Source organism: Glaciecola sp. 33A, assembly GCF_002836745.1.
Taxonomy (GTDB): Bacteria; Pseudomonadota; Gammaproteobacteria; order Enterobacterales; family Alteromonadaceae; genus Glaciecola.
The window spans coordinates 115,344-346,029 of the sequence record NZ_PJAR01000024.1 but is presented as its reverse complement, the minus strand read 5'-3'; the positions used below and the strand labels follow the sequence as shown (position 1 = coordinate 346,029).

The window sequence follows — 230,686 nt, the reverse complement described above, 5'->3', positions numbered from 1 at the left end:
CAATACTTTAGGTAACGACGACTTCATTCTTGTTCCCTTGCCTGCTGCAAGGATAATAACGCTCAGTGACATAGGTAATTCCTTTCTAATTTATGGCATAGTGTAACTAAGTGAAAACCCCTTGTCAGTAGACTTCACTTTCTATTTGCCCTATCATCCTTAGCAAATAACAGGATGTTAACTGACACTAAATAATGAATATTTTTCGTACACTTCATCGCAGTATCTTAGTTTTATTTGCGATTGTCGTCGTCGCCATCGTTACACTAATACATTTCAGTATGACCAAAATAGTGGCTGAACAAAGCCGCGCCCATCAAATTTCTCTGTCACCCGCAGTAAAGCTGGTTGTTCGCCAAGTTGTAGAACCTCTGCATATCGCTGAAACATTGAGTAAATCGAAAGAATTGAAGGAAATTATGCAGTTTTCTGCAGCTAATGATGCAAGCTTCAATGAAAAAAAAATATTTGAAACGCTCAAACGACTTGAACAAGAATTTGAGATGGACTTTTTCGTTGCTTTGGAAAAGCAACGAATGCAATACAACTCCGATGGTTCAACTATTAAACTAATTGAAGGTGAAGTAAACTGGTACTTTAAATATCGTGACATGCCTGAAAAATCAGTCGGGGACATCGGCAAATGGGAAGATACTCACTTCTTCATTGATATAAAAATATTTGATGAAAACAATCAATTTGTTGGCTTTTTCGGTGTTGCAAAAAGCCTATCACAGTTTATCAACGTGTTTGAAACCCATAAAGCGAGGTATGGTCACGAATTCATTTTCGTGAACCCGAAAGGAACGATTATGCTCTCTTCAGACCCCGCATTAAACGCCAGCAAATCAAACTTCAATAACCTAAAAGATCTTTCTTGGTATCAAAAAACCGTTAATCAAATGGGTATTGACGCTGACACAGCCTTGGCAGCCGATGCTTCAGTTCAGAATATTAATAATGAATTAGTCAATATTAACGACCAGGATATATTGATAGCGCAGGTCAATCTTGACCTATTCGACTGGACAATATTGTTAATGTCGCCGTTAAATAAACAGCAGATCCAGATAAGTAATGGCTTTATGATTTCTGCTATTAGCGTTTTAGTGGTTATTTTCCTATTGTTCTTAATTATTTATAATCTTTTATATTACTTCCGTAAAGACATGCAAAATGAAGGATTGGTATTACCTTATTGTAAAATGCAGTCTGATGAAAAAATCAAATACTTAATTAACTCTAAAGCGTATGAAAAAGATGCCTATTTGGTACTTATTCAACTCAATGCTTTTTATCAACGACCTATCACCACCAAAAATTTAGGTATGCTCACGGGCATAGGCACGAAAGTGTCTGAATTTTTGCTAGACTCAGTGCATAAATTCAATACTAAAAGTGAGTTTGGAAAGGTGAATGAAAGCCAATGGCTTGTTTTGTTGCAAAAGGCGGATAGCGAAGAAAGCACGAGATTTATGGACAATATCCGCCACGGCTTGGCCACTATTCAAACTGAATGTGAACAGCAACAAGAGGTGCTCAAATTCTCAACCTGCAAGGTGAAATTAAGCGAAGAAGACACCTTTGTCTCTGCTATTTTACGCTTAAAACCGGCATTAGATAATTTAAAAACAAACGATACGTCAACTCAGGTCGTCGATTGTTGAGGCAAGCTATAAACTTGTCTTCATGCGCAGGCGCTTCAAAATACCCGTCGTAACCATCAATCCAATAATAATTAAACTACCACCAATCATGGCATACGTTGAGAGCACTTCGCCGAGCACAACCATACCCCACAAAATACCAAACATGGGAACTAAGTAGCCTACCGTCATCGCTTGTGATGCGCCGATTTTTGCAATTAGGTCAAAATACATAATGTAAGCAACACCCGTACAGAGGATGGCTAAGACCAAAGCCGCTCCCCAAGTGCTTGCATCAGGATTCACTTCTGGCCAAGCGTATAAAGCGAAAGGAAATAATAATAAAGCAGCAAATACCTGACTTCCAGCGGCTATGGCAAAAGGCTTCACGCCACTTAAATGTTTTTTCATAAAACAAGCCGCAATGCCGTAACAACAAGTTGCGCCCAACGCTGTTACCACAGGCAGCAAGGAAACAGGACTGGCAGACTGAGTATCTTGACTAATAACCACAACACCTAAAAAGCCAAGAAAAGTGCCTATAACGCCATGCACACCGATACGATCTTGCAAATAAAAGTAGGCAATAATAGCGCCAAACATGGGCGCAGTTCCATTCAATATAGCACTTAATCCGGCATCCAAATGAAGACTGGTATAGGAAAACAAACAAAATGGGATCGCAGTGTTGATTGCTCCCACGAAAAGTAACTTGGCCCAATTCCCTGATAAATCTTTCCATTGGCGAGTAAAGTAAACAACAGGTAATAAAAATAAGGCAGCGACACCTGCCCGCACTTCAACCAGTGCAAATACGCCGAAAGCCGGTACAGTGGACTTCATTAACATAAATGAAGCTCCCCAAATTGCGCCTAAAACTAATAATTCAATTAAGTGAGAAGTTTTCAATGTCGTCCTTTTATTTTAATGAACTTGCTTTTGATTCAAGTGAGAGTAAATAAGTTTTACGCTCCAAGCCACTGGCATATCCGGTTAGTTTACCATTTTTGCCGATAATTCGATGGCAAGGAATTACAATAGGAATGGGGTTTTTACCGTTTGCCGCACCCACTGCCCGACAGGCATTTTTATTACCCATCGCTAAGGCAATGTCTAGGTAACTTGCCGTTGAACTAAAAGAAATATGGAGTACTGCTTGCCACACTTCTTTCTGAAAATGGGTGCCATCTGGATCAAGCGGTAAATCAAAGTGCTCGCGTTTGTTGGCAATGTATTCCGATAATTGGGTAGCTGCAAGCTTTGATATTTTATTTTCATTAGCGGGCGGATGAGTATCCGTAAAATCAATTGCTTTGAGCGCATTATCATTCGCAAATACAGTTAAAAAACCCTGCGAGGTCGCCACGATGCTTTTGTACAAATGAGCATATTGTGGGTAACGCACCGATTGTATATTCATATTAAGTTTCCAATTTGATCCGAGGGCGTAAAATGCCAACGGAGTGCTGCCAATGGATAAGCAGCAATTTATGGGTGCCACCAGCTTAAAACACCGCATATTAATGATAGTTTACCCCGTATGTGAATTAAAACACGGTGTTTTCGGAACAAGTCATCAGGTCATGACGGTGACTTGATGGTAAATCACTGGTAAATTAAACTTATGTTGAATTCACAGGGCTATTTAGCTGATAATGGATATTCAATAATAAGAAAAGTGGTCAAGCTTGCGATTTTATAAACCTTTCATTGCGTTAACAGTGCTAGTTCTCTCTCTTGCATTCCCTGCTTCCGCGGATACTTGGGTGGATGCCTTTGCGAGTGAGTTGAAGGCGACTGCGAAGAAAAAGAAACTGCCAGGCTTAGCGTTTGTTATGGTCGCTCCAAGTCAGCCTACGCGATTTGAATTTTATGGAAAGACAGAAAAGTCGGGCACATTAATAGATAAAGAAACTGTGTTTAGATTAGCCTCGGTCTCAAAGACATTCACCGCTGTATTTATGGCGCAGCAAGTAAAAGAGAAAAAGCTGACGTGGAAAAACTCATTACAAGAACTATTGCCCGACTACAAGTTTGATAACTACATCGACACGCCTATTTTATTGCAGCACCTTATTGGCCAATCTACCGGTTTCATACCCAATGCTTATGACAATTTAATTGAAGCCAATTACAAACTACCGCGCGTATTGGAACATTTAGAAAAACTAGATTCGCTATGTAAACCTGGGGTTTGCTATACATATCAAAATACTTTTTTTGGTGTACTTGAAGAGTATTATCGTCAGAAAAAAACCACTTTTGCAGACGAGATAACGAAAAGCATTATTGTACCTTTGAAAATGCCAACCGCAAGCGTGGGAAGAAATGCGCTAATGGCATCAAAGAAATGGGCAAAGCCTCATGCAGCGATTGATAAAAATAAGTGGGTGAGTGTTCGAGTCAAAGACAATTATTACAAATACTCACCCGCTGCGGGCATTAATGCCAGTGCCGCTGATATGGAAATTTGGTTGAAGGCGATGCTGCTAGAGTACCCTGACATTATTGATAAAAACATGATTGAGACGCTCACGAAGCCACGTGTAAAGACCAAACGTGAGCTCGATCGACGTGAGTGGCGAAACCAACTTACAGACGCACACTATGGTTTAGGATGGCGCATTTATAACGTCGATGATATTGAGATTATTTATCATGGTGGTTGGGTTCAAGGTTACCGAGCTGATGTTGCGTTCTCGCCGCAATTGGGTGTCGGCTATGCCTTATTAATGAATGCAGAATCTAACTTAATCAATAAGCTAACAGCCACGTTTTGGAAAGATCAAATCAAAGCGCATAAGATAAGTCTTTTAGCAGACATTAAAAAGTAAACACAAGTCATTATGGGTTGAGCATAAACGTAAGTCGCGCCATTTTATGATACTTGTTAGCTTTATCAGTGGGCGTTTGGAAGATTGAAAATAAGAGCTCAAAAATAAGAGCTCTTATTTATTTTTTACTCAGCGGTTTTTAGGTAAGTGTAGCCTTTCAAACAGCTCTCATAAAAGTCAGTCCACTTAACACCTTCACGTGGTGGTATTTGTCCATTAGCCACTTCTTTGTCAATTTGACGTTTAACATCAACGGCCATGGCGCTTGGGTTGTATTGCATTATAGTCAGTACGTCTTGCACCGATGAACCAGCTACGAATTCTTCAATGTAAAAGTCTTCTGGGTCATCATCATCGCTGAAAATATGCACTTCATTCACACGACCAAACAAGTTATGCATGTCACCCATAACATCTTGATAAGCGCCAGTTAAGAACAAACCTAAATAGGCTTTTTGACCTGGTTCTAAGGACGCAATGGGCATGATGTTTTGCAGCTGACGGTCAACAATAAACTGGTCAATTTTACCATCACTGTCGCAGGTAATATCGACTAACGAACAGTTAATATCTGGTCGTTTATTCATACCCGTTAATGGCACAACTGGCAGTAACTGGTCGATAGCCCATGTATCCGCTGCGGATTGGAAAATCGAAAAATTACATAGGTATTGTGACGACAGTGAAAAATCTAAATGCTGTAGTCCTTCTGGCACAAACTCAACATCACGATAAAGCACTTGTAAGCGACGCATTATTTGCCAATACAAGGTTTCAATTTTGCCCAGCTCTTCCAAAGATATAACACGTAATTTAAACGCACTAACCGCCTTTTCTTTCCATTCACAAGCGTCGTTGTATACTTCTTGAAGGTTCTGGTCGGCACGCAAAAAATGCAGCAGTTCACGCATATTCTTTAACAGTATATGTTCACCCTCAATAACTGAGGTATCCAGCATTGCGCCGTCGGCTTTAATTTCACCTACAATCTCAGTAACCACACAACTATGATGCGCAGTGATTGCGCGACCACTTTCAGTAACCAAATTAGGGTGCGGAACACCTTCAAGGTCACATATTTCTTTCATACCGTAAACAACATCGGCAACGTATTCATTCAAACTGTAATTGCGCGACGAATCGTTAGTTGATTTACTACCGTCATAATCAATCCCTAGACCGCCACCAACATCAACATACTCAAGGGCAAAACCCATCTTATGTAAATCAGCATAAATACGGGCGCTTTCATTCACTGCGTCTTTGATTGCACGAATGTCAGTTAACTGACTACCAATATGAAAATGCAATAGCTTGAGGGTATGAGCCATACCTTCTTTTTCAAGGAGCTTAGCAGAATTAATAATTTCAGGGATAGTGAGTCCAAACTTAGCTCTATCTCCGCTCGAACCCTGCCACTTACCTTTGCCTAACGCAGACATTTTTGAACGTAAACCAATGATAGGTTCAATATTCAATTCTTTTGATATTCTAATCAGTAAGTGTAGTTCTGAATATTTCTCGATAACGACAACAACTTTGCGGCCTAACTTTCTGCCTAACAATGATAGCCGAATGAATTCTTCGTCTTTATATCCATTTAAGATAGTTAACGAGTTTGCATTAGTATTGTATGCAAGTACCGCTAATAGTTCAGACTTTGAACCTGCTTCAAGGCCATAATCATACGGTGCACCAGCGTCAACAATTTCTTCAACCACTTCACGTGTTTGGTTGACTTTGATTGGATAAACACCGTTATATTGACCTTTATAATTAGCTTCCGCTATTACTTTGTTAAAACATTCATTTATACCGACAACTTGCGAACGCAAAATGTCGTGGAATCGAATAACCACGGGAAACTGAATGCCCTCTAGGCTGATCTCATCAATTACCGACTTAAAGTCGATTTTAATATTTTCATTTTTAGGATCAGGAGAAACTTGAATATTGCCATTTTCACCTATCTTAAAGTAGCCGCCACCCCAGCTAGAGACGCCGTAAGTGCGCTCAGCGTCATCAATCGACCATTCAACATTATTTGTTGTCATAACAGCGCTACCCCATCAAAAAACACGATACATACAAAGAAGCCTAAATCCTTAAAAAAGGTAGGTCGCGTATTATAATGAAGTTTAGCTGTGTTACTAATTTTTTTGCATTTTTTAGTGTTTTTTTAGCTGCTAGCACCATTTAAATGTAAACGGATTGTAAAAAGCGTGCTATGTTGACGAAAAAGAGGTGGTGTTAATAATTTGCGAGTGGTCTATCGATAGTTTTTAGTCGTTATTACTTAACGTAATAAAAGGAATTTGATTTGCGTGCTGATATAAGTAGTGCAATGTATAGAGAAAGTATCCCCGAGCAAACTAACTATCGAGTGCTGGTCATTGACGACAACGAGATAGAATTAACGCTTTACCATAATGGCCTTGGTCAAGAGTTCGATGTTTCGTTTTCACCAAATGCACACGCAGCGTGGGGACTATTGAACAGCGCACCACTTCCTGACGCCATTATCCTCGATATTATGATGCCGGGAGAAGACGGTTTGCAACTTTGCAGCCGCATTAAAGAAACTCAGTTCATCCAAGATGTTCCGATTATTTTTGTTTCGTCACTAACCGAGCTAGCAGTAAAATCCCAAGCCTTTGAACTCGGTGGTGCTGACTTTATAACAAAACCACCCGTGATGACCGAGCTTATTGTCTGTCTTCGCAGACATATGGCACTGTACCGTAAAACCAAAAAACTAGAATCACTGATTTTTATCGATCCACTGACCCATTTACCCAATGCGGCTAGATTTCAAGAGGTGTTAGCTATTGAATGGCTGCGTTGCGCGAGGTATTGGCATCACTTAACCCTATTAATGATACGTATAGACAATTTAGATACTGTTCGAGAGATAGATGGTAGTGATAAATATTTTTCTACCATCGCAGCCGTGGCTAATAATTTTGCAGCTGCAGGGAATCGTCCAGGTGATTTAGTCGCAACCATAAGTAACGACAGATTTGCGCTATTGCTCTGCGATTGTGGACACGATGGCGCAACACTCAAAGCCAATCAGATCATGAGCACCTTCGATCATAGTGAGCTGGCAAATACGGCGGTTCATCTCAGTTGTACTATTGGTTATGCCGTTGCCGCTCCTGCTGGCGGTGGTTCTCCTGAAGCATTGTTGCAGTCAGTCGAAAACGTCATGTTTGAAGCACTGCAACACGATACAGGTAAAATTCACCCTGTTAATGGCATTATAGGCGTAACAGAATAAGCGCATTACCGCAAAAGCATTCCTGTTTATGTTGCTGAACACGTTTTGCATTGAGGCAAAGGGTTTACTTTAAAGCTCTCCCAAGTGGAGGTCATCGCGTCAAAAATTTGCAATTTATTAGCCGATTGTTGACCAAACTGAGTCAAAATTTTAATCGCTTCATTGGCTTGAGATGCACCGACAATACCAACTACTGGAGACATCACGCCAGACTCAACACAACTCAAATTTTGCTCTCCAAAAAAGTGGCTAACACAAGCATAGCAGGCGCTTTTAAGGGCTGGAATAACACAGAATATTTGGCCTTCCATTCTTATCGCAGCACCAGAAACAAGTGGTTTACCACTGCGATAACAAACGTCGTTAAGTAAATTTCTAGTCTCAAGATTATCGCTGCAATCTAGAATTAGATCATGTTGCAGAGCCAATGCGTCAAGCTCATTCGAGCTCAGCCTTGTGTCGATAGTTTTAATATCAACAAAGTGATTGATACTGTTCAAGGTTCGCTGAGCAGAATTAACCTTTTTATCGCCTATGCTGTTTTCAAAATGCAAAACTTGACGCTGCAAGTTAGTTGTTTCAACAATGTCGTCATCAACCAGTGTTAGTTGACCAATGCCGGCTGCCACTAAATATTGAGCCGCAGCGCATCCTAAACCACCAACTCCAATCATTAGAACGCGGCTATTGATGAGCAATTCTTGTTTGTCGAGATCAAAACCTGCCAATAATATTTGACGACTGTAGCGGAGAGCTTGCTCCGTGGTAATCACTTTATCTTTCATTAATAGTTGTCTATTTGGTTTTGATGGCCATAGTTGTAACACTAGAGATATGCAGCTGCAATGGCTACTAGAGCCGGGAGAGTTCAAAATGTTAACTAATTATCGAACTAAAAGGTAGTATATTAACCGTTTCACCTATAGAAACTTGACCACGCTCATTTTCCAATACCGCATAACAATTGCTTTTTCTAAAGCAAGATAAAACACCGGAACTCTGTGAACCAAGCGTTTCAACACTGACTTGCCCATTATCGTTAATGAAGTAATGCGCACGCTGATAATCTGTGCGCCCTGAGCGTTTTTTAAATATGCTTGCCGCAGTTGCTGGCAGCATAACCGGGGCTTGTGGTTTACATCCCGCTAGAATAGCCAGTGCTGGAGCGGCAATTTGGTCAAAGGTGACAGCAGATGATACAGGATTACCTGGTAAACCAAAAAATAGACTCGCAGACAATCGTCCAAAGGCAAGTGGCTTTCCGGGTTTAATCGCTAATTTCCAAAAATCAACGCTACCATATTCTTCTAAAATTTCACGTGTATAGTCAGCTTCGCCAACCGAGACACCGCCACTCGTTATTACACAATCGGCATGTTCATTCGCATATTCAAACGCAGCTCTTATTTTTACTTTGTCATCTTCAATAATGCCCATGTCGATTGTATCGACACCCATCTTTGAGAGCATAGCTAGGAGCATTGGGCGGTTGGTATCAAATATGCGGTCGTTGCGAGACGACTCACCTACTGCCAATAGTTCATCACCCGTAGAAAAGACCGCGACAGTGAGTTTTCGGTAAACAGGAATACGTCCGAAGCCCAATGAAGCGAGTAAACCAATATCAATTGCATTAATTCGATCGCCAACACGCAACACAACTGCACCTTGCTTTATATCATCACCAGCAGGTCTTATCGCATTTCCTTTGCTGGCTGAATTGAACGTAATTTGATCGGCATTAGCCTCGGTGTTTTCCTGCATAACAACGGTGTCGGCACCTCTAGGAATTTCAGCACCGGTCATAATGCGCACGCATTCACCCTTTTTTATAACGCCGTTAAACTTATTTCCGGCTACGCTTTTACCTATCATAGTGAGGATGTTGGACGCTAAAAAGTCTTCATATCTGAGCGCATAACCGTCCATTGCTGAATTATCATAGGCCGGCACGTTAATTGGTGAAATCATGTCTCTAGCAATAACGCGGTCTATTGCATCGTCTAGGTCACATAACGTGATATCTGTAATTGGCGAAACCGTATCTTCAATTATGCGCTTGGCTTGTTCGATAGTCATCAAGCCAGGAACGTCACATCCAGAATTCATTGGTTTTCCTATTGTTAAGTCGGGGCTTTTTTTGCTTTCAAACATTACTATACACTAAGATACTGTCTTTAAAAAAGCACAGTCCGTGTGACTTGTTGACGGGTTCACAGCCATGTTGTTCCTTCACCCAACAAGTTCAGTTAAATATCACTTTTTATCAGTGCTTTATTAGCGATTCTATTTGTCCAAAGTGCCCCTAGCATAGCGAGTATAAAGCCAGGGATGGCAATTAGTTTTGGTACCTCATCAGCAACTAACCATGCAATAAGTGCCCCTACTGCGGGCACCATGAACATAATCGACGCTACTTTGGCAATAGATCCTTGCCTTACCATGCTAAACATTAACAGGATACCTACAATTGAATTGCCGAATACTAAAAAGGCGATAGCACCCCAAAAGGGTACTGCATTTTCAAAAATAAGCCCTTCAAACGCTAAGGCAAATGGAATAGATATAGCCGACGCAAAGGCGTATTGCACCCAGGTTGCTACAATAGGGTGTATACCTAATTTACGCTGTTTTTCAATTACTTGACCAATTGACAATCCAACAACTGCGGTAAAACCAAGAATTGCACCAAGTAAATATCCTTCGTTTCCTTGCATATTTACACCAATAATAAGCATTGCACCTAAGAGTCCTAATGAGAGACTTGCCCATATATTCCAAGCAGGTACTTTTCGAGCAAGTAAGGCACTTGCAATGATCACTAAGACCGGTTGCGAAGCTGCAAACAAAGCCATAATACTGGCACTAGCTCCTAGCTTCATGCCGACATAAATACTACCAAAATGACCTAGATGTAAAAACAACCCGGTCCCCATAAGGGCATAAGATTGTCGAAAGTTAGGAATAGGTAAGCGCCATAAGATGACTAAAGGCGTCAGTACTAAAAAAGCACCGAGAAATCGAAATGCAAGTAAATTTAACGGTTGCGTATACACCAATGCCAGTTTTGCCATGGCATAACCAGCACTCCACACGAATAAAAAAATAAGGGGATAAAAAGGTTTTAGCGTTGAAAGCACAAGTGTCTTGCCCACAGAGATTAATACGTTGATGCTAACATGCTAACAAATATCGTCCAATCCAACTGAAGTAGCATAGCACCGCTTGATACTTTGCACTATGGTAGGAGAAATTTTAGGACGCAAGCCTCAGTTTGCTCTAGCGTCATCATACATAATTTTCTAATAAGGTAGATAGAATGTCTTACATAACGGAATATCAAGAATCAGTTGACTCTCCCGACACATTTTGGGCTGACAAAGCAAAGCAATTACCTTGGTTTAAAGCACCCGAAAAAATATTAACTGATGACGAAAACGGCATTACAAGATGGTTTGCTGATGGACAAATGAATACCTGTTATATGGCTTTGGATCACCATGTAGCACAGGGGCGTGGCGAGCAAATAGCGCTCATTTATGATTCGCCTGTTACCGACACTAAAATGCAACTGACTTACGCTGAATTACTTGAGAAAGTGGCTCGCTTCGCCGGTCTATTGCAAGCCAACGGAGTTAGCAAAGGTGATAGAGTTGTGGTGTATATGCCAATGATTAGCGAGGCGGTCATTGCAATGCTTGCAGCGGCTCGAATTGGCGCTGTGCATTCGGTGGTATTTGGCGGTTTTTCTGCCAATGAACTTGCTGTGCGTATTGATGATGCGCAACCAAAGATGGTGATAACAGCCTCATGCGGAATTGAAATTAACCGCATTATTGAATACAAACCCATGATTGATAGAGCCATAGAGATTGCGACTCACAAGCCCGCAAAAGTGGTCTTACTGCAACGTCCACAGTGCATCGCTAGCATGCACGAAGGTCGTGATATTGATTGGGCTGAAGCCGTAAAAACAACCAACAAAGCCGAATGTGTCAGCGTAAGCGGCACCGACCCACTTTACATACTTTATACCTCAGGCACGACTGGCAAGCCTAAGGGCGTTGTGCGTGATAATGGGGGGCACGCTGTTGCTTTAAAGTACTCAATGTCTGCAGTCTATAACATGCAACCAGGTGATGTATTTTGGGCTGCCTCAGATGTTGGTTGGGTGGTAGGTCATTCCTATATTGTGTACGCGCCGCTGTTGCACGGCTGCACAACCATAGTTTACGAGGGAAAGCCGGTTAGAACACCTGATGCAGGCGCCTTTTGGCGTGTTATTGAAGAGTATAAAGTAAAAGCTATTTTTGCTGCACCAACGGCGTTCAGGGCTATCCGCAAAGAAGACCCTGACGCTAAATTATTGGCCAAGTATGACCTCTCCTGTCTAGAAAGCGTATTTATGGCGGGTGAGCGTCTTGACCCTCCAACCTACGAATGGACAAAACAAATAACCGGAAAACCCGTCATCGACCATTGGTGGCAAACCGAAACTGGCTGGGCCATTGCTTCAAATATAATAGGTATTGAAAGGCTAGCTACCAAACCTGGCTCAGCAACCAAACCAGTACCTGGTTTTAATATACAAATACTCAATGCAAGTGGTCAGCCTTTACCTCCTAATACTCAAGGTGCGATTGCGATTAAGTTACCTTTGCCTCCAAGCTGCCTAGCTACCATTTGGGGCGACTTTGATCGCTTTGCTTCTGGTTACTTAACTGAATACCCCGGATACTATTGTTCTGGCGATGGCGGTTACATAGACGAGGACGGGTATTTGTTTGTAATGGGCCGCACTGATGATGTCATCAATGTTGCTGGGCATCGTTTATCAACGGGTGAAATGGAAGAGATTTTAGCAGCCCATGATGCGGTAGCGGAATGCACTGTAATAGGTGTTTACGATAGTCTTAAAGGCCAAATACCCGTCGGCTTAACCTTGTTAAAAGACGGTGCCAATATAAGTGAAGCCGACTTGCAAGCCGAGTTAGTCGCCATGGTCCGCAAAGAAATAGGTGCCGTTGCCTGTTTGAAGCAAATACTTATTGTAGAGCGTTTACCAAAAACCAGATCCGGTAAAATACTGCGTAAGTTGTTGCGTCAAATAGCTGAAAATGAAGAATTTGTTGTGCCTTCAACTATCGATGATCCAGCAAGTATTGATGAGATTAAAACGATCATGCAAAATAATGGATTGGTTAAGCCGGCAGTTGAATGCCTCTGAATGCAGCCTAAAAGAAGGTCTGCTGTGACACCCCGGTGGAGAGCCGGGGCAAAGTTGTTTATCCGCCAAGCATAGCTAGGTGTTTAGTGGCACCTGTGTAACCGTCATGCAAAAAATGAGTTGATTTTTTATCTGCCAGTAAACTCACCAATTCCTCTTGCAAGCGCTGCCCGGAGTTATCCAGTAAGAATTGCCTAACATCCAGTCCCTGCTCACTGAACAGACACAAGTGTAATTTGCCCAAAGCTGAAATACGTAATCGATTGCAAGTAGCACAAAAATCTTTACTGTAGGGCATAATAAGCCCAATATTTCCTTTATAGTCCTTATGGGTAAACTCTTGCGCTGGACCGGCGGTTTTATTCTGCTCAATTTGCTGCCAGCCGTTATCGAGTAAACGCTCTTTTATAGGTAAACCTGAGGTATGATTTTGGTCAAAAAAGAGCTTGTTATCCCCCGTCTGCATCAGTTCAATAAAACGTAATGTGACTGGCTTTTCTTTGATCCAATCCAAAAAACTGTCGAGTTCGTTTCGGTTAAAATGCCTCATCAACACGGCGTTGACTTTCACTTTTATGCCTAACTCAAGCGCTATTTCAATACCCTGTATAATAGTTTTTAACTTATCATGCCCGGTAATAGCCGCAAACATCCGTGGGTCGAGACTATCAATGCTTACGTTTAATGACGATAGCCCAGCATCCACCCAACTACTAATTTGCTCTGGTAACTTGTAACCATTGCAAGTAATAGCAACATGCTCAATACCTGGTGTACTCGCACAGGCCTGAATTATTTCTGGCAAATCCTTACGCAATGAAGGTTCACCGCCAGTGATGCGAATTTTGCTGGTACCGAGGTTAGCAAACGCCGTGGCGATTTTACGAATTTCCTCGAGTCTCAGAAAGTCTCGCGGGGTATCGCATTGGTATCCATTTGGTAGGCAATACTCACAACTAAAATTGCATACATCTGTTATAGACAGCCGCAAATAGTGGAAGCGGCGCCCAAATTTATCTTCTAACATATCACTAACACCTTTCCAAAATGAAGTAGCGAACACAATTATGCGCTACTTAGGGGAGGCAGCGCGATTTCTCTTGCAACCCTGGCGATAACTATCGATGTAAACATCTGTATCGCGGCTAGCAAACCTTGTCATTAGGAGTTAGGTCTGAAAGCTCGGAGTTAATCCAGTACAATTAGTAACATAGTTTTCGAAGAGGTTCTATTTAAGTGGTGCTGCAATAAAAAATAAATCTGTAATAAACAAAAAGTATGATAAAAAGTATGAGGAAGAGTATGATAAATAGTGTCATTAAAATTAAGTGTCACTAAAGTTGAGTGTCGCTAACTGGGTCTTTGAATATCATTGCTTATGACAAATGCCAATACATCGCCATTTAAGAAACTAAAGGCTAAAATTCTAGCCCTCGTTACTGCTGCCCTTCTCATGATTGGAATTATTGCGATTATCTCCAATATCATGCTCTCGTCCCAAATAGAAAAATATCAACAGCTCATTGCCATAGAGAACAATGCCGTTGCTCAAATTGGTGCGCTTAACTTACAGTTTAAAACCCAAGTTCAAGAGTGGAAAAATGTATTACTGCGTGGTCACCAAACTGAAGATAGAGAAACATATTGGGACAGGTTCGTTCACCAGCATCGGATGGTTCAGCAATTAGCAACCGACATTTTATCACTGCAGTTAACACCAGAAATTGAGACAACGGTAAGAGAGTTTCGGCAAATACACGCGTCGTTATTAACAAAATATGAAGCGGGCAAACAGGCATTTATCAATACTAACTTTGATCATAAAAAAGCTGATTCAACGGTAAGAGGCATTGACCGAGCTCCCAGTAAAGCGCTGAAAACCTTAGTTGAACAAATTCAAAACCAACTCAATGACAAAAACAACGCGCTGGAGTGGCAAGCTAATCAAAGCCAATGGTTGTCTATTTTAGCTATATTTATAGCAATTGTTGTCAGTATTATGTTTGCAAACCTATATGTGAATAAAACAGTTATTAAGCCAATTGTTGCGCTCATTCGGCATTTAGAAGCGGTTGCTCAAGGTAATTTCAATGCGCCTGTGGTAGCTAATCGAGAGGACGAGATTGCTGAAATGTCAGCAGCTATTCAAGTGTTGAGCGATAAACTACGCGATGAATGAATGTATCCATATGCTTTTTAACCGCACAATATTTAGGATCCCTTGATAATATTTACTCACGACTTCCGTCAATTTCGGGTTTGTGATTTGTCTAATTTTATTTAACTCTAGAGGCTGGCAGGGCATTTAAAGCCGCAGACAAGGTTGAATATGTTTCACAAATAACACCATCTGGGCGAAATCCTGATTTTGCTAACGTTTTCAATGGTTGAAACTGGAAGTCTGCCAAATATATGTAAGTGTCAGACTTGCCACATTTATCAATGAATTTGTTCAGTGCCGCCACACCGCCAGAGTCAAGAATCGATACGCCATCTAAATACAAGACGACTCCTTGCTCTTTATTGCACAACTGAGATAATTCACCAAAGACGCGATCAGCGGCAGCAAAAAACAACGGCCCATTTATTTTGAATACCTTCCAGCCATCGGGCACTTCTAGATTAACCAGCTTGTTGTGTTCTGTTATGTCTTGTATTTTGGTCATTTCAGCGATTTGTTTCATAAACAACAAAGAAGCTAAGACTATGCCCGTAGTTATCGCTATGACCATGTCAAAAAGCACCGTGAGTGAGAAGCACACCATAAACACAAATATTTCACTGCGAGGTGCCTTTGCTAACAAGTGCATTGCTTTTGGCGCTTCACTCATATTCCAAGCAACCATAATTAGCAAGGCCGCCATGCTCGCCATCGGCAGGTAAGCGAGCACGGAAGACAATGAAACCAAAGAAATAAACACGACAATAGCATGCACCATGGCGGCAATGGGGGTTTTTGCGCCTGTCTTAAAATTGACGGCCGATCGGGCAATGGCAGCGGTTGCTGTAATACCGCCAAAAAAAGGCGTAATTATATTTCCGATACCCTGTCCCAAAAGTTCACTGTTAGCGCTATGTTTTTTGCCCGACATGCCATCAAGTACTACAGCACACAACAATGACTCAATGGCACCAAGCATCGCAATAGCAAATGCTGCTGATAATAAATCTTGCGCTAATTGCCAACTTAACACCAAAACAGCTTCGTTCGCTTGGGTTCGCAGCCATGGCCATTGAAAGTTGGGCAATACTGATGGAATACCAGAACCAAGAGTGCCATCGGATAATGTAAAAGTGAAAGTTGACCCTATGGTCGCAACATCTAAGCCCTGTCTATTAAAAGTGAAGGCAATTAAGCTCCCAACTACTACAGCCGGCAGATGGGCTGGAATTGAGGTTTTTAAACGTGGCCATAACATCATTACTGTCAGCGTGACTAAGCCAACGATAAGCGGCCAGAGCGAGAAATCAGGTAAAGCTTCAGTCAATACCATGATCTTACCGGTGAAATTTTCTGGCATCGCTGTGATAGTCAGACCAAAGAAATCTTTAACCTGGAGTGTTGCAATGACCACAGCAATACCACCGGTAAAACCCAAGGTAACCGGTTCGGGAATATACTCTATGTAACGGCCCATGCGCAGCAGTGCCATCATGACCAATATAATGCCAGCCAGAATACTGGCAATCAATAGGCCGGCAATTCCGTACTGCTGAACAACGGGATACAGTATCACCACAAATGCAGCGGTTGGCCCAGATACGCTGTAACGAGAACCGCCAGTCAATGGGATAAAAAAACCCCCAATAATAGCGGTATAAAGACCATATTGCGGTGCAACACCTATCGCTATTGCTAACGCCATTGCTAAGGGAATAGCAATGACCCCAACCGTGATCCCCGCCATTAAATCTTTAGTAAATGTCGTAAGCCCATAAGGTGCTTCATTCAAAGTATCACGTAAAGCGTGAGCAATTCTCAGTGAAAAAAGGTGAACACGATGAGACATTTTGTTCTCAAAAAATTATTGAATTATACTTACATGTACATTATGCTCTTATCAAATACAATTTCAATGGTAATCAAATTAACATGTTTTTAAAAAAGGGGAAAGTATGGAAAATCGAACAGCTAGACTGACACTGTTAATTGATCCTGATAAGAAGGCGATGTTTGAAAAACTGTGTTTACAAGAAGATGTAACGCCGTCACAGAAAGTGAGACTGTTTATTAGGGAGTATATCGAAACAGAACTTGGCACCGACTGGCGAGATGAGGTTTTTAATAAATAAGTCAAAAGGCGTTTTGATTATTCAAAAATTATTTTTAGCCGGTACATTTGTACCGGATGAATTTATTTCAGCTGATGACTTAACAGAATAGTCATTATTACCCCCCACATTAGCTAAATCTGAAACGATAGGGTCTCGAACGATAAGGGTCTCAAAAGTAGATTAAATAATACGGATTTCAGTAAGATGGCAAAACAACCGATAGTTTGATACTGCTTATCTGCTCATTAACCCTGTTTGCGCTAGCATGTCAGCACTCTTTAAACGTGCCTGAATATTGTGTATGGGTATCGACACTATTAACTCATCGGCTTCGGTGGCTTGGATGAACTGGTTTAATTTTTGTGCCACTGTGTCAGTAGATCCAACCACCGCATAACGTAATATATGTGACAACATTGCTTGGTCGGCTGCAGTGCAAATTTGTGATAGATCATCCACAGGTCGGGCAAAAGGACGATTGACACCTCGGCGCATATTCATAAATTGCTGTTGTACCGAGGTAAACAAATACATCGCTTCTTCGTCTGTATCAGCCACAACGACCATCACACCGGCCATAACATAGGGCTTATCGCATTGCGTTGATGCCTGAAAGGTTGAGCGATAGATATTAATCGCATCAAATAATTGATCCGGCGCGAAGTGAGAGGCAAAAGAATAAGGCAGACCAAATTTAGCAGCCAGTCGCGCACTGTATAAACTCGAGCCCAACAACCAAATTGGTATATGCGTATTAGCGCCAGGAACGGCAACTATTCGCTGTCCGTTTTGTGGTGCGGCCAAATAATGCTGTAATTCCCGAATATCCTCAGGATAATTATCTACATCAGAGTTGAGATTACGCCTTAGTGCTTGGGCAGTCGCCATATCAGTGCCAGGAGCACGACCTAAGCCCAAATCGACTCTACCCGGAAACAACGTTGCCAAGGTGCCAAATTGTTCTGCTATGACTAACGGCGAGTGGTTAGGTAGCATCACACCACCTGAACCGATCCTAATGCTCTTGGTGGCCGCCGCAATATGCCCAAGCACAACAGCTGTAGCCGAACTTGCTACGCCCTGCATCGCATGATGCTCTGCTAACCAAATTCGATGATAGCCACTTTGTTCGGCTTGAACCGCCAATTGACGCGAATTCTCAAGCGCTTCAGCAAGGCTGGCACCTTCAGCGATCGGGGCGAGATCTAACAGTGAGAATGGCAGTGTCATAAAAAACCTCAGTAGAAATAATGCAAGCCAATCACGCTATCATAAATGAATGAGGCTAGTCGGTCTGTAAAGTTTGTGATTTATTATGCCATTTTTCATCTAGATTCTTAAGATGTTATGTTAATAACTAATACAAAGGTCTGCCACTGGATTGCGTAATAGCAACGTAAATTAACACTTGTGCTGAGCATAAGGTATTTTCTCTGGCTTTATAAATATTTTTATAAGGAGAGTTTAATTGTTATGAACTAGCATGACACGTCGTTTTGAAATTGAAGGAAAAATGCATGAGCAGCTTACTTTATTGGAAGAATTAACGTGTGACTGCGCGCAAGGATATTACCTTAGCAAGCCTATAACAGCTAAACAACTTCTCGAACTTAAGTACATTAGAAAGCCATAGTTTACCCTGGTGTTAATGATCCTTTTTATGACCATAGTGGTTATAATAATATGAGTAAAAAAGACGACATCATTTTAGTACCATTAGTCGACGGCGACGGTAACATTACCGGATACGTCGATAAGATGACTGCACATATTCGCGGTGACTTACATTTGGCTTTTTCAGTCATGGTTATTCGACGTAAAAGAGATCGTGTTGAATATCTGCTGCAACGCAGAGCTCTGCACAAGTATCACAGTGGCGGACTGTGGACAAATACCTGTTGCTCGCACCCTCTACCAAACGAAACTATCACCACTGCCGCACAGCGTCGAGTTTCAGAAGAACTTGGTATACAAGCCCCCTTAAATTTATTAACAGTTGGCAAGATACGTTACAAGCACCGTCTGGATAACAATCTAATTGAGCATGAGTTCGATCACATACTCGTATCCGAAGTTATGGAACTGACATGGCAGAACAATGTGGATGAGGTCATGGAAGCACGTTGGTGGAAGGAAAGCGAAATTGAAAAGCAACTAAACAATAACCCTGAGATGTTTACCGCATGGTTTGCGCAAGTATTTTCGTTTGCCCGCGCCAATATCACCGTTTCAAAAAGGCTATCTGGTTCGATGCCACAGATGAATTAGCATCATATGCGACATAGTTAGACCGAATAAGCCAATAAAGATCCAGCGCAGTAACTCAGTATCTATGGCGTCGCTTGCAACCACTGCGAAAAGCACCCAAGCTAAAACCAAGGTGAGTATTACAAAGGGCAAACTGATGACAATCACTTTTACGAAGCTCAGTTTTAGCATCTTACTAACGTCAAACAAATGCTTTGGAGAGTGCAGTATGCAAAAGTAGAGTGCAAAGTGAAGCAATGGGGTAAGCACTACGCTGCTGGTTATCAGCGCAATCCATTCTGTTACTTGCCATCCACTTTTTATTTTTTTATTGGTAACAGCCTCAATAACAAAGTATACAAAACCTAAAAAAGCCACCGCGAAAATCATTTGCATCGCTTGAATAATCCAAACAGCGACTTCACCGCTAACAAATAACGCGGTAAAGAGAGTTAACACTATAGCGCTATTTACAATAGAAGGGCCGCAGAGCACCATGGCTGATAAGCAAATTCGCGCATACCATGGCATCGTCGTTCGCCAGTCGGCTGCAAAGTGAAAAATCGAAATACCTAAAAACAAAGATAATGCAGTACCTGGTAAAGCAATCCAAAATACAATCGACACACCCGCCACTGCCGTATAAATAACTAGAAAACGACACGCAGTACGAACACCGGTAACATAATTTAATGATTTAGCAACGGCAAAGTCTAATGCCCCATGTGGTAAACCTAAAATAACCACTGCAATCGCTAAGGCTGCTACGCCGGCGGCATTAGATAACTCAATATTCAGCAGCAGAGCAAGTACCGAGAGTCCGAGTGTGACCAAATAGATTTGCGTGAAGTGTAATTTACCCATTTTTTATGTTAACTCTCACACGTCGAAATAAAGCACGTAAAAAAGGTTTTTTGGGCATAGCCCAAATAATACAAACGAAATCGATTAGGGTCGCCTTCTCTGACATAAAACGCACAAATCTCTGCGCTGGAACGGTCTTAAAAAGTTGTATAAAAATCGTAACACCCACTTCCATGTCATTTCTTAACACACTTAACATCAGTTTATCCATCATTTGATAGATAGCAGGAATAGGCGTATTAACAGATATCGTACTTGTTTTAATTAAATCATGCGCACTTTGTGTAGCCCATTTTTGGCTTCCAATAAAACTATATCCGGTTGAAGCACGCATCGCGCCGCCCGCAATCCCCCCATAAATGATAGCCTGCTTTCGATGTTGTGTATTTTGATTGACTAAATACATTGGTAAAGCTGCGCATTCGGTGCGTTGTATGGTGTAGGGATGTTGCTTTACTATTTTGTGTATCGCGTCAGTTAGGCGTGCTTTCAAAACAGACGCTGCGACAGGAGCTAAACTAAAGCAAGTAAACTCTACGAGCGCATGCTTGGTGCTAAAAGGCAGGATGTAAATAAATTCGATACCAACTTCTGAATGACGTAGCTGATGCATCAATTTAACCGTGGACGGCTCGAATACATCGACCTCACATACAATTTCCTCACCATAAAAACACTGAATAAGGCCTTCATGCTGGCTCTGTAGTGGCGGAGGTCTTGTATCAACAACTTGCTTAGCCGACAGTTGCTCGCTCCCTGTAGTCACAATAGCCGCAAACCCTGCCGCGGTTATTGAACCAACGTGACTATCAAAACGAATATGAAAGTTCTCTTTGGCAGCGGTTCTCTCCAAAGCGAGCGCACATAAGGACTCCGATCTAAGGCAGCAGTATTGAAAAAGAGTATCGTGCATTAAATACTCGCTTCCATCGGCAGATAGACTCCAGCTTTGCCACTTATGAGTTAAAATTGCTTCAATATAAGCCGGTAAGCTATTTCCTCTTTCGCTGCTACGATTGGCTTCAGTGACATGCCAAAAGCTCCACATTTTATCGTTCTGAGGCCCTTGCCTACTTTCAAGCACAACTACCTTGCCCGCGTAGTTTGCAGCGTCTAGTGCTAGCAACAATGATAAACCCGCAGCCCCAGCCCCTATAATGATTAAATCAACCTCACTTTGTTTGGTCGATAACTGCGTCACTTGCTCTGCATCTCTGACGCTAAATGCGAATGCAGTTCTCTAGCATGCACACAATCAGTGTGGGCTAGTTTCGAGGTGGTTAACTGCCACAAAGCCTGACTGGCTAATTGTAGTTTTCTTGGCGTTGGCACCATCACCCTTCCTTGCCAATAAATACAATCTTTATTGAGAAGTTTACGACCAATGTCACGGTAAACAAATGCTGCTACGGCAATGGCTCGTCGATTACGTGGTGGCAAATAATACAAACCAGCTAGGCCGCTTTGGTAATATGTTTCAGCCAGTTGCAGCAGCCTTTGAATGGCTTTTTGCACAATGGCTCTTTCCGCTATTTCACTTTTTGCAATTTGCGCTGCGGATAAACCATTGACCCAATTTTGAGGAATATATCGGCGCTGCATTTTTGCATCTTCCATTACATCGCGAGCAATATTGGTCAGTTGCATACCAATGCCCAAGTCGACCGCAAAAGAATGACCTGATTTTTTCGCACCTAGAATAGGTGCCATCATCAAACCAACCACGCCAGCCACTCGATAGGCATATTGAATGAGCATCTTATCGCTGGTCAGCGCTAAAGGAATTAGGTCTTGGCTTACCCCTTCGATAAGCGTAATGCCATGTTTTCGATCGATACCATACTCTGAACAGAGCATCAGAAAGTCACCAACAACAGGGTCCGTTTCTTGATTTTGAATAATCTGTTGTTTTAACAACTTGAGCTGCGCTGCTGCCTCTACTTTATCTTCATTTTCATCTGCTATATCGTCAACAATACGGCAAAATCGATATAGGCGAGCCGCAGCAATACCGGTTTTTGAACCTAAAAAAAAACGTGCAAAATTAAATGATTTGCCATGCTTTTTTAACAGCGTTGTAGGATTGTCCTGCATGATGTCCTCGCTGGTCTATGCGTTGACAGGGTTAATTAGTCGGTCAACCACTTTGGCTGAAGATAACACTCCTGGTACGCCTGCGCCCGGATGAGTGCCAGCACCGCATAAAAATAAATTATCAGGACCTTCGGCGCGATTATGAAATCTGAACCAAGCCGATTGTTGAAACGAAGGAGCAATAGAAAAACCACTACCCTCAACACTACTAAAGTCATGTTCAAAGTCTTTAGGCGTTTTAGCGAATCGGTGCACGATATGTGATGACAAACCGGGCATGATGGTCTTTTCTAATGCGGCAATGATGCGATCTCCATAATCTTTCTCTTGGACTGACCAATCAATGCCAGAAAGATTGTTAGGCACCGGCGCCAACACATAAAATGAATCGCATCCTTGTGGTGCCATACTAGGATCTGTAGCTGTCGGACGATGTAAATATAGTGAGAAGTCGTCAGCCAATATCTTTTTATCAAAGATATCACTCAGCAGATCCTCATATCGCTTACCTAACCATATAGTGTGATGCACAATATCAGGATATTGCTTGGTAGTACCAAAATGCAATACAAATAGCCCCATAGAGAGTGAACTGTGCTTTGTTTTGATCTTTGCACTCAACTTTTGTTGCTTGCTCGGTATTAAGTTTCTATACAGATATTTAGGGTCTATATTTGAAATCACTTTGTCACATGCAAGTTTGCCAGCGTTGGTATGCACCTCAGTAACCTGATTATCCAGAATGGTTAAATCGGTCACTTGGGTGTTTAGCATAATTTCAATGCCTTGCTCTTTCATCAGCTTTTCAAGACCGTCGACCAGAGCACCTGTGCCGCCCATCGCAAAGTGAACACCCCATTTACGCTCAAGATAATGTATCAAACTATAAATGCTGGTGGTGGCAAAAGGATTACCACCGACAAGTAATGGCTGGATTGAAAAAGCCTGCCTGAGCTTATCACTTTTCAAGTATGCACTTACCATCTGCCAAACGGTTCGGTAACATTTAAGTCTGATAAGCGCCGGCACTTGAGCAAGCATAGTTGACATTTTATGAAACGGCTTGTCCGCTAGTTGCGTGAACCCGACATCAAATATCGCTTCTGATTGCGCCAAAAGACCCAAATATCCAGCTTGGTCATCCGGCTCAATTTGTTTAATACGCTCAAGTGTGTCTTCAATTGTTCCGCCATAATCAAAATGCGTCCCATCCGAGTAAACAAACCGATACCATGGCTCAACTGGCACAAGGTCGATGTAGTCAGACATTTGCTTATCAAAGAGTGTAAATAGCTCTTCGAGTAAAAACGGCGCGGTTATTACTGTAGGCCCTGCGTCAAAAATAAAGCCTTCTTTATTAAATTGCTGTGCTCGCCCGCCTAATCTTTCTCTCTGGTCAATAATGACCACGTCATAACCTTTCGCTCTTAAGCGCAGCGCAGAGGCAATGCCGCCGAGTCCAGCGCCGATGACAACTGCTTTATTCATTTCTAGTACCTGTTGTTTTTGCAAGCAAACTTTTGGATGCGCGGATAAACGAACTTGCGCAGTTTACGGGAAGTAGTGCCAATTCTTTTTCGCACTGTTTCAGTAAATATTGGGCTCGATTTTTAGATATCGTTATAGCCTCTTGTATCGAGCTTTTAGCCGCGATTAAATTGACTAGATTAAGTTGATTGCGCTGCGCGTCTTGCTGCCAATCATTTAAGTCATCTAGTATTTGATAGGCAATTGAAAATCGGCTTAACGCAAATTTTGCGTTGGATATATAATTCTCACAACCTGCCATTAACAGCGGCAGTTCCAAAGTAAGTCGAATTAATGGACCCGATTTCATTGCGGCGATATTTTCGTACTCTTGCTCAGTTATGTCGTTATTTGCATCTAGGTCTCGTGACTGACCCCGAACGGTCATCGCAACCGCTTCATGCGTATGGATTAAGAGTGCAGATAATGAAGGTGTTGAATCGACATGTGCAAGTGAAGCAAATGCGGCGGAAATCATAGCATCACCAGCACAAATGGCGTGAGCTTTACCGTATTTTTTCCATATTGCCTCTTGATTTCGTCGAGTACTTTCTTGGTCTTGCAAGTCGTCATGCACCAACGACGCATTGTGAAGTAGTTCTACCGCTCCAGCTAAAGCAATAATAGATGATGTCGGGAGTTGAAGCGCCGTTCCTGCATCGATACACAGTTTTGCACGCGTTCGACTGCCGCCACTAGCTAGATGGAAACGAGAAGGTTCGTTGTCTTTTATGAAACCAAGCATATGGTTTTCGCACTGTTCAAGTAAGACAGACGAGTCAAAATTAGGATTTGCGTAAGTTTGATTCATGAATGTTGGCCGTATGTTAAAAGGAGCCTGCAGCCACTGTTATAGTGACTACAGACTCACCAGTACATTAAAAAATATACGTTTATATTCAGCTTTGTTTTACACTCATTGGCTGGCTTTCGCTAGTTGCTGCGTACCATATTAATAGACCGAACGCGATTTTGTTAACGAAATCGGCTAAGTTGTAAATGATGTTTAGCGACTCTTGATCAGCTGTTCCTGTCATATATCCTAATACATAACCAATAGGATAGATTGCCCAACCTACAGTTACGACCCAACGCATCGCGTTATATGCAAATTTGACCGCTTCGCTGGTGACAGTTTCTGCTGCTTTGCCGGCTGCTCCAAAAAAGATTTCATACAGAATGTAGAACCAACCTAACATACCTATCACAAATCCTACGGTGACATTGATATAGCCCGCTTCTGCCATGTAGCCTGGTATTAGCATGACTAACGTACCGAGTAGCAAACGCCAAAATATACCAGGTGATGCAACGCCAATAGCGCGTAGTATCAGATAGAATTCAATCATCAATAATGGCACTGTGAGTAACCAATCTATATATCGATATACCGTAGGCGTAGTTTGCGTTGCTACCCATACGTCACGCATATAGAAATAGTGAACAGCCGCGATGAAAGTAACAAGAGCGGATACGACGAGGGAGGTTTTCCATTTTGCAGAAACACCTTGTGTTTCCCAAAGGAAAAAGACGGTCGACGCCATCAGCGCCATTGAAATGATCCAAAATGAAATACCGACAAAATCGTCAGCAGCCAGATTAGCAGCGGCATAAGCAAAACTTGGTAGCGCGAATAAAAATAATGCTGTTACGATCATTTTTAAACTGACACTGGTGCGGCTTAATGAAAAGCCTTTTGCTTTGGTGTAAGCATTGTTAGTTGTCATAATGTTTCTCTTATTGTTATTAAAGAAATGTGTGGTTCTTAGTACTTTTTTTACTACTTCCTACAAGTTTGTTACCAATTTGTTAATTAGTAACATGCTTTTTACTCATACTCACGGATTTAGTTTAAAATTTATTTCATATTTTGAAATTAACTTTTACATTTTGTGTACATAGAAAATTACACCACACAGAATTTGCACTATCATAATGTAGAAATCACTATGAATTGCGGGCTTCGCATCAACATTTGTATTTTACTTAATAAAATAATTACCCCCATTTAAATTTAAAAAAGCCAGTGTAAACATGCCGCAACCTGACACATTAGTCACGTTTGAAAACGACATGTTCACACTATGCGCCACGTTGATTAAATCTTCAAGCCTATATCTTCGATGAAAACCTAGTCAAAGGGATTCTAATTGATGGCACTGGAAAATTGTCCAATCGTCTTTACAACATAATAACCTACCGGCAATTGGCGACTGGCTTGTCGTTGACAAGTTGCACGCAACTAGACCGTTTTTATGAGCTGCAGTACCAAAACCCAAATAAACTAAGGCACTAATCACCAACTTATATCGTAACCTCAACTTATAACAAATAAATCCATAAAGCGATTTACCGGTGTGCTTTCAAGCATGGCTTGATCTTTACAAAGCGTGAAGATCGTTTGACACTGCTGATTTGGGAAACGTGATGCTAAGTTTGATTTGAATTTTTGCTCTAACAGCGGAATGCCTTCTTCACGACGACGGCGATGCCCTACAGGATATTCCACAACCACTTCTTCTGTGCTACTGCCATCTTTAAAGAAAACCTGGATGGCATTTGCAATGGAGCGTTTGTCTGCTTCTAAGTACTCAGCGGTAAAACGTTTGTCTTCAAAAATTTCCATTTTGTTACGCAGTTCATCGATAATCGGGTTGCCATCATGAAAGCGGTCTTCATAATGTTCGGCAGTCAAACTTCCAAACGCTAAGGGCACAGCAATCATATATTGCAGGCAATGATCACGGTCAGCAGCGTTGGCGAGGGAGCCCGTTTTTGAAATGATACGAATAGCCGACTCGTGGGTGCGAATTACAATCTTGTGTATTTCTGATAAGCGAGATTTCACCTCAGGATGTAGAATAACTGAAGCTTCGGCAGCGGTTTGCGCATGGAACTCGGCAGGGAATGAAATCTTAAACAAGATGTTTTCCATTACATAAGAGTCGTAGGTTTGAGAAAACGAAAACTCACGTTCAGACTCAGGTTTGAGTGCTTGGTTTTTATTCGTCTTCGAGAAAGAGACGTCATAAAAACCCCATTGCGGCGCTGTTAACGCGCTTGGTATACCCATTTCGCCACGCATCGACATGTCAGCCAAGCGAACCGCTCGTGAGGTGGCATCACCCGCAGCCCAAGATTTACGAGAACCCGCGTTTGGTGCGTGACGATAAGTACGCAGTGCAGAACCATCGACCCAAGCTTGAGATATTGCAGCCATGATTTGCTCTCTGTTGCCGCCCATCATTTTAGTGACAACCGCCGTTGAGGCAACACGTACTAGTAAAACGTGGCATAAACCAACGCGATTAAAAGAGTTTTCTAGGGCTATAACACCTTGAATTTCGTGCGCCATTACCATGGCTTCAAGTACTTCTCGCATCATCAGAGGCGATTCGCCCTTAGATAGTTTGACTTGGGACAAATGATCTGCCACAGCCAGGATCCCACCTAAATTATCCGATGGATGACCCCATTCAGCGGCCAACCAAGTGTCGTTATAATCCAGCCAGCGAATAATACAGCCGATGTCCCACGCGGCTTTTACCGGATCGAGTGACAGCGATGTTCCAGGCACTCGGGCGCCATTCGGCACAAGGGTGCCTTGTACGATTGGTCCAAGGTGTTTCGTGCATTCAGGAAAGCGCAAAGCTAATAGTCCACAACCCAATGTGTCGAGTAAACAGTTGCGTGCTGTGTCGAGAGCTTCCTCGCTGGAGACACTAAAACTGAGTACATAATCAGCAATATCTTGGATGACATGATCGTAATCGGGGCGATTATTAATATCTACATTATTACTCATTTTGTATCCTCTTTGGTCAAGTTTAGCGCTTTTGAAATCTTAACATAGACCACTGTCTGCGATCAGGAAACTTAAAAGGGCATCATGCTGGCACTCGCAGACTATTTTTAAAGACATTAAGGAATGATTGTTTACGTGCAGTATTTTTGTTAATTTCAGTGCATTAACATATGAAGAAACCTTAAGAATCGCAATAACATGAATCCTGTTGCTTTAATCCAGCCACAAATCCATCAACAGATAGCACTTTTGTATGAGGTTTTTTTAAGCCTTAGCGAATCCGAAAAAAATGCATTAATGATTTTGGCGGTCGTGTACAAGCCTATTGGTATTATTAAGTTAGGACAAATAATAGATATATTAGAGGGTAGAGGCTTTTTTCTAAAAATAAAAAAAGAATGTCATTTAAGTGTTCAGCAAAGAGACCACTTGATTCAGCGCTCGCTGTTGATGTTAAGTAAAGATGGATTGCAAATCAATAGCTTACTAGCCCATCGTTTAACTATTGAAATTGACAAATTACGCACCGCATATGACTACACGGCGGATGAAAAATTACGCGAAATAATAATGGCTGCAGAGCAAGTTTCACCTGTATTTACGAGTCATCATATGCGGATAAAAGAAGTCGATAGATGCAGAGTTATTCGAGATCTTTTTTATATGGGTAAAGTGGATCAGGTTGAAGATGCCTTAGCATTTAATAAAAACCCACAAATCATTGACCATAATCAAAATAGTATATTAGTTAATATTCTTTTTTTACCATTTAATTTAGATACCTTTTTGCAATTACCTAATATGTTGCAGTATCAAGCGTTTGCAACGCTTATCAGAACGTTTCAAATACACGGGCAAAGCTGTGAATATCCTATTAACTTACTAGAGCAAGTGTGCAAAGCTCATCCCGAAAATACAAGCTCTTCATTTAACCTTCACTGTCATCATTTACTTGCCGAACAATACTTGTATCAAATGCGTTTTAACGATTTTGAACGTATACAAACTGCAACAGACAACAGTAGTTATGGATTGCAGTTACTAGGTGCTTATTACTTTTTGACTGGGGACAACCAGCAAGCTATTGCCTATTTTGAAAGAGCGATACTCGCTAAAAATAGACTCACCAAACGGAAAAAGCAGTATTTAAATGAGGTGCTCGGCTATTTTTATAAATTGGCATTAATGGTGTACGCTAACCAGCAGGATGTTAGTTATTTTTCAACTGCGCTACAGCAAGTTGAATTTGAAGAAAGTGACCGTAAAGTTAACAGCGATTTTTACAACATCGGGCGCGGCGTAGTGAAACCTATTTTAAGCTTATCGACGGGCGAAAAATACAATATCAATATAAAATACAATTGTGCTGATGCAGAAATTGACTTTTTTTGTCACCAGCTAGGTTATTTTAATTATTTGCTGTCACAGATTTGGTGTAACCAGAGTAAAGACCCAGCACTTAATGAATTAGCAGTAAAATACCAGACCCACTTTAATCAACTTGCTTATCCCTTATTTGCCAATATATGTGAGCAAATGGCAGCCCGTTTCAGTAACAAGAAAGCCCTCAGTGAATCAAAACTGATCGATATTACCGCTCTTATTGAAACCAAATCACAATGGGATTTAGCCCTCGATAAATTAATTGCGCTTAACCCGAATACTGAAAAAGCGCTAACAGTCGTTACTGAAACAGTAACTAAGCCAGTTCGATTGATTTGGGAACTTGTCCAGGATTATGGCAACAGCTTGATGGCCCGTGAGCAAAAATTGAATAAAGCGGGCTGGAGCAAAGGACGCGTAATATCGCTGAAACGCTTAAAAGAAGAAACCGAACTATTTGGCTACTTCAGTGATAGCGATAAGAAAATTTGCCGTGCCATTGCGGCTCATCAAAGTTGGGGTTATTACTCCAAACTTGAATATTCACTGCAGGGGTTATCGGCACTCGATGCGGCTGTTGGTATAGATAATTTATACCAGTCTGGCGACTTAACGCAAACAATTGAGCTTACTAAGCGTGAACCAGAGCTGCTAGTTAGCCAGCAAGGCGACCAACTTTGTTTAAGTATTGCCGATTTATCGGAAGACATAGATGATGACCAAGAACATGAATATGAATATGACCAAGCACAGCAGGTTTACAACCTAAAGTCTATTTCAGATACCCACTATCAGCTCACGGTATTTTCACCTGAGCACCTTAAGGTTGCTAAAATAATTGGTGAAGGTGGTTTGCTAATTCCCATCAGTGCAAAACAAAAGGTACTCGTTGGCATATCAGCTGTCGCGCCTTTTTTGAATATACAGTCGGATATTTCAGAACTTGATACCGGCTTAGAAACGCATGAGTGCGATCCTAATTTAGTGGTTAATATTCAGCCAACGCAAAATGGGCTAGCATTTACTTGTGTAGTGATGCCATTTGGTCAAAACGGACCCGCGTTCAAGCCTGGGGCTGGCAATGCCAGCTTAACAAACGATATAGACGGCAAGCGTATCGCTACGCAGCGCGACTTAATGCGTGAAGAAACATTACTGGATCAACTCGACCAAGCGTGTCCAGCCTTTTTGAATATGCCCGATAATGTTTTACTATTAGACGATTTACAAACTGCACTTGGCGCTCTCCAGCAGTTGGAAGAGGCCATTACGCAAGCAAGCTTTGACCTCGTGCTGCGCTGGCCGAAAGGCAAAAAAGTGAGCTTAACTAAGAAACTAGACAGCGAGCATCTGCAGTTATCGGTTAGTAAAAAAAGTGAATGGTTTGATATTACAGGCGACTTGCACGTAAACAACGAGCAAGTAATTGAACTGCGAAAACTGCTAGAACTGGTTAAAAATAGTAACGGACGCTTTATTCAACTTGGCGCGGATCAAATACTCGCTTTGTCTGACGATTTACGCCATAAACTCGATCAAATCAATCAACTTACCGACGACGGTAAATTTCATCCACTTGCCAGCTTGCAAATAGAAGACGCCACTGCTGGCATGCGTATGAAAACGATTCATGCTTGGGATCAGCAAACTCAAAAAATGCGTCAAGCAAATACCATTGAACCGAAGATCCCTTCAACCTTTCAAGCTCAATTGCGCGACTACCAACTAGAGGGTTTCGACTGGGCATCGCGTTTGGCACACTGGGGGGCTGGCGCCTGTTTAGCCGACGATATGGGGTTGGGTAAAACCTTACAAGCGCTTGCGGTTTTGTTATCTCGGGCTGGCCAAGGGCCGAGTTTAGTTATTGCACCGACATCTGTTTGCTTTAACTGGCATCAAGAAGCCCTCAAATTTACCCCAACATTAAACATAAAATTATTTGCAGACTCAACTAATACTGAGCAACGAATGGGCTTATTGAACGATTTAAACCCATTTGACTGCGTAATCATCAGTTATGGACTATTACAACGCGAAACGAACATACTCAAAACAGTACAATGGCACACCATCGTTGCCGACGAAGCCCAAGCGCTAAAAAATCCATTAACCAAACGCACTAAAGCCGCCATGGCATTAAAAGGCGACTTTAAGATGATCACCACCGGCACGCCGATTGAAAACGACCTAACCGAACTGTGGAGCTTGTTTCGCTTTATTAACCCGGGTTTACTCGGCAACCTAAAGCGCTTTGGTGAACGATTCTCAAGCCCTATTGAAAACGCAAAAGAAGACAAATTGGCTGCACGCAAAGCCAGCCAAGGGCTAAAAGCCTTGATTCAACCTTTCATTTTACGCCGAATGAAAAACCAAGTATTAACTGAATTGCCGTCGCGTACAGAGATTAATATTCAAGTAGAAATGAGCCCCAAAGAACGCGATTTTTATGAGGCATTGCGACTCAACGCGATAGACAATATTAGCCAAAGTGGGCAGCAAGCCAACACCGGAGAGCAGCGTATTCGAATGCTCGCCGAGTTAGTGAAACTGCGTCAAGCTTGCTGCAACCCTAAATTAGTCATGGCCGAAACCGACATACCCAGCGCCAAGTTAGCAGCGCTCAGTGAATTGTTAGACGAGCTCAAAGTCAATAATCACAAAGCACTTATTTTTAGTCAATTCGTTGGGCACTTACAATTGATAAAAAAATACATTGAGGCCAAAGGATTTAGCTACCAATACTTAGATGGTTCAACCCCACAAAAAGACAGACAAAAACGCGTTAATGCATTTCAAAGCGGTGAAGGAGATATCTTTTTAATTAGCCTGAAAGCAGGTGGGTCAGGCTTAAACTTAACCGCCGCTGATTATGTCATACACATGGACCCTTGGTGGAACCCTGCGGTGGAAGAGCAAGCCTCGGATCGTGCCCACCGTATAGGGCAAAAACGACCCGTTACCATTTACAGATTAATAGCCAAAAATACGATTGAAGAGAAAATTGTCGCCTTGCACAAACATAAACGAGACTTAGCAGACAAGCTTTTGTCGGGGAACGAGGCAGTTACCAAGCTATCGGTAGACGATATGTTAAATTTACTTAAACAGACGTTTTAAGCTTGAGCAACTAATTGTGTCGTTTTTGCTGCAACGACTTGGTCAGGTCTGTCATCCTGTTGGCACCTGTAAAATGGGGGCCGATTTAATGTCTTCCAAAAAACGTTTTACAGCCAATACCGTTGATTGAGGATCTTCCTCATGAGGTACATGACCTAACTCATCAAACACAATCAGTTGGCTGTTTGCTATGTCTTGATTGAATTGTTTCCCCCACTCTGGCGGGATCAATCGGTCCATCCCTCCCCAGATAATCAGTGTAGGTACATTAATTGTTGTCATCCTATCAACTAAACGCCCAGGGGATAATTGTTTAAAACGCGCTTGCAACGCACCCCGGTTGCCCTCTCGAAGAGATAGGTCGTAGTATCGATCAACTAATTCATCGCTCACTAAATCTGGATTTCCATAAACATTCTTAACACTTTGCGCGACCAGTGATTTAGGTAAAACGTTTTTTAACAACACACTGGTTATCGGATTTTGTGACAATCTAAAGGCAAGTGGAACAGATTCAGGCTTAAAGGGATAGCCACTGGCATCGACTAAGACCAATGAAGATACTCTGTCAGAATGCAGCACCGCCGTTGCCCAAGCAACATGACCACCTAAAGAATTGCCAGCTAATAGACATTTTTTAACGTTTAATTGGTCTAGTACAGCAACAACCACATCAGCATAATGCTCAATTGTGTAATTATTTTTTGGATCCGGTCCGGTTAAACCAAATCCGGGTAAATCAAAACGAATAACTCGACGATCCTCTTTTAATACCTCCACCCAACCATCCCACGTATGCAATGACGCACTTGTGCCATGTATTAAAACAATAGGGTCTGGGTCATTTTTGGGACCTTCGTCTCTTAAGTGAATGTTCATACCCGCAATATTTACAAATTGCGAAGGCTCTTGCGCCCATCGTTGGCTAAGTTCTTCTACCGACTTGTCCGAGGCACTGTGAATATAGAGATAAACGGCAAGGCAAGCTGCTAGTATTAAAAACAGGTACAAACAATACTTTAAAAAGCTAAACACTTTATAACCCTTATTTTGTTATTTTTTTAATGTAATTGAAACATGTGAACTGTATCAATTAAGCTAAAGTGAACGCTAAAACAAAAATGTAAATCAGTCTATCTTTATCTTACCACCCTGCTTATATTAACCTTAGATAAAGGCTTGTGTTGATTGAAAACACGCCATATATCGTTAATTGTAAAGTATCACGCGTCATGCTTCTCTTGAGTTTCTCCCTACTATTCGACTCTTAACTGAATTATATGAGTCACCTGAATTTGTAAAAGCAAATACCTTTAAAATTAATTCTAATGAAAAAATATTAGTGCTAAATGCGATTAATCAACTTAAATCCGATATATTGACGAGCAATTAAGTAATTAGCGGTATTTATTCTTTGCTTACTCGAATTAAATGCTTTTATTAAGCGCTCTTATTAAGCGCTTTTATTAAGCGCTTTTATTGAACAAAAATTAACACTGGAAAATGCATGAGAACAGCACTAATACTAAGCGTGCTATTAATAATAGCTGGCTGCACTAATTTAAGCACAAATAAAACTCAAGCTGAGGTAGACGTCATCTGCGAATGGGGCACTCAAAAATTCGATTTGTGTCAGTTCACGTCTTATGACGATATGATTGAAGCGTTAATAGCCGAGATGACCTTGGATGAAAAAATTGGTCAGATGACTCAATCAGTCTGGCATAATAATGTCTCCCCCGAAGTTATCCGTGATAAAAACATCGGTTCTATCATTCACACTGAAGGTCCTACTCCGGGTCCTAACGCTATCGACTGGGTGAATAAATTTGATGAGTTTCAATCCAGTGCATTGCAAACCCGCTTAGGTATTCCTTTGCTAATTGCGGTGGATGCCGTGCACGGACAAAATACCTTTGAAGGTGCCGTGATATTTCCACACAACATTGGTATGGCCGCCACTAGGAACCTTAAACTGATCAAACAAGCTGCTCAAATTACCGCTTCAGAAGTCGCTGGCACCGGTTTCAATTGGACATTTTCACCCTGTATTGCTATGCCACAACATGAGCATTGGGGAAGGGTATATGAAGGTTTTACAGAAGATAGAGATCTTACCACAGCAGCCGTTATTGCTTCAGTTCGCGGACATCAGGGTAGCAATCTAGCAAACCGGAATACCATTGCCGCTACAGCAAAACACTTCATTGGTGACGGTGCAACCGAGGGTGGCGTTGAAGGTGGCAATGCAATCATGACCGACGAGTTAATGCGAGAACGCTATCTGCCTCCCTATGCTGGCGCAGTGGATCAGGGAGTTGCTGCGATCATGGTTGGATTTAATTCATATAACGGCCTGAATATGCATCAACATAGGCATTTGGTTACCGATGTGTTAAAAAATGAGTTAGGCTTTCAAGGAGTGGTGCTTACTGACTGGAATGGAGGACTGCGGTTTGGTGAGCCTCACAAAGTTATCAATGCCGGTATTGATATGGCGATGCAGCCGGGAAATCATGAAGAGTTCATGAGTAAACTGAAGCTGTCTATTATCGACCAAACCGTGCCCATGAGTCGAATTGATGATGCAGTGCAGCGAATTTTAGCCATGAAATTTAGTTTAGGACTCTTCTCTGATCCCTTTGCAAAAAGAGAATTGAGCCTCAGTGTTGGTTCAAAAGCACACCGAGCGGTGGCACGTCAGGCCGTAAGAGAATCGTTGGTATTGCTCAAAAATGACAATCAAGCATTACCCTTAGATCCCTTCGAACCCATCGCGGTGGTCGGTACTCACGCCAACAATAGTGGTTTACAGAGCGGTGGTTGGTCTATTCACTGGCAGGGGCAAACACACAGCTATGCGGGAGCAACCACGATCCTTGAGGGTATAAATTCCGTCAACTCAAATGTTGAATACGCCGAACAAGGTTGTTATGCCGGCATGCAAGCTCAAAAAGCAGTTGTTGTTGTAGGTGAAAATCCATATGCGGAAGGCGCTGGCGACAGCGATGAATTGTGGTTGAGCGATGAACACAAGACACTTATTACAGGTTGTAAAAACCTCGGTAAGAAAGTAATCGTGATATTGATTTCTGGTCGAGTTTTGGTGATTAACCAGGATTTAAACAATAGTGATGCGTTTGTTGCAGCCTGGTTACCTGGTTCTGAAGGTGGCGGCATAGCGGATTTCCTATTCGCCACTGATGGATTCAAACCAACTGGAAAATCACCTTATTCATGGCCAGTTGAGTTTGCTGATATTCCGATTGCACCCTACGCCGAACATGCTTTATTTAAGTTTGGCTATGGACTGCAAGATTATTGAATCTTTGACTCAAGAGTAAAATAAATGAATACAACTCCAAATAATCTTGACTATGATGCATTGGCAAACTTGTTCTGGGAACGAGGGTTCATTGTTATTGAGGGCTTTTTTGACGCCAAGTTAATGTCTGAAGCACAATCTTCTATTATGGCTCATTTTGGTAATTCGCCTGCCTACGAGCACGACCAGCGTTTTATTGATTTATCAAAAACCGAGGTGATACCCTGGTTTCCGCAAAATCAAGGTCATGATCTTTTTGATAGCCTTGAAAATGATATGCGCTTAAAAAAATTAACCAGCCAGATTTTGGGCGAAGGGTGGAAAAATCAATACTGCATGGTGATGTTTTCCAAAGAAGGGAGCAAAGGGCAAGCTTGGCACCAAGACTGTCCCCCAGAAAACAGCACACAGTTTAATCTCAACCGTTTGGTTTACTCAATGGATGTAGACCATGAATTAGGAGGGCAGGTATACATTCGTCCCGGTTCTCATCGCCTAGGCGCATTAACTAAAGGACCATTGTTTGAAGATTTTGATGACCAAATTGTGTTGTCGCCAAAACAAGGCACGTTAGTGTTACTACATGGTCATTGTTGGCATCGTATAGGTGAACTTAAGGGCAAATACAGAGTGTCTACAAACTATCGCGCTGCACCGAGCCAAGCAGCTGACAGCATTACTGATATTTGTGTTTATCGGAACATGAGATATCAGTTCTCAACGGCCAAAATCGTGGGTTAAAAACAGGCGGTTTAGCTATACAAAGACTGAGCTCATGGCTCAAAGAAATGAAAACTAAACGCTTTATCGTTAGCATTCAAAGGTTATTGCACAACTTACAATTGTTATGATCTTGAGGATCAATCAAAGCAATTCCATCACTCTAATTATTCTTGGTCCATCGATAATAAGGCACCAAATGTAGGCCGACAAAAAAAATCATACTTCTGATTCAATTTTTGAGGTCTTGCGGTGATAATCCTCATCGAAGTCAGAATTAAAAGTATCATACTAATTTTAGATGGAACGGCAAAATCACTTAATTCGATGACAATAAAGTATCACACTTTTGGCAACTGACAGTCCGTTTGGGGAGTTTGCAGACGTTGAGTTTTTGCGAGAAATGACTGCAACGCCTTCGATAACAGGTCATTGCCGAATTTTGAGTTTTCGTTCTTGGAAGCGGTCGTTCAAGCCCATACGGAAATTCTGCTTATCCCAAAATCAGGCTCATTGTTCAGTCGTTTTCTGACCTCTTGTTTGACGTCCTTCAATGCTACTATTCAAGGATAAAAAGTTAGTCGCGTTTATTAGCAAACGGAGGGCTTCTGCCCGAGCTGTGGTGCAGAAGAATGGCTGAAAGTGCAGCTTTGTTGGCAAATGATTTGCTACGCGGCTATCCAATAAACAACTGAAAAAAGGCGCTGTTAAGCGGTGATTTAGTTCTGTGTCCCATTTAACCAGAATTAGTCTGGGCTTATTCTCGTGTTTTTTATTAAACTAAATTGATTGGGGTTTTATTGGGTTTTGTAATCAACAAGTCGTTTAGCTTTATTTTTCATGCCTTTAAATATTGCGTCTTTTATGTGCTTTGGGAAATCTTTTTTTAGCTGCCTTTCAACTCGCGTCATCACCGAGTCTAGATCGTTAACTACCTGAGTCATTATATTCACCATCATTTCAGTATCGAAGCCGACGTCTTTGGCTGTATCTAAGAAGTGCCTTGGCAAGATATTATTTATCAGATATTTCTTTCCTTTTTTTGCCTTCAGCCCCATTGCTAGCTTTGCGTCTCGAATATTCAATCCTTTTCCACCTACGACAGGATAGATCGATAAAATGTCGTAAAATGGAGTAAGACGATATGCTCCACCAGCGTGAATAAGAAGAGAGAAGTTCTTTGCATGCCCGTCTGTCGCAGCCAGTAACCAAAATAGTAGCTGCGACTTCATGAAATCAAATCGATCCTTTTGCGAATTCATAGAGCCAAGCAAATGATCCATAATTTTTTTAATGCTCGGACCACCGTGGCTTTCATATTTTTTTGCCGATGGAACATTTAAAGTTTGGCAAAAGTCTTCTTGTGGCAATCGCATAATCCACGTGCCGTCTGAAGAGTGTTTTCGATCGAAGCGCTCAACAGCAAGTGCCTTTATATCTCCAACTTTGATAATTGAACATTGTGGAACATCCAAGCCAAATTCTCTTACGATCATCATGCACAAATATTCATTTTCAACACTGTCGGTCATATCAATAGTATGTGAATGACTCTTTATTTCACCGATTGGTAGTTTCATAATATGTGTAGTTGGCGTATTTTTTAAAGGTAGATGCCACTGCCCTTGAAGACTCAATAACGCTGTTTTCTCCTGAGCTCCTGCTAGTGTAATTCTGAAGTCTTCTTCTCCTTTTAACATACCTAATGGGATATTAGACTCATAGCCTTTTAGAATTTTTTCTAAGGCTTTGTTTGACAGTGGTTTACTTTCTATCTTCTTTACATCGGGAACCGCTTGTTTGTGCACTATTAACTGCAGAGCGCCAACGCTGTCTTGGCCTATTTTAGTGAGCAAATCAAATGCTTGTGTAGATTGAGCATCATGACGAGCAACAATTCTATTTCTTATCTCAATATTATCGGGCAATAAATTATCAAAGAAATTATAGACCTGATCCCCCTTATATGTTTTTCGTTGCAGGGGCATGGAAAGTGATATAGGGCGGCTATCGGGGGTTTCTAGCCATTGAGGTTCATATTTAAACAGATGGGACCCGTTTGCTGACTTAGTAAACGCTCCTATTAAATAGCCATTCATATAAACATCTAGAATAGCCATTACCATTCTTCCTTCCATTTACTATCACTTGTATTAACGATTGCTGCAGAATTATTACCATGGAGTTGTTCTGTTAGTTTTGCATTCCTCACTTTAACTTCTAGCTCAAGATTTAAAGCAGATAAAATCTTAAACAACGTGTTTAATTTAGTAGAATCAGGATTTAGCTCAAAACTTGAAATGGTATCCTGACGAATACCCACTTTCTTTGCAGTGCCTGTCTGAGATTGCTTTTGATTTAGACGAATATCTTTTATATATGCACTAAGCTGTCTTGAATTTGTTACCTTCATAGTTATTTGCCTTTTGCATTTTTACGGAGTTATTTTATTTTTACACGCCTTGAGAGGTAAATTAATATTTACCTTCTATAGCAGTTAAATTTGAATTACACGCTATAGGCGTTAAATTAATAAATACACGGTTTGGCGTGTAAAATGGAAAATAGCACACTTTACCGACAGCCCTAAGCCCTGGATCTTTGCCGTTACGCCGCCACCTTTACCGGGTATTCTAAGATTGAACTCAAGTAACAAAGCCTTTATCTATTTTTTGATTCAGCCGAACAGTAGAAACTAATTTTGCAGAAATCAAATCACATTGATGGCCCGCTCCTAACGCTTTTTGTTTGTGTAGGTACAAATGGTTACTTACCACCAGCCAGATCAACGAATGTGCCTGTAATATAAGATGCTTCATTAGATAACAGGAACGCAATCGATGCGGCGACCTCCTCAGGTTCACCACCACGTTGAAGGGGTATTAACTTTTTTAAACGCTCTATACGATCAGGTTCACCTCCGTCAGAGTGCATATTTGTATGAATGAATCCTGGGCGCACGCAATTAACGCGAATATTATCAGCTGCAACTTCAAGTGATAATCCCCTTGTTAATGTATCGATTGCCCCTTTTGATGCTGCATAATCAACATATTCAGAAGGGGCCCCTAGCCTCGCTGCTGCTGAGGAAACATTCACAATTGAGCCGCCATTATGCATGCGTTTGATGGCCTCTCGGCAACACAAAAAGTAGCTAGTAACGTTGGTAGTGAGTACTTTATTAATTCTTTCTGCCGACATTTCACAGACGCGCATCTGCGGTAATAATATGCCAGCATTGTTTACTAAATGAGTGATTCTGCCCAAAGAAGAATCAATAACTTTAAAGAGGCGAATGACATCATTTTCGTTCGCAACATCGGCTTGTACGGCGATAGCTTTACCACCACTACCTTCTATTTTGGCTACGACATTATTTGCCTCGGTTTCATTTGATAAATAATTAACGCAAACTGCATAGCCCAACTTAGCAAGATGCACTGCTGTTGCAGCACCGATACCTCTGGATCCACCGGTTACTAAAACTATTGAATTCATTAAGACTCCGTTTACCGTTTATCGCTTACCGTTTAACGTTTAACGTTTAACGTTTAACGTTTACCAATTCTTCGGTAGAAGTCTCAGTAATTGTTGGAATTTTAAGTATATTAATAAATATAAGTGCTTGCAAATCACTAAATATCTACGGCACTTAAAGGGCGTGGTTGCTTGCCATCTATGTCAGTGAAACCATCATCCTTTGCAAGTTCTGCTGCAATAAGTACACGTCCTGCTTTATTCATCAGCTCGAGATCAGTAGCAAGCGCAACGAGATCACTGCCGCATCTCCGCAGTAATCAATGCAGTTGGCTAACTGTTGCTTGCATACCCAGTTACAAATAATAATACAGACAATATTGCGATGATTTTAATCAAAGTTCCGTATTGGCTATTGCCCTGCAAGGCGCTCTTTCATCCAGCTAATTAATCCCCCGCGAAGCAAGAACTTTACTTGCCGCGGTGACATGTCGTGACGCACCTGAAACGTGTGCTGCTGGGTGACGTTTTCGACCACCAGTTCGTTGCCCTCAGCCAGCATACGCCTTAGGTCGGTCAGACGCAGCACGTCGCCAGCCTGAATCGCCTCGTAATCAGCAAAATCGATGAAGGTCAGCGGTAACACGCCGAAGTTGATCAGGTTTTGCGCGTGTATTCGCGCAAAGCCCTTAGTCAAGACGGCGCGCAGCCCAAGATACTGAGGACCTAGTGCCGCGTGCTCACGGCTCGAACCCTGTCCGTAATTACTTCCGCCCACGACAATGTGGCCCGGTATCTGTTTGGCTCGCTCGGCATAGGTAGGATCAATTCTATCGAAGGAGAACTCAGCAATCATTGGAATGTTGCTCCGAAACGGCAGCACACGCAATCCTGGCGGCATAATTTCATCGGTAGAAACATCATTCGCGGCCTTGAGTATCACCGGCACTTCGATCTCATCAGGCAGTGGCTCGAAGTTCGGCAGCGAAGCAATGTTAGGCCCTTTGACCAGAGCTACTTGCTGCGCCTCCTTAAGTGGCAACGGCGGCATAAACATCGCGCGGTTGATAATAGGATAGTCTGGGTCCGCAATCCGTGGATAAGGTATGCCAAGTGTGCGTGGATCGGTGATCACACCGGTGATCGCTGACGCCGTTGCAGTCTCTGGGCTGACCAGGCACACTTTGTCCTCGCGCGTACCGGAACGACCGGGAAAATTGCGCGGCACTGTACGCAACGAAAGTTCATTACTAGCCGGCGCCTGGCCCATGCCAATGCAGCCATTGCAACCAGCCTGGTGAAGCCGTGCGCCAGCATGTAACAGATGAGCTATATGTCCATCGCGCATCAATGTTTCAAGCTGCGATCGGGAAGTGGGGTTAATATCGAACGAAACTCTGTCATTTACTTGCCGGCCCTGCACCATCATGGCGGAAACAGCTAAGTCACGATAGCCGGGATTGGCCGACGAGCCTATGTATGTTTGGTAGATCTGCTCGCCCGCCACTTCGCTGACGGCACGCACGTTACCTGGGCTCGACGGCATAGCGATCAGCGGCACGAGGCTGGCCAGATCAATCTCTTCATATACGTCGTAAGTCGCGCCCTCATCTGCAACCAATTCGCTCCAATCCTCTTCGCGCTGCCAGGCACGGAGGAAGCGACGCACCTCTTTATCGGAAGGGAAAACCGTACTGGTCGCGCCAAGCTCGGCACCCATGTTGGCGATCACGTGCCGATCCATTGCACTTAATGTGTCTAACCCAGGTCCATAATACTCGATAATCCGACCAAGTCCCCCTTCCACGCCGTGACGGCGTAACATCTCTAGGATTACGTCTTTGGCGCTCACCCAGTCTGGCAGGCTGCCGGTGAGCTTCACGCCCCAAACCAAAGGCATGCGGGTAAAGAACGGTTCGCCCGCCATTGCCAGCGCAACTTCTAGCCCGCCAGCGCCGATAGAAAGCATGCCAATGGCGCCTGCTGCCGGTGTGTGACTGTCAGAGCCCAGCAGTGTCTTACCTGGTTTACCGAAATTTTCCTGATGACAAGGATGACTCACTCCGTTTCCAGGCCGCGAGTACCAGACGCCAAACCGCTGGCAGGCGCTACGCAGAAAAAGGTGGTCGTCAGGGTTCTTGAAGTCCTCTTGAATGATGTTGTGATCAACATACTGGACGCTCACCTCTGTTTTCACTCGGTCGAGACCCATTGCCTCGAGCTCGAGCATAACTAGCGTGCCAGTGGCATCCTGCGTCAGAGTCTGGTCAATGCGGATACCAATTTCCTCGTTCGGCTTCATATCCCCATGCATCAGATGCGACTGGATCAGTTTCTGTGTGACGTTCATGTTTATGTTCATATTCATGCTCCCAAGTTCGATAAGATTGCGATACCCACTCCATGTCGAGCCACATAATATTTAACACGGTCTTACTAGTATCGGTTCAAAACTATATTCTTGTCAACATGGTTTTTAAACGCTATCATATTAAGATACAACAGGAGTTGAAAATGAATAGTCGCACTATTGCGGAACTGGTCTTTCACTTGAGCCGCATGTCCTCTGGCGACAGACTCGATGAAAAGTTAACAACCGCTCAATGGGCAGTGCTCAGATACTTTGCGCTCGCCAACCGATTCTCAAGAACCCCATCCGCTTTCGCCGCATTCCACGCTACAACTCGAGGCACAGCCTCACAGACAATCAAAAGCCTCGAAAAACAAGGTTATCTTACGCGCATACGCTCTGAAAACGACAAACGCAGTATCCGGCTCGTTCTGACCGAAAAAGCGAGGAGTATTCTTACGAATGATCCCTTTGAATCTCTTGTCCGTGCTGCCGACTCCCTACCTAAAAATATGCAAGGCCACTTCACCAATGCCCTGCAGCGCATGCTAGGTAAGGTGGCTAACGAGCGAGGAAAACTGACTTTCGGCACCTGCACCTCGTGCCAACACCTAGAAGGTAATGGCTGCAATCAAGATAAAGAGACAACTTATGCCTGCGGGTTCGCCAGCGAGCCGCTAGTATTAGAAGAACTCGACGAGATCTGTTTCAACTTCGTCCTAGGCAAGCCCTTGCAATGAAGACTCTGTTACCCCAGTCACACCACAATAAAACTGAGCAACAGCCACGTAAATAACGACTTATCAAAGGCTACTTTTAGGCTTATCTTATTAACATTGAGAGCTATAATGTTAAATCATAGTAATAGAGTAGTCACATAAATCATCTCGAATTGTAAGGATCGGAAGGATTCATTGCACGTCGCTGAGTAAGATTATTAGTTCTATTGTTATTTTTTAACTTACCCGGTTACTAAAAAGTAACAGAATTAGAAAAGTCCGTAAAATTCGACGTGTATTTATACTCAGTCAGATTTGATATGCGCACATTAAGGATTTAATTTGAACACTATTATACAAGAAGTGACGGATCGAATTATTGATCGCAGTAGAGTATCCAGGGCAGCCTATTTGGCCAAAATTGAACGAGCACGCAAGCAAGGCCCGCTCCGAGGCGAGCTTTCTTGTGGCAACCTTGCCCATGGTTTTGCAGCTTGTGGCAAAGAAGATAAAGCCGATCTGCGCAGCATGGTCAAAGCTAACATTGCCATTGTATCGTCATACAACGATATGCTTAGTGCCCACCAACCCTACGAAGACTACCCACAAAAACTAAAGAAAGCGATTTCTGAAGTGGGCAGTGTGGCACAATTTGCTGGTGGTGTTCCCGCTATGTGTGATGGAGTGACTCAGGGTAATCCTGGCATGGAATTAAGTTTAATGAGCAGAGATAACATAGCAATGGGCGCAGCCATTGGCTTGTCCCATAATATGTTTGACGGCGCTTTAATGCTGGGTATTTGCGACAAAATTGTACCGGGCTTGTTATTAGCAGGCTTGAGTTTTGGACACTTACCGACTATTTTTGTGCCCGCGGGTCCGATGCCATCTGGCTTACCGAATAAAGAAAAAGCGCGTATCCGCCAGCAGTTTGCTCAAGGTAAAGTCGGGCGCGAAGAACTGCTAGATGCTGAATCACAGTCCTACCACTCTGCAGGCACTTGTACTTTTTATGGCACAGCCAACAGTAATCAGCTTGTAGTTGAAGTAATGGGGCTACACCTACCGGGATCTTCTTTTGTGAATCCGGGAACTGAATTAAGAGAGGAATTAACTAACGCCGCCGCAAGACAAATCACTCGGATAACCGATTTAGGTGACAATTACATGCCGATTGGTCATGTAGTAGACGCAAAGACGATGGTTAACGGTCTTATTGGTTTATTGGCCACGGGTGGATCAACAAATCACACAATGCATTTAGTGGCCGTTGCGCGCGCAGCTGGCTTCATTGTAAATTGGGACGATTTTGCTGACTTATCGAGTGCAACACCCTTAATTACACGCATATATCCAAACGGTTCAGCAGATATCAACCACTTCACTGCGGCAGGTGGTATGTCGTTATTGTTTAAGCAACTGCTCGATAAAGGCTTACTGCATAACGACGTTAACACAATATGTGGCTTTGGCCTTGAGCGATATACGCAAGAGCCGCGCATAATAGATGGTGAGCTTAAATGGGTTGAAGGTGTTGCTGAGTCCTTCGACAAAGAAGTAGTCGCCGATATTAATAAGCCGTTTCAACCCAATGGTGGTTTAGCGGTGCTGTCGGGTAATTTAGGTCGTGCAATAATGAAGACATCGGCGCTAAGTGAACCCTATTGTAAAATGAAAGCACCAGCGATTGTGTTTGAAGACCAATATTCTTTTGATGCTGCGTTTGAATCTGGAGCGCTGAATAAAGATTGTATTGTGGTTGTTCGTTTCCAAGGACCTGCTGCGCTTGGCATGCCTGAGTTACATCGATTAACGCCCCCTTTAGGTGTGCTGCAAGACGAAGGTTTTAAAGTGGCTTTGGTTACCGATGGCAGAATGTCGGGAGCGTCTGGTAGAGTGCCAGCGGCTATTCACTTAACGCCAGAGGCTTTTAAAGGAGGTACTATTGGAAAGATACAGAACGATGACATAGTGGAAATTGATACTATTACCGGTGAGCTTACACTGCATGTCAGTGAGGCTGAATTAGCCAACCGTACACAAGCTAAAATAGACTTAACACTGAGTCATCAAGGCATGGGTCGAGAGCTCTTTGCTGGTATGCGTTCGACTTTGACCGGAGCGGAACAAGGGGCTTGTTCTTTGTTTGTTGAACAAGACCGTCTTGACTCTGGAACACTTTGATATCTATTAACCTTGGTTTTTTTGCGTTATCTGTATCGCCAGTATTGATTTTAATTAGTGTCTCTATTGGCTTGCTAGTGTCGCTTATAGGCATAATAAAAAATAAAGGACGCCTGTTAAGAGCATTATCTTCTGGTGGCTTAACCGTGATAGGCATATATGGAGTCTTTAGTTTAGTCATTGTTTTAGCCCGCTCACATACTGGGCTGCCGGATAGCAGCTTTATGCAACTGGATGGTGAAGGGGTGAAAATAACCGACATCAGTCAGCAGCAGCCAACCGTCGTTAACCTCTGGGCTAGCTCTTGCTCACCTTGCCTGCGGTTAATGCCAGTATTAGAACAGGCGGAACTGCGCCACAGCGATGTGACATTTATCTCGTTAAATCAGCGCGAATCAAGCGAAATCGTGCAGCAGTTTTTGCAGCGAGAAGGGTTAAAATTTAAGCATGTGTTACTAGACAGCAAGGGAGAAATAGCAACTAACAAGGGTCTTTTTAGCCTACCGGTCACCCTGTTCTTTGATGCTAACGGAGAACTAGTGCACAGTCATGCAGGAGAAATGTCAGTAACCACTTTGCAGCAACGTATTGAACAATATTTTTAGTTACGTTTTTACAACTAAATGTGCTTCATTATCTATCAATAGATAATGGCTCACTCTTTGTCGTATATTGATACTTAGATTGTTTAGCTTATATGCTCTTAGTTTACGGTTCGGTGCCACAGAATATCTAATATTTATCGCATTGCTTTCGAAGAATGTAGCATTCTGACTGAATATTCATAATAATTTCAGTTGTTGCAAAATGTAGATTGAAAACAAAATTTATATAAATAACTCATTCCCAATAAGGAGTGCCACCAAAATGTTCAGTGAAATAATCAATAAAAGCTCTAACTTTCGGTGCAAGCAGCCTAGAACTTGGATAAATAGCCCAAATGGCCGCATCTGAGGCAATAGGATAATCGTTAAGTATTTGTATAAGATCTCCATTGCTGAGGTGCTTATAAACACTCCATTTAGAGTTAATGGTAATACCTAAACCATTAATACAAGCGTCTCGAACGGCCTCACCATTGTCGGTTCTAAAATTACCTTTAGCTTTGATGTTTACTTGTCCTTTTGGCGTATAAAATAGCCAGTTATCCAAGCCCATTAATGTAATACATTGATGAGATTTTAATTCTTCCGGAGATATTGGTTCTCCATTTTTTGTCAAATAAGTTGGCGATGCACATAAAATTCGATTATCAGATGCTAATTTTCGCGCAATTAAACTGGAGTCTTTTAATTGAGAGTTACGAATGGCAACATCAAAGCCACCCTCAACCAAATCAACAATAGTATCTGAGAGTTTTAAATCAACATTTAACCCAGGATATAGCGTCAGAAAGTGCGTTATTGCAGGCAATATATGCATTCGTCCAAAAGAAGCTGGGGCAGCAACACGTAATGTTCCTCTGGGTAATGAGTTACCAGCACCGACTGAAGCTCGCGCTGCTTCAATACTAGAAATTACATTTTCTGCATAAGGAAAAAAGGCTTTGCCTTCTTCAGTAAGTGATACCCTTCGAGTCGTTCGATGAATTAAGCGAACACCCAATCCTGCTTCTAATTTATTGATGTGAGCGCTAGCGACCGCTGGTGATAATCTTAATTCGCTCCCCGCTAAGCTAATGTTGTGTGTTGTTGCAATTCTAATAAAAAGTTTAAGATGCTCAATATTCATAATTATCAATAGAAACTATAAAGTGATTCTTTATTTAACTCTATTATCAAAATAATTAATAGTAAATATACTTATGTCATTAAATGATACCTATTAGTAAATAGATGGAAATATCATCAAAGCAATGATCATAAACAGTTTTGGCAGTTCAGACGTTTTTGCGTTAGCAGATATAGCGAAACCTGAAATTAAAGCCGACCATGTTTTAGTTAATATTGAAGCAAGCAGTATAAACACTCTAGACACCATGATACGCCTAATGGGTGATAAGTTACCTTTTGCTCCGCAACTACCAGCTGTTTTAGGGTTGGGCTTTGCTGGGACCATAGAAGCTGTTGGCAAAGGTGTTACTCAATTTTCAGTTGGGGATGAAGTCTATGGTTGTGCTGGCAGAGTAGCCTATTTACCCGGAACTTTGGCAAAATACATAGTGGCCGATGCTAATTTAATTGCTAGAAAAGCGCAAAATTTAAACATGCGTGAAGCCGCTGCAATTCGCGTGGTGGGTATTACTGCCTACGAAGGACTTATGCGTGCCAACACAAGTAAAGGTCAAAATGTATTAGTGCATGGTGGCTCAGGTGCCTTACGTCCTGTATTAGATGAGCTAATCTTCAGCTTAAAAGAGGCTGGTCAGGCACAAGAGCGTCTTTCAAGTGGTCAAGGAATGGGTAAAGTAGTTATAAATATAAAACCAACCTAAATAGGAAGTTAACAAGATGGCAGCATATACTTTTGATGACAGTAACATTTCTTGGAAAACGCTCGGCGACTTCGAGCATTTGCATTTTTCCATTCTAAACATTGATGAAATTAACAAAATATCCGATGTTTTATTTAAATTTGCGGCAAACGAGAAGATCGTGATGCATCGCCATAAAGTTCATAATAATACCTTTGTAATACAAGGAGAACATCGCTTGTATAAGCCAGACGGCACGCTCAAAGAAGTCCGACCCGTCGGTTCGATGACCTCGACCCCGGCGGATGATGAGCCTCATCGCGAAGGTGGCGGTGATCAAGATGTAATAATCGCCTTCAGCATCCGAGGAGATGGTGTGTTGTATGAGCTCTTAGATGACGATATGAATCAAATTGGAACTATCAGCCTGCAGGATTTGATAGATCTGAAGAACGCTGCCTAATTAAAAAGGACGGTTTCGCTATTACTTAATGGCAATTCAAATGTACCCAGATTATCGTTCGACCCGTCATTAGTAATTCAGTTTGGCTGTGCCATCGATTTACACTTAGCCTCCGAGATGTTGGGCCTGAAATTCGACCGCTTCGCAGTCGAATTTCATCTTAAGTGACTCTCATTGTTGTTTGCGGTATTCTCAATTTATATATCGATGCTCATGTTGCTAGGCAAAGCACCGTCGGAGCATGTATCAAACTCGCCAATCTTGTTATCTGCTCCTAGAGAAACTCCCCCGTTAACCGCAAACAGTCCACAAGTTCCAGCTGCGCCGCGAAGGGTGGTGCCGGCACCGGTCAGAATATAGGAGCCAGCAAAAATAGTGCCTGCTAAATTGGCATTTGCTCCGCTTGTTACATAGCCCCCAGCATTGATGATAATGCTGCTGTTACCGGTGACATCAACGAGGTTGAATGTTGTATCCGCACCAAAGGCGGCATAGGTATCAACATTGATAAGCCATACATTGTCTTCACCATTGCCATTAAAAGTGAGTGTGGTACCCGCAGCTGTGGTGAGTACTGTTAAATGATAGACACCAGGGACTACATCTACATTACCAGTATATGCATCCAATGATTGATTTTCCGGAGGAGCTTGTGCCGACGCAAGCCTATTTTGCAGATCACTGAGTTTTGCTTTCCCATCTTTTATTTGGGTGGCTATGATTTCTGTTTTATTGTATTCATCATAATTAGATGCACTAGCATTAAGGCCAATGGTGACACTAGTTCCTGCGTAGGCAGTACCATCGATAGATGCATCAGCGCCAAGCGTTACCGCTGCGCCAGCAGTAATTTTGCCTTTAGTCGACGACCCCGCGCCCATGGTGACAGCGGCTCCGGCTACAATATTACCATCGACTTCTGCATCCGCACCAAAGCCTGCTGCTGCGACTGCCTCAACATTGCCGACAACGATTGAACTTGCACCTCCGACGACTGCAGCGCCAGCATAGATTATCTGGTTATTTAAGTCTTCATCTAACAAGGACGGTAGACCCACGCCTTCGTAATTGTATTGTAAAGTGACTTCACCACTCCACCCGTTGTCATCGTATTGGTTGCTGCCTCCGATACCAGAAACAAACCATCCCATCGATGGTGTCTCCTCAAAAAAGTCAGGGCCTAATACCACTTCGCCATCCGCAAATTGTATATCGACGTAGGAAAAATAATCACTCGTCCCTGTGGTTGATATAGTGGTGCTTTCACCACCTAAACTATATCCAATATCTACATTCCAATCGAGAGCTTCATAAACTATAAGACTATAACTTACATTACTCCAAGATAAGGTGTAGGACACTAAATCTGTCGGCTCAGGAGCAACATCTTCAAACGCACTGAACTCTAATAGCTGCTCTTCGCCATCCCCAATTAAATTTTGGGTCTCTGTCACTGCAAGAGAAACTGCTCTGCTGTTCCCAGTATACGTGCTCATTCCTAAGACCATCAATATTGCGATAACGTTAATTACTAATGACTGTTTCATAATCCTATTTTCCCTAATTCTACGGCTAATTTATTGTTATTGTTTTTTTGTTAATGCGTGAATGTTTATACATATTAATGTGGCATCAATGGATATTTATTTTTTATTTCTATCAGTACACTGATGTCTAATCACAAACCGCAACAAATTGCATTCATCATAAGGTAACCTGCATATGTGTTTACATTGTTGTCCTGTGTCCACAGATGTTTGTCATATATCCACAATCGTCTTGATTCAAGATGCCCGAAACAATCGTGGAATATATCTTACTCACCTTTTGACATGCAGCGCCTGCGGCAAACAATGGATGTCGTGTTCTTTTCTTGTGCTTATCGATTGAGTCTTGTAGGGTTATGTATACAAAAAAATACAGCTAGAGCATGTTCGTATATGTTTATTATGTCGAAACGATTGCTTCCTTGGCAGCGAACTTATTTATGTTGGCCCGCTATATTTTGGCCCGCTATATTTTGCCTCACTTTATTCTGTTTACATACCTCTACAAGCCTTGCTCAAGCGCAGCAGTATCAACATGTCGGTAACCCTATCGCCCGAGTGTTTAGTATTGAAGAGCATCAAAGTGGTAATCAAATTTGGTCGGTTAATCAATACATCGACGGGCGCATGCTATTTGCCACGGGCAACGGACTATTGGTATGGGATGGCGAAAATTGGCAGCGCTCAAGTACTCCTAATAATACCCGTGTTCGCGATATCTCTATTTGGCAAGACGGTAACATCTACGCTGGCGCAGTCGGAGAGCTTGGCTACTTCAGCCCAACCGACAACGGCGAATTCACTTTTACTCACATCCCCACTGACCATCTGCTTGAGGATTTCGGTCAGACTTTTGGAGTAAACAGTAATCATAAAATGGTGGTGTTTAGCACTGACCAGACTGTTTTAGTATGGGACGGTAAACATATGCAAAGCATCAATCAATTTGATGGTAAAACCACCCGAGTATTCAAAATTGGCGAGATGCTGCTACTTGAAGACAGGCAACAAATGTATTCAATAGATATTGTTAATGGCGAACCCATTGCAACGCCGTTGACTTGGCAATTTCCTGCCAATATGCGGATTAAGTCGGTGTTCTTAAATCAGCAGGATAATGTTGTCATGGTGACTAACATGAACGGTGTTTTTGAACTCGATAAAAACACTTTTGTGCAGCGGATCTCACCAAAGCAACTGCCGGAAAATTACTTGAACAGCGGTATTCAAGGCCATGACGGCTTCTACTATCTGAACTCTTCAAGGGACGGGCTGATAATATTCGATGCCTCGTTTACACTCATGCGCCATTATAAACAAGCTGATGGTTTAGGTTTGTCCACTATTTATAATGTTTTTCAAGACGACCAGCAAAATATCTGGCTAGCTGGCTTACCAAACATCAGCGTTTTCCAACCGCCGCATATACGCAGTAAATACAGCAGCGATACCGGTACCGTCGATTTTGAGAATATATTTAATATTGATCAGAGTATGTTTTTCTCAGGTACCGGGTTTTATCAACTTACCTTTCCAAATGGTAAAACACGTAGCCCTATGTTTACCCAAATTCCTGATTTCAACCTCGTTGTACTCGAACTTCTAGCACTTGAAAATGCGCTGTTCGTAGGCACCGAGGCTGGAGTATATTTGTTCGACATAACAAATGTAGATGACCAAAAATTTATGTCTAACCCGACATTGATATCCACTCAAGACTGGGTTTCCGAAATGGCCTTTTCATCTCATAAATTCCCTTCTGATCAAGGGTCATCTAATAAATTAAGGTCCGACAATCAATTTATATATGCCACCATTGGTAATCATTTATCACAATTTGAGAAAATTAACGGGCGGTGGCAAGAAACGCGTTTGTTTGAAGATAAGAGCGGTATGGAATATTTATCAATTCAAGCCGTTGATGATAGCAGCGAGCACATTTGGTTTACTACCGAACAACAGGAACTGTATCGCTTAACCATGGTCGGTAATAGGCTTGATCTAGACTCCCTTCTAAAATTTGACAACCAGTCTGCTCCTTTGGGCAGCGAGCACTTGCGTCCATTTGTGTACAAGCAAAGAATGTTGATAGGCACGCAAAATGGCGTGATTGAATATCAGCCGACAAGCAAGTCTGAGTTCACTTTGGTAAATGATTTAACCCATTCATTTAGTACGCTAAACAAAGACGTGTTCAAGATTGAGATTGATGAAAAGCAACGCATTTGGTATCACGCTGGCACTGATACAGGTGTTATATATACAGACGACTCTGGGTCATATAGTGCTGAAGAGACATTTTTTAAACCTTACAATCGCTCGGGTACCAGAGGACTAGCCTACTTTGACGATGCCATCTGGTTTGGCGTGGCAAATGGCAGTATTTATAGACTCTCTGAAAAGGCGATCCACCATGTTCCTAAAGCGGCTCCTCTGACAGTTCGATACATTAACAGCATCAACAGCAATATACGTTTACCCCTGAACTTACCTCAGCCAGCATACTCAGTAGACAACAACTCAATGCGAATAGGGTTTGCACTGGCTGATTATTCATCGCCTATGAAAACACGCTATCGCACTCAGCTTGCAGGGCCTATCGACCAAAGCTGGACTCAGTGGTCGACAGAAACAAGTAAAGATTTCACATTGCTACCGGGAGGTGATTACACACTGTCTGTTGAAGCACAGGATGTTTGGGGAAGAACAGCGTCAACACAGCATGGTTTTGCAGTTGCTTTCCCTTGGTATCTTTCATTTTGGGCCAAGATAATTTATTTGGTCGCACTACTTCTTATTATCGCGACGAGTATAAGAGTCGGACAAAAACTGCGTAATAAAGCCTTAGAGCAACAAAATCGAGATCTAGAGCTCGGGATATCAGAACGCACCAAGGAGATCGCGCTTAAAGTAGATGAACTTAAACAACAACAACAATTAAAAGACCGATTTTTCTCGAATGTTTCACATGAATTTAGAACCCCACTGACTCTGACTATTGGGCCACTTGAAACTATACTGAAAGAATGCAGTGCAACATTAGATGTTCAAGTTAAGAATTTGACCTTTACCGCGCTCAATAATGCCAAAACGATGCTGGCTTTGGTAGGGCAAGTGCTAGATATCAATCGACTCGAAGTTGGACAACTCTCGCTTCGCGTTAGCCAGCATGATATGGCAGCGTTACTCAGGCTTAATTATGAACGCTTTTTACCTTGGACTGAGCAACATCAGCAAGAGTTGGGTCTGCTTAACTGCGAGAATCCGCATGAAATTTATTGCGATGTAGATCAAATAGACAAATGTATCTCCAACCTGCTTTCCAATGCAGTCAAATATAGTGGTAAACGCACGGTAATCACATTGGCACTTATCCATCAGCAAAAACACTTAGGAATAAGGATTACAGACAACGGCCATGGCATTGATGCGGCCAACAAAGAGCAGGTTTTTGACCGGTATTATCAAGAAGAGCTAGCAAACGGTGAGTCATCTAAGGGTTCAGGCATTGGCTTGGCGCTGGTAAAAGAACTGGTTAATTTGCATCACGGCTCAATAGACCTAGAAACAGAAATCGACCAAGGCTGCCAGTTCACGATCTGGCTACCATCTGGAAAGTCACACTTTAGATCCGAACAACTGATAGAACCCACTGGTATTAAAAAAACCATTGCCACGCAAGACTATACAAATAATTTACCCCAAAAAGACGCCACTAAAATTTTAGTGGTTGATGATAATGCTGAACTACGCCAGTTTATCTGCCAGAGGCTTAGTCATAGCTTTACCGTTATAGAGGCTGACAACGGACAATCCGGCTTTGTTTCAGCGATGATAAACTTACCCGACATTATAATTTCAGATATTGCGATGCCAGTGATGTCAGGACTTGAGTTAACGCAAAAGCTTAAGCGACATCCAGAAACCAAGCACATCCCTGTTTTATTGCTCTCAGCGCAAGCAATGAAAAGAGACATCGTGCAAGGCTTTGCCCACGGTGCGGATGACTACTTGATCAAACCATTCGATACATCTGAGTTAGTCATGCGCGTTAACACACTCATAAAAAGCCGTAGAGCGTTTGTCCGCCGCAAAATCCAAATGACGCCAGAACTGCAGGCTGCAGCAAACAGCAGTAGTTCGTTTGAGGACAATTTGCAAAAGCATATTTTTAGCCATTTACATGACGTCGACTTTACTATTGATATGCTGTCACAGCTCATGTTTATGAGTAAAGAAACACTGCGTAGAAAATGTCAGGTTAGTTTGAAAATTTCGCCGTCTGCATATATTCACCAAGTACGCTTGCAACAGGCAAAATTATTATTACAGCAACATCAAATGAATATCAGTGAAGTGGCCTACGCGGTTGGATTTGACAGCTTGTCGAACTTCTCTAAATCATTTAAAAAATATTATGGTCTAACACCCTCAGCATTGAATTTAAAAGAAAAGCGTAAAGACAATTGAATCGCCATAAGCCTTGATATCGGCCTATGGCGTTTACGTTCAGGACGATTAACGCCAAGCTTAGCGGAAATCATTAATGAGCTATTTAGCGACCGACTCAAAGCTCTTTTTGAATAAATTCAATCCTTCCTTTATCACCTCATCTTCGATGGTAAGCGGAGGCAAGAATCGGACAACGTTATTTCTAATCCCACATTTAAGTAATATCAAGCCGTTATTCAGGGCTTCTTTAATCAAAGCGCCCAACAATTCAGGATTAGGCTGAGAAGGGTCGCCATTTTTAACCAGCTCAAGGGCTATCATGGCGCCTCTATCGGCTCTGACTTCTCCAATTAAATGTGGATATTGCTTTTGTAATTCTTTCAAGTGAGTAGAAAAAACGATACCTATTTGATGCGATTTAGCAACTAACTTCTCATCCTCAATAATGTCCAAAACGGCCAACGCCGCAGCACAGCTTATTGGAGAGCCCGCATAGGTTCCACCTAATCCTCCAGCTGATGCAGCATCCATTATATTAGTTTTGCCAATAACAGCAGCAATCGGAAATCCACCAGCCATACCTTTAGCGACCGTGATTAAGTCAGGTTCTATATCCGCATGCTCTGACGCAAATAATTTACCGGTTCTACCAAAACCAGTTTGAATTTCATCTGCAATCATTACGATACCATGTTGAGTGCATATCTCTCTCAATGCTTTGAGAAAGGAATTTGATGCTGGGTAGAAACCACCTTCACCTTGCACTGGTTCGATAATAATCGCGGCCACTTCTTCAGGCGTAACATCGCAGTTAAATAAATTATGCAGCGCTTCAATTGACTGCTCTTCAGTAACACCATGATATGGGATCGGGAAAGGTGCTCGATAGATGTCTGCTGGAAAGGGGCCAAATAATGTTTTGTATGGTGCGTTCTTGCCAGTCAGCCCAAGGGTAAAGTTAGTTCGCCCATGATAACCACCATTGAATGCGATAACAGCACGACGACGAGTATGCGCGCGCGCAATTTTAATCGCATTTTCTACGGCTTCCGCGCCAGTGGTTACAAACATGCTTTTTTTCGGACTGTTACCTGGGGCTAATTCATTCAGTTTTTCCGCAAGCACAACAGCGCTATTGTAAGGGGTCACCATAACGCATGTATGTGAAAATCTCTCAACTTGCTCTTTAACCGCAGCGACAATACGTGGGTGTGAATGGCCCGTATTAGTGACTGCAATGCCACTTGCGAAGTCAACATAACGATTTCCTTCAACATCCCACAACAGTGCGTTTTTACCTTTTTCAATATAAATAGGTGCAAGGTTTGCTTCTCCGATCGCGATAGCTTGGTCTTTTCGAGCTTGCCATTGCGCATTGGTAGTGGTTGCGTTTACCTCGGCATTTACATCAGCTTTTAAATAAGCAACTTTATTCATTAGTTCAATCCTCCCATTTTAAGATGTTTGATTTCCAGGTAGTCATCTAGGCCGTATTTTGAGCCCTCTCGACCCTGACCAGATTCTTTGACCCCTCCAAATGGGATCATTTCGTTCGATAGCGCCGCATCGTTAATACCCACCATGCCGGCTTCTATAGCTTCGCCAACACGCCACATTTGACTCATGTCGTTGGAATAGAAATATGCCGCAAGTCCGAATGGAGAATCATTAGCCAGTTCAATTGCTTCACGCTCCTCATCAAAAGTAAAAATAGCTGCGACGGGACCAAAAATTTCTTCAGAGAAAAGCGTCATATCCTTGGTAGCACCCGTGATTATTTTGGGTGCCATAAAATTGCCCTTACCATCCATATTCGAGTCAGTTGTAATTACTTGGGCGCCTAATTGACGTGCGTTTTCGACTAATTCATTAACTTTGTTAACCGCCGATTGATTGATCATTGGGCCAACGTCTACACCCGACTCAAACCCATCGCCTACTTTCAACTTAGCAACCGCTACTTTGAGCTTGTCTGTGAACTTCTCAACTATCGACGACTGCACGATAACCCGATTAGTGCAGACGCAGGTTTGGCCCGCGTTACGGAACTTATTAGCAATAAGACCTTTAACGGCTAAGTCAAGATCGGCACTTTCAAACACGATGAATGGGGCGTTACCTCCTAGCTCCATTGACGTGCGCTTGAGTGTTTGCGCACAATCAACAGTTAATTTTTTACCCACTTGGGTTGAGCCTGTGAAAGTAAGTTTGCGGACAATTGGGTTAGACGTCATTTCTTGCCCAATTTCAGCGGTAGTACCGGCTAAAATATTGATAACACCGGGAGGAATACCGGCACGATTTGCTAACTCCCCGAGTGCAAGTGCTGACAACGGCGTTTCATTCGCGGGCTTGCACACCACCGTGCAGCCTGCTGCGAGGGCGGGAGCAATTTTTCGGGTTAGCATCGCATTAGGAAAATTCCAAGGCGTGATACAAGCAACAACCCCAACCGGTTGTTTAATGCATAGAAGCCTAGCGTCGTCGCTTTGCTGTGGGATAATATCACCATAAATACGCTTTGCTTCCTCGGCAAACCACTGAATATAGCTCGCTCCATATAAAATCTCACCCTCAGCCTCAGCTAAAGGTTTACCTTGTTCAGATGATAATATTCGAGCTAAATCCAACTTGTTAGTAATAATTTGGTCATGCCAAGCCATCAGTAAAGAAGCACGTTGCTTCGACGGCATTTTTGCCCAACTAATCATTGCAACCTTGGCAAACTCAATTGCCTTGCGGGTCTCTTTAGCACCGCATTTGGCGACGTTTGCGACAACCTCACCTGTCGATGGGTTCTTAACAGCAAATGTAGTGCTGTCTTCTGCAGACACAAATTCGCCGTTTATATATGCATTAGATTTAAGTAATTCTTGGTCTGATAACATCGACATTTAATATAGTCCTTGGAAATTCGATGTAGATAAGGTATTAAATAAAGATATTGCACACAAACGAATAATATTAGCTATCCTCATTAGTATTATTCATCAAAATAATTCACTATATGCACTTGTTTAATGCACTTGTTTAATGCACTTATAAAGAGTCGAGATTATGATTGATCGAAGAACTATGCCCCTATCTAGTTTGCGCGCTTTTGAATCTGCCGCCATTAACTTACATATGGGTCGAGCTGGAGCCGAATTGGGTGTCACACAAGGCGCTATTTCTCATCAAGTACGACTATTGGAAGAAAGATTAGGCGTCGCCTTGTTTTCACGCGCGCACAATACGCTCTCGTTAACACCAGCGGGCTCGCGTTTATTGATGTCTGTATCACAAGGATTAGACCTGATCATTGACGGCGCACGAAATCTTGAGCCTGAGACCGTCAGTGGCACACTTATCGTGGGGTGCACGCAATCAATCGCAGCTAGTTGGGCAGCGCAACATATTTGCTCTTTTTACGAGAAATATCCAGACATCACTATTACCGTTCGTGAAATTGAATCTCAGCAGCGCGAGATCCCGCGCGATATCGACATCGCTATTTGTTACGGCGCTCCTAACATTGATGATAGGGTGATGACTAAAATCGGCGCCCCTGTTCTGTACCCAGTTTGCAGTCCTGCACTACTAAACGCTGAAAAACAGCGAATACACCTTAACAATATGTCTCAATTGACCTTTATCCATGATGGTCAGGTTTCCTGGCAACGTTGGATGGAAAAGCACGGTGTAGAATCAAGTCAGATGCATTCAAACATTTACTTTCCGAATGCTAGCCAAGCGCTTCGAGCCGCTGTTCTCGGGGCTGGCGTGGCATTAGCAAATACTCTTGAGACCCAGCAATTTATAAAAGATGGACAATTAATGCGCTTACTTAATAAACCGATAAACGAAGCACATTCTTATTATCTTATTTCGCCTTCAATTAAAAATAACACAATAAAAGCGACTATTTTTGCAGAGTGGATTATTAATGCCTGCGACTCGTAGTTAGCAACCAACTCGTAATTAGCCTGCGATAGCCGTAGAAATTCGATGCCGATGAGTCTTATCAACACAGTTTTATGCTTTAGTAACCGCTGACATGGCTTGGTAATATGACACCATTTTCTTCACTATACTTTTCCCATTCGACAATAAGTTCAGCTAGTTTAATGGGATACTCGTCGGAAAGGTCCTTGGCTTCAGCAAGGTCAGTCGACACATCGTAAAGCTGCCAATTGCCGTTGCCATGAGGTGGTGGAATATTTACCGCTTTGTATGCTCCTTTTCGAATCATGTACTTACCCAATATTTCGCCACCTTCTACTCGAGTTGCGGTGATGTGTGGCGATCCGGCATCGCTTAAAATATCGAGCATTGAAAATCCGCTTGGCGCTTCTATTTGTGTGCCATTGTATATAGGGGCAGGATGCTTGATTTTGGTTATTTCAAGCAGTGTAGGTACGATGTCTTTCACTGACAAAAATTCATCTGTTGTTTTGCCATTAGCAAATGCAGGGTATGTTATAAATGCGGGAACCCTTGTGCCGCCTTCGGTCACAAAGCCTTTATACAATCTAAAGGCGGGTGAGCTAGCTTGAGCCCAATTCGGACCGTTAAAAGCGTAACTGCCTACTTTGCCAATATTTGCAAAGCTAAAATCGTGGCGCTCATCGATATTCTTTCGAATTTTCGGAAACTGCGCGCGAGGCCAAGTTTGATCAATAGTGTGGCCTTCCGCACCATTGTCAGACATAAAAATAATCACCGTGTTTTCAAGCTGTTGTTGGTCATCAAGCCATGTAATCAAACGGCCAATGTGCTGGTCAAGGTCGTCAATCATGGCCGCATAGACTTCCATTGTGCGAGCTTCAGTTTGCTTTTCAATAGCAGAAAGATTTTCCCATGGCGTTGTAGCTGCAATACTTTTAGTTTGTGGCGGCACAATGCCTAGGGATATTTGCTTTTGTAAACGCTGCTCACGGACAACATCATAACCAATGTCATACTTGCCCTTATATTTGTCAATTATGTATTGAGGAGCTTGTATTGGCCAATGTGGAGCGGTAAATGAAAGATAGGCAAAAAATGGTTTGTGAGCATCCCTTTGTTGCAAGTAGCTCATCATTTGGTCGGTGAAAAACTGCGAAGAAAACGCAAAATTGTCAGGCAATTTATTTACTATTTGCTGGTCTTGTCGATACGGCGCTTGACCGTTTGGATCAGGGTGATAAGCGGGCTTCATATCACTAAAGTGACTGGCACCACCAGCCAACATGCTAAAAGATTTGTCAAAACCTTTTGCCCAGGGGCTCGCCTCTAACGACATACCTAAATGCCATTTACCAGTCATAAATGTGCTATATCCCTTGTCTCTAAGTAACGAGGCAATCGTCACAACACTGTCATTTAACTGGCCTTCATAGCCCGCCTGACCCACTTGATTAGGGGCTAATTCTTCGGCCATATTGCCCAACCCAGCTTTATGATTATCGACACCGGTTAGCAGCATTGCGCGTGTTGAAGAACAAACAGGGGATGTGTGAAAATTGGTAAATAATACACCTTGATTAGCAAGTTTATCTATATTGGGAGTGGGTATCTCACCTCCAAAACGACCTAAATCTGCCATGCCCATATCGTCTACTACAATGAGTAATACATTGGGTTTTCTATAAGATTGGTTTTCTTCATGCATTTGTGAGCAACCAAAAAGTGTCACCGTGAGGATGCTCACAAACAGATTTCTGAGCGTAGAAAGATAATCGAATTTATCACTATCAGCTTTACTCGCTTTTGTTCTAGTGGTGTTCAACGTAGGTTTAATTATCTTCAAAATAGGCCTCCTGGTCTTACTCACTCCACCATCAATTAATCAGTCAATTTGTCAGTCAAACCAATTTTTTGTAATATCCGCTAGCTTGTCCTTAGATACGGTTAGGCCTTGAGGAATGAGCGCTTTGGCTTTCATAAAGTCTTTGGGCGAATTGATCGCATCCACGGCAATTATTTTGCCTTCTTTGAGGTAAAATAATGCGAATTTTTTCTGTGCCATATCACCACGAACAATGGTTTCGTCATAACCTTGAGATAAACCCGCCGTTTGCAGTTTAACGTTATATTGATCTGACCAAAACCACGGAAATGAGTTATGGATTTTAGGCTTGCCGCAAATGTTTGCAGCCGCGACCTTTGCTTGTTCCATTGCGTTGGGCACCGACTCTAATCGAATGTTTCGTGCGTAAAATTCATTGGGGTGATTACTGACATCGCCAATCGCATAAATACTGGGATCTGAAGTGAGCGTGTACTCATTCACTACAATCCCATTGTCGCATTCTAATCCAGCGGCTTCAGCTAAGCCTGTATTCGGAATTACCCCAATACCCACAACCGTATGATCGAAGTTAATATTACTACCATCATTTAACGTGGCGACATAGCCGTCTTCCGTTGCATGAATTTCTTCAATCCCTGTATTTAACTTAAGGTCGACGCCGTTGTCTTTGTGCAAGCTCTGATAAAACCCCGACATTTGCTCATTAGTAACTCGTGAAAGGACCCTTTCAAAGCTTTCCAAAATGGTCACTCTCGCGCCCAACTTTCTCGCAGAAGCGGCAATTTCCAAACCAATATAACCCCCACCAATAACCAATAAATGCGAGTTGTTTTTAATATTGGCGATAATATTATTGGCATCATTCAACGTTCTAAGGTAACTCACACAAGGAAGTTCAGCACCAGGAATGTTTAACATTCGAGCTTGTGCGCCTGTCGCGATAATTAATTGGCTGTACCCAATTATTGCACCTGACGACACCGTAATAGCTTGCGACAATCGGTCGATGGCGACCACCGACAAACCTAGCATTACATCCACATTAGCCTTTTCATATAACGCTTGTTTCTTAATTAACAGCTGTGCGGACGTAACCGTATTATGAAAGTACCCTTTTGACAAAGGCGGGCGTTGATAGGGTAGAACGTCTTCATCGCTAATGAGCTTAATGTCGCCTTCCCAACCTTGAATGCGCAAAGCAATCGCAGCCTCAGCCGCGGCATGACCACCACCAACTATCACAACCGAATTCATATGTTTATCCATTTTAAAAGCCGTGCTTAGTATTGAGACGAAGGAAGCGAGACTTCTATATCAGGTGTATCGTCGTTTAACATTAACTGACATGATAAGCGACTCGTTTCAGTCCGTTCAGGAGCGGATTCAAGCATGGCTTCTTCCATCTCACTCATTTCAGAAAAGTGGATAGCATATTTATCGTCCAAATAACAATGGCACGTTGCACAAGCTTGCGATCCGCCGCATTCACCAACAATTCCATCAACCATGTTATTTACTGCCAATGACATGATACTTTCGCCAGTCTCCGCTTCAACTTCAGTTACGTTATTTTCTGCATCTACATATTTAATAATTGTCATCTACTACTCCTATTACACTTAAAATTCATATCTTGCAGATACACCAGAAGTACGAGGCGGGGCATAATAAGTCGTCGCGCCCAATGCACCTAGGTCAAGAGAGTAGGCTTTGTAACGTTCGTCAAATAGGTTCTTTGACCACACACTGAAGCTCCAAGATTCGGTTTCGTAAGTCACACTTAGGTTGGATATATTATAAGCCTCTTGCAGCGTACCCGGGCCGTTAGTTACTTCTAAAAATTGGTCCCCATAATATGCGCCATCAAATTGGAACACGACTGTATTTTCACCGAGCTCCTTATAATAACGAAATAGGTAGTTGCCAGACACGCTTGGCGCATTAGGAAACTGTGCGTTTAGCACCGGTGAGGCACCTGCTTGAATAGCCTCAACTTCCGAATGACTAAATGCTAAGCCAAGCATCATGTCGACATTATCGGTTAACGAACTAATGAGTTCTAATTCAGCACCGTACGCGGTTGCATCGGAATTACCAATTTGTGGATTGGGCGAAACTTCACCAGGAGGAATAGCAACAAACGTTTGATAGTCATCATAATCATAGTAGTAAGTGGTTGCATTTAAGCGAGTACCCTTGGTTAGCTCTGTTTTTATGCCTACTTCAAACGAATTCAAGACTTCTGGCTCGTGCCGGAAACGCTCGGGAGAAACACCCGATGATAAAGTCCAGTTGCCCCCTTTTATACCTCTGTTCCAAGACACGAAACCCATTGTGGAATCTGAAAACTGTTTCTTCAACGACAGTCTTGCTGCATAGTCTGAGTAGTCGATACTGTCATCAGCAAACCGATTGAATATGCTTGCAGCTTCAACATTTAGGTTACTTTCAGTAGCTGCATATGGAATACGCTCGGCTTGTTGATCCGAACTAAAAAAGGCAACCCAATTAATATTTTTGGTATCTTTTGAGTATCTCAATCCCGCAGTTAGTATTATGTCGTCTGCAAGGTCATAATCAATTTGACCAAACACGGAGACATTTTCAACGGTTAAATTATATTCTCTATCTGAACGACCATCGAAAGGGAAATCATCAAAAACAGTCGGAGCTGATATAATGCCAGCCTCAAATAACCCAAACGATAAATCAATATTCGGGGCTCCTATAGTTAAAGCGTCAGTATCCATATCGATATCCATATAGTAACCGCCGACTTGCCATTTTAAGGGAGCCGTATCACCGGATATTCTCAACTCTTGTGAAAATTGAGTGAAGTCAGTGTCTTGTCCAAATACAACGATAGGCGCGTTAAAGGCATCACCATCCTCCAAATAAGACTTATCCATATTCAAATGATTAGTAATACTGACCAATTCAAACTCATCAAATTGCTTAGTCAACTTGGCAGTTAAGCTAGTTACTTCTCGGTTTAAAAAACCGCGAGTATCATTCATGTGTTTGTGCTCGTCGCCAGAGACCACGCCCCCAGTCACAATTGCACGACCTGAAGCATCAACAGGGCATAATTCGTTGGCATCAAAATCACAATTTTCGAATACGTATCCACCCGTCGGTACGTCATCATCTTTAGAATATTTAATGATGAATTCACCAAGCAAAGTATCCGAAAAGTCGACTTCTATGATACCTCTTAAGCCATAACCATCGGCACCACCGATCGCTCTTTGGTCAACATCGGGAACGCCTGCCATCGGTTCTATATAGCCATCTGCGGTTTCATGTCTAAAGGCAAAACGAGCTCTAACATTATCGGATATTGCGCCACCAATTGCACCTTCAACACTCTGACGATTGAACGATCCAACCGATACATCAACAAAACCATTTGTATATTCATCGCTGGCACCGCGGCTGATATAGTGAACCAAGCCTCCTGTTGCGTTTCGACCAAACAAGGTTCCTTGCGGGCCTCGCAACACTTCAACTCGTTCAATATCGAACATTTGGCCCGAAATTGCATTCATACTGGCAATGTAAGATTCGTCTTGGTAAACAGCAATTGGCGCTTCTAAGTTATCTACAAAGTTATTTTGTGAAACCCCTCGCAAGTTAAAAATAGTTAACTGAGGAGACCATGCGTTTACTTGGAAATTGGGAATTTGTTGAGTAATTTCGGCATTGTCACTGATGCCTAAAGCATCTAACTGTTCACCTGATAACGCTGATACAGAAACCGGCACTTCTTGAATTGACTCTGAGCGCTTAGTTGCGGTAATTTCAATGACTTCAAAAAGATTATCTTTGTTTTTTTCTTGTGCTTCTTGTTGTGAATGAGCCTGCCCGACGACGGTTAAACCCAATGCAAGCGCTATATAAATTGATGATTTTTTTAGTTTCATGTAAGTGCCTTTAATCCCTGTTACGTATTTGTTAATAGGATCAACATACTCACTTCTGACAGGATTGTACTTAGCATATGAGGACAAAGTGTTTAAGCGGGGAACTAAAACTACAGGCCTTGGTTTCTCTTAAGCTGAGTTAAATAGGCGCTGGGAGTGATTCCATTGGTCCATTTTTTAAAGGCCCTAGTAAAACTTGGTGTCGATGAGAAACCCAGCAAATGACTTATTTGATAGATGTTCAGCTGTGTTTCAGATAAATATTTACATGCCAATTCATAATGCACATTGTCCAACATTGTCTTAAATGACTCATTTTCTAGCTTTAATCTACGAAAAAATGTTGGTATAGAAACGCCTAGTCTGTGTGCAATGAGCTTAGCGGTAATTGTTTCTTGACCTTGCTCACTCATGATCGCGGTTCTGACTTGGTCGGAAAAGCGGTTTACGTGATTTTTCGAGGCTAAATCAGCATCCAAGTAATCGGTTAAAATCTGGGTGAGGTCAGGATCAAATCTGGCGCCTTTAAAGCTGATATCCTCAGCCTTAATCGAAACCCCGTTAACCGCTTGATTAAATTCACATGGCAGCCCTGCTAACCTAAGATAGTGTGAAACTGACACTGATGGCGAATGCCTAAAAAGCATTTTAACTGATTTAACTTGATTGTTTGAGAACAAGCGAATTAAGCGAGCGGTATAGGCGATACTGAATTCAACATCGAGACGTGTGTCTATATTGCCCATGCCATAAACTTGATACCCCAGAACATAGTGACTTCCCATTCTATCCAACGATAGCTGAGTTGATTCTTGGAATAGATTTTGATATTGACATATCGCATCTAGCCCATCATATAAAGTTCTTGAGGATAAAAATAAGAAACCAAGCGCACCCAATAGTTCCGGCCCTATAGACTTTGATAATTTAATAGCAATCAATGGATCATCAGCTTCTTTCGCGGCTTTGTTTAAAAAGTTCAGATATCGGTTTAGTGGGATTTGTCCATGGGGATGCTCTAAATCATCAATAGCGATACCGCATTCATGCAACAAATGCGGAGTATCAATATTATGTTCAGCCAGGTGAAATTGCAGACTACGCAGCACGCTTGACCATATTTGAGGTTCAAGTCCGTCACTGCGATGATACAATCGACCCCTCATTTGTACTCGATAATTAAGCTGATGAATTTAATAGACCATACCCTATTATTAGCAATTGATCGACATCCACGATAGCGCTACTTTGCGCCTGCTACGATGCAAGGTAAGGCGTACATTGGTGTTCATAATCAGCATTGGCACGCACCCCTGACAACACAAAAACGACTCTATACAAGCGCCTTTTTTAACTTTTTTCGATGCGTATTTAAGGCTAACATCAATGGTACACAGCAGCATAAGTATAAGGAGACAATGAGTATTTGAACGTCGTAAAAGCTGCCTTCATTGCCTAATACAATGGCAGCAAAGAAAGGTCCAAAACCTAAGCCTGTCATTTGTAGGGCAATAGCTAGACTGATCATATGACCGTTTTTATCTAAATTACCAACACCACTCAACACAAAAGGAAGTCCAAAGTTCCATAAAAAGTTGAAACAACTTACCGCAATTATAAACGTGGTCAGCGTAGGATCATTCATCAATAATGAAATAGAGATAATACTACCAAAAATAGTAAGCAGGATCGGCTTGAACAGGCCCAACTTTTTCTCCATGAAGACGGGGATCAAAGCGCCTAAAATAGCGAAGAATTGAGATATTAGTAAGGCGTTAGCAATCGCTTGTTCGTTGGGTTCTATTTCCATTCCTATTAAAAATAAATTGGCCCAAGCAACGCCTATTGCCAAATTAAACAAAAGTACACCCAACAGCGCAGTCAATTTAGTAGACATCGGCATATTGATAGCACTAGTTTCAGGATTAACTGCTTGATTTGACGATGCGGGAATGTGCTTGACCACAAAAAAACATAATGCAGTGACGCTCCCCCATATAATAAAGATCCCTTCCAAACCGACTGTGCTGAATGCTTGTGGCATGATCCACAAGCCAAAAGCACCATAGGTTAGCAATAACACAAGATAGGCGGCTAAATTTCGTTCGACCCGTTTAGTTAAGCCAATGATGGTAAAACTAAGTGAGATGATTGCCCCTTCTCCCAATCCAGTGATGAAGCGAGCTGCGGATAAGAAATCCAGAGATGACATTGCGAATACAGAGAAAAAATTTCCCAAAACAGCGAATGCAAGCGCAGTGGTAAGAATATGCCGCCAATTAATTTTGGATTTAAGAAATGACGTAACAAAGGTGGCAATAGCGACCCCTAACATCTCATCAAACGCTAATGCATTAGCACTTGCTTCGGATAATCCCATTTGGGTCACAAATCCTTGAACAAGCCCTGGTTGAACAATAAACGATAAGACCCCTATTGTGCCCAGCAGCACACCGGTTTTTACAATAGTGGGAGAATTAAAATCGACTTCGTTGTGCATATGACAAACACCTTAACTTTTCGCATTACGTTGTCACACTCAGTATTAGAAAACTTGGCATGTTAGGACTATTTGCAACAAAACGATCACAAATCTCACAGATTGATACTTATAGGTAACATATCGATAACAATAGATAAATGTTTTACGTTTAATTTCATTATATTTTGTTCTAAATCAGTAAAACTCCTGAAAAGCACAAAAGGTAATAATTATGACTACCCCCTTCATAACATCAGCAGTGCTTGAGGATTGGCAGGTATGGATGCCAGAAAACGTAGAAACATTTAAAAATGAATCGCAATTACCATTGTCAAAATTTGTTTATTCTCTGGAGGAAGCGGCAGCGAAAGCAAACAAGCCTGAATTGGGTTGGTTAGTCGGCACCTCATGCAATTATCTATCACGAGGTGTTTTGGGTAAAGTTGCCATGCAATCTAGAACACTCGGTATGGGTCTGCATTGGTTGTGTCGTTTTTATCCACTAATCCAAGACGCTACGTTAATGAAGCTTGAGGTAAATGAAGATATCGCGCGATTGAGTTACAAGATACTCGATCCTCAAATTTGGCCGCGAGAACAGGATGCCTTATATACCTTGAGTATATTCGCGAATTTCCTTAAATCTGTCTCTCCCGATATATTTTCTCATGTAAGGATTGGGATAGAAGCGCCAAAAACGGCTAAGAATTCAGAGCTTCATCAATATTTACATGCACCAATAACTTACTCATCAAATGCAAATGAGATTATTTTTCCCGCTAAATTTCTGTCTCGAGCATTATCTAAGAGCAGCGAAACATCGCAAACAGAAATTGCTGAGTTGTCAAAAATTTATTCGTCAAAAAATCGCAGTATGGCGTTTATGGATAGAGCTAAATATTTAATATATAGGGGCTTAATTGAAACTGATATTAGCCAAGACTTTGTAGCCAAAGAACTCTGTTTGTCGACGCGCACACTGCGAAGAAAATTATCCGCTGAAGGCAAGTCTTACCAAAACTTACTTGATGATTGCAGAATGAATCTAGCTTCATGCGAGCTTACTTTGGCAAAAAGTGTTTCGTTAGCGCAAATGGCGTTAAAACTGGGTTATTCCGAACACAGTACATTTTCGAGGGCGTTTTTAAGATGGTTTGGCGTTAGCCCGCGCACATACAGAAGAATCATGACCGGCGAAATGCCATCTATTTAAGGGGATTGAATAAGTGAAAATATTGATGATGGAAGGAAATACCATCGAAACTCAGCAAAAAGCGAAAAAAATCGGGGTTATATCTGCCTCTGATGTCTACATAAATGCAATTAGATGTTTTGACAAGCATATTGGTATTGACGTGGTCAATGCTGCTGAAGGTCAAGTATTGCCAGAAGGTGAAAGTTTTGAGAATTATGCTGGGCTAGTTATTTCTGGTTCTAGCTTGCGCGCATTCGACGAAACACCCGAGGTTATCAAACAAATTGACGCATTAATTGAGTTTGCCAAAACAGGAAAACCAATATTAGGAAGTTGTTGGGGACTGCAAATTGCCGCAATTGCGTCAGGCGGCGCTGTTGCACCCTGCCGCAATGGTCGGGAACTGGGTGTTGCCAGAAAAATCAGCCTTACGGCCTGCGCTCAAACCCACCCATTTATGCAGCAAAAGCCATGGTTTTATGATGCTCCCTGCATTCACTATGATGAGGTCACTAGATTGCCCGCAAATGCTACCTTGTTATGCAGTAATGCACATAGTGAAATACAAGGAGCGATTATTCCGGTAGAGAAGTCTGAAGTCTGGGGCGTGCAATATCATCCTGAATTTGATATTGCACAACTACGAATGCTGTTTGAACTCTACAAAGACGATATGTTAAATGACAAATTTGTTGAAAACGATGAAGGACACGCGCGCTTAATTGAGCAGATGAAAGCATTGGAACTGGAGCCTAATAATAAAGCGATGGCTTGGCTACTTGGTATAGATACCGACCTTACCGATGGCAATATTAGGGGACTAGAAATACTCAATTGGTTGAATTATATTAAGTCTATAGGGTAAGTTAAATCGCCGTAAAAAATAAAACCCGATAAAGACATAAAGCGCTTTATCGAGTTTTTGTCAACGACGACTTAAATACAGGTAGAGAAGGCGCTAGTAGTAACTCAGTCTTTATGACCAGCCCTCTTCAGGGCGGTCAAACCAAACGTGCACCTGACTTGTTCCAACAGAGTTCTCATAATCGCTAAACTGCCTTCCTATGGCCTTGCATTTATCAGAGCCCAATGCGCCAACCATCATAAGATAATGAGCAAAGCGTCCTTCAGGTTTGTATTGATAGTAGTCATCCATGTTATTGATTACCGACGCATGATCGCCTTGTTTAAACCATGCCAATCTCTCGTAGTCTGCTTCCCGAGCACCATCACTAAAGATATGTTTTGGGTCGCTTGATTCATGTAAGTGCAACTCGTTAAACGGATAAAAAGTATGACTCATAGAACCACTGGCCAGTATCACCACTTTTTTGCCTGACTTAGCGATTGCGTTAGCGATGCCTCTTCCGACCGCTAAGTTTTCGTCAGCACCCGCTGTCATAGCGCAAGAAACAGATATCCACGCTTCACCTTGCTCAAGGTAGTGCGCAAGATTAATAGTTGGATAATGTATGGGCAAATATGGGTCATCAATAGCACTGCATCGAACGCCCTCTTTATTGACTTCTTCAGCCATGGCGTTAGCTAAATCAGGGTCCCCTTTCAGGTCGTATGGAACTTGATGCATGCCTCTAGGTAATTCTTCTGATGTGTATTTTCCTGCCCGTCTTGCGTGTGAGGTAACCACATACTCTACTAACGTACCCCAATGTGTATCAAGCACGATAACGACATCCGGCTTGAGTACATCAAGCACCTCTTTTCTAATTCGATCAAAACCAGGTATCAAGGAAATTTCTTTTCCTTCATTTAATTCATACCTAATTTCCTTGGACAACATAATAGTAGGGACATGCGATAGAAGTCCAGCACCAACGATTTCACCCATCATCTTTTACTCTTTAAAAATTGCTAAGGATTACATCATATTCATAAATTAGCAGAAGAGAATGCTTTACGAGGAGGTTGTCCTCTATTGCTAAGACATTCGTGTCAGAAACAAATAACTTAGCAGTGAATATTATTAGAGGCCCCCGTATGAGCAAACATGATAATTCAAAAGAACAAAAAATAAGGGTTTTATTTTGTGACCAACTTAACTTGGCGCGTGGAAAGTATCTTCCTCGAAGCTTTGCCTCGAAAGGCGAAGCAATGCTGTGTAAAGGTGTTTATTCAGTTACTTATTCGAAGCAAATAGTAGAAGCTCCACATGGCGGTTATGACCAAGGTTTGCCTGATGTGTGTATGAAATTCGATCCCCAAGATTATCGCACAAGCTGGGAGCCAAACTCTGTTATTGCTTTAGCTGATGTATATGAGCATGAGCGTCCTTTTGGGCTGTGTGGCCGAGCTGCATTAAAAAAAGCAATTAAAGCATGGCAAAAACACGGTTTAAACCCCATGATTGGTTTGGAAGGCGAAGCTTATGTGGTCAGCAAAGAGAACTCGAAACTGGTTCCCTATGATGCGCCAGGTGCCTGTGTATACGGCACTGGCATTTTCAATGACCCCGAAGGATTAATGGATTTAATTTGGGATGAAGCGGCTAAATGCAATATCCCTATTGAATCGTTAAATGCAGAATTTGACTCTCCCCAATTTGAATTAACCTTGCGTTACTCAGATGCCCTCAGCGCTTGTGATAATTTTTTCTTATTTAAAAATTTAGCCCGAGAAGTGCTGTATAAAAAAGGATATTTACTATCTTTTCTAGCCAAACCGTTCCCTGAAATAAGTGGGTCTGGTCTGCATATCAACATCAGTTTTACCGACAAAAATGGAAACAATGCCTTAGCCGACGGCGTAACCAAGAACAACCTTTCGGATTTAACCAAAGGCTGTATCGCTGGATTACTGCAACACCATGAAGCTCTCAGTGCGGTTATTGCGCCAACCGTTAACTCATATGCACGATTAAAACCTGCCAACATGTGTGGATATTGGGCTAATTGGGGACATGATCATAGAGCCGTAGCAGTGCGAATTTCCAGTGAAGCAGGTACCGGTGCCAGAATTGAACATCGTGTTGGAGACGGTTCAGCAAGTCCATATTTTGCAGTTGCTGCGGTATTGCAAGCCGCCTTATTAGGTTATGAAAACAGCTATGAGTTACCTCCTGAAGAACTAAACGACGGCTTTGAAAAGGTAAGCACAACACGCCATGTTGGAGATTCGTTAGGCGAGTCAATTTTAATGCTCGAAGCGGACAAAAAGCTTGCCAGCGCATTAGGCATTGAGCTAATCGAAAACTACTGCGCAGTAAAAAGAGCTGAAATTGCTGAGCTCGATGGTAAATCAACAGACCAAATAGTGGCTTACTATTCTCACTACATTTAGTCACAACTTAAAGGATAATTATAGATGTTACACACGAATTGGAAATACCCATTTTCAGGGTCAACGAATGACGCTGTTGATTTGTCGTCTTATGATGCATTTAACGAAGGTGCGCCATTTAAAACCTTCGAGCGTTTACGTAATGAAGAATCCATAAGCTGGTGTGAAGAAGCTGACGGCCGAGGATTTTGGTCTGTCACTAAACACAAAGATATCCAAACCTTAAACAAAGATTTTAGCTTGTTAACGTCAAGCAAAGGCATCCGTATTGAAGATCAAACTGAAGAAGAATACGAAGCTAGAAAAACCTTCCAAGAAACAGATCCACCAGAACATACAAAGACAAGACTCATCATGCATAAAGCCTTCGGCCACATGCAAATTGCGAAATATGAAGACGAAATTAGAGACATCACGGTTGAACTAATTGAGAAGTCTCTTAAATTGGGTGAGTTTGACGCAGTCAAACAAATTGCATCTCAATTGCCCATGAGGATGCTTGGTAAAATTTTAGGCGTCCCCGAAGAAGACTATGAATGGCTGGTGCAAAAAGGCGATGCGTTAATATCAAATACCGACCCTGACTACACCGATTTTGTGCTCGATAAAGTCGATACTGAGGAATACCGAATGCTGCCATTCAGATCGCCCGCAGCTATGGAGCTATTTGATTATGCCAATAAACTCATCGAACGTGAACGAAATGGCGAGCAAGTCGGTGTTATTAATCTTATTTTGAAACCTGACAATAACGGCAAAGTAATATCCGAAGGTGAGTTTAGAAACTTCTTTTGTTTAGCCATCGCTGCCGGCAATGACACCACCAGATACAGTATTACAGCTTGCATACATGCCTTAGCTAATCAGCCATCCCTACTGCAAGAACTGAAAGATAATATAGGTAATAAAGACTTTTTCATTAGTGCCACCGACGAGTTAATTCGCTGGGCATCGCCGACAACCCATTTTAGAAGGACGGCAACTAGTGATTTCGAATATAAAGGCAAAAAAGTTAAAACAGGAGACAAGTTAATCTTGTGGTTCCTGTCTGCTAATCGCGACGAAAACGTATTTGACGAGCCTTACAAAATTAATCTAAGTAGAAAGCCGAATCGATATTTATCATTTGGCCAAGGCGGTCCGCATGTCTGTTTGGGCATGTTTTTAGCTAAGCTGGAAGTGAGGGTGATATTAGAAGAGATTGCCAAACGTGTCAGTAAAGTAGAACAGACAGGACCACACAATTACCTGCGTTCCAATTTTATTCTCGGTATCAAAAAATTGCCGATAAAATTCACAGCATAGGGCAGATAACATGAGCAATCGATTTAACGTCAATGGGGTGATGGTCTCAGGTGAGCACTTCATAAATGGAGAACGAGTACCGTCACCAAACACTTTTGAAACACGCTCTCCCATGGATTGGGATATTCTGCTAGTCAATGTCGCTAGAGGTGATGAAGGCACGGCTAAACTTGCGGTCGATGCAGCAACTGAAGCGTTTCCAGCTTGGGCCGCATTAAGTCCGGATCAACGTTCAGTTTATTTACATCGCTTAGCGGATTTAATTGAGGAGTACAAAGAGGATATCGCTAACGTTGAGTGCAGCGACATGGCCATGCTATTCGAAAGCTTACGTTTGCGACTTGTACCAAGAGGGGCTGCCAACTTTAGAAACTATGCAGATTTAGCCACTGAACATGAAGAACGGGTTTGGCAATCAAAAGGCACCTTAAATAGAGTCATCAGAATGCCCGCAGGACCCGCTGTAATTATTACTCCTTGGAACGCGCCTTTTATGTTATCCACATGGAAGTGCGCGCCTGCATTAGCTGCTGGTAATACAGTTATTTTAAAACCCGCCGAATGGTCACCGCTATCTGCGTCACTTTTGGCAGACTTGATAGCCAAGGCCAATTTTCCGAAAGGCGTGTTTAACGTTGTCCAAGGACTAGGAAGCGAGGTTGGCGATGCATTGGTTAATGACCCTCGGGTTAAACGGATTTCGTTTACAGGTTCGGTGCCCACCTCTCGAATTATTGGCAAAGCTGCTGCTGAAAACATCGTCCCGTTCACGGCTGAACTAGGTGGAAAGTCGTGTTTATTAGTCTTTGCTGACGCCGATATTGAAGCGGCGGCAAAGAAAGCGGCAGGGCAATTTGATGATTCTGGTCAGGTTTGTATGGCAGGCACTCGACTCATAGTTGAAGAAAGTGTCAAAGCCGAATTTTTAGCGCATTTTCATCGTTTTACTGATCAACACGTGATGGGTGATAGCCGAGACCCTAAAACGACGATCTCTGCCATGATACATCCAATTCATGTTGCCAGAGTGGAAGGTTTTGTGCAAAGAGCACGCGCTAATGGAGATACTGTTGTGCGCGGAGGAAAGCGATTTATAGAAGGAAAATTATGGTATGAACCAACCCTGATCGAGCCTAAGAACAATGACTCTGAAGTGGTTCAAAGCGAGATCTTTGGTCCGGTATTGACCTTTCAAACCTTTGCCAATGAAGATGAAGGCGTGGCATTAGCTAACTCAACAATATTTGGATTATCCGGTATTGTGTATACAGGCAACAAGGAGCGAGCAGAACGTGTCGGTCGACAAATACGCGGCGGCACAGTGTGGGTAAATACGTTCCTTGTGCGAGACCTAACTGCCCCATTTGGTGGTATCGGACATAGTGGCCTGGGCAGAGAAGGCGGACACTATGCATTGGAATTTCATTCTGATTTGAAAATGCTACAAATATTGGAAGGCTCCGTCGAGTAAAAACCAAATATGAAAATGCTTACGTTGGGCTTTCATTGAATAAGGGATCTCTGAGGTCCCTTATATTTGTTGCAAATTCGTATGAGCGCAAACCGGTCAGTCGGGCTTGGTAAATACCCGACCAAGGGATAGAATTTTATGTTTCCTTAAGTATACTTAGGCCCCGTTTTCATTTTTCTAGCATTAATGATTAATAATTTATCGATACGTTTTTTTTGATAGCTCATACCGAGCTTGATCATTTCATATTACTTTGCCTGTAAACTTATCGTCATATTTGATTCTGCCCGCAAAAATATCTTGCTGCTTTTCTATTGCCTTGATCATGTAATCTCGAAAGGCCAATACACGAGCGTTGTTTCTTAATTCCGTGTGTATAAGAATCCATAGGCCTAAATCAAACTTTGAATCCGGCTCACAATACCTTACTAGCGTAGGCTCGACATCACCGATACAGCAGGGAAGAAACGACACTCCTAGTCCTTCGCGAAGAGCTGAGCATGTTAGTAGCGCATCATCTATATTGAATTGATGTGTTGCAATATCACAAGACTCTTTTGTCCATCTCTTGTGAAAACTGCAGCAAGTTACGCCCAGCCACTTTAAATCATCTTTATTTTTATTGTGTTTTTTCAGGTAGTCAGAACTGCAATACACGGTGGATGAGACAGTGGCGGCATTTTTACCTATTAATGACTCCGGTGGGGCATTACTTAACCGGATAGCAACATCTGCTTCTCTATTAGCAAGACTAGCGGTGTTGTTTGACGCCATAATATGTAAATAGATCTTTGGGTGAGCCTTACTAAAAGCGCTAAACATAGGCATCAATATGGTTGAAGCCAAACTACTAATTGTTGTTATGCGCAACGTTCCTATCAAAGGATCTTTTTTGTTTAATAACGCGCTATCGACACTAATGATTTCTCTTTCAACTTTAAGAGCAGCATCCCTAACTTTATTTCCCGCTTTGGTAAGTTCGTAGGAGCCTTTGTTGCGTCTGATTAAATTGGTCCCTAGTTTTTTTTCAAAAGCTTTAATACGCCTAGATACCGTAGAATGTTGTACATTTAATTGACTTGCGGCACCACTCATAGTTCCACATCGTGAAATGGCTAAGATTATTTTTAAATCATCCCAGTTCATCGTTACGACCTCTTTCTGTGCAATTCTGCACAGTATCATTCATTTTTTTGATAATTGTTAGCAAAAACTAATTGCAGTAACCTGCAGATGAAAGTGTTGCTTTTAAAAGTCAATATCAAAAGAACAAGGAGAAATACTTGAAAATTAAAAAAGAAGAAATTCCAACAATAATGGAAGGACCGGGAACAATAATGCGCAAACTTGAAGGCTTTGGAGATATGGATGTTGTTTACCATGAACTACCAAAAGGTACCGACTTCACTCCTTTACTAAAAGGTTTGCCAAATGATAGTTGCCATTGTCCACACTGGGGTTATATTTTTAAAGGTGCATTCAGATTTATTTATGATGATGGAACCGAAGAAGTGTATGAGGAAGGAGATCTTTTTTATGCCCCGTCAGGCCATACTGCGATTGTTGACAAGGACTTGAAATTTATCGACTTTAGTCCTACAAAAGAACACAATGAAGTGTTGGCAAATGTTGGCAGAGTTATGTCCCAAATGGGATAAGAACAGGAGTCATTAGATGTTTAATGACTCCTTTCAATGTACTCTTAACTATTATCACAGAGGCAGCGAACAAAAAGTGACTTCACTAATTCAACCTATAGAAGGTGGCTGCTCCTGTGGTTATGTACGCTATAGGGTAAGCTCAAAACCGCTTATAGTTCATTGTTGCCATTGTCTTTGGTGCCAGAGGCAGACAGGGACAGCGTTTGCTCTAAATGCACTTTTTGAGGCTTCAGATGTTGAACTTATCAACGGTGATGTTTCTGAAGAGTCGATCCCATCACCCAGTGGTAAAGGCCAAATAATGGCTCGTTGTCCAAAATGCAAAATAGTTGTCTGGAGTAATTATTTTATGGGCGGTATAAGAGAACTCATTCGTTTCATTCGTGTTGGAACGCTTGACAATCCTGGTCAACTGCCACCAGATGTTCATATTTTTACATCAACGAAACAACCATGGGTAAGTTTACCCACAAATAGTTTAGTAGTGAATGAGTTTTACAATTATAAAAAGACATGGACAAGGGAAAACTTGGAACGTAAAAATGCGCTTATGGCCATTATCAAAGGCAGAAATACCACTAAATAAATTCGCAATATAGAGCAAGGTCCACAATATAAACGTTTTAGACCTGAAACAGCCTATACTATGTTCTATGTTAACTGCACTTAGTCATGTATGGCATAATCGGACTAGTGACTAACTCCATAGTCTTTGTTTACATCAATAACGCTAAGACCAAGCTCTAATGCATTTATTGTGTCAACAAAATCAAATTGTATTTTACACCCTGCTTTGATCATTTTGAGCCACACATAGCGCAGGCCATCGGGGCGTCTGCCGGTCCAGAAATCTTCAGTTTTGTTGATGTAGGCAACAACAGGCTCAATATGCCCATCACGATAAATGTGACGAATTAATTCGAAGTCAGGACCAAAAGAGCTCAGGACCGCTGAACCGCTTACCTCAATAGACTTCAATAACTCTGCAAAAGCTAATTCATGCTTGTCTTGTCTGTATGCGATCCATGCCCGTGCTATACCTACAGAATGCGTCTCGCTACTAAAGCTGTCAATCGCGTCACCGGCTATTTGCTGCTCTACACTTAGCCTGTCTGCATGTTCAAAGATGCGATCAATTTTAGCAGTGACCTTATTGATAGGTTCGAATTGCGCACTGTATTTGAGGTGCCTACTTAAATCGCCTATCACTTGGTATGGATTTTTACTTGTCGCTAAGCTTCGTTCATAGTCGCGCAGAGTCTCAACAAGTAAACGTCGATTTTGTGTCTCGAAATGAGCGAACTGCTCATTAATATGTTGATGATATTCTGGGTCGTCACACCCCAGCGCATAGTAAGCATGGGCAGTCGAGTTTAATATTGCACTCATGCACAAAAGTATTGCGGATAAAGACCTTATCATTTGACACACCTTCCAGATACCGTATAACCTTTTATACTTAAAATACTCTCAGAATGATCGTTAAGAATAAGCTTATTTGACAGAGTTGTCTGGCGGCCATGTGCCAATTGCAGCCAGTCGATGAAGCTTTGATTAAGGTTCACAATTGGCACAAAGCCGACTAAATGAGTTTCTAAAAATCAGATATATAAGGCGAAGAGCAGCCGATGTTGGTTGAAATGACAACTGTCACTTTTTTATGTTGGTAGTCCATTGGTACAGAAACATTGAGCGTCTCATGCGAACGCTCTTACCATGAAATAATGTATTTCCTAGTATCGTGTCGAATAGATGCCTGTGCACCAAAATTGAAACCGCGTTGAATGGTGAAATCGTTGGGCGTTGCTCCATGAGGCAGCAATAGGTCTTTGTAAATCCGAATCTGAAAAATAATGACGGTTGTTTAAGTTGAAACAAGCAAAACAACCGTCAAGGCTTGTTTTACTTTAATTGATTATATGTACTAGCATCAACTGGATCAGCAATTCTAACTGGATCAGCAATTCTAACTCGCACAGCCTCGACAGGCGGTGTAGTGAGCTGTTCAAGCGGTGGAGCAAAATCAGTTAAGTTAATGCCTTCAACTGCTTTGATGTATTCCTCTAGAGTCGGCGTTCGGCCTAAGATACTAGATAAAACAACCACTGGTGTAGAAGCTAGCAATGACTCACCTTTCTTCTCAGCAGTATCTTCTACCACACGACCTTGGAATAAACGCGTTGAGGTAGCGAGTACAGTATCGCCTTTTTCAGCTTTCTCTTGGTTACCCATACATAAGTTACAACCAGGGCGTTCAAGGTACATGATGTTTTCATAGTTTGTACGCGCAATGTTTTTAGGCACAGTGTCGTCAAATTCGAAACCTGCATATTTCTTAAGCACATCCCAATCACCTTCCGCTTTGAGCTCATCAACAATATTATACGTTGGTGGTGCAATCACGAGTGGAGCTTTAAATTCAACTTTGCCATTTTGCTTTTCTATATTTCTCAACATTTGAGAAATAATTTGCATATCCCCTTTGTGAACCATACATGAACCAACAAAAGCTAAATCCACTTTTTTGCTGCCTTTGTAATATGAAATAGGTCTGATAGCATCATGAGTATAGCGTTTTGAAACATCTGCATTATTAACGTCTGGATCCGCAATCATTGGTTCGTTAATGGCATCCAGGTCGACAACTAATTCGGCAAAGTATTCAGCATTATCATCTGGTCTTAGTGCTGGTTTTTCTCCCGATGTAATATCAGAAATGCGCTTGTTTGCTCTATCAATTAATCCTTGAAGAACTTGGGGCTCATTATCCATACCCTTGTCGATCATTATTTTAATGCGGTTTTTGGCTATTTCTAATGACGCAATCAAGGTGTCATCTTGAGAAATACAAATAGAGGCTTTCGCCTTCATTTCAGCAGTCCAATCGGTAAACGTGAAGGCTTGGTCGGCAAGTAAAGTGCCAATGTGCACTTCGATAACTCTTCCTTGAAACACATTATCGCCAAATTTTTTCAACATTTGAGACTGAGTGGCATGCACTACATCGCGAAAATCCATGTGGCTTTTCATTTTGCCTTTAAACGTCACTTTCACAGATTCTGGGATAGGCATGTTTGCTTCCCCAGTAGCCAGCGCAAGTGCAACTGTCCCCGAATCAGCGCCAAACGCTACACCCTTAGACATTCTAGTGTGAGAGTCACCACCAATTATAAGCGCCCATTCATCAACGGTAATGTCATTCAATACTTTATGAATAACATCCGTCATTGGGTGATAAACACCTTTAGGATCACGTGCTGTGATAAGACCAAACTTATTCATAAAGCTCATCAGCTTAGGAATATTAGCTTGTGCCTTGGAATCCCATACGGAAGCAGTATGACAACCCGATTGATAAGCACCATCAACAATAGGCGAAATAACCATGGCGGCCATAGACTCTAATTCTTGAGACGTCATTAATCCCGTTGTATCTTGAGAACCAACTATATTTACCGTTACACGCACATCAGAGCCAGCGTGAAGAGCAGTTTTAGAAGCAACACCTACTGCATTTTTATTGAATATTTTTTCAACAGCAGTTAAACCTTGTCCTGCATGAGAAATTTCTTTAGAGGGAGCATATACAGACTCTAACGGGACACCAAGTGCTTGAGCGGCGAAAGTTTGTAACTTTTTACCAAATACAATGGCGTAAGATCCGCCTGCCTTCATAAACTCCACTGCTTGAGGGGTGAAAGCTGAAGCAATGTCCACAAGTTCTTTATCGCCGTTATATAGCTTCTTCTGTTTTGTGTTAATGGTAAGCACTGTGCCAGTTTCGACAGAGTAAGTTTGCTCAAGAATTGGGTCACCACTTTCGTTAAGCACGGGTTTACCGTCAACATCGCGTTTTTTAACCCAATTTTTAAGATCTAAACCAATACCACCAGTCACACCAACAGTGGTTAAAAAGATAGGCGAAATGCCATTAGTACCTGCAACAACAGGGGCAAAATTCACAAATGGAATATATGGACTTGCTTGCTTACCAGCCCATAAAGCCACGTTGTTAATACCAGACATTCTAGAAGAACCGACACCCATAGTGCCTTTTTCAGCGATTAACATCACTCTTTTGCCTGGATGTTGTTTTTGAAGTGCTTGGATTTCAACTTGAGCAACCGGCGAAATAAGACACTTGCCGTGCAATTCCCTGTCTGAACGAGAGTGAGCTTGATTACCGGGCGATAATAAATCCGTAGAAATATCACCCTCACCAGCGATGTAGGTGACAACATCGATTTCTTCATCTATTTCGGGAAGTGTGGTAAAAAAATCAGCTCTGGCATAACTTTCGAGAATATCTTTAGCAATGGCATTACCCGCTTTGAACCCATCGTCAAGACGGCTCATATCTGCTTCATATAAATACACTTGATTCTTTAATATTTCTGCTGCTGGTTTTGCTACTAGTGCGTCATCAGATAATGCTAAATCTAAAAGTACTTCTACAGAGGGGCCACCTTTCATATGAGACAACAACTCAAAAGCAAAGGTTGCTGTAATTTCTTTAACGACCAATGCGCCTAGGATGATTTCTTTTAAGAATTTAGTTTTTACACCTGCTGCGCTAGTTGTTCCAGGCAAGGTGTTATAAATGAAGAAGTGAAGCGAGTCTTCTCTGTGCTCGTGGGCCGAGTCTTTAATTTGCTCGATAATTTCCGCTAATAATTCAGAACCATCAATTGGCTTAGGCGCCAATCCTAGATCTTTTTTACGGCTTTCAATTTCTTTTACGTATTCTAAATACAAACTCATATACAACTCCCAAGGTCGATAGCATGCTAATAATATAATAATTAGCAGGATGAAATTTTGTCGATAGTTTACCTAATTTTCTGTTCATCAAGCATCTTTTGGTAAAAAAACGCTCTGCATATTAGGATTTCTATAAATAAATGGTTTATTCCCCAGCGAGTGATGTTTTCATTACCTCAACTAAACTGGCAACTTGCTCAGCATCCAACAACTTAGGCGGGATATTCTTTGCGGCACGACCTGTAACGTGGTTAGCAAGAGGTATGTGTCAAAAATTGGGTCACAACTTGTGTTCCCAAATTGACTCCAACAACAGCAATAAGTACTGGAAAATAGCATCTAATACGTGAATTATAAAGGTTATTACCCAAAAGTGAAATTAGCCAAGCACTAAGTTTACTTATACTCAGTATTTATTTAATTGATAAGTCTCTTTATTTCTTTAGCAAGATTCTATTTTTCAAGGCCAACAATTAAGTTACATATTTTCACTTGGAATAATACGCAGGACTTTGCCATTTTCACTATCGGTTAATATATAAATTGAACCATCAGGATGGGAACGCACATCTCGAATTCTTTGTGCTAATTGTTTAAATAAAGATGTTTGACGTTCACTGCCACAAAGCAACGTATTCCGTTAGCCAAGCTGGGAAGAAAAATGAAAACGGAATATAGAGAGTAATAAATAGAAGCCAAACTACATATTCCAATAACACTCGTCCTTTGACATATTGCCTCAACGGTAAATGATATTTAACGAGAACAATGCATAACACTCGAATAGTCTACTGAGCCTCAAGACATGCCGGTCACCGGCTCGCATTACGCATACCGAAGTTGGCTTATTATGAAGTCAGACAACACCCAAAACATTAACGTCGGGGTCGATACCGGCAAGCAATTTCTCGGCATCTTTATTCGCCCTTTGGATATCTTTTTTTCGTTACCAACGATGACGGTGGTATCAAAGAAGCCATTAAAAAAATCAAACCACACAAGCCACCATGCAACTAATGGCTGATCTGGTTGCCCGTTGAAATCAACTCATGTCCATACAAACTATCGAGAAAAACCGCCTTCAGATCATGCCTAAAGCTCTAGCTTCTTCCATTAACCCGTGCTTAACGTGCTGAAGAATGAGCTGAATAAGGTCGATGATAAAGTAACTAAACTCGTTGAACAATGTCCTAACTATCAACAGAGAAGGTGGACGCTACAAAGGCGTGGGAAAGTCGCTATCATCGCCTGTGTTAGAAAGATGATCATCATCCTAAACTCGATGCTCAGAGATGACAAAAAATGGGAGTCGAAGATGGCGTGAATTTACTTATTGACGCCATAGTCGTTTGTTAGATTTGGTTGATTTAACTCGATTTTGACTAAACATTCCATGTTTCCTTGCGTTAACCATTTGGCTCAAACATTACTCGTTTGACGTTGAAACAACAACTGATGTTGACCAGCGAAGACCAAATAGCGAATTAAACACCTTTAATTTGTGCTCTCGAAAAATCGAGCAAAAACTAAGTAAATCAAGATTTTTGCTGCGCACTATAACTATCATCGCGATACACAAGAATAGTGTAGAAGTTTACATACCCCAAAAAACTAGTCACTGGAATGACTGACTTTATTTCATAACCCCAAGACTCTAACTTCGCAAGCTCCTTATTTAAAAGAGGCAAATAATAGCTGGCTAAAATGTGTGAGGCACGAACAACAGCCAACTGTTATTTGTGCGTTTGAAGCTCTTGTTATACGCCTATTACCTATTTAGCGCTCAGAACTAGAACTGCTTTCACCACTCTGTTGATTTAAAATCTGGGATAATTTTTCTTTTTCCCATTTTTCACCAAATGGTTGAAATACATGGAAAGCGAGGCCTGCAATAAGCGTACTAAAAGATAGAAATACTACAATCAATGGACCTAAATTTTCTCCATCATTGTAGTTAGGCAACATGAAGAGGAGAAAAACAGCAATTAAAAATGCAGAGAATGCATAAAAATATTTTATAGATTTGACCTTCTCTTTTGCTTTGTTTTGCTGAGAATTATCTTTAATCGTATTCGTGCCCTCTTCCGTTTGGAGGTTTTTTTCATTATCTATAGTATTTATAAGCTCATCAGTTGATATTTCAAAAACCGAAGCCAAAGATTTCAAGGTTTCAGCTCCAACGCTTTCTCCTTTTTCTACTCTTTGAATTGTGCGCACATTTAAATCGCTTAGTTGTGCCAATTGTTCTTGAGACCAGCGTTTTTCGAGTCTTAATGATTTCACAGGTAATTCCATTTATTGTTGAATGATGATGCACTATATACCATTGGCATCCTGTCGGTAATGACAAACAGAGGACAAATAGCCGACAGGCATATAATTTACGCTTGGCATATAACAGCTTATAATGAAGACTTCATTGTAACAACGGCATCTACATTATCATCAAACTCAGGTGAAATATGAGCTAGAGCCTGTTATTTTATTTCGTAATATGTATGTTACTGAGACTTTGAAGCAACACCCATAGCAAAAGCACCAAAAATAAAAAAAAGGCAGATGAAGCACAATGGCAGATCCTAAAAAGAATGATAATGCAGTGACTGCAGGCTTTGAATCCAACCTACGTTTGTACTTTTAGTAAACAATATTAATAGGTGAGTACTACGCCCACCTATTCGTAATCTAACCTTAAATAAGAATCAAAAATCAGGCAGCGTTTTACGTGCCAAGGTTGTACCTTGTTTCCAAGATACGCCAACTTCATGCCAGTAACCTGCGATGATTTCTTTGGGTTGCAGGTCCATTAACTCTTCCACCGGCGAGTCAAAGTACTGCATATCAAATTCGCCTTTAAAGCAACGACCAAAATCAACATCAAATCCACCCATGGTTACGATTTCTTCAATACTGTCGGTTCCATTAGTTTCAATTGCTGGATACCAACGGTGATGCAACATTGGGTGAGCATTGACGAAACCAGGAGCTTCGGCCTTGCCGGTAATGGTGAATTTAGCCTCTGCTAAACGTCGGTCAAATGCAGCTAACGTTGCACCAAAAGTGCCGCCTACCTCTAATCTCGGTCCAGCTTTACCCACATTTACGGGGCGACTCATTTGTATCGAACCTAACTTCTTAGGGTATCCTTGGTGTTGACCACGGATAACTGCAAATTCTTTGTCCACCCAAATGAATACACACCTAGAATAAGTTTTACCTTGGTATTTGCATCTTACGACCATGAACGCTTCTTTGTACTGTCCTCTTGCCGGGTCGAGTATTTCATTGAAATCGTCTGAACAGCTCTGCCAGTCAGCCCAGATCATGGCGACCGCGCCTGGATCCTCGTCAGCCAATTCTATGCCTTCAGGCAGCAATGCTCTGACCGCTTCAACATCGGTCCTGTATTCAAGTGTAATTAATTCACCCGAGTAATGCCAAGGTACGGGTGGCAAAATGGCCGCTTTGCCTGATGCCGTCCTCGGGTAGTAAAAGTTAGCCATTGTTATTTCCTGTTAAATTAGTTAAGACCACACTAATGTCCCTTTTATTTAACCCAGTTTCTAGTAGCAAAACGCACTTTGACCGCTATTGCTAAGTGAATTTTCTGTTAACAGCATATGATGGCTTTAGATCTTTCAGATAAGAGTAATGAGCAATGACACAAGAATTTCGCAAAATATTATTAGACGGCTATCCAATATTGACTGAAAAAGTAGGTGATAGATTGGTCGCTAAAGATGGTCGTTCAGTGGCAATTGAAGACGCTATACATTTGCCGCCGGTTGAGCCAACCAAAATCATCGCTGTTCATTTAAACTATCACAGTCGCGTAGATGAATTTATCACTAAGCTTCCGCCAGCGCCTACCTACTTTCATAAGCCACTTTCTGCAATGAATACTCATAAAGCAGATGTCGTGCGCCCAGAACGCTGCAAGTATCTCAATTATGAAGGTGAAATTGCGATAGTCATTGGTAAGCATTGTAAAAATATCACGCCAGAAGAAGCAGGTGAATATATTGCCGGATACACGGTGGCAAATGACTATGGCTTGCACGACTTTAGAGACACCGATGCAGGCTCAATGTTACGTGTCAAGGGCTCTGACACGCTCTGTCCTATTGGACCAGGACTGGTAACAGGTTGGGACTTCAAAAATAAAATGATCCGCACTTATGTTAACGGTAAAGTTGTTCAAGAGGATAACACGGACAACATGGAGTGGGATATGCACTACCTCGTTGCGGACATTGCTAGAACGATTACCTTATTACCTGGTGACGTATTGCTTTCTGGTACGCCCGCCAATAGCCGTCCGGTTTATCCTGGAGACATCTGCGAAGTAGAAGTGGAAGGATTAGGCAAATTAACCAACAGGATCGTCACCGGTCCTACACCGGTGAGCGACAAATGTGGCGCACAGCCGACAGAGACTGAAGAAGTGATTTCCACGGCAATGGGAGGAGACTGGGAGCATAGAGGCCGCAGAGCAGCTACCGGTGAGGGAGCTAAACACTACAAATCAAAGGTAGAGAAGTAGCATGAATACTCAACAATTTTATATTAATGGCGCTTGGGTTGACCCTGTCAGCGCAGGTACCATTGAGGTTGTTAATCCAGCCACGCAAAACGTTATTTACCAACTAGCAAATGCAACATCAAGTGACGTCGATCTTGCCGTGTCTGCGGCAAAAAACGCGTTTACACATTATTCATTAATAGCGCTTAACGAACGTGTTGAACTGTTAGAAGATATTAATGCTTTGCTGATCAAAAGAAGTGATGAAATTGCCGATGCTATCTCCCTTGAAATGGGGGCACCTATCAATCTGGCCCGTAATGCACAAGCACCATCTGGCTCTCAACATTTTGCAGAAATGATAGCGGTATTAAAAACATTTAGGTTTTCTAACACCACCAACAATGGCACTTTTGTGCGCAAGGAGCCCATTGGGACCTGCGCATTAATAACACCATGGAACTGGCCATTGAACCAGATTGCAACCAAGGTAGCGCCTGCACTCGCAGCCGGGTGTACCATGGTTCTTAAACCTTCAGAAATTGCTCCTTTGGATGCAATAATATTAGCTGAAATTTTGCATGAAGCCGGGGTGCCTAAAGGGGTGTTCAACCTCATTCACGGCACCGGAGCCAGCATAGGAAACAGCCTAACTAGCCATAAAGATATCGATATGGTTTCGTTTACCGGCTCAACTAGAGCGGGAATAGCTATTTCGCAATCTGCCGCGCCTAGCATTAAAAGAGTCGCATTAGAACTTGGTGGCAAGTCTGCAGGTATCGTGTATGGCAAAGTAGATGCATCTAAAGTGGCGCAACAAATTGTCGATTCGTCGATGCTAAACAGCGGGCAATCATGTAATGCATTAACCAGAGTGCTTGTTGCATCTGACCAATACGATGAAGTATGCAAAGAAATTATCCAATGTATGCAAGGTCTAAGTGTGGACATGCCCCAACATTCGCCCAATTTAGGGCCCGTGTCTAATGCAGCCCAATACAAAAAGGTACTCGGTTTCATTCAATCAGGGATTGATTCTGGTGCCACACTATTAACCGGCGGCGCCGACATGCCCAGTCATTTGGAAAAAGGTTTCTTTATTAAGCCTACCCTATTTGGTGATGTCACACCTGACATGACAATAGCGAGAGAAGAAATTTTTGGACCTGTTTTATGCATAATGAAATACCAAGAATTGTCCGAGGCTATAGAGATTGCAAACGCCTCAGAATATGGACTTTCCGGTTTTGTTTGGTGCGATGATCACGACAGCGCAGTTAGTATTGCCGACCAATTAAGAACCGGAATGGTTCATTTAAATGGCGCAGGATTAGACGCCAGCGCACCATTTGGCGGTTTTAAGATGTCGGGCAATGGACGAGAATGGGGAGCGTTTGGTTTAGAAGAGTATCTTGAGTGTAAATCAATCTATGGTGGTGCTAAAAACTAGGAATTGTGCCTAGCGAAGCAGTGTTGCTATAATACATGCTACAACTAACTTTCAAGAGATCATGATGTCAGCAATGATTTACCCTACGTCGAACTTTGCCGAGCAAGACAAATTGTGTATTGCGAGAGCCAAAGGTGTTTATGTTTATGATTCGAATAATAAACAATACCTTGAGGGGATGTCTGGACTTTGGTGCACTGCACTTGGCTATGGTAATGAAGAACTCATTGCTGCTATTACCAATCAGTTACATACGTTGTCGTTCTCTCACTTATTTGGCGGTAAAAGCCATGGTCCAGGCGTAGCTCTGGCCGACAAACTCGCTGCCATGGTGCCAATAGAGGATGCCCGCGTATTTTTTGGCACCTCAGGCAGTGATGCAAACGACAGCCATTACAAAATCCTACGGTATTATTTTAATGCTATTCATAAGCCTCAAAAGCGTAAAATAATTACTCGAGAGCGCGCTTATCATGGCGTTACAGTCGCTTCAGGTGCGCTCACAAGTTTGCCAGTCAATAACCGGCATTTCGATCTTCCAATTGATGCGCTAAACATACTACGCACGGATTCACCCCACTATTTTTCAAGTCATTTGCAAGGAGAGTCTGAAACTCAGTTTGTGGATCGTATTGTAGCCAATTTAGAAAGCCTCATTCTTCACGAAAACCCAGATACAATAGCAGCCATGATTATTGAACCGATAACTGGTGCCAGTGGCGTAATTGTGCCCCCTGACGGTTACTATGAGAAGGTACAAACGATACTGCGCAAATATGACATTTTGATTTGGGCGGACGAGGTGATTACCGGATTTGGACGCACAGGCAATGATTTTGGCTGCACGACTATGGGTATTAAACCTGACCTTATGACATTCGCCAAGCAACTATCATCGGCTTACTATCCAATAAGTGCAGCGGTCATACCCGGCTATATGCATGATGCAATGATTGAGCAAAGTAGCGCAAATGGGGTTTTTGGACATGGTTACACCTACTCTGGCCATCCCGTTGGTTGTGCTGCTGCACTTAAAAACTTAGAAATATTCGAACGCGAACACATTTTCGAGAAAGCCGCAGAAGCAGGTGTCTATTTGCGCAAGCAACTTGAAACGTTCGTAGACCATGCTCTTGTTGGTGAAATACGCGGTAAGGGCTTATTAATGGCGATTGAGCTCGTACCAAATAAACTAAAGAACACTCGGTTTGCTGATGGTAAAGTAGGTGCTTTCGCGCAACGTGCTTGTCAGGAACATGGACTCATTGTTAGAGCCGTGGCGGGTAATTCAATAGCACTTTGTCCACCATTAATTATTACCCACTCACAAATAGATGAAATCATTCAAAAGCTAACAAAAGCATTAGACGACACCTTGATTTACACCCAAAAAGAAAAATTACTATTTGCCTAGTCTTTAGCATTCGTGACAATTAATTGAAGCATGAGTTTATACATGGACACTGCTTAGTGGATCCTATGGCCAGTATTGGAAGAACAACAGTGACAAGCCTGTTGCCATTCAGTTAACCGTAGAAGGCCAATATAAAGTTATTGGTCTTAAACAGTAACAGGCAGCCGAGTATAGGCAATACGTTACTTATTCGCAGCGCATTATTGATTGCATTATTCGATAATTAACTCACCTACATACATTTTCATTTGGCAGTGAAACGCATAACATCCTTGGGGCGACGCAGGGATAACAACACTCACTTGCTTGTTTAAAGGTAAGGTCGCATTAATCTCCAAATCGGGTATCAGTAAGGTCTCAGCACAAGATGACGGATCCCGTCTAGTAAACGTAACTGTCGTGCCCTTGTTAGCAGATATTTTGATTTTAGACGGCTGGTATACCCCATCTTTTACAATGATGTCAATTGCCCCGGTTTGGAGCGCAATATTTGGCGGCTGATAAGTCCAAAACCACCATATAATTAGTGCTATAAGGGCCATCCCAGCTAAGTTTATCCATAACATAAGTCAATACTCCTAATGCTCTTTTGCTTTGAAAAAGCGCAGTCGATTTGCGTTTGTCACTACGGTGAGTGAAGAAAACGCCATCGCTGCTCCGGCAATAACAGGACTTAATAGCACACCGAAAAATGGATACAACACACCGGCGGCAATAGGCACCCCAGCAATGTTATAGATAAATGCGCCAAACAAGTTTTGCTTAATGTTAGTTAACGTCGCTTGGCTAATCGCGATTGCATCAGCTAACCCATGCAAAGACCCACGCATAAGTGTGATATCGGCACTTTCAATAGCCACGTCAGTGCCTGTGCCAATGGCAAAACCGACGTTGGCATGAGCCAAAGCAGGTGCGTCATTTATACCGTCACCGGTCATACCGACTATTTCGCCTTCCTTTTGCAACTCGGCGACTTTTTTGGCTTTATCCCCAGGCATGACTTCAGCAAGGTATTCACTTATGCCTACTTTTTCTGCTATCGCTTTTGCTGTGAGTCTGTTGTCGCCCGTGAGCATAACCACACGGATACCGCGATTCTGTAATCGTTTAATGGCATCAATCGAATCACTCTTAATCGGGTCGGCAACAGCTATCACTGCCGCTAACTCATTATTCACCGCAAAGTACATGGGCGTTTTCGCTTCTTCGGCGAACGCTTGTGCTTTGTCTAAAAACGCGTCGATATTTATGCTGCGCTCGGTCATTAGTTTTTGGTTTCCGAATAATAGCGTGTTGTTATCGAGCATAGCCTCGACGCCCTGCCCTGCAATAGAAGTAAATCCGGTTACTTTCTGTGGCTGGATGCCTTGCTCTTTGCTACTTTCAACGATTGCCATTGCTAGCGGATGTTCAGAGCCCGCTTCAATACTAGCTGCTAACATTAAAACGTCTTCTCGCGTTAGCTTGTTCGCCAAGACAATGTCAGTGACTTTAGGTGCACCCTCGGTAATCGTGCCGGTCTTGTCCAAAATCATCGTGGTTATTTTAGAGGCCGTTTGCAGTGCTTCACCATTTCGTATTAGTACACCCGCCTCAGCCGCTTTTCCTACACCTACCATTACCGACATTGGGGTAGCTAAGCCGAGCGCACAAGGGCAGGCAATGATTAATACGGTGGTCGCCGATACGATGGCAAAAGCAATACTAGGTGCTGGACCAAAATTCAGCCAAGCGAGTGCACTTAGCAACGCAATAATCATAATGACAGGCACAAAATAGGCCGCAATTATGTCGGCTAAACGACCAATAGGTGGCTTCGAGTTTTGTGCTCGTTTAACCATATTGATGATTTGAGCTAACGCAGTGTCTTTGCCTACACGTGTGGCTTTGAATACAATCGAGCCTGATTTATTAATCGTTCCGGCAACGACTTTATCACCCTCAGCTTTCTCAACCGGCATAGGTTCGCCGGTCAGCATAGATTCATCTACAGCGGTATGTCCCTCAGTAACGAGACCGTCAACTGATATTTTTTCTCCTGGACGCACTCGAATTAAATCATTCAACAGCACATTTGCAATCGGAATATCGATGTCTTTGCCGTCTCGGATTACTCGTGCGGTTTTAGGCTGCAAACCAATCAGCCTTTTAATCGCTTCCGAGGTTTTACCTCGAGCTTTTACTTCCAGTGCCAAGCCCAGGTTAATCAAGCCGATAATCATGGCCGTCGCTTCAAAGTATACGTGGCGTGCCATTTCAGGAAGTAATTCCGGAACCGCGACCACTACCATTGAATATAACCAGGCGGTGGCTGTTCCTAAAGCAATTAGGGTGTCCATGTTGGCAGAATGATTTTTAAATGAGTTCCACGCGCCAATATAAAAATGCTTACCCGAGAACAGCATAACGCCGAAGGTCATTAGTCCTACCGTGAACCACACCCACCTTTCGGTGCTTGTAGTTACCGTCATCTCGCCTATGCTCAGCCCATAAATCATAAGGGGGACACCAAGTAAGAGCGCAATCGACATATCGCGTATTAACTTTTTATAGTATTGCGCGTCGGCTTCATCTTTTTCATCTAGCGCTTGTTCTTCTGACTCGCTGGTGTCAATTTTTGCGTTGTAGCCGGCTATTTCAACAGCTGAAATAAGAGTGCTATCCAGCACATTGCCGACTACCATGACAGTTCGCTGGGCAAAGTTCATTTCCGCACTTTGAACGCCTTTTAATGTGCGCAGCGTTTTTTCAATTTTCGTCACACAACTCGCACAACTTGCGCCGTCGATAATGAGGTGATGCTGTGCTTTTTTTTGGACGTTTTTTTTTAGGTTTGCAGTTTTGCTGCCTACTGTTGCTGGATTTTTTGCGATGTTGTTGGCCTGAAAACTAGCCTGCTTGTTTGCGCCTTTGTCATTATTATTGGCATTGGCATTTTTCATAACACTTTCCTCATCGAAAGCTACTCATATTGTTGTCTACTATGCTTTACTTAGAAATATCTCCAGCGATTGTAAACCTTTGAGTCACTCTAAGGTCAACAACTAAAATAAGTTTTTTGAAATGGAAGCAAAGGAAGCGGCAATTGCCGCTCCCTTTTATTCCATTGCAACTTTCGACGATAGTCTTGTTTGACTAACGATAGCAATCGTTCAATGCATTAATTAAAAATCAAACTGAAAACCCAATATGATTGCATTGTAGTCATTTTGAACATCAGATTGATAATCCTGCAACTCGCCAACTAGTCGAAATTGCTTGGAGAGTTGATGATGCACAAACAACATAGTTAGTTCGTTATCAACCTCAGCTGCTGAACCCAATCCAATAGCAGCATCTGCTGCGCGACTATCTTGAGAGCCTTCACCATAACTAATACCAAATCTGGTTTTATCCAGCGTATAGTCTGCTTCAAAAAACCATTGAGTAGCATCCACATCAGCATCATTGATTGAGCCGCCATATAGACCATCAGCGCCGATACCTGTGGTGTCAGTGTAGTTTACTGTCAAGCCAAATCCGTTGACTTGAATGTGAGCACCAACATCGAAACCTTGCATATCGTAATCAAACGCTTGAACACCAGTCACAGATACTGCTTGTTGAAAAGCACCGGTCCATACTCTGAAACTCTCACCCGAATAAGTGACTTGGCCCTCAAAACGGGGCATAGAGGTTTCAATAGACGCATCTTGCGGTTCTTCCGGGTTAATAAGCGCAAGTTTATATACAAACCCGTTCATGTCGTTAGATGTGAATTTGATTTGAGGGTTAAAATTAGCATACACGTAACCGGTGCCAATACGACCGCCAGTTGCATTGCCTGTATCTGCTCCGCCACCTAACCAGCCAACACCGCCTTGACTGGCAATATCGCCAATTGCATTACTATTGAATACGCCAAAGTCTTTACCTAAGGTAAAAGTTCCGAAGTCACCAGATACCTTAATATTGGCAACTCGGCTTTCAAATAGCCCGCTATTTTGTGCACCATTCGGTCCATTTAAATGCGTATCAACTTGAAAGTGACCCGAAATTGTTAGGCCCGAATCAGTTTTTGGTGCGACTACATGAAAGTTGATGTTCGCTGGGTTGAATCCTGATTGAACTCGAAACGCTTGCTCGGAATCATCATGATCCGAAGCGACGACAAAAATAGGAATTGCTCCACTAATTGAGGTTTCCCATCCGTTATCAGACTCTAATGCTACTTTTGATAGTGCGAGAGGCGAAAATACTAACACGGTTGCGCCAACAACTGACGCCACTTTGGTCAGGGAAAAAGCGGTAAAATTACTTTTCTTTGATGTGTTTTTCATGATTTTATCCGTTATGTGTGGACAAATATTGTCCACAATAAAGTTTATTTTGGGCAAAGCTTGCCCGGCCTCGTAGTCGTTGACTGAGGAAAATCGGGCAAGTTTGTTGATTAAGCGTTGCTTAGTTAGGAACAGCGTCCCATTGTTTTAGCAGTTCTTTATAAGCAATTGTTTCGCCTTGAGGCTTTTCATTGCTTAGTTTAGGTTTTGGTGCGCCAGGTTGACTCAACCAGTAGCTTGGATCTCTTGGTTTGTTCAACTTAGGACCGCACTCGCCTTGTGCATTAGCGCGCTCTAGTCGGTTCATCACTTTGTCTTGTGCCGCAGCTAAGCCATCGAGTGCTTCTTGAGGTGTTTTTTCACCGCTTGCTGCCTCAGCAATATACTGCCACCATAACTGTGCTAGTTTTGGATAGTCAGGGACATTAGTGCCAGTAGGAGTCCATTGCTTGCGCGCAGGGCTTCTATAGAACTCGACTAAACCACCAAGTTGTGGCGCTACGTCAGTCATTGCTTGTGAATTAATATCAGATTCACGTATAGGCGTTAAGCCTACTAAGGTTTTCTTCAGTGAAACGGTTTTAGATACAGTAAATTGTGCATATAACCATGCGGCTAACCGACGTTTTTCAGGTGTAGACTTAAGAAAAGTCCAAGCACCCGTGTCTTGATAACCCAGCTTCATGCCTTCTTCCCAATACGGACCTTTAGGTGACGGTGCCATTCTCCATTTTGGTAATCCATCTTCACCCACAACCGGCAACCCTTTATCAGTCATACCGGCTGTAAAAGCGGTATACCAAAAAATTTGTTGTGCGACATTGCCTTGTGCCGGCACTGGGCCTGCTTCAGAAAACGTCATTCCCTGGGCTTGCGGTGGCGCATAGTCTTTTAGCCATTGCACGTACTTAGTCGTTGCATAAACGGCTGCTGGACCGTTGGTTGCGCCGCCACGAGAGACACTTGAACCTACCGGTCTGCAACCGTCGACTCTAATTCCCCACTCGTCAACAGGTAAACCATTAGGTAAACCTTTGTCACCCGCGCCTGCCATCGAGAACCAGGCATCAGTGAAGCGCCATCCTAAAGACGGGTCTTTTTTACCATAATCCATGTGACCATATACGCGCTCACCATCAATTGTTTTTACCTGATTAGTGAAGAAATCGGCGATATCTTCATACGCAGACCAATTTACTGGTACACCTAACTCGTAACCGTAACTTTGTTTAAATTGCGCTTTAAGGTCTTCTCTTTCAAACCAATCAGCTCTGAACCAATACAGATTTGCAAACTGCTGATCCGGGAGTTGATAAATTTTGCCATCAGGCCCTGTGGTAAAATCTAAACCAATAAAATCCTCTAGATCAAGGGTAGGTAAGGTTAGATCTTTTGCTTCATTCGCGATCATGTCAGAGATAGCGACGGCCTTTCCATATCTGAAGTGGGTGCCAATGAGATCAGAATCATTGATGTAAGCATCATATATATTACGACCAGATTGCATTTGCGTCTGCAGCTTCTCAACCACAACGCCTTCTTGCATTAGATCATGAGTAATCTGAATACCGGTGATCTCCGTAAAGGCTTGCGCCAATACTTTGGATTCGTACGAATGCGTTGCAATGGTTTCAGATGCAACGTTAATTGACATTCCTTTAAATTGTTTAGCAGCCTCTTTAAACCACATCATCTCCTGCATTTGCTGTTCTGGCGTTAAGGTGGATACTGAGAATTCGTCTTTTATCCATTTTCTGGCAGCATCATCTTGTTCGTCTGCAAGTGCAACCGAAGATACTCCCATGAGCAGTAAACTAGTGCCTAATATAGCGGTAGTCCGTTTCATTTTTAATTTCATATCAATTACCATTGTTATTGAGATTATGTTTTTATACCGCTAAACTTGGCTAGTCTTTGAACTAGTATATGTTCATTCGGCAATTCGTATTGGCTTTCGCCAATGTGAAGGACTCTCTTTGCTGTCAAGCGTCGAATCTTTGCATCAAAGAGGTCCACTTCTCTAAATCAGAGAAATTCTTTTTATCAGTGCATTTAATTACTTTTTTAATGAAGCAATTAACCCCATCTAAATACCACTGCGCTCCAAAGTACAGAGATGCACAATGCCACCCATAAAACAGTGTCTACAAGTGCCAAAAAACCTAAATGTATGTATGCAGCGCTTATCAAGCTAATAAATAGCTTATCGCCTCTCGTTGTTGCGATTGGTAAAAACCCTTTCTTTTCGAGAGTGGGCGATTTTATTTCCAAAATAGTCATGAAAATTAGTATGCATCCAATCACGCTGAAAAACGTGGCAGTGACGCCGGTCCAAGCCATCCAATTCATAGTGTTAATCCTTAATTTTGTTATACACGACCAAGGGCAAAGCCCTTCGCGACATGATTACGCACAAACCAAATAACTAAAACGCCTGGAATAATAGTCAACACACCTGCCGCTGCAAGTAAACCCCAATCGATTCCAGCTGCTCCAACTGTTCTTGTCATGATTGCCGCAATAGGCTTTGCATCAACGGATGTTAGTGTTCTTGCAAATAACAACTCCACCCAAGAAAACATGAAGCAAAAGAAGGCTGTTACCCCTATCCCAGAGCGGATCATGGGTAGGAAAATTCGCAAAAAGAACTTGGGAAAGCTATAACCATCGATATATGCAGTTTCATCAACTTCTCTTGGCACACCTGACATAAAACCTTCCAAAATCCATACCGCGAGTGGCACAGTGAAAAGACAATGCGCTAACGCCACCGCGATATGCGTATCAAATAAACCCACTGATGAATACAGCTGAAAGAACGGCAGCAGAAATACCGCTGGTGGTGCCATTCTGTTGCTCAGTAACCAGAAGAATAAGTGTGTATCTCCAATAAAACGATATCGACTAAATGCATAAGCCGCAGGTAAGGCAACAACTAATGTGATGGCCATATTCATGCTCACATAAATCATTGAATTTACATAACCCATGTACCAAGTTGAATCGGTGAAGATGGTGTGATAATTATCAAAAGTAAAATCGTGAGGCCACAATGTTAGGCCTCCCAATATCTCTTCTGTTCCTTTGAAGGACATGATCACTAACCAGTATATAGGGATGAACAAAAACACAATATATAATGCCAAGCCGAGTTTTTTTCGCATACTATAATCCATTACAAGCTCCTATTTGGCTTTGTCTAGCTGGTTAATTGCAGTGAAGAATGCGTAGCAAACAAGCAGCACAATGAGATAATAAATTAGGGAGAACGCAGCCGCAGGACCTATATCAAATTGTCCAATTGCCATTTGAGTCAATGCTTGGCTTAAGAAGGTTGTCGAGTTACCTGGACCTCCACCGGTTAACACGAACGGTTCGGTATAAATCATAAAGCTGTCCATAAACCGCAGTAAAACACCAATCACCAAGACACTTTTCAAACGCGGTAATTGTATGTGCCTAAAAATCGCCCATTTTGATGCTCTATCTATGCGTGCTGCTTGATAAAACGCTTCTGGTATTGCACGTAATCCTGAGTAACACAAAAGGGCGATTAACGGTGTCCAATGCCAAACATCCATTAATAATACAGTTAACCATGCGGCAGTGGGGTCGCTGGTGTAATTGTAATCAATACCTAATGCATTAACGGCGTAACCAAATAATCCAATGTCAGCTCGGCTAAATATCTGCCAGATAGTACCCACCACGTTCCACGGTATCAGAAGTGGGATAGCGACCAGGATCAGTGATACTGCGGCCATTCTTCCTTTTGTTGGCATTACCAAGGCGATGGCGATCCCTAATGGTACTTCGATAGCGAGGACCGAGAATGAAAAAAAGAATTGTCTACCTAGTGAGTCGAGTAAAGCTGGGTTTCTTAGCATCTCTCGATACCATTCAGCACCTACAAAATAGGCCGTGTTTTGGTCAAATATATCCTGAACTGAATAATTAACCACGGTCATTATGGGAACGATGGCCGAAAACGCGACCAGAATAAATACCGGTAAGACTAAAAACCACGCTTTGTTATCTCTTACTTTGCGTTGCATTAAACTGTCTCCTTTGCTTCATCTTCTGGCTCTTCTATGTCAACAAGATACTCATCTACATACACTTTTAGCCATTGCTCAGGAAAACTGATGTAGGCTTTCTTAGTGGGCACCGCTCGGTCTTCATGTATTCTGACTTTTAATACTTCACCATCTAGTTTCATGGTGATTATTTTATAAGTGCCTAAATCTTCTGTGTGGAGAACATCGCACTCAAACGCACCCTCTGCTTTATCATCCCAGACATGCACAAATTCCGGCCTTATGCCGATTTTGATATTCGAAGTACTGACTTGGTCTAATGCAATCTGCATTTCCGGATTAAGCGACACCAAAGTGTTGTTAAACTTCAGACCGCCTTGGGTCTTTTTAACTTCAATTAAATTCATACCCGGGCTACCAATAAAGTAGCCAACGAAGGCATGATTGGGTTTTTCGAAAAGCTCTCTAGGGGTACCAAATTGAACTATTTGTCCACCATACATAACCGCTATTTTATCAGCAAAAGTGGATGCTTCTAATTGATCGTGGGTTACGTATACCATGGTGATATTGAACTGCTCATGTATTTGCTTGAGCTTGCGTCTGAGTTTCCATTTTAAATGCGGATCGATGACCGTAAGTGGCTCATCAAATAGGATCGCGGATACGTCACTCCTAACTAAACCCCTGCCCATTGACACTTTTTGCTTCTCATCTGCTGTGAGGTTTTTTGCTTTATTTTTAAGTAAATCGCTGAGCTCTAATACCGCTGCTATTTCAATCACTCGGCTATGTACTTTATCCTCAGATATTTTCATATTTCGCAATGGAAAAGCTAAGTTATCAAAAACAGTCATTGAATCGTAAACCACGGGGAACTGAAATACTTGTGCTATATTACGCTCCTCTGGCGGAATATCATTGACCTTCTTACCATCAAATAGCACGTCACCATTTGAGGGAGAGAGTAAGCCGGAAATAATATTTAATAAGGTACTTTTACCACAACCTGAAGGCCCTAACAGAGCATAGGCGCCGCCTTGATGCCAAACATGGTTCATTTCTCGAATGGCATAATCATCGGGTGATGTGGGCTTTGACTTATAGCTATGTGCTAAAGACTTAAGACGTATTTCTGCCATGCTATGCAACTCCTTTTTGTATAGACGAGGGTACTTGTATCGTCTTACCAGTTAAGTCAAACACAAAGAGCTTATGTGTCGGCAAATATACTTTGACAGGCACTTCAGTGTGATAATCATGAATACCATTGAGCTGAACAATCAGTTCGAAATGCGCATTATGAACGTGCATATAGGTTTCAGAACCACTTATTTCGGCTAACTCAACGGTCATGTTTAATTCAAGATCATCATCATTGTTCGGCGCTAAGCCGATATGACTAGGCAAAACACCAAATATATAGTCTCCTTTTGGCAGGCCTTCGAGTTCAGCACTCATGGCAAAATGCACTCTATTTTCTAGCGATACGCCACTATCAGTCACACGCCCTTTAATTAAATTAATTGTTGGTTCGCTGTATAAGGAGGCTGCTTCCATCGTATCGGGATGACGATATATATGAGTTGCTGCGCCACTTTGTATTACTCTACCCTCATGCAGCAATGTGGTATTGCCGCCTAATGCCATAGCTTCATGTGGCTCAGTAGTCGCATAGATTGCAATTGCATTGCGTTCTTTGAACAGGCCTCTTAATTCAGACCTCAATTCTTCTCGTAATTTATAGTCGAGGTTAACAAGAGGTTCATCAAATAATATAATACTTGCATCTTTTACTAAGGCTCTGGCCATCGACGTACGCTGCTGTTGACCACCAGACAATTCGAGCGGAAAACGATCTAGGAACGGCTCTATTTGAAGTATTGCGGCCGTTTCTTGCACACGCTTTGCAATTTCACTGGCTTTTACTTTAGCGATACGCAGTGGCGACGCAATATTTTCTCTGACGGTTAGATTTGGGTAGTTAACAAACTGTTGATAAACCATGGAGACATTTCGTTCTTGAATTTTGACATCGGTTAAGTCTTTACCATGTAAAATAACTTTTCCTTCGGTTGATTTATCGAGACCTGCAATCAATCTCATCAATGTAGTTTTGCCTGCTAATGTTCGCCCTAACAAAACATTAAATGAGCCACTTTCCAGAGTGAGATTGATATGACTCAGAAAAGATTCACCGTTAACTGTGTGGCTTATGTTGTCTAAAACTAGCGACATTGCTTACAACGCTCCCTGAAAATCGGTCGATAGTGAAAATGACTTACGACCAAGAGTTAATAATATGTAAACGAATAGCATATAAAGTGCCAACGTTTAGTAATATTTATAAATACACCCATAACCTTTATTTGGCGTGCGTTATAGAGGCTTTAACCCATATTCTCAAACACTTTTTAATTTTGTTCATACTGTTCAACGTGAACACAAAACTGTTCAAATTAGTGTTCAATATGAGCATTTTTTATTGAACAGTATTATGGTGTAATCTATTTGTTACGGCAATGTAAAAATATTAAAAACCTTTTGTATTTACTCGTTGATATAAGTACTTGTAATAAATAGATAATTTAAATTAATAATTTATGCTTGTTAAAAGCATAAATTTCAAAGGATGATTTAATGTGAACAATAGTGTTAATATATGTTTAGCATGTGTAAGCGGGGCTGCGATATGGGGTATTCTACAATTAGGACCATAAATGTTAACAATTTGTACAGCAGTGGCTATTAAAAAAACAACAGCAAAAAGGTGTTAAATGGCGATAGATCCGAAAGAGAAGGCATCTGATCTTAGCCAGATTATTAAGCAGTCTTGGACACGTTGTGAGCAGCTTGGTTTACGCCAGTCCGGTCAGCCTGATGTAAAGCAACTGCCTCGTTATGATCAAGAACTGCTAAACGAAGAACACAAGGGCCTTATAGATACAACTCATTCGGAAGTATTGCCTTACTACGAAAATATTTTATCCAACACACAATGTCTTATCTTGTTGGCCGATAGTCATGGCAATGCCTTGAATCGCTGGGGCAAACCGCGATTTCTTACTAAGCAAAATTCACCCGTATTTCAAAAGGGTGTTAATTGGACAGAAAATCACTTGGGTACCAACTCAATTGGGACCGTATTGGAGAGTGGTGATGCTGTACAAGTACAACGTGACGAACACTATTTTCGCACTTATCGATTTATGATCGGTTCGGCTTGTCCTATATATGATGCTAATCGCAAATTAATTGGGGTACTTGACGTCTCTAGCGATGCTTACCTACCACAAGCTCATACATTTGGGATGGTAAAGCTGATGGCTCAAGGAATTGAGAATCGCTTAATTGTATCGCAATTTGGTAAAAACAATTATCTAGCATCCTTTAATACTAATGCCGACAACTTAGATAGCCAATGGTCCGGCTTAATTGCGTTTAACGAAGACGGTGTGATCATCTCTGCGAATAAACGAGCGGAGCTTATCTTAAATACGCAACTGGCTTTGGTTGACGTAAGTTCTATTTTTGATATGTCATTAAATGATATTAAAAACCTACCTAATCAAGTGCCTGTTTGTTTTCAGGCAATCGGTAAATATCGTATGCATGCCATTGTTAAAAGCCCATCTGTTATTGCAATTCAAACACCGAATTTTGAGAAGAAAGCATTACCTAAGACAGACAAAAATTTTATTGCATTGGATGACTTTTCCTCTGGCGATGAGCGTATTGAACGCTGTGTAGAACAAGCTAAACGAGTCATTGATAAGGACATTCCAATACTGATCCATGGTGAGACAGGCGTCGGTAAAGAAGTCTTCGTCAAGGCTTTACATCAATTTAGTGATCGTAAGCGATGCCCATTGGTTGCAGTTAATTGTGCTGCTATTCCCAGCGAACTCGCTGAGTCAGAGTTATTTGGATATGTTAAAGGTGCTTTTACCGGTGCAAGTGAAAAAGGTGCCCCAGGGCTCATACGAAACGCGAATACTGGCACTCTGTTTTTAGATGAAATAGGCGAAATGCCGCTCAAACTTCAAGGCCGGTTATTACGAGTGTTGCAAGAGCGAAGTGTCACTCCTTTAGGCTCGAGTCAGAGCTACCCAGTCGATATAAAACTCATTTCTGCCACTAACAAAAGTCTGCGTGAAAATGTGGCAAACGGTCTATTTCGACAGGACCTATATTATCGGGTGAGTGGACTCAATATTGAGCTTCCGCCTTTGCGTGAGCGAGCCGACAAGATCCAGTTATTTTCTAAAATAAATCAGATGTATAAAGAGCAGCATCAACCGGCTCAATTAAGCCCCCGTGTAATTGAATTATTTTATAATCACCCGTGGCCAGGAAATGTGAGGCAACTAGTCAGTGTTATTCAAATTGCTTTAGCCATGTGCGACGAGGGCATGATCCAAGAATGGCACCTACCAGATGACTTTTTTGCGGATCTGAAGATGACCCCATCCTTGCCAGCGAATACGCTGTTGCAAACAAAACTTAGATCGCATGCATCACCAGAGCCAGAGAGCGATCCTTTAAACGAAACCATTCGTGTATACAATGATACCCATCAGAATATTTCAAAGACAGCAAGACTGTTGAGCGTTAGTCGAAATACAGTATATAAGCGGCTTAAGAATGCTGATGTTATCAAGTAAAATAAGAGCACTCACCTACCCTTGCGTGGCTTAAGCTGGCAAGGATACATTTATGGGGAACATGATAGCGTGTTTAGCTTCATCGAAGACAAACATCTTAAGGATCGGAAGATAGATCTTAATAGGCGCATCGATTTTATACGCATGCACACCGGGAAGATGTACCAGAAAATTTAGATGACGATTAGCAATGTGTAAAAAAGTCTCTGCACCACTTATCTCCGCGAGTTCAACATGCATTGAAAACTCAAAATCATCATCATGCGAGGGCAGCAAGCTCAAATGCGATGGCTTAATGCCAAAAGTATACTGGCCCATTTTTAATTTAGAAAAGCGCGAGCTTTTTGGAAAATATAATTCGGAACCAAAGACCACCTCATTTTCATTAATAAGCCCTTTAAACAAATTAATTTCAGGATCATTTAATATGCGTGCCGCCTTTATATTAACCGGTTCTCTGTAAACGTTTGACACTTCCCCCTCCTGAATAAGTTTACCTTCGTCAAGTAAAAATACCTTTCCTCCTAAAGCAAGAGCCTCATTGGGATCGTTAGTAGCATATACCGCAATTGTATCGGTTTTTTTCAACAGATCTCTAATTTCATATCTGAGTGCTTCTCTTAATTTATAATCGAGGTTTAGCAGGGGCTCATCCAATAGAATAACTCTAGCATCTTTTACAAGAGCCCGAGCCAAGGCCGTTCTCTGTAATTGTCCACCGGATAACTCACCGGGAAACCGTTCTAAGCAACTATCAATATTTAGCTGTTTAGCAATAGCGTCGACTTTAGATTTGACGTCGTCCGCTGACAACTTAGCGACATATAAAGGAGAACCAATGTTCTCTCTTACCGTTAAATGTGTGTAGTTAATAAATTGTTGGTGCACAAAAGCAACGTTTCGCATCTGTACTGATAGTTTAGTGATATCAACCTTATCAAAAAGCACACTGCCGGTATGCGACATTTCTAATCCCGCGATCACTCTCAGTAGGCTCGTTTTACCGCTGGCTATGCCGCGCATCCCCAGCAATATATTTATCGAACCAGACTCGAAGGTTAAATTGATATCACTTAACACTTGGCCCTTGTCTGTTCGAAGGGACACGTTTGATAGCTGAATTGTCATGTAACGCCTTCTCTCCCACACAACCAATCACACGTGACTTCTTTTCATGGTTTATTGGTTTTATCACACTTGCAACAATACAATCTCAGGACAAACCGATCACACGTCCCTGATATCGTCTGTGATTTAGAGAGACAAGTGTAATGCAAAATCAATTGCAATTGCCATCATTAGTGTAAGTTGATTTAAAAGATGCGGTTTAGCCTCTTTATATACAGTATACACATGGCTAAATAATGACTGTTGGAGTGGTTAAAGCATTACAAAAAACAAAGGGAAGGGCTAAATTCGATGCGCTCACTGAATAGCAAACGCATCAACCAAGCATTATTGACTTTGCACTTTACGGACCGATTTACACCAATCTTTATAAAATCCATCTCTTTTTTCTTTTGTCATTGTGGGTGTATATCGCACTTCACATTGCCAATTTTTTTCAAGTGCTTCAAGTGATTCAAATACACCGGCCTTCAGACCGGCTAAGTAAGCTACTCCTAATGCGGTCGTCTCACTTACAGTGGATCGATCTACCGTCGCTCCCAAAATATCAGACAAAAATTGCATTAACCATCCGTTGGCAACCATCCCGCCATCAACACGCAAAACATCTGGACGCTCGCCATCAGCCTCCATTGCCTTTTGCAAGTCTTTTGTCTGAAAACAAACTGACTGCAAACCTGCTGTCACTATCTCTTTAATACCGGTGTCTCTAGTGAGTCCAAAAATGGCACCTCGCGCATTCGGATCCCAATACGGCGCTCCTAACCCTGTAAATGCCGGTACCATATAAACACCGTGTTCTAAGGATGTTTGTTTAGCGAGAGATTCCGACTCACCGGCTTTTTTAATTAATTGCAGTCCATCACGTAACCACTGAATAGTCGCACCGGCGACAAATATGCTGCCTTCTAATGCGTAAGTAGGTACGCCATTTAGTCGGTATGCTACCGTGCTTAGCAGTCTATTTTCTGATACTAAAGCGTTTTTACCCGTATTAAGCATCATAAAACATCCGGTTCCATAAGTACTCTTCGCCATACCTTCTCTAAAGCATGTTTGACCGAACAAAGCCGCTTGTTGATCACCAGCAATGCCTAAAATTGGTACTCCATATCCAAAGTAATGTGACTCGCACACGCCAAAATAGTCAGATGAATCCATTACTTCAGGCAGCATTGCTTTGGAAATGTCAAATAGCTCTAATAGTTCGTCATCCCAAGTTTGAGTATGAATATTAAACAACATTGTTCTGGATGCATTGGTGGCATCCGTGCGATGTTCTTCGCCACCGGTCAGCTTCCATAATAAATAGCTGTCTACGGTACCAAATACTAACTCTCCACGGTGCGCTTTTTCTTTCGCACCTGGCACCTCATTTAAAATCCAACTAATTTTAGTTGCAGAGAAATAGGGGTCAATCAATAGACCTGTCTTGCGACGGATCATATCTTCTTTGCCTAACGCTTTTAAGCCCTCGCACATGACACTTGTTCGCCTGTCTTGCCAAACGATAGCATTGTAAATTGGCACTCCAGTCTTTCTATCCCATACCAGGGTTGTTTCACGTTGGTTAGCAATCCCGATAGCAATGACTTTGTCTTGTTTAGCGTCAATTTTTTCGACCACCGCTTTAGTCGTATGCAAAACCGACTGCCAGATATCATCGGGTTTATGTTCAACGCGGCCATCCTCTGGAAAATACTGTTCAAACTCTTGTTGTTCAACATGTGCAATATTGCCCTGCAAGTCAAACAATATACTGCGAGAACTGGTTGTCCCTTGATCGATAGAAAGAATGTAATAAGCCATGGATGAAGTTTACCTAAAATTAATGTTCGAATATGTTCGTTAACGTTATTTATACACGGTTTTAACGTTCACAATCAAACTTGAACGAACATTAATTACCTTTTAGTTCATCATAAATTGTTACTCGACTGATTTAGTTAACAATTTTATTTCAATTAAATTTCACTTATACTGTGCTTAGGTATTACAACAATTGAGGTTAGGATGACGCAAGATCATCGACATAAATCGATTTTGGCATTTCTTAAAGTAAGAGGCTCTGTAACTATTGAAGAGCTGGTTGTCCATTTTAAAGTAACGCCACAGACCATAAGACGTGACTTATCGTATTTAGCTGATAATCAGAAACTAAGGCGTCATCACGGAGGTGCAGGCCCTATTTCCAGCATAGAAAACACCTCCTATCGTACAAGACAGATCACTGATCTTAAGGCCAAGGAAAAAATAGCGGCGCATCTTGTTAAGATGATACCAAATGGTTCTTCGTTGTTCATTAACATCGGAACGACCACAGAAACGATTGCAAAAGCATTGCTACATCATGAAAACTTGCAAGTGGTAACAAATAATTTAAATGTAGCTAGGATTTTGGGCGCGAAAAAAGATTTCTCTGTGTTAATTGCAGGAGGCGAAGTACGTTATAGAGACGGCGGCGTCATCGGCGAAGCCACTGAAGAATTCATTAATCAATTTAGGATGGACTTTGGCATTATAGGTATCAGTGGTATCGAGGACGACGGCTCCTTGCTAGACTTTGATTTTCGCGAAGTGAAGGTTGCGCAAGCTATTATTAAAAACTCTCGAAGAGTATTGTTAGCCGCTGACAGTTCAAAGTTTGGTCGCTATGCCATGGTGCGCCTGGGTAATATCAATCAAGCGCATGATTTTATAACTGACAGCAAACCACCAGAGAGTATTCAGACAATTCTTACCAGCCATGACGTTAATCTACATATCGTATAACTAGCCAGAAACTCCTGCATATTATTGTATAAAATTATATTTACTATCACATCACCTTTAATGTTCGAAAATGTTTGTATACATTCGTTAATAAGTGATATGTTATTAAAAAGAACATTAAAAGAACAAGCAGTCAGCTTTAGATGAACCTTGTTTTTTCGAAATTAAAAGGTATACAAATGACAACAACACACGAAGAGTATGACTTGGTCGTCATTGGTGGCGGCGTAAATGGAACAGGGATCACAGTAGATGCTGCAGGTCGAGGCTTAAAAGTATTGCTTTGTGAAAAAGCAGATCTTGCGTCAGCAACTTCCTCCAATAGCAGTAAGCTGATACATGGTGGACTGAGATACTTAGAGCATTATGAATTCGGACTCGTCAAACAAGCGCTAGCAGAACGAGAAACCTTATTGAAGAAAGCACCGCACATTATATGGCCAATGCGTTTTATATTGCCACATCGGCCTCATCTAAGACCAGCATGGATGATAAGAATGGGCTTATTTTTATACGATAACTTGGCTAAACGTAATGTATTGAAAGGCTCATGTGGCGTTAGATTTACTGACCAAAGCCCGATGGTTGCCGAAATCAATAAAGGCTTTGAGTATTCTGATGGTTGGGTAGATGACGCTCGATTGGTCACCCTCAATGCCGTTGACGCTCAAAGTAAAGGGGCAACTATTCTCACTCGCACGCAATGTGTGTCTGCAAAACGGAGTAATGACCAGTGGGAGATTGCCTTAGAGAACACCCTAAACGGTGATATTAAGAACATTAAAGCGAAAGCCATCATAAATGCAGCAGGTCCGTGGGTGAAAAACTTTTTCGACACCGCACTTAAGAAGAAAAGTCCAAAAAACATTCGTCTAATCAAGGGTAGCCACTTTGTAGTGCCTAAAATTCACAATGATGACCAAGCTTATATTCTGCAAAACGAAGATAAACGTATCGTTTTTGTGCTCCCATATGAAGATGATTATTCGTTAGTTGGTACTACAGACGTAGAATACACCGGTAACCCCTTAGAGGCTGAAATCAGTGAAGAGGAAACTGAATACTTAGTAGATATTGTCAACAAACACTTTAAAAAGAAGATTTCAGCTGCAGATGTTGTGCATTCTTTCAGTGGTGTAAGGCCGTTATTGGATGATGAATCCAGCTCTCCTGATGCTATTACGAGGGACTACACCTTAGAATTGGAAGACGAGCATGGAAAAGCACCATTATTGTCAGTATACGGCGGAAAAATTACAACCTACAGAAAATTATCAGAATCTGCAGTTACACAGATTTGTAAATATTTTCCTAAAGCAACGGCTCCATGGACAAAAGATGCTCCGATACCCGGTGGTGATTTTGAAAGCCAAGACTTATTGCTTGAAACGTTAGAACTAGCCTACCCGTTTCTTCCAAAGCCATTACTAAAAAGATATGTCCGCACCTATGGCACGCATTCACACGTGCTTTTACAAGGTGCATGTTCGCTAGATGACCTGGGCGAAAATTTCGGCGCTGGCTTATTTGACAAAGAAGTTAACTATCTGATTGATAACGAATGGGCAATGACCGCTGACGATATACTATGGCGACGTACAAAGATGGGGCTTCGCTTAACCCCTGTCCAAAAATCTGACTTATCTCAACATGTTATATCACTATTGAATGAAGAGAAAAAAGCACAGGTTGCGTAAACAAACATCAGGTGATCTTTGCCAATGCCACTTAACTTTATTAAGAGCGATAACGACGATAAGTGCTTGGCGATACCCCTGTCTGTTTTTTAAACAACTGCAAGGGAGCTTGATAAAGGGATTCACGCAAACAGTAAACGATATTCTTCATAATGAGCAGGCCTAGTGTGCTGCACATATACTTTATTTAATGGCATAAACTCGCCGATTAGCCAACTTGAAATCGGTGGAAGGTGAATAACAGAAACTCGATTAATAGGCTGTTTGACCCATTCTCTATGGTTTTTGTTTTAAAATTAGCATTCACGTAACAGAATACACTATTACCCGTTTGTTGCAGTCTCCATTGACGCGCCAACAACTTTTTATGATGCTCGCTAACTGCGCCGGTGACACCTGATATTTCAGTTGCTGCAACTGCGCAGATGTGAGACCCGCTCCAGCCAATATCTGCTGTTCGTTAGCCCCTCGGTTAACCACATTACTTATATGTGTGCGCGCAAAGTAGTGATACGGCTGAAGACATAGCAAGGGTATTTACTGGTAGGGCCAGCCTGTAAGCATTTTTTCCAACGGGGGGTTAACTCTGCGCACAAATCGCTTATAATATTGATTCTTCTTACAATCGTTGGCAGCGGTAAACCAGACAATGAAAAAATCAAACAGCAGCATACTTGAGGGTAAAGAATGAGACTAGTTACGCTGAAAATTGCGGCATGCACCGCCAGCTTATTTACGCGAACTTCACTTTGAAACACACTCAGCCTGCCCCGACATTAATCACCGGCTCAATAATTGGCCACATGATCCGTTTATCTATTCCCGCTTCAATGGGCATGGTGTTCAACACCTTATACAATCTTACTGACATCTGGTATGCCGGCTATCTGTCTGACGATGCACTTGCTGGCTTGTCGATAGCCGCCAGCGTTTTCTTCCTGTTGCTGTCCATCGGTATCGGAATGCAAGCCGGTGCGTCAGCCATGATTGCGCCTGGTGCAGGGCGCGGTGAAACAAACGAGGTCAAGGGCTGGATTAATAATGTCACCGGCATGGCGATTGGATTCAGTATTTTGTCGTTCTTAATCGGTGCTTTCGCCGCGCAACCACTGGTAGTTTTCCTGGGTGCGGAACCTCATATTGAACCGTTAGCCATGGAATATCTGTGGGTTACCTTAGCCGGTTCTATCGGCTTTACGCTCTCCTTTGGCGCCGCCGGTGCTTTAATGGCGCTAGGTGATACCAAATCTAATCGCAACGCACTCGCCATTGGCTTCTTTGCAAACTTTGCATTAAACCCGCTATTTATGTTCGGTTTTAACCTCGGCGTAACCGGCCTTGCATTAGCCACGGTCGTCATCAAGATAGCCACCGCATTCTATTTATTGCGGGTGCTTGCCAAACGGCTGCACATTCGTATCAGGCCGGAATTTGACTGGCCGCACTGGCAAATGCTATTCAAGCAAGTACTGCCTGCCAGTTTCAACATGCTCACTATTATTCTCGGTGGCTTCATCACAGTGGCACTCATTGGGCAGTTTGGCAGTAACTACGTGGCAGGTTACACAGTGGGCTTGCGACTCGAACAAGTCCTCTTGCTACCAGCGCTGGGTTTGAATAGCGCGCTCATGGCCATTGCAGGTCAAAACATGGGGGCTGGAAAAAACGCCCGAGTAGCCGAAGCGTATCAAAAAAGCTTGTTAATCGGACTGGTAATGGCATTAGTATCTATACCGGTCATGTACTTTTTGTCCCCACTCATGATGCGCCTGTTTACCGACAACGAAACCATAAAGAGCATCGGCGTAACTTATCTCAGGATCGACACATTGGCATTCTATGCTTATGTGGTGCTGTTTCAGAGTGTGGCGGTTCTGCAAGCTATGCGCAAGCCCATGTTCCCTATGTATCTGGGTATCGCGAGGCAGCTCGTCGTCCCTGCAGTCATAAACTACGTGCTCATCGTGCTTTGGGGCTATCCGGTAGAATCGATGTTTTACACAATAGTTATCGTGGTGATACTCAGTGCTGTGGTGGCATACTTTTATACAAAGCGAGAAATTCGGAGGCTCTCAAAGGCGGCATCTATGAGTTAGACAGCATCAAACTTCGACAAGTACTTTATCACCCGAGCTGTCGGTTTCATGGTCAATGGCGACTTGATACAGGTACTACCAAACTGAGGATGCCAGAAATAGAACAGGCATTTATGGCCTGTATTGACGAAATAGCTAATCGCGTTAATCAGCGTAAAGATATCGCAGCAAAAGGCGTAAATAAAATCGAACTCAAATCAGCGCTGACCTCTATAGTGAGGATCGTAGGAATGATATTGGCAAGCTAATAACCTAGCACAATAATAGTCACTGAAGTCTATTTTACCGATCAATTACCGCATTCATAAACCCACAATAATCTCGTTTTTTAAACAATGATGCGCTTTATTGGGCAATAACCAGAGCACACCAAAAATAATATAAACACAAATGAGTTTGATTCTTATTTGTATTTATGTTTGAATACGTCCTTGCCGACACATATGTATTTAACAAGGAGTCAATTTTTTGCAATTTTCTAAGCTTTCCCTAGGTATTTCTTCCATATTAATGGGCGTTGTATTTACTTCTTCTGCTGTTGGATCAACAGCTGTTACAAACACCGATAATATTGAGCAAATCACCATTTTTGGGTCTGCCGCGGCAGTATCTGCGCTTCCCGGTTCAGGCGCATATATCAGCAAAGAAATGCTAGATACCTATGCTACTACAGACATTCAGCGTATTTTATCCTCTACCGCCGGTGTCTACTTTGTGGAAGAAGATGGTTACGGATTACGCCCCAACATTGGTATGCGTGGGTCAAGTTCTGATCGCTCCGAAAAAATTACTATAATGGAAGATGGTGTGCTAGCCGCTCCTGCTCCTTATGCAAGTCCGGCGGCATATTACTTCCCTACTGTTGGCCGTATGCAGGCAGTTGAAATACTGAAAGGGGGCTCTAGTATTGAATATGGCCCGCGTACCAGCGGTGGTGTTATTAACTTAGTCTCTACTGCCGTTCCACAAGACGCCTTGGGTGGAAAGTTCGATTTAGCACTTGGAAGCGATGGTTTTTCTAAATTACACACGTTTGTTGGCGGACGAAATGAAACTAGTGGGGGCCTAGTAGAAATTTATAACTACCAAGCAGATGGATTTAAAAACCTCAATTCCGGTCAAGATACCGGTTTTAACAAAACAGATTTGTTGACTAAATTTGATATTTATTTAGATGACGACAAACGCCACCAGTTAGAATTTAAGCTCAAGTATTCCGATGAATCTTCTGATGAGACCTATGTGGGGCTGACTCAACAAGATTTTAATGAAAATCCATATCAACGCTATTCCGCTACCCAACTTGACGACATGTCCACCGAGCATAAACATGCGTCTGTGCATTACGATTATATTATTTCTGAGAACATGGACTTAAGTGTTATTGCGTACATTAACGACTTTGGTAGAAACTGGTACAAAGTATCAAAAATAAATGGCAGTAGTCTGGGCAGTGGGGCAGAAGAAATTGCCAGCAACTTCGATACTGCTGTTTCTATGGGCGGCGCACCTGACGATATTACAGTGACTTTAAAAGCCAATAACCGTGATTACTTGTCACGCGGTATTCAGGGCCAATTCGGGTTGTATTTAAATAATCATCAAATCAATATTGGCGCTCGAGTGCATAACGATGAGATGGATAGATTTCAGTGGGTTGATCAATACGCTCTTGCTGCTGATTTTTCCATGAGTGTTATTGATGCAGGGGTTCCTGGCACTGATTCAAACCGAATTGACAGTGCTAACGCCTACAGCTTTTTCGTTAAAGACAAAATGACCTTTGGTGATTTTATCGTGACCGCTGGCGTTCGCTATGAAAATGTGAATTTAGCCCGTGACGATTGGGGCAAAACTGATCCGCTGCGCTCTGCAGACCCCAGCGAACGTAACAACGAAGTTAGCGCATTTTTACCTAGTGTCGGCGCCACTTATCAAGCAAACGATAACTGGGTTTTGTTGGCAGGTGTACAAAAAGCGTTTGCACCACCGTCACCTGGTAACAATAAGGCTGACAATGAGGAAGGCTGGAATTATGAGTTTGGCGGACGTTTTAGCTACGACAGTGTTAACGGAGAGTTGATCGGATTTGTAACTAAACTTGATAATCTGCATGGTAACTGCACTGCTAGCCAAGGATGTAACAGTGACTTAATCGGTCAGCAATACAACGCTGGTAAAGTAGATATATCAGGCCTTGAATTTGTGATCAATCACCGCGCCGAATTCGACAGTTTTGCCGTACCTACTCGATTAAACTATACGTATTCTAGCGCAGAATTTGGAGAAACCTTTGAGTCTGAATTAGGCCTTTGGGGCAGCGTGGAAGCAGGTTTCGACATTCCATATTTGCCTAAAGTAACTTGGCAATTAGAAAGCGGTATTGCTGGCGATAATTGGCAGGTGTTAGCCGCGATTAAATATGTTGATGAAATGCGAGTTGTTGCGGGCAATAATAACATTGACGAGAACAACGGCGTGAAAGCACGAACCGTGGTGGACATATCAGCCAACTACCAAATTGATGATAAGCAAAGTCTGTATGCAGTGGTGGATAACCTGTTCGACAAAGAATACGCAGTTACCCGCCAGCACGGGGGCTTGCAAGTGGGTAAGCCACGTTCGTTGCAAGTAGGCTACAGATATCAATTTTAGAAAGTGATTATGATGGCGGCAAGACTGGCGTATTTTAAGCTTGCCGCAATTCACTGGGCGTTAAGCCAGTGCAGCGTTTTACCGCGCGTCTAAAATTATTAACGTCATTAAAGCGCATATGACTCGCGCTTTGTTCGTTTTTTAGCTTCTGTATGTGTAAATAATATAGGGCTTCTTGACAACACAACTCATCCACTAGCTGCTGAAAACTGATGTGATGAACTTTTAATGCTCGTTTTAACGATGCTGGGCTAAGACCGTTCAATGTTGCGATTTCAGGCAAGCTTAGATTGGGTTTGGAGCGCAATTGACTGCGTATCTTATCCATCAGACTAAATTTGTAGAAACGTTTATTTATGACTGTTTTAAGCGCATAACGATTTAATCCTAAATGCCTATCAGGGCAGGGTATTTCTAGTTCCGAAATGGGTATCTTTATACTTAACATTGGATGACAAAAAGTGAGCCGGCTGCCTAAGTTTTCCTCGTACTCATAAATATGTTTTGGTCGTAAAAATGGGAATAAAAATGAAAACTTTAAACGCCGTCCAACGCATATTTTTGATATAGCAACAAGGGCGGTGCAACTAGCTTCGATCATAAAACGTTGGTTTTTTCGTAAACCAATCGAATCTTGTAGAACAATATAAACATGCTCACGATCTTTAAACGTGTGCGCCGACATAAAGGGAAAAATTTGAGCATTAATTATCGATAACACTCTCATGCAGCCAACAAAATTACTTGCGCTTTTTAATGCGGCAACTAAATCTGGCTGCTGTATATCAATGGTATTTACTAAGCTGTGGCCAAATTGAAAAGCAAGATCATTACCTGTGCATAAGTGTTGCGCATTTTGAATAAGTATTAACAGTTGTTTAGCGCTAAGTAATCTATTATTAGTAAAGTCATCAGTAAATATACCCGTACCATGCAGGAGTTTATCTTTGTTTGCGCCTCGCGCGGTTGCCAGTGTATACAAATTAGACGCCATGTAGTTTGCGTTAAACGCTTTCGTTTTATTGGTTAAGCAGCCGCTAAGCATCAGGCTACTCGCTCGCCTAATTCATCCAGTTCTTGATTAAGGTGGCTCAGCGTATTTTCAATTGTTTCAGTTAGCGCCAAGCAGCCAACGACGCTCTTAACCTTAGTAAATAAAGAAATCTTTTTACTACTAGGCTTAAACGCGACACTTTCAATACTGCACTGAATTTGATTAACCAATAATAAGGCATCTTCTAGCTTAGTGTTTGGCAGCAGTATGACAAATCTATCACCCGCATAGCGGCAGACTAAGTCCGTTTTTCTAATATTCATTAAGAGTAAGTGGGCAATTTCTCGTAAAATACGATCCCCTTCGACGATCCCATATTGCGTATTAACAAATGAAAAATTAACCACATCAACGACGATAATAGAAGCTGGTACCTTATTACTGGCAAGCTTTCTTGCGCGTTCTTTCCAGTAGCTGCCACGATAAAGCAAGGTCACTGCATCAATCTCTTGATGCCATCTATAATCGAGCTCTCGTCGGCGTAACTGCTGGTTAAGGGCCAATTGCTCTAGATGCCATAGATATAATGCATAACTCATAACAAGCATACCAATAGCCGCAGGTATCGACTCAAATAAGCTAATCCAGTTTATAGAGCTAATAGGGTCCATAAATTCGTCAAATAAATCTAACATCGCTGAAAAGGTAACTAAACTCAGTCCTATCACAAGCAAGTTTGTTACTTTACCCGATGGGCGACTCATCATAACCGCAAACGTCCAAAATATAGTCAGAAGTGCAACGCTGCCTTCGCCAATAACATCTGACCATTCTACCGTTGCCAAAACCACCAACTCGCCGCTGATACTGGATAGTAATATCGCCATCAATAATAAGCTCACGTGAAAGATGACTAAACGTGAATGTTGCATAATGAGGTCAAACTTCATGCAGTGTGCTCCTGGGCATTAATCGTTGATATTTCTTACTAACATAAACAAAATTAAATTATGGCAAGATCCAGCAAACACCCTCACCTGCTTAATTATTGTTGTGAAGGGTCATATTGGCTCAGCGATGTGACACAAAAATGAATATGTTGTAATTAATTGAGCGTAGGTATTAATTGAGCAATCAGAGTGCCGCTTGCGAGGGGGGTCATTCTAGCTCATCGAACCCTAATCTGAAGACGAATCGAAGATAAACGAGAGAATGTAGTAATACGGTCAAATAACTGTCACTTCAATGTAATAATCCGCATCTAGTGTGAGCGACGTTTTCTAATATCGTATGCACAAGATAAGGGTAAAGGTATGCGCAATAAATTAAGTAAATTAGCTATGGCAGTTGGCCTTGCAGCAGCAGGTTCTTTAGCAATGGCACAGCAAACCGCGAGTCTGTTTGGAAAATTGACAGACCAAAATAACCAACGAGTTTTTGCAGGTGCTAAAGTAGAAATAGAAGAATTAAATCGCACATCTTTATCTAGAACTGATGGTACGTTTCGTTTTCCTAACCTGCCAGCAGGCGAATATGAATTAAAAATCACCTATTTAGGCGCGCAAACTATTACTCAAAAGGTGATTGTGAGCTTGGGTGAAAACATATTACCTACAATTGAATTGCGTGCGCAGGAAGCAGCGCTTGACGAAATAATAGTTCGTGGTCAACGCAGTGGCAAAGCGACCGCTCTTAATCAACAGCGCAACGCACGTAATATTATATCGGTAGTGTCAGCTGATGCGATTGGTGATTTCCCAGATCAAAATGCCGCTGAATCATTGCAACGATTACCTGGTATTTCTATTGAGAGAGATCAAGGTGAAGGGCGTTTTGTTGGGATCAGAGGCATCGACCCTAACCTTAATAGCGTCACGATCAACGGTCTCAATATTCCTTCACCAGAAGCGGGTGTAAGGTCTGTTGCCTTAGATGTCATTCCCTCTGAGCTGATCCAAACCTTAGAAGTATCCAAGACTATATCTGCGGATATGGATGCGGATGCAGTTGGTGGCGCTATCAATGTAAAAAGTATTAGCGCCTTTGACCGTACACAGGACACAACCATAATCTCAGGTGGATTAAGTCAAAATCAGTTGCGTGATAAGCTCGCTCCCAAAGCATCTATTACCCTAACTCGATTAATTGATGATACCTTTGGAGTGGCTGCCGCAGTGTCTTATTTTAAACGCGATTTTGGCTCTGATAACATCGAATCAAATGGCGATGATGAGGCCGAACAACGTCACTACAGTATCACTAGGGAACGTTTGGGCACAGCAATAAACCTCGATTATCGTCCCAATTTCAATGACGAATTTTTCATGCGCACACTGTATAGTGAATTTTCTGACGACGAATTCCGCCAAGCAAATATTTTTACGCTGGATGGCGAGGACTCTGAAATAGAACGTGAATCAAAGGACCGCAAAGAAACCCAGACAATCTTCACACTAGCAACCGGCGGTGAGCATCAACGAGGGTCTTGGTTACTGGATTATCAACTAGGCTATGCAAAGTCGGATGAGAAAGAACCTAACGCGCTTTACTACGTTTTTGTGTCAGAAAATCCGAGTGTAGAGGCAAACTTAGCACGTCAGATACCACAAATTTCGGTTAACGCGATGGCTAACGATTTAGCCAATTACGATCTTGATGAAATTAGTTTTGAGGGAAATCTAGCGAAGGATATTGAGACCAGCATTCAAGGGAATATTACTAAGTCTTTTGAAAACAAAAATGGTCTTACCCTAGTTAAATCTGGTCTTAAATACCGTCAACGTGAGAAATCAGCAAGAGCTAATATAAGTATCTATGGTGGTGACTTTGACAGTGTAGACGCGAGCAGATTCGCTACCGATGAACTCAACTATGGGCTCGGCAGTTTTGGTCCCGGTTTAAACCGAGGGCTGCTTAGGGAAGACTTTGCACAACAGCTACCCTCGTTAGAGCTTGACGCATTAGATTCAGAAGTTGAATCCAATGGTGCTTCATATATCAGCACTGAAGACATTTTTGCGGCTTATGTCATGAGCCAATTTGATTGGAATAAACTGCGACTTGTCGCCGGCATTCGATATGAAAAAACTGAATTCACCACCTCCGGTACGCGTGTCGAACTAATTAATGATGAGGAAAATGACATAGAAGAAGTCGTTAACACTCCTTGGGTTACTGAGCGAGATTATGACTACCTGTTATTTAGCATAAATGCCCGCTATGCTTTTTCCGATGAAGTGATGTTGCGCGGCGCATTTTCACAAACGATTTCACGCCCAATATTTGAACAATCCGCGGCGTTTCAAATTATTGAGTCAAACACAGAGGAGGATGATGGTGAATTTGTTACAGAGCGCGAGGCCGAAGTAGGAAATCCGCAGTTGCAACCCTACGAATCTGACAACTTTGATTTATCCCTTGAATACTACCCCGGCACTATTGGCGTATTATCAGCGGGCCTATTCTATAAAGAAATTGATAACTTCATTATAGTTGCAGATGTCGCGGGCACCGAGCAATGGCAGGGTTTTAAGGAAGTTTTTCAGCCGCTTAATGGAGATAAGGCGACATTAACCGGAATCGAATTGTCTTGGGTAAAGGCGTTTGATAATGGCTTATTACTTGCCGCTAACGCGACTTTTTCAAGTACAGATGCAACGACCTTTTTAGACGGCGAAAAATTTGAAACCGACTTGCCAAACCAATCAGATAGGATTGGAAATCTCACCGTGGGATATGAGAATAATAAGTGGTCTCTGCGCCTAACTATGTCCTATAAGAGTGATAACTTAGAAGAGATTGATGGTGATATGTTGCGTATTGAAGATGATTATCAACATATAGATTTCTCCGGTAAATATTTCATTAATGACGACCTCAATATTTATGCTAATGCCATTAATTTAACCAACGAGGGTTTTTATAACTACTTTGATATGCGCAACAGGAATGCCCAATTCGAAGAGTATGGCCGCACTTTCGAGATAGGATTTCGCTGGCAATTATAATTAATTAAAATTTAAGTTACCGAAACGTATAACAAGCATAGCGAGTCATCGGCCCAGTTGATGACTTGCATCATTTTGAGGAATTTATGAGTCAGATATCTAAATCATGTTCGATTTACCTATTGATTGCTTTGTGGCAGTTAATCACGATTACGCCAACGCTTGCTGCGCAGCCATTAAGTAATGAACAAGGCTATGATGAACAAAGCTATGATGAACAAAGCTATGATGATAAATATTACCAAGCCCATGAGATCGGACAACTGTATGCCGACGACTCGGATGTTGATTTATTGATACTTGGAGACTGGGGCAGAAATGGACATTATGCGCAACGTTCAGTGGCTAAATGGATGGATATTGCATCTCATTATCTAGATGCAGAAATGGTAGTTACTACCGGTGACAACTTCTACGATAACGGAGTGGCATCAATTCACGACCCTATTTGGAATACCTCGTTTGAGCAAGTTTATCGGGGTCCTAATTTGTTTATCGATTGGTATCCTACCTTAGGAAACCACGATTATAGAGGTAATTGGCAAGCCCAAATTGACTACAGTCAAGTGAGTCGACGTTGGGAGTTGCCAGCACAGTATTATGAAAAACGGATTACGCTTGATGACGGAACGCAGGCACATTTACTGTTTATTGATACCAGTCCACTTAATCCTGACTATAAGAGTGAGACTAAGTACCAAGAAACTCAAAAACAAGACGCTGATGCCCAACTAGTATGGCTGCATCAAACTTTATCCAGCAGTAAGGCGGACTGGCGCATTGTGTTTGGGCACCATCCATTGTATTCAAGTGGTAAACGCTATGGTGCTACTGACGGGATCAAATCAGTACTAGAGCCTATTTTAGAAAAATACCGAGTGCATGCCTACTTTGCAGGTCACGAACATGACCTGCAGCACAACCAAGTGAAAGGTAAAACTGTTGAACATTTTATTTCAGGTGCTGGCTCAAAATTGCGTCCGACAGGAACAGTAGATTTCACTCGTTTTTCATCCTCTAGCGCTGGTTTTGCTGCTCTGTCTATTGGCACTGATGCTCTTGTAGTGCAGTTTATTGGTGACAACGGCAACGTTGTTTACCGTTACAACATAGAGCGAGAAACCAAATGAGAATAACCCAATGTATTTATATTTTATTGTCTTTGATTTTGCTCAGTGGTTGTCATATCAACACTGTTCAAAATACGACCGCCAGCAAGATAGTGTCATTTAAGCAGATAAATAGTCAGGGGCAAGAAGCGCATCCAGTTTATTTGTCTAATCACAAGGGTTGGTTAGTTGTCGATGCAGCTCAGGGTTTAACATGGATAAACCCTGACTTTGCGCCAATAAGTAATTGGAATGGGAAGGTGGCAACAATCGATTGGCGTATATCAGTGCAACAACCGGAACTGGTATTAATTGCGGCCTTAGACAACGATACTTCGGCTATCCATGTTCTGCATTTTGACCCCGCGCGAGCCTCATTTAATGAATTGGCGAGTTTGCCTGCAAATGAATCGGATATTGAAGGCTTATGCCTCGGTAACACGAGTGATGGCTTGTCTTTATTTTCAATTGACACCTTGGGTATTCTGCAACATCACGCGATTGATATTGAGCTTATCGATAATCAATTTTCCGCCAGTTTACAAACCATTCGCTCTTTAAATATTGGTCCTAATATGTCTGATTGTGCAGTTATAGATAAAACACATCAATTATTAATAGCAGAGGAAGAAATTGGAATATGGCAATATGATGCGCTCAGCGAAGGCGAAAACGAACGTCAATTGATCCCTTTTACAGCCTCTGGAGAGGTGGAAAGTATCAGTACGCATTCGTCAGGTTATGTTTTTGCAGCAAGCCCTGACAGTGATAAAATTTGGGTCTTCGATCCCAATGAAGATACTAATTTAATGCCTGCGCGTCGAGATATCAGCTTACCCAGCGATGTCCGGTTAAACTCTATTAATATTGCGACAAACACAGCTAAATTATTGCTCGGGGGATACGATGAGAATAAGCAACAATTGTACGCTGTGGAAATTGATTGGCTGGCTGACCAGCATAATCAAGGCGCGCTTTCGAATCAACAGGCTGAAGCTCATCAAACCGATTTTGCTGCAGTAGAGACGTTTTATGCTGTTGCTGAAACTGATTCAGTGCAACGCTTTGGCGATGCTGCAGACGACCCCGCTATTTGGATAAATGACAGTCAACCCGATAAAAGTTTGATATTTAGCACCGATAAAAAGTATGGTTTAAATATTTATAGTTTACGCGGTGAGTTAGTACAAACCTTACCGGTGGGTAAAATAAATAACATCGACATTCGTCAAAACATATTGATCGACGGTCAATACAAAGACATTGCGGTGGCCAGCAATCGGTCAAATCAATCGATGTCGGTTTTTAGTATTAATGAGTTCGGCGTTGCCAAACACTTAACAGACATTCCAACAGACTTAAATGATGTTTATGGTCTTTGCTTGTATCAGCACGATGGTCAGCTAGAGGTAATTATTAACGATACGGACGGTCAATTTAATCGCTACCAACTAACCATCGATATTAGCGATATTAGCGCTAAAAAAATTGACTATTTCAGAGCCAATAGTCAACCTGAGGGCTGCGTAGTAGATGACGATACCAAGCGCTTATTTTTTGGTGAAGAATCGACAGGGGTTTGGAAAATGCAGCTCGATAACATCAATGAACAACCTGTTCTTATTGCAAAAGCCCACGCACCTGTGAAGCCAGACATTGAAGGGATGGGTATTTACAGCATCGATGGCGAAAAGTTTTTGGTGGTATCCAGCCAAGGAAATAATCGGTTTGCTATTTATCGCATCGATGCTGATAATGAACTGTTGGGCGTATTTGAAATAAGCGCAAACAAAGCCTTAGGTATTGATGCGGTATCTGAAACGGATGGGATTGAAGTGACCAGTGTTGCGCTAAGCGATAGGTTTCCAAAAGGCTTACTGGTGGTGCAAGATGGTAGAAATGTAATGCCAATGGCACCGCAAAATTTCAAACTCGTTTCTGGTGAATACCTATATGATTTTATTACACTAAAAATAAGACAGCTTGCTCAATAGAGCAAGCTAGACCTCGCCGCTATTATGCACAACAAAACACCTTACTATTACTCAGAATCAAACTCGTCTTCTTGTGTTAGGTTTACTAACTCACCAACCAGACGCCTTTTGTAGCGTCTCTGGCGGCGACGCGCGGTTGCCGCATTTGCGCGCCATCCTGAACGTTTATCAGAAACGACGCCCTCAATATCACTAGCATCGTCTATTAGTTTGGCATCTTTTAATGAAGTACGTTTGGGCATAGGAACGTGGTATACCTGGTTATTTAAAACATTAATTAGCGTTTGCCACGCCAAGTAAGCGACTGTAAATTCAACAGTGACAAATCAATCTGACCTGCAATGATTTGATTACACAGAGTGACCGCAAGTTTAGCCTGCGCGTAATCCAAGTGTTTGTATGCTGGACGCTTAATGCTCTCATACCACACTCTTTGGCATACTGAATCAAGCACTATGCGCTGAAAACAGTGATCGTGCCTTACCGGCCAATTGTTTGCAGGTTCACATGCCATTTTTGGCATTACATCTCTGGTCATAACCAAGTACTGATCTATTAACGAGCTTAAGCTCTCAGATACGGTTTTAGTCATAAATATCACCTTCAACTGATGTGCAATTGATACTCAAGTCGCTTTAAATTAGATCTTCAATAATGGCAAAGCCCACAAACCAATATTTTGTGGGTGGTAATATAATGTACTGAAACAGGTTAATTCATTCAAACAAAATTTGGAATCTCGGGTACATCCCCTCGCCTAGTTATATAGACAATACAGTCTTGTTTACCCGTATTTTCAAAGTCACGAACATTGCCGATTGGTGTGCTGAAATTATCACCTTCGCTGAGTATAATAACTTCATTGTCTACCTTCATCGTCAAGCTACCTTTATGTACAAAAATCACCTCTTCTTCTGAGCGTGTATGTGCTTGAATAACTGCATTAGGTTGTAGTTTAAGAGCACGCATCACAAAACCATGAGACCAATTAAGTTTAGATGCCTTGATATGTTCTTGTGCTGAAGCTAGACCAACCAATGATGCTTCTTGAACACCGTCAAACTGAGACATTAAAGTATCATTCTGCCAGTTAAAATCGTCCTTATGCAGAACAATGTCAATTAAGTCTTTGCTGTTCACTATACGGTGCGTCGCAATCTGTTCTTTTGATGTAACCGGCATAGGGGAACTATTATCAGGAATGGTTTGACCTTTATTTGTGTCTACCAGAGAACCATCCGCTAGCAATACAAGTCCATATTCTGTGGCCAAATCGAAAACATCGGGCGTCCATAACACGCGACCAGGATCATCTTTTCCTAATACTGCGTGCAAATACCCTAATCCTTTATGTTGCCCGTCTAGCAATCCTTCAATACATTCAAAGCCTCTAAATATATCGGTAGGAATTGAAATGACGTCCCCTGCAGACAATGTAATACATCCATCTTTACCCGTCACACCCGACATAAAATCCCATTTACCGGTATGTACAAGAAATACTTCTTCGGTTAAATGACTATGCTGAGAGTTTAAACATCCAGCAGGTTGGCGTGCGCCACCAATATTAAATCCGTGAGGAATACCGATGTGCACATGTTGTTCCGGATTCTCAGCCACGCCCGGTCCAATTATCGTGAAGTTTTCCTTTTTGTCTGAACCTGGACTGCGAGTATCTATGAAGGCTGTCATACAGGCTTTTAATTCGTCATAACGAACTGTTCTTTCTTTTAAAGACATTATTTTTCCTCTTTTAAATGAAATGGCTAACGTGCAGTCCAGCCGCCGTCAACTTTGATACAGGTTCCTGTAATCATTGCCGACAGTTTACTTAATAAAAATACGCAAGCATTTGCAACATCATCTGTGCTTGCTAGCGATTTCATCGGGATCATTTCATAAACAAATTTCTTGAATTCTGGATTTTCAAACATCGGTTCAGTTAGCGGAGTTAGCACAAATGTGGGGGCGACTGTATTCACACGAATATGTTTTTCAGCCAACTCGACAGCCATGGCTTTGCTCAATCCTTCAACCGCGTGTTTGGACATACAATAAAGAGTGCGGTTAGGTGAGCCTACAAACCCCATTTGTGACGACATATTAACAATTGCGCCTCCAGAGACTTTCATTTTAGCGGCTGCCGCTTTTGCGGTTCGGTACATACTTTTAATGTTTATATCAACCACATCGTCTAAGTCTTGCTCCTCCTGCTCAAGGAAGGGGGCCACACGGTTAATACCGACATTGTTGACTAAGCCATCTAATTTGTTTAATTTTTGAATTCGTTGAATAAATGAATCGTTAGTAACATCATCTTCCCAAATTTCAATATTTTGAGGCGCTAATTGTTGCAAACTAGCGAGGTCTGCATGCGTTCTAGCGACCGCAATTACATGCGCGCCAGATTGCGCCGCTAAAAGAGCGCACGCTCGGCCTATTCCTTTCCCTGCGCCTGTGACTAAAATCGATTTCCCTGCTAATAGATCGTTGCTAAACCCTGACATCAGTTTACCTTTTACCTTAAAATTATACTTTGCATTCGAAGTCATTATTAAGTAGGATAATTTGAATAGCAAGGAATTTGTTGAAATTACGCGTTTATAATTATGCTTTGGAGCACCAGAATGATTAAGTATTTAAAGAAAGGCCCTACTCAAGAAGAGAAGGTAGCGTCAAACAAAAAAGTACAGACTATTGTTGAGGACATCATTAGTAATATAGAGAACAAGGGTGATGAAGCGGTCAGAGAATATTCAGAAAAATTCGATCAGTGGTCTCCCAAGTCATTTCGTCTCTCAAAAGAGGAAATAGCGGCGTGTTATTCCGAACTTGATGAGCAAGTTATTTCCGATATTCGTTGGGCGCAAGCACAGGTTAGAAACTTTGCTCAAATTCAACGTGACTCAATGAAAGATGTTGAAGTAGAAACGCTACCGGGCGTTACCCTTGGTCATAAACACATTCCGATGGAGTCGGTTGGTTGCTATGTCCCTGGTGGCAAATATCCCCTCGTTGCATCGGCCCATATGAGCGTAGTGACCGCTAAGGTAGCTGGCGTAAAACGGGTTATTGCCTGTGCACCTCCTTTCGATGGTAAACCATCACCAGCCATTGTTGTTGCTATGGATATGGCGGGAGCGGATGAAATATATTGCTTTGGCGGCGTGCAAGCGGTGGCAGCAATGGCCATTGGTACCCAAACCATTGCACCTGTAGACATGATTGTTGGCCCAGGTAATGCCTTTGTCGCAGAGGCTAAGCGCCAGCTATTCGGACGTGTTGGTATTGACTTGTTTGCTGGCCCCACCGAAACATTAGTCATCGCTGATGACAGTGTCGATGGCGAATTATGTGCAGCAGATTTACTAGGTCAGGCAGAGCATGGACCAACTTCGCCAGTCGTGCTGATAACCAATAGTGAAGCGCTAGCAAAAGAAACCATGTTAGAGGTTGAACGCCAGTTAACGATATTACCGACCGGCGAGATTGCCGGACAAGCATGGCGGGACTTCGGTGAAGTGATTGTGTGCGACACTTACGAAGAAATGCTAGACGCTGCAAATAACCTCGCATCTGAACACGTGCAGGTAATGACCAGAAACGTAGACTATTTCAAAGATAATATGCAAAACTTTGGGGCGTTATTTTTAGGACCCGAGACGAACGTGTCCTACGGCGATAAATGCATTGGCACAAACCATACACTACCAACTAAGAAGGCAGCGCGCTATACTGGTGGATTATGGGTTGGGAAATTCATTAAAACATGTACTTTCCAATATATTACCGAAGAAGCCTCTGTAGTGGTTGGCAATTACTGTTCTAGATTGTGTGCTGTAGAAGGATTTGCTGGACATAAAGAACAAGCTGACATTCGACTGAGAAGATACGAGAAATAATATTGAATAAACATAAACGCGTCACGTCATATGATGTCGCCAAAGTTGCTGGCGTGTCGCAATCGGCTGTTTCTAGGGCTTTTCAGACGGGTCGCAGTGTGTCTGATAAAACCAGGGAAAAGGTGTTAGCGACAGCAAATGAACTGGGTTATAAGCCCAATGCTATTGCGAGAATGCTAATTACCAGGCGGTCAGGGATGGTCGCGGTTATTTCATCTTCTCGGGTTAACCTTGTTTATCCTGAAGTATTGTCCTTGCTGAACGAACGTTTATCAGAAAAAAACGAACGCGTATTATTGTTTAATTTAGACAATGCTGCCGGTTTAGACGATATTTTAGAACACATATGGACCTTTCAAGTCGATGGCGTAATAGCCCTTGCAGCCCATTTTGATCATAAAAGTATCAATAAATTTAAACAGCATCAAATCCCAGTTGTACTTTATAACCGGCGAGTGGCCGGGCATTCAGCAAGTTCTGTTTGTTGCAATCATGAGCAAGGTATTTTTGAGCTAGTCGATATCTTACATGACTTTGGACACAAAGATTATTTAGTCCTTGCTGGGCCAGACGACTCTGACGTGGCCCAAGAACGCTGTGAACTAGCGATTAAAGCGCTCACCGATAAAGGTATTAATGATGTGCCAATAGCATATGGCGATTTTAGTTATCAGTCTGGGCGTCAGGCCTTTTCAAATTATATGGCGACACATTCTGCCCCCACCGCTGTTGTGTGCAGCAATGACACCATGGCAATCGGGGTAATAGATGAAGCCAGAGAGAATTGTGGTTTACGCGTTCCAGAAGATTTATCTGTCGTGGGTTTTGACGGTGTGAACGCCGTGTTTTGGCATAGTTACCAACTCACTACGGTTAAGCAGCCGATAGAGCAAATGACCAAAGCCGCCGTGGATATTTTGGTTGAGCAAATAGCCACGCCTGACAATCCAGCTCAACTTCGCGTATGGTCTGGCGCGTTAGTTCAAGGAAAAACGGTAGGGCCCGCAACGAATTAACAATAAACTATTATTACCAATCTAATTAAACAGTGGGTTAATAAAAACGATGCATGAATTTAAACAGGCGTTGGCGGATAAAAAGCCGCTATTAGGAACATTCGTAAAAACACCCCACTTTCATAACACTGAAGTATTATCAAAAGTTGGTTTTACGACAATATGCCTTGATGCAGAGCACGCCGCTTTCGACAGGCGTGATTTAGATACCTGTATATTGGCAGCAAAAGCTAATCAGCAGCATGTTTTAGTGCGTATCCCAAACGACCATCACGATACTATTTTAAATACATTAGATTTAGGCGCCGATGGTATTGTGGTACCGCATGTAAAAAGTGCCCAGCAATTACAAAATATTGTTAAGCAATGTTATTACGGTCATAACGGTCGAGGTTACGCAGGCTCTACGCGGATGGCCGGTTATACTACAAACAACATGCAGCAAAACCTTGCGCATAATGCGAATAATACAGTGGTAATCGCACAAATTGAAGATATTGATGCGCTTGACCAACTCGACGCTATTTGCCAAGTAAAAGGCGTAGATTGTTTGTTTATTGGCAGAATGGATTTAACTGTTGCGCTAGGAGAGACGGATCCTAACGCATCAAAAGTACTCGAAACGGTGGCAAAAATTGTTCAAGTTGCTAACAAATATGAACTTGCAACGGGTATGTTTATTGCCAATCTAGATGAGTTGGACCACTGGCTCAAGCAGCGCGTATCACTATTTTTACTGGGTTCAGATCACAGTTTTATGCTTGCAGGTGCTCGACAACTAAAAGCGACGTTCGAGCAAGCAAAGCAAGCGCAATAATAAGGTAGTAAAGCCAAATATACCGGCAATAACCCAGCCTCAATTGAACGTTAAAAAATATCACTTTAGCATCAACATTGTCGAGGTGCTTTGTGCCACCATAGTTTAACCTTGCCTTTATCATTCCATAATAAAAATCGTCACGGGATAAGACTTAAACAACTTAACCTTTGCGCATGTGTGCACATGAGAGAATTGATTAACTAGAGTGGACGAGCCTTTAAACCGCGCTTTACCCGCTTTGACTTCGAAGTCTAAGATACAGGTAAAATAATGTTAACAAGGCTTAATCAGGTCAGTAATTTGCCCTTGACTTACTTATTGTATTCAAGAACTTAATTCTTTTGTAGGCATTTACACAAAGCAGTTAATTAACTATCTAATAACAAATATTCAATCTATGCTTGACATATTTTGACTTCGAAGTCTATGATGTCAGTAGTGCAATTAATATACAACCTAGCAACGTGATTTATCACTAATACTTTTTGCTAACTGCGGTGCACGTTTTGCAGTCTCATTATGCTTATATTCAATAATAAAAAAGGAAAACAGATGATGGTAACCTCAACTAATAAAAGGTCTCGAGTTTGTGCTGCTGTACTAACAGCCTTACTTTCCCAGCAGGCAGTGGCTCAGGAGTCAGACGAACAATCCGCTGAAACCAACAAAACAACTGGGCTTGAAGTGATCGAAGTCACCGCACAAAAGCGAGTTCAAAGTCTGCAGGATGTTGGCATTTCAGTAACCGCATTAAACGCTGATGCAATACAACGCTATGGCATTGATGACATCAGCCGTATAGAATTGATTACACCAGGAGTTGCATTCGGATTCATCGGCTCAGATGCAAAAATTGCGATCCGCGGTGCTAACTCTAACAATACCTTTGCCGATAACGCATCTATCGCCGGCTTTTTCGCGGACGGTGTTTACCGACCCAGAGCGTCACAGCAGTCACAAGCCTATTTTGACGTTGCTCGCATAGAAGTGTTGAAAGGTCCTCAGGGCACGCTTTATGGGCGAAATACCTTTGCTGGTGCAGTTAATCTAACCACGAATAAAGCAACCCTTGGCGATTTTGACATGGGTGTCAAACTTGGCTTCGAACGATTCAATCGTCGAAGCACTGAAACCTTTATCAATCAGCCAATTACTGATGATTTAGCGGTCAGGGTGGCGGTTCAAACTGTTCGCAGTGATGGCTATATCAAAAACATTGGGCCAGCAGGTGATCTTGGTCAAGACGATAGTTTTAACTACCGCCTCAGCTCATATTGGCAACCAAGTGCGACCTTTGATGCAACCGTAAGATTCACCTCTATTAAACAAAAAGGCACAACGCCTGGGATTTTCTCAGCGGAGGGTTTACCTGCACCGGTTAATCAAGATGGCGTCACTGATGTCCGTGGCCAACTTTTAGATTTTGGTAACCCTGCACCTGGTTCAGCCGGCACGAATTCAAGTTTTGATCGACCCAACGAAGTCAGCTATGACACAGAAAATAAGCGTAATAACCAAGAAGATAACCTCACAGTAGAACTTAACTGGGATCTTGACAGCGTTACCGTTAAATCAGTTTCTTCCTACACCGACTTTAGTAGTGCCCTAGATTTTGATGGTGACTTCAGTCCAACTCCCGGCTATGCTTATTTTTGGGACGAAGCGGTTGAGTCAGTCACGCAAGAACTGCAGATTTCTTCTAACAATGACAGTAACCTGTTTTGGACCGCGGGCGCTTACTATTCAAAAGACCAAATCGGTTTTGGTTTTTCTCAATTTAGAACACAAACCAACGCGCCATTTGGCACTGTCACCGATTCTCAAGGTAGAGACTTCACCTTGTTTGATGGTACGGAGTCAATCGACCCGTTCGGGGCTGGCAGCTTTAGTGATTACACCGATTTCCAGGAAATCGACGTAACCACGTTAGGTTTATTCTTCCAAGGGGAATACAGCATTTCCGATGCCTTGACCTTAATCGCGGGGATCAGGTATAACGAAGAAGAAAAAGACACCACCACTTCTTTCGCTACATCAAAGGCCAGCGATGGTAGTTTTTTACCCGGTGTCTCTGAATTTGGTATTAATGGACGTCCAATCGATTTATATAACTATACGGTCGCTGAAGGCAGAGCAGGTTCAGAAACGTTTGATATTGTCACTTGGAAAATTGGCTTTAATTACGACCTAAACGATAACTCCATGCTATACGGCTCTGGTTCTACAGGGTTTTTATCTGGAGGTCTGAACAGCAACGGGAGCTCATTTGACCAGCAAGAGTCCGAAGCATGGGAAGTGGGCATGAAAAATAGGTTTTTAGACAACTCATTGCAACTGAACTTTGCATTTTATATGAATGAGTTTTCTGACCTCGTTACCCAGCGCTTAACATTCCCTGAAGGTAATGGATCTACCGCAGTAACGGTAAGTGAAAATGCAGGCTCCTCAGAAGTCTCCGGTTTTGAAGCCGAAGTTAACTGGGTACCAACAGAGTATTGGTTTATTAATGCTGGCCTGTCTTTGATGGATGCAGAATACGATACTTTTGGTGTGACTAATCCTTTCCAATTAAATGGTGGTTTACTCAAGGGTGATGTCAATAACGGGTTACTTGTGCTAGATGGCGCTACTCCGCCTTGGTCGCCTGATATGACCCTTAGTTTGGGTGCTGGACACGAATTTAACCTTGGCGATAAGGGCACCATAACGCCTTACCTACAGTTTTACTATTCGGCAGAATACAATACTGATGATGTGTCAATATACGCAAGTCAATTACAAGATTCCTATACAAAGACGGATCTGCGCGTAACCTGGCTTTCACTTGATGAAACACTCTCAGTGGAGCTGTTTGCTGAAAACATTGAGGACGAAGAGGTCTTGGCTAGAACGAATGTTGGCGGTAACAATTTGGTACAGGGCAGTTATCTACATCCTAGAAACTATGGCGTGAAGTTAAGATATCACTTTTAGTCAGTAATATTGCAATAACAAAGTGAAAAAGCCCCGAAAGTCTGTTTAGCTTTCGGGGCTTTTTTTAAGCTTCATGAGTAAGAGGGACATGTTAATTATTTTATAAACATCGAAGTCAAACTCATAATTTGTGTTTTTTAAAAACGCTGCCTCGCCTTATTAAACTCCCTCATTCTCGCAAATACATCTACACCCAATTGATCATATACTGATAATAAATCAACTAACACCCAATTTTCACGAATGAGTTCACCTTCAACACGCCAAAAATCGAGACTGCGCATCGTTATTTTTTGATCACCAGGAGCAATGCCAAGCCAGCCTGAACCGCTTACCGTCATATACATCCCAGGCCATGCTGTAAAACCTACATAGTTATTATCGGCAAACAAATGACCTTTACTAGGATCGCCAACGCGATCCGGCAGGCCATTCAAAAAAGGGATTTGATGCCAATCTCGAAAGCCGCTAAGTGAGCGACCTGTACCGATACCCGAGGGCCCATACCAAGAACATTTTGGATGCCAGTATTTATCGAGCTGCATCGCTTCTACACCCCCCTCGGCATACCTACCTAGTCCACTGCACATATCATTGACAATATTTTTAGCTTGATGGGTTTGTGCGCTACTGTAAATTGGACGCTCAATCCCGTCTGAGGTTGCCGGAGCCGGCACTTGCCACTCTCTGCCAAGGCTAGGTGCTAAAGGCCATGCATTTGCTTGCAGCATAAGCTCAGGAATGTCCCAAATAGCTTGATATTGGGTTACTTTGCCATTTTCAAATTGGTAAAATTCATGAAACCGTAAAGATGCTATGTGACCTGTTGCTGGAATATCTAGCCAAGGTTTTTCAAATGTACCGCAGTAGTAACCACAGCACCCAACCCAAATGTTACCACTATCGGTGATCCCCGATATAATAATAGTGTCTCGTCGTTCTATATTTGGCATTGAATGATACAATGGCATTATGGCGTCTGTGAACAAACCCTTTGCACCATCTAAATCTTCAAATGGAAAGCACAACTGCACTTTAGCCGTTGTCGCAAACAAATCTAAAAGGCACTTTTCAACCTTATCCGGCTCAAAATCATACTGAATTTGGCTCAATTTTTTGATTTTTTCTTTACATTCGTCAAGTTTTTTTTGTATTAGCTCATTGGACATAAACGCATATTCCTGTTAACACACATATCAAGATTAAAGACTTCATACTTCTGGATTTAAAATACTACTGGTTCTGGCCAGAACATCAATTCCTTGTTGTTTTAACCAATAAGGAATGTCCATAAGCACCCAATTTTCTAACAACTTGTCACCTTCTCGGTAATATACGTCTACAATTCTCATGTCGGCGCGCTTATCACCACTGGGCATACCCAAAAAACCACCGATAGATTTATTGGAAAGATTTGGCCAACCAAAAAAGCAAGCAAATTGGCCTTCCGCAAAACGACATACATGGCCATTGAATACCTTGTCGCTAAGTCCTTCTCTGAATGGATACATATGCTGCTCTTGATAACGCGCAATAGTATACGTAGAGCCAATACCACCCGGACCGTACCATCCCATATTTTCATGCCAATTTTTTTGCATTACCTCCGGGCCAGCGCGATCGTTGCCATTTGCGTTAAGCTTACTCAGATCGTCAATCATCGTATTCAATACGGTTAGTGTTTGCTGGGCCTCTTCAGGCAAATGCTCATCAAACAATAAACCGTTATGATGTCGTGGGCCGGGGTGCAATATTGATGAACCTGTTTGTGGTGGTAATGGATGAATGCCTACTTGTTGCATTAGTCCTATGATATCTAGCCACAATCCTGTTTTAGTTATTTTACCATTCTCGACACAGTTAAATTCAGCATACTTTAGCATCACAACTTTTCGTGACGCCCGAATACCCAGCCAGTCATCATCGAATAAAGCCATGAAATGGCCCATGCTCATTACCCAATTTTCGCCACTGACCTCATTAGTACCGGCCATAAACACGTCTTGCCTGCGCTGAATATTAGAAAATGACTTGTACAAGGGCTGCCAAACTTGTTTCGCAACATCTCCTACATTGTCAATTTTATTAAATGGGTACACACCATAAAACTCATAGTCGTCAGCCACATGTTTTTCTAGCACCGAAACTATTTGATCGACATTAGCGCTTTCCATATCGGCAAAATAATTTAATACATACTGCTTTTCGTGTTGATAGCTCGACATTGTAGTGACCCGTTGGTTAATTACCGTAGTGAACAAAAAGTTTATTTACTAATGACTTCGAAGTCAATTAATAATATGATACACGTGAAATGTAAATAAAAGCAAAAAAAAATACACATAGAGGCTCTAATATGACTGAATTCGGCGTTCTTAACTGGAGTATACTCATCGTATATGTTGTTGCTAATATACTGTTGGGTTTAGTAATTGGGAAAAAGATAAAAACTGATCAAGACTTTTATATAGGACAAAAAAATACACCTTGGTGGGCAATCGGTATTTCGGTTGTTGCCACTTATGTAAGTGCTATGACCTTCTTGGGAGCTCCCGCATGGGCCTATAAAGAAGGTATAAGCGTAATTGCAATACATCTTAATTATCCGCTAGTCATCATGGCCGTTATTATTTTCTTTTTTCCCTTCTTTTATAATGCCGGCGTAGCGTCTATTTATGAATATCAAGAAAAGCGCTTTGGCAAACGCGCAAGGGCACTAATTTCCTCAATCTGGTTAGTTTCACAAACAATGTCCTCAGCGGCTGTTTTATATGCAACGTCTGTTGTACTTAGTTTTATTACTGGCATAGATGTTATATCGGCAATAGTGATCATCACGATTATTGCACTTATCTACACAGTAATGGGGGGCATAACTGCGGTTATATGGACTGATGTTATTCAGTCTTTTATCTTATTTGCGGGTGCCGGTATTATATTCTATGTACTAGTGCAAGAAAGTAGTATGCCGGTAATGGAGTCGTTGGCGCAATTAAAAGAGCAAGGCAAACTCGACCCCTTAAACTTTGACTTTGACTTTACTGCCACCACGACTGTTTGGAGCGGAATAATAGCTATGTCGCTCTACCATACAACAGTTTATGGCACGAATCAGATGATGGTACAGCGAACACTAGCGGCTAAAAATATAGGAGATGCTAAAAAGTCCTATTTGCTGATGGGTTTTGCCGCTTTCTTTATCTATCTGTTTTTCATTGTCTTAGGCGTCTTATTTTATAACTACTATCAGGGTCGTACTTTTGAAAACGAGAACACTATTATTCTACAATTCGCGGCTGAATATGGTATGCCCGGACTCATGGGAATAATCGCGGCAGCAGTAATGGCGGCTTCTATGTCGAGCCTCGATTCAGCATTTAACTCGCTTTCAACCATTTCGACAATCGATTTTTATAAAAAATATTTTAGAAAAAATGAAACAAATTCGCATTACTTAAAAGTAACCCGCCTATTTACATTATTCTGGGCTGTCTTAATTATTTTCCCTGCCATTATGTATCACCTCTATAGCTCAGGCTCGATCCTAGAGGTACTTAGTAAGGTAGGGTCTTATTTTGTCGGCGCTCAACTAGGTATGTTTACTTTGGGCTTTTTCTTTAAACAGGCGACTGAAAATGGCTTGTTAGTGGGCACGTTTGCCAGCTTCGTTGTGGTGGTTGCAGTTGCCTTAGGTACCGACATAGCTTGGCCTTGGTATTGCTTGATTGGCGCTACAGTAAACATAGCAGCCACGTTGATTGCCAGTCGAGTTATTGACGGAAAGCAAACTGAATTATCTGAATACACAGTAAAAGGACAAAAATTAAAGTTTGCTCGCGAAGGCTTAGATGAAAAAGAGAATGGTTGGTATCGCGTTCCAGGTAAAGTTGATCGTATTAACTACTGGTTGTTCGCTTTCTTTATTCTGACCATCGTGTTTTTGTGGTCACTCCAATATATAGTATAAGGTTTAATATGAATTCAATTATTGATAATTTTTACCATTGTTTACAAACAGATAAGCCGCTCAGTGCAATAGTCGCTGAAGATGCTGTGCTGAATGTATCGTATCCAATCAATCAAATAATCGGCTTAAAAGCGATTGAAAGCGACTATTGGTTACAATTTAAGAATGCATTCGAACACTTGGAGCGTAAAGCATTTATCGAGTTTGACAGCGAATATGAAAGTGATCAGTGGATTGCTGCAACGGGTTACTTTAGTGGTATTTTCGTTAATGATTTTTTAGGGATCCCTGCCACCGGTAATCTTCTATATTTGCGTTTCACTGAATTGGTCAAAATAAAAGATAACAAGATATCTGAGTATTTTATTATTTTTGATTTTTTAGATGTTATGCATCAAGCGGGTATTTTTCCGTTACGCAAAAGTTTAGGTCACTGCGGTCAAATTCTACCACCCACTACGATGGATGGATTATTGCCTTTGGAAGTCAATAAGTTGCAAGCTGATGAATCAGAACAACTGGTTTTAAATATGCTAGAGGAACTTAGTAAGTTTGACGGCAAATCACTACTGAGTATGCAGTTAGAAAACTATTGGCATGCAGACTTTATGTGGTATGGCCCTGCAGGTATTGGCACAACTAAAGGTATTAAAAGTTTTCGCGAGCGTCATCAAGGACCTTTCGTATTTAGCTTTCCTGACCGATTAGTTGACCACAAAGCGTGCGTTGTAAAAAAAGGTAATTATGTCGCAACCGGCGGGTGGCCGCATATGCATGGAACTCATTCTGTAGGCGGCTGGTTAGGATTGCCTCCAACCAACCAAACACTTGAATTACGAGTGATTGATATATGGCGACGCGAAGGCGATTTGTTAAAGGAAAATTGGGTAGGAATTGACATTATTCATATGTGTAAACAAATGGGATTAGATATTTTCGCTTTAATGAAAACCAGCGTTTAATCGCTAATATGCTGACTTGGTTTGAGTGGGCAGTAATTTTGTAAATACGGTAATAAATTATGAATCATAAAACGGTACCAACGAATAACGTTATGCATTTGCCACAAGGTGAAGTCACACAACTGTATTGGAAAAATCTGCCTGAATTATTAAACCCAAGCAATCCTAAAAGCCAGTTATTGAAAGGTTTTGACGAAGAATTTATCGATATTGTTGACTACATTGTGCGCATTACTCATCGGATTTGGGAGCAGAAAAATGTGGGTTTATGTAACCAATATTATGCAGAATACTGCCCAGTGCATACCCTAGGTGCTTATGCAGACGCCGTATCAAGCGTGGTCAGCGGAACCTTGCAAACCATCAGCGCTTTTCCGGACCGTTCGCTGATTGGTGAAAACGTAGTTTGGCGGGATCTTGGTCCTAATGAGGGATATTACTCTTCGCATAGAATTACCAGTATTATGACTAACAAAGGCCCATCAGAATTTGGTGAGGCGACACACGAAACTGGACGTGTTACGACTATTGCAGATTGTATTTGTATTGAAAACAAAATTGTATATGAATGGTTAGTCCGCGATAACAGCTTTTTGGTCAAACAATTAGGCATTGATGTATTGGATGCGAGTGAGCATTTCGCTAAAATTCCGGCACATCCAAAACATGAAAGCTGGCGGCAAGCTGAGATATCCAGAGTAAGAGCGCAAGAGCCAAGTGAACATCAATGGAAAGCGCCCATTGACAAAGCATCTGTTGAATTTAGTAACCGCTGGTTGGATACTCTGTTTAATCAAAAAAACTTTGGTAAAGCAAATACCTTTTATCACTTGAATGCAAAGCTACAATGGCCTGGTGGACGCCAAGCAGTCGGCTTACCAGGTATTATAGGAACCATTATTCAATGGCTGGCAGCCTGTCCGGAGGCGCAGGTTACCTGTGATCATGTATGTACTGTTCCCTTCGATCAGGGAAAAGATGTTATTGATATTGCGATTCGGTGGTCTTTAACTGGGTCTTTTTCTTCAAAAGACAAAAGATTATCCATGTATCGTGGACAAGAGTTTTTTATATTAGGTGCGTCCCACTTGCGCTTAGTTGACGGAAAAATTAGCGAAGAATGGACCGTATTTGATGAAGTTGCTGCTTACGCCAATCTCATTAGAGACTTCAATAGCAGTAACCATAATACCGGAGCGCAATAATGCTAGATTCAATTATCAACGCCTTTACTAAAGGCGATTTAGCTGACCTAAACTCTAAGATGCTGCACAGTGCTTATTGGGGGCAACATAACGCTAAATTTTACGGCTCAGAAAAGCTGAACATGATCCTCGGTAATTGGTTTGCTTTGACCGGCAAATGCACCGTACTAACACATCAAACTATTAAGCAAAACAACCACTATGTGGTGCACTTGACGTTTGAGCCAACAAATAAAACCGGAATAATTAATTATGTTTTTTGGTTGGAAACCAACCAAAAAATGCTTAAATCAGTTCTAGCGATAGTCGATACTGTTCAGTTGGCGGCTGTAAATAAGGGTGATACAGAAAAAGTAAGTAATAACTTACCTGCTACAGATCCATTAGTAATATCTGATTACGACCAGCAAGACCATCTACAAGGTGATATTGCATGGCCATCTAGCTTAATTGGTAAGCAAACTCGAAATGTAGAAATCCTTGATCAGTGGTGGGCTATTTGGAGTCAAAAGCAATTAGCGAATATAAACACACTTTACAACGATAACGCGGTGATTAATTTACCTGGCGACAAGCACCCACAAAAAAGAGATCAATTATTTGAATTTGTATTATCAAAAATAAATACATTGACTCGGATATTTACACAGCTAGAGGATATTGCAATCGATGGTCAGGATGTTGCCATAAAATGGTTTTTAGACGGTGATGAAGGTGATGATAAAATTAGACTGCCTTTTATTACCTTGTTAAAAATTGAAAACAATAGGATCACTGTCGACACGACTATCTGTGACATACTCGCATTTAACAAGAACTTCTCAGCTAGTCGTGTATTTAAACAAATCACCGCTTAAATACGGAGCAAGGCGAACGTTGGTAATTGAAGTGAATGTTGTCATTAAGCTCACACATGGCAACCGGCCAACAAGTTATAAAAAGCAACACTGTATGTTTATTAATTTTTGATGAGTCCTCCCTGAGATGCAAAGAACGCACTTAGGTAAGCTGACTCTCTTAAATCATCAGTCTTTTCTATCGCCTCTAAGTAGTTATGGTTAGCGGTGAATTCATTCGGAAACGCAACACATTTTATACCCGCGCTAACTGCTGCTTTAACACCCGAGCTAGCATCTTCTATTGCCAAACTGTTTTTGGCGCAAACGTTCAACTTTTTCAAACAGTATTGGTAAACCACAGGCTCTGGTTTAGGCGCTTCAACTAATGCTCGATTACTTATAATATCGAATATAGATGGGTCTAAGCCCGTTGAACTTAATAAAATCTCAATATTCTTTCGGCTAGTCGTGGTCGCAAAAGCTAATTTTATATTATTAAATTTAGCATGATCTAACACCCACTTTACGCCCCGGCGTAGTGGCAATTTTGAATTGTTCATAAAGTTGTGGAATAAGTTTGATTTTAACTCATGAACTTGTCCTGACGAGGTACCTTTGGGCAAACCGCCGTACTTTTCATTGTATTGATCGATACGAGACTCACCTCCAGTTTCAACGATTAAGCGACGATATTCCTCTTCGCCCCAATGCCATTCGATGGATAATTGCTCAAACGCAGTATTAAAGGCTTTCCTTTGAAGATATGAAGTGTTTGCTATTGTGCCTATTCCACCAAAAATAATGGCCTTCATCTACTACACCCAAATGAACATAAACGTAAATAACTTACGTGACAAATAACTAATAAGGTCAAAAAATAAAATAGACGATTAAGACCATAAACATGAATGTCGTACGTCAGCTTAATTAAAGCTGATTAACCGCAAAGCTTATACTTTTGAGTATTCTGCCTTTCTCCTGCCCCTAAACTAGACTATATTACCCAACATAAAGAAGTTAAGGCTACGAGTACTATGCATAAACCCATTTTAACTACCCATGTTGGTTCATTGCCACGTTCGCAATCAACCGTCGATTTTATTTTTGCGAGAGAGAATAAGCAAGTATATGACCTAGAAAAATTTGAAAATGAGATGACATATGCCGTATCGACTGTCGTTCAAAAACAACTGCAATCCGGCATTGATATTGTATCTGATGGTGAAACGTCAAAGATCTCGTACGCGACCTATGTGAAAGATCGATATACGGGCTTCTCGGGTGATAGTCCTCGAAACGCACCAGCAGATTTAAAGTTATTTCCTGATTTTCTTGAAAAATTGTCTCGCTCTGGTGGCACACCTGCATATGCTCGGCCATTTTGTACTGGTGAAATAAAAAGCAAGGAAACCGCTGACCTGCAGCATGATTTAGATAATTTACGCTTAGCAGTTAACACACAACGAGCTAAAAAAGCATTTATGAATGCCGCATCTCCCGGTGTTGTAGCGCTCTTTCTTCCGAATCAATATTATTCCTCTAGGGAAAAATATATTGAAGCACTAGCTGAAGTCATGAAAGCAGAGTATCAGGCAATCATAGACGCCGGTTTCGACCTGCAATTAGACTGCCCAGATCTAGCTCTATCACGACATATGCTATTTCAAGACCTGAGTGATGAAGCCTTTATCAAAATTGCAAATACTCACGTTGAAGCCCTTAATTACGCTATTGCAGATTTACCCAAAGAACGTGTACGTATTCATATTTGCTGGGGGAACTATGAGGGACCACATGTGTGTGATATTTCTATGCAAAAAATGTTTGATACACTAATGTCTGTCGACGCAGCACAACTCCTATTCGAAACAGCGAACCCTCGCCATGGTCATGAATGGGAAGTTTTTGCACAAAGGAAACAAGATATCCCCGATTCAAAAATTTTAATTCCGGGAGTCATAGACAGTACCAGTAATTTTGTTGAGCATCCGCGATTAGTCGCTCAACGTATTCAACAATTCGTGGATATCGTTGGACGTGAAAGAGTCATTGCTGGTTCCGATTGCGGTTTTGGTACATTTGCTGGATATGGTGCAGTTACGCCCGATATTGCTTACGCAAAATTGTCGACGTTGTCTGAGGGGGCAAAATTGGTCTAAATTTTTTGTTGAGGCCATTTTGTTTCTATGAATCGCGGCTGTGAAGAGCCGCTATAAAGAGCACAAGAATTTCGGTACTGCTTATCAGTACTATCTGCCCTGTTAACAACGCAGTGTTTTGAGACATCCGACCTCAACATGATCATTCATTATCGTGCTGCGGTAATACAGTTAATGGGCGGTTAGCATTAAACCCAACCCAGCTCACCAAGTGCCCAAGGCGCATTCCATATTTTTGTCATTCGCGACACTTTATTCTGCTGGTCCATTGTTATCGAATACACATAATCACTAGCCGTTGTTTTATTCGTTGCTGGTATTGGTCCACCGTCACCTACATGGGTGCCGTGAAACGTGCCAAAAAGGAGCGCTGTCGATGTTGATTCATCGTAGGCACTGGAATGCAGTTCATAGTAACAACCCTTTAAAGGACCTCCACCTAAGCCTGCCATCCACTCACAATATCCTTCGACGGTAGTTACCTCTGTCAAAGGTTCACATTGAGCAGAAAATTCAGCATCACTGGCCACAAACTGTTGGCAACCAGCCCAGCCTTTTAAACTTTCACAAGAATGAAAAAATTCTGTTGCGACTTCAAAGGGAGTCATAGCACTGTCCTTATTTAAGGTGACATTTTACCACTGTTATCGTGTGGACTTTTTAATCAGCTTTATTTATTATTTATAGTATATTTAAGTTAAACCATAAGCTTGAACTATTCAATAGGCACCTGTTTTATTGGAGTTTATGGCAATTAAACTGATTTGACTGCTCTGTATCTAGGGCTGAACACTGTCTTCACTATTTGGGGCCGCTATATCTGCGATTGCATTATCACTATAGTCAGTAAACCCGGGTTTTTATTGCAAGCCCAAGAAGACTATCCAAGAGAGGTGCTGTGATTTTGTGCTTGCAAAAAAGGTCGCCGCTTATAGTCTTGTAATAACGACTAATAAAAACGACACAGATTACTCTTGTTTGACAATGTACCAAATACCTATAATTAAACCAACTAACAACAAGGTTATAGGTATCAGTGCCGTAATATAATAACCAGCAGCAACAAGCTTGAACGCAAGATAGATGACTAATGTTATTACCGTGAAGAGTGCAAATGAAGCAATTAGATTTGTCGACTTTTTCATATATAGCGTATCTGAATGTAAAAATTTTGCATCAAAATTATACGTAATATGCTGAATTATGGCTCATCACTCTGTGTAATTACTGTCAACGCATCATTGGCATCGAAACGCTCAAGTTTGAGTAGCCAGGTGCTAATCGGCTCGTGTTGCCCGGTTCCGCCCATTTAACTTACCAATATATAAAGCCTTATCGGCACTTAACACAATTGAATCAACAGATGTTTTCTCTCCCGCTGGAATAGTCACAACCCCTAGAGTCAAAGTTACAAATGAATTAGTTTCAGATTTTTCATGAGGGATTTGCATATTTTCGATTGCCAAGCACAAACGCTCGGCAATAATAGTTGATTGTTCGATTGATGTATTTGGTAGGATAATAGCGAACTCCTCACCACCATAGCGACAATTTGCATCTGTCATTCGCGCCGCACTGGTACAGATACATTGAGCCACTTGTTTTAGACAACTATCACCTTGCTGATGACCATAAAAATCATTAAATAATTTAAAATGGTCAATGTCAGCAATAATAAGAGATAGTGGCTGCTTTTGACGGTCATGTCTGTTTATTTCTATGGTCAATTTTTTATCAAAATAACGGCGATTATACAAGCCAGTTAATCCATCCTTGTAAGTAAGCACTTGCAATTGCTTATTTGCCGCAATTAAGTCACTAGCTTGGGTATTTAATGAGATTGTTTTCTGCGCTACTTGCTCTTCAAGCGCTAAAACAAATTGCTTCTGCCTGAATATTTCTGCATGCTGTAAGCGTGTTCGAAAATAAATGAAAGTAAATATAACCAGAATGGCGACAACCACATACAAGCCATATGCCCACCAAGCTTTCCAAGGACGTGGCGATATAGTTAAATTAATTGACAGTAATTTTTCACTCCATTTACCACTACTGTTCGTCGCTTTAACCAAAAATTTATATGAGCCTCCATCTAAATTAGTAAAAGAAACAACATTTTGATTACCGATATCAATCCAATTATCATCGTATCCTTCTAGCTTATAAGCATATTGATTCTTACGAGGAGAAATAAAATCTAATACTGAAAATTCAAAAGAAAAAAAGTAGTCAATATAAGACAATTTAATGTCCGAGACATAAGAATAAGGCTGCTCTAGTTTTACCGACTGCCCCATCTTATTAAACCCCGTTAAAACGACATTGAACTCATTATTATTTGTTTCAACATCTAACGTATTAAAGAATTCAATACCTCTTGAACTACTAGTGAAGAGTGTTTCATTACCGCCTGTTATCAAGCTGTTAGCATAGTAGTTTAAACCTAATAGACCATTATAACTGTCAAAATTAGTCACTTTTCCCGACGATGGGTTTAACGTTGAAATTCCCTTATTTGTCGTCAGCCATAAATTACCATTCTTGTCATCTGCAATCCCGCGAATTAAAGAAGTATGTAATCCATTTTTTCTGCTAAAAGGTTTAAAACTTTTTGTTTTAGGGAGATATAAGTTGAGTCCTTTTTGAGTGGCAATCCAAATTTTTCCATTCCTTGCTTGATAAATATCCTGAACGATGTTGCCTAATAAACTATCTATTTGATTATTATCACTTGTAAAACGAATAAATCGTTGGTTTTCTTCCTCCCAAAGGTTTAAACCATAACCAGTACCAACCCAAATATTTTGCTCGCTGTCTTTGAATATTTTTAACACTTCTGGATGAGATAAGCCGAAAGAATCGTCTAAGTGAGTAAACGTTTTAGTCAACGGATCGTAGCGATACACGCCATTTTTATAAGTACCGACCCAAAGGTTTCCATATTTATCGGTACTAAGCGCTCGTACCTCCCTAAATTCCTTATAGTTTGGATCAGATTTAGGGTATTCTACGATCTCAATCTGCTTAGTTTTTAGATTGAATTTAGCTAAGCCATCATCTTGCGCAACCCATAAAACATGCTCACCATCTGCAAATATGATTGGCTTTTCTAGTAACTGATTTTCTCCAAAACCATTTTCATCACTAAAGATTGGAGTAGATAATATTTCTAGTTTTTGTGATGTTACATGCCACTTATATAATTGAGATGATGAAGATACAATTAATAAATCACCATTAGCATCAACTGTAATCCCATTTGGCGCTGTCAATTCAGGACTATTAATCGACTTAAATTTTCGGTGCGGCACTATTTTGTAGATACCGTGAGTTTCGCTGGTAACCCAAATTGTTCTTGAGCTATCTTCGAAAACTATTCTCAAGCCATGATTATACTCAAGGTCAAACTTTTCAATTAGAGAACCTGAATTCGATTGTCGAAATAAGCCTTTACTGGAGACAAACCAAATGTGGCCTTCCTGATCCTCAATCATAGAGTTCACTTGACCTAGATATTGATCATCAACCGTTTTTAATTGCGTAAAAAGGCTTGTTTGTTTATCAAATACGAATGGACCTTGTTGTGTTCCGACATAAAGTTTATTTTTTGACGTCTTTAAAATACTTCTAATCTGGTTTGCGTCGGTTGGTGTGGGATTGTCTGGGGCAGGTAAAAAATGAGAAAAGGTTTGCTTGTTTTTATCATATAGATTTAAGCCAAAGCTAGTTGCAATCCAAAGGCTATCATTATCGTTGTCTTCAATATCCCAGATCCTATTATGCGATAAACCCGATGTCTCCACATCAATATGCGCAAAGCTGTTGTCACCGAGGTATCGATTTAAACCCTTGTCATATGAACCTAACCAAATAGAGCCCTCTTGGTCATGAAATAGAGATTGTATTCGGTTAGATGAGAGAGAATCAGTGCGCAGAGGATCTTTAATAAAAAGCTGGAATTTTCCTGTTTTGGGTTCATAAAGATTAGCACCTCCCCCCCAAGTACCGACCCATATTCTTCCCTTGCGGTCTATCATGAGATTTCCAGCATCATTATGGGTCAAACCGTTTGAATTCATACGATCAAATTCAAACAGGGTTACCTTTCGGCCATCATAGCGCATGATGCCATTTTCAGCCGTGCCAAACCAAAGCAACCCTTGATTATCCTGAATAATAGAATATATTTTAGAAGAAACAAAACCATCTTTCTCTGTTAGCATCTCAACAGAATATTCGTTAGTAAACTCTGAGCTCGATTTACTGCTATACGCTGGAATGTTAACGACAAAAAATAATATAAAAAAGTACGAAAAACGACTAAAAAACAATAAATTAACTCTCTCAAATTTTCACAATAATAGTTTAGATTATTTATAAGCGTCCGGCAATCCTACTTATTAGCTTAGCGTCGTCTCACAGCCGCAATTTTTCAACATAAAACATAAAAATGCCTACGTTTTATCTTTATTGAGCACTAAAGCACTACGTTAGTATGAAATTGAAGCGTGTCATGTCTATGGCCAATAAGAGTGCTGTCGACATGGGATCCACTGTAAGGACACTACTCATAGATATACAACAGTCATCAAAATAGTATGCATGAAGCCTTATTGAAAGGTAGTGAAGCAAGCGCATGCATTTGAATCATGCTGCCCATATATAAATTATCCATCTGATTATATTAAGTTTTTAATATGGGAGTTTTATAGATACCCCCCTTTTAACCCCTGCCAACTAAATACATCCGTTAACCCATTAAAATTTAGTCGCTAAGTATAAAACTTAAAAATGATTTTTTATTGTTCAATTTTTTTGATGATATCAAACAAAAACTAGGGGTTAATCAATGTTAATTCAACTTATACAATAACCTCTTAATCAATTAACAACTCACCTAAGGTCAAATAACATGAACATTAAACAAATCACTAACAGCATCACAAAAACTGAAGAATCTTTATCAGCATTGCCATTACGATTAATCGCAGGGCTGATTTTTACCGCTCACGGCGCACAAAAACTTTTTGCTTGGTTTGGCGGTTATGGCTTAGAGGGCACCGGACAGTGGATGGAGTCTATCGGACTTGCGCCAGGTTACTTAATGGCACTAATGGCAGGTAGTGCTGAGTTTTTCGGCGGTTTATTATTAATTGTTGGTTTCCTGACTCGTCCTACGAGCTTTGTTTTAGCCGTTACCATGATTGTTGCTATATTTACTGTACACATCGATAACGGCCTATTTATGAGCAACAATGGATACGAGTTTGGTCTTGCACTATTCGCTATATCCATTTCATTGATGTTCAGTGGTGCAGGAAAATTATCACTAGATAATTGGGTAGCACAGCGTTTGGCTTAATCAGTTATACATATTTTACTTATTTTAAAAATAGAGATACCGATCATGACATCAGTAAAAAATAGCTGGAACAGCAGTATCAAAGATGGTGAATATCAACGTAAAGAATCACAATTTAGAAATTGGATAACGCCGGATGGCAGTGCTGGCATAAGCGGGCGTGAGGGATTCAAAGCTGAAGTTGACCGTTATCATTTATACGTATCGCTTGCTTGCCCGTGGGCTCATCGCACTTTAGTTTTTTGCCAATTAAAAGGCTTGGAAGATTTAATTACGGTCAGTGTAGTACATCCAGATATGCATGATAGAGGCTGGAGCTTTAAACATGATGGAAAATCTGCAAAGCTTTATGGCACAACAGGTGATGATTTATACGACGATCACTATATTAGTGATAAATATTTAGCCCAAGATCCTGATTACATCGGTGTTAACAGTGTGCCTATATTATGGGACAAGATAAACAAAGTAATCGTTAGTAATGAGTCATCTGAAATTATTCGCATGTTCAATAGCGCTTTTAATGAAATGACGGGTAATACACTAGATTTTTACCCTGAGCATTTACGCGATCAAATAGACGAAGTTAATGAACTTGTTTATCACAACATTAATAATGGTGTTTACAAAACAGGTTTTGCTACAACACAAGAGGCTTACGACGGTAATGTAAAATCATTATTCTGTGCGCTAGATAGTGTTGAAGAAATACTTGCGAGTAATCGGTATTTGACAGGGAACACGTTGACTGAAGCCGACTGGCGTTTGTGGGTTACCTTGGTACGTTTTGATTCGGTTTATCATACTCACTTTAAATGTAACTTGCGGTTAATTGAACAGTACAGCAACATTTACAACTTTATGTCAGAGCTGTACCAAATGCCCAATATTGCTAAAACGGTTAATGAAGCGCATATAAAACGTCATTATTATGCAAGTCATTTAGCCATAAACCCTTACGGTATTGTGCCTATTTCACATAAGCAAGATTGGACAGCGCCTCATCATAGGGATGAACAGTTTAGTTAAATCAACATTAGTTTGTCGTGAGCTTTAAAGTAGGGGGTAACTATAGTTATGTAGCAATAAAATGTCTTCCGATGAAATAGATAAAACAGCGCTAATTCAAGGCTGTTTTTGTTTTTAATGCTTGGAAATATGAAGACTAAAGATGATGCTCCTGCCATTGGTGTGACAATATAGAAATTAACGCCTTTAATCCTTTACCTTTATTGGATACTTTCCACGCCATATATAACTCCTGTGTTGTTGGTGTTGGTGTTGGTGTTGGTGTTTTTTCTTCTAATTCAATAACAACCAGTTGCCCAGATTCAATATAATCGTGCACCATCCCTTTGGGTAAATGACCTATACCTATTCCGGCAGCAATTGCCGCAACTTTTTGAGCAACAGAGCTGACAAAAAACCGCTGACTACCCTCAAGCATATTAATCGACCAAGGAATTTCATGCTGTGCAGAGTCATGAACAATGACGCTTCGATACCTTGTTAGATCGCTAGCTTGAATTGATGCTTTATCTTTGTGTAACGTCCTTGATAACTCATGTCTTTTAGCTGCCACCAACACAGTTTCCAACTTACCTATTTTTATTGCTCGAATACCTTTTTGATTAGGAACAGGCGAAGGAGCGCCAATCACTAGGTCAACCGTGTCTTCAATTAATGCCTCCCAAGTGCCATTCATTACTTCTTCACGTACATCAACTTCAATATTTTTATGTTCAGCTAAAAATTCTTGTATACCCGAAAAGATAGGATTGATGTCGAAGATTGAATCGCACGCAATGCGTATTTTAGGCTCCCAACCATTGGCAATCGTTTGTGTTTGCTCTGACAAAGCGTTTATTGCATTGAGAACTTTGCGTCCTTCTATTAATAAATGTTTACCTGCTGGTGTAAGAACAGCTCTTCTGCCTTGTCGTATAAAAAGTGTCACGTTGAGCTGCTCTTCCAGTTTCTGCACTATATATGACAGCGCAGAAGGAACTTTGTTTAATTGCTCTGCCGCAGCTGCATAACTGCCACGGTACTCAATAGCATCTAATACCAGTAAGGCTTCAATACTTATAGGGGGTGTGTTCATTTTAAGGTTCCAACAAAAGAGTAACTGTTCAAATTATTTGAGCATATCGAACAAATAGTAGGGGTTATTCAATAACAGTTCAACTTATACAATAGCCATATACCTAATTAGCTCGTATTAAAAATACCTCAAGGTAGACATTACCAATAGTGAGCAAATTTCGAAAACCATCACAAAGATTGAAAAATATCTAACAACATTAACATTTATGATATTTATGATATTTATCAATGAGTTTAACTTAAAATAATATTCACAGAAGAAGGACAATATTATGTTAAAACACTATCCCTATAAAAGCTTAGGCAATGCCGACCATGGCTGGCTTAAATCTAAACATCATTTTAGCTTTGCACATTATTATAATCCTACACGCATGGGTTTTGGCAAATTACGTGTAGTGAATGATGACTGGGTTGCCCCAAGTACGGGGTTCCCGTCGCATCCGCACCGTAATATGGAAATTATTAGCTTTATTCGCTCTGGGGCAATTACCCATCAAGATAGCACGGGTAACAAAGGCAACACTAAAACTGGTGAGGTTCAAGTGATGAGTGCTGGCACTGGTATTGTGCATTCAGAATACAACCACACTAAAGATCCCTTAACCTTTTATCAGATTTGGATTGAAACCAATAAACATGACGTTGAACCTCGTTGGGAAAGTAAAATGTTCCGTACCAATCAATCGTCAGAACTTACTTTATTGGCATCAGGTTACCCTGAAGACAAAGGCAGTGCCCTTTTCATCAACCAAGAAGCACGTATCTATGGTGGTAAATTAGCCAAAGGAAGCGTTATTGAACATGACATTAAACATCAAGCTTATATACTAGCTTCAGATGGTATGTTTAAAGTGGAAGATAACTCTGGCAGTGTAACGATGAATAAAGGTGATGGAATGGAAGTTACGCAATCGAACTCAATTACGCTAAAAGTATCGACCGACTGTGAAGTTATCATTATTGATACCCCTACTTAATAATCCTTAGAAAGTTAGCTTACAACACCCAAGTTTATTGACCCCATAGAGATGAGAGCGGTGCCGCCCAAATATTTTCTCCTAACGGCATCGTTTCAGTACCATCGTATGATAATAACCCGATTTTGAAACGGTTGCCGGCTAGACTAGCTAATTTCTTTAACCCTTTTAAGTCTTTCTGGCTAACGGTAGCAGAGGCTTTGACTTCAACGCCGACTAAATTTCCCTGAGCATTCTCAATAACAAAATCTACTTTAAATTTATCCGCATCTCGATAATACAGCAGGCGATAGTTACCTTCTGACGTTGTAGTGTGTTTAAGTAGTTCGCTAAACACAAATGTTTCTAATGCGTTGCCAAATCGCGTTCTATCTTGCTTAATTTCGTCTGTGCTCAAATCAAATAAAGTACTCAGCAAACCCGAATCGATAAATTGTAACTTTGGAGTTTTGACGATCCGACCGAGCCTATTACTAGACCATATTTCTATTCGTTTGAGTAAATACATTTGCTCAAAAATACTGATATAACGCGCCGCCGTTTTACCATCAAGTCCAACTTGACCGCCTAGTTTGCTGTATTTAGCATTAATCGTTGAGCAATAGCTTGATGTGCAGTTGATGCCGGGTGCATTGTCTTCACAAACCGCACCCGTAAGCGCCCCAAAATTCTTTACTGAGATAACACTGGGTTAGCCATGTGGAGTAAGCGTTTGGAAAAAGACATGTTTAAGTGGCCTAGCAGGAAGCAAGCCGTTATCATCTTGACCGAGCAGCAACTTAATAGTCTTCTAGGGGGGGGGGTGCTATGCACGGCCATCAGCCCCCATTTTATGCCTCTGCAAGCGCAAGGAGAGCGGTATCGGGAAAGTTGTGAATTACTGGAGTCACAAAACGACAATATTATTAAATGCGACCAACTATTTGCTACATCAATCTGAATTAAAATTCACCCATAATTGTTTAATGCCTATAGCCTAACGCAGTCGATATACTTGCTGCTTTTTGCATTAACTCTGGTAGCACTTGCTCTAGTAGCTCACTTCTACTATAAGTTGTCGTAGGGCAACTGACATTAAGAGATGCTACAATTTCTCTTGTATTATCTCTTATCGGTACAGCGAGGCTCGCGAGATTCTTTTCGTAAGTTTCCCAACTTAATGTGTAGCCATCGGACTTGTCTTGCTCTATTTGATTAATAAGGTCTCCAATAGTTAACGGGGTATTTTTAGTGATTTTTTTCAATTCAATACCTTCATACAAAGTAGCAAGTTCAGCGATTGATAAGTTAGCAAGCAATATACGCCCTGTAGATGTGGCGTACGCCGGAAATCTAGTGCCAACACCAACAGAGCTAACAGTATGATGCTTACCTAGTATTCGCGCAATGTAAACGACGCTTATTCCATCTCTTACAGCAAGGTGTGAGCACACTTTTGTATTCTCACTTAATTCCTCCATATGAGGTCGTGCGATGTCGACAATATCCATTCCAGCTAATAGTTTAAAGCCAAGATCTAATACCTTTAAACCTAAGCAATATTTTTTTGAGTGTTTAACACGCTTTAAAAACCCCATATTTTCTAACGTTAGTGAGAGACGAAATGCAGTTGAACGTGACACATCCAACTCTCTAGCTATATCAGAAACCCCCAAGAAAGGTTTTTCACTGCTAAAAGCTTGCAGTATCTTCAATCCACGGATTAAGCCAGGAACCATATATCGATTTGATTGCTCAGATTCAGTTTTCACTAATGCATTTTCCACGTTGTAATTATTCTCCAAAAGTTAAGCTTAATCTTGTTAGTTCACGTTACATGCGCAATGTGTAATGTGTTTCGTATATAAAACTAATTATATTAGCAGCAATAGTTAGTTAACAATAGCATTCGCAGTATATTTTGTATTTTAAACTCTATAGGGAATAATGGTTTAGTAATGTTCGATATTCAGCTATTAGTATTTATAATTAAGCAAATATAAAATATCGAACCATGCACATCGGCCCATCCTGCTCAATATTACTTACTTCTTGGATCAGCCCAACTTAGTGGCTCTTGATTCAATCCCCAGTAAAGGCTTTTTTGTTGCATATAGCCTAGAATACTGTTTCGACCTTTTTCTCGTCCTAATCCACTTTCTTTCACACCACCAAATTGAGTGGCAATGCTAAATTGCTTATAGGTATTGATCCAAACGGTACCTGCAGCAATTTTTTGGGAAAAGTTTAGGGCTTTTTTATAGTCTTGAGTCCATAACCCACAGGCTAAACCAAATACTGAATCATTAGCTTGCTGGATAAGATCTTGCTCATTGTCAAAAGGCAATACCACCAGTACAGGGCCAAATATTTCTTCCTGGCAGGTTTGAGTATTATTACTTAAGCCAGATAAAATTGTAGGAGGGTAGAAGGCACCATCATCATAAGGTTGACCTTGCAACAGTTCCCCACCGCATAAAACCTTAGCGCCTTCTTTTTTTGCTATTTCAACATAGTTAGCTACAACGTCACGATGTTGAAATGACACTAAAGGCGCTACTTGTGTAGAGCTATCATTAGGCAAACCAACATTTAATGCCTTACAACGAGCAACTAGTTTGTCAACAAAGCTGTCATAAATTTTAGCGGCAATAAATAAGCGAGATCCGGCAATACAAGATTGCCCAGTAGAGCTAAAAATGCCGTACAATATTCCGTTAATAGCATGCTCTACATCGGCATCTTCAAAAACAATTGTCGGTGACTTACCACCTAACTCTAAAGATACCGGCATTAATTTATCTGCAGCAATACCCGCAATAAGCCTACCTGTTGAGGTACCACCAGTAAAGGATATCTTCTTAACGTCAGGATGACGGACTAATTTATCACCAATAACTGAACCAGAGCCGGGTAAAACGGAGAGTAGCCCTTTAGGTAACCCCGCTTCCATGCATATTTCAGCTAAGGCTAACGACACTAATGACGCCCATTCTGCAGGCTTTATGATTACCGCATTACCTGCTGCTAGGGCAGGGGCAAGCTTTTGTGCATCACTTGCTATGGGTGAATTCCAGGGTGTAATGGCTCCAATAACCCCCATTGGCTCGTAAACACTCATAGTGAAAAAGTCGCCTCGAGAAGGAGGGAGTTCTCCTTCTTGGATTTCAAGCGCTGCTGCCGTATATTGAAATGTTTCGGCAGCACTCTGCACCAATGCCTTAGTTTCAGATAAACATTTTCCCGTATCTAAGGTTTGTAGCGCCGCTAATTTGTCAACATCACGATGTATTAACCTCGCAATATTAGAAAGAATAGCTGCACGCTTAAACGATTTTAAGTGGTACCACGTTGGGTCATACATGGCACGTTTACCCGCCGCAACGGCAATATCAACATCTTCTAGGCTCGCACCTTTAAATTCAGTAATCAGCTCACCGTTGGCCGGATTAATGGATCTAATTAATTTGCCGGAACCTAGCTTCCATTCGCCACCTACAAGTATTTTCGTGTCAGACATTGTAAACTCCTATAAATTTAAATAATGATCGATGAGCCAAAATCAGCAACGCACTTAGTGACACTAAAAGCCGTTAATGCTGAAGTTTTTGGGTTATACACAGAGGGTTTTCCTTTTAATACAATGGTAAAATACCCTGTTTCACCGGATACCGATATTTCGTGTATATTGTCAATAATGTTGGGATCTGCAATTAATTCTACTTTTGTCTCATCAAAACCTAATCCCGCTAACGCAATGGTTGCAGTTACATTGGTGTTTTTAGGGTAAAGTGTTGCTGCTTCACCGGCAGAGCCAGAAAAAATAACGGTTGCCTGCTTAAGACTATTCAAGTCAACCACCGTCTCAGCAACCGAACCTTGCCAAGCCTTGGGAGGCTTTCGCATGGTATAAGTGACATCGTGAATCCCGCCAAGTTTTGCGGCAACAAGGGCATCAATACCACCAATGGCGCCAGCCGGCAGATATATTTTTGCCTTACTAGCCGTAGATGAATCTTTAAGTTGTTGATATAAAACACTATCAGCTAAGGCACCAATGGATGATATAACGAGTGATATATTGGCTTCTAATATTTTACAACCATATTCTTTAACCGCATGATGACCCGCACATTCGACAATAATGTCGGGTTGTTTTGCAAGTAACTGGTCTATATCGCTATAAGAGGGAATATTATTCACCCAATTGTCAGCAGCTTTTCTAGTTAGGATACCGATAACTTCATATTCTTCAGTTAACGCTTTGGGGAGTGTTTCGATCACACACCGACCGATTGCACCAAAGCCTATTAGGCCAATTTTAATCATGCCTCACCTGCTTTAATACGCTTCGGTGGACCTGCAAAATTGGCGCTAAATGGACCGATTTTAACCATGTCTACTTCAACAACAGCAGGGCCATTAATTTCTAAAGCTTGCTTCATTATTTCTTTAAAATCAGCAATTGAACTCACTCTAAAAAAAGGAATGCCAACAGATTTACTGATTAAGCCATAGTCAGGTATTTGAATTGAAGAGTAGTGTTGGCGACATCCATAATCAGCATCTTGAATATTACGTATTACGCCATACCCTGAATCGTTCATAATCAGTAAAGTCATATTTACTTTTTCTTGAGCAGCAGTAGCAATTTCACCAATACAAAGGTTAAGCCCGCCATCTCCGGTTAAAGTAATTACTTTTCTACCACCTGCTGCAACGGCAGCACCTATACCCATAGGTAATCCTTGGCCGATACCACCACCAAGCGCATGAACACCATTCAACGGGTCTGCTATTTTGAGTAAACGATTTCCCCACATACTGTTTGAAAGTGTAACATCACGAACCCAAGGCATCTCATTAGTATATAACTCTTGCAATTGGGTAACTAAATCACTGTAAGGACCTAAACCTTTGCGTAACTCAGCTTCAGATTTTTGACGAGTTTGCTCAATGCTTTTTGCTAGGGTTGGATCAATGTTAAGCTGTCCCTCCAAACGGTCAGCTAAAGACTCTAATAATTTCTTACTGTCCGCATAGATAAAACCATTATTTTTATACGTTTTTCCATCGGCTTTCGCATCCAAATCAACCACTACTAAATTTTTCGGTAAACCAAGTTGGTAATTCCATGTTTCATTACTTCTTAAACGAGAGCCCACCACGACCATTAGATCGATACTTTTGTACAGGTCTTCGGAAAAAGGAGTGGCATTGAATGCTCCGATTGACATGGGGTGGTCTTCACTAACAACTGCTCGACCGTTAGTACTAGTAACAATACCAACACCCATATTGGCTAAACGTTCGGCTGCTTTAAAGGCATGTCTAGAGCCACCACCAAGCCATAACATGGGTCTTTTTACGTTTTTAAATTGTGCAACCAACTGTTCAACTTGATCATTAGGCAATGGGGCCTCAACAATAGGCAAAGGAGAAATATTTGTAGGGAACTTAACTTGTGCTTTTTGTACGTCAATAGGGATCTCGATGCTAACAGGGCCACGAGGAGGTGTTAATGCGCATTGCACCGCTTCTCGTAATATCCCAAGAGCACTTTCAGGAGACCAAATTCGAAATGCCGCTTTTGATACTGCCTGTAACATTTTCAGTTGAAAAGGTGCTTCATGAATATAAGCACGATCACGGTCAATATGTTCTGATTCTATTTGGCCGGTAATATGTAATAAAGGTGTGCCGGCAGTAAGTGCTTCAACTAGTGCGCCTGCACCATTGCCCGCGGCAGTACCAGTACTTGTAACGGCAACCCCAAGGTTTCCACTCACTCGAGCATAGGAATCTGCCATATTAACACCACCAGCTTCACCTCTACTTGGTACAAAGTTAATTTCACCGTATTTGGCGAATGCATCTAGAATTGGCATATTATGAATACTGATAACACCAAAAGCAGCTCTTAGTTCACAAGCAGTTAAAAATTTTGCTATTAACTCTCCAACAGTTCCGTATTGTTGGAATTCATCATTTTTACTATTCACGATAATTATCTCCTGATTAAGCTCACGTTTTAATTCACTATTTGTTAGTCCAAAATACGTAAAATTAAAAACAATGTTTTATATGCGAACTAATATTAAGTTACTTTGTTTAATTGTCAAGTAAGTAATTTAAGCTAAATACCTTGTTTTTGTAAGGAGAGATATAATTTAACATATAGATTTTGTTTTTATTACTCCTATAAATCCTCTTATTATCAATTAGTTATTGTATATTGTATATTGTTGCTTTTGTTACAGATGTACAGATGTTGCAGATGTACATTTTACTTGACTTTAGTATTGTACAGGTTTACGGTTGTTTTATATCGGAAACATTGTTTTTATTTATAGTGGAATTAATGTTAAAGAAAAGGTTATTCTGTAAACAAGTTAGTTACATATGCATATGCGATCAAATCTACAGCAAAGGAGTTAACATTGAAAAATGCTCAATCATCTTTAGAAAATGAAGATTCTAAATCTTATTTTGGTTGGAAAATACTATTTGTCTGTGTGGTTGGAATGATGTTCAGTCCGGGGCCACTTATGTATGGCACACTTGGTGTTATGTTGTTACCTCTACAGCAAGAATATAGCTGGGGGCGTTCTGAATTAATGCTCGCCCTTACTATTTTTACTTTATCTCCCATTCTTGTAGCACCATTTATTGGCCGTTTAATTGATTGTTTAGGGGTAAAAAAAGTATTAATCCCGTCGATAGCGCTGATGGGACTGGCATTAGCGCTTGTGCCTTCAAGCCTACATTCTTTAAATGTTTTTTACACTCTTACCTTTATCGCAGGTGTTGCTTCAACAGGGGCCCAAAGTATCGCTTATGTAAGACTCCTATCATCTTGGTTTAATAAACGGCGAGGGATCAGTATCGGTATTGCGGCATCAGGTATGGGTTTAGGTTATATGGTTATGCCTATTTTAACGCAATCATTACTGAATATTACGGATTGGCAATCCACGTATTATACATTAGCAGCGTTGGTGATGCTGATATCATTACCTTTGGTAAGCTTTATCATTCGAAATGAACCTGATGATAGAAATATTACAGTAACAGAAAGACCTGCGTTGTTAGGTTTGTTGGCTAGTGAAGCATTAAGAAAGCGTAACTTTTGGCTAATGTGTGCAGGAATAACTATTATGTCGGCTTTCTTGACTGGCTTACTACCCCACATAGTCCCATTACTAAAAGACCGTGGATTAACGGCAACGATGGCAGCGAGTGCTGCTGGTTTTATGGGGCTAGCAACTTTTTTTGGTCGAATTTTAGTTGGATATTTATTAGACCGATTTTTCGCACCGTATGTTGCCATTTTATTTTTTTCCCTCGCGGCTTTAGGTTTAGGAATATTGATTGATGCTGACACAATGCCCCTTCAACTACTGGCTATATTTCTAATCGGTCTAGGCTTTGGTGCTGAAAGTGATTTAATTGGGTATTTAGTTGGTCGTTATTTTGGTTTGAAGTCTTTTGCTCAAATTTATGGTTATGTATTAGCTGGTTTTTTATTAGGCGCAGGTATTGGTCCTTACATGTTGGGTTTAAGTTTTGAACACTGGGGATCATATCAACATATACTAGCTATTGGCTGCGGAATGAGTATATTTTCCTGTATTTTGTTTTCACTGATGAGCCCATACCCGACCCATGAGTCAAGTAATTCAAAGGAAATGAAAATTAATAAGGGTATAAATACATAGCAGTAAGAGTAATAATTATTAACTGAATAGTTACAAAATAATATTCGCTCTATAAATATATTTTTTATTAACCACTATGAGATGGAGAAGAAAAAATGAAAGACTATAATGAAAATTTAGTACTTTGGCAGCAAATTAGGCTTGAGACCAGGCCAGCCAAAGGCTCTATTGAAACCTATGATCATATTGATAATCTTGTTTGGCAAACTCGTTCGGCGCTGCCAACTGAGTATGAAAATAATTTAGGTGATGCGTTAGAGACCGTCTTAGCAGAAACACACGAATTAGCTGAAATAGTCGCTAAGCTTAATACATTAGGTATTAATAACAGAGATGGCAATGAATTCACCGAAGAAAACTTCACACTAGAATTGTCTCATTTGGCAAAGCAGTAAATTTACACATATGTAAGAGAAGGAGCAACCAATGTCGGATCAAACTATAACTAATGATGAGTTCGATAAATTAGTCGAACAACGTATTAGTTTAGGTGTTAAAAACTTATGGTACCCAATACTGCCTAGTTGGGGGGTAAAAAATACACCAGTAGGTATCACACGTTTAGGTGAAAAAATTGCTGTATGGCGAGATAATGACGGCAATGTACACGCGATTTCAGATAGTTGTCCACACCGTGGTGCACGTATGTCACTAGGCATAAACAAGGGTGATAAGCTCGCTTGTTGGTATCATGGCATCGAAGTAGATAAAGATGGCATGGTAGTAAACGTACCCGCGGTTGATAACTGCCCAATGGAGCATACTAAGAAAAATCATAGTTACCCAATTCAAGAAATAAAGGGCGCTATTTTTGCTTATTTTGGCGACGAACTTAACCCTGAGCCAGTAGCCTTAGAATTACCGGATGAACTTGTTAAAGAAGAGTATTCATCATTCCTCTGTACCGCTATCTGGAAAACCAGTTACCGCTATGCCATTGATAATGTGATGGACCCAATGCATGGTGCTTATCTGCATGGCGATTCTCATACTATGGCTTGGGGTGAGAAAAAAGCCAAAATGCGATTAGAGAAAACTAAGAACGGTTGGCTTTTTGAAAAAGAAGGTCAAACGGGAATGAATTTTGACTGGGTAGAATTCGGCGATACTGGTACACATTGGCTTAGACTTGCAATACCTTATCAAAAGAAGGTTGGACCAGGCGGTAATTTTGCAATCATTGGTTTTGCAACACCTATTGATGAAAATACTTGTCAGGTTTATTTTTGGCGAGTTAGAAAAGTAGAAGGCTGGATAAAAGATTTGTGGCACTTCATGTATAAAAATAGAACTGAAGGGCGTCATTGGGATGTACTTGAGCAAGACAGGGTTCTACTTGAAGCGCTTGATCCCGATGCTCGAGATAATGAGTTTCTCTATCAACATGATTTAGGTGTATCCCGCATTCGCTTTGAAATTGCTAAAGCGGCGAGAGTCCAAGTGAAGGCATTGATGGATCATAAAAAACAAAACGTACAAGTAGTATTGCATAGCCAGTCAGAGTAATCAGTTAAACAAGGTACCTTAATTAAAGATTAAGTAGGAATATTATGGCCAACATAATTTATATTACAGAAGACGGTAACCGGCATGAAGTTGAAGTAGAAAGTGGTTCATCAATCATGGATGGGGCAGTAAATAATGGAATTGAAGGTATTGTTGCTGAGTGCGGAGGGGCATGTGCCTGTGCAACTTGCCATAGCTTTATTGCGCCAGAATGGCTTGATAAAATACCGAAAAAAGATGACATGGAAGAATTTATGCTTGAAAACGTGGTCGGTAATAAAGCTAATAGTCGTTTAACCTGTCAAGTAGAAGTTACTGATGCGTTAGATGGACTTATTGTCTACGTAGCACAAAATTAGTTTGTAAAAAGAGAGTATGTTTTGTAAGCATCATTAAATATTACGATAGACACTAATTTTAACGGAATTTTAGGACCTTGGTCGTTGTCGTTAATATCTTAATGATGTTCTGAGTTAAGTGAAAAATATTTATAAAAATGAAGATGATAATTGTAATTATAATTAAACAATACTGTATCACAGATAAAACAATGTTTATATTATGGTCGATAATATCATTCTAAAACATGGTTTGAGGAGATAAAAGTGAATAATTCTAAAATAAATACAACATCAAAATTAGCGACAATTTTAGTAACGTCTGCAATAGCTGTATCATCAGCACTTGCAGCAGAACCACCAAAGTCTGATGAAAAAGTTGCTAAAAAAGAAGTCGAATTAATTTCCGTTATCGGCAGTTATATAAGACGTCAGGAACAAGCCGATAGGCCATCCCCCGTTGAAATACTTGATGCTGATGATATCGAAAAAATAGGCGCGTTTAACGCTGTTGATATTGTAAGTTCATTATCCGTTAATGCAGGGGCACAAAATAATAACGATGGCTTTAATCAAACCTTTTCCCTAGGTACGTCTAATATTAATTTGCGGGGTTTAGGGGTAAGTTCAACACTGACGTTATTAAATGGTCGACGCCAAGTCAATACAGCAGCTACAACATTAAATGGTGATCAATTTACTGATTTAAACTCATTGGTACCGACCATTGCTATTGGCCGAGTCGAAATTTTAAAGGATGGCGCCTCATCGTTATATGGCTCTGATGCGGTGGCAGGTGTAGCTAACTTCAAGACGAAAAGCGACTTCGTTGGTCTAGAATTTAATGTAGATTATAAAGCAACCACTAGTGATAGCCAGCATGATGGTCAATTCAGTGTCTTATATGGGCATGAATTTGATGACAGTAACTTAATTTTTGCGGCCAGTTACTTCGACAGATCTCCATTGTCAGCCGCCGATCGTAGCGATGAATTTGAACTAAGAGATGCCACTAGTAACTTTGGCCACCCAGGGACTTTTTTAGTTTTTCAACCTGCCGGGGCTCCTCAACGTGTTGCAGATCCGAGCTGTGAACAAGTAGCAGCTGAAAATCCAGGGACTACCACAGGTGTCACACCTATTGGGTTTTGTGGTTTTGACTTCGGTGATTTTTTTAGTATGGTCGCCGAAGAAGAAAGAAGCCACGTCTATGCTGAATTTAATAGCAAACTGTCTGACGAAACGTCATTGTTTGTGGAACTAGGGTATAGCGACAACAAGATACTTACAAAAGGCTCTCCTTCACAACCTCTTTTATTCCCACCTTTTATTCCGCCAACAAATCCATCAGCAGCGGCTTTGGGTAATACTCAAGGGGCACTATTTTTTGGACGTCCTAGTGGCTCAGGCTCAGCATCAAGCGAAGTAGATATCAAATCAGAAACCTGGCGTGCTGTTTTTGGTTTTAATGGGTACTTTAACGATAATTGGAGTTGGCAAGCAGCACTAGGGCATAGTGAAAACATTTATGAGTATTCTAATCTTCAAGATACCTTAATTGATCGTTTTACAGCTGCCCTGTTTGGCCAAGGCGGACCTAATAATGATTTGTTTTATAACCCACTATTTGGTGCTGTTAATGATCCTAGTGTTATTGCAGATTTTCAAGGATTATATGCTTTTGAAGCAACGTCGACATTAACCACGTTTGACGCTCACACTTCAGGTGAAATATTTGAAGTACCTGAAGGCACTATTGCCCTTGCTGCTGGTATTCAGTATCGTAAAAGTGAGCTGGAGTATGATTATAGCGAACAGGCAGAAAATGATAACCTATATTTTTTCCGCGGAAATCAAGATTTTTCCACTGATGCTGATACTTACGCAGCATTTGTAGAACTAGATATACCTGTGGTAGAAGGTTTGAATATTCAAGCGGCATTACGGTATGAAGATTTAGGTGATTTTGATACGGTAGATCCTAAAATTGGTTTTATTTGGTTGTTTGATCAGCTTAGTTTTCGTGGAACTTATGGTGAATCATTTAAGGCGCCTTCTTTGTTTCAAACCGTTGGTGGTTTGACCGTACCAGCGCGGGTTTTTGACCCGGTATCAGGTGGTTTAACAACAGTTTCATCAAGAACCGAAGGTGATCAAGACAATTCATTAGAAGCGCAAACCTCAGACACTTATAACCTTGGTCTAACTTGGTTTTTACCTGATAATGATTTCTCAGCGAGTATAGATTACTGGCGCTTTGACTATGACAAATTTATTACCCCGGAAAATGCTACGGCACTTGTTGCTAATGATCCAAATGGTCCTCAACTTGAGCGAGATCCTAACAGTGGTCAATTATTGACGGTAACCACATTCTTCAGAAATGCTGGTGTTTTGGAAACAGACGGAATTGATTTATCTATTGTTAAAAGCTTTGATACTGAGATAGGTAAAGTCAATCTTACACTTAATACAAGTTATGTCTTAACTTACGACCTTGAAGACCCTATCGCGGGTAATATTGATGGCAAAAACAAACGAAATTTTACCAATTTTGGCGTGCCTATGCCTGATCTTCGTGGAGCTGTAGGCGTTGCTTGGAAGGGTGATCTACATTCAAGCAATGTATTCGTGCGTTATGTCAGTGATTATGAAGATGATAATTCTGAAAATAGTGTTGATAGCCATACCACAGTTGATGTGCAATTTAATTATGATCTAGGCGCTGTTTTTGGTGAAGGTACTCCTGCTGCTTTGACTCTAGGTGTTAAAAACTTATTTGATGAGCAAGCGCCTGATGTTATTTCGCGAAGTGGTTATGATCCGTTAACCCACAATGCATTGGGGCGACAAGCGTATCTCTCTTTCAAAATCTCGTTTGAATAGAGCAAATAATGACATCTTGGTTATTTTTAGCAACTGAAAGTGAGCTGATTAAACATACAAAGCTCACATTACAGATAAATGATCAATATATTGGTTTGTATCATCTAGATAACCGGTATTACGCTGTAGAAGATGCTTGCCCGCATGCACAAAACTTTTTCTTGTTATCGCAAGGAAAGGTGGTTAATGAAACAGTGCAATGTCCATTTCATAATGCACTGTTTCATATTCCTAGCGGTCAATGCTTGCGCCAACCAGGACGAGATCTCATTAAATATGAAATACGAGTAAGTGCGGGTGAAATACATGGTTACTTGTAGCTTAGCAAGTGTCGATTAAATAAGTGTATTTCTAGATAAATGGAGCAAATAATGCTTAAAGGCAAACGTATCATTATCACCGGTTCTGCACGTGGTTTAGGGCAAGCTTTTGCTATCAGTTTAGTTGAGAAAGGTGCACATATCGTTATTGCCGATATCTTAGAAACTGAAGGATCTGCAGTGGCGAACAGTTTGCAAAAATCAGGTTATGACGCCCATTTTGTTCAAGTTGACTTAGGTGACCCTCGCAGCATTGAAGCATGTGTCTCACAATCGATGAAAATGTTGGGTGGCTTAGATGGCCTTGTTAATAATGGCGCAATAGCGACAGGAATAGGCGGTGTTTCAATGGAAGACATTGATATTGACGTTTGGGACCGGGTGATGAATGTTAATGTACGAGGAACCTGGTTAATGACACGCGCTGCGGCTCCTTTTTTACGTCAATCAAGTTGCGGGAAAGTTGTTAATGTTGCATCCGACACTGCCCTTTGGGGAGCGCCCCAATTGATGCATTATGTATCGAGTAAAGGAGCCATTATTGCGATGACAAAATCAATGGCACGAGAATTAGGAAATGATAATGTCTGTGTCAATGCCATTGCTCCCGGACTAACACTTGTTGATGCGACAGAGTATGTTCCAAAAGAGCGTCATCAACTATATCAAAATGGACGTGCGATTTCTCGCGCTCAACTACCAGAAGATGTTGTTGGTGTAGTAAATTTTTTACTCTCTGACAGTGCAAATTTTATCACCGGCCAGTTATTACCAATTAATGGCGGCTTTGTGATGAACTAAAAAAAGTCTTGATGCTTTAAACATCGCCTTCGTATCAAGAACATTTAATTGGTTTGTATAGACAATTAATTTTTAAAATTGTAAGGATAAAAGAATGACTGATAATAATGTAACAAACGAAAAACTATTTGAAAATGTCGATATCGATACTGAATTTGGAGAACAAATTGAATCGAGAGTCGCTCGTTTTGCAAGTAGAAAATATGATTGGGATGCCTTGAAATTTCAAGCCGATTACAATCCTGTTTACCGTCGTGCACAAGTGAGATATCTAGGAACTGGTGCTGCGGGTGTAGGTAGTGACATGAATGTAGTGCCGGCTGAAAATTTTACTTTTTCAACTATGTGCCTACCTGCAGGATGTGAAGGACCAATGCATGTCCATCATGATGTTGAAGAAGTCTTTTTTTGTTACAAAGGAACAATAAAGCTATTTTTAGAAGATGGTGATAAACGATATACCACCGTTTTAAATGAACGAGATCTGGTTTCTGTTCCTGCTGGAATATACCGTGGTTTAAATAATATTGGACAGGAAGAAGCGCTAATGTTTGTTATGTTAGGCTCAGGAAAACCGCAAATACCTACTTATCCAGACTATCACCCATTATCCAAAATAAAGCGCAATGTTTAGGTTTATTGTTGAATGTTAACGTTGAATAAGTGAGCTTATGATAAATGAAAAATAATACCGCTGAACGAATGCAAGAATTAACCACTAGGTTGGCTCAATATCCACTGCAGTTAGCAACTGAAAAGGATGTAACAGTTTCTTATCGCGAAAATGGTGTCCAGAGCGATAAAACGATTGTTTTTCTTCATGGTATTGGTTCTAGCTCGGCTTCATGGTTACAACAATTAGAAAGTAAGTTTGGCGGATACCGTTTAATTGCTTGGGATGCACCTGGTTATGGTGACTCAAACATAATTGTTGACTCTACTTCAGCTAGTCAAGCATATGCCAAACGGTTATTGATATTAATCAACCATTTACAACTGGAAAAAATACAGCTAGTAGGTCATTCGTTAGGGGCCATTATCGCTGCTGCTTTTGCTAAAAATTGGCCTGAAAAAATACAATCCCTTACTTTTGTTAATCCCGCGTTAGGTTACGGCAAGCAGAGTAAAACAACTCGAGATGGAATAGTCAATGATCGTGTAGTTGACATGACACAAACAGGCGTTGATGGAATGGCCCATTTAAGCCCATCACGTTTGTTATCTGGAAACGCTAAACAAGGAGCAGTGGATTTAGTACAGTGGAATACAAGACGGTTGAGGGAACGCGGCTATATAGCAGCCGCAGCTATGTTAGCGTCGTCTGATTTAATTGATGATATACAAAACTATACCGGACCCGTGTTAGTTTTATACGGCGCAGACGACATAGTTGTTCCTGTAGAAAGTGCAAAATTAGTTGCACATACCTGCCACTCAGGAATATTTCAAGAAATACCCAATGCGGGGCATGCCGTTTATATTGAGCAAGCCGATATTTTCGAACGTTTTTTACTCTGTTTTATTAGAAATAAAATAGAGCAATAAAGAGGAGTTTAACGAATGGATTTAGGTCTAAAAAATAAAACCGTAGTTGTTACCGGTGGCACATCGGGTATTGGTTTAGCGACGGTTGAATTGTTATTAGCAGAGGGTGCTAATGTTGCATTTTGTGCTCGAAATCAAACAACGCTAACAGAAATAAGTGCTTATTTGGAAAATAAATTCCCTACAAGTAACATTTTAGCTCGTTGTTGTGATGTGCTAGAAAAAGATCAATTAGACATTTTTGCAAAGGCCGTCGAAGAAAGGTTTGGAAACATTAATGCTTTAATTAATAATGCGGGCGGTGGACGTGTTTCAACGTTTTCAAACACCACAGATGAAGCATGGGTTGCTGAACTCAATTTGAAGTTTTTTGGGGTCATATATCCAACTCAAGCATTTTTACCTTTATTAGAAGGCTCTGATAATCCGTCGATAGTATGTGTTAATTCTTTACTAGCATTACAACCTGAGCCTCACATGGTTGCCACCTCTGCAGCAAGAGCTGGTTTGTTAAATTTGGTACACAGTATGGCTAAAGAATTTGCCCGAAAAGGTATTCGTGTCAACTCAATTTTGTTAGGTACGATAGAATCAGGGCAATGGCAAAAACGATATGATAAAGCCAAGTCTTCAAATGAACCGCATACTGAATCTTACGAAGCATGGCTTAACCAATTGGCGAAACAGAAGAATATTCCACTAGCAAGGTTTGGTCATCCTGAAGAGCCAGCGAAAGCATTATTATACCTAGCTTCACCAGCATCATCATATACCACAGGCAGCACTATTGATGTCTCAGGTGGCATGGCGAAACACATTTAAATTAATTTTTGGAAACTACATTATGAACGGTTTAACTGGAATTGAAAAAGTAACATACGGTGTTGATGATATGTCACTATCGTGTAAATTTTTCTCTGATTGGGGTTTAAATTTAGTAAAAGATGAAGCTGATATTAAGGTATTGGAAACGCTAGAGAAATCCCAAATAATTTTACGGAAAACGTCAGATCCTCAATTGCCGAAGGCGATTGAAGAGGGGCCTACAGTTCGCGAAGTTATCTGGGGAGTGTCAAATCAAGAGGCACTTAATGCTTTTGTTGATAAAATTTCTTCAACTGTCGATATTACTTGGGGAGATGATGGTATTCCCCGCTGTATAGATCCAAATGGTCTCTCTATCGGTTTTCAAGTTACCCAATGCCAAAAAGCAGATGTTAAGGGCACACCGAGTAATACCTATGACCAAATTTTTCGAGTCGATTTACCTGCACCAGTTTATGACAGAGCAAGACCTTTAAATATTTCCCACGTAGTTTTTTTTGTTGAAGACTTGGAAGCTCATGAACGTTTTTATATCGATTTGTTAGGTTTTAATATCACCGATGCTTATCCTGGACGCGGGTTCTTTAGCCGGTGTGTTGAAGAAGGAACTCACCATAACTTATTTTTATTAAAAGTCCCAAACCGGAAAAAGGGCATTAATCACGTGTCCTTTATGTTGAGAGACATTTATGAAGTTGTTGGTGGTGGTTTACATTTTAGTGGTTGTCAATGGGATACACTGGTAGGACCAGGCCGTCACCCTATTTCATCTGCGTTCTTCTGGTATTTTCAATGTCCAGGTGGCGGCCAAGTTGAATATTATTCAGATGAAGATTATTTAACCCGCGATTGGAAGCCACGTCTGAATTTAGAACCAACGCCTGAGAATTATGCTGAATGGGCGATAGTTGGGGGGTTAGATCTAGAAACCCGCCGTCAAAAACTAACGTAGTCATTATGTACAAACTGGTAACACTGCCCAGTTATTGTGGAGTAAAACAATGTTAGACAAAACCTGCATTATCATTGGTGCTGGCCATAGTGGAGCACAATTAAGTGTCAGTTTACGTCAAGAATGTTGGGAAGGCCGTATTATTGTTGTCGGTGATGAAGGAGCCTTACCTTATCATCGCCCTCCTCTTTCAAAAGCGTACTTAGCGGGTACAAAAGAGTTAAGTAATATTCTATTACGACCCGCTTCTTTTTATGAGAAGCAAAATATTGAATTTAATTTAGGCGTTGGTTTGGCTGCAATTAATCGTGCTGATAAAACCGTAACACTAAACAATGGCGATATACTTAATTACGATAAATTAGCTCTCACTCTAGGTTCTCGTGTTCGAAAATTAACGATACCAGGTAGTGACCTTGCAGGAATTTCATATTTAAAAACAGCGAAAGATGTTGACTATATTAAGACTCTTGCAAAGCCAGATAAAAAAGCTGTCATTATTGGTGGTGGTTATATCGGTTTAGAAACCGCAGCGGTATTACGAAAATTGGGGATGGATGTTACCGTTTTAGAAATGATGCCGAGAGTGTTAGAACGTGTAACGGCACCACAATTATCTGAATTTTATACTCGAGTTCATACGGAAGAAGGGGTTAACGTTGTTACTGAAGTTATTGTTTCATCAATTGAGGCTAAAGATAATCTAAATTCTGTTGTTTGCACCAACGGTAATAGCTACCCGGCTGAATTAATAATAGTCGGTGTAGGCGTATTGCCGAATCAAGAAATTGCAGAAAAAGCAGGTTTAGCAGTAGGTAATGGTATTGAAGTCAATGAATTTGCATGTACAAGCGACCCTGATATTGTCGCAAGTGGCGATTGTGCTTGGCATTATAATCCGATTTATAAGAAATATTTAAGATTAGAGTCAGTACAAAATGCTACCGACCAAGCTAAAACTGCAGCTGCTTACATTTGCGATAAATCTGTCGCCTATAATACTTTACCTTGGTTTTGGTCTGATCAATATGACATGAAATTACAAATAGCCGGTTTATCGCAGGGCTACGATTCATTAGTCGTACGTGGTGATATAAAGCATGGTCGACGTTTTGCAGTATTCTATTTACTTGGTAAGAAAGTTATTGCGGTTGATGCAGTGAATAGCCCAGCAGAATTCATGATAGGGAAAAAATTAATTATCGAAAATATCACTATTGATGAAGCTAAACTTGCTAATTTAGGTGTCTCGATGAAAGAAATATTAACCTCTTGATGTTTTTGTCTTAAACCACACAGGATGGTTCGGATTTAAACTTACGATTGGGTAAGTGAAGCATTATAAAAATATAATTACGGCTACTGCTTTTTTAGCAGTCAGCCATCCATTCATACCAAGCCAACAATACCCAGTATAGATTAGTTAGGGTCTGTTCAGAAGTGTCTTCTTTCATTACTGATTTTTACATAGTTAACAGCTTTAGATGTCCCAATTAGTAATGCACTCATCATCACAACAATAATAAATAGCTATATAAAATATTTATTCAAGAAATTTACAACTAACGCATTAGGAAAATTAATGTCTGATCTTCGTCAAAAAGCACTTGATTACCACGCATTACCAACACCAGGTAAAATTGGAGTTTTATTAACTACGGCCGCTGAAACCATTGAAGATTTATCACTAGCGTATAGTCCAGGCGTTGCAGAGCCATGCCGTGAGATATCGAATAATCCCGATGATGTTTATAAATACACGGCTAAAGGTAATACTGTTGCTGTTATCACAAATGGTACGGCTGTATTAGGCTTAGGTAATATAGGGCCAATGGCAGCAAAGCCGGTAATGGAAGGGAAATCCCTTTTATTCAAACGTTTTGCAAACATTGATTCTTTCGATATCGAAGTAACGCATAAAACGGTTGAGGAATTTGTCAATACGGTTGCTAATATTGCTGATAGCTTTGGCGGCATTAACCTTGAAGATATTAAAGCACCTGAGTGTTTTGTTATTGAAAAAGCGTTAATTGAGCGCTGTAAAATACCAATATTTCATGACGATCAGCATGGCACTGCCATCGTGACTACAGCAGGGATGATGAATGCGCTAGAAATTCAAGGTAAAGATATTAAGCAAGCAAGTATTGTTTGTTTAGGTGCTGGGGCTGCGGCCATTGCTTGTATGGAATTATTAATTAAATGTGGAGCACAGCGTGAAAATATATATATGCTGGATACAAAAGGTATCGTGCATAAAGGACGTGATGATTTGAATGAATATAAAAAATTATTTGCAAACAATACGGACAAGCGCACTTTAGACGATGCAATTAGTGGTGCAGATGTTTTTGTTGGGCTATCTGGTCCAAATTTACTCTCACAAGCGCAAGTTAAATTGATGGCTCCTAATCCTATTATCTTTGCCTGCTCTAATCCAGATCCTGAAATTAAACCTGAAGATGCTTTAGCTGTACGAAGTGACCTTATAATGGCAACGGGTCGAAGCGATTATCCAAATCAAGTAAATAACGTCTTATGTTTCCCATTTATTTTCCGTGGTGCGTTAGATGTTAGAGCTCGCACTATTAATGATGAAATGAAAGTATCAGCTGTTCATGCCATTCGTACTTTGGCGAAAGAGTCCGTTCCTGTTGAAGTGTTGACTGCATATGGTGAAAAAGAATTAAATTTTGGTAAGAATTATATAATACCTAAACCTATGGATTCTCGTTTATTGGCTGCTGTTGCTAAAGCTGTAGCACAAGCGGCAGTTGATTCTGGCGTGGCTACTTTACCTATGCCTGATAACTACATGTCTTAATTGTATCAGTATGATGGAGTAAAGGATTGAGTATAGTTTGTATTATTTGCCCCCATTTGTAAGGGCTACCAAGGTGTCTGTCGCACTGATGCCTTTGCAGCGATTGAGCAATGGCAGGAAAAGCAAGCCATTGTCATTAAAATTTTAGGTATTAATTACCAGCGAATATATTCTTAAAATGCCGCGGAATGTCGGCTTAAAGCTAACTAACACAACCATGGAGTGCGCGTAGGCACAGTATGCGCCCACACCCAAACGACTGCAAACAACCTCACAGGTGATAGACAAAAAAGAGCGGCATCACTTCGCCCTATATGCCCTTCGCCCTCAACCGATATATCTACTATATAAGCAGACACCTTCAACACCGGGCTTGTCCAACAATAGGATTAAGTCGCAGAAAAAGCTCTCGACCTATCCCTATTTATTATGTGTTTTCTTTAATAGATGCATCTTCTTATTTTTTATTTAAACTCCAAATACCAGGGCCCTTTGAAGCGATATAAAGAAAGGCAAAGCAATAGAATGCAGATATTTCACCGCCATTTGCAATAGGAAATGGGTTGTTTAATCCATGTACCATCCAATATGCCGCGGCCATAGTACCGCTAGCGATAAATGCAGCATACCGCGAATAAAACCCAACTAGTATAAGGGCTCCTGCAGCCAACTCAATAACTCCTGCACTGGTACTCATTGCGTTTAAAGGATATGGGAAATCTATTGGTAAGCTAAATAGCTTTTGTGTGCCGTGACAAAGGAACATAAATCCTATCGCTATTCTAAAAACTGCATAGGTATACTCCGAGTAGTTGTCTAAAAATTTCATTTTTCTCTCCTTAAGTTAATTTTAAAATACTTCTATATTTATACTGCATGAGTAAATACATACAACCCCCCGCGAATGGGCTCGCCATTAGGATAGATTTAATCCGATCTGTCGAAACTTTTCAAGGCTGCACTTAAGCGCACCATCGCTCCGGCTGCTCCCTTAAGGATTTCTCTTCGGTCCATGTCTTTTTCTCCTAGATTACTTTCGCCTTACCAACTGTCCATACCTGAAATATGTTCGATCGGTAGTTGGGTGGAGGGAATCATAATTGATGCAAATATATTTATAAATAGCTCAAATAGAATACACTATTGTAATAATGCAATAATTAGATATAGGGGCTACTGTATGAATCCAGAACTGCTGCGGGATATTGGTCTGTTTGTAGCGGTGGTAAATGAGAAGAGTTTTACGCGTGCTGCCAAGCACCTGGGGATGCCCACATCCACTGTTTCAAGACGAATTTCCGGTTTGGAAAAGCAGATTGGCACACAACTGCTGCATCGAACCACTCGGCGTGTAGATGTGACAGATGCAGGTGCTGCCTATTACGCACGGTGCGCCCAACTTGTCGAAGAAGCTCAACTCGCGCACGAACAGTTATCCGAGTTAATCACCAAACCGCGCGGCACTTTGCGGCTTTCATGTACGCCGGATTTTGCTGCAACATTTTTGGCGGAGATTCTTATGGAGTTTGCGGAACAATATCCTGAAGTTAATTTCGAACTCGATCTCAGCAATCGGAAAGTTGACATAGCAACAGAGCACTTCGATGCAGCAATTAGAATAGGTCGTCTCGATGACTCTAACTTGATTTCAGTACGGATTGGAGTTTTGCCTCTAGCTTTGTATGCAGCTCCGGCATATCTCAAAAGCAGTCCGCCACTGAGATCACCGGCAGAATTAGCACTTCATTCGTGTATTCGTTTGCACGCAAATGAAAACGGTTCTACTTGGATTTTTGAACAGGTGGAAAAATTAAAATCCGACAAGGCCGCATTAGTAAAAGTGGATGGGCGTTTTGTGGCAAACAATATGTCGATGTTGCGCCAACTGACGCTTCTCGGCGCTGGCATAGGTATCATCGACAAAACAATTGCCATGGAGCTTGTCACTCAGGAGAAATTGGTTCAGGTCTTGCCGAGTTGGCAACTGCAACCGGTAGAAATTCATCTCTTGGCACCATCGCGTTTGATGCCAGCAAGGTTAAGAGTTTTTGCAAACTTTTTAAAGAATCGATTTCAGAATAAATTTTCCGCTAATTAAACGTCGAATTGATCTAACCAATGACAGCTGATGGAACGGAGTGGTCAGTCGCCTTTGCTAACTGCCTGCCGTAAATCGGTCACTGGCTACAAATAATTTGATCCCCCATGAAGGTGTCTGTCACGAATAGTCTCCAGGCACTGACGGTGGCTTTCTTTCATTCCGGCTAGTTAGCCTAACCGTAAGGTCTAGGTGCCAAACCTTAATAAACTCGCACAACTTTGAAACCAAGCTCTAAATCTTTAACTAGGAAAATATACACTTTTTCAGTATCGTCTCATCATAAAATTTCAATATTGAGATACAAATGCATTGTTACTGTTGCAGCAATCTTTTAGTGTATAAGACAAATTAACGCTATCGATTAGCCTGTGTGACAGCAAACTGGTTAGACGGGGTTCAGCGGACGGATACAGTCAACAGATGACTGTCAATGAAGAAATGATCAAATCATTGGGTGGTGGGTATGCATTTTCTTGCTAACATCAACAGCACAAACTGCAGAAAAGGATACGAACCAAATTCATACAGTAACCTAAGGAAGATATGCGCGCCCTCTGTGAGATTGCTAAGTAATGCGGGATCAAACTGAAACACCATCTGATACGTTATTTGATATGGCATAAACGCAATCAACGCTGTAAAAACTACAATAAAAAACATACTATATTTATGGTGTGCGCTAAACACCCAAATGCAAAGACCAAACAACATTAAATGAGCGAACTGATAAACAAACCACATAAATGGCGGATTATACAACCAGATTGTACGAAGTATCAGTAAGAATACCGATATTATGAATAAACAAAACAGCATAAATAGTTTCATAGGCGAACCACGCCAAGCGGATGTGCTCATCATCAATTCTTCGCCTTTTGAATAATTGCTTGGGAGTTTATGCTCCATTCACGATTCGCTCCCTCCCTAGCGATAGGTCCCAATTGCTTAATCGCGTTGCCCTCGCCATAAGACATAATTTTATAGCCTCCTTTACCATTAGGCATTATCTTTCGAACTACAAGGCCTGAGTGTAAAGTGTGGTTAGGTTGAGTAACATTTGTCACGTACTTATCGCCATTTCCCCCAGTCCTGACTGTGGATGTAACATCACCTACTAACCATGGTCCAGGGACATTGAGTATAGGACAAATTATCGCTATCGACTAGCCTCTGTGACAGCTGAATGTGAAGGTAGTTTTGTGTTTACTCATTTCTGGAGTCAAGGAAATTAGCGAAATCTTTGTCGTTGAGGTGAATGAATAGCTGGCTGTTAGTACTGAAATCTTGATAGTGAGATGCAAAGCGCCTTGCCTCAGAATATCGATTGTTAAAGCATCAAGGTGTTTCTACTTTGTCATGCGCCAAAGTCAAAGTCTCTTTGGATAGTAAAATCATCAAAGACAGTTGTTTGTTCTGCAGCTTCAAATGGTGGCGCTCTTGCGATGTTAGCAGTGATGGATGAGTCATTTTTATCTAGATACGACACAATCTTGTGGATGATTGCGGGCCTTTATTTGGGTAAAGGTCGTGCCACACCATGGATTTTCGCTAATCGCACCTTGTAAAAACAGCATATGAAAATGGATGTTTAAATTTAGAGCGCTGCCGAAGCGTTGGGTGCTTTGACAGCGTAAATTGTCGATGGAAATTCGTGGTGGATATTATGAGCCATTGCACTATTTGCAAATAGAACTTCTGGACAAAATACGTAAAGAAGGCTCTTCTGAGTATAATGATAATGATAATGATACCGCCACGTTAGAAATGACGATAATGGTGACTATTACAGGTGTTGCTATTGCTTTGCGTAACACAGGGTAAATTGGTTATAGTTGGGGTTGATTGTCTTGCAAGAAGCGATGTAGCAGCAACCATTTGATACTTGCAGACTTTATGGCTTAAGAATATACGCTAAGAAGAACGTGAAGTTAGTATGAGATATAAAAACGGAGCCACAGGCTCCGTTTTTTATACGTGTATTCAACTAGTGAAAAAATTCACTTTAGAATTGCACTTTAACACCAAATTTGAAGACTCGCCCTAGTACATCATAGCTACTTGGGAACGTATTACCTCCGTTAAATGTCGTTGAACCAGCTTCGCCACCAACAACCGGTGGTTCTTCCTCGAACAAGTTATCGACACCAGCGGTAAACTTAAGGTTATCATTTAGCGTGTAACTAGCGAACAGGTCAATATAACTATAGCTATCTATTTTTCTGAACGGTTCAAATACGCTATCACGCTGGTCGTTTTCAATATCTATAGCGCTGCTATAACGCCATAAAACTGAAACGGTATAGTCATCCATAGACCAAGTAGTACGTTGAATGAAACGTAAATCAGACGTTGGGCTACAATCCGAACCATAAAAACCATTACAGTCGATTACAGCAGAAATATCAGAGCTTTGACGCTCATTAGTCAAGTATTTGTTAATATTAGTAGAGAAGGACAACTGGCCCATATCTTCTAATTCAACATCAAAGTTAATACCAACTTCTATCCCTTCAACCTGAAAATAGTTTAGGTTTGTGGTGAATAACTGTATTCCTGAACCCGCAATCGTTAAGTCGCCGCCAATACGTTGAATTTTAGAGCATTCAAGCGGATTACCTTCAATATAGCAGCTATCCAAAATTTCTTGAGCCGAAAATTGACCAATGGTGTCTTTGATGTCTATGTCATAATAATCAACAGAAAACGACCAGTTTTTCAAAAAATCATCTGTCCATACAAAGCCAGCAGTAAAGGTAGAAGCGTCTTCTGCGCCCGGCACGTTCACTGGATCGCTCCCTGAAATAACGCTAATCTGACCAGAGATTACATCCTGTACCTGACCAACCTGTGCCCCTGACATACCAGTAGAGATACACAAATCACGTAATGTAGCATCAATATTTGCGTTTCCTACTGAGCAAGGGTCTCCTAGGGCATTATCAAGACCAGTTACTACTGGCGAAAAGAGCTCACCTACGTTAGGCGCTCGAGTTGCGGACTGCTCCATAATGCGGAACAACAAGTTCTCAACTGGACGCCAAGCTAAACCAATTTTCCAAGTATCGACTGAACCTACAGAATCGTAATCAGCAGCACGGTAACCAAATTCCAAATCAAGTTGTTCAGTATAAGACTGATCAGCAATGAGAGGTAAAATACCCTCAAAGAATAACTCGTCAGATTTAAATCCACCATCAATCGGTAACAAGTTTCCGCCTGCGCCACCTTGGCAACTGGCCGGTGCTAATTTCAAACACTCATCGGGAGTTAAGCTACCGGTCTCTTCACGATACTCATAACCAAAACTCATCAACAACGCTTCACCAGCAAATGGGCTGGAAACAAACTCAACTGGACCATTTACAATAACTTGGCCCACGGTCTGCTCATACTTTTGCGTTTGCAAAGCAATTGCTGTTGCATAACCAGCCTGATCGTCAGTAATAGTGCCAAACCCGCCAAACAAATTAATAGGTACGCAGGAAGAGTCGCCATTCTTACAAGTTACACCATCGGTAGTGTCCAATGCATTTTGAATATTGGTCAGGTTAGTATAGCCACCACGAGTGGTAACACGGTTTGACTCACCATATTGGTAAGAAACATCATATTCCCAATCACCCGTAATTAAACCTTTAGCGCCCACTACAAACTGGAATTGATCTGTGTCGTAAGCTTCTGAACGAGGCCCCAACTCCAAGGTTCGACGACGTAATTGAACTGTCAGATAATCTTCGGCATCAACAACACCGTTTTGATTAATATCCTGCCAGTTAGTCAGCGGTGCACTAGGATCTGAACTTAATAATCCGTTCGCAAGAGCCGTATTACCGGCATCTATCATAAATTGACGGGCTTGGTCCCCTATCAACGGGTTAGCCAGAGGCAAGTTAAATGCAGCACCAAAGGTACCAGAAGGGGCAATCTGCGTATCTACGGTCACATTAGTATGGCTAAAAGTCGTATATACTCTGTGGTCATCATTAATATCATAATGGCCAATAACTGTTGCACTAAAACGCTCTTGAGGCGTCTGATAGAAATTAAATGGGTTGAAGTTAAAGCGGCTACATTCAGAGCCGATAGTGCCATCCTCCCTGAATTGGCCAGCGGATGCTGCGCCACCACCAACAATAGCGAAACGGGTAGGAATAGAAGTTGTAGAGCCGCCAGCTTGGACTACGTTAGGGCCGCCACAACCGGCAACTGGAGCTAACGGTGGCTCGCCAGCAAGGAACTGCTCAAAACCGGCACCATCATCTGTGTTGATTCCCAATAAACCTAATGGCCTATCACCCAATAAAATTTGGTCACGGTTCATCCAACTTAGAGATAAAGCAATGTTACCGCGGTCCTCAGCAAGGTTTGAACCTACGGTAAAAGATATATTATCTTTCTTGCCGTCGCTATCACCTGTTTGCGAGTTAGTATATTCCAAGGCAACACCTTCGAAGTTCTCTTTAAGAATAAAGTTCACTGCGCCTGCAACGGCATCGGAACCATATACTGCAGAAGCTCCACCGGTAACTACATCAACTCTCTCAATTAATGCTGTGGGGATGGTAGCGGTATCTACTTGACCATTAAAGTTAAATGGAACCATACGGCGACCATTCATTAACACTAAAGTTCTTTGAGTTCCCAAACCACGTAAATTGACAGTTGCGGCACCGGCCGAACCGTTATTAACGTTAGCGCCATCACCCGGAATTGTCCCTGGTAATATACGAATAATTTTTTCAATCTCTGGTTCTTGAAGAAATTCGATATCTTCAGCGTCCATCGACATAATTGGGCTTGCGGAAATCGCGCCAGGACGCAAAATGCGGGAACCTGTAACCGATATTTTTTCGATGCTTTTTTCTTCGGGACTAGCGCCTTCCTGTGCAAAAGCAGCACTTGCGCCAATCATTGTAGTCGATGCTACACCGAAGGCTATTGCTAAACTAACTGACTTTGTCAATTTTGATTTTATGAACATGTATATCTCCCTGAACTACTATTAAGTATGACATTGTCGTTTTAGCGACTTATTTTTAGAAATGAAGCATCATCGCACTAAAAATATTCATAAGTAGAGAGGTTGGTTAACGACTAGTCACGTAGTAATGTAGTTTTAACCGGCAACATTAAAAGAAACGTCGGTAAACGTACACGTTAATTAAGTCGGCGTTACCTATCCTCTGCTGCAATATGTTTTACTTTCAGATAACTACGACCACAACTTGATTCTGAAGCAGCGACTTTTCGGATCACTGCTAATTCATATTTATCTAAATTATCGTCAACAAATGCCACCTTCTGCATCAATTTCAATAAGTTTACTTTTGATCTTACTCATAATTATCGTTAATTATTGATGTAAATGGATGTATCGATGTGGTGTCTTTGCTGCCTTGGCTACTACGCTCAAATAACTCGACTAACTTTTCATCTGACAAATTAAATAATGACTGTAGCACCTGCTTTATCTTTCCTTTCTCAAGGCTAGAATCCTCAAAGTCAGCATTAGACACTGCCATCAACAGTAAAGCACATGGCTGCTCTAGACTTTATTGTTGTTGGGCATTAGTACTTTTTGGTGTGTTAAATGCGATTTCATTTTGAAAAAATTCTTTTAGTTAAATCAACATGTCATGTCCTTTAAGGTTGGTCTAGTTGATGTTCAACTCATGCTTGATAAAAATATAAGGCCCATAACTACCCAGATTAAAAAGTGTGTATTCAAGCGGAGAATAGCTAAAGCGTCAACTATCGGGAAATTCCGGATGGTACGTAAAGTAGCACCGAGAAGCATAATTCGCGAGATTGAACGCAACAATTTAGTTCTCACCATTTCAATCGGTTATCGAGTCAATTCTAAAAAAGGAATCCAATTTAGAATTTGGGCTAAGCAAAGATTAAATGATCAGAAGTAAACTCAGCTGCTAGGGGTTATTTATCGGCATCACTTTTTATCTAAGTTAGCCTGTCCTCAATAAGACGATTTTGAATTGAGAGTCCAGTCACACCACCTCCACTTGCAGAACGTATTGCGCCGAGGTTTAGTAATAGCAGGTTAATCATTGTTCCTTACGCAGGCCATGATCCTACTCGCTCTATGCCTTAATGCGCAACGCAAGTGCTTAGCGATTTTTTCGATGACCCTGAACAAAATTTAGATAATCTGGACGTCTCTTGTCTTGAGGAGGCCCTGTTACTCGGCGGCTCACAGCGGCTCTTACTGCACTTGTTTTATTGATCGGTGTAGGCCTCGTTGGCACTGGCCTAAGTGCCACTTTAGAAATTAGCGCAAGGAGCATACTGGCAGGCTTTGCTCCACCGGCGGGTGTTGGCGCGTTATTTTTGTTATTCGCTGGTTCAATGGGGATAGCAAGCATGCTAATCACCTTAAAAAGTCATAGGGAAAATTTGCTAAGAAAACGCTCGCTAATTGGGTTTATGTTGATAGGACTGTCTGCTGTTGTGTTGAGTATTACGTTTATGGTTTGGGGTATTACACCATGGTAGTTTGATCCGCATTTGAGCAGTCGCAAGCTGAACTTTTAAAGCTGTAGCGGCATTCGCCGGCGTTTTATGTTCATGGAATAACTTTGTGTTTACCAGTGGCATACTTATGAAGTCGCCACTGGAGACACGATAGCATATTTGCTGTTAGCCGCCATATTTTTGTGCTGGTTGAGAACGTCATTTACAGTCCATACAAAGAGTGTCAAAAATAAAAAAGGGGAAAGAAAAGGCCATTACAAAAGCCATGAAGAATATAACTTCATAAACCCTTTTGACGAGAGCAAACCTTAGTTTTATGCATCAAACAAACGAGGTATAAAATAAACCTATCAGTAAAACAACTCTAAAATACCTTGAATTAATAGCTATTCTGACTTACTCATGATTATACTATAACCTGCATAAATGGCAGGTTGATATACTAATTTACTGCTCCTACCTAAGGTACTAACTATGCGTATTAATTTAAAATTTTAATCAAACGTGATGGCAGGTTAACGTTCTACAAGGATCTTGTGCTACCGATGACATATACAACTCCCGTTCAAAACTTACTAAAGCAAAGTAAAAATAATCCAAACAAGGTTTACTTGCATCAACCCATTGCAAGGCAGTGGCAAAAGTTCACTTGGACAGAGGTAGAACATCAAGCACGTTGTATTGCAAAGGGCTTACAATCGCAGGGATATGAAAAAGGTTCAAGAATAGGTATTTTATCAAAAAACTGTGCTCATTGGATTATAAGCGATTTAGCAATAATGATGGCTGGCTATATACCTGTAGCAATTTTTTCAACTGCGCACCACAACACGATAAGCTTTATAATTAAACACGCAGACTTGAAAGCTATATTCGTTGGTAAATTAGACGACACAAGCGCAGCCGAATCAGCAATTAATCCAGATGTACTGCGTATAGCGTTTCCTTACCCTACCGCTTCAACTACAGAATCATTTACGTCTTGGTTAAGCAAATATCCGCCTATTGAAAACGTTCATCAAGCGTCCATAGATGATACCGCCACCATACTTTATACGTCTGGTTCAACAGGCAAGCCGAAGGGTGTTGTATTAACCTATAAAAACTGGGTATCGGCTGCACAAAGCACCGCATTAAAATTTAACATGACGTCGAATGATCGCCAAATGTCTTATCTTCCATTAGCGCACGCTGTTGAGCGAAGTTTAGAAGCGTCATCACTTTTCATAGGATATGAAATATATTTCGTCGAATCTCTTGAAACGTTTATTGAAGACCTAAATTACGGTAAGCCGACCGTATTTGGTTCAGTACCAAGACTCTGGACAAAATTCCAAAGCCAAATATTGAAAAATATCCCTGAAAAAAAGTTAAACTTTTTAATCTCAATCCCAATTATTAACAAAATTATAGCTAAAAAAATAAGAACAAAATTAGGATTGGAATGCGCAAGGTACTTTGTTTCAGGTACAGCTCCAATACCTCTTTCTTTATTACAATGGTATGAAAAATTAGGAATTAATATTAGTGAAGCATGGGGCATGTCAGAAACGTCCAGCATATCTTGTATTAACCTACCCTATGTCAAAAGTGACTTGGGAACAATTGGTAAGCCAATTGATTGCGTAACGATGGAACTTTCTAAAGAAGGTGAAATTTTAATTAAAGGTGATGCCGTATTCAGTGAATATTATCGAGATACTGAAACCACCTCAGAATCGTTTACCGATGGTTGGTTTAACACTGGTGATTGTGGTGAAAATACTGCCTCTGGTGCATTTAAAATTGTCGGCCGGATAAAAGACAAATTTAAAACCAGCAAAGGAAAATATGTCGCTCCCGTGCCGATTGAAAGTTTGCTAAGCGCCAATACCGATATAGATCAGGTTTGTGTGATGGGAGCAGGCTTAAAGCAACCTATAGCAATCGTGGTGCTAAATAATTCAATTTCAAAAGCAAATACTGAGGCCGTTGAAAAATTAAAAAACATATTAATAGATGTAAATAATAAATTGGAAAGTCACCAAAAATTAGATTACATTCTCGTTTGTTCTGGCGTATGGGATATAGACAACGGGCTATTAACACCCACGTTAAAAATTAAACGAAACGCTATTGAACAAAAGTATATGCAATTAATAAATGGTGAGTTACTCGGTGACATTATTTGGGAGTCCGAGATAGCTAGTATATAAAATGAAAGCTCATTCTGTTGATGTTGTTCTCATTTATGATAATCAAAATTCCACAGACGTATTGAGCTGAAAGCTGGTATTAGGTTTAGCTCATTACTGAATTGAATCAAAAAATGATTTTTAACAAGGTGCTATTTCGACAGGTATGCCATTGAATATTGCATTTCCTGACATGCTATCAACCCGTTGATCATCTGTTAAGTCATTCATACTGACGCCTGGATTAGTTTGCGCTACACGCAGAGCGATACCTTCTCTATCATGACCCCAACCATGCGGTAAACAAACAACACCTCGCATAACGTCTTCTGTAATAAGTACATCAACTTTCAATTCCCCAACTCGTGATTTCAAGTACGCTTGACCTCTGTCGACAACACCTTTTTCTTTTGCATCTTCAGGGTGAATTAACAAAGCACAGCGATCTTTGCCTTTAATTAAACGTTGGCTGTTGTGCATCCATGAATTATTTGTACGTAAATCTCTACGGCTTATCATCATCAATGATGTGGCTGTTTTACTTGAAAATTGTGCTTTCATTCTCTGAAGGTCATCTAGTATAGGGTCAGGTAATAAATGAATAAGTTTATCTTTAGTAAATAAGTGATTTGGTAAACATGGTTTTAAAGGCCCTAGGTCTAATCCGTGCGGGTACTGTTTTAATACGTCTAAACTCAAACCATAATCATGTGAAATTTCTTTTCCTGATTCATAAGAAGTAAAAGACTTTCCATATGGACCACTTCTCAAACTGTAATCCAGAATTTGTTCCATAGTCATTTCAGGTTGTTTTTTGATGTTAATAATGCCGTGTTTTAACTGATTAATACGTTGTGTTAAGCCGAACATAATATCAAAGTCAGAGCGGGTATCATCTCTATGTTCAAATAATGCTTCCGAATATTTTGCGACATTGCGTACCGCTAATAAGTTAAAGACTATATCAAAATGCTCATGCTCTAAAGGTCCTGTTGGCGGTAAAATAATATCAGCATGGCGTGATGTTTCATTTAGAAAAAAATCTACCGAGACCATAAAGTCTAAGTTGTTAAGTGCTTCGTCAAGTTGACGACCGTTAGGCACTGATAAAACGGGGTTTCCGGCTATACAAATAAACCCTTTTACTTGTCCTTCACCTGGCGTTAGCATTTCTTCCGCGAGTATAGCTGTTGGCAATTCTCGACTAAATTCAGGTAAGCCTCTAACACGACTATGAAATTTAGCAAAACTACCTGCGGTAGAGGCTTGAATGCCTGTATCAACAGCAGGTTTAGTAAACATCATGCCGCCTTTTCGATCTAAATTACCCGTAATAATGTTTAAAATATTAACCAGCCAATGATTTAAGGCTGAAAAATTTTGTGTTGATAATCCCATTCTTCCATAACAAATGGCACCTTCGGCGGCTGCAAAATCGGTAGCTATACGTTTAATGTTATCTTCTGATATACCACAAACATCGCTTATTTCTGCAAGAGAAAATTGATCAAACATACCAAGTAGTTGATCGAAGCCGTCTAACATTTGTGTTAAGTGCGCTGGTTCATACAATGCTTGCTGAATAATATATTGAATAAGACCATAAATAAATAACGGGTCGGTGCCCGGTTTGATAAAAAGGTGCTCTGATGCATAACGTGCTGACTCAGTTCTGCGTGGGTCGACTAAGATGAATTTTCCACCACGCTCTTTAATGCTTTCTAAACGCTTAAGAACATCTCCTGCGGACATTAAACTACCATTTGAAGCTGCAGGATTTGCGCCAAGCATTAACATATAGTCAGTGCGATCTATATCAGGAATAGTGAACAGTTGCCCATGTCCAAACATTAAATAAGACATCAGTTGGTGTGGCATTTGATCTAAAGAACCACCCGAATGCATGTTTTTAGAACCTAATGCTTTACGAAATTTACCGACCGCCATTAATATACCAAAACTATGGGAAGCAGGATTCCCAATGTATCCTGATATTGCGTCATTACCATATTTGCTTTGGATATTAACAATTTCATTACTGACACGATCTAGTGCATCATCCCAACTGATGGGTAGCCATTGACCATCCACCTTTTGCATTGGTGTTTTCAAACGATCTGGATCATTATGTAAGTCTTGTAATGAATATCCTTTAGGACAAATATGTCCTCCGCTGTGAGGATCATCTTTATCACCAGCAATTGATAAAATTTCATCACCTTGATATTTTATTTGCACACCACACATTGCTTCACACAAGGTACAGTTTCGTAGATGCGTTTTAACTGGCAGATTTGTTCTTTCTTGTTCTTTTGCTAAATTCGCTACACGAGCGTCTCGGATAATGTGTAACATTGTGTTGATGTTAGTGACTTTACGACGAGGACGACCGACTAAGTCCCCTTGTACTTGTTCATGTTGATCAAGTAACTGCCAATCGCTAAAACTAATATATTCAACGTTTCGCTTATCAAGTAAGTCAGTCATATCTTGACTAATTAATTTGGTAGTTACTGTATTCGCATTAACTAAATCGGTGATCAATTGATTAACAGTATCATGAGCGCAATGCTTATTACTGCCAATTACACCACTAGCGCCACGTTTTATCCACCCTGCTGTATACTCTTGGTTTAAAGCACTCCCTTCGGAATTATCTTTTGAACTATGATTGACAATATCTACTCGACCTTGCTGATTAAGAATAACGCCACGTTGTTCATCAAAAGCTACGTTTTCAATCGCATCACCTTGATAGCCAATAGCATGTACGATGAGGTTTGCATTTATAAGTGATTTTTCATGAGTTGTTTTAATAGAAATACGACCAGCATCATCTCGAATGATTTCATTACGCGTAAGATGTAAGGTTTTGTGCCCATTTACATCATTATCAATATAGTCTGGACTATGGCAAAACATAAAGCGGATACGTTTTTTATTCTCTTGAATATTATCAGCCTGTTGGCGTTGTGAAATTTCTTTAAGCAAGTTAATATTTTGTTTTACTTCACTAAACTCAGGTAATTCTGTTTGCTCAATTGTTTGTAGATCTAACGCTAAATCATTTGGATCAATAATTAAGTCGACATCATCAAGTCCCATTAATTGTTCTAATTCTTTTGGCGTGAAGGCCGCTTGAGCAATACCTCGACGAGCAATTAAAATTACCTCTTGTACTGAGCTTTGTTTAAAGGCACTTAACGCTTCATCAGCGACATCTGTTTTTTCAAGTTGCTCAGGTGATAATACCAACATTCGAGCAATATCTAATGCCACATTCCCCATACCAATAACAACAGCGGTTTGTAATGACAAGTCTACAGAAAGTTGACTTTGATCAGGGTGACCGTTATACCAACCAACGAAGGTTGAAGAGCCAAAAATATTAGGTAACTCAGCCCCCGGAATCGATAAAGCTCGACTTTTAGATCCTCCCGTTGCATAAACAACCCCATCATATTGCTCAAGTAAGTCAGTTCGTTGAATATCACGGCCTAATTCAACATTGCCAAAAAAACGAAAGCGTTCATTTTCTGCAATACGATCAAAGCTAGATGATACTGATTTTATGCGAGGATGATCTGGAGCTACGCCATAACGAACAAGACCAAAAGGTGTGGGTAGGCGCTCAAACATATCAACCTTAGCTAATGGCATTTGTTTTAATATTTCTTCAGCGGTATAAAAACCTGCAGGGCCAGAGCCTATTACTGCGAAGTGTCCTGAAAAACTAGCCATAGGAGATACCGCAACATCATGGCCAATACTTTGTGTTATCACAGGATATATTTGAGATTTTTCGGCATTCAATGCAATAAAGTCTTGCATTAAACTAGGAACAGAACTTTCTGAGTAAATGGCACGTTCTGGACATGCTGTGATACAAGCATTGCAATCAATACATACATTAGGGTCAATGTAGAGCATTTCAGGACCTTCCCTAAATGCATCAACAGGACAAACGTCTACGCAATCGGTATGCTTATTTCCTATACATGCTTGAGTTACAACATATGCCATAATAATTTCCAGATGCTATTGATAAAAGAATACTATTTTAAGCGCTATTGTTAGGTAAATATTGACAATTTCACCGTCCATTGACATAACGTGCCAACATGTTAATCTCATCAAAATAATCGCACTTATTGAGAAATAGATGACTCAATACAAAGCCTATGTTCCCATTAGCTTCCTTAATATTTTAACGCGATACATAGATGAGCAAACATTAGAAGCAAAAAGCTTAAGAAAAACACTTCATGAACTATCTAAAGGACAACGCGTCGACACGCAGACATTTTCACAATTACTGGATCAAATTTATCAGTTAACTCCGCTAACAGCATTAGGGCTGCGCATTGGGGCGATGGCAAAACCGGAAGATTTTGGCTTAGTTGGAAATTTACTAACATCATGCAGTACGCTTAAACAAGCGCTAATTAGATATGGTCGATACCAAACATTAGTCTTAACTGATTTGGCAGCTAAAATAGAAATTCAAGGAAAGACTTATAGTCATCAATGGATGTTACGAGGTGTAGATAATCGACTGTTATATGAATTTGGTTTGATTATATTTATCACACTTTACCAATCGTTAATTAATCGGAAAATTGCACCTGTATCTGTAGCTTTACCCATTAAAATTCCTAACGATATTAATATTTATCAAGCGATTTTAGGCTGTCCAGTTGAGTTTAACTCACCCACATTACGGGTAAATATACCAACATATTTAATGTTATTGAATATTTCAACAAGTGACCCATCGCTGCTTAAAATCTTTGATCAACAAGCTAGATTTTTATTAACAGAAACAAAATATCAAAATGAAACGTTTGCACCTTTTCTCTTAAAATTACGAGAACAAATATTGGTCGCGATGAAAGACGGTGACACTCGTGCGAGCACTGTTTGTGTAAAAATGGGTTTTTCACTACGATCATTTTATCGAAAACTAAGTAATAACGATCACAATTATCGTTCTATACTCGCCGACTCACGCTGTCGGTTAGCTAAACGGTATCTAGTTGATGGCCAATTTACATCTTTAGAGATAGCCTTTTTACTTGGATATTCAGAGCAAAGTGCATTTATTAGAGCTTTTAAAGAGTGGATGGGCATTACACCGGGTGAATATCTCCTATTAGTAAAATAAACGTTAAATTTTTTGATTTATAAAACCGAAAAAGTCACATCGATTTGGCGTTGATATTATTGAACTTTCCTGCTTATCTATATGAACTGATACCGCACTAACTAAGCCATAAGATATTAGCTGTAGGCTATTGATATTAAATGGATAATAAAATCTTTTGAAACCGGTACCCTACTTTAGACCCCTTCAATGATGCAACTCTATGCAACCTTGTAATAAATTCTATCAGTTAGTGTAAATGAGGGACAAAGGATGACTAATTAGCTTAAATCGACATTTTTAAATTAAAAATCTAATGACAAGATTACGGCAAAAGGGGACATACGTTGGTCAAATGTTTATGAGAAATTTATCTCATAAACATAAACTGAGGTGAACCACAACGATAACCTGTTTACGAACAATGAATTTTATTAAACAGAACCCTATATCATAAGTCAATTCTTGTACCTAGAAGACAACCCTTCAAACGAATCCACAATAGTCGTATTTGTTTATCTTTTAAATTGCTTTAGTCTAAGTCGAATGACTTTGTAGATGTGGTGTCGTAAAATTGAAACTGAATTAGACAATTGCGTTTAATCATTTTTTGCCACAATTCGATGTACTCCAGAGCGCTGTCTGTATTCCAAAAGGCACTAACGCGTTCAAGATACTCAAGAACAGCTTCTTTCTCTCCTTGCTTATATAGCTCGCGGATTAGGGTTTTGTCTGGACCAAATGAACCAAGAACAGGTGTCGAACTAACCTGAGCTGCTTTTAACAGAAACGTAACTGCTTCCTCTTTGTCCCCGACCTTTAGAGCTAACCATGCTCGAGCAATGTTAGTTTTGTGGAGCATATCCATATCTTTTGAGATACTGAAAAATTTCCCTAGTGCGTTGGTATGTTTTTCGTATTTCTCGATAAAAAATAAGGCTTGTTCTTTTGAATCAAAGCGGGCACTTAACTCAGTATTAGAATATAGAAAACGACGCTGTTCCCTATTGCTCATTTTTGCGAACGGTTTAGTCTTTAATTCTTCTTTCGTCTTTTCGTATTGTTCTTTGTCAATCTTATAATAGAAATCATGTCTTTTATTCACGTATTCAATGTATTTTGGATCTTCACAATTTTCAAATTGACCTGCAAATAATAGTTGGTTAAAGCTGATAATGATTAATGTTAATAATGTTCTCATTCTTACTTCCTTGTGTGGTTGTTGATATGCTATTCCCTACTTTTTACTCTACGCTAAAAGGTATTGCAGCGTTTAATTAATGTTAATTGATATAGAGAATTACATTAGCACATTAAAATAGTCAACTCCGAGCCACTTTTTGTCTGATCAACTCGGTCTTAAATACGGCAATTGCTGACGCACGCCTTTTGAAGTTGTGTAACAGGTTCGCGCAATTTACTAGCAACATAAATCGATTGACAGAATTACTCATCAAGATGAAGAGCGGACGTTCCTCGTTATAGGTTCTAGGTAATCCACATTTTACAAAAAGCCTAAAGACAAGTTACATATCGTACTCAAACCTAAAATTCTTCGCCTTGTTGCTGAGTACGCATAAATACCTAAGCGTCAAGTCTGAAAATTACTATTGCAAAGAAAGTAAGCTTCTGAAATAGTGAGGATTTAACGGATTTATCAAACTGCACTGATAAATCGTTCTACAAGTAAGGACTAAATTAACATGAGACTAGCATTGTTATGCCTAACGTTAGCTTTTCTGTCGTTTTCAATCCATGCAGAATCAAATTCGGGACTCAAAAAACATTTTGAAGCGGACCAACAGATTCGATCAGCAGAAAGCCGTCAAAATGGAAATACTCCGGACTTAAAAGATGAGATCGCAAGGCGTCTATATGTTTTTAGTGCGCTGGCAAACGGTGATTTAAATACTGCGGACGATTTTTTTTATGCCTCGATAATACTTCAGCATACCAATCTCGAATTTGTTGCTGAAGAATTAAAAAGTATGAGCAATGAAAATCACCTGTTAGCCTACTATTTGGCGCAAAAAGCGTATCAATTAGGTCATGAGAAGGGTGCGTGGCTTATAGCGGCTACATACAATCGATATTTAGAGAATGCTGCAATTGATGTCAATAAATACGGCCTTAAATATGATAACACCAGAGTTTATTTGCAAAATAACTCAATTACAGACGAAGAGCGCATATTGAGAGGATTGCCTCCTGTTCAATCAGTTTTATTCAGCAAATGATATTTGCCCGATAATTAAGATTACATTTCAAGGAGGAACGTGTGAAATATTTTTTGATAATTTGTGTTTGTACTCTTCTCGTTTCCTGCTCATCAACTCCAAACGTAATTTATAACAGTCCTTGTTTCGATTCCCAAGAAGAGGCTGCCGTTTTGGGAAGAGAAATTTTCAGTAAGGGGTTCAACAATAGAGTCAGCTACTGGGTGACCGGTGATTCAGGCAAAGGCATTGTTGGTCTTGGCTTGATGTACGGAGGATTTGAACCAACACCGTACTGCCCCAACGGTGGTTATCCAATTCTAGTTTATTTTGACAACAGCGCTTCCAAACTTGATATAGAAAACGTGAAAAGTTGGTCTAGGGTTGTATTAGAATCTATGCTCAAAGAGAGGGCTAATGAGCAATAAGAAATACTAAAAAGCTTACAAAATATATAGTCTCACCCAGAACTCTGACATCAGCCTCAATTTCGCGAGGGACTAAAAAATGCCAATTTTTTCCTGTTCACTCAGGTCTTCAATACGGCAAAAGCCGTCGTACGCCGTTCAAATTTGTATGAGAAGCATTTGCCATTGGTAGACATTTGAGGGATTTTAGTTTTTACACAGCCCGTGGCAAAACCGGCCATTGAGCTTCTGAAAAATAAACTTCACTAATCTACCGATTTCATTCCGTTTCATAATGATATCAACTGCTCTATCTCAAATCATGCAGAGTGAAACCCTAAGGTATTATTTGACACCCTAAGGTTTCATCTGATACCTTAGGGTTATATCTTGATAAAGGGAAATTAATATGCATACTGAAACGGAATTAACGCCTGCGATTGAACAAAGTTTCTTAACACGTAACGCAGTTGGGGCTTCGGTTCTCGCGCTTTTTTTGATATGTGACAGTCTCTACAGCCTTATAGAAAATATATTTCCAGATGCCACTTGGTTAAAAAATATTTTTGGCGTTTTTGGGGTTATCCTAATCATCGCGCTTATAGTAAGGTTTTTTAAGGATATGAAATTTTACAAGAAAGTAAATCGCAATACATTTTGGTATGGCAAATTCACCGACGAATATATTGGCTACGTGAGTATGAAGGCTTACCAATACAGTTTTAATGTGATGGCCATTCTATTATTACTCGCTTATTTAACCCATTACTTCCCTGAGTTTCTAAATAGTATTGGCGTTCATGAATTTGTTAAGCTTAACATGGCGGTATTATTTCTCAGTTATGGCTTGCCAATACTCTACAGGCTGCGAAAGGAGCAGGACTAGCGTGCTTGATAATAATATAGCCAAACTTAGGGGAAAGCTTAAAATATCTCAGCAGGAACTTGCGGATGGCATTGGGGTATCAAGGAAAACTATCAGTACAGTGGAAACGGGACGTTTTACGCCATCGGTAGTTATTGCATTAAAATTGGCGGCTTATTTTCAGGCTACAGTAGAGAGTATTTTTAGCCTCGAAGAGTAAGAAAATAAGCTGTAGTACGTTAATTAAATAATGGAGTTTCAAATGAGAAAAGAATTCGAGTTCAATGTTAAAGAACATAAGATTAAAGTTACTAATTCATGGTTCCATGGGGCAAAGCTCTACGTAGATGGTGATTTTCGCGATGTTGATAAGAGCCTATCTGCAAATGGAAAAGTTGCACTTCTATCTGCCAACCTAGGTGACTTTGGTATTTTAGAAATATTTCCTGTGGCATCTTTTGCTGTAGAGATAGATGCTTATTTAGTATTTGATAGTACAAAGCAACATGTTTTCAGTTCGCATAAACGCTTAAGTTTAACTGAACAAAGAACAGCGTAATCAGCTTATAACAACTCTTCATAAAGTGATGACGCAACAACTGAAGAGTGTTCTGAACGAAGGGATGCACCGAGCAACACGGGAAACAATAAATCAGTCGTTTATCACTGATATTTGTTGTCCCTAATTGCTTCATCGAAATTTACAGGCATTTTAATATACGGAATTTAATTATGCTATTAACCGTCAAGCAATTTGTAATCTTGGGTCTTAGTTTTTTTCTATTTAGAGCACTAGAGATGGGCGATAGTCTTGAAAAAATGGAATTAGGCCTTGTATTACTAATCATTAGTTCTGTTTTTATCATGTTGGTATTGCCGTGGATGACTAAAAACTCTCATTATTGGAAAGGTGTAGGGTCCGGAATTATTGTCGTTGTTATATTTTGGGGGCTAACACGATATAGCATGCCAATGATGATGGGTTATTCTTATGACATTGTTGATTCGGGGTCAAATTATCCAACCCTAAAAGATGGTGACATGGTTATTTCTAAACATTTCAATTATTCAGTCGACGTAGGAAGTTTTGTTGGATTTACGGATCCTTCAGGCACACCTTTGAGAAAAAGGGTTGTAGCTGCGCAAGGCGATTTAGTAAAGACATGTGATAATTTAGTAACAGTTAATGAAGAAGTTTTTTACAGGTGGAAAGATACAATTGATTGTCAGGATTTTGAAACAATTAGCTTGAAAACAAATGAATTCTTTGTTCTAGGAGAAAATCTAAATAACAGTTTAGATTCCCGAACTTTCGGTGTAATTTCGCGCGATGATATATTTGCTGAAAGTCTGTATAAATTCACTGAAGGTAACCGTGAAATACGTTTAAATTGAGACCTTTACATTGAAATAGTGCTCTGCTTGCCGAGTGATTTTAGTCATCAGCGAGTTGTTGAACTACTATAGATTGAGAAAATTTGTCTTAGACAGCAACACGGTATAAGGAGTCATACGTTGCTCAAATTCGCAAGCGAGCCTCGTACCAAAAGGGTCACTTCAGGCTCATTAAAATTGGGTACATTAAATAAAGCTGACATTTCAAGCGATTACTCAGAATAAGCGAGATTTGAAGATATCTGATCAATTCGAATGTGTGCGTGAAACTGTTTAATATTACGCCCTTTTGAGTTAATCTATTAAAAAAGATTTGTGTAAAAAATAACGGATATATTTTGATAAATGCATACCTAAAGATTAACAAGATACATAAATCTCCCCTGCGTTACATTTTATGTTTGGCGTTAACGATACCGTTATCGGGCTGCGTAACGGCGGTTGTAGCTCTTAACTGCGCCCTCGATAATATAGACGTATCAAAAGGCGATATTGTGCAATATTCAGTCGACTATCAACTGATTGGTCCTAGAAATACAGAAATAAAACAGGGCGTATACGAATGTGAAGTCGAGTCAATTACGTGCAGAGGTGGGAACCTCTCGCCAGACTTTTTCGACAATACCAAAGTGATAGCTACTTTTTTCATTGATGACAACTTCCTTTTAGAGATTGACACACCCTCTTGTTATTCGTCTCGTGCAATTGTTACAGGAAGTGCATTATTAGGTAATGACAAGTTAAGAATAAAGAACAAAACCACTGGCAAGGTTATTTTTGAAGGTAGTTACCGTGGATTTAATCAATCGGCGTTTTCTCACTATGAATTTAAATATACGATTAACAAGGTATAGTTTGAATTGTTAAATGGTGAAATGGCTGCTTAAGGTAGTGACTTCGAAAAACGTTTTAAGACACCTTTCGAGGGCATCGCAGTCATTTCCAGCAAAAACTCAACGTCCGGAAACTGCCCAAAACGGCCCTTCAAGGTGCTAAAAGCTCACGGAAATAATGGGCAATGAACTGCCAAGTCAATCTTACCATCGGTAGCCTTTCTCGTTGAATGTTAGAGCTGCAAAAAAATAACTCTTTGTACAACAGCAATTCATGAATATGCGACGAGGCGCTAATCGTCGATTTGCTAGACCCGTGGATGACTTATCGCAAATTTGCATCGAGGCAGATCAAGCGATGCTGTCACATATATTGCGTTATGCTTTTATTGGCTCTGGACAGACGGTCGCCGATAAACTGCATAAATTTATCGACGCCACAGAAGTTGATAAATTGATACTGTTAATGCCGATACACGACATAAAGGCCAGGTTGAAGAGTGCTGAGATGTTCGCAAAATTAATGTAGTCCTTCTGGTATTGATGCAGGAGGACTCATTTTCTTAGGCAAGCAATAAAAGATAGTGTGAAGTTGTTTACCATAATGAATTTAACACTAACTAGATAAGGTCCGTACTTCTAATTCAAGATCTAACTTAATTTCGGATAAAATAGTGTTATCAGTTTGCAGATCTTGCGCTTCCTTATGATTTAGTTCGGAAACTTTACGCAAAGACTCAATCGTCTCATTAATACCCTTACTGGCTTGCTCTTGAATAGCCATAGCCTGGGATACTTTTTGATTTAATTCGGTAATGTGAAAAACTGATGTATCCACTGTGCGCAAAATGCTGTCTGCTTGTTGCACTTTTTCTTCACTGAGTTGCACGTTTTGGCTGCCGATTCGAATGGCCTCAACAGCATTTAGAGCCCCTTGCTGCAACTTCGCTATGATGGTTTGAATTTCCTCTGTAGATTTTTGCGTTCTTGATGCTAATGTCCTGACTTCATCTGCTACCACAGCAAATCCACGACCTTGCTCACCCGCTCGCGCCGCTTCGATTGCAGCGTTGAGGGCGAGCAAGTTAGTTTGTTCAGCGATACTATTGATAACATCAACAACGCTGCCAACATTTTTAGCATCATCGTCGAGGTTTTCAATCACCTTAGCAGTATCTTTTATCTGCTTAGAAGACATGCGTATTGTTTCTATTGTTTCTTGCATCACTTTTTGGCTTGAGGTAGCCGATTCTTTAGCTTCTTTTGCAAGTTGAGTGGCCTGATTAATATCGCGTGCTACTTGCGCCGACATTAGCGTCATTTTGGCAGTCGCGGCTGAAGCATCAATTGTTTGCGTATTTTGTTGTTTGGAACTAGCAACTAACTTGTTAGAACCTTGCGTTATTCCACTGCTTACCTTGGCAAGCTTTGCTTGTATTTCTTGTAAGTGTTCACATACATTTCGCAACTTATGACTTAATACTTGAATTGCGACGGACATTTCACCAATTTCATCCTCTCTATTAGCAATCACTTCGGCATTAAAATCGCCTTGGCTCAGCGCCTTTAACTGCCTTATAAGGGAAACAATTGGCTTAATGACACTTTTGTTCATGTATAGGTTTGCAAAGATTATACTAATGACAACAGAAGCGAATATAGCAAAAATGGCCATCCACTTGCTTTGATTGGCTTGCGATTCCAGCACAGCATTTTTGTTATTAAGTTGCTTTTGAATGTCCTCAACCAACGTCTCTAATGTTTTAGCTGGTGCTCTGTCAATTCCAATGACGGCAGAGTCTCCTTTTTTGTGATCGAAATTAGTGTCGACAAAGGCTTGTTTTCCAATTTCATATTTTGATAATAACGAAGCGTGTATTTGCCTAAACTTTCTTACTTGGGTTTCTATTGAAGGGTTCAGCTTCAATGACAAAATGTCAGTTGCCAATTGTTGAACTAGCTCGTGTTGCTGAACAAATTTAGCCCAATATTTCTCTCTAGCTTCCACTTGATGACCACGAAGCAATACGTTTTTCCATTCCTGAACTTGGGTTTTGAACTGCAAATTTACAGCACCAATTTGTGAAGCCGCTGTGTTCTCCACTTCGATGAGTTTCTGATACCGATTTATTTGCGATGAGAGCATGATATTAGAAATGACGGCAATAACGCCAATAATCAGAAGTGCTATGGTAACAAGCGCTAAAATTTTGGTTTTGAGCGTCTTAAATTTTGAAGTGGGTGTGTTAAGCATGTATTTGCGGGCACCTTTTAGGGTAATCAGTTTTAACACTGTCAGAAATAATTTTGTTTTTGGCTGATTTCGTTTTTCGATTAGATTTCTAGTGACAGAGTTATTGCTATTTGTATCGATAATGAGAAGGAGTATATTTTAACTGTATGACAGTTTTATGGCGTTACAAGATTATTGCTTAAAAGACTTGTAATGAGACGACTGCTATTTTGTTTAATTTATGATTTTTGCATTTTAAATCTTAGCACCAAAAAAACTCCATCGTTGCTTGTTTGTCTGCACTGATTCTGTTTAAAGTCAGATAAGGCGTTCAAGCGAAGCGGCAAGTCCACGGCAATAGCGGTCGTACGCCGTCAAATTTGAATGAGCATTCTATGCCAGAACAAAAGTGTCAGGATCTTTTGCACTTATTTCGGCTGAACGGCAAATCAGACGGTCGGTGCGTTTCAGCCAATTGGCGCTTTGTGCCAATACCTGCCGTTGGTCAGTGTCTCCCTGAACTGGGGCTGTTAGCAGAAAGGAGACGTTCATCTGGAACCCATATCTTTAGCGATCGGAACAATATACATTCATTCTTTTACTCTTCGTGGCATTGCTTTTCTAATACCCGCTAAAATTTGGCTCCATCCAATTCGCTTTTTCCAAATTGCACCATCCACATATACGTCGTAGCAATCTATACGATCCGTTTTGTATAGTTCGAGTTTGTGAACAATAGGCTCACCGCTGTCAAAATCTGTTATCTCAATCACTCGCCTGAGTTCTGGAATTTCCCAAACTGGCTGATGGTCAACATTCTGCTCCAAATGTGATTCCGTTTTCACTCCATTAGTGTATGATTTAGATAATATTTTTTGATGTTTACTGGTGCGTCGATACATAGCTTCCTCCTACCTTGCAAGGTAAGTATAGCTTGTAAGGTCGCAATAATAAGCGTTAGGCATACAAGGAAAAACTTGATAAATGGAAGATATCTTAGTTGAATTAGCGAAAGGATTTTTCCGCGGTTTAGGTTACATAATCGCTGAAGTATTCTTTTGGTTTATCTGCTATTGGATTGGTTGGCCTATATGCAAACTACTTACTCTTGGCGCATACCCAAAGCCTCAAAAAACGATGTACCTTGATGACACACAACATTCAGGTGTTTGGTGTCCAATTGTAGGTCTCATTGTTGTGTTAGTCGCAGGCTTGTATTTTCTAAGCATCTTTAGCTAGTATGCGTAACAAAACAATAAACAACGTTCGCTTCACTCACTGGGAAAAAGCCTCGCTATCGCTCAGCTTTTCCCGTTATTGTAGGCGTTAATGTCCGCTATAGAGCACAGCCCTATCAGAAATCGACTGTCCCCAATGACAACTGATCGCTCAAAGTAGACTACATCCGGAAAAATAGCTACGTCTCCTTATTGCAAAAGCAGTCATACGCAGGTGAAACTTGAGTGAGAAGTTTGTGCAATTACCCGTCGTTCGTCATTCGTTTGTTGACTGACTCAAACGGTCAGTGAGCCGACGACAAGTGCAGCAGAGAGAAGACCGCCTGCAGCTTTGTAGGTAAGGGTGAAAGGTTGCGGTAAGAGCGCATCGCATTTATAAATATGTTGTTAATACCGCCAGACACTATAATCAATCTTAAACCCTGATCAACTCGGTCTACACGACGGCCATTGCGGTCAGCCAATCATTTGTTTACAAGAATATCAAACCTACCAATCTCAATTTTTAAATCAATAGCTGTAATTTTGTTATCTCTAATCAATTCACATTTTGCCGTTAAGTAAGTTTTAGATAAAGTGACGCTTTCACTTTTAAGCGTCAACAATGGTGATTTGCATATTTGTCTGTGTCCAATCAGCCTGTATTTGGGATCCCCAAAGCCTTTGAATGGAGGTTCGTCACTTGTTTTGTATTCAGGAATGAATGCTGCTAAGTATTGGTTATAATTATTTCCTTGTGAGAAACCTTCAATAGTAAAAAGTGCCACAACATAATCTGAGTCTTCAGACGTGACTAGCTTAAACGACTTTTCAACGAAAGAAGAATACTGATCTGACATAATATCGGCTAGCTTTTCAGTTTCTGTTTTTACAGATGCGTTCACTTCGGTGCTTTTTAAATTGAGGAAAATAAGCATAGTCAAAAATATTATTTTCATAAATGCGTGTGCCAGTCCAAATAAGGTTTGGGTATACGATTGCTTCTATTAAATTAAAAGTCAAATCCTGCCGTAATTCACATTCAAACCGACGGGTGTATCCTCTGAATATTTTTATAAACAACGACGCCTAACTGCCCTTTCTTGCCTGGTCAACTCAGTCCCCAATGCGGCAATAGCGGTCGTACGCCGTTCAGAATTGTATGAAAAATTTGTTCCAATGATGGTCATAGCTGCGCATCGAAAAATCGGAGTTTTATACTCCTATTTTCCACCATTGCCGACAGTCGAGCGATATTAAGTCATACCAAAGCGTAACCATAGCGGACCGTCGAGAACTCATAATGACAGCAGGTTAGTCTTACCCAACCTAGGTTATTACCTATACTCTGCAATTGATATCGGTCTAACCACGATAGCTTGATTCAGACACTGATGATGCTGTCCCCTTGAATTGTGCCCCAACTCCACCAATATAAACTAAAGCCCAACATTAAAGGTGGCATCGTGATAAAACGGATAATGGCAAGACTGCAAAAATCGTCGGTTGAAACCACCCTTAAACCCTTTCATAAAACGTTAATTGAGATCCACGCATTGGGTGAATCCCTAAAATCACTGTCTATCCAAGATCTGAAAGCTCGAATACCAGAACTAGATACCCAAGCTAAAGTTTTTGCAGCGGTGATAGAGGCATCACATCGGCTGCTGGGTATGAGGCCGTTCGACAGCCAAATACTAGCAGGCTTGGCCTTGTTCGAAGGTTTCGTTATAGACATGAAAACTGGCGAAGGCAAAACTCTTGCCGCGGCAGCGCCGAATATCGCCAATGCATTAGCCGGGCGTAAAGTCTACTTGCTCACCTTTAACGACTATTTGGCAAAACGCGACAGCGACCTTTTACTGCCTCTTTATGAATTTTTTGGCTTAACCGTTGGGGTTATTCAGGCGGATATGTCTAGTGACGAAAGAAGACTGGCTTACCAAAGCGACATTATTTATGCCACTGCAAGAGAGGTGGGTTTTGACTTTTTACGCGACCAACTTTGCCTTTATTCGCACCAAATCGTTTTGACAAAACTCGATGTTGCGATTGTCGATGAGGCCGATTCTATTTTGGTTGATGAAGCTCGAATACCATTGGTGATATCCGGCAATGTGAATCAGCCAAACGAACATCTAACTAACGTCAGCAAAGCAGTTCGAGATTTGGTTGAGACTGTTGATTACAACATCGACAAACATCACTCAAATGTGCATTTGACGGACGTCGGCACGCACAAAATTGAAAAGCAATTCGACTGCGAAAATCTTTATGACGTAGAGCATCTGCCGCTGCTAACCAGCGTGAATTTAGCGCTACATGCGCAAGCGTTACTGATCCCCGACGTTGATTACATTGTGAAGGGCAAAAATATTAAGCTGATTGATGAATTCACTGGGCGCATAGCAGAAAACCGGCGCTGGCCAGATGGTATGCAATCCGCACTTGAGGCCAAAGAGAGCTTAGCAGTTAAAAAGGAGGGACAAACGCTAGGTTCCATCACCTTGCAACATCTAATGAGCCTGTTCAACAAAGTCAGTGGTATGAGCGGCACCGCTGAGCTTGCCGCAGAAGAATTATATGAGTTATACCACTTGACGTCTTGTGTCATACCACCTTGCAAGCCCTGTATGCGCATCGACAAACCAGACCGAGTATTCATAGATAATCACAGCAAAGACGCTGCCATTTGCCAAGAAATAGACGCTATCCACAAAACTGGGCAGCCAATTTTGATAGGTACCCCTAACATTAGCGAGTCTGAAAGGCTCCACGCATTATTGCTCGAAAACGGTATTACTGGCCAGCTACTTAACGCCAAAAACGACCAAGACGAGGCCCACATTATCGCCGGAGCAGGCGCTTTGGGTGCAGTCACTATCTGCACCAACCTTGCAGGACGAGGCACAGATATATCTCTGGGCGCTGGCGCTAAAGACCTTGGTGGGCTGCACATCATCGGCACCAGCCGTTTTGAATCAAGACGCATAGATGACCAACTGCGAGGCAGGTCAGCAAGACAGGGCAACCCCGGATCTTCACAGTATTTTGTCAGCCTTACCGACAAACTCTTTAATCATTTCACTGAAGAGGAGTTTGGTTCGATAAAGGCGCTACAGGGAGAGCTGAATGCAAAAGCGGCTCTTAATAAAAAGATAGCCCATGCACAAAGGGTGATTGAAGGTGCTAATTTGGAGCGTCGTAAAACCCTTCATAGATACAGCGAAGTGGTAGAGCACCAGCGTCGGGGCTTTCAAAAACTACGGGAAGATATTCTGCATCAAAATGGAGTTGAGGCTTTCATTGAAGATGTCGATGAGCGCTGGCAAGGCTTGAGCCATATCAACAACGATAAACGCACTGAGGCCTTAGTCATTGTAGTGCTGTATAACCTCGACAAAGTGTGGATTGAATACTTGTCTGAAATTGATTACATCAAAGAGAGCATACATTTGAACGGAGCCATGGGAACCAGTTCACTGTTTGGCGGTAGCGAGCCGTATCATGTATTTATCCGTCAAGCTCATGAGGTTTTTGAGCAGTTAATAGGTAAGTTAAAAGATGCAGTTGTCGACACTTTTAACGGCGTAGTCATCGACGAAAACGGCATAGACCCCGACAGCGAATTGTTCGACATGACTAAATCAACATCATCTTATGTTGTCGTTGATAATCCGTTTAATGGAATGGACAGTCAGGTTGCTAAGAAGTTTGGGCAAAAAATGAAGAAGCTTGGGTTTTGAGTTAGGATATTGGACTAGAGAGATGTTGTATGTATTTATTTAAAGGTCAGTCCAATATTAAATTGGCTTTCTAAAACCCCATAGCCTAGGGACTCTTTATAACACTTCAAGGCCAACAAGAGCTTACGTCACCTTTCAGGCAATTTTTGCACGTTCAAATTAGTCTACAATACGGCATAAGCAGACGTACGCCGTTCAAACTTGTACGGGAAGAATGTGCCAGAAGGCGACGGTGAGGATAATCGAATTAATAGACTGTGAATCAAGCTAAAGCAGACGTTAACGCCACATCAATACTCTATTTTAAACGATTGAACGTCTCTACGCCCAAAGGGTTTATTCCATAAACATCAATAGCAGTCACTTCGCCTTCGACAATTTTATAGGCCGCAATTTTACCACTATCTATTTGAAACTGAATTCTCAATTCATTCGGGCGTTTTGCTGCGGTAGCAACGGCTTTCAACTCACCCAAAGTAAATTCAAGATCTTTGTTTTTTAACAAGTTTACGTGTAATTCACCCCATAAAGGGTTATGAAATACTCCAGTATAATTACCTTTATCTTGGGTTAACTGCATGGTTCGTGATGCATTTCTTTTTTGGTGAGTATCTTTTGTTTCCCTAATATCAGCTTGAATGTTTTTCCAGCTAACTTTCATGGCCTGAATATGAGAGTCGGTTATGTTATTTACATCTCCTTTGTCTAATAAAATACTATAAGCAATATCAGCAATACTTGCTGTCATGGGTCCTGCAACGGTTTCTTCATTGTTAAGTATTACAAGTCCGATATTATGTTCCAACATAAAAGAAGTATGCGTATGAGCACCCGCTATACCACCAAAATGATGATATGTTTGTTGTCCTTTGTATGGGCCTATATACCACCCCCAAGCATATCCTTTGCGAACGAAGTCTCGATACTTTAGGTCAGTAGAAACTAATTTTTGATGAGACTTTTTAATAACGTCAGCAGGAAAGATTTGTTTGCCCGAAACTTGCCCTGCATTCAATTGAGCAATCAAAAATTTTGCCATATCTTTAGCAGTTGAGAATGTACCTCCCGCAGCTTGCAAAGTAGCATCACTCTTTTCAAAAGGCATGACTTCTTTTGGGTTATCGGTGTACAAATGATAGGGTCTAGCAACATCAAAGCCTTTAGTAGCTGCATCACTAATGTACGATGAGGTATGGTCCATTGATAAAGGCTGATAGACCAATTTTTCCAGCGTTTTTTGCCAGTCCTGATTGAATTTATTTTCAGCCCAAACACTAAGTAAGTTGTAACCTACATTACTATATTGGAACTGGCCTAAGGTATTATCAGTGTCCTTTTGACTTGCAGATGCCAACCTCTGACGTTGTAACTTATTATGCTGTCCCGTAAATGCGAGCGTGTCTTCTAAGGGGCGATTAGCTAAAGCATGGGTATGAGAAATTAGGTGCTTAACATCAATGCTATCTTTATCGACATAAGGAAAATCTAAACTAGAAAACAACTCAGCCATACTAGTGTTTTCCTTTATATCTCCGTTGTTCTCCATTAATAGCATTGAAAGGGCGAACAACGGTTTAGTAATTGATGCGAGGTAAAACGCTGTTTTATCGTTTACTTTTTTCTTCGCTTTTATGTCGGCATAACCAAAATACCCTTCGTAAACAATCTTTCCATCTTTAACGATAGCCACAGCCGTGCCAGAAGGAAAATCTACCTCGTTTTTTACAGCATTGATGTATTTGTCTATCGCTGAAAAGTCTGTACTTGCAAATGAAGTGTTAACCAAGAAGGAAGTAGCGATAAAAAGTAAAAAAGACTTCATTTATTAATTCCGTTTAAAATTTGTTGGAGTACGAATTAGTAAGACTGTTCATGTCCACTATCTTGCAGCGGTTTTAGTATATACCTGCAGCGGTTTTAGTATATAGTAATTTCTAAACGGCCGCTTTTACAGTTTTTGAGAAAGTCAGAAGGCTTTAATCGTATGACTGTAATTCGCTCTAAGCCGTCGTAGTGTAACAAATCCTGACAGTCGGCTAACTGCCCATTCTTGCCCTTCGATGATGATTTTGAAACGTCCGCTATCTTCAATAGAGCAAATATCATTGAGACGCTAACGACCGGTTTTGGCACAAAGTTGCGTTTCTAGTGCAGTTTATGTTGTGAACAAAATGAGGTGGTTGCGACTACAAACGTGTCCGTCGTTAATAGCACACATAGTTTACGCTAAGGATTTGTCCAATAATAAGGTTTTCAACCAAGGAAACCTAATATGTCCACACGTACAAAAGAAGATTGGCAAGCGTTAATGGAGCTACATGCGGCCTATTCAGGCACAATCAAGCAATTCTGCCTTGAGCATAATATTCCCCAGCAAAGTTTTTACGCCCGCCGCCATATAATGGGTTTGTCCAAACCAAGCACGAGTAAACGCACCACTCGCGTAGTCAAAAATGAAGCTAGGTTTATTAAAGCTCAGCTTCCCGCGCCGGCCAGTACGATTGTATTGCAAACCCATCACGCCCAATTGTCATTGTCCACACAATGCGATCCGCTATGGTTGGCGGCCTTGCTCAAAGGACTAGCTGTATGAGAATGTTCGTTGACCCAAGAGCGGTGTATTTGTATCCAAAGACTACACTCTCGACGATAAATGCGAATACCTTAGTTGCTAGCAATGGCGGTGTAGGTGGCACAGGTGCAGCGGGCGGAGTGGTGGACAAGGCGGTGTTGGAGGTTTTGGTTTTGGTGTGTTTATTGGTGGTAATACACCGGCAACTCTTGAGGGGAATACTATAACAACTGGTAACGGTGCTATGGGTGCCTCGGGTAACTTTACTAACGAGCTTAACGCAGCGGGTAGCGGTGGTTGGGTAGTTGGTATTTTTGATGGCGACACTACCGATAGCCTCACGCCTGAACAATCAAACAATACCATTACTCTTGGTGCGCCAGGTCAAGGTGGCGTGACAAGCGCCGACGAGGGCGAAGCGCTTGAAACGAACTTTTAATTGGGTTAATGATTCAGGAGTAATGGCACAGAATTAATGACGCTGAATGAAACTGAAATGATGACACCAGGCACGCGAAAATTAAATGTAATTGGCGTACTTGGTGTCATTTTTACTGCTTGTTAACTTCATATGGGCAGTCGATAAGGCCTTGTTGATAGCATTGCGCAAATCTTTCTGCTTGTTCAACCCGAACTTGAGTCTTAGGGTGTGAATCGAGATAGTCTAATACTGAGCCTTCGCTTGTTTCTCTAGCCTCATTCTCTGCACTTCCCGCTTTGCTTGTTTGAGGTTGCTGCTCGCTCATATAAGTCTGCATTTTCCCCATAATACTGGCGAAAGCACTTGGGTCGATGTTAAGTGCTAACATGTTAGTGAATGCAAAATGATCAGCCTCGCTCTCATGCTTTCTGGAATAATGAGTAGTAACAAGTAACGAACCTACGCCTATCCCCATATCTGCCAAACCACTTACATCGCCGGCAATTACCGTCACTAAAGTTGCTACAATGGCACCATGTATAGCCATTTTTAGGCTGTGACGGTGTTGAACGTGACCTATTTCATGCAGTAGCACTGAATCAATTTCATCTTGACTGCTGGTTAATTCAATAAATTTATCGGTCAAAATTATTTCACCAGAAGGCAAGGCCAGCGCATTCGGTATTTCTACACTATCTTCTTTACTACCCCATGCTCTAAAGTAAAGCTGATAATTCACCTCTTTATCACTGCTGTCAACGCGTTGCACCAGCTCATTAAATCTTGCTGTGATAAGCCCTTGTTGTTGCTCTGTTACCTGAGTTTCATCGAATATGAATCTGTCTAAAAACTCCAGAGTCCCCTCAGAAATCATTTCATTTACAGTGTGGGGCAATGCATCTGCGACCGCATAAGTTATCGCTGGTAGACCCCAGCGCACGAAGCTAAAACTCGAGGCTATAGTGATTATTAACGCCACAACAACCCATTGCATTTTTGATTCAAGTTTGTGAATAAGGTTCTTTTGCCCTCGATGCGCTTTTATGTAGTCGTCAACTTCATTATTATCATGAGTTGCAAAAACACAGCCGTTAGCAAGGGTGATTTTACGCTCGACATTACCAATACGGCTGCCAAACTCAAGGCCTGCAGATAATCCAAACTCTATGAGTTCGCTATTATCGTAAATATAATATTGATTGTCTTTTAAAGACAACGATACATCTGAAAATGCCGCGCTGTCTTTTTCGTATAATCGCCCTTGTATTTGCATGTATCAATTAACCTAAATAGTAACGCCAAGATCCACATCAAATGCGTCACCAATTTGATCACCCAATGTTGTCTGAACGTTTTGTTTTTCAGTAATGTAGTGTGAAATATCGACCTCTGTCTCAACATAAGTATTCGCGGCGATGTATCTTGCCATTCTTACCTTTGCCCATGGCGTGCCCAGGCCAAGAGTGAAGACGACTAATAGTAAATTGGTAAACATTACCCATACTAGTTTTTTGGCACTTAAGGCTGATTTAAAGTGAATGTTGCTATCAAGCGAGCTTTGCGCATAAATGTAGTTTCTCATTCGCGCTTGTGCATATGCGCCAACAAACAAAAAAGCCAGTATGAGTAGCGCATAGGCGGGTAAAATCAAGAAGCTTAGAGCAGCCAAAGCAGCCATCATTCCCTGAGTGTCTCCAGCGCTATTTTGAAGGTCGGTAAGGGCTGCTGCACCAGCAAACATGACTGCTAAAACAAGAAATATACCGAGTACTGCGACTATTGCAGCAATAGCAAGAAGAAATGTTTTTAGGATTATCTTTGCAAATACTGACGTCTCTATAGACGTAAAAAATGTACCGTTACCAAATTTTCTAAAGTTGATCAGGTATTCTGTATTTTTCTTTTTCTTATATGCAAACCCATAAATTGCTAAAGCACAGCCAACAATAAAGAATACAAAACCCAAAATACTGGCAAACGTCATACTGGTATCAGCCAGTAATGCGACAGCAATGCCAGGCAGAAAAAATATTGAGTAAAAGGCGATAAGAGCCATTATTAGTAGTAGCATAAAGTTGAAATAAGAATCACCTAATGAGCCTATAAAACTAAAGCGGACATTCGCGTAGCTGCTCATTTTAAGATTAAATTGCAGACTCTTCCAAATTATCCATGGAAAACCAAAGAATAATAAAAGCAGCACCACTATTGAGCCGATGGGCGAAACCTGCTGAGCGACTATATAAATGACAAATAAAACTAGGGCCACCAAGTAACCGAGAAAAAGCTGCTTGCCCGTTGCGTGGTATTCAAAGTTATGTTCGCCCACTCGGGTGTTAGCATAAAAATAACGATGATTTCTTACTTTTGCCCATGGGTAATACAATGATAATGTGACGATAGTGAGTAATACATTCACTATCCATATTTTAAAATATTCAAATCCGCTTCCGTTAAATTTGACGTCTTGCATTACTACTTCCTTTTTTATGAATGTTTGAATTTTTTTAACGCGCTAATGTATGCATGCACAATCGATAAAAGCCATATCACAGCTAAGCCATAAGAGGCTACCCTCACGTTAAATGGCCGTTGTGTATAAACTCTTTCGATAAATGTAGAAACAATACCGTTGTCTACAGGTATTTTGCCCTGCACTATTTCATCCACTATTGCTTGTGTTTCATATATTACAAAACCTGATATATAAAGCACAGCGATTAGCGAAAATACGCTGTATATTATGGCGATTGGATACCTGCGAAGCAGCCAGTGCCCAGCACCTGGTAAGATAAAGGCAGAGAACAAAGCAGCTTTAATGGGGATTTTCACGTGAAACGCATCCTTTCGTCAGGTTATAAGTTAGCACCTTTCTGTTTATTTTGGTAGCCTCACAATGCAGGAAAAGCGGTCTGAAACGCTTATATTTTTCGATTGTGCCTTATAGCAATACCAGCCTCCAGTCAGTGTTATTTTCTTACTGGCTAAGCTCAGACAAAGTATTAACAAAACGCTGGTATCGATACGTATCTTCAACATGGGTCTTTTTAAAGCGCAGTAAGGCAGATTGAAGCACGGCATCAACATCGTTTGTTATATTCAAACGCGTCGCCGCGATTGCGTGTAAAGCTTCTGCCTCTGCCAATCTATTGTTATCTTCAGACACCTCTTGTTGGAGCACATTTACGCTGGTGCTGAGCACGTCAAAGGCACTTTGATTATCGTTGACTTTCAAATACGCGAGTCCTAAATAGATGTTGCAGTTTGCCGTTCGTGGATGATCGGCAGAAAACTTTTTCTCAGATATTGTTGACGCGATTAGTAAGTCACTTATTGCTTGGTCATAGTCGCCCACAGCAATACGAAGGTAGCCTACAATACCCATACTAGCTACTACTTCCATATGCCCTGTGGGTAACAAGTTTTGCCTAATGCTTAGTCCCTCTAAGGCATATGGCAGGGCTTCGTCGAACTTATTTAGGCGCAACATTGAACTGGCTAATTGGTTCAAGTTATGGGCTAAGCTAAGGGTTGGACTCTCCTGTTGTTGCCGCGCAAATTGCAGAGCTTCGAGTAAGGTATTTTCAGACGCTACTAAGTCGCCTGTGCTTCGCAAAGAATGTCCATACGACACTAATGCTTCTGCAATATAGTCATTTTTTTGAGGCGATTTTTTTAAGTAGTCTATAGCCAGCTTAGTGTTCGCTAAGGCTGCGCTTTCATCGCTGGAATTAGACAATGCCGTTCCCAAACCGTTATGTGCTACAAAGTAATAATAAGGAATATCTATTGATAGGTTTTGTGAATCGCCAATACCATTAAGTTGCTCTATTAGGTTTTTAAACCCTGTTACAGCGTTGGCATATTCGCCAAGGGTATTCGCCAAGCTTGCTTTTTGATACGTCAAATTAAGCTTAAGTGTGGTGTAGTTGCTACTCGTACTATTGTTGCTCGTAATCAAGGCTTCTGCCTGTGCGGAGAGGTCTGATGCAACGTCATATTCCGAGTATAGGACGAATTAACGCTATGTACTAGATATTGTCACAGCTGCCTTTTAGAATGGTTTAATGTTTACTAAGGAGAAATTGCGGTTATTTTCGCTGAAATGACAGCTTTAAATTTCTTATATTGATAGACCATTGGTACAGAAACCTTCGGCGTCGCATGCAAGTCCTCCTACCATGAGATAATGTAAGTCTTAGTAAGTGTCGAGTAGGTAGTCTATGCCCCATAATTGAAGTCGCGTTGAATGGTGAAATCGTAAAGCGGGGCTCGCAGAGGCGGCAATAGCTTCGTTTGAGCTGATACTAGGTACTGTTTATCAAGGTGAGTCAGTATTTTATTGATGACAAAAACGTCGGTGATGCAGACTATTATACTCACATTATGCCGTTGGCATTTCTCACATTCGGTAATATCAATATTGAAGACTCGCTTCAAACGCTGCGCAGTCCCTGCTAGCCAACTCATGCTCCTCGCGTGATAAGGTTTATCCATTTGGTTATTTTCTTGCTTTATAAGTTTAGGGCTGTTTTTTCCACGTTGGGATGCGGTTACTAGAGCGCGAAGGTCACTATTGGGAGCAAACACGCCAAAAAATCTTGTTAAGTTGAGTCTAGGCGGCGGAATGAGAGCGGCTAGTTTGCCAATGAAATCGAGAGGGTCAAAGAATACGTGTGTTCGCGCCGGTTACCGATTCCGTCACGATAGGGAGTCTTTAATTCATAGCGTACTTTTCCATGACCAGTAATGCTCAAACGCTGCTCACTTATGGCGGGACGGCTGATTTAACGGCATAGCCATTCTAGTTTGTCCGGCTCATCGGCATTGGCGAATACCCCTGCGTGTAGGGAAAATCCACTTATATTGGCTAACTGACCATATTCACCTTTGTTGCTCGCAGGGAGGGTTTGTAAGGTAAAGACCTTTTGCCCTTGTTGAGGCCCCATGGCGATGCGATAGCTGACGGATGCGCCTTGCAGTAGACTATCTTCATCATCGAATGGTAGATTAAGGTAGCTATTTTCCATATCGCGCTCTACCAAGCCAACTTTCTCTAAATATCGGGAAATACGTTGGCTAATGATATGCACTAGCTCGACCATGTCGTTGTGTTGAACCGGTCACCGAGATGGCGCTTTGATGCGCGTAAAAGTAGTTCCGCCCCATGGATTTTCAGAAATAGCGCCTTCTAAAAAAAGCATGTGAAAATGGATGTTTAGATTCAGGGCACTGCCAAAATGTTGAATGAGGGTAACAGCCCCCGTTTTCGCTTGTTTGTTAGTAAACCCTGCTTTGCCAGCACAATCGTTCATCGTTGAATGGTGTGCAGGCAAGTGTGGCAAAAAAGGCGTAATTAACGACTGGCTGAATGAACGGTTTGGAAGTACAGGAGAAGATCAAATTCTCCAATGTTCAGGATTGTTTGTGGACCAAACTTCTCACATAATTTTGAACTGCGTACGGCAGCTTTTGCAGTATTGTAGACTAATTTGAACGTGCAAAAATTGCCTGAAAGCTGACGTAAGCTTTTGTTGGCCTTGCCAAATCGTGTATTTCACAAATACGGGACCAATCTTTTTCTAAATATTTACGAATTATCATATGACGAAATTCCAAAAATGCCTAACGCAAAGCACACGGGCGACAAAAACGCGGCAGCGAGTTTGGCGTCCCAGCGGCCGCAGGCCGCGAGTGATGCGTATTGTTAGGCATTTTTACCACCTAAAAATGACCATTGCTGAAAAGTACCAACAGCAAATAGGCCGCCTATAAACAAGCAGATGGCTGAGCTTACCAGCCAAAAAGTTAAGCCGTTTTCTGGAAACATTGGCATTAAACCAACAAATGAAACCCCCCGAAGCAAAAATATGCCAGTGATGCCAACCAGCGCTAACCTAGTTAGCGGTAAGCGCTTAATCGCGCCAGAACCCGACAGACCATAGAATGCCCAAATACAAAGTATTACAACAATGACAGAAGTGACGATTGTGGGATACCAAAGCCCTTGCTCAGCCATCTGCGCCATTTGCTCACCTGCACCAAAGAAGCGATACCAGTCACCGCCAAACACAATGCAACCAACATGAGCAAGGGCAGCTAAAGCGCAACAAAGCGCTGCAGCGAGAAGATACTTATTACTAGCAGAATTCATCTTTCTTCCCTGAATGCCTAACGCCTCGTTAAGGGGCGAGAAATAGTTGGCTAAAATGTGTAGCGAAGCGAAACCGAGCCAACTGTTACGAGTCCCGCTTGAACGACTTGTTATGTGTTTGCTACCACCAAACAGTTATCACCACTTGGTGAAAGCTTGCCAGAGACGTTATAAACAGTGTCGGGCTTTATATCAATATTCAGGGTGCCTGGGGATAACTTCTTGCCCCATGAATAAGAAAACTCACACATTATTGATACGGTATGGTTACCAACTTCGATAGATGCTGTAGTACCTAATTTATAATTACCTTCCCATAAAATATCGCCTTTATCAATTTGGCGAATCATAACTTTTACAGCTGATGAATATTCTCCAATCAATAGACCTTTCCCTGATTCAGCATTTTGTGGAGTAGATTGACACCCAAACATTAAACTTAGAATGATTATTGTTAAAACTTTAGATTGCATAAAAAATCCTTTAAAACACATAACACCCCACATAACGGGAAATTTTATGGGCGCAGCTTTTGAACGAAGTGAAATGCGACCGTAAAATTTTCCCAGCGAGCGCAGCGAGTGAGTTGATGTGTTTGTTATATTTGGTTGGCTTAACTCGGTCTTGATAAAACAATCCATGTCTCCTAGCGTTAACCATTTTGGTAAAAATATACTCGTTTGAATCTGAAACAGCAACTGATGGTTAGCAGCGAAAACCAAACAAGAAATGCTCGCGAACCCGAAATTAACTCATTAAAAACAGATGGGTGTCACTCTTGAAAGAACGAGCCTATTGTCAGTCGTGCTTCTGCCGCTTAAAAAACAGGATGTACTGAGCAGTAAACCAATGATATTGAGTGCTTACAAGCTCCCAACCGAGGTTACCATTAACTTCACACTCCATTTTTAATCGCTCCTCTCCTCGCGAAGCCAACGAATAAAGCACTTTTTCAATTTTGTATTCATATTTATTCATTTACTTACTCGTCAATCTAAACATAACACCCTCTTCAAGCTTTGTTACTTGCCATCTGATCCTGAGTGCAAGGGTACTCTTCCTGTTATTACAATCGTTAGTAGACCAATGACTGCAAAAGCACTTATAAAATATGTACCATCAAACTCAAACCCATCGCCCAACAACAGGCCGACGACAGGCAATAAAAATAATGCGAGAAAAGGTAAAACTACTATTGCCGCCATTATTCGTATTGGCAATCCTACTTTGCTATTCATTACGTTCTACTCTCTATTAATTGACATATAACGCCCCAAGCAGGGGATTTTATGAGTGTTTTTCAGCGAGTAAAATTCCCGCTGACTTGGCTTGTTATATTGCGATTGTTCTATGAAGTAAAGGATAGCCATCAACTTGACTTAACGTCCTGATTTAGAACATCAAGCTCATTAAGTCTTTTTTCAAGTTTATCAATTTTGGACATTGATACAATCCCAAAAACAAAGCCTGTTACTCCCATAGACATACCTATGATTCCAAATACAAAACCTAAATTTTCCATGTCTTTAGCTCCTATTAAGATTGACCCAAGCTTCTACGTTAAACTTCAAAATATCTTTAGCAATATAACACCTCAATAACGAGTTAGCAGATTATGGCGTGACGATTGCGAATGCAAGCGGCGTGACATGAGCTGATAATCTCTGTTTATTGACTTGTTATGTGACATTTCCCTATTATTTTCCAAGAACTTTCTCGCTTAGATCATCTTTTGCTTTGTTATTAACGGTGATACTAAAGACTGACAAAGCAAGTGATATCAATAGAAAAAAACCTCCAGCAATCGCTAACCCAATAACGCCGTAGTCGCTGTAACTGTTATAACTGATGGCAATTTCACGAAGCGTCTCACCATCAAGCACCATCTTAGTCGAATCAATACCCTTCATTGTAAGAGACTCAACTTGAAGATCGTACATTGAAAAAAGGTACCTCGTTGTGTTTTCTGTGACTTGAGTGATGTACCAAGCTATGAGCCAAAAACATAGTCCAACGAACGCTATAAATGATTGGATAGGCTTTGAGCTAATATTTATCGATATAGTTTTCATAGGACTTCCTTTGTCACATAACACCCAGCATAGAGGGCAAGTTTATGGGTGCAGCTCTTGAGTGAAGCGAAATGCGCCCTTAAAGTTGTCCCAGCGACCGAAGGGAGTGAGCTAATGCGTTTGTTATATTTGGTTGATTCAACTAGGTTTTGATAAAACAATCCATGTCTCCTTGCGGTAACCATTTAGGTGAAACAATACTCGTTTGAGGTCGAAACAACAATTAATGTGTGACAGCGGGAATCAAACATTATGCGCTCGCAAAACCGAGAATGGCGCATTAAAATCATATGAAAGTGACTCTTGAAAGAACGAGCACATACAATGCGACTACTGAACTCTACTACCATTGATTATTTCAGCTACTACACCGTCGTGAAACTCTACAATTTTTAAAAATTGTCCTTTTGGTGGAATATACAAATAACGTTCGACGTTAACATATTTACCTCCCTTTTTTACTGAGCCCACATACTCTTCATCATCAGGTTGCCCACAACTTGCCTTAACTTCGAAAGTTGTATCACCTTTAAGAACAAGACTACCATTCTTGCACCTGAGGGCATGGGCAGGACTTGTGTAAAATGCAATTATTAACGCCGTTAGAATAATGTTACTTTTAAGCTTCATATTAATCTTCCCAATAAATATATAACACCCCGCATAAAGGGCAAGTTTATGGGTGCAGCTTTTGAACGAAGTGAAATGCGCCCGTGAACTTGTCCCAGCGACCGAAGGGAGTGAACTGATGCGTTTATTATGTTGCTTAATGTCAGTGCGGTTTTGATACAACAATCCATGTCTCCTTGCGTTACCCTTTTAGGTAAAAATATACTCGTTTGAAGCCCAAACAACAACTGGTGTTAATCAGCGAGAACCAAACAGCAAATGCTCGCGAACCCGAAATTAACTCATTAAAAACAGATGAGAGTGACTCTTGAAAGAACGAGCTTTAGCCATAGTCGTTTGTTATATTTCCCTAACCCTACCATACTTAAATAAACAACTTGCTGAAACCAGCACACCTAAAAATAACATCGTCATTGTGGTAGTAGAAGTTCTCTCCCAAACTGCAAAATACTCAGTTAACCAAGCCGGAAAGAAAAATGAAAAAGGCAAATAAATGACGATAAAGGCGAACCAGAGCATGTATTCAAAAAATAACTTACCTCTTGCCTTAAGCCTAAGTTTCAAATGTAATCGAACTATCAAAATACAACTGACTACATAAAGCATCATTCCAATTACTATTACAATAAAAAGCACTTAACTTTCCCGTGAAATATAACGCTTCAATAAGCGGAAAATTATAGTTGACTAAAATGTTTGAGGTACGAAAAATAGCCAACTGTAATTTTTCCGTTTGATTGCCTTGTTATATGTAAACTTCTCTAGGGCGCACCTGCTTCAATTGATGCATTCTCATTGGCCGCTATTTTTCTGTAAAAACTGATAACTAAACCAATAATAAAAAAGTAGAAAACATACTTTAACCAGTAAGGAAAAGCATCAGGATTCATTAATAGTGATGCAAAAACTATAATTTCAAGACCATGCCAAATAAATGATCGCTTGATTGATTGAGATGATTCCAAAGTGACTCTCCTTGACTTTACATATAACGCCCATTTAAGAGGCAAAATATAGTTGGCTAAAATAGGTGAACGTAGTGAACAAGAAGCCAACTGTATTTTGTCCTGCTTGAAATTCTTGTTATGTGTTGATACTTTGAAAATGGGTATTTAAACGCCAGAAAAATAACGCTTGTACAGTTACAGTCAATACGACAATAAACCATTCTTGAGCCAATCCAGGCGATAAACCAGTCGCTTCAGAAACTCCAATAACAACCCCTCCCACAAAGGAAAGAGCGATAAACTTTATTGTTAGAGGAAATCCCAATGCAGTCATTTTTGATATATAGCTAGCAACAGTATTGCTACTAGCTTTATGTGTATTAAAAGTGACACTGACACCAAAAATAAGAATTCCAATCATCAATATAGCCTCTACAAGCACCGAGGTAATATTTTCCCTAGGACTTAACGCTATTATGTACATTGATAGAGTGAGTAATATCAATCCAGCGAGATAATAATTTTTCCAATCATTATCAGTTAATTTGCTATTTTTTATATCTTCCGACAATGATTTTGTATTCCAAAAATACATAACGACTCCTTAATTTGATTAAACACATAACGCCTTATTAAGCGGCGCGAAATTGTTGGCTAAAATTGCGAGGAACGAAGCTAGCCAACTGTTTAGCGTCCGTTTGAATAACTTGTTATAACTACTTTAGTTTTTCTCAAAGTCTGCAATTTTTTTGAGAACCCCTTCTTTACTGAATACTAGACCTGACACTGCTGTGCTCGATATATTGTACATAAATACACTACGGCCATCAGCGTTTTTATCTATATAAGATGGCTCACCTAGTAATTTTTTAACTTGTGATTTTGTTGTCTCTCCAAATTTTAATTGAGAAAATAATTGTTTATTGACGAATGAACTAGTGTCAGATGTTGTTGATGCACAACCTGATATAAAAATCACAAAAGTAAAAAATAATAGTTTAATGCAACTCTTCATGCGAACTCCTTGTAGTTATAACGCCACGTTAAGCGGCAAAAAATTGTTGGCTAAAATTGTGAACGGAGTGAAACAGCCAACTTTTTTTTGTCCGTTTAAACGCCTTGTTAGGTGTTCGGGTAGTACACTAGTGAAGAGCCTTCTTCTATGGCCTCCTCGTAATAAGGTACGAACCTTTTAAACCCATCAGTATTCAAAACCTCGACTCTGATTGGGTTGCCTCTTAAATCAACTAAGTCAGAAAACCCAAACTTTGTTATTTCACTGGTCGCAAAATCAAAGTTTAATTCGTCATTTTCCTGCTTCAAGAACAACATACATTTATGAATACCATCAATTTCAGGGAAGATGAAATCATATTCAGACTTCCCTTTAAATTTACCCTCGAAACCATAAATAACAACCGTAGTCATTGAACACCTAACAGTGTATTACCCGCACTTCTCGATAAACCCTGAACGTATATTCAGTTTTCATGATTAACTCCGAGCAATTTGTTTCAATATCTCAATAACTTAGCATCACTTTCATGGAAATTCAATTTAAGAGGTGTTGAAACAAAGCGAGAAGTTTACATACCGAGAATCAATTTGGCACGGTATGTAAATATCCATTAAGAATTATCATCACTATTTCAACAACTTAACCTTTTGATGGAAAACAAACCGAGAAGAGTGAAAAAAGAATACCGAGCCATTTATTGGCAAAATAGTAAACATCGTACTATAACTGTTTTTATATACAGTTAATTGAAGTGTGATAATCGTGCCAAAATCTCCTTTTATTGAAAGCATAAGAGCTGAACTCCGCGTTCGACGCTATAGTTTGCAAACTGAGAAATCGTATTTGTTTTGGATACGCAACTTTATCTACGTTAATGACAAACGACACCCTAATGACATGGGTAATGCAGAGATAGAGCAGTTCCTTTCCTATCTCGCAAATCAGAGGAAGGTTAGTAGTTCGACTCAAAATCAGGCTTTGTGTGCATTAATTTTTGTTTACAAACACATCCTAAAGCGAGAAATAGTAGGCTTAGCTTATTCATTTACCAAGCAACCAAGACGCATGCCTTGTGTATTAAGTGAACAGGAAGTACGGCAAGTGTTATTGCATTTGAAAGGCAAGTATTGGCTTATTACTGCTTTGCTGTATGGCTGCGGCTTGCGAATAAATGAAGCACTAAAGTTACGTGTAAAAGATATTAATTTCGACAACCATACTGTATTTATATTCCGAGGTAAGGGTGGCAAAGATAGATATTCGTTGCTGCCAAAGATGTGTCGTGGCAATACGTTTTTCCTTCTTCTGTTCGGTGTGTACACCCCTATGACGAGTATGTCTGTCGTCACCATATTCATGAAACCGCTTATCGAAAGCAGTTAAGACAAGCTGTAATAAAAACAGATATCGCTAAAAGAATAACAGCCCATACATTTAGACATTCATTCGCTACTCAGGTTTTACGAAGTGGCGCTGACATTCGGACGGTTCAAGACTTACTAGGTCATGCCGATGTTAAAACAACAGAAATTTACACACATGTGATTGGGACTAAATTTGGCAATACACAAAGCCCTATGGATAATATTTAGGTTCAGCTACACAGCTTTAAAAATTACCTGAAGAACTGACTTTAGCCCCTAAATGCTGAACTAGTCTCAGATCTGGCAATGTCTGTTATTGGGAAATGTGAGTTCCCTGATATTTATATATGTTTATCAAAAGCACATACTTTTAAGTCAATATGAGACATTATAAATGTCGGATCACCTGCCATTAAGATACTAACCGATAATTTCGACAAACCTTAAAAAGTGATCAATATATACCGATTGAATTACGACCGCTTTTCGCTCATTTGAGACTGTCAGATTGAAATAATAAACGCTAACTGCTAATGACAACCCTTCATTTCTATTATCAAACGAACACCACTCTGTAAGCTAAGTTATTTTTCTTCCACTAATTGACAACATATATTCAATGAAATGATCAGGAGCAGAAGGCTTTGAGCGGATCCGCTCCCAGTTTGAGCCACTAGTTTCTTTCTAAAGCTAAGTAGTACGACCAAGTTTATATACTATCAATCATCTGCTGATCATTCTTATCCCGCAGTGAATCAAGAGTATCTGACCATTTTTGCATCATCACTTTGCGTTGCGGTAAATACTTGGCTCTGTTGTAAACTCTTGATGTTGCGTTACCGATCAGATGGGCCAGTTGTGTCTCGATATAGTTCTCTTCCACTCCAGCCTCACTCAATAAAGTCGAAGCCGTGCTTCTGAATCCATGTGCAACCATTACAGTAGAATCATAACCCAATGCCTTAAGCCGATTGCCCAAAACATTTTTGCTTATGGGTTGATTCGAACTCCTCTCCGATGGAAATACGAATTTTGAATAGTTTGTATGCTGAAAAACATATTCTAACTGTTTTATCACTTGCTTTGACATAGGCACTATATGATCTCTTTTACTCTTCATTACTTCAGCGGGCATATAAATTAGTCGCTTGTCAAAATCGATATACTCCCACTTTATGTTTCTTACTTCGCTAGGTCGCAAAAAAACCCGAGGGATCAATTTAAGTGCCTCCATTGTACAAAATGTTCCTAGAATACTGTTATCAATATCACAAATTAATTGACCTAGCTTCCTAGAGTCAATGATTGCAGGGAGATTCTGCACTGGGGGCAAAATGCCAACGACTGTTTTAAAGTCAATTTTTAAAGTCGGATTATTGTTGGTGAAGTCTTTCGAGGTAGCAAACAAGAATATTCGTCGAAGCACTGAAAATACATCATAAGCTTTCTTCTTATGACCGGCATCAACAATACTATCTATGATATCTAAAATATTTATCTTTGTAATATAGTCGATCTGTAAGCCACAAATATGTTTTAAATCAACTTTTAGCCAACGCAATAACTTATCTTGATATGTGCCGCTCCAACCTACTTGATTGAGTTCAAACCATTTTTTAGCAATCGTACCAAAGTTTAGATCCTTGTTAGACGATTGATGCTTTGTTGTTTTCTTTTGAACATTGGATCGATGCCGTTTGCTAACAGTGAGCGGGCTGCTTCTGCTTTTTCTCTGGCGACACCAAGAGTCACGCTCGGATATTTCCCTAATGCCATTTCTTTATGCTTTCCACCATATTTATAACGAAATCGCCATAGTTGCCCTCCGGTGTTTTTAATTAGTAGATACAGCCCATTACTATCGTATTCTTTTTTCTGCTTTTGGCCCTGTGGACAAGTAAGACCTTTTATTTGTGCTGCTTTAAGTGCCATAATATTTTTTCCAGTGAATTAAGACCTACGTATCTTAAGTGAAAAGCAAATCTAAGCTCAAATCAGCTATAGATAGAAAATTCACAGTTTTTACAATTCTTTTGATAAACGTCTCGCAATAACTATCTGTTACCGACATTTGTCGTTGAACAGAAAGCCACCGCTATAGAGAGGGGTATATTTACCACTTACAGATCATTGCTAACTAATTGTAATTACTGATCAAATTCGGCATTAACTATGATTAATTATTTAATTAGTGGGGTATATTATGGAGAAAAATAAGATTTTTTGATAAGGCCTTTGCAGGTATACCCCACTTTGTACCCCTTCAATAATGAATTCTTATGAATTTCAATGAAATCTTATGACACCATTACAAACACAAAAAAGCCCGCAAAACGTAGCTTTGCGGGCCTTATAAGACGTTATGAACGCTTATGCATTCATATGTGGGCAGATTACATCATGCCGCCCATACCACCCATGCCGCCCATATCAGGCATTGCCGGACTATCGTCTTTAGGAGCTTCAGCAACCATTGCTTCAGTTGTGATCATTAAGCTAGCAATTGACGCTGCAAATTGTAATGCAGAGCGAGCTACTTTAGTTGGGTCAAGAATACCCATCTCTAGCATGTCGCCGTATGTGTCATTAGCGGCATTGTAACCGAAGTTACCAGTGCCTTTTTTAACTGCATTAATAACGACCGATGCTTCTGCACCCGCATTAGTAGCGATTTGACGTAAAGGAGATTCCATTGCGCGTAGTGCTAATTTAATACCCAATGTTTGGTCTTCGTTATCACCAGTTAAGTCAGCTAACTTAGCTGCGGCACGAACCAAGGCAACACCACCACCAGGTACAACACCTTCTTCAACTGCTGCGCGTGTTGCATGAAGTGCATCTTCAACACGTGATTTCTTCTCTTTCATTTCAACTTCAGTTGCAGCACCTACTTTGATTACTGCAACACCGCCAGATAATTTAGCTAAACGCTCTTGTAGTTTTTCTTTGTCGTAGTCTGAAGATGAATCTTCAATTTGTGCACGAATTTGGTTGCAACGACCTTTAATTGCTTCCAGTTCGCCAGCTCCATCAATAATCGTTGTGTTATCTTTTGTGATAACGACGCGTTTTGCAGTACCTAAATCTTCCAGCTGAACTTTTTCAAGTTCTAAACCGATTTCTTCAGAAATCACAGTACCGCCAGTTAATGTCGCGATATCTTGTAACATTGCTTTACGGCGATCACCAAAACCAGGTGCTTTGACAGCTGCAATTTTAACAATACCGCGCATGTTGTTCACAACTAACGTGGCTAGTGCTTCGCCTTCAACGTCTTCAGCAATAAGTAACAATGGCTTAGATGCCTTTGCTACAGCCTCAAGTGTTGGCAACAACTCACGAATATTAGTTACTTTCTTATCTACCAATAAAATGTACGGTGCATCTAGCTCTACCGTGCCATTCTCTTGATTGTTCATAAAATAGGGAGAGAGATAGCCGCGGTCAAACTGCATGCCTTCAACAACGTCTAGTTCGTTGTGAAGTGCTTGGCCTTCTTCAACGGTAATGACGCCTTCTTTACCCACTTTATCCATTGCTTCAGCAATGATCTGACCAATAACTTCATCCGAGTTAGCAGAAATAGTACCTACCTGTGCGATTGCTTTGGTATCAGCACATTCTGTGGAAAGTTTCTTTAGTTCTTCTACAGCAGCAATAACAGCTTTGTCGATACCGCGCTTAAGATCCATTGGATTCATGCCAGCAGCAACAGACTTAAGACCTTCGACTACGATAGCTTGTGCTAAAACAGTCGCAGTAGTTGTACCGTCGCCTGCTTCGTCATTTGCTTTGGACGCAACTTCTTTAACCATCTGTGCGCCCATGTTCTCGAATCTATCTTCTAATTCGATTTCTTTAGCAACTGATACACCGTCTTTAGTGATGGTTGGAGAACCATAAGACTTTTCTAAAATAACGTTACGCCCTTTTGGACCCAGCGTGACTTTAACTGCGTTTGCTAGAATGTTGACGCCATTTAACATTTTATTGCGAGCATCAATACCGAAACGTACTTCTTTTGCTGCCATGATTAATTTCCTTTAAATTTATTGCTATCAACTTTTCGTTTTTGTGGGAATAAGACTCATAAAACAAAAAGTGTTAATTGAACGTTAATAATTAAAACGGAGTTGTTATTCAACAATCGCCAAGATGTCGTTTTCGCTAAGGATAAGCACTTCTTCACCGTCTAATTTTTCAGTTTTCACACCGTAGCCGTCACTAAAGATGACCATGTCACCTACTTTTACGTCTAAAGCTTTAACGTCGCCGTTTTCTAAAACGCGACCGTTACCCACTGCAATGACTTTGCCGCGAGTTGATTTTTCAGCGGCAGAGCCTGTTAATACTATGCCACCAGCTGATTTACTTTCTTGCTCTTCGCGTTTAATTATGACGCGGTCGTGTAAAGGACGAATTGCCATTTTCAAATCTCCTGAAAATTCCAATATAATTGGTTTAAGTTAAAACAACTGATTATTGCAAAATAATCAGCCGCGGTTTTGTCGTAGTTTTACTACGAATAAAATTCAGATTCCGAATAAAGTGGGGTTGCGCTGACATAACTCAAGGGGCTTTTATAAAATAATATCAATTTGGACGATTTTTTTCTTTATTATCATCTAAATCGTTATTGCTTTGCTCATCAGATGACGCTTTATACGCAGATGGATCGGATTTACTGTCATCTTTACTGTCATCTTTACTATCAATGAAAGGCACATCAGCACTTGTTGTTGGCGTATAAGTTGTGTCCTCATATTCAGCATCGAATACACTGCCCTGTTGTTTATTTTGATCTGACTTTGAGGACGCTGAAGCCTTAAAACCTTGCTGATTAAATGAAAAACCTCCCTGTACTTTGCCCGATTTCAAAAAGGATTTTACTAAAGCAGCCGCAATCGGAGTTCGGGTGAATGGAACGGTAAACAATAAACCAACCACATCAGTAATAAAGCCAGGGGTAACCAACAGCACTCCGGCAACCAGCAATAACAAGCCTTCGCTTAGTTCTTTACCTGGTATTTGTCCTTGTGCCATTTTTAGTTGCACATCACGCAAGGTGTTGGCGCCTTCTCTGCGCACAAAATAGGCACCAAAAAACGCAGTAATAAGTACTATTGCAAACGTATTCCAGCCACCGATATTGTCGCTCACGTTGATCAACAACATGATTTCGAGAATAGGCAGTATTGCAAAAAGTATAAATAAGCGACCAAACATGCCGTCTCCCGATATCTTAAGTTTCTGTTAATCAACCTTATACAAGATATATATATTAGGGCTGACGACATTATTTCAAGAGTAGCTTGCGTGACGGCCTTGCCCGTATATTTACGCATCTAATTAACCTGCAATTGCGTATAAGAACGCTAAGTGCAATATATAAATAGATGCTCGGTGCCTTCATCAGATACAGAATAAGATTAATTAGGCCTGCAAAATAATTCGAAAATAGTCAAACGTATGTGAAAGAAGACAAGGTTACAGCAGGTCTTGTTGCATGCAACGACTATAAAGAGACATACTGCATACAATTGGATAAGAGGTTACAAGGTTTTATGAAGTTTTTTCAGCAATTCAGAATGTCACTAAGATCGTGGACGCTAGTTATGCTGGCTGTTTTTATAGGCTATCCGCAAATTGGCCAAGCGCAGATCGACGTGTCACCTCAAACGCTATTCCAAGACACACCGAGCTTTCTAAAAGTAGACCAAGCCTTTCAAATGGATTTTCAACAATCCGGCAATGAGTTAATTGTAAAGTGGGATATTGCACAAGGGTACTACCTGTATAAGAACCAATTTAGCATTGAAGCCGATGGCGCACTTTTAGGCCAACCCGTTTATCCAAAATCTGAACAAATCGAAGATGAATTCTTTGGATTATCTGACGTATTTAAGCAAGATATTAACGTTGTTTACCCTATTATTAAAGCAAATCAAGATGCTGTAATTAAGGTGAGATTTCAAGGTTGTGCGGAAGCCGGTCTGTGTTACCCACCACAAAAGAACGAGATCTTTCTCAATGCAGCAACAGTTAACGCTGCGGCTGCCAGTGCAGGACAAGCTAGTCTGTTTGCCGATGATACCAAGAGTAATAAGTCTGATAAAAAAGATCCGCTGCAGAGTCTTTTTGACGAGCAACCTACATTTTTAAAAGTGGAAGAAGCGTTTGGCTTTGCATTTGAGCAAGTAGATGGAAAACTCGTTGTTAACTGGGACATTGAAGACGGCTATTACCTATACAAAAAACAATTTCAAACGGTAGTGAAAAACGCAGAGTTAAGCGAACCAATTTACCCAACAGCAACCCAAATTGAAGACGAATTTTTTGGCATTTCAGATGTCTTTTTTGAAGATATGGTGGTTGAATACGACATTATTTCTGCCCAGCAAGACGCTATAGTCAAGCTCCGATTTCAAGGTTGTGCAACGGCTGGCTTATGTTATCCCCCGACGACCAAAGTAATATATTTAGACGCCGAAGGCGAAGCGTCACTCGCTTCTTCTGACGTAGGCGATCCAGCCCCAGAATCGGAACAATTCCAACTAGCTGATCGGCTGCTCTCAAACGACAACTTATTAATCACCTTGAGTTTATTCGTTTTACTTGGCCTAGGACTCGCATTTACACCATGCGTATTTCCTATGTACCCCATCTTATCGAGTATTATTGTAGGTGCAGGTAAAGAAAAACTAAGCACATCCAGAGCATTTTTTCTCTCCTTTGTTTACGTTCAAGGTATGGCAATAACCTATTCTTTGTTGGGTTTAGTCGTCGCTTCTGCCGGCGTACAATTCCAAGCTGCATTGCAGTCACCGGTTATTCTAATCACTTTTATTGTTTTATTTGTAGCGCTGGCTATTGCCATGTTTGGCGGCTATGAAATTCAATTGCCATCCAAATGGCAAGAAAAACTGAATGGCGTAAGTAACAGTCAAAAAGCGGGTAACCCGATTGGTGTCTTTATCATGGGCGTTATCTCGGGCTTGGTTGCATCGCCTTGCACCACAGCGCCGCTAACCGCAATTTTATTGGTCATCGCACAAAGCGGCGACTTAACGCTGGGCTTTACCGCCCTGTATGCATTGAGCATCGGCATGGGCATTCCACTCATTTTATTTGGCATGACCGGTGGTAAATTATTACCTAAAGCGGGTCAATGGATGAACGTTGTGAAAGCAAGTTTCGGTTTCATGATGCTCAGCGTCGCCATTTTATTTGTTGAGCGATTTATTATTGCCGATTGGACGGTGTTACTTTGGGTGGCACTAGGTTTGGCCTTGTTTAGTTACTGGTTGGTCGTTAACCAAGATACTAAAACGAGCTTTTTAAAAGGCCTTCGCACACTATTTATAGTCGTTGGCTTGGTTATATCTATCGTTGTTGGTATTGATAGCACGGCGAAATTAGGTTGGCATAGTTTGTCGCTATCAGCGTCCAAAGCAGAGTCACAAAACACGCAAAAAGCGATTAGTGAATTAAGAGATGAAGCTGATCGATTAAGAGATGCAATTAATACAATAATCGTATCGGGTCAAGACGAAAGTGCGCCCATAGCGCTGCTTGAAAAAAGCACCGCGACTGTGCTAAACGAAAAAGGTCATCCTGAATTCATGGTTGTTAAAAGCCTAGAAGACCTCTACGTTAAAGTGGCCGCCGCTAGCGCTGACGGAAAATCCGTAATGGTCGACTTATATGCTGACTGGTGTGTCGCCTGTAAAGAGTTTGAAGTCCGTACGTTCCCCGATCCAGGTGTTATTAAGGCGCTGTCAAATACAGTGTGGATGCAAATTGATCTGACCGACAACACGCCACAAGGACTCGAGTTTCAAGACCAATTTAATATTACCGGGCTACCCACCATACTGTTCTTCGACAAAAATGGCTATGAGTTGCCCCGTGCTCGAGTTACGGGCTTTATGAAAGCTGAACCTTTTGCACAGCATGTAACGAAATCTTTGAATTAAAGCGAGGTGGTGATGAGTTTAGCACGCCTCTATTTTTCTTAAGCTTCTTCAAACATGGTTATCTTATTGAGACCATCTTCTATGACAGCGTAGCGTACTCTGTCGGCTTGATTAACTGCATGCGTTAGACTTTCGTTTTGTGCCAAGTCAGCCTGGCCTTTCAGAGTGGTAAGTTTTGTGTCTAATTGCTGGTCGGCAGTCAAAAAGCACTGATAGCTAATTTGTTGCCTCCCTGATTTGCATTGAATGCGTGTATTATTAACTTCTCGAGTGCCTATATTATATTTTTGCCATGATTTAGAGTGATCCAATAGCCTTAACTTCGCTGATTAGACCAGTAATTTGCTGAATCTTTGCAGCGATCTGTGTATATTTCACATATTAGATAATTTAAAATCAGGTTTTTAATAAAATCGACCGCTTATTGGCACCTCGGGAACTAAAATGCCAAAATACGGTCAACTTAACGACTTGATCAACGAAAATATAAGCATTTTAATGAATATTTTAGTTTTAAATGGGCCTAACCTGAATCTTTTAGGAAAACGCGAACCGGAAATTTATGGTTCAAAGACGCTAGAAGCTATCTTGGCTGAGCTTACTGATTACGCTAATAGCCAAAATGTGATGCTCTTTCACTTTCAGTCAAATGCAGAACACGAACTTATCGATCGGATTCAGTCTACCCTCCTTGATAGTGCAGCGTCGAACGCGCCAATTGACGCTATTATTATCAATCCTGCAGCGTTCACTCATACCAGCGTAGCGCTCAGAGACGCTTTACTTTCGGTCAATCTGCCATTCATTGAGGTGCACCTTTCCAATGTGCATAAACGTGAAAGCTTTCGTCATCATTCCTATTTTTCAGATATCGCACAAGGCGTAATAGTTGGTTTAGGGGAACAAGGCTATCGATTTGCTTTAGATGCATTAATAACAACCTTACAGAATAAGAATAAAAATTAAACTAGCCCAGTTAACACTGACTTCGGGTTTGTCACACAACTATTAATACAAAAAAGAGACAGAGTATGGACATTAGAAAAATAAAAAAACTTATCGAGCTTGTAGAGGAATCAGGCATATCTGAACTTGAAATTACCGAAGGTGAAGAATCGGTGCGTATTCACCGCGGTGGTTCTTCTGCGGCTGTTCAATATGCACCACAAATGATGCAAGCTCCTATGATGCAGGCGGCTCCACCGATGCCAGCCGCTGCACCAGCTGAAGTTGTAGCACCAGTGCAAACTGGGCATATTGTTAAATCTCCAATGGTAGGTACTTTCTATCGGTCGTCTTCTCCCGAGTCAAAAACCTTCGTAGAAATTGGTCAAAGCGTTAATGTAGGTGATACTTTATGTATTGTTGAGGCGATGAAAATGATGAACCAAATCGAATCTGATAAAGCAGGTGTGGTCAAAGAAATTCTCGTGGATAACCAAGAACCTGTTGAGTTTGATCAACCTATGTTCGTTATCGAATAAGGCGACAACTATGCTTGATAAAGTACTCATAGCCAATAGAGGTGAAATTGCACTGCGGATATTACGCGCATGCAAAGAACTGGGCATAAAAACTGTAGCAGTACATTCAACTGCTGACCGAAATCTTAAACATGTTTTATTGGCAGACGAATCAATTTGTATTGGTAAGCCACCAGCCAATGAGAGTTATCTTAATATACCGCGGCTCATTGCCGCTGCAGAAGTTACAAACTCAGTTGCCATTCATCCTGGTTACGGATTCTTAGCTGAAAGCGCTGAGTTTGCTGAAGCCGTTGAAAAAAGCGGTTTCGTCTTTATCGGTCCTACAGCTGAAACTATTAGCTTAATGGGCGACAAAGTTTCCGCTATCGCTACCATGCGAAAAGCGGGCGTGCCTTGCGTACCAGGTTCAGATGGCCCATTAAGTGACGATATTGAAAAGAATAAAACCATTGCTAAGCGCATTGGCTATCCAATGATTGTTAAAGCCGCAGGCGGTGGCGGCGGCCGTGGCATGCGTGTTGTACGCAGCGAAGCTGAGCTAGAAGAAGCGATTAGCATGACTAAGGCGGAAGCGGGTGCTGCATTTAATAACGACGTCGTTTACATGGAAAAATTCTTAGAAAATCCACGTCACATTGAAATTCAAGTGCTGGCGGACGGTCAAGGCAATGCAATCCATTTAGGTGAACGAGATTGTTCAATGCAACGACGTCACCAAAAAGTAGTTGAGGAAGCCCCAGCACCGGGTATTTCTGAGCAAATGCGCGAAAAAATCGGTGAACGTTGCCGTCGGGCTTGTATCGAAATTAACTACCGTGGCGCAGGGACGTTTGAGTTCTTATATGAGAATGGCGAATTTTACTTCATTGAAATGAATACGCGTATTCAAGTAGAGCACCCAGTATCAGAAATGATCACCGGCGTTGATTTAATCAAAGAACAATTGCGCATTGCGGCAGGGCAACCATTATCGATTGAGCAGTCGCAAATTCAAATTCGAGGTCATGCTATTGAATGTAGAATTAATGCAGAAGACCCACAAACTTTTATACCTTGTGCAGGTAAAATAACTATGTTTCACGCCCCAGGGGGCTTAGGTGTTCGTTGGGAGTCGCATATTTATTCTGGTTACACGGTTCCTCCGTATTACGATTCTATGATAGGTAAACTGATTACCTATGGTGACACTCGAGACGAGGCTATCGCAAAAATGCGCCATGCGTTACGAGAATTAGTGGTTGAAGGTATAAAAACTAATGTGCCTCTGCAACAGCTTATTATGGCCGACGAAAACTTTTCTAATGGTGGCACTAACATCCATTATTTGGAAAAAAAGTTGGGTTTGTCTAAGTAAGCGTCGTTGACGTAAGAAGGGCTGAATTAACCTCGTAAAAATATCAAACGCCCCGTTTATTGGAAGATTACAGGGCGTTTTTACATTTCGGCTGGACTATTGAGGCATTAAACGAATGCTGAACGGGTTCACTCCATCTGTGATAAGTTGACCATCAAGAAGTAAGTTAACGGTTTTCCTGATCAATTTAATTCTGTAAGCGTATAAATGCGATTAATGACTTTAGGTGAAAGGAAGCAAGATGAACGTTAAAGCCGACGTGTTTAGGTCTGTAATATCTCATATTAGAAGCGCCGGACTTTATGGCGCCTTAAACGCTGAACTGAAGCTCCCAAGCCTTTTTGTTTTCCGCTACTGGCTAGATATACCTAATGACATTGTTAACCTGCAGAAAGACATTCAAGACTTACCATTTTTTCCAGAACGATTGAATGCAAGCTATCAGGATGAATGGATTATTTTTTGTAAAAAAGCAGTCAGTAAATTAGGATTCAAGGATCTCAGCAAACTCAACCTCGCATTTTTAACAGATGAACGAAATGCAGATGCTCCGCAACATTTAATAGACCAAGCAGACCAAAGACCAGAAGGCTTAATATCGTTAAAAAAACGTCTCATATGTATGCAAGAAAGTGAAGAGTTTGATAAGCAGTTTAATCAGCTTTGTCTAATTGAAAGCCTGTTCTCTAGCAGCGGGGTCGCAATATTAAAAAGCCAACAACAACGAAAAATAGAGGATTTTATTAAATAGCCAAAAAGAAGTGCACCAAAAAACAGCTTGTACGTATATATTTACAGATAATAAAAATGAGGAAAAAACTATGTTCGGCCTATTCAAATCAAATCCAACAAAAAAGCTTCGCAAAACTTACGACATGAAGCTTGAGCAAGCGATGCACGCTCAGCGCAAAGGCGATATCAAAACATATTCAATGTTAACTGCTGAATCAGAGTCTATATGGACCGAAATACAAGCCATCGAAGAAAAGGAAAAAAATAAATAAGCAGTGCGGTTCCCCCTACTTGCTTATTTTTGCAGCGAATGGCTATTGCATCTTAGCCATGGCGCTCTTTACAAGCTAATATTCAGTCAATTACCGTACTATTTTTAAAGAAAAAGTAACAATGAAGTATTACCCCGCTGCGCATTTGCTGTATATTCCCCCTCCTTCGCTGTAACAGTTGATGATTGGCACGCGATAAATCGCACAAAAAAGGCCAACAGCGACTGTTTTTGAATGATGAATTAAGGGTAATAAATGGCTTGGCAACAATTAAAAATTAACGTGAAAGCTGAATATGCTGAAGCCGTTGGCGATATACTATCGGCCAACAAAGCACAGGCTGTCACTTTTGTTGATGCTAAAGACACGCCTATGTACGAACCTAAACCCGGCGAAGTATTGCTATGGCCCGATACCCAAGTGGTGGGCTTATTTAATGCCTGCGATGACCTAAGCTTGGTTATTAAGAATTTGCAAAAAGCCAAAGCGCTGGGCAAAGATTTTGTGCACGCTGTGGACCAATTAGAGGATAAGGATTGGGAGCGCGAATGGATGGTAAACTTCCATCCTATGCAGTTTGGCAAACGCTTATGGATCTGTCCAAGCTGGTTAGATGCCCCCGACCCAACAGCCGTTAATATATTACTCGATCCTGGCTTAGCCTTCGGAACCGGGACTCACCCAACCACATCATTATGCTTACAATGGCTGGATCAAGCTAACGTAAAAGACAAAACAGTCGTCGATTTTGGCTGCGGCTCAGGCATCTTAGCCATTGCAGCACTTAAACTGGATGCCGCAAAAGTGATTGGTATCGATATTGACCCGCAAGCATTGCAGGCAACCATGGACAACGCTTCTCGCAACGAAGTAGAAGGTCGACTTGCCGTGTTTTTACCTGCCGACCAGCCAGAGTTGAAAGCAGATATAGTGATGGCTAATATTTTGGCCGCTCCATTAAAAGAATTGAGTGCTGTAATATCAAATTATTGTGCCAAAAACGGGCATCTTATTATGTCTGGCATATTGATCGATCAAGCCGAAGACGTAAAATCACATTACGAAGATCAGTTCACTTTTCAACCAACCGAAATACACGGCGAATGGGTTCGACTTAGTGCACAAAAAACGTCTTAACTAGTCGTTTAAGACTACTTTTTGATCTATTAAGTACTTGTAATTAAAGGGATGCCTTGAAAAAAAATCAATTTAAAATTCATACTTAACTAATTGACATAAATCAAAATATTTTTTTTGAAGCATGTTATTCAGCCATTGAAAAAAACTTTGTGCTTTTTTTTTGTACAAAAAGTAGTAATATGCGCACATTGTAGCCCAAGGTAGACCAGTTACAATTTTGTGATTCTACGATAATCGTTTTAATTTAGCATGCGTAGGAAAATAGGAATTTTAATTGAAAATTGGTCCTTACATCTTAGACAACAACTTGATACTTGCTCCAATGGCTGGAGTAACAGATAGGCCTTTTAGGCAGTTGTGTAAAAATATGGGCGCTGGTTTGGTTGTATCTGAAATGCTTTCGAGTAATCCAAAAGTGTGGAACACAACTAAATCGCAACTAAGAATGAATCATCAAGGTGAATCGGGTATACGTTCGGTTCAAATTGCGGGTTCAGAGCCATCATTGATGGCGCAAGCAGCGCAGTTTAATGTCGATAATGGTGCACAAATCATCGATATCAATATGGGCTGCCCGGCTAAGAAAGTGAATAAAAAGTTTGCAGGTTCTGCTTTACTGCAACAACCCGAATTGGTTGAGGCTATTGTGAAAGCAGTAGTCGCTGCAGTCACAGTTCCTGTTACTTTGAAGATCCGTACAGGATGGGACACTGATAACAGAAATGGTGTTCAGATTGCTCAAATTGCTGAAGCAAATGGCATTCAATCACTTGCAGTTCATGGAAGAACGCGTGCCTGTATGTATAAAGGGAACGCGGAATACGATACGATCAGAAAAATTAAAGAGACTATCAGTATACCAGTCATCGCTAACGGAGATATCATGTCCGTAGATGACGCGAAAGAAGTTCTTAGATACACCGGGGCAGATGGAATAATGATTGGCAGAGGAGCTCAAGGTAACCCTTGGATTTTTCGTCAAATTAGTCATTTTTTGAGTACCGGAGAATATTTATCAGAACCATCAATCGCTGAAAAATTAGATGTGCTTACACAGCATATTCAAAATGTTCAGCAATTTTATGGCGATACGACGGGAGTGCGTATTGCTAGAAAACATGTTGGTTGGTACGTCGATAAGTATGATTCTGATAGAACCTTTCGGCGCGCATTTAATGCTATCGAAGAGGGCGAAAGCCAAATTGACGCATTAACTGCTTATTTTTCATCGCTGCCAGAGCTAGACAATTTGTCTGTATCGCCTGCGGCATAGTTTTTACTTAATAAAGAGCAGTAAAAGTATTATGTTCGATCAAAACTTAACTTCACCATTTACAACAACCGTAACTACGCCAACCCAAGCTCAAACTCAAAAGCCTCTTAGAGCGTCAGTTAAGCAAGCGGTTAATAAGTATTTAAAAGAACTAGAAAATCAAGATATCGACAACTTGTATGACTTAGTTCTCGCTGAAATTGAAGCGCCGTTGTTGGAAGAAGTAATGACATACACCCGTGGCAACCAAACAAGAGCAGCAAACTTAATGGGGATCAATCGCGGTACATTACGTAAGAAACTCAAACAGTATGGTATGAATTAATAAAGCGTTGATTGTTGTTTTGGCATTATATGTTGTCTTCTATTGCCAAAACTCACCCCCAAGTTTTACATTCGTCAATACAATTAAAGCTGATGTTTACTAATTCATGTCAGCTTTTTTATTATCTTTGAAATCTGTTAACAAATCACTTTAGACGCCTATAATCAACTTTACGCGTTAGAAATAATTAGCAAACGACTGCTTCACACCCTCGTAGTTTCGGATAGCACGAGCGTGCTCATCTTGGTATTCGGGAATAAGAGCAATAAGCTCAAGCATAGCGATTTCCAACGACTCTATTTGCTGCCTGATTTCAAGTCTCTCGGCACGCACCAAACCATCAGCTATCATAAAATTGTTTTTATCTAGTATCACTTCTTCAATATTTTCAATTCTTATGTAAAGACGCTCTAAAGCCTCATCGGCTGAATCCATGACGCGCTGTGCAGAATAAATTTGCTTGCCATCGGTTAGACCACTTAAAAATACAGGCGCTAAATCTTGTGGGCAATTTCTATTATAATTTTGTCCTTTCATTCCAAGAAAAAAACCATTGGTCTGAGTGCAATACTTTGTAGACCCTTTGTCGTGACCACGCAAATAATCCTCAATATTTGCAGTGATCCCATATTCAGCACATTCTTGACGATGTTGCGAAAACTGCGAATCACGAGCACCAGCGACCCCATCTTCATAGCCAATTGCCTGCCAATTAGCTGTTTCACAATCTGCTTGGTTCATATTTGCGCAGCCACTAGTGCCGATGATATTGAGTGTTACAATTGAAATTAACACTGACTTTCTTATGTTCATACGATTATCCTTTGGTAATTCGTAACTGCACCGTTAAATGTATTAATACACAAGGTCAAATTCGATTTAGCATTGCTCAAATCACAGTATAACAAGGTGGTTGCAATAGAAGGTATTATATTCTGCAACATCAACCAATATTTTTGATGCTAAAAACAGCAAAATTTAGTATCATGCGCTCCCATCCAGTGACCGTTAAATCCCTCAATTTGTTAGTTGTAAAACGCTGACTTTAGAATCAATAACGTTAGAGCCATGACAGTAAAGCCAATAACAGTAGAGAACACAATGCAAAAAGCTAAACCTATCCAACGAGCCTTATTAAGCGTTTCAGACAAAACCGGTATCATCGACTTCGCTTCGGCCTTAGTTGACCTAGGCGTAGAGCTTCTTTCTACTGGCGGGACCGCCAAATTATTGAGAGAAAATGGAATATCTGTCAGAGACGTCTCTGAGCACACTGGGCAAGCAGAAATCATGGATGGTCGCGTTAAAACATTACATCCTAAAATTCATGGCGGCATTTTAGGTCGCCGTGATCTTGACCAAAGCGTAATGCAGGAACAAAATATTACGCCTATCGATTTAGTGGTTGTGAACCTTTATCCATTCGCTGCTACCGTGGCAAACCCAGACTGTAGTCTGGCCGACGCTGTTGAAAATATAGATATTGGCGGCCCAACTATGGTGCGTGCTGCAGCTAAAAACCATAATGATGTCACGATCGTGGTAAACGTTAATGATTACGCTAAAGTGATGCAAGAAATGCACGACAATCGAGGCAGTGTAACTTTCGCTACACGTTTTGATTTAGCCATAAAAGCGTTCGAACATACCGCCGAATATGACGGCATGATTGCTAACTACTTCGGCGCTAAAATTGAAGAGGTGAGTCAATCATGTGAGGAAGGTTGCGGGCATAATCATAGCGAATTTCCGCGCACATTTAATATTCAAATGACAAAAAAACAAGACTTGCGCTACGGTGAGAACAGCCATCAAGAAGCTGCTTTTTATGTTGAGAACGAAATACAAGAAGCGTCAGTTGCCACGGCAGTCCAATTGCAGGGTAAAGAATTATCCTTTAACAATATCGCCGATACCGACTCAGCACTTGAATGTGTAAAAGAATTCGAAGAGCCAGCCTGCGTTATCGTAAAGCATGCCAACCCTTGCGGTGTATCAATTGCTGAGGATATTTATACAGCATATGACAACGCCTATAAAACAGACCCTACGTCTGCATTTGGTGGCATTATCGCCTTTAACCGTGAATTGGATGCTAAAACAGCCCAAGCCATTATTGACCGCCAATTTGTCGAGGTCATCGTTGCCCCTGCCGTCAGTGCTGAAGCGCAAAAAATAATATCGGTAAAACAGAACATACGCTTGCTTGTCTGTGGTGAATGGCAAGGTCAATTAACTGAAGGTTATGACTTTAAACGCGTTAATGGTGGCTTGTTGGTACAAGAAAGAGATTTCGGTATGGTCGAAAGAGATGACTTAACCATAGTCACTGAAGTACAGCCGACTGATAAGCAATTAGACGACTTACTATTTTCTTGGAAAGTCGCGAAATACGTAAAATCAAACGCGATAGTATATTGCCGTGACAGCATGACTATTGGCGTTGGTGCGGGTCAAATGAGCCGAGTATATTCTGCAAAAGTAGCGGGTATTAAAGCGGCTGACGAAGGTTTGCAAGTTGACGGCTGCGTAATGGCCTCAGACGCCTTCTTCCCATTCCGTGATGGTATTGACGCTGCTGCGGCGGCTGGTATTAAAGCGGTTATTCAACCAGGCGGTTCAATGCGTGACAATGAAGTAATTGCAGCAGCCAATGAACATGGCATCGCAATGGTATTCACCGGTATGCGACACTTTAAGCATTAATATATTGCAGGTATAAGATACCCATAAGATAAGTATGCGGTAACGTTCGAAGGGCAGGTATGGTTTTCATTTTTATAAAAAACTAACGAGCCCAAATTAACAAAATTCAGTAAATTGAGAAAGCGAATGAAAGTATTGGTTATTGGTGGTGGTGGCAGAGAGCATGCTTTGGCATTTAAAGTGGCAGAATCAAAATTGGTCACCGACGTTTTCGTTGCGCCCGGCAATGCAGGTACTGCACTTGAACCTAAACTAACTAACGTTGCAATAGCAGCTGAAGATAACCAAGCATTGTTAGATTTTGCTTTGTCTGAAAAAATAGGGCTCACAATTGTCGGTCCCGAAGCGCCGCTAGTTGCTGGTATTGTTGATTTGTTTCAATCGCATAAGCTCGCTATTTTTGGCCCTACAAAAGGAGCTGCTCAGCTAGAAGGCTCAAAAGCCTTTACCAAAGACTTCTTAGCTCGACATAAGATTCCTACCAGCGACTATGCTAACTTTACTGAAATAGAACCTGCCCTTGCTTATGTACGAGAAAAAGGCGCGCCTATTGTGGTTAAGGCAGATGGCTTAGCAGCAGGAAAGGGCGTTATTGTGGCAATGACGTTGTCCCAAGCAGAAGATGCGATTAAAGACATGCTTGCTGATAACGTGTTTGGCGACGCTGGGAGTCGCGTTGTTGTTGAAGAGTTTTTGGATGGTGAAGAAGCCAGCTTCATTGTAATGGTGGACGGTAAAAACGTTCTGCCTTTTGCTACCAGCCAAGATCACAAACGTGCTTACAATCAAGACCAAGGACCAAACACGGGTGGTATGGGCGCTTATTCACCCGCTCCTGTGGTCACGCCTGAAATTTTTGACAGGGTGATGCGCGAAATCATTGCACCTACTGTAGCGGGCATGGCGGACGAAGGTAATCCTTACTCTGGGTTCCTCTATGCGGGATTGATGATTGATGCTAACGGCACGCCAAAAGTCATCGAATACAACTGCCGTTTTGGTGATCCTGAAACCCAACCGATTATGATGCGCCTGCAATCTGACTTAGTGCAGCTGTGCATGTTAGCTTGCAAGCAACAACTCGACACAGCACAAATTGACTTTGATGAGCGCGCTTCTGTCGGCGTAGTACTTGCTGCCGCGGGCTATCCTGGTGCATATCCAAAAGGCGACGAGATACACGGTTTAGATGACGCTGCCGCGTTGCCCGGTAAGGTATTCCATGCAGGCACCAAAATAGATGGTGATAAAATTGTGACCAATGGCGGTCGCGTTTTATGTGCAACCGGTTTGGGCAAAACAGTGACCGAAGCTCAGCAAAATGCATACGCCTTAGTTGATGCAATCGACTGGCAAGGTGTCATGTTTAGAACCGATATTGCGTACCGTGCAATTGCGCGTGAAAACAACGAGAACTGAAAAACACCTTGACTCTTGTTCAGGGTTGCTTATAACTAGGGTAATCCAATTACCCTAGAAGCCTATGTCATTAAAACACCCTATTATTGCAATAACCGGATCATCCGGTGCTGGTACGACCACAACGACTAATGCTATAAGGCATATATTTCGCAACCTGAAGGTCAATTCAGCCTCTGTTGGCGGCGACAGCTTTCATCGTTTTACGCGTCCTGAAATGGAAGTTGAGATCCGAAAGGCACAGGAACAAGGTCGGCATATTAGCTATTTTGGCCCTCATGCTAACGATTTCGAATTACTCAGTAAGTTGTTTGTAGAATACGGCGAAACAGGCAAAGGCCAGCACAGAGAATACTTGCATAGCTTTGATGAAGCAGTGCCATTCAACCAAATGCCCGGCACTTTTACACCTTGGCAAGACTTGCCTGAAAACACCGATTTATTATTCTATGAAGGCTTACACGGTGGTGTTAAGACCGACGAGGTTGACGTCGCTTCTCGCGTTGACTTGTTAGTAGGCATGGTTCCTATCGTAAACTTGGAGTGGATCCAAAAAATTGTACGCGATACAACCGACAGGGGCCATTCTCGTGACGCCGTGATGAGCAGCATTGTGCGCAGTCTGGACGATTACTTTCATTACATTACGCCGCAGTTTTCGCGTACCCATGTTAACTTTCAGCGAGTGCCTACGGTTGATACATCAAACCCATTTAGTGCGCGCGAAATTCCGACTCAAGATGAAAGCTTTGTAGTCGTGCGCTTTCGTCGTGAAATGAAAAGTGTCGACTACCCTTATCTCCTTAAAATGATCGACGGTGCATTTATGTCACGCATCAATACGATTGTTGTGCCTGGTGGCAAGATGGGTTTAGCAATGGAATTAATTTTAACACCGTTAATTGAGGAGTTACTTGATCAAAAACGCCGAGCGGGTTACCAAATGGATTGGTTGGCACAAAATAAATAACGTAATAAATGGAGTGATAAGTAAATTCCTTATTCGGACAACAAGTTAGCTTAAGATTTGAGTTTTTTACCCCGTTAACCATTGTATAAAAATAGCAAAATGCTATCTTGTGAATGTAGTGAAGAAAAACAGCTAATTCGTTGATTGCGTGGATTAGTTGTACCGCCGTTTATCGGCGGTTTTTTTTGACTAAAATTCAGTCATTGAATTATGTCAATTACAGCAAACAGATATGTGTATATCTGACATCATTTGTAACAATCATCCTCCTATCCCCTCTTTCGACTTTGTCATTGATGGCATATAATATGGATTATTAAATAAAGAGTTGAGTGATAGCCATGGGTCAGGAAACCTCGAAAATTTTAGTTGTTGATGATGACATGCGTTTACGCTCTTTGTTAGAGCGATATTTAGTTGAACAAGGCTACCAAGTGCGCACTGCTGCTAATAGCGAGCAAATGGATAGATTGTTAGAGCGCGAAAATTTTCATTTGATGGTTTTAGACCTAATGCTACCTGATGAAGATGGTTTGTCTATTTGCAGACGTTTACGTCAGCAAGAAAATCAAATTCCGATCATTATGCTAACCGCGAAAGGTGATGAAGTAGACCGCATTATAGGTCTTGAAATGGGCGCAGATGACTATCTACCAAAACCGTTTAACCCCAGAGAACTGCTTGCCAGAGCAAAAGCGGTTTTGCGGCGTAAAACAACCGAAGCGCCCGGAGCACCATCGCAGTCCGAGCAAATTGTTAGCTTTGGTAGTTACAAACTCAATTTAGCCACCCGTGAAATGTCAGATAATGGTGAACCGCTAACACTCACAAGCGGTGAGTTTGCCGTTTTAAAATCATTAGTAACACACGCTCGCGAGCCACTTTCACGTGACAAATTAATGAATTTAGCCCGCGGTCGAGATTACAGCGCATTGGAAAGAAGTATCGACGTGCAAGTTTCTCGACTGCGTAGAATGCTTGAAGAAGATCCTGCTAACCCACGCTACATACAAACTGTGTGGGGCTTAGGTTATGTATTTGTGCCCGACGGTGCAGTAGACGTTTAAGTCACGTGCGATTCCTCCCCAAGAGTACCTTTGGACAAACAGTTGTGTTGATTGCAGGTTTACTGCTGATCAACCAAATCGTGACCTACATATCCGTCATCAATTATTTTATTCGCCCCAGCTACCAGCAAATAAACGCCTTAGTTGCCACCCAAGTTGAACAGATATTTTTACAGGGCCTCAATTCCCCGGACAATCCTTTGCATGAAGAGTTTATGGAGACCACTGGCACGCGATTTCACACAACAGAAACAGCTATGCATGCCGGATTACGCGACGCTACTTATTACAGCTTTATGTCTGATGCAATTTCAAAGCGTCTTGGCGGTGAAACCGATGTTAGAACCACTGGTGGCGTTAATTATTTAATTTGGATACGCCCACCGCAGGACCCAAATATTTGGATTTCAATTCCAATGCAAGGCATGGAAGAAAGCGACTTTTCACCACTTACCATCTACCTCATTGTTATCAGTATTTTAAGTGTTGCTGGCGGCTGGTTATTTGTACGGCGATTAAATAGGCCCTTGCAAGCACTGCAAAAAGCCGCGCACAAGGTGGGTAAAGGTCAGTTTCCCGACCCATTAGCACTTGAAGGTAGCAGTGAAATGGTAGCGGTAACCAATGCCTTTAATAAGATGTCACAAGGCATTCATCAACTAGAAAGCGATCGCGTGTTGATGACCGCAGGTATATCGCACGACTTGCGAACGCCATTAACTCGGATCCGTTTGGCTAGTGAAATGTTGCCCGACGATCAGGACTGGGTGAAAGACGGTATTGAGCATGATATTGAAGACATGAATGCAATTATCGACCAATTCATTGATTACGCACGACAAGACCAACAAGAAGCATCTGAAAACGTCGACTTAAACCGCCTTATAAAAGAGCTCATTGAAGGCCGATTGCTTGAGTCTGGACATAATATTGAACTACAAGTAGCAAAGTTACCGAATGCAAAGTTACGCGTTATTGGCATAAAGCGCGTGCTGGATAATTTAATTGAAAACGCTTTTCGATATGGTAGCAAAAACATCTGCATTATCACCAAAGTTGATCATCAATCCAAATCCTTAATTTGCAATATACGTGACTATGGCAAAGGCATTCCTGAATCTGACATTCCAATGCTGTTTGCGCCATTCGCACAGGGCGACAAAGCACGTGGTTCAGTTGGATCAGGACTCGGCCTCGCCATAACCAAACGCATTGTCGAAAGCCACGGCGGTAAAATGCTTTTCACCAATCACGCATCTGGTGGCCTTTCTGCTGGCTTTAGCATTCCCTATAGTAGCTAACTCATTC

At 41.1% G+C, this 230,686-nt stretch carries 201 protein-coding genes, 3 pseudogenes and 1 riboswitch (1 of these 205 running past the window's edge); of the genes and pseudogenes, 100 read left to right on the top strand and 104 right to left on the bottom strand.

Going from position 1 to position 230,686, the window contains the following annotated elements:
- Positions 1-72 carry the 5' portion of a bifunctional UDP-N-acetylglucosamine diphosphorylase/glucosamine-1-phosphate N-acetyltransferase GlmU gene (gene glmU, locus CXF81_RS01925; protein ID WP_101179593.1) on the bottom strand. It extends 1,287 nt beyond the left edge of the window, so only the first 72 of its 1,359 coding nucleotides appear in the window; it begins with the start codon at positions 70-72; its stop codon lies off the left edge, out of view.
- 122 nt (positions 73-194) lie between these two features.
- Here glmU and CXF81_RS01920 point away from each other — a divergent pair, with 122 nt between their 5' ends.
- Positions 195-1,667 carry a cache domain-containing protein gene (locus CXF81_RS01920; protein ID WP_232771743.1) on the top strand — a complete coding sequence of 491 codons (1,473 nt, stop codon included), beginning with the start codon at positions 195-197 and terminating at the stop codon, positions 1,665-1,667.
- 6 nt (positions 1,668-1,673) lie between these two features.
- On the opposite strand, the gene CXF81_RS01915 is transcribed toward CXF81_RS01920, so the two are convergent.
- Both CXF81_RS01915 and CXF81_RS01910 read right to left on the bottom strand, forming a co-directional pair.
- Complete coding sequence (locus tag CXF81_RS01915; RefSeq protein WP_101179591.1) at positions 1,674-2,555, bottom strand: DMT family transporter; 882 nt, start codon at positions 2,553-2,555, stop codon at positions 1,674-1,676.
- A gap of 10 nt (positions 2,556-2,565) precedes the next feature.
- A complete protein-coding gene (locus tag CXF81_RS01910; RefSeq protein WP_101179589.1) occupies positions 2,566-3,066 on the bottom strand; it encodes a methylated-DNA--[protein]-cysteine S-methyltransferase in 501 nt (166 codons plus the stop codon).
- Between the two features lie 52 nt (positions 3,067-3,118).
- On the opposite strand from CXF81_RS01910, the gene CXF81_RS20455 reads away from it, so the two are divergent.
- Positions 3,119-3,244: a hypothetical protein gene (locus CXF81_RS20455; RefSeq protein ID WP_255409399.1), complete on the top strand. Its 126-nt coding sequence runs from the start codon at positions 3,119-3,121 to the stop codon at positions 3,242-3,244.
- A gap of 90 nt (positions 3,245-3,334) precedes the next feature.
- The gene (locus tag CXF81_RS01905; protein WP_101179587.1) at positions 3,335-4,480 is read left to right on the top strand and encodes a serine hydrolase; all 1,146 of its coding nucleotides are present in this window, start codon (positions 3,335-3,337) and stop codon (positions 4,478-4,480) included.
- A 125-nt stretch (positions 4,481-4,605) separates the two neighbouring features.
- On the opposite strand, the gene speA is transcribed toward CXF81_RS01905, so the two are convergent.
- The gene (gene speA / locus CXF81_RS01900) at positions 4,606-6,534 is read right to left on the bottom strand and encodes a biosynthetic arginine decarboxylase (RefSeq protein ID WP_101179585.1); all 1,929 of its coding nucleotides are present in this window, start codon (positions 6,532-6,534) and stop codon (positions 4,606-4,608) included.
- 266 nt (positions 6,535-6,800) lie between these two features.
- On the opposite strand from speA, the gene CXF81_RS01895 reads away from it, so the two are divergent.
- Positions 6,801-7,760: a response regulator gene (locus tag CXF81_RS01895; protein ID WP_101179583.1), complete on the top strand. Its 960-nt coding sequence runs from the start codon at positions 6,801-6,803 to the stop codon at positions 7,758-7,760.
- A gap of 26 nt (positions 7,761-7,786) precedes the next feature.
- Here the strand turns inward: CXF81_RS01895 and moeB are convergent, their stop codons facing one another.
- The 3 genes from moeB to CXF81_RS01880 form a co-directional block, all read right to left on the bottom strand.
- Positions 7,787-8,545, bottom strand: a complete 759-nt coding sequence (gene moeB, locus CXF81_RS01890; RefSeq protein WP_101179581.1) for a molybdopterin-synthase adenylyltransferase MoeB — start codon at positions 8,543-8,545, stop codon at positions 7,787-7,789.
- A gap of 91 nt (positions 8,546-8,636) precedes the next feature.
- Entirely contained in the window at positions 8,637-9,869 is a 1,233-nt protein-coding gene (gene glp, locus CXF81_RS01885) for a gephyrin-like molybdotransferase Glp (RefSeq protein ID WP_101179866.1), read from the bottom strand.
- Positions 9,870-10,009: 140 nt separating this feature from the next.
- Positions 10,010-10,900, bottom strand: coding sequence for a DMT family transporter (locus tag CXF81_RS01880; RefSeq protein ID WP_255409398.1), 891 nt, complete (start codon positions 10,898-10,900; stop codon positions 10,010-10,012).
- Positions 10,901-11,079: 179 nt separating this feature from the next.
- On the opposite strand from CXF81_RS01880, the gene CXF81_RS01875 reads away from it, so the two are divergent.
- Positions 11,080-12,987 (top strand): propionyl-CoA synthetase, encoded by a 1,908-nt coding sequence (locus tag CXF81_RS01875; protein ID WP_101179577.1) that lies wholly within the window; start codon positions 11,080-11,082, stop codon positions 12,985-12,987.
- 58 nt (positions 12,988-13,045) lie between these two features.
- On the opposite strand, the gene moaA is transcribed toward CXF81_RS01875, so the two are convergent.
- On the bottom strand, positions 13,046-14,014 hold the full coding sequence (gene moaA / locus CXF81_RS01870; RefSeq protein WP_101179575.1) for a GTP 3',8-cyclase MoaA: 969 nt from the start codon (positions 14,012-14,014) through the stop codon (positions 13,046-13,048).
- Positions 14,007-14,187: riboswitch (molybdenum cofactor riboswitch) on the bottom strand. Its footprint overlaps the gene before it by 8 nt.
- Before the next feature lie 178 nt (positions 14,188-14,365).
- On the opposite strand from moaA, the gene CXF81_RS01865 reads away from it, so the two are divergent.
- A complete protein-coding gene (locus CXF81_RS01865) occupies positions 14,366-15,166 on the top strand; it encodes a HAMP domain-containing protein (protein ID WP_101179573.1) in 801 nt (266 codons plus the stop codon).
- Between the two features lie 97 nt (positions 15,167-15,263).
- On the opposite strand, the gene dauA is transcribed toward CXF81_RS01865, so the two are convergent.
- Positions 15,264-16,997 (bottom strand): C4-dicarboxylic acid transporter DauA, encoded by a 1,734-nt coding sequence (dauA, locus tag CXF81_RS01860; protein WP_101179571.1) that lies wholly within the window; start codon positions 16,995-16,997, stop codon positions 15,264-15,266.
- A gap of 106 nt (positions 16,998-17,103) precedes the next feature.
- Between dauA and CXF81_RS01855 the strand changes: the two genes are divergently transcribed.
- Positions 17,104-17,280: a CopG family transcriptional regulator gene (locus CXF81_RS01855; protein ID WP_101179569.1), complete on the top strand. Its 177-nt coding sequence runs from the start codon at positions 17,104-17,106 to the stop codon at positions 17,278-17,280.
- Positions 17,281-17,496: 216 nt separating this feature from the next.
- Here CXF81_RS01855 and CXF81_RS01850 read toward each other — a convergent pair whose 3' ends face one another.
- Positions 17,497-18,492: an LLM class flavin-dependent oxidoreductase gene (locus CXF81_RS01850; RefSeq protein ID WP_101179567.1), complete on the bottom strand. Its 996-nt coding sequence runs from the start codon at positions 18,490-18,492 to the stop codon at positions 17,497-17,499.
- 453 nt (positions 18,493-18,945) lie between these two features.
- On the opposite strand from CXF81_RS01850, the gene idi reads away from it, so the two are divergent.
- A complete protein-coding gene (idi, locus tag CXF81_RS01845) occupies positions 18,946-19,530 on the top strand; it encodes an isopentenyl-diphosphate Delta-isomerase (RefSeq protein ID WP_101179565.1) in 585 nt (194 codons plus the stop codon).
- Here idi and CXF81_RS01840 read toward each other — a convergent pair.
- From CXF81_RS01840 to prpD, 7 genes are all read right to left on the bottom strand, one after another.
- Positions 19,501-20,373, bottom strand: coding sequence for a Brp/Blh family beta-carotene 15,15'-dioxygenase (locus CXF81_RS01840; protein WP_101179563.1), 873 nt, complete (start codon positions 20,371-20,373; stop codon positions 19,501-19,503). The genes idi and CXF81_RS01840 overlap by 30 nt on opposite strands.
- On the bottom strand, positions 20,366-21,574 hold the full coding sequence (locus CXF81_RS01835; protein ID WP_101179561.1) for a lycopene cyclase family protein: 1,209 nt from the start codon (positions 21,572-21,574) through the stop codon (positions 20,366-20,368). Before CXF81_RS01835 ends, CXF81_RS01840 begins: the two co-directional genes overlap by 8 nt.
- A complete protein-coding gene (locus CXF81_RS01830) occupies positions 21,571-22,467 on the bottom strand; it encodes a phytoene/squalene synthase family protein (RefSeq protein WP_101179559.1) in 897 nt (298 codons plus the stop codon). The genes CXF81_RS01835 and CXF81_RS01830 overlap by 4 nt, the downstream gene beginning before the upstream one ends.
- Before the next feature lie 15 nt (positions 22,468-22,482).
- Entirely contained in the window at positions 22,483-23,955 is a 1,473-nt protein-coding gene (gene crtI / locus CXF81_RS01825) for a phytoene desaturase family protein (RefSeq protein WP_101179557.1), read from the bottom strand.
- The gene (locus tag CXF81_RS01820; protein WP_101179554.1) at positions 23,948-24,805 is read right to left on the bottom strand and encodes a polyprenyl synthetase family protein; all 858 of its coding nucleotides are present in this window, start codon (positions 24,803-24,805) and stop codon (positions 23,948-23,950) included. The genes crtI and CXF81_RS01820 overlap by 8 nt, the downstream gene beginning before the upstream one ends.
- Before the next feature lie 88 nt (positions 24,806-24,893).
- Positions 24,894-25,652, bottom strand: coding sequence for a bacteriorhodopsin-like (locus CXF81_RS01815; protein WP_198556306.1), 759 nt, complete (start codon positions 25,650-25,652; stop codon positions 24,894-24,896).
- 659 nt (positions 25,653-26,311) lie between these two features.
- Entirely contained in the window at positions 26,312-27,799 is a 1,488-nt protein-coding gene (gene prpD / locus CXF81_RS01810; RefSeq protein WP_101179550.1) for a 2-methylcitrate dehydratase, read from the bottom strand.
- A gap of 198 nt (positions 27,800-27,997) precedes the next feature.
- Between prpD and CXF81_RS01805 the strand changes: the two genes are divergently transcribed.
- Positions 27,998-32,299, top strand: coding sequence for a DEAD/DEAH box helicase (locus tag CXF81_RS01805; protein ID WP_101179548.1), 4,302 nt, complete (start codon positions 27,998-28,000; stop codon positions 32,297-32,299).
- 51 nt (positions 32,300-32,350) lie between these two features.
- Here CXF81_RS01805 and CXF81_RS01800 read toward each other — a convergent pair whose 3' ends face one another.
- The gene (locus CXF81_RS01800) at positions 32,351-33,334 is read right to left on the bottom strand and encodes an alpha/beta fold hydrolase (RefSeq protein WP_101179546.1); all 984 of its coding nucleotides are present in this window, start codon (positions 33,332-33,334) and stop codon (positions 32,351-32,353) included.
- Between the two features lie 472 nt (positions 33,335-33,806).
- On the opposite strand from CXF81_RS01800, the gene CXF81_RS01795 reads away from it, so the two are divergent.
- A complete protein-coding gene (locus CXF81_RS01795) occupies positions 33,807-35,624 on the top strand; it encodes a glycoside hydrolase family 3 N-terminal domain-containing protein (RefSeq protein ID WP_101179544.1) in 1,818 nt (605 codons plus the stop codon).
- A gap of 24 nt (positions 35,625-35,648) precedes the next feature.
- On the top strand, positions 35,649-36,365 hold the full coding sequence (locus tag CXF81_RS01790) for a phytanoyl-CoA dioxygenase family protein (RefSeq protein WP_101179542.1): 717 nt from the start codon (positions 35,649-35,651) through the stop codon (positions 36,363-36,365).
- Between the two features lie 776 nt (positions 36,366-37,141).
- Here CXF81_RS01790 and CXF81_RS01785 read toward each other — a convergent pair.
- From CXF81_RS01785 to CXF81_RS01770, 4 genes are all read right to left on the bottom strand, one after another.
- Entirely contained in the window at positions 37,142-38,464 is a 1,323-nt protein-coding gene (locus CXF81_RS01785) for a type II toxin-antitoxin system HipA family toxin (RefSeq protein ID WP_101179540.1), read from the bottom strand.
- Positions 38,464-38,757, bottom strand: coding sequence for a helix-turn-helix domain-containing protein (locus CXF81_RS01780; protein WP_101179538.1), 294 nt, complete (start codon positions 38,755-38,757; stop codon positions 38,464-38,466). The genes CXF81_RS01785 and CXF81_RS01780 overlap by 1 nt, the downstream gene beginning before the upstream one ends.
- 353 nt (positions 38,758-39,110) lie before the next feature.
- Complete coding sequence (locus tag CXF81_RS01775; protein ID WP_101179536.1) at positions 39,111-39,842, bottom strand: SDR family oxidoreductase; 732 nt, start codon at positions 39,840-39,842, stop codon at positions 39,111-39,113.
- Between the two features lie 391 nt (positions 39,843-40,233).
- Positions 40,234-42,183, bottom strand: a complete 1,950-nt coding sequence (locus tag CXF81_RS01770) for an aconitate hydratase (RefSeq protein WP_232771741.1) — start codon at positions 42,181-42,183, stop codon at positions 40,234-40,236.
- Between the two features lie 41 nt (positions 42,184-42,224).
- Here CXF81_RS01770 and CXF81_RS01765 point away from each other — a divergent pair, with 41 nt between their 5' ends.
- The 3 genes from CXF81_RS01765 (at position 42,225) to CXF81_RS01755 (ending at position 45,679) form a co-directional block, all read left to right on the top strand.
- Positions 42,225-42,911: a MarR family winged helix-turn-helix transcriptional regulator gene (locus CXF81_RS01765; protein WP_232771740.1), complete on the top strand. Its 687-nt coding sequence runs from the start codon at positions 42,225-42,227 to the stop codon at positions 42,909-42,911.
- Positions 42,912-43,232: 321 nt separating this feature from the next.
- The gene (edd, locus tag CXF81_RS01760; RefSeq protein ID WP_101179534.1) at positions 43,233-45,074 is read left to right on the top strand and encodes a phosphogluconate dehydratase; all 1,842 of its coding nucleotides are present in this window, start codon (positions 43,233-43,235) and stop codon (positions 45,072-45,074) included.
- Positions 45,071-45,679 carry a TlpA disulfide reductase family protein gene (locus CXF81_RS01755; protein ID WP_101179532.1) on the top strand — a complete coding sequence of 203 codons (609 nt, stop codon included), beginning with the start codon at positions 45,071-45,073 and terminating at the stop codon, positions 45,677-45,679. The genes edd and CXF81_RS01755 overlap by 4 nt, the downstream gene beginning before the upstream one ends.
- A gap of 235 nt (positions 45,680-45,914) precedes the next feature.
- Here the strand turns inward: CXF81_RS01755 and CXF81_RS01750 are convergent, their stop codons facing one another.
- The gene (locus CXF81_RS01750) at positions 45,915-46,805 is read right to left on the bottom strand and encodes a LysR family transcriptional regulator (RefSeq protein ID WP_101179530.1); all 891 of its coding nucleotides are present in this window, start codon (positions 46,803-46,805) and stop codon (positions 45,915-45,917) included.
- A 124-nt stretch (positions 46,806-46,929) separates the two neighbouring features.
- Here CXF81_RS01750 and CXF81_RS01745 point away from each other — a divergent pair, with 124 nt between their 5' ends.
- On the top strand, positions 46,930-47,508 hold the full coding sequence (locus CXF81_RS01745; RefSeq protein ID WP_369828609.1) for an alcohol dehydrogenase catalytic domain-containing protein: 579 nt from the start codon (positions 46,930-46,932) through the stop codon (positions 47,506-47,508).
- Between the two features lie 16 nt (positions 47,509-47,524).
- Positions 47,525-47,950, top strand: coding sequence for a regulator (locus CXF81_RS01740; protein WP_101179526.1), 426 nt, complete (start codon positions 47,525-47,527; stop codon positions 47,948-47,950).
- A 197-nt stretch (positions 47,951-48,147) separates the two neighbouring features.
- Here CXF81_RS01740 and CXF81_RS01735 read toward each other — a convergent pair whose 3' ends face one another.
- Complete coding sequence (locus CXF81_RS01735; RefSeq protein ID WP_101179524.1) at positions 48,148-49,497, bottom strand: ice-binding family protein; 1,350 nt, start codon at positions 49,495-49,497, stop codon at positions 48,148-48,150.
- A 402-nt stretch (positions 49,498-49,899) separates the two neighbouring features.
- Between CXF81_RS01735 and CXF81_RS01730 the strand changes: the two genes are divergently transcribed.
- Positions 49,900-53,967 carry an ATP-binding protein gene (locus CXF81_RS01730; protein WP_198556292.1) on the top strand — a complete coding sequence of 1,356 codons (4,068 nt, stop codon included), beginning with the start codon at positions 49,900-49,902 and terminating at the stop codon, positions 53,965-53,967.
- 81 nt (positions 53,968-54,048) lie between these two features.
- On the opposite strand, the gene gabT is transcribed toward CXF81_RS01730, so the two are convergent.
- Positions 54,049-55,386 (bottom strand): 4-aminobutyrate--2-oxoglutarate transaminase, encoded by a 1,338-nt coding sequence (gene gabT, locus CXF81_RS01725; RefSeq protein ID WP_101179519.1) that lies wholly within the window; start codon positions 55,384-55,386, stop codon positions 54,049-54,051.
- Positions 55,386-56,843 (bottom strand): NAD-dependent succinate-semialdehyde dehydrogenase, encoded by a 1,458-nt coding sequence (locus CXF81_RS01720; RefSeq protein ID WP_101179516.1) that lies wholly within the window; start codon positions 56,841-56,843, stop codon positions 55,386-55,388. The genes gabT and CXF81_RS01720 overlap by 1 nt, the downstream gene beginning before the upstream one ends.
- Positions 56,844-57,006: 163 nt before the next feature.
- On the opposite strand from CXF81_RS01720, the gene CXF81_RS01715 reads away from it, so the two are divergent.
- Positions 57,007-57,891 (top strand): LysR substrate-binding domain-containing protein, encoded by an 885-nt coding sequence (locus CXF81_RS01715; protein WP_101179514.1) that lies wholly within the window; start codon positions 57,007-57,009, stop codon positions 57,889-57,891.
- Positions 57,892-57,970: 79 nt separating this feature from the next.
- On the opposite strand, the gene CXF81_RS01710 is transcribed toward CXF81_RS01715, so the two are convergent.
- From CXF81_RS01710 to CXF81_RS01685, 6 genes are all read right to left on the bottom strand, one after another.
- Positions 57,971-59,719 (bottom strand): arylsulfatase, encoded by a 1,749-nt coding sequence (locus CXF81_RS01710; protein WP_101179512.1) that lies wholly within the window; start codon positions 59,717-59,719, stop codon positions 57,971-57,973.
- A 51-nt stretch (positions 59,720-59,770) separates the two neighbouring features.
- Positions 59,771-60,988: an NAD(P)/FAD-dependent oxidoreductase gene (locus CXF81_RS01705; protein WP_198556291.1), complete on the bottom strand. Its 1,218-nt coding sequence runs from the start codon at positions 60,986-60,988 to the stop codon at positions 59,771-59,773.
- A 14-nt stretch (positions 60,989-61,002) separates the two neighbouring features.
- Complete coding sequence (locus CXF81_RS01700; RefSeq protein ID WP_101179508.1) at positions 61,003-61,323, bottom strand: 2Fe-2S iron-sulfur cluster-binding protein; 321 nt, start codon at positions 61,321-61,323, stop codon at positions 61,003-61,005.
- An 18-nt stretch (positions 61,324-61,341) separates the two neighbouring features.
- Complete coding sequence (locus tag CXF81_RS01695) at positions 61,342-63,645, bottom strand: TonB-dependent receptor (RefSeq protein ID WP_101179506.1); 2,304 nt, start codon at positions 63,643-63,645, stop codon at positions 61,342-61,344.
- Between the two features lie 110 nt (positions 63,646-63,755).
- On the bottom strand, positions 63,756-64,799 hold the full coding sequence (locus CXF81_RS01690; protein ID WP_232771739.1) for an AraC family transcriptional regulator: 1,044 nt from the start codon (positions 64,797-64,799) through the stop codon (positions 63,756-63,758).
- A 179-nt stretch (positions 64,800-64,978) separates the two neighbouring features.
- On the bottom strand, positions 64,979-66,145 hold the full coding sequence (locus tag CXF81_RS01685) for an MFS transporter (protein ID WP_101179502.1): 1,167 nt from the start codon (positions 66,143-66,145) through the stop codon (positions 64,979-64,981).
- 214 nt (positions 66,146-66,359) lie between these two features.
- Between CXF81_RS01685 and CXF81_RS01680 the strand changes: the two genes are divergently transcribed.
- Together CXF81_RS01680 and CXF81_RS01675 are read left to right on the top strand one after the other, a co-directional pair.
- A complete protein-coding gene (locus CXF81_RS01680; RefSeq protein ID WP_101179500.1) occupies positions 66,360-67,340 on the top strand; it encodes an AraC family transcriptional regulator in 981 nt (326 codons plus the stop codon).
- 13 nt (positions 67,341-67,353) lie between these two features.
- Positions 67,354-68,187, top strand: a complete 834-nt coding sequence (locus CXF81_RS01675) for a type 1 glutamine amidotransferase (RefSeq protein ID WP_101179498.1) — start codon at positions 67,354-67,356, stop codon at positions 68,185-68,187.
- A 111-nt stretch (positions 68,188-68,298) separates the two neighbouring features.
- Here the strand turns inward: CXF81_RS01675 and CXF81_RS01670 are convergent, their stop codons facing one another.
- Positions 68,299-69,174 (bottom strand): catechol 1,2-dioxygenase, encoded by an 876-nt coding sequence (locus tag CXF81_RS01670; protein WP_198556290.1) that lies wholly within the window; start codon positions 69,172-69,174, stop codon positions 68,299-68,301.
- Between the two features lie 146 nt (positions 69,175-69,320).
- Here CXF81_RS01670 and CXF81_RS01665 point away from each other — a divergent pair, with 146 nt between their 5' ends.
- Genes CXF81_RS01665 through CXF81_RS01655 form a run of 3 tightly spaced genes read left to right on the top strand, consistent with a single transcriptional unit; the run spans position 69,321 to position 73,395 of the window.
- Positions 69,321-70,619, top strand: coding sequence for a glutamine synthetase family protein (locus CXF81_RS01665; protein ID WP_101179496.1), 1,299 nt, complete (start codon positions 69,321-69,323; stop codon positions 70,617-70,619).
- Positions 70,620-70,643: 24 nt separating this feature from the next.
- Positions 70,644-71,924 carry a cytochrome P450 gene (locus CXF81_RS01660; RefSeq protein ID WP_101179494.1) on the top strand — a complete coding sequence of 427 codons (1,281 nt, stop codon included), beginning with the start codon at positions 70,644-70,646 and terminating at the stop codon, positions 71,922-71,924.
- Positions 71,925-71,934: 10 nt separating this feature from the next.
- Positions 71,935-73,395 carry an aldehyde dehydrogenase gene (locus CXF81_RS01655; RefSeq protein WP_101179492.1) on the top strand — a complete coding sequence of 487 codons (1,461 nt, stop codon included), beginning with the start codon at positions 71,935-71,937 and terminating at the stop codon, positions 73,393-73,395.
- Between the two features lie 243 nt (positions 73,396-73,638).
- Here CXF81_RS01655 and CXF81_RS01650 read toward each other — a convergent pair whose 3' ends face one another.
- Positions 73,639-74,541 carry a LysR family transcriptional regulator gene (locus CXF81_RS01650; RefSeq protein ID WP_101179490.1) on the bottom strand — a complete coding sequence of 301 codons (903 nt, stop codon included), beginning with the start codon at positions 74,539-74,541 and terminating at the stop codon, positions 73,639-73,641.
- Between the two features lie 137 nt (positions 74,542-74,678).
- Here CXF81_RS01650 and CXF81_RS01645 point away from each other — a divergent pair, with 137 nt between their 5' ends.
- Both CXF81_RS01645 and CXF81_RS01640 read left to right on the top strand, forming a co-directional pair.
- Positions 74,679-75,053, top strand: a complete 375-nt coding sequence (locus tag CXF81_RS01645) for a hypothetical protein (protein ID WP_101179487.1) — start codon at positions 74,679-74,681, stop codon at positions 75,051-75,053.
- Between the two features lie 16 nt (positions 75,054-75,069).
- Positions 75,070-75,642 carry a GFA family protein gene (locus CXF81_RS01640; RefSeq protein ID WP_101179485.1) on the top strand — a complete coding sequence of 191 codons (573 nt, stop codon included), beginning with the start codon at positions 75,070-75,072 and terminating at the stop codon, positions 75,640-75,642.
- A 104-nt stretch (positions 75,643-75,746) separates the two neighbouring features.
- Here the strand turns inward: CXF81_RS01640 and CXF81_RS01635 are convergent, their stop codons facing one another.
- From CXF81_RS01635 to CXF81_RS20450, 3 genes are all read right to left on the bottom strand, one after another.
- The gene (locus tag CXF81_RS01635) at positions 75,747-76,478 is read right to left on the bottom strand and encodes a hypothetical protein (RefSeq protein WP_101179483.1); all 732 of its coding nucleotides are present in this window, start codon (positions 76,476-76,478) and stop codon (positions 75,747-75,749) included.
- Between the two features lie 480 nt (positions 76,479-76,958).
- Positions 76,959-79,817 (bottom strand): bifunctional aconitate hydratase 2/2-methylisocitrate dehydratase, encoded by a 2,859-nt coding sequence (locus CXF81_RS01630; RefSeq protein ID WP_101179481.1) that lies wholly within the window; start codon positions 79,815-79,817, stop codon positions 76,959-76,961.
- 478 nt (positions 79,818-80,295) lie between these two features.
- Positions 80,296-80,448 carry a PQQ-dependent sugar dehydrogenase gene (locus tag CXF81_RS20450; RefSeq protein ID WP_255409397.1) on the bottom strand — a complete coding sequence of 51 codons (153 nt, stop codon included), beginning with the start codon at positions 80,446-80,448 and terminating at the stop codon, positions 80,296-80,298.
- 219 nt (positions 80,449-80,667) lie between these two features.
- Between CXF81_RS20450 and CXF81_RS01620 the strand changes: the two are divergent.
- Positions 80,668-81,141, top strand: a pseudogene (locus CXF81_RS01620) (hypothetical protein).
- Between the two features lie 452 nt (positions 81,142-81,593).
- On the opposite strand, the gene CXF81_RS19755 reads toward CXF81_RS01620, so the two are convergent.
- Together CXF81_RS19755 and CXF81_RS01605 are read right to left on the bottom strand one after the other, a co-directional pair.
- A complete protein-coding gene (locus CXF81_RS19755) occupies positions 81,594-82,100 on the bottom strand; it encodes an XRE family transcriptional regulator (RefSeq protein ID WP_232771738.1) in 507 nt (168 codons plus the stop codon).
- Positions 82,101-82,519: 419 nt separating this feature from the next.
- Positions 82,520-83,320 carry an acetoacetate decarboxylase family protein gene (locus tag CXF81_RS01605; RefSeq protein ID WP_006008650.1) on the bottom strand — a complete coding sequence of 267 codons (801 nt, stop codon included), beginning with the start codon at positions 83,318-83,320 and terminating at the stop codon, positions 82,520-82,522.
- A gap of 155 nt (positions 83,321-83,475) precedes the next feature.
- Between CXF81_RS01605 and CXF81_RS01600 the strand changes: the two genes are divergently transcribed.
- The 3 genes from CXF81_RS01600 to CXF81_RS01590 all read left to right on the top strand — a co-directional run bounded on the left by CXF81_RS01600 (position 83,476) and on the right by CXF81_RS01590 (position 87,203).
- A complete protein-coding gene (locus tag CXF81_RS01600) occupies positions 83,476-84,360 on the top strand; it encodes a fumarylacetoacetate hydrolase family protein (protein WP_101179478.1) in 885 nt (294 codons plus the stop codon).
- A 1-nt stretch (position 84,361) separates the two neighbouring features.
- Positions 84,362-85,789 carry an aldehyde dehydrogenase family protein gene (locus tag CXF81_RS01595; RefSeq protein ID WP_101179477.1) on the top strand — a complete coding sequence of 476 codons (1,428 nt, stop codon included), beginning with the start codon at positions 84,362-84,364 and terminating at the stop codon, positions 85,787-85,789.
- A gap of 64 nt (positions 85,790-85,853) precedes the next feature.
- Positions 85,854-87,203, top strand: coding sequence for an aminotransferase (locus tag CXF81_RS01590; protein WP_101179476.1), 1,350 nt, complete (start codon positions 85,854-85,856; stop codon positions 87,201-87,203).
- Positions 87,204-87,415: 212 nt separating this feature from the next.
- On the opposite strand, the gene CXF81_RS01585 is transcribed toward CXF81_RS01590, so the two are convergent.
- The 9 genes from CXF81_RS01585 to CXF81_RS01545 all read right to left on the bottom strand — a co-directional run bounded on the left by CXF81_RS01585 (position 87,416) and on the right by CXF81_RS01545 (position 97,797).
- Positions 87,416-87,769, bottom strand: a complete 354-nt coding sequence (locus tag CXF81_RS01585; RefSeq protein ID WP_101179474.1) for a cupredoxin domain-containing protein — start codon at positions 87,767-87,769, stop codon at positions 87,416-87,418.
- Positions 87,770-87,781: 12 nt separating this feature from the next.
- A complete protein-coding gene (locus CXF81_RS01580) occupies positions 87,782-90,145 on the bottom strand; it encodes a heavy metal translocating P-type ATPase (RefSeq protein ID WP_101179473.1) in 2,364 nt (787 codons plus the stop codon).
- A 222-nt stretch (positions 90,146-90,367) separates the two neighbouring features.
- On the bottom strand, positions 90,368-91,522 hold the full coding sequence (locus CXF81_RS01575) for a porin (protein WP_101179472.1): 1,155 nt from the start codon (positions 91,520-91,522) through the stop codon (positions 90,368-90,370).
- A 121-nt stretch (positions 91,523-91,643) separates the two neighbouring features.
- Complete coding sequence (locus CXF81_RS01570; RefSeq protein WP_101179470.1) at positions 91,644-93,380, bottom strand: ABC transporter substrate-binding protein; 1,737 nt, start codon at positions 93,378-93,380, stop codon at positions 91,644-91,646.
- A gap of 218 nt (positions 93,381-93,598) precedes the next feature.
- On the bottom strand, positions 93,599-93,871 hold the full coding sequence (locus CXF81_RS01565; RefSeq protein ID WP_101179469.1) for a DUF2160 domain-containing protein: 273 nt from the start codon (positions 93,869-93,871) through the stop codon (positions 93,599-93,601).
- A 20-nt stretch (positions 93,872-93,891) separates the two neighbouring features.
- Complete coding sequence (locus tag CXF81_RS01560) at positions 93,892-94,698, bottom strand: carbohydrate ABC transporter permease (RefSeq protein ID WP_006008635.1); 807 nt, start codon at positions 94,696-94,698, stop codon at positions 93,892-93,894.
- A 9-nt stretch (positions 94,699-94,707) separates the two neighbouring features.
- Positions 94,708-95,577, bottom strand: coding sequence for a carbohydrate ABC transporter permease (locus CXF81_RS01555; protein WP_006008633.1), 870 nt, complete (start codon positions 95,575-95,577; stop codon positions 94,708-94,710).
- Positions 95,577-96,701 carry an ABC transporter ATP-binding protein gene (locus CXF81_RS01550; RefSeq protein ID WP_101179468.1) on the bottom strand — a complete coding sequence of 375 codons (1,125 nt, stop codon included), beginning with the start codon at positions 96,699-96,701 and terminating at the stop codon, positions 95,577-95,579. Before CXF81_RS01550 ends, CXF81_RS01555 begins: the two co-directional genes overlap by 1 nt.
- A gap of 1 nt (position 96,702) precedes the next feature.
- Positions 96,703-97,797 (bottom strand): ABC transporter ATP-binding protein, encoded by a 1,095-nt coding sequence (locus CXF81_RS01545; protein ID WP_101179466.1) that lies wholly within the window; start codon positions 97,795-97,797, stop codon positions 96,703-96,705.
- 539 nt (positions 97,798-98,336) lie between these two features.
- On the opposite strand from CXF81_RS01545, the gene CXF81_RS01540 reads away from it, so the two are divergent.
- Positions 98,337-100,223, top strand: a complete 1,887-nt coding sequence (locus tag CXF81_RS01540) for a sigma-54-dependent Fis family transcriptional regulator (protein ID WP_101179465.1) — start codon at positions 98,337-98,339, stop codon at positions 100,221-100,223.
- Positions 100,224-100,253: 30 nt separating this feature from the next.
- Here the strand turns inward: CXF81_RS01540 and CXF81_RS01535 are convergent, their stop codons facing one another.
- Positions 100,254-101,351 carry an ABC transporter ATP-binding protein gene (locus tag CXF81_RS01535; protein ID WP_101179464.1) on the bottom strand — a complete coding sequence of 366 codons (1,098 nt, stop codon included), beginning with the start codon at positions 101,349-101,351 and terminating at the stop codon, positions 100,254-100,256.
- Positions 101,352-101,678: 327 nt separating this feature from the next.
- A complete protein-coding gene (gene glpK, locus CXF81_RS01530; RefSeq protein ID WP_101179463.1) occupies positions 101,679-103,160 on the bottom strand; it encodes a glycerol kinase GlpK in 1,482 nt (493 codons plus the stop codon).
- A 204-nt stretch (positions 103,161-103,364) separates the two neighbouring features.
- On the opposite strand from glpK, the gene CXF81_RS01525 reads away from it, so the two are divergent.
- From CXF81_RS01525 to CXF81_RS01510, 5 genes are all read left to right on the top strand, one after another.
- Positions 103,365-104,123 carry a DeoR/GlpR family transcriptional regulator gene (locus CXF81_RS01525; protein WP_101179461.1) on the top strand — a complete coding sequence of 253 codons (759 nt, stop codon included), beginning with the start codon at positions 103,365-103,367 and terminating at the stop codon, positions 104,121-104,123.
- 179 nt (positions 104,124-104,302) lie between these two features.
- Positions 104,303-105,820, top strand: a complete 1,518-nt coding sequence (glpD, locus tag CXF81_RS01520; protein ID WP_101179862.1) for a glycerol-3-phosphate dehydrogenase — start codon at positions 104,303-104,305, stop codon at positions 105,818-105,820.
- A gap of 749 nt (positions 105,821-106,569) precedes the next feature.
- Complete coding sequence (locus tag CXF81_RS01515) at positions 106,570-107,916, top strand: MATE family efflux transporter (RefSeq protein WP_232771737.1); 1,347 nt, start codon at positions 106,570-106,572, stop codon at positions 107,914-107,916.
- Between the two features lie 89 nt (positions 107,917-108,005).
- On the top strand, positions 108,006-108,164 hold the full coding sequence (locus tag CXF81_RS19750) for a hypothetical protein (RefSeq protein ID WP_157825471.1): 159 nt from the start codon (positions 108,006-108,008) through the stop codon (positions 108,162-108,164).
- Between the two features lie 220 nt (positions 108,165-108,384).
- On the top strand, positions 108,385-110,571 hold the full coding sequence (locus CXF81_RS01510; RefSeq protein ID WP_101179460.1) for a TonB-dependent receptor domain-containing protein: 2,187 nt from the start codon (positions 108,385-108,387) through the stop codon (positions 110,569-110,571).
- 34 nt (positions 110,572-110,605) lie between these two features.
- Here the strand turns inward: CXF81_RS01510 and CXF81_RS01505 are convergent, their stop codons facing one another.
- Together CXF81_RS01505 and CXF81_RS01500 are read right to left on the bottom strand one after the other, a co-directional pair.
- The gene (locus CXF81_RS01505) at positions 110,606-111,616 is read right to left on the bottom strand and encodes an AraC family transcriptional regulator (protein WP_101179459.1); all 1,011 of its coding nucleotides are present in this window, start codon (positions 111,614-111,616) and stop codon (positions 110,606-110,608) included.
- Positions 111,616-112,515 (bottom strand): diguanylate cyclase, encoded by a 900-nt coding sequence (locus tag CXF81_RS01500; RefSeq protein WP_101179457.1) that lies wholly within the window; start codon positions 112,513-112,515, stop codon positions 111,616-111,618. The genes CXF81_RS01505 and CXF81_RS01500 overlap by 1 nt, the downstream gene beginning before the upstream one ends.
- Before the next feature lie 363 nt (positions 112,516-112,878).
- Between CXF81_RS01500 and CXF81_RS01495 the strand changes: the two genes are divergently transcribed.
- From CXF81_RS01495 to CXF81_RS01485, 3 genes are all read left to right on the top strand, one after another.
- Positions 112,879-115,572, top strand: a complete 2,694-nt coding sequence (locus CXF81_RS01495; RefSeq protein ID WP_101179456.1) for a TonB-dependent receptor — start codon at positions 112,879-112,881, stop codon at positions 115,570-115,572.
- Between the two features lie 86 nt (positions 115,573-115,658).
- Positions 115,659-116,702: a tartrate-resistant acid phosphatase type 5 family protein gene (locus CXF81_RS01490; protein ID WP_101179454.1), complete on the top strand. Its 1,044-nt coding sequence runs from the start codon at positions 115,659-115,661 to the stop codon at positions 116,700-116,702.
- Positions 116,699-118,675, top strand: a complete 1,977-nt coding sequence (locus CXF81_RS01485; RefSeq protein ID WP_101179453.1) for a phytase — start codon at positions 116,699-116,701, stop codon at positions 118,673-118,675. Before CXF81_RS01490 ends, CXF81_RS01485 begins: the two co-directional genes overlap by 4 nt.
- Before the next feature lie 47 nt (positions 118,676-118,722).
- Here CXF81_RS01485 and CXF81_RS01480 read toward each other — a convergent pair whose 3' ends face one another.
- The 4 genes from CXF81_RS01480 to CXF81_RS01465 all read right to left on the bottom strand — a co-directional run bounded on the left by CXF81_RS01480 (position 118,723) and on the right by CXF81_RS01465 (position 121,182).
- A complete protein-coding gene (locus tag CXF81_RS01480; RefSeq protein ID WP_101179451.1) occupies positions 118,723-118,917 on the bottom strand; it encodes a hypothetical protein in 195 nt (64 codons plus the stop codon).
- A gap of 35 nt (positions 118,918-118,952) precedes the next feature.
- A complete protein-coding gene (locus tag CXF81_RS01475) occupies positions 118,953-119,267 on the bottom strand; it encodes a hypothetical protein (protein ID WP_101179450.1) in 315 nt (104 codons plus the stop codon).
- A 128-nt stretch (positions 119,268-119,395) separates the two neighbouring features.
- Positions 119,396-120,415, bottom strand: coding sequence for a cupin domain-containing protein (locus CXF81_RS01470; RefSeq protein WP_101179449.1), 1,020 nt, complete (start codon positions 120,413-120,415; stop codon positions 119,396-119,398).
- 26 nt (positions 120,416-120,441) lie between these two features.
- Positions 120,442-121,182: an SDR family NAD(P)-dependent oxidoreductase gene (locus CXF81_RS01465; protein WP_101179448.1), complete on the bottom strand. Its 741-nt coding sequence runs from the start codon at positions 121,180-121,182 to the stop codon at positions 120,442-120,444.
- A gap of 120 nt (positions 121,183-121,302) precedes the next feature.
- Here CXF81_RS01465 and hisD point away from each other — a divergent pair, with 120 nt between their 5' ends.
- The 4 genes from hisD to CXF81_RS01445 all read left to right on the top strand — a co-directional run bounded on the left by hisD (position 121,303) and on the right by CXF81_RS01445 (position 127,386).
- The gene (hisD, locus tag CXF81_RS01460; protein ID WP_101179446.1) at positions 121,303-122,577 is read left to right on the top strand and encodes a histidinol dehydrogenase; all 1,275 of its coding nucleotides are present in this window, start codon (positions 121,303-121,305) and stop codon (positions 122,575-122,577) included.
- A 2-nt stretch (positions 122,578-122,579) separates the two neighbouring features.
- Complete coding sequence (locus tag CXF81_RS01455) at positions 122,580-123,593, top strand: LacI family DNA-binding transcriptional regulator (protein WP_101179445.1); 1,014 nt, start codon at positions 122,580-122,582, stop codon at positions 123,591-123,593.
- 49 nt (positions 123,594-123,642) lie between these two features.
- The gene (locus CXF81_RS01450) at positions 123,643-124,410 is read left to right on the top strand and encodes an HpcH/HpaI aldolase/citrate lyase family protein (protein WP_101179444.1); all 768 of its coding nucleotides are present in this window, start codon (positions 123,643-123,645) and stop codon (positions 124,408-124,410) included.
- Positions 124,411-124,965: 555 nt separating this feature from the next.
- Positions 124,966-127,386 carry a TonB-dependent receptor gene (locus CXF81_RS01445; protein WP_232771736.1) on the top strand — a complete coding sequence of 807 codons (2,421 nt, stop codon included), beginning with the start codon at positions 124,966-124,968 and terminating at the stop codon, positions 127,384-127,386.
- Between the two features lie 137 nt (positions 127,387-127,523).
- On the opposite strand, the gene CXF81_RS01440 is transcribed toward CXF81_RS01445, so the two are convergent.
- Both CXF81_RS01440 and CXF81_RS01435 read right to left on the bottom strand, forming a co-directional pair.
- Positions 127,524-128,555 carry an ester cyclase gene (locus tag CXF81_RS01440; protein ID WP_198556289.1) on the bottom strand — a complete coding sequence of 344 codons (1,032 nt, stop codon included), beginning with the start codon at positions 128,553-128,555 and terminating at the stop codon, positions 127,524-127,526.
- A 42-nt stretch (positions 128,556-128,597) separates the two neighbouring features.
- Entirely contained in the window at positions 128,598-129,611 is a 1,014-nt protein-coding gene (locus CXF81_RS01435) for a polyketide cyclase (RefSeq protein ID WP_101179443.1), read from the bottom strand.
- Between the two features lie 131 nt (positions 129,612-129,742).
- On the opposite strand from CXF81_RS01435, the gene CXF81_RS01430 reads away from it, so the two are divergent.
- The 4 genes from CXF81_RS01430 to CXF81_RS01415 are packed head-to-tail and all read left to right on the top strand — an operon-like array spanning position 129,743 to position 134,377.
- Complete coding sequence (locus CXF81_RS01430; RefSeq protein WP_101179441.1) at positions 129,743-131,353, top strand: sodium/solute symporter; 1,611 nt, start codon at positions 129,743-129,745, stop codon at positions 131,351-131,353.
- A gap of 8 nt (positions 131,354-131,361) precedes the next feature.
- A complete protein-coding gene (locus tag CXF81_RS01425; RefSeq protein ID WP_101179440.1) occupies positions 131,362-132,315 on the top strand; it encodes an ester cyclase in 954 nt (317 codons plus the stop codon).
- A gap of 59 nt (positions 132,316-132,374) precedes the next feature.
- On the top strand, positions 132,375-133,520 hold the full coding sequence (locus tag CXF81_RS01420) for an ester cyclase (RefSeq protein ID WP_232771735.1): 1,146 nt from the start codon (positions 132,375-132,377) through the stop codon (positions 133,518-133,520).
- Positions 133,520-134,377: a nuclear transport factor 2 family protein gene (locus CXF81_RS01415; RefSeq protein ID WP_101179439.1), complete on the top strand. Its 858-nt coding sequence runs from the start codon at positions 133,520-133,522 to the stop codon at positions 134,375-134,377. The genes CXF81_RS01420 and CXF81_RS01415 overlap by 1 nt, the downstream gene beginning before the upstream one ends.
- Before the next feature lie 101 nt (positions 134,378-134,478).
- Here CXF81_RS01415 and CXF81_RS01410 read toward each other — a convergent pair whose 3' ends face one another.
- A complete protein-coding gene (locus tag CXF81_RS01410) occupies positions 134,479-135,171 on the bottom strand; it encodes an HAD family phosphatase (RefSeq protein ID WP_101179438.1) in 693 nt (230 codons plus the stop codon).
- A gap of 222 nt (positions 135,172-135,393) precedes the next feature.
- Here CXF81_RS01410 and CXF81_RS01405 point away from each other — a divergent pair, with 222 nt between their 5' ends.
- On the top strand, positions 135,394-136,518 hold the full coding sequence (locus CXF81_RS01405) for a cobalamin-independent methionine synthase II family protein (RefSeq protein ID WP_101179436.1): 1,125 nt from the start codon (positions 135,394-135,396) through the stop codon (positions 136,516-136,518).
- A 188-nt stretch (positions 136,519-136,706) separates the two neighbouring features.
- On the opposite strand, the gene CXF81_RS01400 is transcribed toward CXF81_RS01405, so the two are convergent.
- Complete coding sequence (locus CXF81_RS01400; protein ID WP_101179435.1) at positions 136,707-137,126, bottom strand: hypothetical protein; 420 nt, start codon at positions 137,124-137,126, stop codon at positions 136,707-136,709.
- A gap of 669 nt (positions 137,127-137,795) precedes the next feature.
- Positions 137,796-140,741: a ligand-binding sensor domain-containing diguanylate cyclase gene (locus CXF81_RS01395; protein ID WP_232771734.1), complete on the bottom strand. Its 2,946-nt coding sequence runs from the start codon at positions 140,739-140,741 to the stop codon at positions 137,796-137,798.
- Positions 140,742-141,430: 689 nt separating this feature from the next.
- Here CXF81_RS01395 and CXF81_RS01390 point away from each other — a divergent pair.
- Entirely contained in the window at positions 141,431-141,880 is a 450-nt protein-coding gene (locus CXF81_RS01390; protein WP_101179432.1) for a DoxX family protein, read from the top strand.
- Positions 141,881-141,925: 45 nt separating this feature from the next.
- The gene (locus tag CXF81_RS01385) at positions 141,926-142,909 is read left to right on the top strand and encodes a glutathione S-transferase family protein (protein WP_101179431.1); all 984 of its coding nucleotides are present in this window, start codon (positions 141,926-141,928) and stop codon (positions 142,907-142,909) included.
- A gap of 136 nt (positions 142,910-143,045) precedes the next feature.
- Here CXF81_RS01385 and CXF81_RS01380 read toward each other — a convergent pair whose 3' ends face one another.
- Positions 143,046-143,984: a LysR substrate-binding domain-containing protein gene (locus tag CXF81_RS01380; protein WP_101179430.1), complete on the bottom strand. Its 939-nt coding sequence runs from the start codon at positions 143,982-143,984 to the stop codon at positions 143,046-143,048.
- Between the two features lie 274 nt (positions 143,985-144,258).
- Here CXF81_RS01380 and CXF81_RS01375 point away from each other — a divergent pair, with 274 nt between their 5' ends.
- Positions 144,259-144,966: a pirin family protein gene (locus tag CXF81_RS01375; protein ID WP_101179429.1), complete on the top strand. Its 708-nt coding sequence runs from the start codon at positions 144,259-144,261 to the stop codon at positions 144,964-144,966.
- A 34-nt stretch (positions 144,967-145,000) separates the two neighbouring features.
- Here the strand turns inward: CXF81_RS01375 and CXF81_RS01370 are convergent, their stop codons facing one another.
- The gene (locus CXF81_RS01370; protein ID WP_369828618.1) at positions 145,001-145,486 is read right to left on the bottom strand and encodes a DUF4143 domain-containing protein; all 486 of its coding nucleotides are present in this window, start codon (positions 145,484-145,486) and stop codon (positions 145,001-145,003) included.
- Positions 145,487-145,657: 171 nt separating this feature from the next.
- Here CXF81_RS01370 and tnpB point away from each other — a divergent pair.
- Positions 145,658-145,906, top strand: a pseudogene (gene tnpB, locus CXF81_RS20575) (IS66 family insertion sequence element accessory protein TnpB); the annotation flags it as partial.
- Positions 145,907-145,928: 22 nt separating this feature from the next.
- Here the strand turns inward: tnpB and CXF81_RS01360 are convergent.
- The 4 genes from CXF81_RS01360 to CXF81_RS01345 all read right to left on the bottom strand — a co-directional run bounded on the left by CXF81_RS01360 (position 145,929) and on the right by CXF81_RS01345 (position 150,947).
- Positions 145,929-146,717 carry an IclR family transcriptional regulator gene (locus CXF81_RS01360; RefSeq protein ID WP_232771732.1) on the bottom strand — a complete coding sequence of 263 codons (789 nt, stop codon included), beginning with the start codon at positions 146,715-146,717 and terminating at the stop codon, positions 145,929-145,931.
- Positions 146,718-146,986: 269 nt separating this feature from the next.
- A complete protein-coding gene (locus CXF81_RS01355; protein WP_101179425.1) occupies positions 146,987-148,465 on the bottom strand; it encodes an aldehyde dehydrogenase in 1,479 nt (492 codons plus the stop codon).
- A 17-nt stretch (positions 148,466-148,482) separates the two neighbouring features.
- Entirely contained in the window at positions 148,483-149,274 is a 792-nt protein-coding gene (locus CXF81_RS01350; RefSeq protein WP_198556288.1) for an aspartate dehydrogenase, read from the bottom strand.
- Complete coding sequence (locus CXF81_RS01345; protein ID WP_101179423.1) at positions 149,271-150,947, bottom strand: thiamine pyrophosphate-binding protein; 1,677 nt, start codon at positions 150,945-150,947, stop codon at positions 149,271-149,273. The genes CXF81_RS01350 and CXF81_RS01345 overlap by 4 nt, the downstream gene beginning before the upstream one ends.
- A gap of 438 nt (positions 150,948-151,385) precedes the next feature.
- Between CXF81_RS01345 and CXF81_RS01340 the strand changes: the two genes are divergently transcribed.
- The 13 genes from CXF81_RS01340 to CXF81_RS01280 all read left to right on the top strand — a co-directional run bounded on the left by CXF81_RS01340 (position 151,386) and on the right by CXF81_RS01280 (position 164,660).
- Positions 151,386-152,663: an MFS transporter gene (locus CXF81_RS01340; protein WP_101179422.1), complete on the top strand. Its 1,278-nt coding sequence runs from the start codon at positions 151,386-151,388 to the stop codon at positions 152,661-152,663.
- A gap of 95 nt (positions 152,664-152,758) precedes the next feature.
- Complete coding sequence (locus CXF81_RS01335; RefSeq protein ID WP_101179421.1) at positions 152,759-153,058, top strand: recombinase-like helix-turn-helix domain-containing protein; 300 nt, start codon at positions 152,759-152,761, stop codon at positions 153,056-153,058.
- Positions 153,059-153,089: 31 nt separating this feature from the next.
- Positions 153,090-154,169 (top strand): aromatic ring-hydroxylating dioxygenase subunit alpha, encoded by a 1,080-nt coding sequence (locus tag CXF81_RS01330; protein WP_101179420.1) that lies wholly within the window; start codon positions 153,090-153,092, stop codon positions 154,167-154,169.
- 44 nt (positions 154,170-154,213) lie between these two features.
- A complete protein-coding gene (locus CXF81_RS01325) occupies positions 154,214-154,528 on the top strand; it encodes a 2Fe-2S iron-sulfur cluster-binding protein (protein WP_101179418.1) in 315 nt (104 codons plus the stop codon).
- 246 nt (positions 154,529-154,774) lie between these two features.
- Complete coding sequence (locus CXF81_RS01320) at positions 154,775-157,393, top strand: TonB-dependent receptor domain-containing protein (protein WP_101179417.1); 2,619 nt, start codon at positions 154,775-154,777, stop codon at positions 157,391-157,393.
- Between the two features lie 8 nt (positions 157,394-157,401).
- On the top strand, positions 157,402-157,713 hold the full coding sequence (locus CXF81_RS01315; RefSeq protein WP_101179416.1) for a Rieske 2Fe-2S domain-containing protein: 312 nt from the start codon (positions 157,402-157,404) through the stop codon (positions 157,711-157,713).
- 51 nt (positions 157,714-157,764) lie between these two features.
- A complete protein-coding gene (locus CXF81_RS01310) occupies positions 157,765-158,514 on the top strand; it encodes an SDR family oxidoreductase (RefSeq protein WP_198556287.1) in 750 nt (249 codons plus the stop codon).
- A gap of 94 nt (positions 158,515-158,608) precedes the next feature.
- A complete protein-coding gene (locus CXF81_RS01305; RefSeq protein ID WP_101179413.1) occupies positions 158,609-159,148 on the top strand; it encodes a cupin domain-containing protein in 540 nt (179 codons plus the stop codon).
- Positions 159,149-159,192: 44 nt separating this feature from the next.
- On the top strand, positions 159,193-160,059 hold the full coding sequence (locus CXF81_RS01300) for an alpha/beta fold hydrolase (protein ID WP_101179412.1): 867 nt from the start codon (positions 159,193-159,195) through the stop codon (positions 160,057-160,059).
- Positions 160,060-160,074: 15 nt separating this feature from the next.
- A complete protein-coding gene (locus tag CXF81_RS01295; protein ID WP_101179410.1) occupies positions 160,075-160,881 on the top strand; it encodes an SDR family oxidoreductase in 807 nt (268 codons plus the stop codon).
- A 22-nt stretch (positions 160,882-160,903) separates the two neighbouring features.
- Complete coding sequence (locus CXF81_RS01290; RefSeq protein WP_101179409.1) at positions 160,904-161,836, top strand: VOC family protein; 933 nt, start codon at positions 160,904-160,906, stop codon at positions 161,834-161,836.
- A 49-nt stretch (positions 161,837-161,885) separates the two neighbouring features.
- A complete protein-coding gene (locus tag CXF81_RS01285; RefSeq protein ID WP_101179408.1) occupies positions 161,886-163,112 on the top strand; it encodes an NAD(P)/FAD-dependent oxidoreductase in 1,227 nt (408 codons plus the stop codon).
- Between the two features lie 306 nt (positions 163,113-163,418).
- Positions 163,419-164,660: a malic enzyme-like NAD(P)-binding protein gene (locus tag CXF81_RS01280; protein ID WP_101179407.1), complete on the top strand. Its 1,242-nt coding sequence runs from the start codon at positions 163,419-163,421 to the stop codon at positions 164,658-164,660.
- Between the two features lie 457 nt (positions 164,661-165,117).
- On the opposite strand, the gene CXF81_RS01275 is transcribed toward CXF81_RS01280, so the two are convergent.
- Positions 165,118-165,489: a DoxX family protein gene (locus tag CXF81_RS01275; RefSeq protein ID WP_101179405.1), complete on the bottom strand. Its 372-nt coding sequence runs from the start codon at positions 165,487-165,489 to the stop codon at positions 165,118-165,120.
- 351 nt (positions 165,490-165,840) lie between these two features.
- On the opposite strand from CXF81_RS01275, the gene CXF81_RS01270 reads away from it, so the two are divergent.
- Positions 165,841-166,758 carry a LysR family transcriptional regulator gene (locus CXF81_RS01270; protein WP_198556286.1) on the top strand — a complete coding sequence of 306 codons (918 nt, stop codon included), beginning with the start codon at positions 165,841-165,843 and terminating at the stop codon, positions 166,756-166,758.
- 450 nt (positions 166,759-167,208) lie between these two features.
- Here the strand turns inward: CXF81_RS01270 and CXF81_RS01265 are convergent, their stop codons facing one another.
- On the bottom strand, positions 167,209-167,667 hold the full coding sequence (locus CXF81_RS01265) for a hypothetical protein (protein ID WP_157825469.1): 459 nt from the start codon (positions 167,665-167,667) through the stop codon (positions 167,209-167,211).
- Positions 167,668-168,203: 536 nt separating this feature from the next.
- Here CXF81_RS01265 and CXF81_RS20445 point away from each other — a divergent pair.
- Positions 168,204-168,326, top strand: a complete 123-nt coding sequence (locus tag CXF81_RS20445; protein ID WP_255409396.1) for a hypothetical protein — start codon at positions 168,204-168,206, stop codon at positions 168,324-168,326.
- Positions 168,327-168,393: 67 nt separating this feature from the next.
- Positions 168,394-168,582 (top strand): annotated as a pseudogene (locus CXF81_RS01250) (phosphoenolpyruvate carboxylase); the annotation flags it as partial.
- Positions 168,583-168,763: 181 nt separating this feature from the next.
- Here the strand turns inward: CXF81_RS01250 and CXF81_RS01245 are convergent.
- From CXF81_RS01245 to CXF81_RS20180, 3 genes are all read right to left on the bottom strand, one after another.
- Entirely contained in the window at positions 168,764-171,742 is a 2,979-nt protein-coding gene (locus tag CXF81_RS01245) for a TonB-dependent siderophore receptor (protein WP_101179400.1), read from the bottom strand.
- Between the two features lie 191 nt (positions 171,743-171,933).
- Positions 171,934-172,077 carry a hypothetical protein gene (locus tag CXF81_RS20185; protein ID WP_232771731.1) on the bottom strand — a complete coding sequence of 48 codons (144 nt, stop codon included), beginning with the start codon at positions 172,075-172,077 and terminating at the stop codon, positions 171,934-171,936.
- A 17-nt stretch (positions 172,078-172,094) separates the two neighbouring features.
- Positions 172,095-172,283 (bottom strand): TerB family tellurite resistance protein, encoded by a 189-nt coding sequence (locus tag CXF81_RS20180; RefSeq protein WP_232771730.1) that lies wholly within the window; start codon positions 172,281-172,283, stop codon positions 172,095-172,097.
- A 114-nt stretch (positions 172,284-172,397) separates the two neighbouring features.
- On the opposite strand from CXF81_RS20180, the gene rhuM reads away from it, so the two are divergent.
- Positions 172,398-172,679 (top strand): RhuM family protein, encoded by a 282-nt coding sequence (gene rhuM, locus CXF81_RS20570; RefSeq protein WP_101179399.1) that lies wholly within the window; start codon positions 172,398-172,400, stop codon positions 172,677-172,679.
- A gap of 207 nt (positions 172,680-172,886) precedes the next feature.
- Here the strand turns inward: rhuM and CXF81_RS19740 are convergent, their stop codons facing one another.
- The gene (locus CXF81_RS19740) at positions 172,887-173,141 is read right to left on the bottom strand and encodes a hypothetical protein (RefSeq protein ID WP_157825467.1); all 255 of its coding nucleotides are present in this window, start codon (positions 173,139-173,141) and stop codon (positions 172,887-172,889) included.
- 654 nt (positions 173,142-173,795) lie between these two features.
- On the opposite strand from CXF81_RS19740, the gene CXF81_RS01225 reads away from it, so the two are divergent.
- Complete coding sequence (locus tag CXF81_RS01225; RefSeq protein WP_101179396.1) at positions 173,796-175,445, top strand: AMP-binding protein; 1,650 nt, start codon at positions 173,796-173,798, stop codon at positions 175,443-175,445.
- A gap of 120 nt (positions 175,446-175,565) precedes the next feature.
- Here CXF81_RS01225 and CXF81_RS01220 read toward each other — a convergent pair whose 3' ends face one another.
- Complete coding sequence (locus CXF81_RS01220) at positions 175,566-179,447, bottom strand: molybdopterin-dependent oxidoreductase (RefSeq protein ID WP_232771729.1); 3,882 nt, start codon at positions 179,445-179,447, stop codon at positions 175,566-175,568.
- 139 nt (positions 179,448-179,586) lie between these two features.
- On the opposite strand from CXF81_RS01220, the gene CXF81_RS01215 reads away from it, so the two are divergent.
- Positions 179,587-180,588, top strand: coding sequence for an AraC family transcriptional regulator (locus CXF81_RS01215; RefSeq protein WP_101179394.1), 1,002 nt, complete (start codon positions 179,587-179,589; stop codon positions 180,586-180,588).
- A gap of 511 nt (positions 180,589-181,099) precedes the next feature.
- Here the strand turns inward: CXF81_RS01215 and CXF81_RS01210 are convergent.
- Positions 181,100-181,768, bottom strand: a complete 669-nt coding sequence (locus CXF81_RS01210) for a hypothetical protein (RefSeq protein ID WP_101179392.1) — start codon at positions 181,766-181,768, stop codon at positions 181,100-181,102.
- Between the two features lie 502 nt (positions 181,769-182,270).
- On the opposite strand from CXF81_RS01210, the gene CXF81_RS01205 reads away from it, so the two are divergent.
- The 8 genes from CXF81_RS01205 to CXF81_RS01170 all read left to right on the top strand — a co-directional run bounded on the left by CXF81_RS01205 (position 182,271) and on the right by CXF81_RS01170 (position 186,812).
- Positions 182,271-182,804 carry a hypothetical protein gene (locus CXF81_RS01205; RefSeq protein WP_101179390.1) on the top strand — a complete coding sequence of 178 codons (534 nt, stop codon included), beginning with the start codon at positions 182,271-182,273 and terminating at the stop codon, positions 182,802-182,804.
- Positions 182,805-182,845: 41 nt separating this feature from the next.
- On the top strand, positions 182,846-183,211 hold the full coding sequence (locus CXF81_RS01200) for a hypothetical protein (RefSeq protein WP_101179388.1): 366 nt from the start codon (positions 182,846-182,848) through the stop codon (positions 183,209-183,211).
- Positions 183,212-183,599: 388 nt separating this feature from the next.
- Positions 183,600-184,076: a hypothetical protein gene (locus CXF81_RS01195; protein ID WP_101179386.1), complete on the top strand. Its 477-nt coding sequence runs from the start codon at positions 183,600-183,602 to the stop codon at positions 184,074-184,076.
- On the top strand, positions 184,033-184,275 hold the full coding sequence (locus CXF81_RS01190; protein ID WP_198556285.1) for a helix-turn-helix transcriptional regulator: 243 nt from the start codon (positions 184,033-184,035) through the stop codon (positions 184,273-184,275). Before CXF81_RS01195 ends, CXF81_RS01190 begins: the two co-directional genes overlap by 44 nt.
- A 42-nt stretch (positions 184,276-184,317) precedes the next feature.
- Entirely contained in the window at positions 184,318-184,614 is a 297-nt protein-coding gene (locus CXF81_RS01185; RefSeq protein ID WP_101179382.1) for a hypothetical protein, read from the top strand.
- Positions 184,615-184,787: 173 nt separating this feature from the next.
- Positions 184,788-185,450 carry a signal peptidase I gene (lepB, locus tag CXF81_RS01180; RefSeq protein WP_101179380.1) on the top strand — a complete coding sequence of 221 codons (663 nt, stop codon included), beginning with the start codon at positions 184,788-184,790 and terminating at the stop codon, positions 185,448-185,450.
- 494 nt (positions 185,451-185,944) lie between these two features.
- Positions 185,945-186,304, top strand: coding sequence for a hypothetical protein (locus tag CXF81_RS01175; RefSeq protein WP_101179378.1), 360 nt, complete (start codon positions 185,945-185,947; stop codon positions 186,302-186,304).
- Positions 186,305-186,557: 253 nt separating this feature from the next.
- Complete coding sequence (locus tag CXF81_RS01170; RefSeq protein ID WP_232771728.1) at positions 186,558-186,812, top strand: hypothetical protein; 255 nt, start codon at positions 186,558-186,560, stop codon at positions 186,810-186,812.
- An 87-nt stretch (positions 186,813-186,899) separates the two neighbouring features.
- On the opposite strand, the gene CXF81_RS01165 is transcribed toward CXF81_RS01170, so the two are convergent.
- The 3 genes from CXF81_RS01165 to CXF81_RS01160 all read right to left on the bottom strand — a co-directional run bounded on the left by CXF81_RS01165 (position 186,900) and on the right by CXF81_RS01160 (position 189,418).
- A complete protein-coding gene (locus tag CXF81_RS01165) occupies positions 186,900-188,537 on the bottom strand; it encodes a methyl-accepting chemotaxis protein (protein WP_101179375.1) in 1,638 nt (545 codons plus the stop codon).
- 372 nt (positions 188,538-188,909) lie between these two features.
- Positions 188,910-189,068, bottom strand: coding sequence for a hypothetical protein (locus CXF81_RS19735; protein WP_157825466.1), 159 nt, complete (start codon positions 189,066-189,068; stop codon positions 188,910-188,912).
- A gap of 38 nt (positions 189,069-189,106) precedes the next feature.
- Complete coding sequence (locus CXF81_RS01160) at positions 189,107-189,418, bottom strand: hypothetical protein (protein WP_101179374.1); 312 nt, start codon at positions 189,416-189,418, stop codon at positions 189,107-189,109.
- Positions 189,419-189,500: 82 nt separating this feature from the next.
- On the opposite strand from CXF81_RS01160, the gene CXF81_RS01155 reads away from it, so the two are divergent.
- Complete coding sequence (locus CXF81_RS01155) at positions 189,501-189,755, top strand: hypothetical protein (RefSeq protein WP_101179372.1); 255 nt, start codon at positions 189,501-189,503, stop codon at positions 189,753-189,755.
- A 463-nt stretch (positions 189,756-190,218) separates the two neighbouring features.
- Here CXF81_RS01155 and CXF81_RS01150 read toward each other — a convergent pair whose 3' ends face one another.
- Positions 190,219-190,692, bottom strand: a complete 474-nt coding sequence (locus tag CXF81_RS01150; protein WP_101179370.1) for a hypothetical protein — start codon at positions 190,690-190,692, stop codon at positions 190,219-190,221.
- Positions 190,693-191,199: 507 nt separating this feature from the next.
- Between CXF81_RS01150 and CXF81_RS01145 the strand changes: the two genes are divergently transcribed.
- The gene (locus tag CXF81_RS01145; RefSeq protein WP_157825465.1) at positions 191,200-193,479 is read left to right on the top strand and encodes a DEAD/DEAH box helicase; all 2,280 of its coding nucleotides are present in this window, start codon (positions 191,200-191,202) and stop codon (positions 193,477-193,479) included.
- A 298-nt stretch (positions 193,480-193,777) separates the two neighbouring features.
- Here CXF81_RS01145 and CXF81_RS01140 read toward each other — a convergent pair whose 3' ends face one another.
- Positions 193,778-195,301 (bottom strand): serine hydrolase, encoded by a 1,524-nt coding sequence (locus CXF81_RS01140; protein ID WP_101179366.1) that lies wholly within the window; start codon positions 195,299-195,301, stop codon positions 193,778-193,780.
- A 450-nt stretch (positions 195,302-195,751) separates the two neighbouring features.
- On the opposite strand from CXF81_RS01140, the gene CXF81_RS20175 reads away from it, so the two are divergent.
- The 3 genes from CXF81_RS20175 to CXF81_RS01125 are packed head-to-tail and all read left to right on the top strand — an operon-like array spanning position 195,752 to position 196,490.
- Positions 195,752-196,072: a hypothetical protein gene (locus CXF81_RS20175; protein ID WP_232771727.1), complete on the top strand. Its 321-nt coding sequence runs from the start codon at positions 195,752-195,754 to the stop codon at positions 196,070-196,072.
- On the top strand, positions 196,069-196,278 hold the full coding sequence (locus tag CXF81_RS01130) for a hypothetical protein (protein ID WP_101179364.1): 210 nt from the start codon (positions 196,069-196,071) through the stop codon (positions 196,276-196,278). Before CXF81_RS20175 ends, CXF81_RS01130 begins: the two co-directional genes overlap by 4 nt.
- 17 nt (positions 196,279-196,295) lie before the next feature.
- Positions 196,296-196,490, top strand: a complete 195-nt coding sequence (locus tag CXF81_RS01125; RefSeq protein ID WP_101179362.1) for a hypothetical protein — start codon at positions 196,296-196,298, stop codon at positions 196,488-196,490.
- Positions 196,491-196,602: 112 nt separating this feature from the next.
- On the opposite strand, the gene CXF81_RS01120 is transcribed toward CXF81_RS01125, so the two are convergent.
- The 13 genes from CXF81_RS01120 to CXF81_RS19725 form a co-directional block, all read right to left on the bottom strand.
- A complete protein-coding gene (locus CXF81_RS01120; RefSeq protein ID WP_101179360.1) occupies positions 196,603-197,745 on the bottom strand; it encodes a M48 family metallopeptidase in 1,143 nt (380 codons plus the stop codon).
- A 12-nt stretch (positions 197,746-197,757) separates the two neighbouring features.
- Positions 197,758-198,945 (bottom strand): YjgN family protein, encoded by a 1,188-nt coding sequence (locus tag CXF81_RS01115; protein WP_101179359.1) that lies wholly within the window; start codon positions 198,943-198,945, stop codon positions 197,758-197,760.
- Positions 198,946-198,959: 14 nt separating this feature from the next.
- Positions 198,960-199,304 carry a DUF6677 family protein gene (locus tag CXF81_RS01110; RefSeq protein WP_101179357.1) on the bottom strand — a complete coding sequence of 115 codons (345 nt, stop codon included), beginning with the start codon at positions 199,302-199,304 and terminating at the stop codon, positions 198,960-198,962.
- Between the two features lie 145 nt (positions 199,305-199,449).
- The gene (locus CXF81_RS01105; RefSeq protein WP_101179355.1) at positions 199,450-200,433 is read right to left on the bottom strand and encodes a tetratricopeptide repeat protein; all 984 of its coding nucleotides are present in this window, start codon (positions 200,431-200,433) and stop codon (positions 199,450-199,452) included.
- A gap of 260 nt (positions 200,434-200,693) precedes the next feature.
- Positions 200,694-201,062 carry a hypothetical protein gene (locus CXF81_RS20170; RefSeq protein WP_232771757.1) on the bottom strand — a complete coding sequence of 123 codons (369 nt, stop codon included), beginning with the start codon at positions 201,060-201,062 and terminating at the stop codon, positions 200,694-200,696.
- A gap of 197 nt (positions 201,063-201,259) precedes the next feature.
- Positions 201,260-201,565, bottom strand: coding sequence for a hypothetical protein (locus CXF81_RS20160; protein ID WP_232771726.1), 306 nt, complete (start codon positions 201,563-201,565; stop codon positions 201,260-201,262).
- Between the two features lie 30 nt (positions 201,566-201,595).
- On the bottom strand, positions 201,596-201,787 hold the full coding sequence (locus CXF81_RS20155) for a transposase (RefSeq protein WP_232771725.1): 192 nt from the start codon (positions 201,785-201,787) through the stop codon (positions 201,596-201,598).
- 392 nt (positions 201,788-202,179) lie between these two features.
- Positions 202,180-202,626 (bottom strand): hypothetical protein, encoded by a 447-nt coding sequence (locus CXF81_RS01090; RefSeq protein WP_101179353.1) that lies wholly within the window; start codon positions 202,624-202,626, stop codon positions 202,180-202,182.
- A gap of 110 nt (positions 202,627-202,736) precedes the next feature.
- Positions 202,737-203,099: a hypothetical protein gene (locus CXF81_RS01085; protein WP_157825464.1), complete on the bottom strand. Its 363-nt coding sequence runs from the start codon at positions 203,097-203,099 to the stop codon at positions 202,737-202,739.
- A 549-nt stretch (positions 203,100-203,648) separates the two neighbouring features.
- On the bottom strand, positions 203,649-203,864 hold the full coding sequence (locus CXF81_RS01075) for a hypothetical protein (RefSeq protein WP_157825463.1): 216 nt from the start codon (positions 203,862-203,864) through the stop codon (positions 203,649-203,651).
- Positions 203,865-203,995: 131 nt separating this feature from the next.
- Positions 203,996-204,148 carry a hypothetical protein gene (locus tag CXF81_RS19995; protein ID WP_198556283.1) on the bottom strand — a complete coding sequence of 51 codons (153 nt, stop codon included), beginning with the start codon at positions 204,146-204,148 and terminating at the stop codon, positions 203,996-203,998.
- A 175-nt stretch (positions 204,149-204,323) separates the two neighbouring features.
- Positions 204,324-204,698, bottom strand: a complete 375-nt coding sequence (locus CXF81_RS20150) for a hypothetical protein (RefSeq protein ID WP_101179345.1) — start codon at positions 204,696-204,698, stop codon at positions 204,324-204,326.
- A gap of 330 nt (positions 204,699-205,028) precedes the next feature.
- Positions 205,029-205,328, bottom strand: coding sequence for a DUF2845 domain-containing protein (locus tag CXF81_RS19725; protein WP_157825461.1), 300 nt, complete (start codon positions 205,326-205,328; stop codon positions 205,029-205,031).
- Between the two features lie 307 nt (positions 205,329-205,635).
- Here CXF81_RS19725 and CXF81_RS19720 point away from each other — a divergent pair, with 307 nt between their 5' ends.
- Positions 205,636-205,821 carry a hypothetical protein gene (locus CXF81_RS19720; protein WP_157825460.1) on the top strand — a complete coding sequence of 62 codons (186 nt, stop codon included), beginning with the start codon at positions 205,636-205,638 and terminating at the stop codon, positions 205,819-205,821.
- A gap of 268 nt (positions 205,822-206,089) precedes the next feature.
- Here CXF81_RS19720 and CXF81_RS01055 read toward each other — a convergent pair whose 3' ends face one another.
- From CXF81_RS01055 to CXF81_RS01040, 4 genes are all read right to left on the bottom strand, one after another.
- Positions 206,090-206,293, bottom strand: a complete 204-nt coding sequence (locus CXF81_RS01055) for a hypothetical protein (RefSeq protein ID WP_101179339.1) — start codon at positions 206,291-206,293, stop codon at positions 206,090-206,092.
- 118 nt (positions 206,294-206,411) lie between these two features.
- Complete coding sequence (locus CXF81_RS01050) at positions 206,412-206,870, bottom strand: hypothetical protein (RefSeq protein ID WP_101179337.1); 459 nt, start codon at positions 206,868-206,870, stop codon at positions 206,412-206,414.
- 126 nt (positions 206,871-206,996) lie between these two features.
- Positions 206,997-207,290, bottom strand: coding sequence for an outer membrane protein assembly factor BamE (gene bamE, locus CXF81_RS01045; protein ID WP_101179335.1), 294 nt, complete (start codon positions 207,288-207,290; stop codon positions 206,997-206,999).
- A gap of 107 nt (positions 207,291-207,397) precedes the next feature.
- Entirely contained in the window at positions 207,398-207,703 is a 306-nt protein-coding gene (locus tag CXF81_RS01040; RefSeq protein ID WP_101179333.1) for a hypothetical protein, read from the bottom strand.
- Positions 207,704-208,055: 352 nt separating this feature from the next.
- On the opposite strand from CXF81_RS01040, the gene CXF81_RS20145 reads away from it, so the two are divergent.
- Positions 208,056-208,676, top strand: coding sequence for a phage integrase N-terminal SAM-like domain-containing protein (locus CXF81_RS20145; RefSeq protein ID WP_369828606.1), 621 nt, complete (start codon positions 208,056-208,058; stop codon positions 208,674-208,676).
- The gene (locus CXF81_RS20565; RefSeq protein WP_369828605.1) at positions 208,571-208,885 is read left to right on the top strand and encodes a tyrosine-type recombinase/integrase; all 315 of its coding nucleotides are present in this window, start codon (positions 208,571-208,573) and stop codon (positions 208,883-208,885) included. Before CXF81_RS20145 ends, CXF81_RS20565 begins: the two co-directional genes overlap by 106 nt.
- Before the next feature lie 481 nt (positions 208,886-209,366).
- Here CXF81_RS20565 and CXF81_RS01030 read toward each other — a convergent pair whose 3' ends face one another.
- The 5 genes from CXF81_RS01030 to CXF81_RS01015 form a co-directional block, all read right to left on the bottom strand.
- Positions 209,367-210,218: a site-specific integrase gene (locus CXF81_RS01030; RefSeq protein ID WP_198556282.1), complete on the bottom strand. Its 852-nt coding sequence runs from the start codon at positions 210,216-210,218 to the stop codon at positions 209,367-209,369.
- Between the two features lie 74 nt (positions 210,219-210,292).
- Positions 210,293-210,589 (bottom strand): Arm DNA-binding domain-containing protein, encoded by a 297-nt coding sequence (locus tag CXF81_RS19985; protein ID WP_198556281.1) that lies wholly within the window; start codon positions 210,587-210,589, stop codon positions 210,293-210,295.
- 461 nt (positions 210,590-211,050) lie between these two features.
- Entirely contained in the window at positions 211,051-212,688 is a 1,638-nt protein-coding gene (gene groL / locus CXF81_RS01025) for a chaperonin GroEL (RefSeq protein ID WP_101179331.1), read from the bottom strand.
- Between the two features lie 105 nt (positions 212,689-212,793).
- Positions 212,794-213,084, bottom strand: coding sequence for a co-chaperone GroES (locus tag CXF81_RS01020; protein WP_006009387.1), 291 nt, complete (start codon positions 213,082-213,084; stop codon positions 212,794-212,796).
- Positions 213,085-213,250: 166 nt separating this feature from the next.
- Positions 213,251-213,883: an FxsA family protein gene (locus CXF81_RS01015; RefSeq protein WP_101179329.1), complete on the bottom strand. Its 633-nt coding sequence runs from the start codon at positions 213,881-213,883 to the stop codon at positions 213,251-213,253.
- Between the two features lie 362 nt (positions 213,884-214,245).
- Between CXF81_RS01015 and CXF81_RS01010 the strand changes: the two genes are divergently transcribed.
- Entirely contained in the window at positions 214,246-216,633 is a 2,388-nt protein-coding gene (locus tag CXF81_RS01010) for a protein-disulfide reductase DsbD (RefSeq protein WP_232771724.1), read from the top strand.
- Positions 216,634-216,671: 38 nt separating this feature from the next.
- Here CXF81_RS01010 and CXF81_RS01005 read toward each other — a convergent pair whose 3' ends face one another.
- Complete coding sequence (locus CXF81_RS01005) at positions 216,672-216,944, bottom strand: hypothetical protein (protein ID WP_101179327.1); 273 nt, start codon at positions 216,942-216,944, stop codon at positions 216,672-216,674.
- Positions 216,945-217,131: 187 nt separating this feature from the next.
- On the opposite strand from CXF81_RS01005, the gene aroQ reads away from it, so the two are divergent.
- From aroQ to fis, 8 genes are all read left to right on the top strand, one after another.
- Positions 217,132-217,599: a type II 3-dehydroquinate dehydratase gene (gene aroQ, locus CXF81_RS01000; RefSeq protein WP_101179853.1), complete on the top strand. Its 468-nt coding sequence runs from the start codon at positions 217,132-217,134 to the stop codon at positions 217,597-217,599.
- A gap of 65 nt (positions 217,600-217,664) precedes the next feature.
- Entirely contained in the window at positions 217,665-218,117 is a 453-nt protein-coding gene (accB, locus tag CXF81_RS00995) for an acetyl-CoA carboxylase biotin carboxyl carrier protein (RefSeq protein WP_101179325.1), read from the top strand.
- 10 nt (positions 218,118-218,127) lie between these two features.
- A complete protein-coding gene (accC, locus tag CXF81_RS00990; protein WP_101179323.1) occupies positions 218,128-219,474 on the top strand; it encodes an acetyl-CoA carboxylase biotin carboxylase subunit in 1,347 nt (448 codons plus the stop codon).
- 241 nt (positions 219,475-219,715) lie between these two features.
- Complete coding sequence (locus CXF81_RS00985; protein ID WP_101179320.1) at positions 219,716-220,225, top strand: hypothetical protein; 510 nt, start codon at positions 219,716-219,718, stop codon at positions 220,223-220,225.
- Positions 220,226-220,295: 70 nt separating this feature from the next.
- Positions 220,296-220,478, top strand: coding sequence for a DUF6435 family protein (locus CXF81_RS00980; protein ID WP_101179318.1), 183 nt, complete (start codon positions 220,296-220,298; stop codon positions 220,476-220,478).
- Positions 220,479-220,733: 255 nt separating this feature from the next.
- The gene (gene prmA, locus CXF81_RS00975; RefSeq protein ID WP_101179315.1) at positions 220,734-221,615 is read left to right on the top strand and encodes a 50S ribosomal protein L11 methyltransferase; all 882 of its coding nucleotides are present in this window, start codon (positions 220,734-220,736) and stop codon (positions 221,613-221,615) included.
- Positions 221,616-221,892: 277 nt separating this feature from the next.
- Positions 221,893-222,891, top strand: a complete 999-nt coding sequence (dusB, locus tag CXF81_RS00970) for a tRNA dihydrouridine synthase DusB (protein WP_101179313.1) — start codon at positions 221,893-221,895, stop codon at positions 222,889-222,891.
- Between the two features lie 31 nt (positions 222,892-222,922).
- Positions 222,923-223,216 (top strand): DNA-binding transcriptional regulator Fis, encoded by a 294-nt coding sequence (gene fis / locus CXF81_RS00965; RefSeq protein WP_006009374.1) that lies wholly within the window; start codon positions 222,923-222,925, stop codon positions 223,214-223,216.
- 177 nt (positions 223,217-223,393) lie between these two features.
- On the opposite strand, the gene CXF81_RS00960 is transcribed toward fis, so the two are convergent.
- Positions 223,394-224,029, bottom strand: a complete 636-nt coding sequence (locus CXF81_RS00960; RefSeq protein WP_101179311.1) for a DUF2799 domain-containing protein — start codon at positions 224,027-224,029, stop codon at positions 223,394-223,396.
- Between the two features lie 288 nt (positions 224,030-224,317).
- Between CXF81_RS00960 and purH the strand changes: the two genes are divergently transcribed.
- From purH to envZ, 5 genes are all read left to right on the top strand, one after another.
- The gene (purH, locus tag CXF81_RS00955) at positions 224,318-225,922 is read left to right on the top strand and encodes a bifunctional phosphoribosylaminoimidazolecarboxamide formyltransferase/IMP cyclohydrolase (RefSeq protein ID WP_101179309.1); all 1,605 of its coding nucleotides are present in this window, start codon (positions 224,318-224,320) and stop codon (positions 225,920-225,922) included.
- A 126-nt stretch (positions 225,923-226,048) separates the two neighbouring features.
- The gene (purD, locus tag CXF81_RS00950) at positions 226,049-227,341 is read left to right on the top strand and encodes a phosphoribosylamine--glycine ligase (RefSeq protein ID WP_101179307.1); all 1,293 of its coding nucleotides are present in this window, start codon (positions 226,049-226,051) and stop codon (positions 227,339-227,341) included.
- A gap of 64 nt (positions 227,342-227,405) precedes the next feature.
- A complete protein-coding gene (locus tag CXF81_RS00945; RefSeq protein ID WP_101179305.1) occupies positions 227,406-228,311 on the top strand; it encodes a phosphoribulokinase in 906 nt (301 codons plus the stop codon).
- A 341-nt stretch (positions 228,312-228,652) separates the two neighbouring features.
- Positions 228,653-229,378, top strand: coding sequence for a two-component system response regulator OmpR (ompR, locus tag CXF81_RS00940; RefSeq protein ID WP_101179303.1), 726 nt, complete (start codon positions 228,653-228,655; stop codon positions 229,376-229,378).
- 5 nt (positions 229,379-229,383) lie between these two features.
- Positions 229,384-230,679 (top strand): two-component system sensor histidine kinase EnvZ, encoded by a 1,296-nt coding sequence (gene envZ / locus CXF81_RS00935; RefSeq protein ID WP_101179301.1) that lies wholly within the window; start codon positions 229,384-229,386, stop codon positions 230,677-230,679.
- Positions 230,680-230,686 lie beyond the last annotated feature (7 nt).

What these genes read in the sequence shown, in the direction of transcription:
- CXF81_RS01920 (WP_232771743.1), top strand. Translation starts at nt 195, where the DNA reads ATGAATATTTTTCGTACACTTCATCGCAGTATCTTAGTTTTATTTGCG.
- CXF81_RS01910 (WP_101179589.1), bottom strand. Translation starts at nt 3,066, where the DNA reads ATGAATATACAATCGGTGCGTTACCCACAATATGCTCATTTGTACAAA.
- CXF81_RS20455 (WP_255409399.1), top strand. Translation starts at nt 3,119, where the DNA reads ATGGATAAGCAGCAATTTATGGGTGCCACCAGCTTAAAACACCGCATA.
- speA (WP_101179585.1), bottom strand. Translation starts at nt 6,534, where the DNA reads ATGACAACAAATAATGTTGAATGGTCGATTGATGACGCTGAGCGCACT.
- moeB (WP_101179581.1), bottom strand. Translation starts at nt 8,545, where the DNA reads ATGAAAGATAAAGTGATTACCACGGAGCAAGCTCTCCGCTACAGTCGT.
- glp (WP_101179866.1), bottom strand. Translation starts at nt 9,869, where the DNA reads ATGAATTCTGGATGTGACGTTCCTGGCTTGATGACTATCGAACAAGCC.
- CXF81_RS01875 (WP_101179577.1), top strand. Translation starts at nt 11,080, where the DNA reads ATGTCTTACATAACGGAATATCAAGAATCAGTTGACTCTCCCGACACA.
- moaA (WP_101179575.1), bottom strand. Translation starts at nt 14,014, where the DNA reads ATGTTAGAAGATAAATTTGGGCGCCGCTTCCACTATTTGCGGCTGTCT.
- CXF81_RS01865 (WP_101179573.1), top strand. Translation starts at nt 14,366, where the DNA reads ATGACAAATGCCAATACATCGCCATTTAAGAAACTAAAGGCTAAAATT.
- dauA (WP_101179571.1), bottom strand. Translation starts at nt 16,997, where the DNA reads ATGTCTCATCGTGTTCACCTTTTTTCACTGAGAATTGCTCACGCTTTA.
- CXF81_RS01855 (WP_101179569.1), top strand. Translation starts at nt 17,104, where the DNA reads ATGGAAAATCGAACAGCTAGACTGACACTGTTAATTGATCCTGATAAG.
- CXF81_RS01850 (WP_101179567.1), bottom strand. Translation starts at nt 18,492, where the DNA reads ATGACACTGCCATTCTCACTGTTAGATCTCGCCCCGATCGCTGAAGGT.
- idi (WP_101179565.1), top strand. Translation starts at nt 18,946, where the DNA reads ATGAGTAAAAAAGACGACATCATTTTAGTACCATTAGTCGACGGCGAC.
- CXF81_RS01840 (WP_101179563.1), bottom strand. Translation starts at nt 20,373, where the DNA reads ATGGGTAAATTACACTTCACGCAAATCTATTTGGTCACACTCGGACTC.
- CXF81_RS01830 (WP_101179559.1), bottom strand. Translation starts at nt 22,467, where the DNA reads ATGCAGGACAATCCTACAACGCTGTTAAAAAAGCATGGCAAATCATTT.
- crtI (WP_101179557.1), bottom strand. Translation starts at nt 23,955, where the DNA reads ATGAATAAAGCAGTTGTCATCGGCGCTGGACTCGGCGGCATTGCCTCT.
- CXF81_RS01820 (WP_101179554.1), bottom strand. Translation starts at nt 24,805, where the DNA reads ATGAATCAAACTTACGCAAATCCTAATTTTGACTCGTCTGTCTTACTT.
- CXF81_RS01815 (WP_198556306.1), bottom strand. Translation starts at nt 25,652, where the DNA reads ATGATCGTAACAGCATTATTTTTATTCGCGCTACCAAGTTTTGCTTAT.
- prpD (WP_101179550.1), bottom strand. Translation starts at nt 27,799, where the DNA reads ATGAGTAATAATGTAGATATTAATAATCGCCCCGATTACGATCATGTC.
- CXF81_RS01805 (WP_101179548.1), top strand. Translation starts at nt 27,998, where the DNA reads ATGAATCCTGTTGCTTTAATCCAGCCACAAATCCATCAACAGATAGCA.
- CXF81_RS01795 (WP_101179544.1), top strand. Translation starts at nt 33,807, where the DNA reads ATGAGAACAGCACTAATACTAAGCGTGCTATTAATAATAGCTGGCTGC.
- CXF81_RS01790 (WP_101179542.1), top strand. Translation starts at nt 35,649, where the DNA reads ATGAATACAACTCCAAATAATCTTGACTATGATGCATTGGCAAACTTG.
- CXF81_RS01785 (WP_101179540.1), bottom strand. Translation starts at nt 38,464, where the DNA reads ATGGCTATTCTAGATGTTTATATGAATGGCTATTTAATAGGAGCGTTT.
- CXF81_RS01780 (WP_101179538.1), bottom strand. Translation starts at nt 38,757, where the DNA reads ATGAAGGTAACAAATTCAAGACAGCTTAGTGCATATATAAAAGATATT.
- CXF81_RS01775 (WP_101179536.1), bottom strand. Translation starts at nt 39,842, where the DNA reads ATGAATTCAATAGTTTTAGTAACCGGTGGATCCAGAGGTATCGGTGCT.
- CXF81_RS01770 (WP_232771741.1), bottom strand. Translation starts at nt 42,183, where the DNA reads ATGAACATAAACATGAACGTCACACAGAAACTGATCCAGTCGCATCTG.
- CXF81_RS01765 (WP_232771740.1), top strand. Translation starts at nt 42,225, where the DNA reads ATGTCGAGCCACATAATATTTAACACGGTCTTACTAGTATCGGTTCAA.
- CXF81_RS01750 (WP_101179530.1), bottom strand. Translation starts at nt 46,805, where the DNA reads ATGAATATTGAGCATCTTAAACTTTTTATTAGAATTGCAACAACACAC.
- CXF81_RS01745 (WP_369828609.1), top strand. Translation starts at nt 46,930, where the DNA reads ATGATCATAAACAGTTTTGGCAGTTCAGACGTTTTTGCGTTAGCAGAT.
- CXF81_RS01740 (WP_101179526.1), top strand. Translation starts at nt 47,525, where the DNA reads ATGGCAGCATATACTTTTGATGACAGTAACATTTCTTGGAAAACGCTC.
- CXF81_RS01735 (WP_101179524.1), bottom strand. Translation starts at nt 49,497, where the DNA reads ATGAAACAGTCATTAGTAATTAACGTTATCGCAATATTGATGGTCTTA.
- CXF81_RS01730 (WP_198556292.1), top strand. Translation starts at nt 49,900, where the DNA reads ATGTCGAAACGATTGCTTCCTTGGCAGCGAACTTATTTATGTTGGCCC.
- gabT (WP_101179519.1), bottom strand. Translation starts at nt 55,386, where the DNA reads ATGAATAAAGTTGCTTATTTAAAAGCTGATGTAAATGCCGAGGTAAAC.
- CXF81_RS01720 (WP_101179516.1), bottom strand. Translation starts at nt 56,843, where the DNA reads ATGTCGATGTTATCAGACCAAGAATTACTTAAATCTAATGCATATATA.
- CXF81_RS01715 (WP_101179514.1), top strand. Translation starts at nt 57,007, where the DNA reads ATGATTGATCGAAGAACTATGCCCCTATCTAGTTTGCGCGCTTTTGAA.
- CXF81_RS01705 (WP_198556291.1), bottom strand. Translation starts at nt 60,988, where the DNA reads ATGGATAAACATATGAATTCGGTTGTGATAGTTGGTGGTGGTCATGCC.
- CXF81_RS01700 (WP_101179508.1), bottom strand. Translation starts at nt 61,323, where the DNA reads ATGACAATTATTAAATATGTAGATGCAGAAAATAACGTAACTGAAGTT.
- CXF81_RS01695 (WP_101179506.1), bottom strand. Translation starts at nt 63,645, where the DNA reads ATGAAACTAAAAAAATCATCAATTTATATAGCGCTTGCATTGGGTTTA.
- CXF81_RS01685 (WP_101179502.1), bottom strand. Translation starts at nt 66,145, where the DNA reads ATGCACAACGAAGTCGATTTTAATTCTCCCACTATTGTAAAAACCGGT.
- CXF81_RS01680 (WP_101179500.1), top strand. Translation starts at nt 66,360, where the DNA reads ATGACTACCCCCTTCATAACATCAGCAGTGCTTGAGGATTGGCAGGTA.
- CXF81_RS01670 (WP_198556290.1), bottom strand. Translation starts at nt 69,174, where the DNA reads ATGATGGGTGAAATCGTTGGTGCTGGACTTCTATCGCATGTCCCTACT.
- CXF81_RS01665 (WP_101179496.1), top strand. Translation starts at nt 69,321, where the DNA reads ATGAGCAAACATGATAATTCAAAAGAACAAAAAATAAGGGTTTTATTT.
- CXF81_RS01660 (WP_101179494.1), top strand. Translation starts at nt 70,644, where the DNA reads ATGTTACACACGAATTGGAAATACCCATTTTCAGGGTCAACGAATGAC.
- CXF81_RS01655 (WP_101179492.1), top strand. Translation starts at nt 71,935, where the DNA reads ATGAGCAATCGATTTAACGTCAATGGGGTGATGGTCTCAGGTGAGCAC.
- CXF81_RS01650 (WP_101179490.1), bottom strand. Translation starts at nt 74,541, where the DNA reads ATGAACTGGGATGATTTAAAAATAATCTTAGCCATTTCACGATGTGGA.
- CXF81_RS01640 (WP_101179485.1), top strand. Translation starts at nt 75,070, where the DNA reads ATGTTTAATGACTCCTTTCAATGTACTCTTAACTATTATCACAGAGGC.
- CXF81_RS01635 (WP_101179483.1), bottom strand. Translation starts at nt 76,478, where the DNA reads ATGATAAGGTCTTTATCCGCAATACTTTTGTGCATGAGTGCAATATTA.
- CXF81_RS01630 (WP_101179481.1), bottom strand. Translation starts at nt 79,817, where the DNA reads ATGAGTTTGTATTTAGAATACGTAAAAGAAATTGAAAGCCGTAAAAAA.
- CXF81_RS01605 (WP_006008650.1), bottom strand. Translation starts at nt 83,320, where the DNA reads ATGGCTAACTTTTACTACCCGAGGACGGCATCAGGCAAAGCGGCCATT.
- CXF81_RS01600 (WP_101179478.1), top strand. Translation starts at nt 83,476, where the DNA reads ATGACACAAGAATTTCGCAAAATATTATTAGACGGCTATCCAATATTG.
- CXF81_RS01595 (WP_101179477.1), top strand. Translation starts at nt 84,362, where the DNA reads ATGAATACTCAACAATTTTATATTAATGGCGCTTGGGTTGACCCTGTC.
- CXF81_RS01590 (WP_101179476.1), top strand. Translation starts at nt 85,854, where the DNA reads ATGTCAGCAATGATTTACCCTACGTCGAACTTTGCCGAGCAAGACAAA.
- CXF81_RS01585 (WP_101179474.1), bottom strand. Translation starts at nt 87,769, where the DNA reads ATGTTATGGATAAACTTAGCTGGGATGGCCCTTATAGCACTAATTATA.
- CXF81_RS01580 (WP_101179473.1), bottom strand. Translation starts at nt 90,145, where the DNA reads ATGAAAAATGCCAATGCCAATAATAATGACAAAGGCGCAAACAAGCAG.
- CXF81_RS01575 (WP_101179472.1), bottom strand. Translation starts at nt 91,522, where the DNA reads ATGAAAAACACATCAAAGAAAAGTAATTTTACCGCTTTTTCCCTGACC.
- CXF81_RS01570 (WP_101179470.1), bottom strand. Translation starts at nt 93,380, where the DNA reads ATGAAATTAAAAATGAAACGGACTACCGCTATATTAGGCACTAGTTTA.
- CXF81_RS01565 (WP_101179469.1), bottom strand. Translation starts at nt 93,871, where the DNA reads ATGAATTGGATGGCTTGGACCGGCGTCACTGCCACGTTTTTCAGCGTG.
- CXF81_RS01560 (WP_006008635.1), bottom strand. Translation starts at nt 94,698, where the DNA reads ATGGATTATAGTATGCGAAAAAAACTCGGCTTGGCATTATATATTGTG.
- CXF81_RS01555 (WP_006008633.1), bottom strand. Translation starts at nt 95,577, where the DNA reads ATGCAACGCAAAGTAAGAGATAACAAAGCGTGGTTTTTAGTCTTACCG.
- CXF81_RS01550 (WP_101179468.1), bottom strand. Translation starts at nt 96,701, where the DNA reads ATGGCAGAAATACGTCTTAAGTCTTTAGCACATAGCTATAAGTCAAAG.
- CXF81_RS01545 (WP_101179466.1), bottom strand. Translation starts at nt 97,797, where the DNA reads ATGTCGCTAGTTTTAGACAACATAAGCCACACAGTTAACGGTGAATCT.
- CXF81_RS01540 (WP_101179465.1), top strand. Translation starts at nt 98,337, where the DNA reads ATGGCGATAGATCCGAAAGAGAAGGCATCTGATCTTAGCCAGATTATT.
- CXF81_RS01535 (WP_101179464.1), bottom strand. Translation starts at nt 101,351, where the DNA reads ATGACAATTCAGCTATCAAACGTGTCCCTTCGAACAGACAAGGGCCAA.
- glpK (WP_101179463.1), bottom strand. Translation starts at nt 103,160, where the DNA reads ATGGCTTATTACATTCTTTCTATCGATCAAGGGACAACCAGTTCTCGC.
- CXF81_RS01525 (WP_101179461.1), top strand. Translation starts at nt 103,365, where the DNA reads ATGACGCAAGATCATCGACATAAATCGATTTTGGCATTTCTTAAAGTA.
- glpD (WP_101179862.1), top strand. Translation starts at nt 104,303, where the DNA reads ATGACAACAACACACGAAGAGTATGACTTGGTCGTCATTGGTGGCGGC.
- CXF81_RS19750 (WP_157825471.1), top strand. Translation starts at nt 108,006, where the DNA reads ATGCCAGAAATAGAACAGGCATTTATGGCCTGTATTGACGAAATAGCT.
- CXF81_RS01505 (WP_101179459.1), bottom strand. Translation starts at nt 111,616, where the DNA reads ATGCTTAGCGGCTGCTTAACCAATAAAACGAAAGCGTTTAACGCAAAC.
- CXF81_RS01500 (WP_101179457.1), bottom strand. Translation starts at nt 112,515, where the DNA reads ATGAAGTTTGACCTCATTATGCAACATTCACGTTTAGTCATCTTTCAC.
- CXF81_RS01495 (WP_101179456.1), top strand. Translation starts at nt 112,879, where the DNA reads ATGCGCAATAAATTAAGTAAATTAGCTATGGCAGTTGGCCTTGCAGCA.
- CXF81_RS01490 (WP_101179454.1), top strand. Translation starts at nt 115,659, where the DNA reads ATGAGTCAGATATCTAAATCATGTTCGATTTACCTATTGATTGCTTTG.
- CXF81_RS01485 (WP_101179453.1), top strand. Translation starts at nt 116,699, where the DNA reads ATGAGAATAACCCAATGTATTTATATTTTATTGTCTTTGATTTTGCTC.
- CXF81_RS01480 (WP_101179451.1), bottom strand. Translation starts at nt 118,917, where the DNA reads ATGCCCAAACGTACTTCATTAAAAGATGCCAAACTAATAGACGATGCT.
- CXF81_RS01475 (WP_101179450.1), bottom strand. Translation starts at nt 119,267, where the DNA reads ATGACTAAAACCGTATCTGAGAGCTTAAGCTCGTTAATAGATCAGTAC.
- CXF81_RS01470 (WP_101179449.1), bottom strand. Translation starts at nt 120,415, where the DNA reads ATGTCTTTAAAAGAAAGAACAGTTCGTTATGACGAATTAAAAGCCTGT.
- CXF81_RS01465 (WP_101179448.1), bottom strand. Translation starts at nt 121,182, where the DNA reads ATGTCAGGGTTTAGCAACGATCTATTAGCAGGGAAATCGATTTTAGTC.
- hisD (WP_101179446.1), top strand. Translation starts at nt 121,303, where the DNA reads ATGATTAAGTATTTAAAGAAAGGCCCTACTCAAGAAGAGAAGGTAGCG.
- CXF81_RS01450 (WP_101179444.1), top strand. Translation starts at nt 123,643, where the DNA reads ATGCATGAATTTAAACAGGCGTTGGCGGATAAAAAGCCGCTATTAGGA.
- CXF81_RS01445 (WP_232771736.1), top strand. Translation starts at nt 124,966, where the DNA reads ATGATGGTAACCTCAACTAATAAAAGGTCTCGAGTTTGTGCTGCTGTA.
- CXF81_RS01440 (WP_198556289.1), bottom strand. Translation starts at nt 128,555, where the DNA reads ATGTCCAATGAGCTAATACAAAAAAAACTTGACGAATGTAAAGAAAAA.
- CXF81_RS01435 (WP_101179443.1), bottom strand. Translation starts at nt 129,611, where the DNA reads ATGTCGAGCTATCAACACGAAAAGCAGTATGTATTAAATTATTTTGCC.
- CXF81_RS01430 (WP_101179441.1), top strand. Translation starts at nt 129,743, where the DNA reads ATGACTGAATTCGGCGTTCTTAACTGGAGTATACTCATCGTATATGTT.
- CXF81_RS01425 (WP_101179440.1), top strand. Translation starts at nt 131,362, where the DNA reads ATGAATTCAATTATTGATAATTTTTACCATTGTTTACAAACAGATAAG.
- CXF81_RS01420 (WP_232771735.1), top strand. Translation starts at nt 132,375, where the DNA reads ATGAATCATAAAACGGTACCAACGAATAACGTTATGCATTTGCCACAA.
- CXF81_RS01415 (WP_101179439.1), top strand. Translation starts at nt 133,520, where the DNA reads ATGCTAGATTCAATTATCAACGCCTTTACTAAAGGCGATTTAGCTGAC.
- CXF81_RS01410 (WP_101179438.1), bottom strand. Translation starts at nt 135,171, where the DNA reads ATGAAGGCCATTATTTTTGGTGGAATAGGCACAATAGCAAACACTTCA.
- CXF81_RS01405 (WP_101179436.1), top strand. Translation starts at nt 135,394, where the DNA reads ATGCATAAACCCATTTTAACTACCCATGTTGGTTCATTGCCACGTTCG.
- CXF81_RS01400 (WP_101179435.1), bottom strand. Translation starts at nt 137,126, where the DNA reads ATGACTCCCTTTGAAGTCGCAACAGAATTTTTTCATTCTTGTGAAAGT.
- CXF81_RS01395 (WP_232771734.1), bottom strand. Translation starts at nt 140,741, where the DNA reads ATGCTAACAGAGAAAGATGGTTTTGTTTCTTCTAAAATATATTCTATT.
- CXF81_RS01390 (WP_101179432.1), top strand. Translation starts at nt 141,431, where the DNA reads ATGAACATTAAACAAATCACTAACAGCATCACAAAAACTGAAGAATCT.
- CXF81_RS01385 (WP_101179431.1), top strand. Translation starts at nt 141,926, where the DNA reads ATGACATCAGTAAAAAATAGCTGGAACAGCAGTATCAAAGATGGTGAA.
- CXF81_RS01380 (WP_101179430.1), bottom strand. Translation starts at nt 143,984, where the DNA reads ATGAACACACCCCCTATAAGTATTGAAGCCTTACTGGTATTAGATGCT.
- CXF81_RS01375 (WP_101179429.1), top strand. Translation starts at nt 144,259, where the DNA reads ATGTTAAAACACTATCCCTATAAAAGCTTAGGCAATGCCGACCATGGC.
- CXF81_RS01355 (WP_101179425.1), bottom strand. Translation starts at nt 148,465, where the DNA reads ATGTCTGACACGAAAATACTTGTAGGTGGCGAATGGAAGCTAGGTTCC.
- CXF81_RS01350 (WP_198556288.1), bottom strand. Translation starts at nt 149,274, where the DNA reads ATGATTAAAATTGGCCTAATAGGCTTTGGTGCAATCGGTCGGTGTGTG.
- CXF81_RS01335 (WP_101179421.1), top strand. Translation starts at nt 152,759, where the DNA reads ATGAAAGACTATAATGAAAATTTAGTACTTTGGCAGCAAATTAGGCTT.
- CXF81_RS01330 (WP_101179420.1), top strand. Translation starts at nt 153,090, where the DNA reads ATGTCGGATCAAACTATAACTAATGATGAGTTCGATAAATTAGTCGAA.
- CXF81_RS01325 (WP_101179418.1), top strand. Translation starts at nt 154,214, where the DNA reads ATGGCCAACATAATTTATATTACAGAAGACGGTAACCGGCATGAAGTT.
- CXF81_RS01315 (WP_101179416.1), top strand. Translation starts at nt 157,402, where the DNA reads ATGACATCTTGGTTATTTTTAGCAACTGAAAGTGAGCTGATTAAACAT.
- CXF81_RS01310 (WP_198556287.1), top strand. Translation starts at nt 157,765, where the DNA reads ATGCTTAAAGGCAAACGTATCATTATCACCGGTTCTGCACGTGGTTTA.
- CXF81_RS01305 (WP_101179413.1), top strand. Translation starts at nt 158,609, where the DNA reads ATGACTGATAATAATGTAACAAACGAAAAACTATTTGAAAATGTCGAT.
- CXF81_RS01300 (WP_101179412.1), top strand. Translation starts at nt 159,193, where the DNA reads ATGAAAAATAATACCGCTGAACGAATGCAAGAATTAACCACTAGGTTG.
- CXF81_RS01295 (WP_101179410.1), top strand. Translation starts at nt 160,075, where the DNA reads ATGGATTTAGGTCTAAAAAATAAAACCGTAGTTGTTACCGGTGGCACA.
- CXF81_RS01290 (WP_101179409.1), top strand. Translation starts at nt 160,904, where the DNA reads ATGAACGGTTTAACTGGAATTGAAAAAGTAACATACGGTGTTGATGAT.
- CXF81_RS01285 (WP_101179408.1), top strand. Translation starts at nt 161,886, where the DNA reads ATGTTAGACAAAACCTGCATTATCATTGGTGCTGGCCATAGTGGAGCA.
- CXF81_RS01280 (WP_101179407.1), top strand. Translation starts at nt 163,419, where the DNA reads ATGTCTGATCTTCGTCAAAAAGCACTTGATTACCACGCATTACCAACA.
- CXF81_RS01275 (WP_101179405.1), bottom strand. Translation starts at nt 165,489, where the DNA reads ATGAAATTTTTAGACAACTACTCGGAGTATACCTATGCAGTTTTTAGA.
- CXF81_RS01270 (WP_198556286.1), top strand. Translation starts at nt 165,841, where the DNA reads ATGAATCCAGAACTGCTGCGGGATATTGGTCTGTTTGTAGCGGTGGTA.
- CXF81_RS01265 (WP_157825469.1), bottom strand. Translation starts at nt 167,667, where the DNA reads ATGGAGCATAAACTCCCAAGCAATTATTCAAAAGGCGAAGAATTGATG.
- CXF81_RS20445 (WP_255409396.1), top strand. Translation starts at nt 168,204, where the DNA reads ATGTTAGCAGTGATGGATGAGTCATTTTTATCTAGATACGACACAATC.
- CXF81_RS01245 (WP_101179400.1), bottom strand. Translation starts at nt 171,742, where the DNA reads ATGTTCATAAAATCAAAATTGACAAAGTCAGTTAGTTTAGCAATAGCC.
- CXF81_RS20180 (WP_232771730.1), bottom strand. Translation starts at nt 172,283, where the DNA reads ATGGCAGTGTCTAATGCTGACTTTGAGGATTCTAGCCTTGAGAAAGGA.
- rhuM (WP_101179399.1), top strand. Translation starts at nt 172,398, where the DNA reads ATGTCCTTTAAGGTTGGTCTAGTTGATGTTCAACTCATGCTTGATAAA.
- CXF81_RS19740 (WP_157825467.1), bottom strand. Translation starts at nt 173,141, where the DNA reads ATGCTTGCTATCCCCATTGAACCAGCGAATAACAAAAATAACGCGCCA.
- CXF81_RS01225 (WP_101179396.1), top strand. Translation starts at nt 173,796, where the DNA reads ATGACATATACAACTCCCGTTCAAAACTTACTAAAGCAAAGTAAAAAT.
- CXF81_RS01220 (WP_232771729.1), bottom strand. Translation starts at nt 179,447, where the DNA reads ATGGCATATGTTGTAACTCAAGCATGTATAGGAAATAAGCATACCGAT.
- CXF81_RS01215 (WP_101179394.1), top strand. Translation starts at nt 179,587, where the DNA reads ATGACTCAATACAAAGCCTATGTTCCCATTAGCTTCCTTAATATTTTA.
- CXF81_RS01210 (WP_101179392.1), bottom strand. Translation starts at nt 181,768, where the DNA reads ATGAGAACATTATTAACATTAATCATTATCAGCTTTAACCAACTATTA.
- CXF81_RS01205 (WP_101179390.1), top strand. Translation starts at nt 182,271, where the DNA reads ATGAGACTAGCATTGTTATGCCTAACGTTAGCTTTTCTGTCGTTTTCA.
- CXF81_RS01195 (WP_101179386.1), top strand. Translation starts at nt 183,600, where the DNA reads ATGCATACTGAAACGGAATTAACGCCTGCGATTGAACAAAGTTTCTTA.
- CXF81_RS01190 (WP_198556285.1), top strand. Translation starts at nt 184,033, where the DNA reads ATGGCTTGCCAATACTCTACAGGCTGCGAAAGGAGCAGGACTAGCGTG.
- CXF81_RS01185 (WP_101179382.1), top strand. Translation starts at nt 184,318, where the DNA reads ATGAGAAAAGAATTCGAGTTCAATGTTAAAGAACATAAGATTAAAGTT.
- lepB (WP_101179380.1), top strand. Translation starts at nt 184,788, where the DNA reads ATGCTATTAACCGTCAAGCAATTTGTAATCTTGGGTCTTAGTTTTTTT.
- CXF81_RS01170 (WP_232771728.1), top strand. Translation starts at nt 186,558, where the DNA reads ATGAATATGCGACGAGGCGCTAATCGTCGATTTGCTAGACCCGTGGAT.
- CXF81_RS01165 (WP_101179375.1), bottom strand. Translation starts at nt 188,537, where the DNA reads ATGCTTAACACACCCACTTCAAAATTTAAGACGCTCAAAACCAAAATT.
- CXF81_RS19735 (WP_157825466.1), bottom strand. Translation starts at nt 189,068, where the DNA reads ATGAACGTCTCCTTTCTGCTAACAGCCCCAGTTCAGGGAGACACTGAC.
- CXF81_RS01160 (WP_101179374.1), bottom strand. Translation starts at nt 189,418, where the DNA reads ATGTATCGACGCACCAGTAAACATCAAAAAATATTATCTAAATCATAC.
- CXF81_RS01155 (WP_101179372.1), top strand. Translation starts at nt 189,501, where the DNA reads ATGGAAGATATCTTAGTTGAATTAGCGAAAGGATTTTTCCGCGGTTTA.
- CXF81_RS01150 (WP_101179370.1), bottom strand. Translation starts at nt 190,692, where the DNA reads ATGAAAATAATATTTTTGACTATGCTTATTTTCCTCAATTTAAAAAGC.
- CXF81_RS01140 (WP_101179366.1), bottom strand. Translation starts at nt 195,301, where the DNA reads ATGAAGTCTTTTTTACTTTTTATCGCTACTTCCTTCTTGGTTAACACT.
- CXF81_RS20175 (WP_232771727.1), top strand. Translation starts at nt 195,752, where the DNA reads ATGTCCACACGTACAAAAGAAGATTGGCAAGCGTTAATGGAGCTACAT.
- CXF81_RS01130 (WP_101179364.1), top strand. Translation starts at nt 196,069, where the DNA reads ATGAGAATGTTCGTTGACCCAAGAGCGGTGTATTTGTATCCAAAGACT.
- CXF81_RS01125 (WP_101179362.1), top strand. Translation starts at nt 196,296, where the DNA reads ATGGGTGCCTCGGGTAACTTTACTAACGAGCTTAACGCAGCGGGTAGC.
- CXF81_RS01120 (WP_101179360.1), bottom strand. Translation starts at nt 197,745, where the DNA reads ATGCAAATACAAGGGCGATTATACGAAAAAGACAGCGCGGCATTTTCA.
- CXF81_RS01115 (WP_101179359.1), bottom strand. Translation starts at nt 198,945, where the DNA reads ATGCAAGACGTCAAATTTAACGGAAGCGGATTTGAATATTTTAAAATA.
- CXF81_RS20155 (WP_232771725.1), bottom strand. Translation starts at nt 201,787, where the DNA reads ATGAACGATTGTGCTGGCAAAGCAGGGTTTACTAACAAACAAGCGAAA.
- CXF81_RS01090 (WP_101179353.1), bottom strand. Translation starts at nt 202,626, where the DNA reads ATGAATTCTGCTAGTAATAAGTATCTTCTCGCTGCAGCGCTTTGTTGC.
- CXF81_RS01085 (WP_157825464.1), bottom strand. Translation starts at nt 203,099, where the DNA reads ATGCAATCTAAAGTTTTAACAATAATCATTCTAAGTTTAATGTTTGGG.
- CXF81_RS01075 (WP_157825463.1), bottom strand. Translation starts at nt 203,864, where the DNA reads ATGAATAGCAAAGTAGGATTGCCAATACGAATAATGGCGGCAATAGTA.
- CXF81_RS19995 (WP_198556283.1), bottom strand. Translation starts at nt 204,148, where the DNA reads ATGGAAAATTTAGGTTTTGTATTTGGAATCATAGGTATGTCTATGGGA.
- CXF81_RS20150 (WP_101179345.1), bottom strand. Translation starts at nt 204,698, where the DNA reads ATGAAAACTATATCGATAAATATTAGCTCAAAGCCTATCCAATCATTT.
- CXF81_RS19725 (WP_157825461.1), bottom strand. Translation starts at nt 205,328, where the DNA reads ATGAAGCTTAAAAGTAACATTATTCTAACGGCGTTAATAATTGCATTT.
- CXF81_RS01050 (WP_101179337.1), bottom strand. Translation starts at nt 206,870, where the DNA reads ATGTATTTTTGGAATACAAAATCATTGTCGGAAGATATAAAAAATAGC.
- bamE (WP_101179335.1), bottom strand. Translation starts at nt 207,290, where the DNA reads ATGAAGAGTTGCATTAAACTATTATTTTTTACTTTTGTGATTTTTATA.
- CXF81_RS01040 (WP_101179333.1), bottom strand. Translation starts at nt 207,703, where the DNA reads ATGACTACGGTTGTTATTTATGGTTTCGAGGGTAAATTTAAAGGGAAG.
- CXF81_RS19985 (WP_198556281.1), bottom strand. Translation starts at nt 210,589, where the DNA reads ATGGCACTTAAAGCAGCACAAATAAAAGGTCTTACTTGTCCACAGGGC.
- groL (WP_101179331.1), bottom strand. Translation starts at nt 212,688, where the DNA reads ATGGCAGCAAAAGAAGTACGTTTCGGTATTGATGCTCGCAATAAAATG.
- CXF81_RS01020 (WP_006009387.1), bottom strand. Translation starts at nt 213,084, where the DNA reads ATGGCAATTCGTCCTTTACACGACCGCGTCATAATTAAACGCGAAGAG.
- CXF81_RS01015 (WP_101179329.1), bottom strand. Translation starts at nt 213,883, where the DNA reads ATGTTTGGTCGCTTATTTATACTTTTTGCAATACTGCCTATTCTCGAA.
- CXF81_RS01010 (WP_232771724.1), top strand. Translation starts at nt 214,246, where the DNA reads ATGTCACTAAGATCGTGGACGCTAGTTATGCTGGCTGTTTTTATAGGC.
- aroQ (WP_101179853.1), top strand. Translation starts at nt 217,132, where the DNA reads ATGAATATTTTAGTTTTAAATGGGCCTAACCTGAATCTTTTAGGAAAA.
- accB (WP_101179325.1), top strand. Translation starts at nt 217,665, where the DNA reads ATGGACATTAGAAAAATAAAAAAACTTATCGAGCTTGTAGAGGAATCA.
- accC (WP_101179323.1), top strand. Translation starts at nt 218,128, where the DNA reads ATGCTTGATAAAGTACTCATAGCCAATAGAGGTGAAATTGCACTGCGG.
- CXF81_RS00985 (WP_101179320.1), top strand. Translation starts at nt 219,716, where the DNA reads ATGAACGTTAAAGCCGACGTGTTTAGGTCTGTAATATCTCATATTAGA.
- CXF81_RS00980 (WP_101179318.1), top strand. Translation starts at nt 220,296, where the DNA reads ATGTTCGGCCTATTCAAATCAAATCCAACAAAAAAGCTTCGCAAAACT.
- prmA (WP_101179315.1), top strand. Translation starts at nt 220,734, where the DNA reads ATGGCTTGGCAACAATTAAAAATTAACGTGAAAGCTGAATATGCTGAA.
- fis (WP_006009374.1), top strand. Translation starts at nt 222,923, where the DNA reads ATGTTCGATCAAAACTTAACTTCACCATTTACAACAACCGTAACTACG.
- CXF81_RS00960 (WP_101179311.1), bottom strand. Translation starts at nt 224,029, where the DNA reads ATGAACATAAGAAAGTCAGTGTTAATTTCAATTGTAACACTCAATATC.
- purH (WP_101179309.1), top strand. Translation starts at nt 224,318, where the DNA reads ATGCAAAAAGCTAAACCTATCCAACGAGCCTTATTAAGCGTTTCAGAC.
- purD (WP_101179307.1), top strand. Translation starts at nt 226,049, where the DNA reads ATGAAAGTATTGGTTATTGGTGGTGGTGGCAGAGAGCATGCTTTGGCA.
- CXF81_RS00945 (WP_101179305.1), top strand. Translation starts at nt 227,406, where the DNA reads ATGTCATTAAAACACCCTATTATTGCAATAACCGGATCATCCGGTGCT.
- ompR (WP_101179303.1), top strand. Translation starts at nt 228,653, where the DNA reads ATGGGTCAGGAAACCTCGAAAATTTTAGTTGTTGATGATGACATGCGT.